Source organism: Streptomyces sp. CA189, from assembly GCF_056428985.1.
Map to the genome: position 1 here is coordinate 1 of NZ_JBWJVM010000008.1, position 208,492 is coordinate 208,492.

183 protein-coding genes, 2 tRNA genes, 2 pseudogenes and 1 riboswitch are annotated in these 208,492 nt (G+C 72.3%); of the genes and pseudogenes, 109 read left to right on the top strand and 78 right to left on the bottom strand.

Going from position 1 to position 208,492, the window contains the following annotated elements; all coding sequences use genetic code 11:
• Positions 1-481 precede the first annotated feature (481 nt).
• Together AC061S_RS08870 and AC061S_RS08875 are read right to left on the bottom strand one after the other, a co-directional pair.
• Positions 482-658 (bottom strand): DUF6192 family protein, encoded by a 177-nt coding sequence (locus AC061S_RS08870; RefSeq protein ID WP_478685291.1) that lies wholly within the window; start codon positions 656-658, stop codon positions 482-484.
• On the bottom strand, positions 655-1,209 hold the full coding sequence (locus tag AC061S_RS08875; protein ID WP_478685292.1) for a TetR/AcrR family transcriptional regulator: 555 nt from the start codon (positions 1,207-1,209) through the stop codon (positions 655-657). The genes AC061S_RS08870 and AC061S_RS08875 overlap by 4 nt, the downstream gene beginning before the upstream one ends.
• A 317-nt stretch (positions 1,210-1,526) precedes the next feature.
• On the opposite strand from AC061S_RS08875, the gene AC061S_RS08880 reads away from it, so the two are divergent.
• The 9 genes from AC061S_RS08880 (at position 1,527) to AC061S_RS08920 (ending at position 11,345) form a co-directional block, all read left to right on the top strand.
• A complete protein-coding gene (locus AC061S_RS08880) occupies positions 1,527-2,057 on the top strand; it encodes an HPP family protein (RefSeq protein ID WP_478685458.1) in 531 nt (176 codons plus the stop codon).
• 79 nt (positions 2,058-2,136) lie between these two features.
• Positions 2,137-2,775, top strand: a complete 639-nt coding sequence (locus AC061S_RS08885) for an HD domain-containing protein (protein WP_478685293.1) — start codon at positions 2,137-2,139, stop codon at positions 2,773-2,775.
• Between the two features lie 111 nt (positions 2,776-2,886).
• Positions 2,887-4,401, top strand: coding sequence for a vanadium-dependent haloperoxidase (locus AC061S_RS08890; protein ID WP_478685294.1), 1,515 nt, complete (start codon positions 2,887-2,889; stop codon positions 4,399-4,401).
• Entirely contained in the window at positions 4,394-4,807 is a 414-nt protein-coding gene (locus AC061S_RS08895) for a cupin domain-containing protein (protein WP_478685295.1), read from the top strand. The genes AC061S_RS08890 and AC061S_RS08895 overlap by 8 nt, the downstream gene beginning before the upstream one ends.
• 154 nt (positions 4,808-4,961) lie before the next feature.
• On the top strand, positions 4,962-5,441 hold the full coding sequence (locus AC061S_RS08900) for a cobalamin B12-binding domain-containing protein (protein ID WP_478685296.1): 480 nt from the start codon (positions 4,962-4,964) through the stop codon (positions 5,439-5,441).
• Positions 5,438-6,772, top strand: coding sequence for a methylaspartate mutase (locus AC061S_RS08905; protein ID WP_478685297.1), 1,335 nt, complete (start codon positions 5,438-5,440; stop codon positions 6,770-6,772). Before AC061S_RS08900 ends, AC061S_RS08905 begins: the two co-directional genes overlap by 4 nt.
• A 5-nt stretch (positions 6,773-6,777) precedes the next feature.
• Entirely contained in the window at positions 6,778-8,682 is a 1,905-nt protein-coding gene (locus tag AC061S_RS08910; protein WP_478685298.1) for an FAD/NAD(P)-binding protein, read from the top strand.
• On the top strand, positions 8,679-10,352 hold the full coding sequence (locus tag AC061S_RS08915; RefSeq protein ID WP_478685299.1) for an AMP-binding protein: 1,674 nt from the start codon (positions 8,679-8,681) through the stop codon (positions 10,350-10,352). The genes AC061S_RS08910 and AC061S_RS08915 overlap by 4 nt, the downstream gene beginning before the upstream one ends.
• Before the next feature lie 96 nt (positions 10,353-10,448).
• Complete coding sequence (locus AC061S_RS08920; RefSeq protein WP_478685300.1) at positions 10,449-11,345, top strand: LysR family transcriptional regulator; 897 nt, start codon at positions 10,449-10,451, stop codon at positions 11,343-11,345.
• A 96-nt stretch (positions 11,346-11,441) separates the two neighbouring features.
• Here AC061S_RS08920 and AC061S_RS08925 read toward each other — a convergent pair whose 3' ends face one another.
• Positions 11,442-12,077, bottom strand: a complete 636-nt coding sequence (locus AC061S_RS08925; protein WP_243339143.1) for a response regulator — start codon at positions 12,075-12,077, stop codon at positions 11,442-11,444.
• The gene (locus AC061S_RS08930; protein ID WP_478685301.1) at positions 12,074-13,327 is read right to left on the bottom strand and encodes a sensor histidine kinase; all 1,254 of its coding nucleotides are present in this window, start codon (positions 13,325-13,327) and stop codon (positions 12,074-12,076) included. The genes AC061S_RS08925 and AC061S_RS08930 overlap by 4 nt, the downstream gene beginning before the upstream one ends.
• Positions 13,328-13,461: 134 nt before the next feature.
• Between AC061S_RS08930 and AC061S_RS08935 the strand changes: the two genes are divergently transcribed.
• Both AC061S_RS08935 and AC061S_RS08940 read left to right on the top strand, forming a co-directional pair.
• Entirely contained in the window at positions 13,462-14,550 is a 1,089-nt protein-coding gene (locus tag AC061S_RS08935; protein WP_478685302.1) for an ABC transporter permease, read from the top strand.
• Positions 14,547-15,227 (top strand): ABC transporter ATP-binding protein, encoded by a 681-nt coding sequence (locus AC061S_RS08940; protein WP_478685303.1) that lies wholly within the window; start codon positions 14,547-14,549, stop codon positions 15,225-15,227. The genes AC061S_RS08935 and AC061S_RS08940 overlap by 4 nt, the downstream gene beginning before the upstream one ends.
• On the opposite strand, the gene AC061S_RS08945 is transcribed toward AC061S_RS08940, so the two are convergent.
• Together AC061S_RS08945 and AC061S_RS08950 are read right to left on the bottom strand one after the other, a co-directional pair.
• Positions 15,205-16,752, bottom strand: coding sequence for a hypothetical protein (locus AC061S_RS08945; protein ID WP_478685304.1), 1,548 nt, complete (start codon positions 16,750-16,752; stop codon positions 15,205-15,207). The two genes, AC061S_RS08940 and AC061S_RS08945, sit on opposite strands and share 23 nt — an antisense overlap.
• A 233-nt stretch (positions 16,753-16,985) precedes the next feature.
• Positions 16,986-17,786 (bottom strand): IclR family transcriptional regulator, encoded by an 801-nt coding sequence (locus tag AC061S_RS08950; protein ID WP_385367555.1) that lies wholly within the window; start codon positions 17,784-17,786, stop codon positions 16,986-16,988.
• Positions 17,787-18,123: 337 nt separating this feature from the next.
• Here AC061S_RS08950 and allB point away from each other — a divergent pair, with 337 nt between their 5' ends.
• The 3 genes from allB to AC061S_RS08965 all read left to right on the top strand — a co-directional run bounded on the left by allB (position 18,124) and on the right by AC061S_RS08965 (position 21,194).
• Entirely contained in the window at positions 18,124-19,458 is a 1,335-nt protein-coding gene (gene allB, locus AC061S_RS08955) for an allantoinase AllB (protein WP_478685459.1), read from the top strand.
• A gap of 2 nt (positions 19,459-19,460) precedes the next feature.
• Positions 19,461-20,579 (top strand): allantoicase, encoded by a 1,119-nt coding sequence (alc, locus tag AC061S_RS08960; protein WP_478685305.1) that lies wholly within the window; start codon positions 19,461-19,463, stop codon positions 20,577-20,579.
• Positions 20,580-20,732: 153 nt separating this feature from the next.
• Positions 20,733-21,194: a pyridoxamine 5'-phosphate oxidase family protein gene (locus AC061S_RS08965; RefSeq protein ID WP_478685306.1), complete on the top strand. Its 462-nt coding sequence runs from the start codon at positions 20,733-20,735 to the stop codon at positions 21,192-21,194.
• A gap of 49 nt (positions 21,195-21,243) precedes the next feature.
• Here AC061S_RS08965 and AC061S_RS08970 read toward each other — a convergent pair whose 3' ends face one another.
• Positions 21,244-21,978: an SDR family oxidoreductase gene (locus AC061S_RS08970; protein ID WP_478685307.1), complete on the bottom strand. Its 735-nt coding sequence runs from the start codon at positions 21,976-21,978 to the stop codon at positions 21,244-21,246.
• A 170-nt stretch (positions 21,979-22,148) separates the two neighbouring features.
• Here AC061S_RS08970 and AC061S_RS08975 point away from each other — a divergent pair, with 170 nt between their 5' ends.
• The 3 genes from AC061S_RS08975 to AC061S_RS08985 all read left to right on the top strand — a co-directional run bounded on the left by AC061S_RS08975 (position 22,149) and on the right by AC061S_RS08985 (position 25,056).
• A complete protein-coding gene (locus tag AC061S_RS08975) occupies positions 22,149-22,763 on the top strand; it encodes a dihydrofolate reductase family protein (protein ID WP_478685308.1) in 615 nt (204 codons plus the stop codon).
• A gap of 138 nt (positions 22,764-22,901) precedes the next feature.
• Positions 22,902-23,816 (top strand): DMT family transporter, encoded by a 915-nt coding sequence (locus AC061S_RS08980; RefSeq protein ID WP_478685309.1) that lies wholly within the window; start codon positions 22,902-22,904, stop codon positions 23,814-23,816.
• A 55-nt stretch (positions 23,817-23,871) separates the two neighbouring features.
• Positions 23,872-25,056 carry a cytochrome P450 family protein gene (locus AC061S_RS08985; protein WP_478685310.1) on the top strand — a complete coding sequence of 395 codons (1,185 nt, stop codon included), beginning with the start codon at positions 23,872-23,874 and terminating at the stop codon, positions 25,054-25,056.
• A 23-nt stretch (positions 25,057-25,079) separates the two neighbouring features.
• Here AC061S_RS08985 and AC061S_RS08990 read toward each other — a convergent pair whose 3' ends face one another.
• Positions 25,080-26,084 (bottom strand): Gfo/Idh/MocA family protein, encoded by a 1,005-nt coding sequence (locus AC061S_RS08990; protein WP_478685311.1) that lies wholly within the window; start codon positions 26,082-26,084, stop codon positions 25,080-25,082.
• A 167-nt stretch (positions 26,085-26,251) separates the two neighbouring features.
• Here AC061S_RS08990 and AC061S_RS08995 point away from each other — a divergent pair, with 167 nt between their 5' ends.
• From AC061S_RS08995 to AC061S_RS09055, 13 genes are all read left to right on the top strand, one after another.
• Entirely contained in the window at positions 26,252-27,271 is a 1,020-nt protein-coding gene (locus AC061S_RS08995) for a sugar ABC transporter substrate-binding protein (RefSeq protein WP_478685312.1), read from the top strand.
• Positions 27,268-28,335, top strand: a complete 1,068-nt coding sequence (locus AC061S_RS09000) for an ABC transporter permease (protein WP_478685313.1) — start codon at positions 27,268-27,270, stop codon at positions 28,333-28,335. Before AC061S_RS08995 ends, AC061S_RS09000 begins: the two co-directional genes overlap by 4 nt.
• Before the next feature lie 2 nt (positions 28,336-28,337).
• Positions 28,338-29,276 carry an ATP-binding cassette domain-containing protein gene (locus AC061S_RS09005; protein WP_478685314.1) on the top strand — a complete coding sequence of 313 codons (939 nt, stop codon included), beginning with the start codon at positions 28,338-28,340 and terminating at the stop codon, positions 29,274-29,276.
• 16 nt (positions 29,277-29,292) lie between these two features.
• Entirely contained in the window at positions 29,293-30,456 is a 1,164-nt protein-coding gene (locus AC061S_RS09010) for an ROK family glucokinase (protein ID WP_478685315.1), read from the top strand.
• Complete coding sequence (locus AC061S_RS09015; protein ID WP_478685316.1) at positions 30,453-31,046, top strand: hypothetical protein; 594 nt, start codon at positions 30,453-30,455, stop codon at positions 31,044-31,046. The genes AC061S_RS09010 and AC061S_RS09015 overlap by 4 nt, the downstream gene beginning before the upstream one ends.
• Positions 31,047-31,094: 48 nt before the next feature.
• A tRNA-Trp gene (locus AC061S_RS09020) sits at positions 31,095-31,169 on the top strand.
• Positions 31,170-31,211: 42 nt separating this feature from the next.
• Positions 31,212-31,844: an MBL fold metallo-hydrolase gene (locus AC061S_RS09025; protein ID WP_478685317.1), complete on the top strand. Its 633-nt coding sequence runs from the start codon at positions 31,212-31,214 to the stop codon at positions 31,842-31,844.
• 30 nt (positions 31,845-31,874) lie between these two features.
• Positions 31,875-32,654, top strand: coding sequence for an exodeoxyribonuclease III (locus tag AC061S_RS09030; RefSeq protein ID WP_478685318.1), 780 nt, complete (start codon positions 31,875-31,877; stop codon positions 32,652-32,654).
• 70 nt (positions 32,655-32,724) lie between these two features.
• Positions 32,725-33,165: a DUF6278 family protein gene (locus AC061S_RS09035; RefSeq protein WP_478685319.1), complete on the top strand. Its 441-nt coding sequence runs from the start codon at positions 32,725-32,727 to the stop codon at positions 33,163-33,165.
• 145 nt (positions 33,166-33,310) lie between these two features.
• The gene (locus tag AC061S_RS09040; RefSeq protein ID WP_478685320.1) at positions 33,311-34,054 is read left to right on the top strand and encodes an amino acid ABC transporter ATP-binding protein; all 744 of its coding nucleotides are present in this window, start codon (positions 33,311-33,313) and stop codon (positions 34,052-34,054) included.
• Between the two features lie 11 nt (positions 34,055-34,065).
• Positions 34,066-35,001 (top strand): glutamate ABC transporter substrate-binding protein, encoded by a 936-nt coding sequence (locus AC061S_RS09045; protein WP_478685321.1) that lies wholly within the window; start codon positions 34,066-34,068, stop codon positions 34,999-35,001.
• Between the two features lie 17 nt (positions 35,002-35,018).
• Positions 35,019-35,663 carry an amino acid ABC transporter permease gene (locus tag AC061S_RS09050; protein ID WP_478685322.1) on the top strand — a complete coding sequence of 215 codons (645 nt, stop codon included), beginning with the start codon at positions 35,019-35,021 and terminating at the stop codon, positions 35,661-35,663.
• The gene (locus AC061S_RS09055; protein WP_478685323.1) at positions 35,660-36,550 is read left to right on the top strand and encodes an amino acid ABC transporter permease; all 891 of its coding nucleotides are present in this window, start codon (positions 35,660-35,662) and stop codon (positions 36,548-36,550) included. Before AC061S_RS09050 ends, AC061S_RS09055 begins: the two co-directional genes overlap by 4 nt.
• 51 nt (positions 36,551-36,601) lie before the next feature.
• Here AC061S_RS09055 and AC061S_RS09060 read toward each other — a convergent pair whose 3' ends face one another.
• Positions 36,602-38,209, bottom strand: a complete 1,608-nt coding sequence (locus tag AC061S_RS09060; RefSeq protein ID WP_478685324.1) for a CocE/NonD family hydrolase — start codon at positions 38,207-38,209, stop codon at positions 36,602-36,604.
• 125 nt (positions 38,210-38,334) lie between these two features.
• Positions 38,335-39,543, bottom strand: a complete 1,209-nt coding sequence (locus AC061S_RS09065) for a L,D-transpeptidase (RefSeq protein WP_478685325.1) — start codon at positions 39,541-39,543, stop codon at positions 38,335-38,337.
• 283 nt (positions 39,544-39,826) lie between these two features.
• On the opposite strand from AC061S_RS09065, the gene AC061S_RS09070 reads away from it, so the two are divergent.
• The 6 genes from AC061S_RS09070 to AC061S_RS09095 all read left to right on the top strand — a co-directional run bounded on the left by AC061S_RS09070 (position 39,827) and on the right by AC061S_RS09095 (position 46,814).
• Positions 39,827-40,936, top strand: coding sequence for a lipid II:glycine glycyltransferase FemX (locus AC061S_RS09070; protein WP_478685460.1), 1,110 nt, complete (start codon positions 39,827-39,829; stop codon positions 40,934-40,936).
• Entirely contained in the window at positions 40,882-42,705 is a 1,824-nt protein-coding gene (murJ, locus tag AC061S_RS09075; protein WP_478685326.1) for a murein biosynthesis integral membrane protein MurJ, read from the top strand. The genes AC061S_RS09070 and murJ overlap by 55 nt, the downstream gene beginning before the upstream one ends.
• 77 nt (positions 42,706-42,782) lie before the next feature.
• Positions 42,783-43,466 carry a response regulator gene (locus tag AC061S_RS09080; protein WP_478685327.1) on the top strand — a complete coding sequence of 228 codons (684 nt, stop codon included), beginning with the start codon at positions 42,783-42,785 and terminating at the stop codon, positions 43,464-43,466.
• Between the two features lie 9 nt (positions 43,467-43,475).
• Positions 43,476-44,924 carry an ATP-binding protein gene (locus tag AC061S_RS09085; protein WP_478685328.1) on the top strand — a complete coding sequence of 483 codons (1,449 nt, stop codon included), beginning with the start codon at positions 43,476-43,478 and terminating at the stop codon, positions 44,922-44,924.
• Positions 44,921-45,466, top strand: coding sequence for a hypothetical protein (locus AC061S_RS09090; RefSeq protein WP_478685329.1), 546 nt, complete (start codon positions 44,921-44,923; stop codon positions 45,464-45,466). Before AC061S_RS09085 ends, AC061S_RS09090 begins: the two co-directional genes overlap by 4 nt.
• A 91-nt stretch (positions 45,467-45,557) precedes the next feature.
• On the top strand, positions 45,558-46,814 hold the full coding sequence (locus AC061S_RS09095) for a cytochrome P450 (RefSeq protein WP_478685330.1): 1,257 nt from the start codon (positions 45,558-45,560) through the stop codon (positions 46,812-46,814).
• Here the strand turns inward: AC061S_RS09095 and AC061S_RS09100 are convergent.
• Positions 46,774-47,499, bottom strand: a complete 726-nt coding sequence (locus AC061S_RS09100) for a hypothetical protein (protein WP_478685331.1) — start codon at positions 47,497-47,499, stop codon at positions 46,774-46,776. The genes AC061S_RS09095 and AC061S_RS09100 overlap by 41 nt on opposite strands.
• A 101-nt stretch (positions 47,500-47,600) precedes the next feature.
• On the opposite strand from AC061S_RS09100, the gene ggt reads away from it, so the two are divergent.
• The gene (gene ggt, locus AC061S_RS09105; RefSeq protein ID WP_478685332.1) at positions 47,601-49,400 is read left to right on the top strand and encodes a gamma-glutamyltransferase; all 1,800 of its coding nucleotides are present in this window, start codon (positions 47,601-47,603) and stop codon (positions 49,398-49,400) included.
• Between the two features lie 3 nt (positions 49,401-49,403).
• Here the strand turns inward: ggt and map are convergent, their stop codons facing one another.
• Positions 49,404-50,171, bottom strand: a complete 768-nt coding sequence (gene map, locus AC061S_RS09110) for a type I methionyl aminopeptidase (protein WP_478685333.1) — start codon at positions 50,169-50,171, stop codon at positions 49,404-49,406.
• Between the two features lie 64 nt (positions 50,172-50,235).
• On the opposite strand from map, the gene AC061S_RS09115 reads away from it, so the two are divergent.
• The 3 genes from AC061S_RS09115 to AC061S_RS09125 all read left to right on the top strand — a co-directional run bounded on the left by AC061S_RS09115 (position 50,236) and on the right by AC061S_RS09125 (position 52,228).
• Positions 50,236-50,487, top strand: coding sequence for a helix-turn-helix domain-containing protein (locus tag AC061S_RS09115; protein WP_478685334.1), 252 nt, complete (start codon positions 50,236-50,238; stop codon positions 50,485-50,487).
• 89 nt (positions 50,488-50,576) lie between these two features.
• Positions 50,577-51,785: an alginate lyase family protein gene (locus AC061S_RS09120; protein ID WP_478685335.1), complete on the top strand. Its 1,209-nt coding sequence runs from the start codon at positions 50,577-50,579 to the stop codon at positions 51,783-51,785.
• Positions 51,782-52,228 carry a hypothetical protein gene (locus tag AC061S_RS09125; RefSeq protein ID WP_478685336.1) on the top strand — a complete coding sequence of 149 codons (447 nt, stop codon included), beginning with the start codon at positions 51,782-51,784 and terminating at the stop codon, positions 52,226-52,228. Before AC061S_RS09120 ends, AC061S_RS09125 begins: the two co-directional genes overlap by 4 nt.
• A 7-nt stretch (positions 52,229-52,235) precedes the next feature.
• On the opposite strand, the gene AC061S_RS09130 is transcribed toward AC061S_RS09125, so the two are convergent.
• On the bottom strand, positions 52,236-53,120 hold the full coding sequence (locus tag AC061S_RS09130; RefSeq protein ID WP_478685337.1) for an MBL fold metallo-hydrolase: 885 nt from the start codon (positions 53,118-53,120) through the stop codon (positions 52,236-52,238).
• Positions 53,121-53,253: 133 nt separating this feature from the next.
• Here AC061S_RS09130 and AC061S_RS09135 point away from each other — a divergent pair, with 133 nt between their 5' ends.
• From AC061S_RS09135 to AC061S_RS09205, 15 genes are all read left to right on the top strand, one after another.
• Complete coding sequence (locus AC061S_RS09135; protein WP_478685338.1) at positions 53,254-53,682, top strand: MarR family winged helix-turn-helix transcriptional regulator; 429 nt, start codon at positions 53,254-53,256, stop codon at positions 53,680-53,682.
• A gap of 52 nt (positions 53,683-53,734) precedes the next feature.
• Positions 53,735-54,133 (top strand): PPOX class F420-dependent oxidoreductase, encoded by a 399-nt coding sequence (locus AC061S_RS09140; protein ID WP_478685339.1) that lies wholly within the window; start codon positions 53,735-53,737, stop codon positions 54,131-54,133.
• A 45-nt stretch (positions 54,134-54,178) separates the two neighbouring features.
• Positions 54,179-56,326 (top strand): hypothetical protein, encoded by a 2,148-nt coding sequence (locus tag AC061S_RS09145; RefSeq protein WP_478685340.1) that lies wholly within the window; start codon positions 54,179-54,181, stop codon positions 56,324-56,326.
• Between the two features lie 174 nt (positions 56,327-56,500).
• Positions 56,501-57,343 (top strand): nitrilase-related carbon-nitrogen hydrolase, encoded by an 843-nt coding sequence (locus tag AC061S_RS09150; RefSeq protein ID WP_478685341.1) that lies wholly within the window; start codon positions 56,501-56,503, stop codon positions 57,341-57,343.
• Positions 57,340-58,635 (top strand): aspartate aminotransferase family protein, encoded by a 1,296-nt coding sequence (locus AC061S_RS09155; protein WP_478685342.1) that lies wholly within the window; start codon positions 57,340-57,342, stop codon positions 58,633-58,635. The genes AC061S_RS09150 and AC061S_RS09155 overlap by 4 nt, the downstream gene beginning before the upstream one ends.
• A gap of 17 nt (positions 58,636-58,652) precedes the next feature.
• Positions 58,653-60,053, top strand: a complete 1,401-nt coding sequence (gene hydA, locus AC061S_RS09160) for a dihydropyrimidinase (protein ID WP_478685343.1) — start codon at positions 58,653-58,655, stop codon at positions 60,051-60,053.
• Between the two features lie 35 nt (positions 60,054-60,088).
• On the top strand, positions 60,089-61,090 hold the full coding sequence (locus AC061S_RS09165) for a TIGR03842 family LLM class F420-dependent oxidoreductase (RefSeq protein ID WP_478685344.1): 1,002 nt from the start codon (positions 60,089-60,091) through the stop codon (positions 61,088-61,090).
• 243 nt (positions 61,091-61,333) lie between these two features.
• Positions 61,334-61,681 (top strand): VOC family protein, encoded by a 348-nt coding sequence (locus tag AC061S_RS09170; protein WP_478685345.1) that lies wholly within the window; start codon positions 61,334-61,336, stop codon positions 61,679-61,681.
• Between the two features lie 177 nt (positions 61,682-61,858).
• Positions 61,859-63,730, top strand: a complete 1,872-nt coding sequence (locus AC061S_RS09175) for an oleate hydratase (protein WP_478685346.1) — start codon at positions 61,859-61,861, stop codon at positions 63,728-63,730.
• 243 nt (positions 63,731-63,973) lie between these two features.
• The gene (locus AC061S_RS09180) at positions 63,974-65,281 is read left to right on the top strand and encodes a tetratricopeptide repeat protein (RefSeq protein ID WP_478685347.1); all 1,308 of its coding nucleotides are present in this window, start codon (positions 63,974-63,976) and stop codon (positions 65,279-65,281) included.
• A 418-nt stretch (positions 65,282-65,699) separates the two neighbouring features.
• Positions 65,700-66,860: a S8 family peptidase gene (locus AC061S_RS09185; RefSeq protein WP_478685348.1), complete on the top strand. Its 1,161-nt coding sequence runs from the start codon at positions 65,700-65,702 to the stop codon at positions 66,858-66,860.
• A 143-nt stretch (positions 66,861-67,003) separates the two neighbouring features.
• Positions 67,004-68,341 (top strand): M14 family metallopeptidase, encoded by a 1,338-nt coding sequence (locus AC061S_RS09190; protein ID WP_478685349.1) that lies wholly within the window; start codon positions 67,004-67,006, stop codon positions 68,339-68,341.
• Between the two features lie 119 nt (positions 68,342-68,460).
• Positions 68,461-69,141, top strand: coding sequence for an esterase/lipase family protein (locus tag AC061S_RS09195; protein WP_478685350.1), 681 nt, complete (start codon positions 68,461-68,463; stop codon positions 69,139-69,141).
• A gap of 109 nt (positions 69,142-69,250) precedes the next feature.
• Positions 69,251-70,228 carry a helix-turn-helix transcriptional regulator gene (locus tag AC061S_RS09200; RefSeq protein ID WP_478685351.1) on the top strand — a complete coding sequence of 326 codons (978 nt, stop codon included), beginning with the start codon at positions 69,251-69,253 and terminating at the stop codon, positions 70,226-70,228.
• Positions 70,229-70,570: 342 nt separating this feature from the next.
• Positions 70,571-72,586 carry a PKD domain-containing protein gene (locus AC061S_RS09205; protein ID WP_478685352.1) on the top strand — a complete coding sequence of 672 codons (2,016 nt, stop codon included), beginning with the start codon at positions 70,571-70,573 and terminating at the stop codon, positions 72,584-72,586.
• A gap of 313 nt (positions 72,587-72,899) precedes the next feature.
• On the opposite strand, the gene AC061S_RS09210 is transcribed toward AC061S_RS09205, so the two are convergent.
• The 3 genes from AC061S_RS09210 to AC061S_RS09220 form a co-directional block, all read right to left on the bottom strand.
• Positions 72,900-73,604, bottom strand: a complete 705-nt coding sequence (locus AC061S_RS09210) for a 4'-phosphopantetheinyl transferase family protein (RefSeq protein WP_478685353.1) — start codon at positions 73,602-73,604, stop codon at positions 72,900-72,902.
• 67 nt (positions 73,605-73,671) lie between these two features.
• A complete protein-coding gene (locus tag AC061S_RS09215) occupies positions 73,672-74,163 on the bottom strand; it encodes an iron chaperone (protein WP_478685354.1) in 492 nt (163 codons plus the stop codon).
• Positions 74,164-74,235: 72 nt separating this feature from the next.
• Positions 74,236-74,691 (bottom strand): carboxymuconolactone decarboxylase family protein, encoded by a 456-nt coding sequence (locus AC061S_RS09220; RefSeq protein WP_478685355.1) that lies wholly within the window; start codon positions 74,689-74,691, stop codon positions 74,236-74,238.
• A gap of 216 nt (positions 74,692-74,907) precedes the next feature.
• On the opposite strand from AC061S_RS09220, the gene AC061S_RS09225 reads away from it, so the two are divergent.
• Positions 74,908-77,361 (top strand): ATP-binding protein, encoded by a 2,454-nt coding sequence (locus AC061S_RS09225; RefSeq protein WP_478685356.1) that lies wholly within the window; start codon positions 74,908-74,910, stop codon positions 77,359-77,361.
• A gap of 99 nt (positions 77,362-77,460) precedes the next feature.
• Complete coding sequence (locus AC061S_RS09230; RefSeq protein WP_478685357.1) at positions 77,461-77,664, top strand: hypothetical protein; 204 nt, start codon at positions 77,461-77,463, stop codon at positions 77,662-77,664.
• Here the strand turns inward: AC061S_RS09230 and AC061S_RS09235 are convergent.
• Positions 77,661-78,821 carry an alpha/beta hydrolase gene (locus tag AC061S_RS09235; protein WP_478685358.1) on the bottom strand — a complete coding sequence of 387 codons (1,161 nt, stop codon included), beginning with the start codon at positions 78,819-78,821 and terminating at the stop codon, positions 77,661-77,663. The genes AC061S_RS09230 and AC061S_RS09235 overlap by 4 nt on opposite strands.
• Positions 78,822-79,057: 236 nt before the next feature.
• Between AC061S_RS09235 and AC061S_RS09240 the strand changes: the two genes are divergently transcribed.
• The 3 genes from AC061S_RS09240 to AC061S_RS09250 all read left to right on the top strand — a co-directional run bounded on the left by AC061S_RS09240 (position 79,058) and on the right by AC061S_RS09250 (position 82,325).
• Positions 79,058-79,882, top strand: a complete 825-nt coding sequence (locus tag AC061S_RS09240; RefSeq protein WP_478685359.1) for an inositol monophosphatase family protein — start codon at positions 79,058-79,060, stop codon at positions 79,880-79,882.
• 121 nt (positions 79,883-80,003) lie between these two features.
• Entirely contained in the window at positions 80,004-81,425 is a 1,422-nt protein-coding gene (locus tag AC061S_RS09245) for a phytoene desaturase family protein (protein WP_478685360.1), read from the top strand.
• Between the two features lie 40 nt (positions 81,426-81,465).
• A protein-coding gene (locus AC061S_RS09250; RefSeq protein ID WP_478685361.1) for an IS5 family transposase occupies positions 81,466-82,325 on the top strand; the annotation gives its coding sequence in 2 pieces (ribosomal slippage) (positions 81,466-81,814 and positions 81,814-82,325; 861 coding nt in all).
• A gap of 9 nt (positions 82,326-82,334) precedes the next feature.
• On the opposite strand, the gene AC061S_RS09255 is transcribed toward AC061S_RS09250, so the two are convergent.
• On the bottom strand, positions 82,335-82,919 hold the full coding sequence (locus AC061S_RS09255) for a DinB family protein (RefSeq protein ID WP_478685362.1): 585 nt from the start codon (positions 82,917-82,919) through the stop codon (positions 82,335-82,337).
• Between the two features lie 281 nt (positions 82,920-83,200).
• On the opposite strand from AC061S_RS09255, the gene AC061S_RS09260 reads away from it, so the two are divergent.
• On the top strand, positions 83,201-84,655 hold the full coding sequence (locus AC061S_RS09260) for an NAD(P)/FAD-dependent oxidoreductase (protein ID WP_478685363.1): 1,455 nt from the start codon (positions 83,201-83,203) through the stop codon (positions 84,653-84,655).
• A 194-nt stretch (positions 84,656-84,849) separates the two neighbouring features.
• Positions 84,850-86,157, top strand: a complete 1,308-nt coding sequence (locus AC061S_RS09265; RefSeq protein WP_478685364.1) for a cation:proton antiporter — start codon at positions 84,850-84,852, stop codon at positions 86,155-86,157.
• Positions 86,158-86,197: 40 nt separating this feature from the next.
• Here the strand turns inward: AC061S_RS09265 and AC061S_RS09270 are convergent, their stop codons facing one another.
• Both AC061S_RS09270 and AC061S_RS09275 read right to left on the bottom strand, forming a co-directional pair.
• Positions 86,198-87,286, bottom strand: a complete 1,089-nt coding sequence (locus AC061S_RS09270; RefSeq protein ID WP_478685365.1) for an FUSC family protein — start codon at positions 87,284-87,286, stop codon at positions 86,198-86,200.
• A gap of 110 nt (positions 87,287-87,396) precedes the next feature.
• Entirely contained in the window at positions 87,397-88,515 is a 1,119-nt protein-coding gene (locus AC061S_RS09275; RefSeq protein WP_478685366.1) for an inorganic phosphate transporter, read from the bottom strand.
• Between the two features lie 346 nt (positions 88,516-88,861).
• Here AC061S_RS09275 and AC061S_RS09280 point away from each other — a divergent pair, with 346 nt between their 5' ends.
• Positions 88,862-90,289, top strand: coding sequence for an MFS transporter (locus AC061S_RS09280; RefSeq protein WP_478685367.1), 1,428 nt, complete (start codon positions 88,862-88,864; stop codon positions 90,287-90,289).
• Between the two features lie 10 nt (positions 90,290-90,299).
• Entirely contained in the window at positions 90,300-90,812 is a 513-nt protein-coding gene (locus tag AC061S_RS09285) for a MarR family winged helix-turn-helix transcriptional regulator (protein WP_478685368.1), read from the top strand.
• A gap of 17 nt (positions 90,813-90,829) precedes the next feature.
• Here the strand turns inward: AC061S_RS09285 and AC061S_RS09290 are convergent, their stop codons facing one another.
• Positions 90,830-91,942 (bottom strand): right-handed parallel beta-helix repeat-containing protein, encoded by a 1,113-nt coding sequence (locus tag AC061S_RS09290; protein WP_478685369.1) that lies wholly within the window; start codon positions 91,940-91,942, stop codon positions 90,830-90,832.
• A 263-nt stretch (positions 91,943-92,205) separates the two neighbouring features.
• Here AC061S_RS09290 and AC061S_RS09295 point away from each other — a divergent pair, with 263 nt between their 5' ends.
• The 3 genes from AC061S_RS09295 to AC061S_RS09305 all read left to right on the top strand — a co-directional run bounded on the left by AC061S_RS09295 (position 92,206) and on the right by AC061S_RS09305 (position 95,072).
• Entirely contained in the window at positions 92,206-92,718 is a 513-nt protein-coding gene (locus AC061S_RS09295) for an O-acetyl-ADP-ribose deacetylase (protein ID WP_478685370.1), read from the top strand.
• Positions 92,719-92,749: 31 nt separating this feature from the next.
• Positions 92,750-93,307 (top strand): TetR/AcrR family transcriptional regulator, encoded by a 558-nt coding sequence (locus AC061S_RS09300; RefSeq protein WP_478685371.1) that lies wholly within the window; start codon positions 92,750-92,752, stop codon positions 93,305-93,307.
• 79 nt (positions 93,308-93,386) lie between these two features.
• Positions 93,387-95,072 carry an alpha/beta fold hydrolase gene (locus AC061S_RS09305; protein ID WP_478685372.1) on the top strand — a complete coding sequence of 562 codons (1,686 nt, stop codon included), beginning with the start codon at positions 93,387-93,389 and terminating at the stop codon, positions 95,070-95,072.
• A gap of 94 nt (positions 95,073-95,166) precedes the next feature.
• Here the strand turns inward: AC061S_RS09305 and AC061S_RS09310 are convergent, their stop codons facing one another.
• A complete protein-coding gene (locus AC061S_RS09310; RefSeq protein WP_478685373.1) occupies positions 95,167-96,045 on the bottom strand; it encodes a GNAT family N-acetyltransferase in 879 nt (292 codons plus the stop codon).
• A 412-nt stretch (positions 96,046-96,457) separates the two neighbouring features.
• On the opposite strand from AC061S_RS09310, the gene AC061S_RS09315 reads away from it, so the two are divergent.
• Positions 96,458-96,706: a hypothetical protein gene (locus tag AC061S_RS09315; RefSeq protein WP_478685374.1), complete on the top strand. Its 249-nt coding sequence runs from the start codon at positions 96,458-96,460 to the stop codon at positions 96,704-96,706.
• Here the strand turns inward: AC061S_RS09315 and AC061S_RS09320 are convergent.
• Together AC061S_RS09320 and AC061S_RS09325 are read right to left on the bottom strand one after the other, a co-directional pair.
• A complete protein-coding gene (locus AC061S_RS09320; protein WP_478685375.1) occupies positions 96,703-97,266 on the bottom strand; it encodes a dihydrofolate reductase family protein in 564 nt (187 codons plus the stop codon). The two genes, AC061S_RS09315 and AC061S_RS09320, sit on opposite strands and share 4 nt — an antisense overlap.
• 73 nt (positions 97,267-97,339) lie before the next feature.
• Positions 97,340-98,110 (bottom strand): maleate cis-trans isomerase family protein, encoded by a 771-nt coding sequence (locus AC061S_RS09325; protein WP_478685376.1) that lies wholly within the window; start codon positions 98,108-98,110, stop codon positions 97,340-97,342.
• A gap of 175 nt (positions 98,111-98,285) precedes the next feature.
• Here AC061S_RS09325 and recQ point away from each other — a divergent pair, with 175 nt between their 5' ends.
• From recQ to AC061S_RS09340, 3 genes are all read left to right on the top strand, one after another.
• Positions 98,286-100,337, top strand: coding sequence for a DNA helicase RecQ (gene recQ / locus AC061S_RS09330; protein WP_478685377.1), 2,052 nt, complete (start codon positions 98,286-98,288; stop codon positions 100,335-100,337).
• Positions 100,338-100,610: 273 nt separating this feature from the next.
• Entirely contained in the window at positions 100,611-102,662 is a 2,052-nt protein-coding gene (locus AC061S_RS09335) for a SpoIIE family protein phosphatase (RefSeq protein WP_478685378.1), read from the top strand.
• Positions 102,663-102,720: 58 nt separating this feature from the next.
• Positions 102,721-103,311: a GNAT family N-acetyltransferase gene (locus tag AC061S_RS09340; RefSeq protein WP_478685379.1), complete on the top strand. Its 591-nt coding sequence runs from the start codon at positions 102,721-102,723 to the stop codon at positions 103,309-103,311.
• Between the two features lie 34 nt (positions 103,312-103,345).
• On the opposite strand, the gene AC061S_RS09345 is transcribed toward AC061S_RS09340, so the two are convergent.
• Entirely contained in the window at positions 103,346-106,171 is a 2,826-nt protein-coding gene (locus AC061S_RS09345) for a SpoIIE family protein phosphatase (RefSeq protein ID WP_478685380.1), read from the bottom strand.
• Positions 106,168-107,172: a GlxA family transcriptional regulator gene (locus AC061S_RS09350; protein ID WP_478685381.1), complete on the bottom strand. Its 1,005-nt coding sequence runs from the start codon at positions 107,170-107,172 to the stop codon at positions 106,168-106,170. The genes AC061S_RS09345 and AC061S_RS09350 overlap by 4 nt, the downstream gene beginning before the upstream one ends.
• Before the next feature lie 196 nt (positions 107,173-107,368).
• Here AC061S_RS09350 and AC061S_RS09355 point away from each other — a divergent pair, with 196 nt between their 5' ends.
• The gene (locus AC061S_RS09355; RefSeq protein ID WP_478685382.1) at positions 107,369-108,037 is read left to right on the top strand and encodes a cysteine hydrolase family protein; all 669 of its coding nucleotides are present in this window, start codon (positions 107,369-107,371) and stop codon (positions 108,035-108,037) included.
• 236 nt (positions 108,038-108,273) lie between these two features.
• Here AC061S_RS09355 and AC061S_RS09360 read toward each other — a convergent pair whose 3' ends face one another.
• Complete coding sequence (locus tag AC061S_RS09360) at positions 108,274-109,422, bottom strand: glycerate kinase (protein WP_267040303.1); 1,149 nt, start codon at positions 109,420-109,422, stop codon at positions 108,274-108,276.
• Between the two features lie 144 nt (positions 109,423-109,566).
• Here AC061S_RS09360 and AC061S_RS09365 point away from each other — a divergent pair, with 144 nt between their 5' ends.
• From AC061S_RS09365 to AC061S_RS09380, 4 genes are read left to right on the top strand one after another with little or no spacing between them, the layout of a single operon-like run.
• Positions 109,567-111,330, top strand: coding sequence for a BCCT family transporter (locus AC061S_RS09365; protein ID WP_478685383.1), 1,764 nt, complete (start codon positions 109,567-109,569; stop codon positions 111,328-111,330).
• Positions 111,331-111,367: 37 nt separating this feature from the next.
• Positions 111,368-111,868 carry an NUDIX domain-containing protein gene (locus tag AC061S_RS09370; protein ID WP_478685384.1) on the top strand — a complete coding sequence of 167 codons (501 nt, stop codon included), beginning with the start codon at positions 111,368-111,370 and terminating at the stop codon, positions 111,866-111,868.
• 52 nt (positions 111,869-111,920) lie between these two features.
• Entirely contained in the window at positions 111,921-112,349 is a 429-nt protein-coding gene (locus AC061S_RS09375) for a hypothetical protein (RefSeq protein WP_478685385.1), read from the top strand.
• Between the two features lie 2 nt (positions 112,350-112,351).
• Entirely contained in the window at positions 112,352-112,999 is a 648-nt protein-coding gene (locus AC061S_RS09380; RefSeq protein WP_478685386.1) for a CatB-related O-acetyltransferase, read from the top strand.
• 25 nt (positions 113,000-113,024) lie between these two features.
• Here the strand turns inward: AC061S_RS09380 and AC061S_RS09385 are convergent.
• Positions 113,025-113,830 (bottom strand): annotated as a pseudogene (locus AC061S_RS09385) (SDR family oxidoreductase); the annotation flags it as partial.
• On the opposite strand from AC061S_RS09385, the gene AC061S_RS09390 reads away from it, so the two are divergent.
• Entirely contained in the window at positions 113,825-114,421 is a 597-nt protein-coding gene (locus AC061S_RS09390; RefSeq protein ID WP_478685461.1) for a TetR/AcrR family transcriptional regulator, read from the top strand. The pseudogene AC061S_RS09385 and the gene AC061S_RS09390 sit on opposite strands and share 6 nt — an antisense overlap.
• Positions 114,422-114,440: 19 nt before the next feature.
• Here AC061S_RS09390 and AC061S_RS09395 read toward each other — a convergent pair whose 3' ends face one another.
• From AC061S_RS09395 to AC061S_RS09445, 11 genes are all read right to left on the bottom strand, one after another.
• Positions 114,441-114,962, bottom strand: coding sequence for a methylated-DNA--[protein]-cysteine S-methyltransferase (locus tag AC061S_RS09395; RefSeq protein WP_478685387.1), 522 nt, complete (start codon positions 114,960-114,962; stop codon positions 114,441-114,443).
• A gap of 36 nt (positions 114,963-114,998) precedes the next feature.
• The gene (locus tag AC061S_RS09400) at positions 114,999-116,504 is read right to left on the bottom strand and encodes an AlkA N-terminal domain-containing protein (protein WP_478685388.1); all 1,506 of its coding nucleotides are present in this window, start codon (positions 116,502-116,504) and stop codon (positions 114,999-115,001) included.
• A 441-nt stretch (positions 116,505-116,945) separates the two neighbouring features.
• The gene (gene pssA / locus AC061S_RS09405) at positions 116,946-117,728 is read right to left on the bottom strand and encodes a CDP-diacylglycerol--serine O-phosphatidyltransferase (protein WP_266912559.1); all 783 of its coding nucleotides are present in this window, start codon (positions 117,726-117,728) and stop codon (positions 116,946-116,948) included.
• A gap of 82 nt (positions 117,729-117,810) precedes the next feature.
• Positions 117,811-118,467 (bottom strand): phosphatidylserine decarboxylase, encoded by a 657-nt coding sequence (locus tag AC061S_RS09410; RefSeq protein ID WP_385367471.1) that lies wholly within the window; start codon positions 118,465-118,467, stop codon positions 117,811-117,813.
• Positions 118,468-118,652: 185 nt separating this feature from the next.
• Positions 118,653-119,858: an acyl-CoA dehydrogenase family protein gene (locus tag AC061S_RS09415; protein ID WP_478685389.1), complete on the bottom strand. Its 1,206-nt coding sequence runs from the start codon at positions 119,856-119,858 to the stop codon at positions 118,653-118,655.
• A gap of 4 nt (positions 119,859-119,862) precedes the next feature.
• Complete coding sequence (locus AC061S_RS09420; protein WP_053681718.1) at positions 119,863-120,375, bottom strand: MaoC family dehydratase; 513 nt, start codon at positions 120,373-120,375, stop codon at positions 119,863-119,865.
• Between the two features lie 4 nt (positions 120,376-120,379).
• Complete coding sequence (locus AC061S_RS09425; RefSeq protein WP_250740413.1) at positions 120,380-121,354, bottom strand: HpcH/HpaI aldolase/citrate lyase family protein; 975 nt, start codon at positions 121,352-121,354, stop codon at positions 120,380-120,382.
• Positions 121,351-123,447: a protein meaA gene (locus tag AC061S_RS09430; RefSeq protein ID WP_478685390.1), complete on the bottom strand. Its 2,097-nt coding sequence runs from the start codon at positions 123,445-123,447 to the stop codon at positions 121,351-121,353. The genes AC061S_RS09425 and AC061S_RS09430 overlap by 4 nt, the downstream gene beginning before the upstream one ends.
• A gap of 31 nt (positions 123,448-123,478) precedes the next feature.
• Complete coding sequence (gene ccrA / locus AC061S_RS09435; RefSeq protein ID WP_478685391.1) at positions 123,479-124,816, bottom strand: crotonyl-CoA carboxylase/reductase; 1,338 nt, start codon at positions 124,814-124,816, stop codon at positions 123,479-123,481.
• A gap of 411 nt (positions 124,817-125,227) precedes the next feature.
• Entirely contained in the window at positions 125,228-126,043 is an 816-nt protein-coding gene (locus tag AC061S_RS09440; RefSeq protein WP_478685392.1) for a TetR family transcriptional regulator, read from the bottom strand.
• A 187-nt stretch (positions 126,044-126,230) separates the two neighbouring features.
• A complete protein-coding gene (locus AC061S_RS09445; protein ID WP_478685393.1) occupies positions 126,231-128,063 on the bottom strand; it encodes a 3-hydroxyacyl-CoA dehydrogenase family protein in 1,833 nt (610 codons plus the stop codon).
• A gap of 472 nt (positions 128,064-128,535) precedes the next feature.
• On the opposite strand from AC061S_RS09445, the gene AC061S_RS09450 reads away from it, so the two are divergent.
• A complete protein-coding gene (locus tag AC061S_RS09450) occupies positions 128,536-129,105 on the top strand; it encodes a HEAT repeat domain-containing protein (RefSeq protein WP_478685394.1) in 570 nt (189 codons plus the stop codon).
• A gap of 91 nt (positions 129,106-129,196) precedes the next feature.
• Here AC061S_RS09450 and AC061S_RS09455 read toward each other — a convergent pair.
• From AC061S_RS09455 to AC061S_RS09475, 5 genes and pseudogenes are all read right to left on the bottom strand, one after another.
• Positions 129,197-129,616 (bottom strand): annotated as a pseudogene (locus AC061S_RS09455) (RidA family protein); the annotation flags it as partial.
• 193 nt (positions 129,617-129,809) lie between these two features.
• Complete coding sequence (locus AC061S_RS09460; protein ID WP_478685395.1) at positions 129,810-131,390, bottom strand: alpha/beta hydrolase; 1,581 nt, start codon at positions 131,388-131,390, stop codon at positions 129,810-129,812.
• 135 nt (positions 131,391-131,525) lie between these two features.
• Entirely contained in the window at positions 131,526-132,560 is a 1,035-nt protein-coding gene (locus AC061S_RS09465) for an Rv2578c family radical SAM protein (RefSeq protein ID WP_478685396.1), read from the bottom strand.
• A gap of 165 nt (positions 132,561-132,725) precedes the next feature.
• On the bottom strand, positions 132,726-137,510 hold the full coding sequence (locus tag AC061S_RS09470) for an aminotransferase class I/II-fold pyridoxal phosphate-dependent enzyme (protein ID WP_478685397.1): 4,785 nt from the start codon (positions 137,508-137,510) through the stop codon (positions 132,726-132,728).
• Between the two features lie 111 nt (positions 137,511-137,621).
• Positions 137,622-139,877 (bottom strand): MMPL family transporter, encoded by a 2,256-nt coding sequence (locus AC061S_RS09475; RefSeq protein WP_478685398.1) that lies wholly within the window; start codon positions 139,875-139,877, stop codon positions 137,622-137,624.
• 291 nt (positions 139,878-140,168) lie between these two features.
• Between AC061S_RS09475 and AC061S_RS09480 the strand changes: the two genes are divergently transcribed.
• The 5 genes from AC061S_RS09480 to AC061S_RS09500 all read left to right on the top strand — a co-directional run bounded on the left by AC061S_RS09480 (position 140,169) and on the right by AC061S_RS09500 (position 145,287).
• A complete protein-coding gene (locus tag AC061S_RS09480) occupies positions 140,169-140,612 on the top strand; it encodes an SRPBCC family protein (RefSeq protein WP_478685399.1) in 444 nt (147 codons plus the stop codon).
• A gap of 172 nt (positions 140,613-140,784) precedes the next feature.
• A complete protein-coding gene (locus tag AC061S_RS09485) occupies positions 140,785-141,618 on the top strand; it encodes a M55 family metallopeptidase (RefSeq protein WP_478685400.1) in 834 nt (277 codons plus the stop codon).
• A 1-nt stretch (position 141,619) separates the two neighbouring features.
• Entirely contained in the window at positions 141,620-142,975 is a 1,356-nt protein-coding gene (locus AC061S_RS09490; RefSeq protein ID WP_478685462.1) for a M20/M25/M40 family metallo-hydrolase, read from the top strand.
• Positions 142,975-145,020, top strand: a complete 2,046-nt coding sequence (locus AC061S_RS09495) for a prolyl oligopeptidase family serine peptidase (RefSeq protein ID WP_478685401.1) — start codon at positions 142,975-142,977, stop codon at positions 145,018-145,020. Before AC061S_RS09490 ends, AC061S_RS09495 begins: the two co-directional genes overlap by 1 nt.
• A gap of 33 nt (positions 145,021-145,053) precedes the next feature.
• Positions 145,054-145,287: a LapA family protein gene (locus AC061S_RS09500; protein ID WP_243341673.1), complete on the top strand. Its 234-nt coding sequence runs from the start codon at positions 145,054-145,056 to the stop codon at positions 145,285-145,287.
• 106 nt (positions 145,288-145,393) lie between these two features.
• Here AC061S_RS09500 and AC061S_RS09505 read toward each other — a convergent pair whose 3' ends face one another.
• On the bottom strand, positions 145,394-146,137 hold the full coding sequence (locus AC061S_RS09505; protein WP_478685402.1) for a hypothetical protein: 744 nt from the start codon (positions 146,135-146,137) through the stop codon (positions 145,394-145,396).
• Between the two features lie 34 nt (positions 146,138-146,171).
• Here AC061S_RS09505 and AC061S_RS09510 point away from each other — a divergent pair, with 34 nt between their 5' ends.
• Positions 146,172-146,771, top strand: a complete 600-nt coding sequence (locus tag AC061S_RS09510) for a GNAT family N-acetyltransferase (protein ID WP_478685403.1) — start codon at positions 146,172-146,174, stop codon at positions 146,769-146,771.
• Between the two features lie 4 nt (positions 146,772-146,775).
• Positions 146,776-147,675: an arginase family protein gene (locus AC061S_RS09515; protein WP_478685404.1), complete on the top strand. Its 900-nt coding sequence runs from the start codon at positions 146,776-146,778 to the stop codon at positions 147,673-147,675.
• A gap of 64 nt (positions 147,676-147,739) precedes the next feature.
• On the opposite strand, the gene AC061S_RS09520 is transcribed toward AC061S_RS09515, so the two are convergent.
• The gene (locus AC061S_RS09520; protein ID WP_478685405.1) at positions 147,740-148,291 is read right to left on the bottom strand and encodes a DinB family protein; all 552 of its coding nucleotides are present in this window, start codon (positions 148,289-148,291) and stop codon (positions 147,740-147,742) included.
• A 113-nt stretch (positions 148,292-148,404) separates the two neighbouring features.
• Between AC061S_RS09520 and AC061S_RS09525 the strand changes: the two genes are divergently transcribed.
• Entirely contained in the window at positions 148,405-150,375 is a 1,971-nt protein-coding gene (locus AC061S_RS09525; RefSeq protein WP_478685406.1) for a DUF5107 domain-containing protein, read from the top strand.
• A 15-nt stretch (positions 150,376-150,390) separates the two neighbouring features.
• Here AC061S_RS09525 and AC061S_RS09530 read toward each other — a convergent pair whose 3' ends face one another.
• The 3 genes from AC061S_RS09530 to AC061S_RS09540 all read right to left on the bottom strand — a co-directional run bounded on the left by AC061S_RS09530 (position 150,391) and on the right by AC061S_RS09540 (position 152,274).
• Complete coding sequence (locus AC061S_RS09530) at positions 150,391-150,927, bottom strand: dihydrofolate reductase (protein ID WP_478685463.1); 537 nt, start codon at positions 150,925-150,927, stop codon at positions 150,391-150,393.
• A 32-nt stretch (positions 150,928-150,959) separates the two neighbouring features.
• The gene (locus AC061S_RS09535) at positions 150,960-151,757 is read right to left on the bottom strand and encodes a thymidylate synthase (RefSeq protein WP_478685407.1); all 798 of its coding nucleotides are present in this window, start codon (positions 151,755-151,757) and stop codon (positions 150,960-150,962) included.
• Between the two features lie 61 nt (positions 151,758-151,818).
• Positions 151,819-152,274: a nuclear transport factor 2 family protein gene (locus tag AC061S_RS09540; RefSeq protein WP_478685408.1), complete on the bottom strand. Its 456-nt coding sequence runs from the start codon at positions 152,272-152,274 to the stop codon at positions 151,819-151,821.
• 152 nt (positions 152,275-152,426) lie between these two features.
• On the opposite strand from AC061S_RS09540, the gene AC061S_RS09545 reads away from it, so the two are divergent.
• Both AC061S_RS09545 and AC061S_RS09550 read left to right on the top strand, forming a co-directional pair.
• Positions 152,427-152,996, top strand: a complete 570-nt coding sequence (locus AC061S_RS09545) for a PadR family transcriptional regulator (RefSeq protein ID WP_478685409.1) — start codon at positions 152,427-152,429, stop codon at positions 152,994-152,996.
• The gene (locus AC061S_RS09550; RefSeq protein WP_478685410.1) at positions 152,983-153,780 is read left to right on the top strand and encodes an SGNH/GDSL hydrolase family protein; all 798 of its coding nucleotides are present in this window, start codon (positions 152,983-152,985) and stop codon (positions 153,778-153,780) included. The genes AC061S_RS09545 and AC061S_RS09550 overlap by 14 nt, the downstream gene beginning before the upstream one ends.
• Before the next feature lie 18 nt (positions 153,781-153,798).
• On the opposite strand, the gene AC061S_RS09555 is transcribed toward AC061S_RS09550, so the two are convergent.
• The gene (locus tag AC061S_RS09555; RefSeq protein ID WP_478685411.1) at positions 153,799-154,635 is read right to left on the bottom strand and encodes a class I SAM-dependent methyltransferase; all 837 of its coding nucleotides are present in this window, start codon (positions 154,633-154,635) and stop codon (positions 153,799-153,801) included.
• Positions 154,636-154,828: 193 nt separating this feature from the next.
• Between AC061S_RS09555 and AC061S_RS09560 the strand changes: the two genes are divergently transcribed.
• From AC061S_RS09560 to AC061S_RS09570, 3 genes are all read left to right on the top strand, one after another.
• Positions 154,829-155,401 (top strand): TIGR03086 family metal-binding protein, encoded by a 573-nt coding sequence (locus AC061S_RS09560; RefSeq protein ID WP_478685412.1) that lies wholly within the window; start codon positions 154,829-154,831, stop codon positions 155,399-155,401.
• Positions 155,402-155,555: 154 nt separating this feature from the next.
• The gene (locus AC061S_RS09565) at positions 155,556-156,863 is read left to right on the top strand and encodes an aminotransferase class I/II-fold pyridoxal phosphate-dependent enzyme (RefSeq protein ID WP_478685464.1); all 1,308 of its coding nucleotides are present in this window, start codon (positions 155,556-155,558) and stop codon (positions 156,861-156,863) included.
• A 139-nt stretch (positions 156,864-157,002) separates the two neighbouring features.
• Complete coding sequence (locus tag AC061S_RS09570) at positions 157,003-158,070, top strand: MBL fold metallo-hydrolase (protein WP_478685413.1); 1,068 nt, start codon at positions 157,003-157,005, stop codon at positions 158,068-158,070.
• A 362-nt stretch (positions 158,071-158,432) separates the two neighbouring features.
• Here AC061S_RS09570 and AC061S_RS09575 read toward each other — a convergent pair whose 3' ends face one another.
• Both AC061S_RS09575 and AC061S_RS09580 read right to left on the bottom strand, forming a co-directional pair.
• Positions 158,433-159,050 carry a DedA family protein gene (locus AC061S_RS09575; RefSeq protein ID WP_478685465.1) on the bottom strand — a complete coding sequence of 206 codons (618 nt, stop codon included), beginning with the start codon at positions 159,048-159,050 and terminating at the stop codon, positions 158,433-158,435.
• A gap of 5 nt (positions 159,051-159,055) precedes the next feature.
• Entirely contained in the window at positions 159,056-159,826 is a 771-nt protein-coding gene (locus AC061S_RS09580; protein WP_478685414.1) for an MBL fold metallo-hydrolase, read from the bottom strand.
• A gap of 152 nt (positions 159,827-159,978) precedes the next feature.
• On the opposite strand from AC061S_RS09580, the gene AC061S_RS09585 reads away from it, so the two are divergent.
• The 5 genes from AC061S_RS09585 to AC061S_RS09605 all read left to right on the top strand — a co-directional run bounded on the left by AC061S_RS09585 (position 159,979) and on the right by AC061S_RS09605 (position 166,140).
• Positions 159,979-160,383 (top strand): hypothetical protein, encoded by a 405-nt coding sequence (locus AC061S_RS09585; RefSeq protein WP_478685415.1) that lies wholly within the window; start codon positions 159,979-159,981, stop codon positions 160,381-160,383.
• Positions 160,384-160,551: 168 nt separating this feature from the next.
• Positions 160,552-162,633 carry a phage holin family protein gene (locus tag AC061S_RS09590; protein WP_478685416.1) on the top strand — a complete coding sequence of 694 codons (2,082 nt, stop codon included), beginning with the start codon at positions 160,552-160,554 and terminating at the stop codon, positions 162,631-162,633.
• A gap of 85 nt (positions 162,634-162,718) precedes the next feature.
• Positions 162,719-163,168 carry an SRPBCC family protein gene (locus AC061S_RS09595; protein WP_478685417.1) on the top strand — a complete coding sequence of 150 codons (450 nt, stop codon included), beginning with the start codon at positions 162,719-162,721 and terminating at the stop codon, positions 163,166-163,168.
• 120 nt (positions 163,169-163,288) lie between these two features.
• A complete protein-coding gene (locus tag AC061S_RS09600; RefSeq protein WP_478685418.1) occupies positions 163,289-164,350 on the top strand; it encodes an ATP-binding protein in 1,062 nt (353 codons plus the stop codon).
• The gene (locus tag AC061S_RS09605; protein ID WP_478685419.1) at positions 164,347-166,140 is read left to right on the top strand and encodes a vWA domain-containing protein; all 1,794 of its coding nucleotides are present in this window, start codon (positions 164,347-164,349) and stop codon (positions 166,138-166,140) included. The genes AC061S_RS09600 and AC061S_RS09605 overlap by 4 nt, the downstream gene beginning before the upstream one ends.
• A gap of 18 nt (positions 166,141-166,158) precedes the next feature.
• Here the strand turns inward: AC061S_RS09605 and AC061S_RS09610 are convergent, their stop codons facing one another.
• A complete protein-coding gene (locus tag AC061S_RS09610; protein ID WP_478685420.1) occupies positions 166,159-167,733 on the bottom strand; it encodes an RNA polymerase sigma factor in 1,575 nt (524 codons plus the stop codon).
• 213 nt (positions 167,734-167,946) lie between these two features.
• The gene (locus AC061S_RS09615; protein ID WP_478685421.1) at positions 167,947-168,708 is read right to left on the bottom strand and encodes a methyltransferase domain-containing protein; all 762 of its coding nucleotides are present in this window, start codon (positions 168,706-168,708) and stop codon (positions 167,947-167,949) included.
• Positions 168,709-168,809: 101 nt separating this feature from the next.
• Positions 168,810-168,910, top strand: a riboswitch (ZMP/ZTP riboswitch).
• A gap of 28 nt (positions 168,911-168,938) precedes the next feature.
• Between AC061S_RS09615 and AC061S_RS09620 the strand changes: the two genes are divergently transcribed.
• A complete protein-coding gene (locus AC061S_RS09620; protein ID WP_478685422.1) occupies positions 168,939-169,829 on the top strand; it encodes a bifunctional 5,10-methylenetetrahydrofolate dehydrogenase/5,10-methenyltetrahydrofolate cyclohydrolase in 891 nt (296 codons plus the stop codon).
• A gap of 6 nt (positions 169,830-169,835) precedes the next feature.
• On the opposite strand, the gene AC061S_RS09625 is transcribed toward AC061S_RS09620, so the two are convergent.
• Positions 169,836-171,326, bottom strand: coding sequence for a nuclease/transposase family protein (locus AC061S_RS09625; RefSeq protein ID WP_478685423.1), 1,491 nt, complete (start codon positions 171,324-171,326; stop codon positions 169,836-169,838).
• A gap of 452 nt (positions 171,327-171,778) precedes the next feature.
• Between AC061S_RS09625 and AC061S_RS09630 the strand changes: the two genes are divergently transcribed.
• A complete protein-coding gene (locus AC061S_RS09630) occupies positions 171,779-173,305 on the top strand; it encodes a peptide MFS transporter (RefSeq protein ID WP_478685424.1) in 1,527 nt (508 codons plus the stop codon).
• Between the two features lie 32 nt (positions 173,306-173,337).
• On the opposite strand, the gene AC061S_RS09635 is transcribed toward AC061S_RS09630, so the two are convergent.
• The 4 genes from AC061S_RS09635 to AC061S_RS09650 all read right to left on the bottom strand — a co-directional run bounded on the left by AC061S_RS09635 (position 173,338) and on the right by AC061S_RS09650 (position 177,648).
• Entirely contained in the window at positions 173,338-174,516 is a 1,179-nt protein-coding gene (locus AC061S_RS09635; protein WP_478685425.1) for an MAB_1171c family putative transporter, read from the bottom strand.
• Between the two features lie 7 nt (positions 174,517-174,523).
• The gene (locus AC061S_RS09640) at positions 174,524-175,945 is read right to left on the bottom strand and encodes an NAD(P)/FAD-dependent oxidoreductase (RefSeq protein WP_478685426.1); all 1,422 of its coding nucleotides are present in this window, start codon (positions 175,943-175,945) and stop codon (positions 174,524-174,526) included.
• A 105-nt stretch (positions 175,946-176,050) separates the two neighbouring features.
• Positions 176,051-176,611 carry a toxin-antitoxin system, toxin component gene (locus AC061S_RS09645; protein ID WP_478685427.1) on the bottom strand — a complete coding sequence of 187 codons (561 nt, stop codon included), beginning with the start codon at positions 176,609-176,611 and terminating at the stop codon, positions 176,051-176,053.
• Positions 176,608-177,648, bottom strand: coding sequence for a hypothetical protein (locus AC061S_RS09650; RefSeq protein ID WP_478685428.1), 1,041 nt, complete (start codon positions 177,646-177,648; stop codon positions 176,608-176,610). The genes AC061S_RS09645 and AC061S_RS09650 overlap by 4 nt, the downstream gene beginning before the upstream one ends.
• A 309-nt stretch (positions 177,649-177,957) precedes the next feature.
• On the opposite strand from AC061S_RS09650, the gene AC061S_RS09655 reads away from it, so the two are divergent.
• Positions 177,958-178,380, top strand: a complete 423-nt coding sequence (locus AC061S_RS09655; protein WP_478685429.1) for a hypothetical protein — start codon at positions 177,958-177,960, stop codon at positions 178,378-178,380.
• Here AC061S_RS09655 and AC061S_RS09660 read toward each other — a convergent pair.
• Both AC061S_RS09660 and AC061S_RS09665 read right to left on the bottom strand, forming a co-directional pair.
• Entirely contained in the window at positions 178,366-179,205 is an 840-nt protein-coding gene (locus AC061S_RS09660) for a helix-turn-helix domain-containing protein (RefSeq protein ID WP_478685430.1), read from the bottom strand. The two genes, AC061S_RS09655 and AC061S_RS09660, sit on opposite strands and share 15 nt — an antisense overlap.
• A gap of 35 nt (positions 179,206-179,240) precedes the next feature.
• Complete coding sequence (locus AC061S_RS09665) at positions 179,241-181,037, bottom strand: hydroxysqualene dehydroxylase (protein ID WP_478685431.1); 1,797 nt, start codon at positions 181,035-181,037, stop codon at positions 179,241-179,243.
• A 264-nt stretch (positions 181,038-181,301) separates the two neighbouring features.
• On the opposite strand from AC061S_RS09665, the gene AC061S_RS09670 reads away from it, so the two are divergent.
• Positions 181,302-181,607, top strand: a complete 306-nt coding sequence (locus AC061S_RS09670) for a 4a-hydroxytetrahydrobiopterin dehydratase (protein WP_478685432.1) — start codon at positions 181,302-181,304, stop codon at positions 181,605-181,607.
• 17 nt (positions 181,608-181,624) lie between these two features.
• Positions 181,625-182,389, top strand: a complete 765-nt coding sequence (locus AC061S_RS09675; RefSeq protein WP_478685433.1) for a class I SAM-dependent methyltransferase — start codon at positions 181,625-181,627, stop codon at positions 182,387-182,389.
• Positions 182,390-182,477: 88 nt separating this feature from the next.
• Here AC061S_RS09675 and AC061S_RS09680 read toward each other — a convergent pair whose 3' ends face one another.
• From AC061S_RS09680 to AC061S_RS09710, 7 genes are all read right to left on the bottom strand, one after another.
• Positions 182,478-182,906 carry an RICIN domain-containing protein gene (locus AC061S_RS09680; protein WP_478685434.1) on the bottom strand — a complete coding sequence of 143 codons (429 nt, stop codon included), beginning with the start codon at positions 182,904-182,906 and terminating at the stop codon, positions 182,478-182,480.
• Between the two features lie 7 nt (positions 182,907-182,913).
• Positions 182,914-183,762 carry an aldo/keto reductase gene (locus AC061S_RS09685; RefSeq protein WP_478685435.1) on the bottom strand — a complete coding sequence of 283 codons (849 nt, stop codon included), beginning with the start codon at positions 183,760-183,762 and terminating at the stop codon, positions 182,914-182,916.
• 154 nt (positions 183,763-183,916) lie between these two features.
• Complete coding sequence (locus tag AC061S_RS09690; RefSeq protein ID WP_478685436.1) at positions 183,917-184,690, bottom strand: ABC transporter ATP-binding protein; 774 nt, start codon at positions 184,688-184,690, stop codon at positions 183,917-183,919.
• Positions 184,687-187,596 carry an ABC transporter permease subunit gene (locus AC061S_RS09695; protein WP_478685437.1) on the bottom strand — a complete coding sequence of 970 codons (2,910 nt, stop codon included), beginning with the start codon at positions 187,594-187,596 and terminating at the stop codon, positions 184,687-184,689. The genes AC061S_RS09690 and AC061S_RS09695 overlap by 4 nt, the downstream gene beginning before the upstream one ends.
• A 16-nt stretch (positions 187,597-187,612) precedes the next feature.
• Positions 187,613-188,878: an ABC transporter substrate-binding protein gene (locus tag AC061S_RS09700; protein WP_478685438.1), complete on the bottom strand. Its 1,266-nt coding sequence runs from the start codon at positions 188,876-188,878 to the stop codon at positions 187,613-187,615.
• Between the two features lie 135 nt (positions 188,879-189,013).
• Positions 189,014-190,837, bottom strand: coding sequence for an AMP-dependent synthetase/ligase (locus AC061S_RS09705; protein ID WP_478685439.1), 1,824 nt, complete (start codon positions 190,835-190,837; stop codon positions 189,014-189,016).
• Positions 190,838-191,149: 312 nt separating this feature from the next.
• A complete protein-coding gene (locus AC061S_RS09710; protein WP_478685440.1) occupies positions 191,150-192,001 on the bottom strand; it encodes a LysR substrate-binding domain-containing protein in 852 nt (283 codons plus the stop codon).
• Between the two features lie 163 nt (positions 192,002-192,164).
• On the opposite strand from AC061S_RS09710, the gene AC061S_RS09715 reads away from it, so the two are divergent.
• From AC061S_RS09715 to AC061S_RS09725, 3 genes are all read left to right on the top strand, one after another.
• Positions 192,165-193,253, top strand: a complete 1,089-nt coding sequence (locus AC061S_RS09715) for a bile acid:sodium symporter family protein (RefSeq protein ID WP_478685441.1) — start codon at positions 192,165-192,167, stop codon at positions 193,251-193,253.
• Between the two features lie 9 nt (positions 193,254-193,262).
• Complete coding sequence (locus tag AC061S_RS09720) at positions 193,263-193,694, top strand: (2Fe-2S) ferredoxin domain-containing protein (protein ID WP_478685442.1); 432 nt, start codon at positions 193,263-193,265, stop codon at positions 193,692-193,694.
• 119 nt (positions 193,695-193,813) lie between these two features.
• Positions 193,814-194,086 carry a hypothetical protein gene (locus AC061S_RS09725; RefSeq protein WP_478685443.1) on the top strand — a complete coding sequence of 91 codons (273 nt, stop codon included), beginning with the start codon at positions 193,814-193,816 and terminating at the stop codon, positions 194,084-194,086.
• 81 nt (positions 194,087-194,167) lie between these two features.
• Here AC061S_RS09725 and fdhD read toward each other — a convergent pair whose 3' ends face one another.
• A complete protein-coding gene (fdhD, locus tag AC061S_RS09730) occupies positions 194,168-195,001 on the bottom strand; it encodes a formate dehydrogenase accessory sulfurtransferase FdhD (RefSeq protein ID WP_478685444.1) in 834 nt (277 codons plus the stop codon).
• 204 nt (positions 195,002-195,205) lie between these two features.
• On the opposite strand from fdhD, the gene AC061S_RS09735 reads away from it, so the two are divergent.
• Positions 195,206-196,147 (top strand): beta-ketoacyl-ACP synthase III, encoded by a 942-nt coding sequence (locus AC061S_RS09735; protein WP_478685445.1) that lies wholly within the window; start codon positions 195,206-195,208, stop codon positions 196,145-196,147.
• On the opposite strand, the gene AC061S_RS09740 is transcribed toward AC061S_RS09735, so the two are convergent.
• On the bottom strand, positions 196,131-197,336 hold the full coding sequence (locus AC061S_RS09740) for a low temperature requirement protein A (RefSeq protein WP_478685446.1): 1,206 nt from the start codon (positions 197,334-197,336) through the stop codon (positions 196,131-196,133). The two genes, AC061S_RS09735 and AC061S_RS09740, sit on opposite strands and share 17 nt — an antisense overlap.
• Before the next feature lie 337 nt (positions 197,337-197,673).
• Here AC061S_RS09740 and AC061S_RS09745 point away from each other — a divergent pair.
• A tRNA-Leu gene (locus AC061S_RS09745) sits at positions 197,674-197,758 on the top strand.
• 79 nt (positions 197,759-197,837) lie between these two features.
• On the opposite strand, the gene AC061S_RS09750 is transcribed toward AC061S_RS09745, so the two are convergent.
• Positions 197,838-198,575: a pyridoxamine 5'-phosphate oxidase family protein gene (locus AC061S_RS09750; RefSeq protein ID WP_478685447.1), complete on the bottom strand. Its 738-nt coding sequence runs from the start codon at positions 198,573-198,575 to the stop codon at positions 197,838-197,840.
• 184 nt (positions 198,576-198,759) lie between these two features.
• Between AC061S_RS09750 and AC061S_RS09755 the strand changes: the two genes are divergently transcribed.
• The gene (locus tag AC061S_RS09755) at positions 198,760-199,170 is read left to right on the top strand and encodes a DUF4440 domain-containing protein (protein ID WP_478685448.1); all 411 of its coding nucleotides are present in this window, start codon (positions 198,760-198,762) and stop codon (positions 199,168-199,170) included.
• A gap of 78 nt (positions 199,171-199,248) precedes the next feature.
• Here the strand turns inward: AC061S_RS09755 and AC061S_RS09760 are convergent, their stop codons facing one another.
• The 7 genes from AC061S_RS09760 to AC061S_RS09790 all read right to left on the bottom strand — a co-directional run bounded on the left by AC061S_RS09760 (position 199,249) and on the right by AC061S_RS09790 (position 207,039).
• Positions 199,249-200,394: an agmatine deiminase family protein gene (locus AC061S_RS09760; RefSeq protein ID WP_478685449.1), complete on the bottom strand. Its 1,146-nt coding sequence runs from the start codon at positions 200,392-200,394 to the stop codon at positions 199,249-199,251.
• Between the two features lie 76 nt (positions 200,395-200,470).
• Positions 200,471-201,310, bottom strand: a complete 840-nt coding sequence (locus tag AC061S_RS09765) for an ABC transporter ATP-binding protein (RefSeq protein WP_478685450.1) — start codon at positions 201,308-201,310, stop codon at positions 200,471-200,473.
• Positions 201,307-202,365 carry an ABC transporter ATP-binding protein gene (locus AC061S_RS09770; protein ID WP_478685451.1) on the bottom strand — a complete coding sequence of 353 codons (1,059 nt, stop codon included), beginning with the start codon at positions 202,363-202,365 and terminating at the stop codon, positions 201,307-201,309. Before AC061S_RS09770 ends, AC061S_RS09765 begins: the two co-directional genes overlap by 4 nt.
• Positions 202,362-203,216, bottom strand: coding sequence for an ABC transporter permease (locus AC061S_RS09775; protein ID WP_478685452.1), 855 nt, complete (start codon positions 203,214-203,216; stop codon positions 202,362-202,364). The genes AC061S_RS09770 and AC061S_RS09775 overlap by 4 nt, the downstream gene beginning before the upstream one ends.
• The gene (locus AC061S_RS09780) at positions 203,213-204,172 is read right to left on the bottom strand and encodes an ABC transporter permease (protein ID WP_478685453.1); all 960 of its coding nucleotides are present in this window, start codon (positions 204,170-204,172) and stop codon (positions 203,213-203,215) included. Before AC061S_RS09780 ends, AC061S_RS09775 begins: the two co-directional genes overlap by 4 nt.
• The gene (locus AC061S_RS09785) at positions 204,169-205,875 is read right to left on the bottom strand and encodes an ABC transporter substrate-binding protein (RefSeq protein ID WP_478685454.1); all 1,707 of its coding nucleotides are present in this window, start codon (positions 205,873-205,875) and stop codon (positions 204,169-204,171) included. The genes AC061S_RS09780 and AC061S_RS09785 overlap by 4 nt, the downstream gene beginning before the upstream one ends.
• A gap of 150 nt (positions 205,876-206,025) precedes the next feature.
• Positions 206,026-207,039, bottom strand: a complete 1,014-nt coding sequence (locus tag AC061S_RS09790) for an agmatine deiminase family protein (protein ID WP_478685455.1) — start codon at positions 207,037-207,039, stop codon at positions 206,026-206,028.
• A gap of 252 nt (positions 207,040-207,291) precedes the next feature.
• On the opposite strand from AC061S_RS09790, the gene AC061S_RS09795 reads away from it, so the two are divergent.
• The gene (locus AC061S_RS09795) at positions 207,292-207,864 is read left to right on the top strand and encodes a TetR/AcrR family transcriptional regulator (protein WP_478685456.1); all 573 of its coding nucleotides are present in this window, start codon (positions 207,292-207,294) and stop codon (positions 207,862-207,864) included.
• The gene (locus tag AC061S_RS09800; protein ID WP_478685457.1) at positions 207,861-208,379 is read left to right on the top strand and encodes an N-acetyltransferase family protein; all 519 of its coding nucleotides are present in this window, start codon (positions 207,861-207,863) and stop codon (positions 208,377-208,379) included. Before AC061S_RS09795 ends, AC061S_RS09800 begins: the two co-directional genes overlap by 4 nt.
• The last annotated feature ends 113 nt before the right edge of the window (positions 208,380-208,492 follow it).

Sequence of the window (208,492 nt, forward strand, 5' to 3'; positions counted from 1 at the left end):
CCGCCCGGACCCGGTCCTCAAACGCCGGACGGGCTGAAATCAGCTCCGCCCGGACCCGGTCCTCAAACGCCGGACGGGCTGAAATCAGCTCCGCCCGGACCCGGTCCTCAAACGCCGGACGGGCTGAGTGCCTGATCCATATCCCCGCTTTTGAGGGGCTTGGGGTTCTAGGCTGGCGAGGTCCGAGGGATCCGGGTGGCCCGGGGAGCGGGTGTGCAGGGGTTGCGGTGACCGGCTGGGGCCGGCCTCGCGGTCGGACGCGGTGTTCTGCTCGACGACGTGCCGTGCCAGGTCATGGCGGCGGCGGATGCAGTCGGAGTTGAGCGGGTCGGGCAAGGTGGTGTGTCCGGTGTGCGGGACGGCCTGGGTGGCCGGGGTGGATCGGTGTTCGGACGCTGTGTTCTGCTCACGGCGGTGACCTGGGAGCCCGCCGACGGCCTGCGCAGTCCGGCCTCGTCCAGATCGGCCGCGACCGGCCCTGTCAACGGGCCCGTACTCGGGCGAGGTTCTCGTGAATGATCACCTTCTCGTCGTCGCTGAGCTGCCGGTCCCGCATCGACGGAACGACCCGCCCGAAGGCCGCGACGAACGCCGACACCGCCCGGAAGGCGACGTCCGGCCGCAGCGCCGGTCCACGTACCCGTGGGCCCCCGCTCACCGCCTGCACAGCGCCTCCGCCATTTCCCGCGCCCGTCGCGCCGGCTGGGGCCCGGGTGACAGGGCAGCCACCGCCGTCGCGCCCTCGAAGAGGATCAGCAGCTGGTCCGCCAGCTCCGCGGAGCGGCCGCCCGGCTCCACGACCTCCGCCAGTACGGAGCGCAGTTCGGCCCTGTGGCGGCGTACCGTCTCCAGCACGCCGGCCGGACCGGAACCGAGTTCGCCCCACGCGTTGAGGAGCCCGCAGCCCCGAAAGCCGGGTTCCGAGCACCACTTGGCCAGCCACTCGAAGACGGCCGGCAGCGGATCCGAGGGCCGGGCCGCCACCGCTTCCCGAAGGCTCGTGGTCCAGCGGGCGGCGCGCCGCTCCAAGTAGGCCGCGACCAGCACGTCCTTCGCCGGAAAGAGCCGGTAGAGCCGTTTGAGGGGGACCCCCGAGGCCGTGCGGATCCGGTCCATCCCCACGGCTCGGATGCCATGGGCGTAGAACAGTTCTTCCGCCGCGTCCAGCAGGCGGGTCCTGGCCTTGTCGTCGCCTTCAGGGTCGTCCATGGGGCGTAACCGTAATGCGAGTCCCCGCCGAGAAGAACAGCATTCCGCCGTGTGACGGACAAGCGGAACGACCCATTGGGGCAGGCGCAGGGCCCCGCGGAAAAATCTCTGGCCGAAATAATCTATGCCCCCCATCAGGCTCCCTATTTGCCCGCCCCCAGCTTTTCGATCTAGCTTCGTGGAGCGGAACAGCCGAGGTCGACGGGACATTGCGGTCCGGTCGCCGAATCACACGCCGAGGCTGCCGGGTCGGTCCGTTCAGCCACCCGAATCCGGTATTCCGCATGCCATTTCTGGCTCGAAACGGGAGAGGTGTCATCAGCGTGCCCAGTACCCAGACCGCGACAGCGGCGGACCGGACGGCTCTGTCCAGCAAGGCTCCGCCCCGGCCGCCGTGGGCCGCGGTGGCAGTCGCCACCGCCGCGGCGGTGGCGGGGCTGGTCGCCCTGGTCGGCCTCGGATTCGCCATGGGACAGGCCCTGCTCATACCGCCCCTCGCGGCGAGCGCGGCCCTCGTCTACGGCGCACCCGCCCTGCCGCTGGCACAGCCGCGCAGTGTGATCGGCGGTCAGCTGGTGTCCGCTTGCGTGGGGTTCGCCGTGCACGCGGTCGCCGGCAGCTCGCTCTGGGCGGCGGCCGTCGCCGGCGGCCTCGCCCTCGGGGCCATGATGGCCGCCCGAACCCCGCACTCGCCGGCGGCGGCGACCGCCGTGATCGTCGTACTCACGGGGCCGGACGCCTTCCGCTACCTGCCGCTGCTCGCCCTCGCGACGGCCCTGCTGGTCCTCGTGGGCGTCCTCGCCGCACGGCTTCGCCCGGGGCCCGCGTACCCCACGTACTGGTGGTAGCAGCACGTACCTCCCGGGCCCATCCCACCCCGTCCCACCCCTTCCCTTCCGCTTACAACCAGTCAAGAGGTAGTCGACGATGGCCCTTCGTATCGCAGACGTCGAAATTCCGGACAGCCGGCTCGCCAAGGAGGCCACCGAGCTGATCCGTGAGGCGACGGACGACCTGATCTACCACCACTCGCGCCGCGTCTTCCTCTGGGGCTCCCTCCAGGGACGCAACCGCAACCTCGCCTTCGACGCCGAGCTGCTCTACGTCGGCGCCATGTTCCACGACCTCGGCCTGACCGAGCCCTACCGCGACAACGACCAGCGCTTCGAGATCGACGGAGCCGACGAGGCGCGCAAGTTCCTCCTGGCCAACGGCATCGAGGAGGACCGGGCCCGGGTGGTGTGGGAGGCGATCGCCCTGCACACCACCCCCGAGATCCCCACCCGGATGGCCCCCGAGATCGCCCTGGTCACCGCCGGAGTCGAACTCGACGTACTGGGCATCGGCTATCACGACGTGTCCGACGAGGTCCGTGCCGCGGTCGTGGCGGAGCACCCCCGCCCCGACTTCAAGCGGAACATCGTCCAGGCGTTCAACGACGGCATCACCCGCCGCCCGGCCACCACCTTCGGCAACATCAAGGCCGATGTGCTGGAGCGCCTCACCGAGGGCTACGTCCGCCCCAACTTCGTGGAAATCATCGAGAAGTCTCCCTGGGCGAACTGAAGCCCGAAGCCCTAGCGACCAGAGCCACCGAAAGGCCTGTAGGCCCCGTAGCCCCGATATGAATTCCGCATGAATTCCTCCCCTACTCTCCCCAAGGGATTTACGAGAACCATGGCAACTCGCCACGCCACCCTTTCCCGCAGAACGGGCTGGGGCGTCTCCTCGGCCATCGCGGCCGCCCTGCTCGCCACCACCCTCACCTCACCGTCCTACGCGGGCACCCCGGACGCCTCCTTCGACGCCCGCGGCGGCGACAACGCGGCCCTGATCTGGAACCGGCAGATCGCCACCGCCCTGAACGTGAACAACCAGGGCTCGCCGCACCCCACCCCGCCCCCCGTCGGCGCCCGCACCTTCGCCGTCGTCCACACCGCGATCTTCGACACGTGGGCCGCCTACGACCACCGGGCCGTGGGCACCCAGCGCGGCGGGGAACTGCGCCGCCCCTGGGCGGAGCGCACCGAGGCCAACAAGCGCAAGGCGGTCAGCTTCGCCGCCCACCGCGCGCTGAGCGACCTCTTCCCCCTCCAGCAGGCCTCCTTCGACGAGCAGCTGCGCGCCCAGGGCTACGACCCGGCGGAGGCCAAGTCCCAGGCCCCGAAGCCGGGGTCGCCCGCCTCCGTGGCGGCCGCGGCGACCGACGCGCTCCTCGCGGTGCGCCACGAGGACGGATCCCAGCAGAAGGCGGAACCGGCGTACGCCACCCCCGATGGCTACTACCAGCCGGTCAACCCGCCCCAGGACGTCAACGTCTTCGACAAGGCGGCCCTGGTCGCTCCGGACCGCTGGGCCCCCCTGACGGTCGGCGGCTCGACCCACAAATTCATCACCCCGCAGTTCGCGACGGTCAAGCCGTTCGCGATCGAGGACCCGGCCGCGTACATCCCGCCCGCGCCTCCGAAGTACGGCACCCCCGAGGCGAACGCGGCCATCGACGCGCAGATCCAGCGCAACGCGAACCTGACCGAACGCCAGAAGGCCATCGCCGAGCACTGGCAGTACCGGGGCAGCGGCTCCTCCTCAATACCGCAGGAGTGGGCGGCCTTCGTCTCCAAGCGCGACCGCCACTCCCTCGACGAGGACGTGAAGATGTACTTCGCGTTGAACCTCGCGCAGGGCGACGAGGGGGTCGTCGACTGGAAGACCAAGGTCGACTACGACTACGCCCGCCCGATCACGATGATCCGCTACGCCAAGTCCGGCGAGCAGATCCAGGGCTACGCCGGCCCCGGCAAGGGAACCCAGACCATCGACGGCTCCCAGTGGCGGCCCTACCTCAACACGCCCGCCTTCGCCGCGTACGGATCGGGCCACAGCGGTTTCACCGCCGCCGGAGCCGAGACCCTGAAGCAGTTCACCGGCTCCGACCGCTACGGCGCCACCGGGACGGTCAAGGCCGGCAGCTCCAAGATCGAGACGGCGGCCCCCGCCCAGGACATCGGCCTGAAGTGGAACACCTTCAGCGCGGCCGCGCAGGAGGTCGGCGAGTCCCGCCTGTGGGGCGGCGTGCACTGGGAGTTCGACCACACCGTGGCCGACGAACAGGGCCGCAAGCTGGCTCGCGACGTCTGGGCCAAGACCCAGGACTACATCAACGGAACGCACAAGGAGACAGTCGGTGGCTGAGATCGAGTACATCAAGAACGTGTTCCGCAGCGGGTTCGAGCTGAAGGACATCGAATGGTCCACCTGGGCCGAGCCCGGCCGGGTCGGAGTCGAGCACCATGTCCTGTGGGCCCCCGACGCGGAAACCGGTGAGGACTCCGTGGGCCTGATCCTGCGCTTCCCGCCGACCGCCCACGGCGACTTCCACGAGCACACCGGCTACGAGCTGATGCTCGTCCTGGACGGTCGGCTCGACCACAGCGACGGCACGTCCTACGTCAAGGGCGACCTCGTCGTGGAAGGCCCCGGCACCGAGCACCAGATGTCGAGCGCTTCGGGCTGCACGGTCCTGGCGATCCGCACCCGCCCGGCCGAGGCCCGCGAGCCGAAGAAGCCCATCCGCGAGGTCGTCTCCGCCGCGTCCTGACCTCGTACGCAACCTCGTACGCAGCTTCGTACGCAACCTCGTACGCAGCCTCGTACGCACCACCTGAGGAACGGCGTGCTCCGGGCGTCCTACCGCCCGGGGCACGCCCCATCTACCGGACACAGCATCACGGCATCCCTGGGAAGTGACACACATGACTCTGGACAGGCCCGCACAGGATATCCCCACCACCGCGGGGCGGAAGAGACGAGTTCTGGTCTCCAGCACCTCATCGGACTCGCACACGTGGAACCTCGTCTTCCTGCAGATCCTGCTGGAGGAGATGGGCCACGACGTGGTCAACGTCGGCGCCTGCGTGCCCGACGAGCTGCTCATCGCGGAATGCGAACGCGTCCAGCCGGACATGGTCGTCATCAGCAGCGTCAACGGCCACGGATTCCTCGACGGCAGGCGCCTGATCTCCCGCCTGCGCGGCACCGATTCGGTGTCCCGGCTGCCCGTCGTGATCGGCGGCAAACTCGGTACGCGCGGAAGCGAGGGGGGCGAAGGCTTCGGCGCCGCGCTGATGGACGCCGGATTCGACGCGGTCTTCGAGGACGGCGAGGGCATCGGCGGCTTCCGCGACTACCTCGCCATGACCGGGGCGCCCGCGGTCCTGGAGCCCGTGGCGTGAGCACCGTCCTTCCCACGGACCCGCCCGCCTTCCCGCGGGTACGGTTCGGCTCCGCGATCCGGACCGCCGCGCGGCAGGGCCGCCTCGTCGTCCAGCCCCGCATGGGCATGCCGGCCGTGGCCGAGATGCGCCGGGGCCTCACCGCCGTCCAGGCGGCCCGCGCCACCACCGTCGGCACCATCACCCTCGACAGCTACACCCGGGTGGGCGACCACGACTCGGCACGCCAGGCCCTGGCGGCCGGCAGCGACCTCAACGGCTTCCCGATCGTGGCCCACGGAGCCACCACCACCCGGAACATGATCGACAGCCTCGGCGACCCCGGGTTCGCCATCCAGGTGCGCCACGGCTCCCCGCTCCCGCTCGGCATCGTCCGCGCCCTGCTCGACGCGGGGCTCGACGCCACCGAGGGCGGCCCGGTCTCGTACTGCCTGCCCTACAGCCGGACCCCGCTCCAGGAGTCCGTCGACGCCTGGTCCCGCAGCTGCGAGCTCCTCGCGGAACGCGTGGAAGGGGCCCACCTGGAGAGCTTCGGCGGCTGCATGCTCGGCCAGCTGTGCCCGCCCTCCCTCCTGGTCGCCCTGTCCGTGCTGGAAGGCATCTTCTTCCGGCACCACGGGCTGACCAGCATTTCCCTGAGCTACGCGCAGCAGACCAGCTTCGGCCAGGACGTGGAGGCCCTCGCCGCCCTGCGTCGGCTGGCCGGGGAGTTCCTCACCGGCACCGAGTGGCACGTCGTGCTCTACACCTACATGGGCGTCTTCCCGCAGACCCCCGAGGGCGCCCTGGACCTGCTGCGCAGCAGCGCCGTCCTGGCCCGCGTCACGGGGACCGAGCGGCTCATCGTGAAGACCCCGGCGGAGGCCCACCGGATCCCCACCATCGCCGACAACGTACAGGCGCTGGAGGAAGCCGCCCGGGCCGCCGGGACGGTCCTCGACGGCGCCGCCCCGATCCCGGACCCCGGCGGAGCCGAAGCGATGTACGCGGAGGCGCGCGCCCTGGTCGACGCCGTCCTCGAACTCGACCCGGACCCCGGCCCCGCCCTGCTCGAGGCCTTCCGCCGCGGCTACCTCGACGTCCCCTACTGCCTGCACGCCGACAACGCGCAGCGCTCCCGCGCCTACATCGACGGCGACGGCCGGCTCCAGTGGCTCTCCGCCGGCGCCATGCCCGTCCGCGCAGTGCCCCCGACCCGCGCCTCCCGGCTCACCGCCGACGGGTTCCTGCGGATGCTCGGCCACGTGCAGCGCAGCTTCGACGGGCCCGCCCTCGACCGCGCGGACGCCGGCCGGTACGCGCTGGGCCCGTCCCATTCCCAGAAGGGCTGACCCCGATGACCACCCACACGACCGCCCCCCTGACACTCGCGGTGATCGGCACCGGACCGCGCGGGATCTCGGTCCTGGAGAGCCTCGCCGTCCAGCTGGCCGCGTCCGATCCGGCGCGCCGGGTACGGATCCACGCCATCGACGGAGTCGAGGTGGGCGCCGGCCGCGTCTGGCGCACCGACCAGGACGACTGGTACACGATGAACACCGTGGCCGGCCAGATCACCATGTACTCCGGCACCCCGGACGGCGGCCCGTGGCGGCCCGGAGCCGGCCCCTCCCTGGAGGAGTGGTCGCGCGCCGAGCCCGGCGAGGTGCCGCTCCACACGGACGGCTACGCCACCCGCCGCACCTACGGGCGCTACCTGCGTTCGGTCTACCGGACCATCGAGGAGCACCTGCCCGCGCACGTCGAGCTCATCGGCACGAAGGCCCGTATCACCTCGCTCACCGCCCGCCCGGTGGGCGGCTGGTTCCTCGAAGTCGACGCCCCGCCCCACCTGATCGCCGCCGACCAGGTACTGCTGGCCACCGGCCACCCGAGGAACACCCCCGACGCCTTCGAGCAGCGGATGCTCGACTTCGCCGCCGGCCTCGGCGGCCGGGTCCGGTACCTGTGCGCGGACTCGGCCGCCGACATGGACCTGGACGAGAGCACCGTCGCACCGGGCAGCACGGTGGCGGTACGGGGCCTCGGCCTCTCCTTCTACGACGTGATGCTCGCGCTCACGGTCGGCCGCGGCGGGGAGTTCAAGAGGACCGCCCAGGGAGACCTCGCCTACCTCGCGAGCGGCCGCGAGCCGCACATCGTGGCCGGCTCCCGCAGCGGACTGCCGATCCCGGCGCGCGGTGTGAACCAGAAGGCGCCCGACCACACGCACCGCCCCCGGTTCCTGACGAAGGAGGCCGTCGCCCGGGCGCGCACCCGCCGCGGCGACCGCACGGGCAGTGACCAGCTGTCCTTCGCAGAGGACGTTCTCCCCCTGCTCGTCCTGGAGTTGGAGGCGGTCCACCGCGAGGTGTGGCGGCTCAGCGGCGCCGACGGCCCGCCCCCCGAGCTGGACCTGCGCAAGCTCGCCCGCCCCTTCGAGGGAGAGACCTTCGCCGGCACCGGAGAGTTCACCGACCGGCTCCTCGAGCTGATGCGCGCCGACCTGGCGGAAGCCGCTCTGGGCAACAGCCGCGGACCGCTGAAGGCGGCTCTGGACGTCCTGCGCGACATCCGCAACGTGGTCCGCGAGGCGGTGGACTTCGGCGGGCTGCTCCCGCTGTCCCACGAAGAGGAGTTCGTACGGGACTTCCTGCCCGTCAACGCGCTGCTGTCCGCCGGCCCGCCCGCCGAACGGGTCGAGCAGCTGGTGGCGCTGATCGAGGCCGGAGCGGTGGAGGTGGCCGGTCCCGGGACACGGTTCACCGCCGACGAGGAGAGCGGCCGGTTCCGGGTGGACTCCGCGCAGGTCGAGGGCTCGGTCCGGTTCGCGACCACCCTGATCGACGCCCGCATACCGACCCCGGACCTGCACCTGGACGGTTCCCCGCTGATGACGTCCCTGGTGCGCCGCGGCATCGTCTCGGAGTACTTCCGTACCGGCCCCGACACGGGTCCCGACACCGGGCCGCCCGTCCCGACCGGCGGCCTGAACGTGACCACGGCGCCCTTCCGGGCCGTCGCGGCGGACGGCGGGGTCCACGACGGGCTCTACGCGCTCGGGATACCCACCGAACACACCCGCTGGTTCACCCAGGTCGGCAGCGGCAAGCCCGGCCTGAACACGCTGTTCCGCCAGGACGCGGAGGCCGTCGCCGAGGCGATGCTGCACCCCCTCACCCGAGCGGCCGAACTGCCGGCCCCCGCCGGCCGCGCCGCCGAAGACCACCGCGTCCTGCTGGGAAAGGGGCAGACCTCATGACCACCTCGACGGCGACCGAGCGCTTCCGCGCCGCGCGCGACACCCTGCTGACGCACCGCACCGACCTGCGGGCCGCCCGAGCCGCCTTCGCCTGGCCCGAGCTGGTGCGGTTCAACTGGGCCCTGGACTGGTTCGACGTCATCGCCCGTGACAACCACCGCACGGCACTGCACCTCATCGGTGAAGACGGCGACACCCTGGTCTCGTACGCCGGGCTGTCCCGGCGCTCCGACCAGGTCGCCCTGTGGCTCCGGGAGATCGGAGTCAGGCGCGGGGACCGGATGCTGCTCGCCCTCCCCAACGTCCTGCCCCTGTGGGAGACGATCCTCGCGGCGATCAAACTCGGCGCCATCATCGTCCCCACCTACCCGAACGCCCCGCCGGCCGACCTGGCCGACCGGATCCACCGCGCGGGCATCAGCCACGTCCTCACCGAGAGCGCGCTGACGGGGAACTTCGCCCAGGTACCCGGAGGATGGACCCGCATCTGTACGGGGCCGCCGGTCGCGGACTGGGCCTCGTACGAGGACTCCTACGGCGCCCCGGAGGGGCCCTTCGTGCCGGGGGCGCCGACCGGGGCCGACGACCCGCTCTTCTGCTACTTCACCTCGGGCACCACGTCCAAGCCCAAGATGGTCGTCCACACCCATACGAGCTACCCGGTCGGCCACCTCTCCAGCATGTACTGGAACGGGGTCCAGCCCGGAGACGTCCACCTGAACATCTCCGCACCCGGCTGGGCCAAGCACTCGTGGGGCTCCCTCTTCGTGCCCTGGAACGCCGAGGCCACCCTGCTCGTCCTCTCCTCGCCGCAGGCCGGCCCGTCCGACATCCTCGACGCCCTGCGCACCCGCGGCGTCACCACCTTCTGCGCACCGCCCACCGCCTGGCGCGGGATGGTGGCCGCGGGCCTGGGGCAGCGGCCGCAGGCCCTGCGCGAGGCCACCTCGGCGGGGGAACCGCTGGAGGCCGCGCTGATGGACCAGGTCGAGTCCTCCTGGGACGTCGTGCTGCGCGACGGCTACGGGCAGACGGAGACGACCTGCCAGATCGGCAATCCCCCCGGGCGCAGGCCCCGCCCGGGAAGCATGGGGCGGCCGATGCCCGGCTACGAGGTCATCGTCGCCCAGTCGGGCAGCGGGACCCCGGCCCCGCCCGGCGTAACGGGCGAACTCTGCCTGGACCTCGCCAACCGGCCGGCCGGCATGCTCAGCGGCTACCTCGGCGACGGGGCCAAGACCGCGGCGGTCTTCGCCGGAGGCCGCTACCACACGGGCGACCTGGTGACCCAGGACGAGACCGGCGCCCTGCGCTACGCGGGCCGCAGCGACGACATGTTCAAGTCCTTCGACCACCGCATCGCCCCGCTGGAGCTGGAGGCGGTCCTGTTGCGCCATCCGGCGGTCAGGCAGGCCGCCGTCGTGCCGGTCCCCGACCCCATCGGCATGTGGATCCCCAAGGCCTTCGTCACCACGGCCCCCGGCCGGGAAGCGACGCGGGCGACCGCCCTGGAACTGCTGAGCCACGCCGAGGGCGACCTCCCCGAGGAGAAGGCGGTCCGCGTCATCGAATTCGCCGAGGAACTGCCCATGACCGCCTCCGGGAAGATCCAGCGCAGCGCGCTGCGCGCGGCGCGGACCCTGGGAGGTGAGGAATTCCGTCGCGCGTGACGGAACAACCGCCGGTTACCGGCGGTTCTATGCAGAGAGCATGGAACACGCCGCAGGGCGCGCCATGCGAAAGGGCCGACCGGGGGGTGGCCTTCTATGCAACTGCTGTGGCTTCAGACCTTCATGGCCGTCTACCACACGGGTTCGTTCACCAAGGCGGCCCGCCAGCTGGGGATCACCCAGCCCACCGTGACCCAGCAGGTCCGCGGACTCGAATTGGAATTCGGCCTTCCGCTCTTCGAGCGCACCCCGCGAGGGGTCGTGCCCACACCCAGCGCCACCGTCCTCGCCAAGGACGTACAGGACTCACTGAAGAATCTGAGCATCGCCATCGGCCGCCACTTCGGCGACGGGGAGGAGAACCGCCCGCTACGGATCGGAGCGACACCGGAACTGGCCGCCGCCCGGCTCATGCCGGCGTTATCCCGGCTGGCCGCGGGCGGAATGGACATCAAGACGTCGGTCGGAGTCAGCTACGAACTCCTCGACCGCCTCTCCGAGGGCTTCCTCGACCTGGTCGTCTCCACGATCCGGCCGCGCAGACGCGGTCTGGAGGCGACCCCCCTGGCCGACGAGGAACTCATCCTCGCCGCCTCGCCCTCGATGGCACAGGAGATGTTCCCGCACGGGGTGACCGAGGAGGACGCGGACCTCGTCGCCAAGGCCCCGCTCATCGCGTACGCCGAAACGCTTCCGCTGATCCGGCAGTACTGGAAGGACGTCTTCGACGCCACGCCGACGACCGCTCCCAGCGTCGTCGTACCGGACCTGCGCGCCGTCATGTCCGCGGTCATCTCCTCGGCGGGCATCTCGGTCCTGCCCCGCTGCCTGTGCTCCGCCGCCCTCTCCTCGGGAGCCCTGGTCACCCTCCTGGAACCGGAACTCCCACCCATCAACACCCTCTACCTGGTGGTCCAGTCCGGAACCCTGGCCGACTACCGCCTCTCCCAGGTCCACAGCCAGCTCCTCCGCAGCGCCCAGCTGTGGGCCTGACCGACCGCACCCCCCGCCCGTCCCGCTGGGTGCGGCCGGGGGGACTGCAGGCGTCGATCGTCTCGCTGATCCGTCACGGAGACGGGGCCGCTGCTGTCAGGGTGTGCGGATCAGGCGGCGTGTCGCGGCCGTGGCCACGGCCGACGTGCGGGAATCGACGCCCAGTTTCGCGTAGATGTGGACCAGGTGGGATTTGACCGTGGCCTGGCTCAGGAAGAGCTGTTTGGAGATCTGCTGGTTCGACAGGCCGTCCGCGACGAGCTGGAGGACCTCCAGTTCGCGCTTGGTCAGGGCCTCCGCCGGTGTCCGCATGCGGTCCATCAGGCGCAGCGCCACCGCCGGGGCCAGCGCCGACTGGCCGGCCGCCGCGGTGCGGACCGCCGCCGCCAGTTCCTCCGGCGGGGCGTCCTTGAGGAGGTAGCCCGAGGCGCCCGCCTCCACCGCCGCCAGGATGTCCGCGTCCGTGTCGTACGTGGTCAGGACCAGCACCCGCGGGGACGGGGACCCGGCCGTGATCAGGGCCGTGGCCGCCGAGCCGTGCATGCCGCCGCCGGGGCCGAACTGGAGGTCCATCAGGACCACGTCGACCCCGGCGGAGCCGGCCAGTTCCACCGCGCGTTCCGCCGTCGCCGCCTCCGCCACCACCTCGAAGTCCGGCTCGGTGTCCAGGACCGCGCGCAGCCCGGCCCGGACCACCGGGTGGTCGTCGGCGAGGAGCAGCCGGATCGTCATGACAGGGCCTCCGCGGGCAGGGGAAGGGTGACGGCCACGGCGGTGCCCTGGCCCGGGGCGGATTCGACCGTGAACAGGCCGCTGAGGGTTTCGGCCCGCGAGCGCATCGCCGGCAGGCCGAAGCCGCCGCCGTCGCCGGAGGGCGCGGACGTGGGGTCGAAGCCCTTGCCGTCGTCGACGATGTCCAGGGTCACGGAGGAGTCCATGAAGGTCAGGGTGATCTCGGCGCGCCCGGCCCCCGCGTGCCGCACCACGTTGGCCAGCGCCGACTGCGCGATCCGCAGCAGCGCCACCTCGTAGGGGGTCGGGAGGGGGCGCGCGGTGCCGCTCAGGGAGAACCGGACCCGGGGGCCCGGCGCTCCCGAGCACAGCCGCTCCAGCGCGGCCGGCAGCGACCCGTGCTCCAGGTCCGGAGGCGTGAGGGCCCGTACGAAGCGACGTGCCTCGGCGAGGTTGTCCTGGGCGGCCTCCCGGGCCCGGCCGATGTGCGGAAGGGCCGCGGAACCCTCGGGCAGGCTGCGCTCCGCGGCCCGCAGGAGGAGCTGGATGGAGGACAGGCCCTGCGCCAGGGTGTCGTGGATCTCCCGGGCCAGCCGCTCCCGCTCCGCCAGGATCCCGGCGCTCCGCTCGGCCGCGGCCAGCTCCGCCCGGGTGGTGATGAGTTCCTCGATCAGCTCGCGGCGCCGCTCGCTCTCCCGGTACAGCGCCTGGTAGCCCAGTACCGTCGCCACCGCCACGGCCCCGCCGAGCAGCGGCCCGAGGAAGGCCCCCGGGGTCACCGCGCCGCTGTGCGCGAGGCTGTGCTGCCCCAAGAACCCGGCGATCGCCGCGCAGGCGGTCACCGCGACGGCCGTCACGCCCCAGCGCAGCCGCAGCAGGTGCAGCTCCAGGAAGTACAGCGGGAAGGCGATCCACAGTCCGTCGGGGGAGACCACGAGCAGCGCCGCCCAGGCCGCGCCCAGGGCGGCCAGCCACACCGCCCCGGCGCGCGCCGAGCTGTGCACCGCGGGGGTCCGTACGCCCGCGAGGTACACGGCGGCCAGCACCGCGCAGGCCGCGACCACCCAGCCCGCACGCGGCGCGGAGCCGGCGACGGCCCGCCCGGCGGCGAGGGCGAGCAGGCCGAAGAGCAGCGCGTGCAGGCACAGCCGCAGGACGCGGGAGACGGGCGTGAGGGCGCGGGCGCCGGGGGCGCCGGGCGTGGGGGGCGGGGGGAGAGCGGCCGCGGGGGGCGGGAGGGGAGCAGTCATGGCCTGACCAGCGTAAGTCCGGGTCCGGGAGCCCCGGTCAACCAAAGGATTGATGTCTTGGTGCGCCCTTCGATACGAGGATCACTACTGTGGCGCGATGCCTTGTGTCCACGCGGAAGACCAAGGTGGGGAACATGTTCGTCGCATGGAGAGATCTACGGTTCGCGAAGGGCCGCTTCGCCCTGATGGGGTCGGTCGTACTGCTGATCACGCTGCTGGTCGGCCTGTTGTCCGGGCTCACCGCGGGCCTGGCCCGGGAGAACATCTCGGCCATCACCGGCCTGTCCGCCACCACCCGCCTCGCGTTCGCCGCGCCCGCCGGGGACCAGAAGGTCTCCTTCACCAACTCCCAGGTGCCCGAGAAGGCCTGGCTGGCCTGGCGGGAGCAGCCGGGGGTGACCTCGGCGCAGCCGCTGGGCATCCGCACCACCAACGTCGTCTCGGGTGAGCGCACGGCGGGCGTGTCCGTCTTCGGCGTGGATCCGACCGGGTCCCTCGCGCCCCGGGGGAGCGGCCTCACCCAGGGACAGGTGGTCCTCACGGAGAAGGCCGCCAAGGAGCTCGGCGGGCTGACCGCCGGAGGCGAGCTCAGGGTCGGCCAGGTCGAGCTGACCGTGGCCGCGGTCTCCGGCACCGCCGCCTACAGCCACACCCCGGTCGTCTGGATGGACCTCAACGACTGGCAGCGCGTCGGGAACCCCGGCACCTCCATCGACACCCTCGCCACCGTCGTCGCCCTGGACGGCTCCGGCGTCGACTGGGCGGCCGGGGACGAGGCCACCGGCACCGAGGCGCAGACCATCGACGCGGCGCTGAGCGCGATCGGCTCCTACACCTCCGAGAACGGCTCGCTCCAGCTGATGCGCGGGTTCCTCTTCGCCATCTCGGCCCTGGTCATAGGAGCCTTCTTCACGGTGTGGACCATCCAGCGCAGCGGGGACATCGCCGTGCTGAAGGCACTGGGTGCCTCCACCCCGTACCTCCTCAAGGACGCCCTCGGGCAGGCCGTGGTGATGCTGGCGCTCGGCACCGGTGCGGGCACCGCGCTCGCGGCCGGCTTCGGCGCGCTGATCAGTGGCGGCGACGTGCCCTTCGTGCTCGACGCCGCCACCGTGCTGGTGCCGGCCGCCGTCATGATCGCGCTCGGCGCGCTGGGCGCCGCCCTGTCCATCCGGCGGATCACCGCCGTAGACCCCCTGACCGCTCTCGGGAGCGCCCGATGACCCTGCTCGTGCACGACGTCACGCTCACCTACCCGGACGGCGACGGCCGCCTCACCGCGCTGGACGCGGTCGGCCTGGAGGTGCCCGCGGGCACCCTGACGGCGGTGGTCGGCCCCTCCGGTTCCGGGAAGTCCAGCCTGCTGGCGGTCGCCGCCACCCTCGTCACGCCCGACGCGGGACGGGTGGTCGTGGCCGGGCAGGACACCTCGAAGCTCGGCGCGGGCGAGAAGTCGGCGCTGCGCCGGGAGAAGATCGGCATCGTCTTCCAGCAGCCGAACCTGCTGGCCTCGCTCACCGCCGCCGAACAGCTCCAGGTCATGGCCCATCTCTCCGGCCGGCCCGCGCGCGCCCTGCGCCGGCGGGCCCTGGAGCTGCTCGACGCGGTGGGACTGGCCGACAAGGCCGACAAGCGGCCGCACCAGCTCTCCGGGGGGCAGCGCCAGCGGATCAACATCGCCCGCGCCCTGATGAACGAGCCCGCCGTGCTGCTGGTCGACGAGCCCACCAGCGCCCTCGACCACGAGCGCGGGGCCGCGGTCCTGGACCTGCTGGTCACCCTCACCCGGGAGCGCTCCACGGCCACCGTGCTGGTCACCCACGACCACGCCCACCTGGGGCGGATGGACAGCACCGCGACGATGGCGGACGGCCGCCTCACCGCCTCGGTTCCCACCTGACCACCGCCCGCCGAGCCGGATCGGGCCGTGCCGAAGGGGCCAGGTAGGCAACGTGGCCGCGCAGGCCAGGGAGATCCGGCAGCGGGAGCGGCCGCCAGCCCCGCGCCCACGGCGGCGGCTTCGACCCGCCCGCCACCAGCACCGCCGTGGGCCGGGTGACGGCAAGGGCGGCGAGCCCGTCGGGGGTGATGCTGCCGTCGTGGCCGCCGTAGACCTGGCGCGAGGCGCACCCGGCGCGGAACGCCACCCGGACGGCCTCCTCGCCGCTGACCACACAGGGCGGCCGTACCCCCTGGCGGTGGAGTTCGGCGGCCACCGCGGCGAACGCCGTCCGGTTGGCCCTGCTGCGCGCTGCCAGAGTGGCGGTGACCGCGAGCTGGAGCGCGAGGTGCGCGGCGAGGGCCAGGCAGAGCGCCCCGAGGGCGATCGGGCGGGTACGGGCCCAGGCGAACAGCCGGGCCAGGCAGAGGGCGACGGGGAGGGCCAGCAGGGCGTACGCGGGGAGCAGGAAGCGCGGCGCCGCGTACCCGACGAACAGCAGGTACGGCGCCGCCAGGCAGACCGCGGCGGCCGTGGGTACGAGGAGCAGGCGCAGCCGCCCCGTCCGGTACGCGGTGACGAGCCCGCCCGCGGTGAGCAGTGGCAGCGCGCACCACCACAGCGCGGTGACGGGCCGGGACCAGGGCACGTCGCACGGGCGGCAGAGCGTACGGCCGCCCAAGGCGCGCAGGTGGTCGCCGAAGGCCGGGTGCCAGCCGAGTCCGCCCTGGATCTCGCCGGCGCGGTGCAGCCGGGTGAGGAGGCCCCCGTAGCGGAGCTCGGCCTCGACGACCCACTCGGCGCCGCCGAGCAGCGCCCCCACCGCCAGCGCCGCGAGCAGCACGGGCCGCCGCCCGGCGCGGACCGCCGGCACCGCGCACGCCAGGGGCAGGACGAGCCAGAAGGCGTCGGAGGGGCGCATGAGCGCGGCGAGGCCGATCCCGGCGACGAGACCGGCGAGGGCGACGCGGTCGGCGGGATCGCGGGCGGCCCGCAGGAAGCAGCCGACGGACAGCAGCCCACCGAAGGCCACCCAGAGGTTGGGCATGGCCTGCGGACCGTAGGACAGGGTCGTCCACAGACCGGCGAAGAGCGCCCCGGCCAGGGCGAGCACCGGCGCGGGGAGCAGGCGTCGCCATACCCAGAGGGAGAGCAGGAGCGCCGCCGCGGACAGCAGGGCCAAGTAGATCCGCAGGGCCGTGACGGACGGGGTGAGGGCTGCGACGGGGGCGACGAGGAGGGTGATTCCCCGGGCCCTCGGGGCGCTGAAGAACGCGGCGGGGGCGTCGCGCGCGACCTGGCTGACGTAGACGGTCTCGTCCCAGCCGAGTCCGGTGCCCGGTACGGCCAGCAGCAGTTGGGCGACCGCGTACGCGGCGGCGACGGGGGCCAGCCAGACGAGATCGCGTCGCCGCCCGGCACCGGCGGCGGGCTCCGGCGGGACATCGGGCGGGCTTGGCGCCGTGGCGGGGTTCGGGGCGGCCATGGGCGGACCTCGGGGCGGGGAGGCGGGGCGGTCGGCCACCACGCTGCCCCGCTGGGACGCACCCCGCCATCGGGGGCCCGCAGTCGGCCCAGCGCCGCCCCGCACGGCCGCGGGAAAGCCCCGGCCCCGGGCGGCCCCCGCCCAGGCCGCCGCGGGCCGGGGGAGTACGCGAGAGCCCGGCGCCCCCGCTGGGGGGCGCCGGGCTCTTTCCGCGTCTACCGACCGGCCAGGGCCTACGCCGGGTTCTGGCTCTGCAGGGCCACCGACAGCTCGGCCGCGACGCCCTGGAGGATCGGCACGAAGGACTCGGCCACCGCCTCGGTCACCCGGCCGGCCGGGCCGGAGATGGAGATCGCGGCGGCGGTCGGAGAGTTCGGCACGGAGACCGCCAGGCAGCGGACTCCTATCTCCTGCTCGTTGTCGTCGACGGCGTAGCCCACCCGGCGGACGACCTCCAGGGCCTCCAGGAAGCCCTCGGGCGTGGTGATGGTCTTCTCGGTCGCGGCCGGCATCCCGGTCCGCGAGAGCAGGGCCCGTACCTCGTCCGCGGGGGTGTAGGCGAGCAGCGCCTTGCCCACGCCGGTGGAGTGCGGCAGCACCCGGCGGCCGACCTCGGTGAACATGCGCATGGAGTGCTTGGACGGCACCTGGGCGACGTAGACGATCTCGTCTCCGTCGAGCAGGGCCATGTTCGCGGTCTCGCCGGTCTCCTCCACCAGGCGTGCCAGGTAAGGACGGGCCCAGGTGCCCAGCAGCCGCGACGCGGACTCGCCGAGGCGGATCAACCGGGGTCCGAGGGAGTACCGTCGGTTGGGCTGCTGCCGGACGTAGCCGCACGCCACGAGGGTGCGCATGAGGCGATGGATGGTGGGCAGCGGCAGACCGCTGGCGGCGGAGAGCTCGCTGAGGCCGACTTCGCCCCCGGCATCGGCCATGCGTTCGAGCAGATCGAAGGCGCGCTCAAGGGACTGGACGCCACCGCTGGCGGTGGGCTTGGTGGAGGCGTCGGTGGTGCTGGCGCTGGACGTCGGCACGGGCGCGGTCCTTTCGGTGCTGGCAGGCAAGCAAGCAGCCTACCGGTCGGTCTGCGTCGGCCCTAGAGCCGGGGCAATGCCGTCCCCGCCGGTCAGAGGCGGTTTGTCCTGGTGGCGGACGTCCTCGGGAAGTTGCCCGTCCTCTTCCCGGTGGCGGTAGCTACATTCTGCATAGCGAAATCTTAATTCCATCCTGTGGAAACCTCCAATTGCGATACGCCGCCGTCAGTGGTCCGTCCGGGCGCTCTTGACTGGTTCCGGATCGACGTGAAGACTCCGTCAACAGAACGTTGAATTTCGCTCTGTGGAAGTAGATGGGGAGGTTCCGGTGTCCGACCTGGCTGTGGAACTGGTACTGCGCTCGACGCGCGTCATCACCCCCGAGGGGACGCGTGCCGCTTCGGTGGCCGTCGCCGGCGGGAAGATCGCGGCCGTGCTGCCGTACGAGGCCGACGTACCGGCCGGTGCCCGGCTGGAGGACTTCGGCGACGACGTGCTCCTCCCCGGCCTGGTCGACACCCACGTCCACGTGAACGACCCCGGTCGCACGGAGTGGGAAGGCTTCTGGACGGCCACCCGCGCCGCCGCGGCCGGTGGCATCACCACCATCCTCGACATGCCGCTGAACTCGCTGCCGCCGACCACCACGACCGCCAACCTGGTGGTCAAGCAGGACGTCGCCCGGACCAAGGCGCACGTGGACGTCGGCTTCTGGGGCGGTGCGCTGCCGGACAACGTCAAGGACCTGCGCCCGCTGCACGACGCCGGCGTCTTCGGCTTCAAGTGCTTCCTGTCGCCCTCCGGCGTCGACGAGTTCCCCCTCCTCGACCAGGAGCAGCTGGCCGCCTCGCTCGCCGAGATCACCGGCTTCGGCGGTCTGCTGATCGTGCACGCCGAGGACCCGCACCACCTGGAGTCCGCGCCGCAGAACCCGGGCCCCAAGTACGCCGACTTCCTGGCCTCCCGCCCCCAGGACGCCGAGAACACCGCGATCCAGAACCTGATCGACCAGGCGAAGCGGCTGAACGCGCGGGTCCACGTCCTGCACCTGTCCTCCGCCTCTGCGCTGCCGCTGATCGCCGCGGCCAAGGCCGAGGGCGTGCAGATCACCGTCGAGTCCTGCCCGCACTTCCTCACGCTCACGGCCGAGGAAGTCCCGGACGGCGCCACCGAGTTCAAGTGCTGCCCGCCCATCCGCGAGTCCGCCAACCAGGACGTCCTGTGGGACGCGCTCGCCGACGGCACGATCGACTGCATCGTCTCCGACCACTCCCCCTCCACCGCGGACCTCAAGACCGGCGACTTCGCCACCGCGTGGGGCGGCATCTCCTCCCTCCAGCTCGGCCTGCCGGCCATCTGGACCGAGGCGCAGAAGCGCGGCCGCACCCTCGAGGACGTCGTCCGCTGGATGTCCGCCGCCCCGGCCGCCCTCGCCGGACTGGCGGGCAAGGGCGCGATCGAGGCCGGCCGCGACGCCGACTTCGCCGTCCTGGCCCCCGAAGAGACCTTCACCGTGGACCCCGCGGAACTGCACCACCGCAACCAGGTCACGGCGTACGCGGGCAAGACCCTGCACGGCGTCGTGAAGTCCACCTGGCTGCGCGGCACGCAGATCGCCGACCACGGCACCCCGTCCGAGCCCACCGGCCGACTCCTTGAAAGGCAGAACTGACAGTGGCGATTGAATCCTTCACCGGCAACGCGAACCCGTACGGAGGCGGCGACCCGTACGCGGACTACCGCAGCGCGGACTTCCCGTTCACCCAGTACGCGAACCTCGCCGCCCGTGAGCTCGGCGCCGGTGTCATCGAGGCCAACGACGAGTTCTTCGCCCAGCGCGAGAACCTGCTGATCTCCGAGGCCGCGCACTTCGACCCCGAGGACTTCGGCCACAAGGGCAAGGTCATGGACGGCTGGGAGACCCGCCGCCGCCGCGGCATCTCCGCCACCCAGCCCTGGCCGACCGCCGAGGACCACGACTGGGCGCTCGTCCGCCTGGGCGCCCCCGGCGTCATCCGCGGCATCGTCGTCGACACCGCCCACTTCCGCGGCAACATGCCGCAGGCCGTCTCCGTCGAGGCCACCAACTGGGAAGGCGCCCTCGCGCCGACCCCGGCGGAGCTCCAGGGCGACGACATCAAGTGGACGACCATCGTCGCCCGCACCCCGGTCGGCGGCCACGCGGCCAACGGCTTCGAGGTCGACGTCGAGCAGCGCTTCACGCACCTGCGCGTGAACCAGCACCCCGACGGCGGCATCGCCCGCCTGCGCGTCTACGGCGAGGTCGTCCCCGACCCCAAGTGGCTCGCGGCGCTCGGCTCCTTCGACGTGGTGGCGCTGGAGAACGGCGGCTCCGTCCAGGACGCCTCCAACCGCTTCTACTCCCCGCCGACCAACACCATCAACCCGGGCCGCTCCCGCAAGATGGACGACGGCTGGGAGACCGCCCGCCGCCGTGACAACGGCAACGACTGGATCCGCTACCAGCTCGTCGCCGAGTCCGAGATCCGCGCCGTCGAGATCGACACCGCGTACCTCAAGGGCAACTCGGCCGGCTGGGCCTCGCTGTCCGTCAAGACGGGCGAGGAGGGCGAGTGGACGGAGTTCCTGCCGCGCACCCGCCTGCAGCCCGACACCAACCACCGCTTCGTGCTCGACGCCCCCGCGGTGGGCACGCACGTGCGCATCGACATCTTCCCGGACGGCGGCTTCTCCCGCCTGCGCCTCTTCGGCGCGCTGACGGAGGCCGGCACCGCCGCGCACACCGCCCGTCACCAGGAGCTGGGCGGCTGACGCCACCCTCGTGACCGCCCCGGGGGCCGACACCCCCGGGGCATGCTCGAACACCCCGCAGGGGCGCACCGTTTCGACGGCGCGCCCCTGCGGGCTTTCCCGCGGGCGCGGGCCGCTACCCTGCGGCTACGGCAGACACCCGGGGGGCGGACGATGACGGACGGCGCACCGCGCACGATGCGGCAGCGGTACGAGGACACACTGGCCAGGTTCGAGAAGGACATCGACGTCTGGGTCGCCACCGCGGACGCCGGGGGCGTCCCCTGCCTGGTGCCCCTCTCGTTCCGGTGGGACGGCGCGACGTTCCTGCTGTCGACCGGGCGCACCCTGCCCACCGGCCGCAACCTCGCCGACGGCGGCCGCGCCCGGCTGGCCTTCGGCACCACCCGCGACGTGGTCCTCGTCGAGGGCACCGCGACCCGGCTGGAGGCGGCGGAGCTCGCGCCCGGCGAGATCGAGGCCTTCGCGGCGCACTCCGGCTTCGACCCGAGCGCCCTCAAGACGCCCTACCCCTACTTCCGGGTCGCGCCGGTGTGGATCCAGGCCTGGCGCGAGGTGAACGAGATCGCGGGTCGCGACCTCATGAAGCAGGGCCGCTGGCTGCCGCCGTCTTGACGGACGCTGCCCTGACGGCCGGTGCCCTGGCCGGCGCTTCCCCGACGGCCTACGCCGCGTGGCCGCCGTCCACCGAGAACTCGGCGCCGGTGACGTACGCGGAGTCCGGGCCCGCGAGGAAGGACACCATGGCGGCCACCTCCTGCGGGGTGGCGAAGCGCCCCAGGGCCGTCATGGCCGACTGCGGGGCTGCGTAGGGGCCGTCCGCCGGGTTCATGTCGGTGTCCACCGGGCCCGGGTGGACCAGGTTCGCGGTGATCCCGCGCTCGCCGAGCTCCCGCGAGAGGGCCTTGGTCAGGCCGCTCAGCGCGGCCTTGCTCATCGCGTACAGGGTGACGCCCGGGCCCAGGACCCGCTGGGTCACGCAGCTGCCGATGGTGATGATCCGCCCGCCCCGGCCCATCCGGCCGGCCGCCGCCTGGGAGGCCAGGAAGACGCCCCGTACGTTGACCGCGAGGACCCGGTCCACGTCCGCGAGGGCGAGCCCGTCGAGCGGGCCGAGGACCCCCACCCCGGCATTGTTCACCAGGACGTCGAGCCGGCCCAGGCCCCGTACGGTCTCCTCCACCGCGACGTCGGCCCCCTCCGCGTCGCCCGAGTCGGCCCGCAGCGCCAGCCCGCGCCGTCCGAGGGCCTCGATCTTGCCGACCACCTCGGCGGCCGCGGCCGCGTCGCTGACGTAGGTGATCGCGACGTCGGCCCCGTCCTGCGCCAGCCGCAGCGCGGTCGCCGCCCCGATCCCCCTGCTGCCACCCGTCACCAGGGCCACTGTGTTGCCGTTCATGGTGTTCCTCCCGCGTTGGTTGGTTGCGAGTTCAATGAAATCGCCTGGAGATCAACGGCGCTGGCGGGAATCGGACATCGCGTTCGCGCGCGCCAGACCGATGAGTTCAGCTCGGCCCGGGAGTCTGAACCCGTGACAGTGCACGCACCGGAGCCAAGGAGCGCAGAGCCATGGGAAAGCTGACCCTCACCACCTTCCTGACCCTCGACGGGGTGATGCAGGGCCCCGGCGGGCCGGACGAGGACACCAGCGGCGGGTTCTCGTACGGCGGCTGGCTCGTGCCCTTCGCCGACGAGGGCATGGGGGAGTTCGTCACCGAGGTCTTCGACCGGGCCGGGGCCTTCCTGTTCGGGCGCCGGACCTACGAGATCTTCGCCTCGTACTGGCCGCAGCACGACGACCCCGCCGACCCGGTCGCGAGCAAGCTCAACCGGCTGCCCAAGTACGTGGCCTCGACCACGCTCAAGGAGCCGGCCTGGGGCCCCGCCACCGTGATCGACGGGGAGCAGCTGCAGAGCGAGGTCGTACGGGTCAAGGACGCGACCGAGGGGGAGCTGCAAGTGCACGGCAGCGGCGCGCTGGCGCAGTGGCTGCTGGCGCGGGACCTGGTGGACGAGCTGAACCTGCTGGTCTTCCCCGTCTTCCTGGGCGGTGGGCGGCGGCTCTTCCCGACGGGCGGGCTGCCGACGGCCTTCGAGCTGACGGGCTCCCGGACCACCTCGGCCGGCACGGCCGTCCACACCTACCGGCCGACGGGGCGCGCCGTCTTCGGCACCATCGGCTGACACCGCGCCCGGCGTGCGTGCGGGCGGTGCGGCCCGGGCATCAAAAGGCTCGACCGGCCGATCATGCTCGGGTAGCTTGGGCTCACCCCCCGTGCGAGCCGCCGAAGTCTCCACCTGCCTTCTGCCGTTGGAGAACCGGTGTCCACCATCGCCGCCCCCGCTCCCGTCGCCGCCCCCCGCCGGGCCTGGCTCGCCGATCTGCCGGTCCTGCTCGTCGCCGTCGTCTGGGGCGGCAGCTACCTCGCGGCCAAGGGCGTCACCACCACGCACACCGTGATCGCCGTGCTCGTCCTGCGCTTCGCGCTGGTCCTGCCCGTCCTCGTCGTCGCCGGCCGGCGACGGCTGCGCGCGCTCACCCCCGCCCAACTGCGCGGCGCCGGAGTGCTGGGACTCGTACTCGGCGGAATCTTCCTGCTGGAGACCTACGGGGTCGTCCACACCTCCGCCACCAACGCCGGGCTCATCATCAGCCTGACCATGATCTTCACCCCGCTCGCCGAGTCCGCCGTCCGCCGCCGGGCCCCCTCGCCCGCCTTCCTCGGCGCCGCGGCCGTCTCCGTCAGCGGAGTCGTGCTGCTCACCCAGGGGGCGGGATTCACCACCCCGAGCCTCGGCGACCTCCTCATCCTCGGCGCCGCCCTCGCGCGGACGGTGCACGTCCTGCTCATGGCCCGGATCAAGGCGGTGCAGGACGCGGACTCGCTCTCCCTGACCACCGTCCAGCTCGGGACCGCGGTCGCCGTGTTCGCCCTGCTGGCCCTGCTGCCCGGCACCGGCGCGAGCCCCTGGGCGGCCGCTGCGGACTTCGGCGCGGCCGAGTGGGCCGGGCTCGCCTTCCTCTCCGTCTTCTGCACCCTGTTCGCCTTCTTCGTGCAGATGTGGGCCGTCCGCCGCACCTCGCCCTCCCGCGTCAGCCTGCTGCTCGGCACCGAACCCCTGTGGGCCGCGGCGGCGGGCATCGCCATCGGCGGCGAGCGGCTCGGCGCGGCCGGTTTCGCGGGGGTCGCGCTCGTACTCGCGGGTACGGCCTGGGGGCGGCGCGCGGCTGGCTGAACGAATGGCCCAAAGCCGCTCCGGATGTGCTCAACTCCCGGTCTAGGGTGGCCACATGCCCGTTTTGGACCTCAGTACGATCGCCGAAGACTTCAACGAGAATCCGTACCCCCACTACGCGCGCCTGCGCGCGGAGGGGCCCGTCCACCGCGTGAAGGCCACGGACGGCCAGGAGGTCTGGCTGATCGTCGGTCACCAGGAGGCCCGCCAGGCCCTGACCCACCCCGCGGTGTCCAAGAACTGGCTGGCCTCCGGGCTCTACGCCGACCGGGAGCAGACCGAGGCCAGCGCCAACATGATGCGCGCCGACCCGCCCGACCACACCCGCCTGCGCCGGCTGGTCTCCCGATCCTTCGCCCCGGGCCGGATCGAGGGACTGCGCACGCGCGTCCAGGCGATAGTCGACGGACTGCTCGACGGGATGGCGGCCCTCCCCGAGCGCCGCGCCGACCTGATCGAGGCCTTCGCCCAGCCGCTGCCCATGACCGTGATCTGCGAGCTCCTCGGGATTCCGGAGGCCGACCGCGGCGCCTTCCACGGCTGGATCACCGAGATGGTCTCGCCGACCGGGGTCGAGTCCGAGAACGCGGCCGTGCGGGCCATGACCGGCTACACGGCCGGGCTCGTCGACGCCAAGACCGCCGACCCGGGCGAGGACCTGCTCAGCGACTGGGTGACCAGCCGGGGGGACGACGGAGACCGGCTCTCCCGGCAGGAACTGGTCGCCATGGCCGTCCTGATGATGGTCGGCGGGCACGAGACCGCCGTGCACCTGGTCTCCAACGGGATGCGGGCGCTCCTCACCCATCCCGAACAGCTCGCCGCCCTGCGCGCCGACCCCGACGGGCTGATCGACGGAGCCGTCGAGGAGATCCTGCGCTACGACGGCCCGGTGGAGACGGCCACCTTCCGCTTCGCCGGTGCGGACCTGGAGATCGGCGACACGTTAATCGAGGCCGGCTCTCCCATATTCGTCTGCCTCGCGGCGGCGAACCGGGACCCGGCCCGCTTCGACCTCCCCGACACCTTCGACATCCGCCGCCCCGGCCGCGGCGGGCACATCGCCTTCGGGCACGGCATCCATCACTGCGTCGCCGCCCCGCTCGGCCGGCTGGAGGGCCGGATCGCGATCCGGTCCCTGGTGGAGCGCTTCCCGGACCTCCGGGAGGAGCCGGCCGTCCTGGAGTGGGTGCCCGGGACCCTGGTCCGGGGGACGACCCGGCACCCGGTGCGCTGGTAGCCGGCATGGACCGGTCACCCGCCTCAGAGATCCGCCAGCTCCTCCAGGGCCACCGGCCGCCGCTCCCGCCGCGAGAGCTCGCAGGCCTCCGCCACGCGGAACGCGGCCAGCGCCTCGACGCCGTCGCACGGATTGGGGCCCTCGCCCCGCACCAGCCGGACGAAGGCCGCCAGCTCCGCCTCGTAGGCGGGGGCGAACCGTTCCAGGAACCCCGGCCAGGGCTTCGTCGCCGGGGGCGGCCCCTGCGGTTCGGTCGAGGCGATCGGCGTGCGGTCGTCCAGCCCGGTGGAGACCTGATCCAGCTCCCCGGCCAGCTCCATCCGTACGTCGTACCCGGCGCCGTTGCACCGCGTACCGGTACTGGAGACCAGCGTCCCGTCGTCCAGGGTGAGGACGGCGGTGCCCGTGTCGACGTCATCCGCCTCCCGGAACCGCGGCGGCCCCGCGTCCGACCCGGTCGCGTACACCTCGCGCACCTCGTGCCCGGTCACCCAGCGGACCATGTCGAAGTCGTGCACCAGGCAGTCCCGGTACAGCCCGCCCGAGGTCCGCAGGTACTCGGCGCTCGGCGGCGAGGGATCCGCGGTCGTGGTCCGTACGGTGTGCAGCCGGCCCAGGGCTCCGGAGCGGACCAGTTCGCGCGCCGTGGTGTAGCCCGCGTCGAAGCGGCGCATGAACCCCAGCTGGAGCACCCCGCCGGCCGCCGCCACCTCGCGCAGCACCGCCAGGGTGCGGTCCAGGTCCGGGGCGACCGGCTTCTCGCAGAACACCGGCAGCCCGCCGCGGACCGCCCGTACGACGAGGTCCGCGTGGCCCTCGGTGGCGCAGGACACCACCAGCGCGTCCACGCCCCAGGTGAAGATCTGCTCGACGGTGGGCGCGGCGGTGGCGCCGAGCCGGTCGGCGAGGCGCGCCGCCCGCGCGGGGTCGGCGTCGGCGAGCAGGAGGGAGCTCGCGTCCGCCTGGCGGGCCAGGGCCGACGCGTGGAAAGACCCGATGCGGCCCGTTCCGATGAGCCCGATGCGCATGCACTCAACGTGACCCCGTCCGGGGGAGCTGTCAATCTGTCCCGCTGTGTCCGGCACGGTCCGCAATGGCCCCGATGACCTTGCATGGTGCACTGTGACGGATACTGGGCGGCTGCGGCTTGAAGCAAATGACCGTTTCGGCGAGTAAACGAAAGGCACGGGCAGACGTGGCTAGGGTTCGGACAGGGGTACGCCTCGTGGGCGCGGTGCTCGCGGCGGTACTGGGTGCCTCCCTCGTGGGCTGCAGCAGTACGGGCGGCAAGCGCGCCGAGGACCGCGCGAAGGCCGAGGCGGCGGGCCGGCCCGCCGTTTCCACCCCGCGCTGGACCTTCGCGATGGTCACCCACGCGGGAGACGGCGACACCTTCTGGGACATCGTGCAGAAGGGCGCCAAGGAGGCCGCCGCGAAGGACAACATCAACTTCGTCTACGCCCACGACGACCAGGCGCAGCAGCAGGCCCAGTTCGTCCAGAACGCCATCGACCAGAAGGTCGACGGGCTGATCGTCTCCCTCGCCAAGCCCGAGGCCCTCAAGGACGTCCTCGCCAAGGCAGTCAAGGCCGGCATCCCGGTGATCACGGTCAACTCCGGGTCCGCCCAGTCCGCCGAGTACGGGGCGCTCACCCACATCGGCCAGGACGAGGAGATCGCCGGCGAGGCGGTCGGCACCGAGCTGGGCAAGCGCGGCCGCAAGAAGGCCGTCTGCGTCCTGCACGAGCAGGGCAACGTGGGCCACGAGCAGCGCTGCGCCGGAGCGAAGAAGACCTTCGGCGAGGCCGGCGGGACCATGGAGAACCTGTACGTCGAGGGCACCAACATGCCGTCCGTCCAGTCCGCCCTCCAGGCCAAGCTGCAGGCCGACCCCTCCGTCGACGCGATCGTCACCCTCGGCGCGCCCTTCGCGCCCACGGCCGTCAAGGCCAAGGACGCGGCGGGCAGCAAGGCCGAGGTCGACACCTTCGACCTGAACGCCTCCGTGGCCCGCGACCTGAAGTCCGGCGCCCTCGGATTCGCCGTCGACCAGCAGCCCTACCTCCAGGGCTACGAGGCCGTGGACCTGCTCTGGCTCTACCGCTACAACGCCGACGTGCTCGGCGGCGGCCGGCCGGTGCTCACCGGACCGCAGATCGTCACCGGCGCCGAGGCGGCCACGCTGGAGAAGTTCATCAACCGGGGCAGCCGATGAGCACCGGCACCGGGACCAGCACCCAGGCACCCGCCCCGGCCCCCGCCCCGCGCGACGAGCGGCTCGCGCCCACCTCGCTGCTGCGCCGCCTGCTCGGCCGCCCCGAGCTCGGCGCGGTGGTCGGCGCGGCCGCCGTCTTCGTCTTCTTCTCCTTCGCCGCCGACAGCTTCCTGCGGGCCTCCAGCCTGAGCACGATCCTGTACTCGGCCTCCACCATCGGCATCATGGCCGTCCCGGTGGCGCTGCTCATGATCGGCGGCGAGTTCGACCTGTCCGCCGGGGTCATGGTCACCTCGTCGGCGCTGCTCAGCTCGATGTTCAGCTACCAGATGACCGCCAACGTCTGGGTGGGCGTCCTCGTATCGCTGCTGGTCACCCTGGGGATCGGGTTCTTCAACGGGTTCATGCTGACCCGCACGAAACTGCCCAGCTTCATCATCACGCTCGGCACCTTCCTGATGCTGACCGGCCTGAACCTCGGCTTCACCAAGCTGATCAGCGGGTCCGTCTCCACCAAGACCATCGCCGACATGGAGGGCTTCTCCTCCGCCCGCGCGCTCTTCGCCTCGCAGTGGACCTTCGGGTCGGTCACCCTCAAGGTCACCATCCTGTGGTGGCTGGTCCTGGTCGCCGTGGCCACCTGGATCCTGCTGCGCACCCGCGCCGGGAACTGGATCTTCGCCGTCGGCGGCGGCGCGGACGCCGCCCGTGCGACCGGCGTACCGGTCGTGAAGACCCGTATCGGCCTGTACATGGGCGTCGCGCTGTGCGCCTGGATCTCCGGGCAGCACATCCTCTTCTCGTTCGACGTGGTCCAGTCGGGCGAGGGCGTCGGCAACGAGTTCCTCTACATCATCGCGGCCGTCATCGGCGGCTGTCTGATGACCGGCGGCTACGGCTCGGCCATCGGCTCCGCCGTGGGCGCCTTCATCTTCGGCATGACCAGCAACGGCATCGTGTACGCCCAGTGGAACCCGGACTGGTTCAAGTTCTTCCTCGGCGCGATGCTCCTGCTGGCCACGCTGCTCAACGCATGGGTCCGCAAGCGGGCGGAGGCGAAGTGACGATGACCGAAGCAACCCCGGCCGGAGCACCCGCCGCCGACGCACCCGCCCTGGTGAAGCTGACCGACGTCAGCAAGTACTACGGCAACATCCGCGCCCTCCAGGACGTCTCCCTGGAGGTCTCGGCGGGCGAGATCACCTGCGTGCTCGGCGACAACGGCGCCGGCAAGTCCACCCTCATCAAGATCATCGCGGGGCTGCACCGGCACGACGCCGGCACCTTCGAGATCGAGGGGGAGGAGACGGTGCTCGCCAACCCGCGCGCCGCCCTCGACCTCGGGATCGCCACCGTCTACCAGGACCTGGCCGTGGTCCCGCTCATGCCCGTCTGGCGCAACTTCTTCCTCGGCTCCGAGCCCACCAAGGGCCGCGGCCCCTTCCGCCGCCTCGACGTGGACCTCATGCGCCGCACCACCCGTGCCGAGCTGCTGCGCATGGGCATCGACCTGCGGGACGTGGACCAGCCGATCGGCACCCTGTCCGGCGGCGAGCGGCAGTGCGTGGCCATCGCCCGGGCCGTCCACTTCGGCGCGAAGGTCCTCGTACTCGACGAGCCCACCGCCGCCCTCGGCGTCAAACAGTCCGGGGTGGTCCTGAAGTACGTGGCCGCGGCCCGTGACGCAGGCCTCGGCGTGGTCCTCATCACGCACAACCCGCACCACGCCCACCTGGTCGGGGACCGGTTCGTGCTGCTCAAGCGCGGCACCATGGCGGGCAGCCACACCCGCGACTCGATCACCCTGGACGAGCTCACCCGGCAGATGGCGGGCGGCTCCGAGCTCGACGAACTGAGCCACGAGCTGGAGCGAGTGGCAGAATCAGGACCTGACAGCGCATCCGCAGCCCCGTCCGCCACTCCGTCCGCCACTCCGTCCGCCACTCCGTCCGCCGCTCCATCCGACCAGGCGCCCGGCCCCGCTCGGGGCCCCGCCGCACCCTGAGGGACGACACGACTCGATGAGCACGTACCGGGACTTCACGCTCGCCCACCGGGGGGCGGCGCGAGGCACCGTCCTGCGGACCATCGGGACCCGTGAGCGCCGGTCGCACCTGACCGCCCCGCGCGTTCCGACCGTCGGCATCGACATCGGCGGCACCAAGGTGATGGCCGGGGTCGTCGACGCCGACGGGGTCATCCTGGAGAAGATCCGGACGGAGACCCCGGACAAGTCCAAGAGCCCCAAGGTGGTCGAGGACACCATCGTCGAGCTGGTCCTCGACCTCTCCGACCGGCACGACGTGCACGCCGTGGGCATCGGCGCCGCCGGCTGGGTCGACGCGGACCGCTCCCGCGTCCTGTTCGCCCCGCACCTGGCCTGGCGCGACGAACCGCTGCGCGACGCGCTCCAGTCCCGGCTCGCGGTCCCGGTCATGGTGGACAACGATGCCAACACCGCCGCCTGGGCCGAGTGGCGCTTCGGCGCCGGCCGCGGCGAGGACCACCTCGTCATGATCACCCTGGGCACCGGGATCGGCGGGGCCATCCTCGAGGGCGGCCAGGTCAAGCGCGGCCGCTACGGGGTCGCCGGCGAGTTCGGCCACATGCAGGTCGTCCCCGGAGGCCACCGCTGCCCCTGCGGCAACCGCGGCTGCTGGGAGCAGTACAGCTCCGGCAACGCCCTGGTCCGCGAGGCCCGCGAGCTGGCCGCGGCCGACTCCCCGGTCGCGTACAACCTCATCGCCCGGGTCGGCGGCAACGTCCACGAGATCACCGGGCCGCTCATCACCGAGCTGGCTCGCGAGGGCGACGCCATGTGCGTCGAGCTCCTCCAGGACATCGGCCAGTGGCTCGGCGTCGGCATCGCCAACCTCGCGGCCGCCCTCGACCCCTCCTGCTTCGTCATCGGGGGCGGCGTCAGCGCCGCCGACGACCTGCTGATCGGCCCCGCCCGCGACGCCTTCCGCCGCCACCTCACCGGCCGCGGCTACCGCCCCGAGGCCCGCATCGCCAAGGCCCAGCTCGGCCCCGAGGCCGGCATGGTCGGCGCCGCCGACCTCTCCCGGCTCGTCGCCCGCCGCTTCCGCCGCGCCACGCGCCGGCGCGTCGAGCGGTACGAGCGCTACGCGCAGTTCGGCCGGCGCGACACCACCACCGGCCCCGAAGACCAGGAACCGCAGTGACACCGCCCTCTCTGCCCCGCCAGGCCCCGTCCCCCGACGAGCGGCCCGGCGCGCCGGCCCCCGCCGAGGACCGCAGGCACGTGGTGCGGCGCCGCTGGATCACGGCGATCATCATCCTGCTGCTGGTCGGCGTTCCGGCGGGCTACCTCGCGGTCTCCGCCCAGCAGAGCCGCCAGAGCGGCCGCGACAAGGCCGCCAAGGTCGGCGCCGCCAAGGTGCGCCCCGGCTGGCCGTCCAAGGTGCAGCGCAGCATCTACGAGGTTCCGCTCCCGCCGAAGGCCTGGCGCGTCGGGTTCCTGGAGACCAACAACTGGCGCACCAGCCGGCTGTACACGCAGTTCGCGGTCGTCCCGCTCGACCTGGACGCCTTCCTGGCCTCCGTCGGCACCAGCCGCGACGAGCTGACCCCCGGGGTGTCGATCTCCGAGCACGACACCTCGGTCGCCGGCTGGCGCTGGAAGGCCGGGACCAAATGGCTCGGGACCACCCTCGAAGCGGACGCCCCTCGGCGGCCCACCCGGGACATCACCGTCGACCTCACGGACCCCCGCGTCTACAAGGTGTACGTGGTCTCCACGGCCGTGCCGTAGACCGCGCCGCACGCTGCTCCCCCGCGCGGGTACAGTGCGCCCGGGGGCGGAGCCGTAGCGCAGAGGTCGTCGCGCGCGGTCTCCAAAATCGCGAGGACGCCGGTTCGAATCCGGCCGGTTCCGCCTTCCCACCGCTTCCGCCGCCCACCCCGCTAGCCTTCGATCATGAAGCTCACCAAGCGGCTGCACTCCTGCGTCCAACTGGAGAAGGACGGGCTCGTACTCGTCATCGACCCGGGCGCCTTCAGCGAACCGGACGCCGGCCTCGGCGCCGACGCCCTGCTCGTCACCCACGAGCACCCCGACCACTTCGAGGAGGGCCGGCTGCGCGCCGCCCTCGACGCGAACCCGGCGGCGCGGCTGTGGACCCTGCGCAGCGTCGCGGAGAAGCTCGCCCCCGCCTATCCCGGCCGCGTCCACACCGTGGGCCACGGGGACGCCTTCACCGCGGCCGGCTTCGAGGTCCAGGTGCACGGCGAACTGCACGCCGTGATCCACCCGGACATGCCGCGGGTCACCAACGTCGGCTACCTGGTCGACGGCTCGCTCTTCCACCCCGGGGACGCGCTGACCGTGCCGGACGCCCCCGTGGACACGCTGATGCTCCCGGTGCACGCCCCGTGGAACAAGATCGCCGAGGTCGTCGACTACGTCCGCGCGGTCAAGCCGCGCGTGGCCATCGACATCCACGACGCCTACCTCGCGGACATCGCCCGCCCGATCTACGACTTCGCCCTGGACGCCCTCGGCGGCTCCCCGCACACCCGACTCACCGCCGGGGACACGGCCGACCTCTGACTGTCGGTGCCGGGCGGTAGGTTGGACGGCATGCGTATCGCCACGTTCAACGTCAACTCGATCACCGCCCGGCTGCCGCGCCTGCTGGCCTGGCTGGAGAGCTCCGGCACCGATGTCGTGTGCATCCAGGAGACCAAGTGCTCCGCGGAGCAGTTCCCGTACGAGGAGCTGCGCGCGCTCGGCTACGAGTCGGCCGTCAACGCCACCGGACGGTGGAACGGCGTGGCCCTGCTCTCCAAGGTGGGCCTGGAGGACGTGGTCACCGGCCTGCCCGGCGGGCCGGACTACGAGGGGGTCCAGGAGCCCCGCGCCATCTCCGCCACCTGCGGCGGAGTGCGCGTCTGGTCGGTGTACGTGCCCAACGGGCGCGAGGTCGAGCACGACCACTACGGCTACAAGCTGGACTGGTTCCGTTCCCTGTCCACCGCCATCGCGGAAGACGCGGCGGGGGAGCGCCCGTTCGCGGTGCTCGGCGACTTCAACGTGGCCCCCACCGACGACGACGTCTACGACCCGGCGGTCTTCGAGGGGCTCACCCACGTCACCCCGGCCGAGCGGGCCGCCCTGGAGCAGCTCCGGGCGGCCGGGCTCTCCGACGTCTTCCCGCGCGCGCTCAAGTACGACCGGCCGTACACCTTCTGGGACTACCGGATGCTGGCCTTCCCGAAGAACAGGGGCATGCGCATCGACCTGGTCTACGGGAACGCGGCCTTCGCCAAGGCCGTCACCGACTCCTACGTGGACCGCGAGGAGCGCAAGGGCAAGGGTGCCTCCGACCACGCGCCGGTCGTCGTCGACCTGGAGCTTTAGCGGTCCCCGATCTGTCACAGTCCGCGCGCGTCCTGTCGCCCGGCCGGGATCCGGGTGTCAGGCTGGCCCCATGAACATCCCATTCCTGGCCAACTGGATCAACCGACATGAAACGGAACGGGGCGCGGGACTCGCCGCGGCGCTCGCGGACGATCCCGAGGGAATCAACGAGTTGTTCGCGGAATGCGAGATGCTGCGCGCCCACGCGCGCTCGGCCGGGCTCGAACTCGACGAGAGCCCGCATTCGTTGGAGGAGATCGACCAGTTGATGCCGCGCTGGCGCCGGGATCCGGAGGTCACCCCGTGGCTCGGCAACGACGCGGGCTTCTATCTCGGGACCGTGATCATCCGCTCCGTTCCGGGCGCCGCCTGGCAGGTGTGGCCCAACGGCCAGCCGATGATCCGGCTGGCATCGGGCCGCGAGCTGAACGTGGTCGAGTCGGGGGTGTCCTGGGCGATGACGGGATCCCCCGAGCTCAGCCAGGCGTACGCGGAAGCCTCGGAAGGCTGAGATGGCCACGTAAGGCTGAGATGGCCACGTAAGGCTGACCTCGCGGGCCTTTATGTGGCTTTTAGGCGTGTCGCGGTGAAGTGCCCTTCCGTGGCTGGATAGTTTGCGCTGACCTCGACACACCGACAAGTGGGCAGGGCAGCGTATGGCCGTCGATCCGTTGATCGAGCTGCGGGACGTCAACAAGCACTTCGGACAACTGCACGTCCTCCAGGACATCAACCTCACCGTCGGCCGCGGGGAGGTGGTGGTGGTCATCGGCCCGTCCGGCTCCGGGAAATCGACCCTGTGCAGGGCGATCAACCGACTGGAGACCATCGAATCGGGCACGATCACGCTCGACGGGAAGCCGCTGCCGGCCGAGGGCAAGGAGCTCGCCGCGCTCCGCGCGGACGTGGGGATGGTGTTCCAGTCCTTCAACCTCTTCGCGCACAAGACGGTCCTCGCCAACGTCTCCCTCTCCCAGATCAAGGTCCGGAAGCGCAAGAAGGAGGAGGCGGACAAGCGCTCCCGCGAGCTGCTGGAGCGGGTCGGCCTCGCGGACCAGGCCGAGAAGTTCCCGGCCCAGCTCTCCGGAGGCCAGCAGCAGCGCGTGGCCATCGCCCGCGCGCTCGCCATGAACCCCAAGGCCCTCCTCTTCGACGAGCCCACCTCCGCGCTCGACCCGGAGATGATCAACGAGGTGCTGGAGGTCATGCAGCAGCTCGCCGCGGAGGGCATGACCATGGTCGTGGTCACCCACGAGATGGGCTTCGCCCGGTCCGCCGCCAACCGCGTCGTGTTCATGGCCGACGGGAAGATCGTCGAGGACCGGACCCCGGAGGCCTTCTTCACGGCCCCCGAGAGCGACCGGGCCAAGGACTTCCTCTCCAAGATCCTCAAGCACTGAGGGGCGGCCCGATGAGACAGCTCCCGACGAACGCCCCGCGCGCCCGGGCCCTGCCCGCCCTCGCCGCCGCCCTCGTCCTGCTGGGCGCCCTCGCCGGCTGCGGGAAGTCCGGCAGCCCGCCGGTCAAGGGCCCGCAGCCCGAGGACCTGCCCGTCTACCAGGTCCGGGCCGGCTTCCAACTGCCGGACTCCCCGACCTGGACGAAGGCCAAGAAGCGCGGCCACCTCGTGGTCGGCGCCAAGGAGGACCAGCCGTACATGGGGGAGAAGGACCCCGCGAGCGGCCGCTACTCCGGCTTCGACATCGAGATCGCCAAGATGATGTCGGCCTCGCTCGGCTTCGACCCCAAGACGATCGAGTTCAAGACCATCGCCTCCGCCAACCGCGAGACGGCGCTGCAGAACGGCCAGATCGACTACTACGTCGGCACGTACACGATCAACGACAACCGCAAGAAGCAGGTCGGCTTCGCGGGCCCCTACTTCCTCGCCGGGCAGTCCCTGCTCGTGCGGAAGGGGGAGACGGAGATCAAGGGACCCGAGGACCTCGACGGCAAGAAGGTCTGCTCGGCCGCCGGCTCCACCCCCTACCAGCGGCTCCAGAAGGAGTTCCCGCGGGCCGTCCTCGTCGCCTACGACACGTACTCGGTCTGCGTGGACAACCTGCTGACCTACCAGGTCGACGCCGTCTCCACCGACGACTCCATCCTCCTCGGCTACGCGGCCAAGGCCCCCGAGGAGCTCAAGGTGGTCGGCAAGCCCTTCTCCGAGGAGCCCTACGGCATCGGCGTCCCGCGCTCCGACAACGCGCTGCGCTTCGCCCTCGACGACGCGCTCGCCGAGAACGAGAAGAACGGCAACTGGAAGAAGGCCTACGAGGCCACGCTCGGCCTCTCCGGCCAGCCCGCGCCGACACCGCCCGCCATCGACCGCTACCCGGCGAGCTGAGGGGAGAGCGCACCGCCATGGACGTACTCACCGAAAACTTCTCGCTCTACGGGAAGGGCTTCCTCGGCACCGTGGAACTCACGGTCTACGCCTCCCTCCTGGCCCTGGTCCTCGGCTTCCTGATGGCCTCCTTCCGCGTCGCCCCCGTCGGCTCCTTCCGGGTCTTCGGCACCGTCTGGGTGACCATCCTGCGCAACACCCCGCTCACCCTGCTCTTCTTCGCCGTCCTGCTCGGTCTGCCGCGCTTCGGCCTGGTCCTGCCCTTCCAGCTCTTCGCCGTGCTGGCCCTGGGCTGCTACACCTCCGCCTTCATCTGCGAGGCCCTGCGCTCCGGCATCAACACCGTGCCCAAGGGCCAGGGCGAAGCGGCCCGCAGCCTCGGCATGTCCTTCGGCCAGACCCTGGGCGCCGTCGTGCTGCCGCAGGCCTTCCGGTCCGTCATCCCGCCCATCGGCTCCACGCTGATCGCGCTCGCCAAGAACTCTGCGATCGCCGGGGCCTTCAGCGTCACCGAGCTGCTGGGCACGTACAAGACCCTCAACGAGCTGGGCTACAGCATCATCTGGACCTTCGTCTGGATCGCCGTGGGCTACCTGATCATCACCCTGTCCATCAGCGCGCTGTTCAACGTGCTCGAAAAGCGCTTCGGAGTCGCCCGATGACCGCGCACGCGCTCCACGGTGACCTGGAGTCCACCGCCCTCTACGACCTGCCGGGCCCGCGCGCCCAGCGCCGCCACTTCGTCTACGGGATCGCCTCGACGGCCGTCATCATCGGACTGCTCGGCTGGCTGCTCTACCTGCTCTTCGACACCAACCAGTTCACCGCCGCCAAGTGGAGCCCCTTCACCTACAAGGGCATCCAGGAGCTGCTCCTCAAGGGTCTCTGGAACACCCTCAAGGCCTTCGCCTACGCCTCGGTGCTCTCGCTCGCGCTCGGCGCGCTGCTCGCGACGGGCCGGCTCTCGGTCCACCGGCCGGTGCGCTGGCTGTGCACGCTGTGCGTGGAGTTCTTCCGGGCCATGCCCGTGCTGGTGATGATCTTCTTCATCTTCGTCGCGCTCAAGGTCCAGCCGCTGCCCGCGCTGGTCGCCGGACTGACCCTGTACAACGGCTCGGTGCTGGCCGAGATCTTCCGGACGGGCATCAACTCGGTCGAGAAGGGCCAGCGCGAGGCCGCGTACGCCCTCGGCATGCGCAAGACCCAGGTGATGACCTACGTCCTGGCCCCGCAGGGGGTCCGGGCGATGCTGCCCACGATCATCAGCCAGCTCGTGGTCGCGCTGAAGGACACCTCGCTCGGCTACCTGATCACCTACGAGGAGTTCCTGCACGCGGGCAAGCTGATCGCCTCCAACCTCGACTACGACCTGCCCTTCATCCCCGTCGTGATGATCATCTCGCCCATTTACATCGGGATGTGCATGCTCCTTTCCTGGTTCGCCATCTGGGTGGCCCGGCGCGAGCGGCGCAGCCTCAAGACGAAGGCGGTCGACATCGAGATCGGTCCGGACGATCCCGCGACGACGGTGCTGCCGGGCCGGATCTGACCCGCGGGCGAGGCCCGCCAGAGCCACACCCGGCCCGGCAGCAGCCGCGGATCACTGCTCGCGCAGCGGCACCGAGACGTACGAGGGATCGGTGCGCGGCGAGGAGAAGGTCAGCTGCCCGCCGGTCGGGTTGTGCTCGATGTACAGCGCGTCGACGGTGTCGACGACGACCGCGAGGCGGTGGCCGGCCGGGACGTCGTAGGCGGTGGAGAAGAGCTCCAGGTCCACCCCGAAGGACTGGCCGGCCGGCTTGCCGTGGAAGGTGTACGGGGCGTTGCTGATCAGCTTCCCGATGCCGAGCGGGCCCACGTCGTAGAGGTACGCGACGAACGTGCCGTCGGACTTCGAGGGCGTGACGGTGGTGTGCAGGGTGACCGTGCCCCGGACGCGGCGCTCCTCTTCGTAGCGCGGCGACTGCCAGACGGCGGCGAAGGCGCGGGGGAGCAGCGGGATGGAGGCGGTCGGGGGAGCCTGGAAGAGCTGGTCGAACAGGGCGGACAGCATGACGATGCCGCCGTTGGCGCCGGAGTCGACGCCGGTGAAGAGGTGCTCGCTGTCGGAGAGCATCAGCTTCTCGGCGCCGCCGGCGCCGACCGACTTCCAGTCGGCGTAGCCCTCGTACCCGCCGTCGCTGCGCGGCTTGATCTGCACCGGTGCCTCGGTGTCGACGCCGTTGCGCTCGCCCTTGAGGTAGCGGTCGAACCAGCGGTGGGCGTTGGTCCAGGTGTCGTTCGGCAGGCCGAAGAGCCCGGTGGCCTCGGCGGTGGCGTGGTCGCCGGGCCGGAACTCCAGGCGCTTGGGGCCGGTCAGCTTCTCGAAGAACTTCGCGTACTGGTTGGGCGGGAAGATGGTGTCGCCCCAGGCGTTGCCGAGCATGATCGCGGCGCCGTTGGCGTTGATCTGGTCCACCTTCTCGGCGGCGGAGCGCTTCTTGCCCCACTCGATCATCTGTGGCTCGCGGTCCAGCTTCGAGCCGAGGAAGTCGCCGAGGATCTGCTGGAGTTCGGGGCCGGGGCGGCCGGTGATGGCGCCGGCGCCGCCGAGCAGGGCGGCCGCCTGGAGGTGCTGGGTGCGGCCGGAGTAGATGGACTCGATGAGATCGGCCCAGCCGCTGAGCGCGACCACGGCCTTGATGCGCGGATCGCTCGCGGAGGCCAGCAGGCTGATGCCCGCGCCGTACGAGACCCCGCCCATGCCGATGTGCGCGGCGTCGGCCGCCGTGTTCGCGAGCGCCCAGTCGATGACGGCGGAGACGTCGGCGGTGTCCGCCGGGCCGGCGGTCTCGATCTCGCCACCGGAGAGCCAGAAGCCGCGGGAGGTGTAACTGACCACCACATAGCCGGAGTCGGCGAGCTTCTTGGCCTGGGCGATGTATTCGATCTGCGGCATGCCCCAGCTCGTCGGCAGCACGATCAGCGGGTACTTCGCGCCGGCCGCGGCGCCCGCCGGGGTGAAGACGTTGCCCTTGAGGGTGATGCCGCCGGAGCCGGGGATGTCGTGGAAGCGGAGTTCCGAAGAGGCCGCCGAGGCTTCCGAGACGGCGGCGGTCGTGTGGGCGGGAGCCGCCTGGGCCTGATGGGGGGCCAGGCCCAGGGCGGCTGCTGCCAGTACGGCTGCCATGGCAGTCGCGGTGCTGGTGGTGCGGACGGTACGGACCATCGATCGCTCCTCGCGTGTGCCGGGGGTGTCAAAGTGACCCGACGGTAACGGGAGGGGCTTACCGGAAGTAACCCGTGAGTAAGTTACGTGCCGGTAACGATTGAACTATGGTCAGTAGGTGTGGATCAGCCCTGCGGGGTTCCGGTCACGGCGCTCTTGGCCTGCCACTGCTCCCAGCCGAGGTTCCACTCGCCGTAGCCGTTGCCCACGTCCGGGTTGCCCTTGGAACCCTGGCCCACGACCTCGAACGGGTCGCCGACCTGGGCCGCCGCGAAGAACGCCTTGGCGTTCTCGTCCGTCATGCCCACGCAGCCGGAACTGGTGTTGGCGCGCCCGAAGTTGGCGGTGTTCCACGGGGCGGCGTGCACGTACATGCCCGACCAGGTCAGCCGGATCGAGTAGTCGACCATCTTGTCGTAGGAGTCGCCCAGGCCCACCGTCTGGGAGTCCATCCGGATGGTGCCCTCCTTGGCCATCATCACCATCTTCCCGTCCCAGGAGGCCTTCTTGCCGCCGGGCGTGCCCGCCGAGATCGGGATGGTGCCGACGGCCTGGCCGTTCTCGGAGACCGTCATCTTCTTCGAGTCGAGGTCCACCTTCACCCGGCGGTCCTTGCCGATCTTGAACTCGGTGGCGTAGTCCTTGACGAACATCCCGCCGCCGGGGCCGGAGTCGACCCCGTTCAGGTTCATCTGGACCTTCACGTCGGTGCCGGACTTCCAGTACTCCTTGGGCCGCCAGTCCACCCGGTCCTTGCCCGAGTAGTCCGTGATCCAGCCCCAGGAACCCTCGGTGTCGTTCGAGGTGGTGACCTTCAGCTGCTTCTCGACCGCGGCCTTGTCCTTCACCGGGTTGTCGAAGACGATCGACACCGGCATGGCCACGCCCACGGTGCTGCCCTTGGGGATGTTGATCGAGACCTTGTTCACCTTGTCGGGGGCCGAGGTCTTGAACGTCGTCGTGGCGCTCTGGCTGTCCGTGTTCTGGGCCTCGACCTTGTAGTCGGCCGAGGGCAGGGCGTTGCCCTGCGAGGTCCAGGTCTTGCCGTCGGCGGATATCTGCCCGGCCAGCTCGCCGCCCTTGGCGTCCGTGACCTTCACCGCCGCGAGCTTGCCCTCGGCGATCGTCACCGTCACAGGCTGGCCCGCCTTGACCTGGTCGCCGGTGAGGTTCACCGAGACCGCCATCTCCGGCTTCTGCTTCATCTCCGCCTTGGCCGCGCCGCCCGAAGCGGCGCCGCCCCCGCAGGCGGCCAGCGAGGCGGCCAGCAATGCGGTGCCGGCCGCCACGGCGGTGCGGCTGCGTACAGAGAAGACCCGGCGTGTGCGGCTCAACGAAAACCCCTCCGAAGTAATGATCGTCCACAAGAGAAGATGCGAACGGAACAACTCTAGGTTGCAGGAGATGCGGAAAAGATCAGGATTTCCTCTGTGACATGGACCGCAGCAATACGGTCATCGTCCGGTCACAATCGCCGCGCACTGCTGTCATGGACAGCTGTGAGAGTCCTGTGCATCCACCGTTTTGGTCGTACAGGAAGGCCGGTCAGCCGTGTGCGCACTGCTCGTGACCCCGACTCAGCAGCACCCGACCCGAAGCCTGGACAGGGGGCTCACCGTGCGCTCGCTGTCGGTTCCGGAATATCAGGGATTCCTTTCACGGCACGGACGGGCCAGCTTTCTCCAGTACCCGTCCTGGGGCGGCGTAAAGGACCTTTGGCGATCGGAAAGGGTCGGATGGCACTACCCCGGCGGTGAAATAGAAGGTGCCGGACTCGTCCTCTACCGTCAATTCCCGGGCACCCGCAAATACTTCGCCTACCTCCCCGAGGGGCCCGTCGCCGACTGGGCCGACCCCGACATCGACCGCTGGCTGACCCCCCTCAAGAACCACCTCAAGGCCTCCGGCGCCTTCGCCGTCCGCATCGGGCCCACCCCCGCCTACCGGCGCTGGGACGCGGCCACCGCCAAGGCGGGCACCGGCCCGGGCCGGCAGATCTCCGACGTGCTCGCCACCGAGGTGGACCCGGTCGGCGCCGCGCTCGCCGACCGGCTGCGCACCCGCGGCTGGAAGCGCTGCGGAGGCGAGGACGACGGCGACGCCCAGCCCCGCCACGTCTTCCGCGTCCCGCTCGCCGGGCGCACCACCGACGAACTGTGGTCGGGCCTGAACCAGGAGTGGCGGCGCAATGTGCGCAAGGCCACGAAGGCGGGGGTCGAAACGGTCATCGGCACCGCCGCCGACCTGCCCGAGTTCTACCGGCTGCTGCGCATCACCGAGGAGCGCGACGGCTTCAGGCTCGGCCGCTCGCTCGCGTACTACCAGCGGCAGTACGAGGTCCTCAACGCCGAGGAGCCCGGCCGCATGCGCCTCTACCTGGGCGTTCACCAGGGCGAGATCCTCGCCGCGCACACCATGATCGTGGCCGGCAGCCGGGTCTGGTACCAGACCGGCGCCTCCGCCGACCACCGCCGCGAGGTCCGCCCGAGCAACGCCCTGCAGTGGCGCATGATGTGTGACGCACATGCACTCGGAGCGGACGAATACGACATGCGCGGGGTACCCTCCACCCTCGACCCCGACGAACGCTCCTTCGGGCTGCTGCGCTGGAAGCTCGGCACCGGCGGACAGGTCGTCGAAACCCTCGGCGAGTGGGAGACCTCCATGGACGGATGCGCCAACACGGCCCTCTACAAGGCGTTCCAGGCGTACATGGCCCGCCGGTGACCCTCGCAGACCCCAGAGCGGCCGACACCGCGGCCGCGACAGAGCCCGGCAGTCAGGCCGCGACCGAGCCCGGCAACCAGGCCGCGACCGAGCCCGGCACCGACCGCGCAGCACCGAAGAAGACCTCGGTGCTGCGCAGCGGCGCGCTCATGGCCGCCGGCTCGATCGTCTCCCGCGCCACCGGCTTCGTCCGCTCCGCCGTGATCGTCGCGGCGCTGGGCACCACCCTGCTCGGCGACGGCTACGCGGTCGCCAACACCGTCCCGAACATCCTGTACATCCTGCTCATCGGCGGCGCCCTCAACGCGGTCTTCGTCCCCGAGCTGGTCCGCGCCGCCAAGGAGCACGAGGACGGCGGCGCCGCCTACACCGACCGGCTGCTCACCGTCTGCACGGCCGCGCTGCTGGTCATCACCGCCGCCGCCGTACTGGCCGCCCCGCTCATCGTCTCGGCGTACACCGGCTACAGCGGCGGCCAGGAGTCCACCACCGTGGCACTGGCCCGGTACTGCCTCCCGCAGATCCTCTTCTACGGGCTGTTCACCCTGCTCGGGCAGGTGCTCAACGCCCGCGGCCGGTTCGGCGCCATGATGTGGACCCCGGTCCTCAACAACCTCGTCGTCATCGCCGTGTTCGGGCTCTTCCTGTTCGTCGCCCAGGGTAGTCAAGGGGGCGGTGACGGCCTGAGCGCCTCCGAGACCCGGCTGCTGGGCATCGGCACCACCGCCGGCATCGTCGTCCAGGCCCTCGGCCTGATCCCCTCGCTGCGCGCCGCCCGCTTCCGCTGGCGCCCCCGCTTCGACTGGCGCGGCAGCGGACTGGCCCGCCCGCTGCGCAACGCGGGCTGGCTCGTCCTGCTCGTCCTGACCAACCAGATCGCGTACTGGGTCGTCACCCGGCTCTCCACCGCCACCGGGGAGCACGCCGTCGCCGCGGGCCTCGCGGGCGGCGCCGGCTACACCGCCTACAGCAACGCCTACCTGCTGTGGATGGTCCCGCAGGGCATCGTCACCGTCTCCCTGGTCACCGCCCTCATGCCCCGGATGAGCTCCGCCGCCACCGACGGCGACCTCGGTCGCGTGCGCGCGGACGTCTCCTACGCGCTGCGCTCCAGCGCCGCCCTCATCGTCCCGGCCGCCGCGCTCTTCGCGGCACTCGCCCCCTGGGTGACCGGCAGCGTCTTCGAGTACGGCCGTACGGGCCCCGCCGACATCGCCGTCATGGCCGGCATGCTCGCCGCCTTCGCGCCCGGTCTGATCGCCTACTCCGCGCAGTACGTGCTCTCCCGCGGCTTCTACGCCCTCTCCGACACCCGGACCCCCTTCTTCCTCAACCTCTCCATCGCCGCCCTCAACGCCGGGCTCTCGGCCGCCGCGTACCTCGTGCTGCCGCCGCGCTGGGCGGTCACGGGCATGGCCGCGGCCTGCTCGATCGCCTTCACCGCGGGCGCGGCCGTCACCGCGTACGTCCTCTCCCGGCGGCTCGGCCCGCGCACGGGGACCCGTACCCAGCGCAGGAGCACCGCCGTACGGACCCACGTGCGGCTCCTCGCCGCCTGCGCCCCGGCGGCCGCCGCGGGGTATGCGGCCGCACGCTCCGTGGAGCGGTTCGGGAACCTCGCCGGGCCCCTCGGGAACTTCGCGGGGGTCGCGGCGGGAACCGCGGTGATCGTCCTCGTCGTCGTACTCCTCGCCCGCCCCCTGCGGCTGACGGAGATCACCGACCTGCTGGACTCCGTACGACGCAAGACCGGCCGCGGGACGACCTAGGCCGGGACCCGCTGCCGGCCGCCCGTATCGGCCGAAAGCGGGAGGGGACCGATCGACGACCCTGGAATACTGACCCGATGCCACGCGTACTGCTGATCGAGGACGACCCTTCCATCCGGGAGGGCGTGGGTCTCGGCCTGCGCCGCCGAGGCCACGACGTGAGCGCCGCCGAGACAGGCGAGGCCGGACTCGAACTCATGGCGAGCTTCCACCCCGAGCTCGTCCTGCTCGACCTCATGCTGCCCGGCATCAACGGCGTCCAGGTCTGCCGCCGGATCCGCGAGAACAGCCAGGTCCCGATCATCATGCTCACCGCGCGCGGGGACGACTTCGACATAGTCGTCGGCCTGGAGGCCGGCGCCGACGACTACATCGTCAAACCCGCCCGCACCGAGGTCATCGAAGCCCGCATCAAGGCCGTGCTGCGCCGCCTCAGCGAGCCCGCGGGCGGCCGCCCCGACGTGCAGTTCCACGGCGAGCTGGCCGTCGACCGCTCCGGGCTCACCGTCGCGAAGAACGGCGAGCGCCTCCCCCTGGCCCCCAGCGAGATCAAGCTCCTGCTGCACCTGTCGGCCTCGCCCGAGCAGGTCTTCTCCCGCCAGCAGCTCCTCGAATACGTCTGGGAGCACAGCTACCACGCCGACGCCCGGCTGGTGGACGCCTGCGTACGCCGCCTGCGCCACAAGATCGAGGACCCCGACGGCGCCCCCCGCTACATACAGACCGTGCGCGGCTTCGGCTACCGCTTCGGCCCGCTGTAAGCGGCGCGCATGAGACGTTTCGCACCACTGGGTCTGCGCACCCGGCTGATCGCCGCCTTCCTGATGGTCGCCGCCATCTGCGCGGTGAGCACGGCCGCGCTCACCTACCAGCAGGCCCGCAACGCGATCCTCAAGCAGAGCCAGGACACCGCCGTCAGCACCCTGCGCGACCTGGTCGACTCCCAGTACACCCAACTGCCCATGGGGCAGGCGGAACTCCAGCGGCTCGTCGGGGAACTGGGCAAGCGCGGCCAGCCGCACCCCTGGATCGTCTACGGGGAGTACGGAAAGCTCCGCGCCACCTCGAACCAGGGCGGCACCCCCGTCTCCCCCTCCGTCAGCGGACAGCTCCGCAGCCAGGTGACCGCCCATCCGCACGGGGCCTTCCAGCGCACCAAGGACCGCAACGGCAACCTCACCCTCGTCGTCGGCATGCCCGCCGTCTTCAAGTACAACGAGGCGTACGAGACCACCGGCGCCGTCTTCTACGCGGTCGTGCCCCTGGACACGGAGCAGACCACCGTGGAGGCCCTGGTCGCCGCCGCCAGAATGGGCGCCGTACCGGGCCTGGCGATCTCCCTGATCCCCGCCCTGCTCGCGGCGCGCAGCGTCCTGAGGCCCGTACGGGACATGCGCAAGGCCGCCCAGCGGCTGGGACGCGGCCGGCTCGACACCCGCATCGAGGTCCGCGGAGCCGACGAACTCGCCGGACTCGCCCGCACCTTCAACGAGACGGCCCGCGCCCTCGAACAGTCGGTCAGCGAACTCCGGGAGGCCGAGGCCCGCGCCCGCCGCTTCGCCGCCGACGTCTCCCACGAACTGCGCACCCCGCTCGCCGGGATGCTCGCCGTCACCGAGGTCCTCGACGAGGGTGCCGAGGAGCTCGACCCCGACACCGCCAAGGCGCTGCGCCTGATCAGCGCCGAGACCGGGAAGCTCGCCGTGCTCGTCGAGGACCTCATGGAGATCTCCCGCTTCGACGCCCGCGCCGCCGAGCTCAACCTCGACGAGGTCGACGTCGCCGAGACCGTCACCAAGACCCTGGAACGCCGCCACTGGACCGACGGGCGGGTCAGCACGGACCTGTCCCCGGGCGTCCGCGCCCGGCTCGACCCGCGCCGTTTCGACGTGGTCCTCGCCAACCTCGTGGGCAACGCCCTCAAACACGGCGGGGCGCCGGTCCGCGTCGGTGTCCGCACCGAGACCCGGCCCGAAGGCGAGCGGCTGATCGTCGAGATCGCCGACAGCGGGCCCGGCATCGCCCCCGAGGTGCTGCCGCACATCTTCGACCGCTTCTTCAAGGCCGACGCCGCGCGCACCCGCTCCACGGGCAGCGGTCTCGGCCTGGCCATCACCCTGGAGAACGTCCGCCTGCACGGCGGCACCCTGCACGCGGCCAACGGACCCGGCGGCGGCGCGCTCTTCACCCTCGACATGCCGCTGGAGGCCCGCGTATGACCCGGGTGCGCAGGGCCGCGGCCGCGGCCGCGCTGACCGTTCCGCTGCTGCTCGCCACCGGCTGCGGCATCGCCACCACCGGGGTCGTCGAGAGCGGCCGCGCCGGGACCGTGAAGCTGGCCACCGCGCCGGACCCGGGCCTGCTGTACTTCATCGCGCCCGACGGCGCGCTCGTCCCGGTGCCGGTCTCCGACCGGGTGCAGCGGCCGGACGTCGGCTTCACGATCGGGATGCTGCTGCAGGGCCCGAACGAGGCCGCGCGGCAGGCCGGTCTGACCACCGAGATCCCGGTGCCGGACGCCAAGTCCCCGGATGCCGTCGCCAAGGGCTTCGCCCGCGGCCCGATCGAGGCCGGCAGCGACGGAAAGGCCATCCGTGTGGTCCTGCCCCTCCCCGTCGAGCCGCTGTCCGGACCGGCCCGCCGCCAACTGGCGTGCACGGCCCTCGCGGCGGTGAGCGTCCGGCCGGCCCCCGAGATCCTCCTCGTCGGCTCCGACGGCAAGGAGCGGAGCGCCGTGTGCGAGGTCACGCCGGAGGGCTGAGCCCCGGCCGGGGCGGCGGGGGCCCCGGCCCGGGCCGGGGCCCCCGCCGGTCCCCTTGCGGGCCGGGCCGCTCCCCGCCACCGTGTGGCGCATGGACCACGGACCGGCCCCCGACGTCTTCGACCCGCGCCTCTACGCCGAAGGCGTCCCGTACGAGCGCTACCGGCTGCTGCGCGACCACCGCCCGGTGGCCTGGCAGAGCGAGCCGGAGGTGCTGGGCTGGCCCGCCGGCCCCGGCTTCTGGGCCGTCACCCGGCACGCCGACGTGGTCCGGGTCCTGCGCGACCACCGCACGTACTCCTCGCACCTGGGCGCCACCCAGATCCGCGACCCCGACCCGGCCGACCTGCCCTTCCTGCGGCGCACCATGCTCAACCAGGATCCCCCCGAGCACGGGACCCTGCGCCGGACCGTGGCCCGCGCCTTCACCCCGGCCCGCGTCGACGCCTTCGCGGCCCGGGTCCGCGGCCGCGCCCGTACGCTGCTGCGCGCCGCCCGCGACGGCGCCGAGGACGGTGCCGCCGACCTGGTGCGCACCGTCACCGACGGGTACGCGCTGCTGAACCTCACCGACCTGCTGGGCGTCCCGGCCGCCGACCGGGGGCTGCTGCTGGAGTGGACGGTACGGATCATCGGATATCAGGATCCGGAGGACGCCCCGGCCCCGCTGCGCGGACCGGACGGGAAGCCGCTGAACCCGCGCTCTCCGGCACTGCTGGGGGAGATGTTCGCGTACGCCCGCGAACTGGCCGCCCACAAGCGGGCCCACCCCGGCGACGACGTGATGACCACGCTCGCGCTCGCCGGACTGGAGGACGCGGAGCTGGAGATGTTCTTCTTCCTGCTCACCGTCGCGGGCAACGACACCGTACGCAGCGCCGCGCCCGGCGGCCTGCTCGCCCTGGCCCGCGACCCGGCCGCCTACGCCGGACTCGCCGACGGCCGGGTTCCGTTGGACCGGGCCGTCGAGGAACTCCTGCGCGTCCACCCGCCGGTGCTGAGCTTTCGCCGCACCGCCGCCGCCGACACCGAGCTCGCGGGACAGCGGATCCGGGCCGGCGACAAGGTGGTGGTCTTCCACGCCTCCGCCAACCACGACGAGCGCGTCTTCACCGACCCCGGCCGCCTCGACCTCGGCCGCGCCCCCAACCCGCACGTCTCCTTCGGAGACGGCCCGCACGTGTGCCTCGGCGCGCACTTCGCCCGGCTCCAGCTCCGGGTCCTCTACGAGGAGTGGGTCGCCGCCATGCCGGCGCCGGAACTGGCGGGCCCGCCGCGCCGGCTGGTGTCGAACTTCATCAACGGGATCACACGGCTGCCGCTGCGGGTGTCCGGGCCGGCCGGGTGACGTCGGCGACCAGCTCGGTCACGTCGGGGCCGTACGCATCGGAGTTGATCACCTTCAGCAGGATGCAGAAGGAGTCGTCGCCGTAGGTGCCGGCCAGCTTGCCGTGGTGCCTGGCCAGGTACCGTGCCGCGGCCTGATTGCTGATGGCGGTCTGCCCGCACAGCAGGAACACCGGCCGGGAGCCCGGCCCCGCGGTCAGCCGGGCGAGCAGCACGTGCTCGACGAGGCCCTTGTCCCAGCGGTACGTCTCCCCGCCCACGGTGATCGCCCCGCGGTCCGGTCCGGGCTCGCTGGAGACGGTGATCCGCACCCCGGGGAGCATGGAGTTCAGGTGCGCCGTCGTCCGGGCGTTGGAGGAGGGCCCGCCCACGCAGAACTCAGCCCGCTCGCCGAAGCCCTGGCGGGCTCCGTCGTGGGTGACGATCTGGACGTTCGCCCCGCAGTCCTTGATCAGGGCGGATATCTCCAGCAGGGCGAAGGCGTCGTTGCGGTGCAGAGAGGAATCGGTGCCGCCCATCTGCCGGTTGACCACGAACAGGCAGTCGGAGCCGGTCGGCAGTCCGAAGAAGGCCTGTTTGCGGCGGAGCGTACGGCGCCACAGGTAGGTCCGGGTGAACCAGCCGAACCCGCCGCTGAGCGCGGTGGCCATCACCCCGAGCACGATGTTGCGGACGTCGTCATTCATGCGGCGGATGGTAGCCGTCACACCGGCTCCATGACGCGGTGGGTGCAAGGAAGTTACGCTGCCGCTCCAAGGTCTGACAGGCAGTCGACTGGAGGAACCGAATGCGTGGTCCCGCCGCACGTCAGTTAGCGCTCGTCGCGCTTGCCGGGGCGCTCGTCTCGACCGGGGCAGCCGCCCCGCCGTCGCAGACCGCCACCCCGCCGAAGGTCCCGGTCGCCACCGGTTACGGCGGGGCCGTCGCCAGCGTCGACGCCGACGCCAGCGCGGTCGGCATCGCCGTCCTGCGCTCCGGAGGCAATGCCGTGGACGCCGCCGTCGCGACGGCCGCCGCGCTCGGGGTCACCGAGCCGTACTCCGCCGGCATCGGCGGGGGCGGCTACTTCGTGTACTACGACGCCCGGTCCGGCCGGGTGCGCACCATCGACGGCCGCGAGACCGCCCCGGCGACGGCCACCGCCGCGCTGTTCCAGGAGAACGGCCTGCCCATCCCGTTCGCCGAGGGCCAGACCAGCGGCCGCGGCGTCGGAGTGCCCGGCACCCCGGCGACCTGGAAGAGCGCGCTCGACGCCTGGGGCACCCGCTCGCTGGGCCACCTCCTCAAGCCCGCCGAGAAGCTGGCCCGCGAGGGCTTCGCCGTGGACTCCACCTTCCGGGCCCAGACCGCGCTCAACGAGGCACGCTTCCGGGACTTCCCCGACACGAGGAAGCTCTTCCTGCCCGGCGGGGACCTCCCGGTGGTCGGCTCCACCTTCAAGAACCCCGACCTGGCGGCCACGTACGCGGAACTCGGCCGCAAGGGCGCGGGCGCGCTCTACCGGGGCCGGCTGGCCGAGGACATCGTCCGGGCCGTGCGCACGCCCCCCGTGGACCCGGCCGCCACCCGCGTGGTCCGTTCCGGCGATCTGACCGCCGGGGACCTGCGCGCGTACGCGACCAAGTGGCAGGAGCCGACCCGGGTCGGCTACCGCGGCCTGGACGTGTACAGCATGGCCCCGTCCTCCTCCGGCGGCACCACCGTCGGCGAGGCCCTGAACATCCTGGAGCGCACCGACCTCGGAGCGCTCACCGAAGCCCAGTACCTGCACCGCTTCATCGAGTCCTCCCGGATCTCCTTCGCCGACCGGGGCCGCTGGGTCGGCGACCCGGCCGCCGAGGACGTGCCCACGAAGGAGCTGCTCTCGCAGCGCTACGCGGACTCGCGCGGCTGCCTCATCGACCCGGCCAAGGCGCTGACCAGCCCGCTGGCTCCGGGTGATCCCCGCAATCCGGTCGCCTGCGGCGCCGGCGGGCAGGCCGCCCCGACCACGTTCGAGGGGGAGAACACCACGCACCTGACCGTCGCCGACCGCTGGGGCAACGTGGTCTCCTACACCCTGACCATCGAGTCGACCGGCGGCAGCGCCATCACCGTCCCGGGGCGCGGCTTCCTGCTCAACAACGAGCTGACCGACTTCTCCTTCGCCCCGGCCGCCCCCGGCGTCCCCGACCCCAACCTGCCGGGCCCCGGCAAGCGGCCGCGCTCGTCGATGTCCCCGACCATCGTGCTGGAGGACGGACGCCCGCTGCTGGCGCTGGGCTCCCCGGGCGGAGCGACCATCATCACCACGGTGCTCCAGACCCTGACCGGGCACCTGGACCGCGGGCTGCCGCTGGTCGATGCCATCGCCGCGCCGCGGGCCAGCCAGCGCAACCAGACCACCACCGAGCTGGAGCCGGGCCTGTGGAACAGCCCGGTCCGGGCCGAGCTGGAAGCCCTCGGCCAGGGCTTCCGGCAGAACCCGGAGATCGGCGCGGCCACCGGAGTCCAGCGGCTGCCCGACGGGCGGTGGCTGGCCGCGGCCGAGACGAGCCGGCGGGGCGGCGGCTCGGCGATGGTGGTGCGCCCGGGCGGGGAGCGGTAGGCCTTACAGGGCGGTGAGGATCCTCGGACCGGCGGCGGTGATCGCGACCGTGTGCTCGGCGTGCGCGGCGCGGCTGCCGTCGACGGTCCGCAGGGTCCAGCCGTCCGCGTCGCAGGCGTAGTCGTCCGTACCGCCCGCGATCAGCATCGGCTCGATCGCGATCACCATGCCGGCGCGCAGCTTCGTACCCTGCCCCGCCGGGCCCTCGTTGGGCACGCCGGGCTCCTCGTGCATGGAGCGTCCGACGCCGTGGCCGCCGAAGCCGTCGGGGATGCCGTACCCGGCGGCGCGGCAGACGGTGCCGATGGCGTGGGCGATGTCGCCGACGCGGCCACCGGGCCGGGCGGCGGCGATGCCTGCCGCGAGGGCGGCCTCGGCGGTCGCGATGAGCCGCAGGTCGGCGGGGCGGGTCCGGCCCACGGTGAAGCTGACGGCCGCGTCGCCCACCCAGCCGCCCAGTTTCGCGCCGCAGTCGATGCTGACCAGGTCGCCGTCGCGGAGCCGGTAGCCGTCGGGGATGCCGTGCACGATCGCGTCGTTGACGGAGGCGCAGATGACGGCGGGGAAGGGGACCGGCGCGAACCGCGGCCGGTAGCCGAGGAAGGGCGAGCTGGCGCCCGCCTCGCGGAGCACCTCGCGCGCGGCCAGGTCCAGCTCCAGCAGGGACACCCCCACGGCGGCCCGGTCCCGGACGGCGGCGAGGGCGTGCGCGACGACGCGGCCGGCGGCGCGCATCTGGTCGATCGATCGTTCTGTCTTCAGTTCCACCATGCCAATAACTATACCGGTATAACTGTAACGGGATACTTATTGGGCTCCGGGGTAGGATGAGGCCATGGTCCGTACCCCCCTCACCCCCGAAGAGCACGAGCGCGGCGAGCGGCTGGGCGCCCTGTTGCGCACGGCCCGCGGTGGCCGCAGCATGGTCGAGGTCGCGGCCAGTGCCGGGCTCTCCGCCGAAACCCTCCGCAAGATCGAGACCGGCCGGGCCCCGACCCCGGCCTTCTTCACCGTCGCCGCCCTCGCCGGGGCGCTGGGGCTCTCCCTGGACGAAGTGATGCGGCGCTGCGCCCTCGTGCCCGTGTGAGGTCCGGGGGAGCGGGCGGGTCGCGGCCGAACGGACCAATCGGCGGTGAGACGGCCGGGGCGCGGGGCAAGCGTGAAGGCGTGTCAGACATGAACGCATCCACATCCAAGCGACTCGGCCTCGGACTCGTGGGCGCCCTCCTCGCGGGCGGCCTGCTGCTCGCGGCGTGCGCCGCTCCCAAGGGCCGGGCCCACGCCAAGGACCCGGGCGACGTGGTCTTCCGCCACCCGGGCGTCGTCGTCAGCCACACCCGGCTCCAGCACGCGAAGCAGATGGTCGCGGCCGGCAAGGAGCCGTGGAAATCGGCGTACCAGGCGCTCCTCAAGAGCCGCTACGCCTCCCTCGACTACCAGCCGCACCCGGCCGACGTCGTGCCCTGCCCTTTCAACTCCGGGCCGCAGTCCTGCCTCGACGAACGGCAGGACGCGATCGCCGCGTACACCCACGCCCTGCTGTGGTCGGTGAACGGCAAGGCCTCCCACGCGCGCAAGGCCGTGGAGATCATGGACGGCTGGTCGGCCGTGATGAAGCGCCACGCCGAGGACAACGCCGGCCTCCAGGCCGCCTGGTCCGGCTCCACCTGGGCGCGCGCCGCCGAGATCGTCCACGCCGACCACCCGGGCTGGGGAGCCGCCCGGGTCGACCGCTTCAAGGAGATGCTGCGCACCGCCTACCTCCCGGCCGTCCGCGCGCAGGTGCCGGCGTACAACGGCAACTGGGAGCTGGCCATGACCGATGCCGCCCTGAGCATCTCCGTCTTCCTGGAGGACCGGGCCGTCTTCCAGGAGTCCCTGGAGCGGTTCAGGGAGCGCGTCCCGGCGTACTTCTACCTCAAGCGGGACGGCGCGCACCCGCTGGCCCCGCCGCACACCGGCATCGACTCGCCGGACGAGGTCGCGGCGTACTGGTTCGGCCAGGGGACGTACGTCGACGGCGTCTCCCAGGAGACCTGCCGCAACCTCATGCACGTCGGCTACGCGCTCGCGGCGTCCGCGCACATCGCGGAGACGGCCTGGCACCAGGGCGTGGACCTGTACGGGGAGCAGGGCGAGCGGCTCCGGGCGGCACTGGAGTTCCACTCGAAGTACCAGCTGGGGGAAGAGGCCCCCGGCTGGCTGTGCGGCGGCAACCTGGAGCGCACGATGGGGCCCGACCTGGAAGTGGCGCTCCAGCACTACGCGGTGCGGGCGGGCGCGAAGCTCCCGTACACCCGCGAGCTGGTCGAGAAGACGAGGCCGGCCGGGACGGACGACCTGTTCGTGGCGTGGGAGACCCTCACCCACGGGGAGGTGGCGTGAACGACGTCCGAGCCGAGATCGACGACTATCTCGCGCGCTACGCCGCGACCCTCACGTCCTACGACGCCCGGGCGGCGGCCGGTCTGTGGGGGATGCCGGGCATGATCCTCGACGACCGGGGCGCCGGCGTGGTCGAATCCCGGGAAGCGATGGCCGACGGGCTGGAGCGGTCCTATCCCTTCTACCGCCGGCTCGGCCTCGCCTCGGTCGGATACGAGCGGCTGGGCTGTGAACAGCTCAGCGACGCGATCTTCCTGGTCCGCGTCCGCTGGCTCTTCTTCGACAAGGACGGCGACCAGCTGACCGACAGCTTCAGCAGCTACGTCCTGCGCCGCGGCGAGGAGGGCCTGCGGGCGTTCGTGTGCGTTCCCGCCGACGACGCCGAGAAGCTGCGGGCCCTCGCCGAGGACCGAGGGGTCGACCTGCCGTACGGGACTCCGTAGACACCCACTAGGCGTCGACCGGGCGCCAGGCCGGGCCGTCCCCGTCCTGCCGGACCTGCCCGAACACCACGTCGGCGAAGTGGACGCCGAAGCCGATGGTTCCCGGCTCCGCCAGCTCCGCGACGAGCCGGCGGCGGTGGACGGCGGTCCGGGCCAGGTCGTGGTCGAAGGCCGAGGACCAGCCGGGGTGGTCGATCTGGATCGGCGAATGCAGGGCGTCGCCGAAGGCGATCAGGCGCCGGCCGCCTCCGGTGATGACGTACTCGGCGTGCCCGACGGTGTGCCCGGGGGTGATCCGCACGCGTACCCCGGGGAAGACCTCCTGCCCGTCGGTGAGCGTGCGCACGCGCGGTGCGAGGGCCGCGACCCGCTCGGTCGTGCCCTCGGCCGCCAGCAGGTCGAGCCGGTCCCACTCGGGCTGGGCGATCAGGTACTCGGCGCCGGTGAAGACGGTGTGGTCCTCGCCGGGCGCGGGGTGGACGGCCCAGCCGATGTGGTCGGAGTGGAGGTGGGTGAAGGCCACCGCTTCGATGTCCCCGGGGGCGCGGCCGAGTTCGGCCAGGCTGTCGGGGAGCGCGCCTCCGTGGATCACGCCGACGGGGCCGTCCGGAGCCCGGAGCGTCTGCGGGCCGAAGCCCGCGTCGATCAGCAGCGCGCGGCCGCCGTGCTCCACCAGCAGGCCGCCGACGCTCGCCACGAGGTGGCCCGCGGTGTCCAGGTACTCCGGGTGGGCGTTCCACACCTCGTCGGTGGTGTCCGGGAGCAGCGGCAGCGGTCGGAGCCGCACGTCGCCGTCCGGCACGTACGAGACCTTCGTGTCGCCGAGCCAGAGCGAGCGGATTCCCGCGGGCCGGCGCAGTCGTTCGTCGCGCGCCGTCGTCAAATCGGGCATGGGTGCTCCCCTGTGAGTGGTCGTCAGGCCGCCGCCGGCCGGTCTGCCGGACGGCGAGGCCAACCATAAGCATCAAGTTCGAATCATTCAAGCTGTAAATATTCTGGCTTGAGTCATTTGCTAAACTGACGTCATGACCACACCTCCCGAGATCCAGGCCATCGCCGAGCGGCAGCTGTGCGGACTGGTGAACGGACTGGCCCAGCGGATCGCCGAGCACGTGCGGGAGCGTGCCGCCACGCTGGGCCTCACCGCGGCCCAGGCGACCGCGCTGCGGGAGATGAGCGGGCCGATGACCATGCGGGACCTCTCCGAACGCATGAGCTGCGAGCCCTCCAACACCACGTTCGTCGTCGACAAGCTGGAGAAGCAGAGCCTGATCGAGCGGCACCCGCACCCCACCGACCGCCGCGCCAAGCACCTCGTCCTGACACCCGAGGGCACCGCCCTGCGCGCCCGGCTCCTCGCGCTCCTCTCCGAGGGCTCCCCGCTGTCCGGGCTCGCCCCGCAAGAGCAGAGCGTGCTGCGCGGCCTCCTGGAGCGGGCCGTCACCTCCCGTTGACGGGCCGCTCCCGTTGGCGGGCACGCGATCGGGCACGCGTAGGGTCGGGCGCATGACGATCGAGGAGCTGGGCCGAGCGAGGTACGTCAGTCTCACCACCTTCCGCAAGGACGGCACGGCGGTGGCCACGCCGGTGTGGGCGGTGGCGGACGGCGGCGAGCTGTACGTGTGGACGCGCAACGACGCGTGGAAGGTCAAGCGGATCCGCAACGACGGGCGGGTCACGGTCGTGGCCTGTGACGTACGCGGGCGGGTGGCCGACGGGGCCGCGGTGGTCGAGGGCGAGGCGCGGCTGCTGGACGCGGCCGGGCTGAAGCGGGTGCGGAAGCTGATGACGCGCAAGTACACGTGGCAGTTCTGGATGCTGGACGTGCCGGCGGCCGTGGTCCGGCGCGAGCGGCCGCACACCGCGATCGCGGTCAGGCTTGCCCCGCCCGCCGTCAAGCTTTGAGACTCCTGTAGCCCGCCCGTAACACGGGTGGGATCCAATGCGGGGATGGAGACCGCGACTTCGCAGTTGATCGGCCAACTCTCCGGATACATGCGGGGATTGACACAGCGACTGGATCCAGGGGCCGGCTGGTACGGGGAGTTCCTGCGGCGGGACCCGGAGGGGATGCGGGCCTGTCTGGACGGGGCCGCGATGCCTCCGTGGGACGTACTGGAGTCCCTGCTGGGTGACTTGGCGGCATCGGCGGGCTCGGGCGACCTCTCGCGGGAGACGCGGTACGCGGCCGGACTGCGGGCCGCGGCGGTCGCGGTCTGGGACCGGCTGCCGGGCGGGGTGGAGGAACTGCGCACCCTGCTCGCGTCGGCCGCGGAGCAACGGGCGCGGGCCCGGGCGGCGCTGCGCGTGCTGTCGGCGCGGCTCGCGGAGACGGCGGACCCGGCGGAGGCGGAGGCCCTGTCCCGGGAACTCTCCTGGACCCGCGACGACGACGCCCGCGCGACGGCCCGCCACGAGGACCTGACGGCCCGCCTCACGGCGGTGTCCCCGGGGGCCGACTGGCCCGGGTACCCGTCGCCGGCGCGGCCGGAGGCCCTGAACGCGGTGCCCGCACAGCGCACCCCGACGTCGCCGGGCTCGGTGTGGCCGGGGCCGCGGGAAGGGACGCAGGGCGGCGCGCCGACACGGACGGGGTCCCCGGGCGAGGATGCGGACGCGGATCCGGACGCGGCATCGGGCCCCGCGCCGGACGGAGCGGGGGAGCCGGTCGGGCGGGCCGAGGGGCGCTGGCTGCGCGGTGCGCGGCGCAGCGGCGGGGCCCGGTACGCGGGCACGGCAGCGCCCGAAGCCCAGGCCGTCACCATGCCCCCGGGGCAGCCGGCGTCCGCCACGCCCCTGCGCGGGGCCCGCTTCGGGCGGCCCGCCCGCCCGGCGGCCGAGCCCGCCCCGCCGGGGGACCCGGTGCCGGAACAGGACGCTTCGGCGGGCGGGGCCGGGCATGCGGGCCAGACCCGGGAAGCCCGGTACGAGCCCGCCCGCCCGGGCTCCGAAGAATCGGACACCGGGCAGGCGCCCGCCGCTTCGGGCCAGGGCGGCTACGCCGGGGCCGGGGGTACGGACGGCTACGCGGGATCGGGTGGTACGGGCGGCTACGCCGGGGCCGGGGGTACGGACGACTCTGCAGGATCCGGGCGTACGGACGGCTACGCCGGGTCCGGGCGTACGGTCGGCTACGGCGGGTCCGGGCGTACGGTCGGCTACGGCGGGCCCGGGCGTACGGACGGCTACGGCGGGCCCGCGCGTACGGTCGGCTACGCCGGGCCCGGGCGTACGGGCGACTACGCCGGGTCCGGGCCCGCGGCCGGGCATCCCGGGTCCGGACCCGCGGCCGGGCACGGCGGGACCGGGGCTTCGGCGGAGGCGCCCTGGGGACCGGCTTCCGGCCGGCCGGGTGGCGACGCCGGCTCCACGGGCCAGGCCGGACGCCCGCCCGGCCCCCCGGCCTGGAGCACGGGATACACCTCCGCCCCCGACCCGGGGCCCCGGCCCCACCCGCAGGGGGAGCCCACCCCGTGGCCGGACCAGGCCCGCGCCGGTGGCCGGCCCGCAGGCTCCGCCCAGTGGCCCGGCTCCGCCCCCGGCTCCACCCCCGGAGGCGCCCCGAACGCCGCGCCCGCCCAGTGGGCCGGGGCCCCCGGCGGGTTCGTGGAGGGGCTCGTGGCCTTGCGGGGGCAGGGGCGGAGCGGGGAGGCGCACGTGCTGCTCTGCGAGGCCGCCGCCGGGCCCGCCGAGCGGCTGGTCCTGCTGGGGGAGGAGCTGCGGCGGGCCGGCCTGGCCGCGGACTGGGCCACCCTGCTCTGGGAGGCGGCCTCGCTGCCGCCCGCCCGGTTCGCCGCGGCCGCCGCCGTCCTCGGGCCGGCCGACCGCGACGCCCTGCTGCGCCAGGGCGCGGCCCGCCCGGCCGCCGAGATCGCCGAGATCGCCCTCGTGCTCGGGACGGCCGGCCACACCGAGGAGGCCGACGCGCTGCTCGCCGCCTTCGTCAGGGTCCGCACCGCCGAGGAGTCGGCCCGGCTCGCCCGCCGGGACCCCCGGTGGTTCGCCCCCAGGCTGCTGCGCGCCGCCGAAGCCCTCTCGGGGGCTCACCACCGCGACCTGTTGCACGCCCTTCGAGTCGCGAATCTGCCCGTCTCCTGACCGGAATCGACCATGTGTCGACGTAACTCCTGCGTTTGCTGATCGACTACTCCAACCGCGCAAGGCGGTCTTGCCCCGGGCCTGGCCGAGGCCTACCTTCAACTCCCTACGCGCAGCCGTCGTACACCCTCTACGTGCGTAGAAGCCGGCGTACCCCGTCGCGAGGAGCAGCTCATGGCCCAAGTCGTCCGCGCCGCACTTGTCCAGGCCACCTGGACCGGAGACACCGAGTCGATGATCGCCAAACACGAGGAGCACGCCCGCCGGGCCGCCGCCCAGGGTGCGCAGGTCATCGGCTTCCAGGAAGTCTTCAACGCCCCCTACTTCTGCCAGGTCCAGGAGCCCGAGCACTACCGCTGGGCCGAGGCCGTCCCCGACGGCCCCACCGTCCAGCGGATGCAGGCCCTCGCCCGCGAGACCGGCATGGTGATCGTCGTACCGGTCTTCGAGCTGGAGTCCGAGGGCCTCTACTACAACACCGCCGCGGTCATCGACGCCGACGGCAGCTACCTCGGCAAGTACCGCAAGCACCACATCCCCCAGGTCAGGGGATTCTGGGAGAAGTACTACTTCCGCCCGGGCAACCTCGGCTTCCCCGTGTTCGACACCGCCGTCGGCCGGATCGGCGTCTACATCTGCTACGACCGGCACTTCCCGGAGGGCTGGCGCGAACTGGGCCTGAACGGCGCCCAGCTGGTCTACAACCCGTCCGCCACCTCCCGCGGCCTGTCCGGGTACCTGTGGCAGCTGGAGCAGCCCGCCTCCGCCGTCGCCAACGAGTACTTCGTCGCCGCCATCAACCGCGTCGGCCAGGAGGAGTACGGCGACAACGACTTCTACGGCACCAGCTACTTCGTCGACCCGCGCGGCCAGTTCGTCGGGGACGTGGCCAGCGACAAGGAGGAGGAACTCCTCGTCCGCGACCTCGACTTCGACCTCATCAAGGAGGTCCGCGACCAGTGGGCCTTCTACCGTGACCGCCGCCCCGACGCCTATGGAGGACTCGTACAGCCGTGACCAACCCGATCCCCCTGCACAGCCGGCACCGCTCCGTCCTGCCCGACTGGCTCGCGCTCTACTACGACCGCCCCCTCGAACTCACCCACGGCGAGGGCCGCCACGTCTGGGACGCCGACGGCAACCGCTACCTCGACTTCTTCGGCGGCATCCTCACCACGATGACCGCCCACGCCCTGCCCGAGGTCACCAAGGCCGTCGCCGAACAGGCCGGGCGGATCATCCACTCCTCCACCCTGTACCTCAACCGCCCGATGATCGAACTGGCCGAGCGCGTCTCGGCGTTGTCCGGCATCCCCGACGCCCGGGTCTTCTTCACCACCTCCGGCACCGAGGCCAACGACACCGCCCTGCTGCTCGCGACGACGTACCGCCGCTCCAACCAGATCCTGGCGATGCGCAACAGCTACCACGGCCGGTCCTTCTCCACCGTCTCGATCACCGGCAACCGCGGCTGGTCCCCGACCAGCCTCTCGCCGCTCCAGACGTACTACGTCCACGGCGCGGTCCGCACCCGCGGACCCTTCGCCCACCTGGACGACGCCGCCTTCACCGCCGCCGCCGTCGCCGACCTGGAAGACGTACTCGGCCAGGCGCGCGGCGGGGTCGCCGCGCTCATCGCCGAACCGGTCCAGGGCGTGGGCGGCTTCACCTCCCCTCCCGACGGGCTCTACGGATCCTTCCGAAAGGTCCTCGACCGGCACGGCATCCTCTGGATCAGCGACGAGGTGCAGACCGGCTGGGGCCGTACCGGCGAGCACTTCTGGGGCTGGCAGGCCCACGCCCAGAACGGCCCGCCGGACATCATCACCTTCGCCAAGGGCATCGGCAACGGCATGTCCATCGGCGGAGTCGTGGCCCGGCCCGAGGTGATGAACTGCCTCGACTCCAACTCCATCTCCACCTTCGGCGGTTCCCCGGTCACCATGGCCGCCGGCGTCGCCAACCTCGCCTACCTCCTCGAACACGACCTCCAGGGCAACTCCCGCCGCGTCGGCGGCCTGCTGCTGGAGCGGCTGCGGGCCATCGCCGCGACCGTGCCCGCCGTACGGGAGGTACGCGGCCGGGGCCTGATGGCCGGCCTGGAGCTGACCAAACCCGGCACCGACCAGGCCGACCCGGACGCGGCCGCCGCCGTACTGGAGGCCGCCCGGGCCGGCGGCCTGCTGCTCGGCAAGGGCGGCGGCCACAACACCAGCGTGCTGCGCATCGCGCCGCCGCTCTCCCTCACCGTCGCCGAGGCGGAAGAGGGCGCCGAGATCCTCGCCGAGGCCCTCCGCAGCCTCAACTAACACCGGGGGAGACGTACATGAACATCCGCACCCTGATCCACGGCGGGCTCGTCATCACCGCATCCGACGAGCTCCACGCCGACGTGCTGATCGAGAACGGCCGGGTCGCCGCCCTCGCGGCACACGGCACGGCGGCCGCCGAAACCTGGACGGCCGACCGGACGATCGACGCGAGCGGGAAGTACGTCATCCCCGGCGGGGTCGACGCGCACACGCACATGGAGCTGCCGTTCGGCGGCACCTTCGCGTCGGACACGTTCGAGACCGGAACACGGGCCGCAGCCTGGGGCGGGACGACGACGATCGTCGACTTCGCGGTGCAGACACCCGGGCACTCCCTCCGAGAGGGCTTGGACACCTGGTACGCGAAGGCCGACGGGCAATGCGCGATCGACTACGCATTCCACATGATCGTGTCGGACGTCAATGAACACTCCCTCAAGGAAATGGACGGACTCGTCGAAGAAGGCGTAAGTTCGTTCAAATTGTTTATGGCATACCCGGGCGTGTTCTATTCGGATGACGGGCAGATCCTGCGGGCGATGCAGCGGGCTTCGGGCAACGGCGGGCTGATCATGATGCACGCCGAGAACGGCATCGCGATCGACGTGCTCGTCGAGCAGGCCCTGGCGCGCGGGGAGACGGATCCCCGTCACCACGGCGAGGTCCGCAAGGTCCTCCTCGAAGCCGAGGCCACCCACCGGGCGATCCAACTGGCCCGGGTGGCCGGCGCCCCGCTCTACGTGGTCCACGTTTCGGCGGAGGAGGCGGTGGCCGAGCTGGCCGCCGCCCGCGACAAGGGTCTGCCGGTCTTCGGTGAGACCTGTCCGCAGTACCTGTTCCTGTCCACGGACAACCTGGAGGAGCCGGACTTCCAGGGCGCCAAGTACGTATGCTCCACCCCCCTCCGTCCGCGCGATCATCAGGCGGCGCTGTGGCGGGGTCTGCGGACGAACGACCTTCAGGTGGTCTCCACCGACCACTGCCCCTTCTGCTTCCGCGGCCAGAAGGAGCTGGGCCGGGGCGACTTCTCGAAGATCCCGAACGGGCTGCCGGGGGTGGAGAACCGCATGGACCTCCTCCACCAGGCCGTCCTGGACGGGCACATCAGCCGCCGCCGCTGGATCGAGATCGCCTGCGCGACCCCGGCCCGGATGTTCGGCCTCTACCCCCAGAAGGGCACCATCGCGCCGGGCTCCGACGCCGACATCGTCCTCTACGATCCGCACGCCGAGCAGGTCATCTCCGCCGAGACGCACCACATGAACGTGGACTACTCGGCGTACGAGGGCAAGCGGATCACCGGACGCGTCGACACGGTCCTCTCGCGCGGCGAGGTGGTCATCGACCGCCGCGAGTTCACGGGCCGAGCCGGCCACGGTGCCTTCGTCCACCGCTCCACCTGTCAGTACCTGTAAGCCGTAAGCCCGTACGCAGCAGCAAGGAGCCATGCATGGACTTCGGCCTCGTCCTGCAAACCGACCCGCCGGCCTCCCAGGTCGTCAGCCTCATGAAGCGCGGCGAGCGCAACGGGTTCCGCTACGGCTGGACCTTCGACTCCGCAGTGCTCTGGCAGGAGCCGTTCGTCATCTACAGCCAGATCCTCGCCAATACGCAGCGGATGCACGTCGGTCCGATGGTGACCAACCCCGGAACGCGTACCTGGGAGGTCACCGCCTCCACCTTCGCGACCCTCAACGACATGTACGGCAACCGCACCGTCTGCGGGATTGGGCGCGGGGACTCGGCGATGCGGGTCGCCGGGCGCGCGCCCAACACCCTGGCCCGGCTCGGGGACGCCATCGAGGTCATCCGGGACCTGGCGGAGGGCCGCGAGGCACTGGTCGACGGAAACCCGATCCGGATCCCCTGGATCACGGACGGGAAGCTGCCCGTCTGGATGGCCGCGTACGGGCCCAAGGCCCTCGCGCTCGCCGGACAGAAGGCCGACGGGTTCATCCTCCAGCTCGCCGACCTCTACCTCACCGAGTGGATGGTCAAGGCGGTCCGCCAGGCCGCCAGGGAGGCCGGCCGCGACCCCGACTCGATCACCATCTGCGTGGCCGCCCCGGCGTACGTGGGGGACGATCTCGCGCACGCCCGCGACCAGTGCCGCTGGTTCGGCGGCATGGTCGGCAACCACGTCGCCGACCTGGTCTCCCGCTACGGCGAGCACTCCTCGATGGTTCCCGAGGAGCTCACCGAGTACATCAAATCCCGCCACGGCTACGACTACAGCCACCACGGCCGCGCCGGCAACCCGTCCACCGATTTCGTCCCCGACGAGATCGTCGACCGCTTCTGCCTGCTGGGCCCGCCCGAGGCCCACATCGAGAAGCTGCGGGCCCTGCGCGACCTCGGCGTCGACCAGTTCGCCCTCTACGACATGCACGACGCCCGGGAGGCCACGATCGACGCTTACGGCCAGCACGTCATCCCGGCACTCACCAGGTAACCGTCCGCCGAGAGGGCGCGGCATGCCCTCGACCGTCCGAAATGCTTCCTGACGGGTCGTCGGAATGACGAAGCCTCTCCTTGACCGGCTTGAGCAACCGGTCAAGGAGAGGCTTCCGGCAGCGCCTCGGCAGCCTCGGCAGTCTCGGGGTCTACGGACCAGGCCCCCCATTCCCCTACCTGTTCCGAAGGACGGGACTGGCGCCTCACGCGATGACGGCGAGACGTTCACTAGGGTCTGCTCATGATCAATGGTGCTCACGTGGTGGTCTACAGCACGGACGCTGAGGCAGACCGGGCCTTCTTCCGGGACACTCTGGGATATCCCCACATCGATGCCGGTGACGGCTGGCTCATCTTCAGGCTGCCGCCGGCCGAGATCGCCGTTCATCCGTCGGAGAGCTCCTCCCATGAGTTCTTCCTGATGTGCGACGACGTCAACGCCACCCGGGAGGAGCTGTCGGCGAAGGGCGTCGATTTCACCCGGCCCGTCAGCGACGAGGGCTGGGGCCTGATGACTGTGCTCCGGCTTCCCGGTGGGGGCGAGGTGGGGCTGTATCAGCCGCGCCACCAGAAGGCGTACGAACTCTGAGTTCACCCCTCGCGTGCCACGCCCACAACCCCCGGCGCCGGGCTGCTGCGGGACCCTGCCCCGACGTGTTGTCCGGCCCTCGCCAGGTGGGGCCGGTACGTTCGACTTTGTCGGCCGAAATGCTGGATATCGCCACGATTGGCGATATTGGCGCCGTCCCCGAATTCCATCCAGGGGGTGACGCCCGGCAATGCGAAGGCCGCGGCGTCCGCGTCGCAGGGAGAGGTCACCATGTACTACGGCAGCGGGAACTACGAGGCATTCGCACGTCCGCGCAAGCCTGAGGGGGCGGAGCGGAAAACGGCATGGTTCGTGGGCTCCGGAATCGCTTCGCTCGCCGGCGCCGCCTTCCTCATCCGCGACGGACACATGAGCGGCGACCGGATCACGGTCCTGGAACAGCAGAAACTTCCGGGGGGCGCGCTGGACGGCATCAAGGAGCCGAAGAAGGGCTTCGTCATCCGCGGGGGCCGCGAGATGGAAGACCACATGGAGTGTCTGTGGGATCTGTTCCGGTCGATCCCCTCGATCGAGAGCGAGGGCGCCTCGGTCCTCGACGAGTTCTACTGGCTGAACAAGGACGACCCCAACTTCTCCCTGCAGCGGGTCACCGAGAACCAGGGGCAGGACGCTCACACCGACGGGCTGTTCGCTCTCAGTGACCGTGCGCAGAAGGACATCTTGAGGATCTTCCTCGCTACTCGCGAGGAGATGGAGGGCAAACGCATCAGCGAGGTCTTCAGCCGAGACTTCCTGGACAGCCACTTCTGGCTGTACTGGCGCACGATGTTCGCCTTCGAGGAGTGGCACAGCGCCCTGGAGATGAAGCTGTACCTGCACCGCTTCGTGCACCATGTGGGCGGTCTTCCCGACCTGTCCACTCTGAAGTTCACCAAGTACAACCAGTACGAGTCGCTCGTTCTCCCGCTGACCCGGTGGCTGGTCGGCCAGGGAGTGACTTTCCAACTCGACACCGAGGTCACCGACATCGGCTTCGACATCACCTCGGACCGCAAGCAGGCGACCCGCATCCACTGGATCTCCGCCGGAGGGGTGGGGGGATGCGACCTCGGCGCGGACGACCTCGTCTTCACCACGATCGGTTCCCTCACCGAGAACTCGGACAACGGTGACCACTACACCGCGGCCCGCCTGGACGAGGGCCCGGCCCCGGCATGGGATCTCTGGCGGAAGATCGCGAGCCACGATGATTCGTTCGGCCGCCCCGAAGTGTTCTGCGGCAACATTTCCGAGAGCAAATGGGAGTCGGCCACCCTCACCACACTCGACTCGCGGATCCCGAAGCTGATTCAGAGGATCGCCAAACGCGACCCGTTCAGCGGCAAGGTCGTGACGGGTGGCATCGTCACCATCAGGGATTCCAGCTGGCTCATGAGTTGGACGGTCAACCGGCAGCCCCACTTCAAACAGCAGCCGTCCGACCAGATCGTCGTGTGGCTCTACGGGCTGTTCACCGACCGCCCCGGCGACTACGTGAAGAAGCCGATGCAGGACTGCACCGGGGAAGAGATCACCCAGGAGTGGCTCTACCACCTCGGCGCCCCCACCGACGAGATCGCTGAACTCGCGGCGAACGGCGCTACGTGCGTGCCGGTGATGATGCCCTACGTCACCGCCTTCTTCCTGCCCCGCCGGGCCGGGGACCGCCCGGACGTGGTACCCAGGGGAGCGGTGAACTTCGCGTTCATCGGCCAGTTCGCCGAGACCACCCGTGACACGATCTTCACCACCGAATACTCCGTACGCACGGGCATGGAAGCCGCCTACCAACTGCTCGGCATCGACCGCGCCGTACCGGAGGTGTTCAACTCCACCTACGACATCCGCAGGCTGCTGGAAGCCGTCGGCCGGCTGCGGGACGGCGCGACACTCCACCTGCCGGGCCCCGAGATCCTCCGCAAGCACCTGCTGCGCAAGCTGGACTCGACCGAGATCGGGGAACTGCTGACGGAATTCGGCCTCATCGCGACACCAGATGGCCGAGCCCCGCTCATGCGCGGCGTCGGCGGTCAGCCCGGCGGCGAATGAGGCCAGGCCGCACTGCTCGTCGGCGCAAACGTCGGCGATCGCCCCAGCCGGTCGCCCTCGCGGTTGGTCATGACGGTCGCGCAGGTCCGGACGCGGCCCGGGTCTTCGGAGGCGGTCGGGCGAGTCTCGGGTCGGCTCCGGAGCAGTGTCAAGGACCGAACATCCCCTGAGGTCAGTTGAGTTGTATCCGACCGGAGATGAGTCCCCGCAAACCGGACGGATCGAGGGCCTAGAGTGACCGCTATGTCTGACGAGGTGTTTCCCCTGGGGGCCGATGTCGAGGGGATCGGGGCGCGGATGCTGCGTCTGCGTACCGAGCGGCAGGTCACCCAGTCCTATCTGGCGGGGGAGCTGTTCACCCGCGCCTACGTCTCGTCGATCGAGGGGGGCAAGCGCACCCCGTCACCCCGAGCGACTTCCCACTTCGCCGAGCGCCTCGGCGTCACCATGGAAGACCTGTGTTACCGGTACGAGCCGGGCCGGCGCCGGGATCTGTGGACCGTGCTCACCGAAGCCCGGCTCGCACTGTCCCTGGGCGAGGTGGAGCGCTCCATACAGAGCTACCAGGACGTCGTCACCGCGGCCGAATTCCATGGCGACCCGGAGCTCGGCGCCGCCGGACGGTGCGGCCTGGGCCTGGTGGCGCGGCACCAAGGAGACCCGGCCCGCGCGCTTGGCCTGTTCACCGAAGCCGAAGCCCTGCTGGCGGGCCGACCGCTGGACATCCGGCTGCAGGCCGTGATCGGGCAGATGGGATCATTGTTCGCCCGCGGAGACATCAGCGGCGCCCTCGCACTCGCCGAGGAGAACCTGCGCACCGCCCGCCTGACCCGCCAGACCACCGCGGACTTCGCACTGCGCGCGGCGACCGTTCTGCCCCTTGTCGAGCGCGGGGATCTCGATCAGGCGTCGGCCGCAGCGAACGCCGCTCTGGAAATAGCCCCACGAGTGAAGGATCCCGAAGTCCTGGCGCAGGGCTATTACCACATCAACCGCGTCCTGACGGCGACGGCACGGTATGAGGAAGCACGGCAGGTACTGGCCCGCGCACTGGCCCTCTACGAGCACCTGCGCATGCGCACCGAGACCGGCATGTGCCACTTCGCCCACGGGTATCTCTGCGCCCGGCAGGGTGACCTCGAGCATGCCCGGGACAGCCTCCGTCACGCGGGGGCCGTCTTCGCCGAGACGCGGGCGGTGCCGCGCCAGGTCAACGCCCTGGCCGAACTCGCCGAAGTCCTGCGCCGCCTGAAGCAAGCGGACGAGGCCGCCGCCCTCCTCGATCAATGCCGCGCACTGTCCGAGCAGTACCACGATCCCGAACAGGCCGCCGAACTGGACCGCGTCGGGGCGCAGATCGCCGTGGATCGCGGGGACACGGCGGGCGGCGAGGCGCTGTTCCGCTCGGCCATCGACCGCTACCAGGGCCTCGGCGCCGCGCTGGAAGTAGCCACGACCTGCCGAATCCTGGGCGACATGCTGATCCACCGGGGGCGCACCGACGAGGGAGCGGCCATCTATCGCCGCGGCCTGATGTCCCTGGAAAAGTAGCGATCGGGAGGAACGCCACCCAGCGCCTCTTCGGTTCGCCTCCGCCCGCGTCAACAAGGCGCTGTCGATACAGGTCTCTTGACGGTGCATCACGTGGAGGGCACACTTCCATCTGCGAGGTAACAGCACTCGATATCCCTGTTGACACACCTGGCGCGGCCACCGGATTCCCGCTTCCGCCGTCTCGGACGCGAGAGCCTCGGCCCGGGGCGTCACGGCCCATGGGGGGTAACAGGGGTCCCGACGAGTGCTGTTGCCTCGCCGCCTCACCCGGCACCAACGCACCTCGCGCCACGCCGTGCCCTCACTCAGGCGCGGCGCCCATAGCCCGTACGTGTCCGTAACCCGGTCAACGAAAGGTCTGGTGCACCACATGCGTCCCCTCACGCGCCGACTGAGCGCTCTCGTCCCGATTGTCATGCTCACGGCAGGAATGCAGGTCGCGGGTTTCCCCGCACACAGCGCGGCCTCCCCCGCCGCGGGTGATGTCCGGCTGGCCGCGGCCGCCACCGCGATCTCCGACAGCTGGATCGTCGTCCTCAAGCAGAACACCCGCTCCACCGACGTCGCGGGAGAACTGGCCCGCCTCGGGGGCGGCCGCCTCACCCACGTCTACCGCAGCGCGCTCAACGGCTTCTCCGTGAAGATGACCCAAGCGCAGGCCCGCGCACTCGCCGCCGACCCGCGCGTCGCCTACGTCGAGCAGGACGCGGCGGTGACCGCCACGGCGACGCAGCCCAACGCGACCTGGGGCATCGACCGGATCGACCAGCGCAACCTCCCGCTCAGCGGCACGTACACGTACAACACCACCGCCTCCAACGTGCGCGTCTACGTCATCGACACGGGGCTGCGCACCTCGCACGCCGAGTTCGGCGGCCGGGCCTCGATCGGTACCGACACCGTCGGCGACGGCCAGAACGGCAACGACTGCAACGGCCACGGCACGCATGTCGGCGCCACCGCCGCCGGCTCCACCTACGGCGTGGCCAAGGCCGCGTCCGTGATCGGCGTCAGGGTCCTGAACTGTGAGGGATCCGGAAGCAATTCCGGTGTGATCGCGGGCGTGGACTGGGTCACCGCCAACGCGATCAAGCCCGCCGTCGCCAACATGAGTCTCGGCGGCGGCGCCAACACCTCGGTCGACAACGCGGTCAAGAACTCAGTCGCCTCCGGGATCACCTACTCGCTCGCGGCCGGCAACGGCAACTTCCTGGGCCAGCCGCAGAACGCCTGCAACTCCTCCCCGGCACGGGTCGCGGAAGGCATCACGGTCGGCGCAACCGACAGCGCCGACAAGCGCGCCTCCTGGTCCAACTACGGCACCTGCCTCGACCTGTTCGCGCCCGGTGTGAGCATCACCTCCGCCTGGAAGGACAGCAACTCCGCCACCAAGACCATCAGCGGCACCTCGATGGCCGCCCCGCACGTGGCCGGCGCCGCCGCCCTGTACCTGGCGAACAACACCTCGGCCACGCCCGCCCAGGTCCGTGACGCCCTCGTCAACGGAGCCACCAACGGCAAGGTCCAGGACCCCAAGACCGGTTCGCCGAACAAGCTCCTCTACACCCTCTTCTGAGCCTTGTGAGCCCCGGCCGGGTCCGTCACCCGCCCCGGGGCTCCGCCCAGAAGAACCCTGGTCTCCTGGCGGGCGGGCGTCACATGTCCCCGCACCCCGCCCGCCGGGCGCCACCAGTCCTGCCCCCACCTCCAGGAGAGACCATGCGAATCCGCATGCGCAGCAAGAGATCCGCCGCGCTCGCCGCCTTACTCGTCCTCGCCATCGCGACCCCGCTCACCGTCTCCGCGACAGCGGCCCCACCGCCCCGGCCCTCCACCGCGACCGTCGACGAGGACATCCGGCAGTATCTGGTCGACGGCCCCTCCACCAGCGCCGCACGCACCGTGCTCGCCGCCACCGGCGTCTCCATCGACGAGGTGGACGCCCGGTCGGTGGTCATCAGCGCCGACACACTGCAAGCCAAACAGCTGCGCGCACAGGGGTACTCGCTCAAGGCCGTGCCCGGCCCGACGGCGCACTCCCACGACGGCGGAGTGGGGGCCATGGACTTCCCGTCCGCCGACTCGAAGTACCACAACTACGCCGAGGCGATGGCCGAGATCGACCAGCGGATCGCCCAGTACCCGAGCACCATGAGCAAGCGGGTGATCGGCAAGTCCTACGAGGGCCGGGACATGATCGCCATCAAGATCAGCGACAACGTCGGGACGGACGAGAACGAGCCCGAGATCCTCTTCACCGCCCACCAGCACGCCCGTGAGCACCTGACCGTCGAGATGGCCCTCTACCTGCTGCGCGAGTTCGGTGAGGACTACACCACCGACTCCCGCATCGCGGGCGCCGTCAACGGGCGCGAGATCTGGATCATCCCCGACCTCAACCCGGACGGCGGCGAGTACGACATCTCCACCGGCTCCTACAAGAACTGGCGCAAGAACCGCCAGCCCAACGCCGGATCCACGGCCATCGGCACGGACGAGAATCGCAACTGGGACTACAAGTGGGGCTGCTGCGGCGGCTCCTCCTCCAGTAAATCCTCGGACACCTACCGAGGCGCCGCCCCCGAATCCGCCCCCGAGGTGAAGGTCGTCTCCGACTTCGTCCGCTCCCGTGTGGTGGGCGGGAAGCAGCAGATCACCGCCGGCATCGACTTCCACACCTACAGCGAACTGGTGCTGTGGCCCTTCGGCTACACCAACGCCGACACCGGCCCGGGCATGACCCAGGACGACCGCGACGCCTTCGCGACCGTCGGCCAGAAGATGGCCGCCAGCAACGGCTACACCGCCGAACAGTCCAGCGACCTGTACATCACCGACGGATCCATCGACGACTACCTCTGGGGCACCCAAAGGATCTTCGGCTACACCTTCGAGCTCTACCCCAAGAGCGCCTGGACCGGCGGCTTCTACCCGCCCGACGAGGTCATCGAACGTGAAACGAGCCGCAACCGTGACGCCGTCCTGCAGTTGATCGAGAACGCGGACTGCATGTACCGCTCCATCGGCAAGCAAGCCCAGTACTGCCCCGCCTCCTAGCCCGCCGCCCGGTACCTCACCGACACCGTCGTGCGGCATGGCGCCGGGCCGGCACCCTCCCCGCGCCGGCACCATCCGCTGTCAGCCGCACGACGGCCCCCCCACCCCAGGAGACAGTGATGCGACGCCGCCCCCTCTTCCTCACGGCCGCCGTCCTCGCCGCGATGGTCGGTCTCTCGACGCAGAGCCCTGCCCTCGGAGCGCAGTCCGCGGCCGCGGGCCCCGACCCGATCGTGTTCGTCCACGGCTGGAACTCCAGCGGCTCCACTTGGGACACCATGGCCGGCCGGTTCAAGACCGACGGATGGCCCGCCAGTCACGTCAGCCAGTGGACGTACAACACCAGCCAGTCCAACGCCACGACCGCATCCCAGCTCGCCCAGGAAATCGACCGCGTCCTGGCCGCCACCGGAGCGGCCAAGGTGGACGTGATCACCCACTCCATGGGCGGCCTCTCCTCCCGCCACTACCTCAAGAACCTCGGCGGCGACACCAAGGTCGACGCCTGGATCTCCCTCGGCGGGCCCAACCACGGCACCGACACCGCCTACTTCTGCGGCGGAGCCTCCTGCACCGAAATGCGCCCCGGCTCCACCTTCCTGAACGCCCTCAACTCCGGCGACGAAACCCCCGGCACCTCCCGGTACGCCACATGGTGGTCGGCGTGCGACAGCGTCATCAACCCCGACAGCAGCGTCCCCCTCAGCGGCGCGACCAACACCAAGACGGCCTGCCTCAGCCACGGCGAACTGCGCACCGACCAGACCGTCTACAGCCAAGTCAAGACCTTCGTCGGCTGACACACGCCCACGCTCCGCGCCACCCGGATCAGGTTCTACGGGCCTGTCGCCGTGCTCACCGCGCCCGGGGGCCCGCATCAGGACGACGCCGAGAAGGGGAGCACAACCGATGCCGGACAGTGCCGGTGGGGCACGGATGCTGGAACCGCTGGGTGTGGGTGGTGTGGAGGGCTCCGTCTACATGCACGTACTCTCCGAACGCAACAGCACTGTGGCCGATCTTGCGGGTCGTACCGGCATGGCTCCCGGCCGGGTGCGCAGAGCGCTGGCCGCTCTGGTGGAGGCCGGACTCGTCACCCGGGTCGCCGGCAAGCCCGTCCGCTACCTGCCCGCCCCGCCGGACGTGGCGGTCGACGCTCTGGTCCGGCGCCGCCAGCAGGAGCTGGAGCAGGTTCGTGGCCACGCGAGAGCCCTGGCCGATCAGCTGCGGGAGGCTCCGCGGAGCCGTGTCGACATGGTCGAAATGGTCGAAGGCGAGCAGGCCGTGGTGGAGCACGTACTGAGGCTCCAGCTCGGGGCGAGGCGGGAAGTGCTCATCGTCGACTGTCCTCCCTACCTCTACCGGCCGACCGCGGGGAACCCGCAGGAATCGCAGTCCATGCGTCGCGGTGTCACGTACCGGGCCATCTACCACGCACCCATGCTGGAAGAACCGGGCCGTATGGACGACCTGTTGGCCAATATCGCCGCGGGCGAGCGGGCGCGCGTACTCCCTGCGGTGCGAATGAAAATGGTCATCGCCGATGGACGGCAGGCGTTGATCCCGGTCAGTTTCGACGCCACCGAACTGAGCAGTCTGATCCTGGTCCACGCGTCGCCGCTGCTGACCGCCCTCGTGACATCGTTCGAGCATCTCTGGGCGCAGGCCGTACCCGTGTCCGGTGGCCAGAACGGCGTCGAGCCGGGCAAGTCGGACCGCGACATGCTCACCATGCTCGCCGCCGGCATGAAGGACCGGGCCATCGCAAGGGCGCTGGGCATCACGGAGCGCAGCGTCACCCGGCGGGTCGCCCACCTACTGAAGACGCTCGGCGCGGAAACACGTTTTCAGGCGGCGCTGCGGGCGGCCAAGCTGGGCTGGCTCTAGTGCTGTGACCGGAAAGGTTCACCGTGTCACGGCGCCCGGCACGGCACCTCGCCGCGTTGTCGGACCACGACGGTACGTCCAGTACGAGTCGGGGTCCTCCGCCTTGCGATGCACCGCACCGGACACCGCGACCCGGCAAACCTTCCCGGCCACAGCACTAGACCTGTCGCGCCCCTCTTCGCGTCGGCGGTGCCCGCCCGGCAGCCGGCCCCGGCAAGGGCGTGTCCGCTACCCGTCGAACGTCTGCTTTCAGACCCAGTAGATGACCTGCACATGACACCACCCCCTCATAGAGTGCGCCTCACCCCACCCCCGCAGTGTTTCGAGAAGGGGCACAACAGCGTGATACGAAGAGTGTTCGCATGCTGCGTCACAGCCGCCAGTACCTTCCTCTTCACCTTCGCATGGGCCGCCCCGGCGCAGTCGCAGCCGGAGCTGTCGTCTCAGCAGTCCCACTACATCGTGACGTTCAAGAGCTCGGTGGCCGACCCCGCCGGTCTCGCCGACGAGCAGGTCCGCCGGCATGACGGCTCGGTGAAGTCCGTCTACCGGCACGCCCTGAAGGGCTACTCCGCGAAGCTCCCCGCTTCGTCGGTCACACGCCTGCGGTCCGACCCGCGGGTCGCCTCCGTCGAGCTTGACCAAGTGGTCACCATCACCGCGCAGACCGTGCCGACCGGGGTGCAGCGGATCTTCGCCGACGAGAACGCCGACCTCGACATCGACGGCGTGGACGACGTCCGGACCGACGCCGACATCGCGATCCTGGACACCGGTATCGACCACGACCACCCCGATCTGGACGTGGTCGGACGCACCAACTGCGCCTACGGATTCGTGGGCTGCAACGACAACGACACAGAATCCGCCATGGACGACAACCACGGTCACGGCAGCCACGTGGCCGGCTCCGCGGCGGCGATCGACAACGGGATCGGCGTCGTCGGCGTAGCACCCGGCGCCCGGCTGTGGTCGGTCAAGGTCCTCAACGACTCGGGCAGCGGCTCCTTCAGCGACATCGCGGAAGGCCTCGACTGGGTGGCCGCCCGATCGACGACGATCGAGGTCGCCAACCTGAGCCTGGGCTGCGAGTGCACCAGCGAGGCCATCTCCACCGCCATCACCAACCTGGTGGACAAGGGCGTCGTCGTCGTGGTGGCCGCGGGCAACAACGGCAAGAACGCATCCACCTTCTTCCCGGCCAACCACCCCGATGTGATCACCGTCTCAGCACTCGCCGACTTCAACGGCGCCCCTGGCGGCGGCGCCGCCTCGACCTGCCGGGCAGAGACCGACGACACCCTGGCCGACTTCTCCAACTTCGGGTCCACCGTGGAGATCGCGGCCCCTGGCACGTGCATCTACTCGACCTCCCTGGACGGTGGCTACAGCACGCTGTCGGGCACATCCATGGCCAGTCCGCACGTCGCCGGCGCTGCCGGCTACTACGCCGGCCTGGACAACCCGAACAACCGGGCCGACGTGCTGAAGATCCGCGATGACCTCATCTTCTCAGCGAACTCCGGCTGGACCGACGACTCCGGCGACGGTGTGAAGGAACCGCTCCTCGACGTAGCCGCGCCGTCCGACCCGACCCAGCCCAGAGCAGGGTTCACCGCCACCTGCGGGCCGACCAACTGCACCTTCGACGCATCCGGCTCCACCGATGACGGCGCCATCACCACGTACACGTGGACGTTCGGCGACGGATCCACCGGCAGCGGCAAGACCGCCTCGCACACCTACGCCCCGGACAAGGTGTACACCGTCACCCTGAAGGTCACCGACAACACCGGCAAGACCGACGAGACCAGCCAGGGCATCGTCGTCGGCAACCCGCCGCCCACCGCTTCCTTCGCCGGCAGCTGCGGCAGCCCGCGCGTCTGCACCTTCGACGCCTCCGCCTCCAGTGATCCCGGCGGATCGGTCAGCAGCTACGCGTGGACGTTCGGAGACGGCACCACCGGCACCGGAAAGGCGCTCTCGCACACGTTCCCCGCCCCCGGCGGCGGCACCTACACCGTGAAGCTGACGGTCACCGACAACCAGGGCAAGACCGCCACCACAACCAAGACGATCACCGCCCCGCCCAACAAGCTGCCGGTCCCCGCGATCAGCGCGGGATCCTGCCTGGCGTCCACGCATAGCTGCTACCTCAACGGGTACCAGACGTCAGACCCTGACGGCGGCTTGGCCTCCACGTTCACCTACAAGTGGGAGTTCGGCGACGGCACGACCGCCGCCGGCGTCAGCGTCCATCACAGGTTCCCCGCCGCCGGCACGTACACCGTCAAGCTCACCGCCACTGACGACGAAGGCACCAGCGCCTCCACGACGAAGTCGGTCGTCGTCCCGTAATCCCGAGATCAACAGTGCCGAGGTGGCGGGGCGCTCGCGCCCCGCCCCTTGCTTGATCAGCACCTTGAGCGCGCTGACACCGTGGTGTTCGACGTGCCCACGTCCACGCCTTGCTGCGCTGCGGAACGCCACAGGAGCTCGCCGGGCAACCGTCGGGTTGAACTGAGGGCCGTCAAGCGGAGGGTGCAAGGGGATGAGGGCGGCCAGCAGCACGCTGGGTCCCGATCGATGCTGCCCGGCAGCAGGGTGTTGATCGCCTCTGGTCCACCGGCAGGCGGAGTCGATGGCCACGGCGAACATGCCATCCCGGTGTTCAGCGGCCGAGCGTCTCCGCCACGGCGGCGGTGAAGCCCGGGGGGACGGCCACGTCCGTCAGGGACCAGCCCGGCACGCCGTTCGCCGGGGTGTCGCCCGTGCCCAGGTAGTCGAGGGCGAGACCCCGGGCGAGACCGATGCCCAGGCCCTTGAGGTACGCCTCCTTGCGGACCCAGACGCGGCCGAAGGCCTCGGGGCGCTCCTCCGGGGGCAGGGCCGCCAGCTCCGCGGCCTCCCGAGGGTGCAGCTGCCCGGCGAGCTCGCGTACGGCCACTGCCGGGACCAGCCTCTCCACATCGGCTCCCACCGGTACCGGGCCCACCGCGATCAGCGCGAGCCGGTCGCTGTGCGACAGGGAGAAGTGGACGGGCCCGTCTTCGGACACCGGCCGTCCGTGGGGGCCGCCGCACGAGGGGCACGGTGCGCGGGTGATCCGTACCCGGCCCGGGGCGAGGTCCAGCCAGGACCCGAGCACGACCCGCAGCGCCACGTGGGCGGCGACGTAGCGGCGGCCGTCCTCCTCGCGCACGAAGGCGGCCGCCCGCCGGTGCTCGGCCGGGTCCAGGGCCTCCGGGGCCAGCCGGGCCGCCGCGCCGTCCCGGTCGTCGGTGTCCACCAGCCAGACGGCCGTCGACGAGGCCGACGGCGCCCGCGCGGCGGTCGGGGACTGCGAACCGATCGTGAGGACATGGGGTTTGAGCACGATCGGTTCGTTCTCCTCGGTCCGGCGCCGGCGCCGGCGCCGGTGCGGGCTGTGGCAGGGCTGGGTATCAGTGTGCCGCGCTTTTCACGAGCGTGGCGATCTTCGCCTCGTCCTCGGCCGTCAGCCGCGTCAGGGCGTAGGAGGTTGGCCACATGGAGCCCTCGTCGAGGAACGCCTGGTCGCTGAAGCCGAGCGTCGCATAGCGCGCCTTGAACTTCTCCGCGCTCTGGAAGAAGCAGACCACCTTGCCGTCCCGGGCGTACGAGGGCATCCCGTACCAGAGCTTCGGCGCGAGGCCGGGCGCGCTCGCCTTGACGACGGCGTGGATGCGCTCCGCCATGACCCGGTCGGAGCCCTGCATTTCGGCGATCTTCGCGACCACGTCGGCTTCCTCCGCTGCCGCCTTGTCGGCGCGCGATCCGCGGCGGGCCGCCGCCTTCAGCTCCTTGGCGTGGTCCTTCATCGCGGCTCGCTCCTCGTCCGTGAACCGCGCGGACGTGTCGGCGGCGGGGGTCTTGGCGGAAGTCGTGGTCTCGGCCGGCTTGCGGGTGTTCGTCATGGCGGTGTTCCTCCCGGGAGTTGGGGTGATGGCCTGGATTGTCATACTAGGAAGCGAGGCGGTCGGCGCCCGTCATCCCCACGCGCCGGCGATCTGGCGGGTCGTGGCGTTGAGCCGGTTGAACAGGTTGGTGACACCGATCATCAGGACGAGCGCGGCCAGCTGCTTCTCGTCGAAGTAGGTGGCGGCCGTGTCCCAGACCTCGTCGCTCACCGCGTCGGGACGGTCGGCCAGCCGGGTCGCGGCCTCGGCGAGCAGCAGGGCGGCCCGCTCCTCTTCGGTGAAGTACGGGGTCTCGCGCCAGACGGCGACCGTGGCCAGCCGCTCGTCGCTCACCCCGGCCTTGCGGGCCGACTTGGCGCCGCCGTCCACACAGGCGCTGCACCCGTTGATCTGGCTCACCCGCAGGTGCACCAGCTCCAGGATCTGCCCGTCCACTCCACCGGAGTGCACGGCCTTGAAGATCTCCTGGATGGGCTGCATCGCGCCGGACAGGACGACCGCGGGGTTCTGCATACGGGACTGCATCTCGGTGTGCTCCTCTACTGGCGTTCGGTCCTCCGGGTTCCCGGTCCTCCGGGTTCCCGGCTCCCCCTCGGGGTGTGACTCCATGACAGCCGCAGCGGCCCGCCGCGGCGATGGCGGTGGGACACCCCGGGACAGCCGGAACATCCTTGACCAGCGGATATGCGGCCCGGGATAATTCGGGCGCGGCGGGACAGAGATACGGGGGGAACCGTGGACATGGAACGGCGGTCGGCCGGGGCCGACCCGCAAGAGGAGCTGGCCGCGCGGCTGCGGCTGCTCCAGGAGCTGTCCGGGCTCGGGGTACGGGCCCTCGCGAGGGACGCGGGACTCAGCTCCTCCTCGCTCTCGCGCTACCTCAGCGGCCAGACCGTGCCGCCCTGGCCCGCGGTGGTCGCCCTCTGCCGACTGGTCAAACGCGATCCGCGCCCGCTGCGCCCCCTCTGGGAACTCGGGTCCGCCAATCCGCTGCCGGCGCCCCCGAAGGCCAGCCGCCAGGTCCAGCCGAGGCCCCGCAACGATCTGCCGCGCGACGTACCCGACTTCACCGGGCGAGAGGCCCAACTCGTCGCCGTGCTCGGCGCGGTGGACAGCCACCGGGGTGCCGTCGTCGACGGCATGGCGGGCGTGGGCAAGACCTGCCTGGCCGTGCACGCCGCCCACCGGCTCGCCGCCGACTACCCGGACGCCCAGCTCTACGTGGACCTGCACGGCTTCACCGAGGGCCGGGACCCCCTCGATCCCGACTCCGCGCTGCGGATGCTGCTCGGGGCGCTCGACGTGCCGTCCGAGAGGGTCCCGCAGGAGGGCCTGGAACAGCTGGCGGCGTGCTGGCGCGCGGAACTGGCGGGCCGGCGGGCCCTGGTGGTCGTCGACAACGCCGCCGACGCGGACCAGGTCCGCCCGCTGCTCCCCGGCGCCGGTGACTCCGTCGTCCTGATCACGAGCCGCAACCGGCTGCTGGGCCTGGACGAGGTGCCCCCGGTGTCACTGGACGTGCTCAGCCCGCGGGAGAGCGCGGAGCTGCTGGCCCGGGCCAGCGGGGACACCGGCGGCCCCGAAGGCCGGCTGGCCCGCGAACCGGAGTCCGCCGCCGAGGTGCTGCGGCTGTGCGGCCACCTGCCGCTGGCCCTGCGGCTGGCCGCGGCCCGGCTGCGGCACCGGCCGGGCTGGACGGTGGGCATCCTCGTGGAGCGGCTGGCGGAGGGGGCGAGCGAGTTCGACACCGCGTTCGCCATGTCCGTACGGCAACTGGACCGGTCCCAGGCCCGGTTGTTCCGGATGCTGGGCCTGCTGCCCGGCGGCTCCTTCGACGTGTACGCGGCCGCGGCCCTGGCGGACGTACCGCTGTCCGGCGCCCGGGCGATGCTGGAGGACCTGGTCGACGCGCACCTGGTCCAGCAGCCCACGGCCGGCCGCTACCGGCTGCACGACCTGGTGCACCAGCACGCGCGCGGCGCCTGCGCGGAGCAGGACTCCCCGGCCGAGCGGGAGCGCGCGCTCGGCCGCTTCCTCGACTACTTCGTGCACGCGGCGGCCGCGGCCGACGCCGCGATGCCGGTCCTCTCGCCGGGCCGGCCCCCCACCGCGGGCCGGCCCCCGGCCGCACTGCCGCGGTTCGCCGACAAGAACGCGGCCTGCGCCTGGCTCGTCTCGGAGTACGAGACGATGATCGCCGCCTTCGAGACGGCGGTCGCCGTCGGGGCGGACGCGCACGTGTGCGAGCTGCCGCGCTTCCTGCGGGCGTACTTCGCACGGCGCTGCGGAACGACCCACCTCAACCACCTCTTCGAGCGCTCGCTGGCCGCCGCCGAACGCCTGGGCGACCCGCTGCGCCTGGCCGAGGCCTACAGCGACCTGGGCTTCGCGCGCTACAACGCGGGCCGGATGGCCGAGGCCGCGGCCGCGTACGAGGCGGCCGGACTCCGGGTCGCGCAGACGGGCGACACCCGCTCGGAAGCCGAACTGGCCCTGCGCCGCGGCTATCTGAGCTGGGACCGGGGGAGCGCCGAGGAGCCGCTCGAACTCTTCCGGCTGGCCGGAAAGCTCTACGGGGAAGCCGGCCTCCCGGCGGGCACGGCCCACGCGGCCGCCTCGGAGGCCTGGGCGCTGCTGCAACTCGGAGACCGCGAGGAGGCGGCGCGACGGGCCCGGGAGGTGCTGGACGTCTCCCACCCGGACCCCGCGTGGCCGCCCACCCTGACGGCCCGCATCACCCTCGGCATGGCCATCGCCGGGGAGGCGCCCGAGGAGGCGTCGGAGCACCTGCACCGGGCGCTGGCGCTGGCCCGCGAGGACGGGCACGTGAACAACGAGGCGTGGTCCCTCAACTGCCTGGGCGTCGGGCTGCGCCGGATGGGCCGGTACGAGGAGGCCCTGGCCAGCCACCGGGAGGCGTTCGCGCTGCTCGACGAGCTCTTCGAGGAACACTGGAAGGTCCGGTTCCTGGGCGGCTACGCCGAGACCTGCCGGCTCGCCGGCCTGCCCGAGGAGGCCCTGCGCCTGCACCGGCAGACGCTGGAGCTGGCCCCCGGGCTCGGCTACCGGCACGAGGAGGCGCTGGCCCACGAGGGGATCGCGGTCCTGCGCGACGACACGGACCCGGCGGCGGCCGCCGAGCACCGCACGGCGGGGCTGGCCGTCCTGGAGGAGCTCGGCGCCGGGGCGAGCTGAGCGGATCGTCCCGATGCTGTTGCAGGACTCCGGCCGGTCCTGACAGCCTGGTTCCCGAGCCGGCCCGACCAGGGGCCGGCCGGACCCGGGGGGACCAGCATGAACGTCAGAACCGCCGCCATAGCCGCCACCGCAGCCTTGGCCCTGGCCGGGCTGGGTGCGGGCCCGGCCTTCGCGGACAACCACAGCAGCGTCGCGCCGCAGGGCCAGGGCGGGACGTCCGGGGAGCAGGGCGCGCAGTACGTGCAGGGGGATCAGGGCCCGCAGTTCCTCCACATGGCGGACGGCGCCTACGAGCACTAGGCCGTCTCCGGCCCCCAGCCGTTGGGGCAGGGGGCCGGAGACCCCGTGGCAGGGCCGTATGCATAGGCCACGAAGTCCTTGAGCTCCGGTCCCCAGTAGGGCCACGCGTGGTCGCCCGCGCCCCGGCAGTAGCGGTGGGTGACCGCGCGGTCCTTCAGGTCCTGGTGGAGCGCCGCGGTCATGGCGCCGATCTCCTTCTCGCCGGTACCGCCGGTGCCGCCGGCGTACAGGGCCATCTTCCCGCCGTACGGGGCGTACGCGCCGTCGAGCGCCAGGTTGACCGGGTTCTGCCCGGGCCAGGTGCTCGGCGGGCCGAAGACCGTGGCCATCCGGTACGGGGTGTCGCCCGTCACGCGGAACTTCCCGTCGAACAGGCCGGTCCACAGGATCGAAGCCCCCACCTGCCAGGTGGAGTTGGTGATGATGCTCTGCGCGCCCGGGTCGTAGATGTCCGTGCCGGGCGAGAAGGCACCGACGGCGGAGAACAGCTCCGGGTGGCGGCCGGCGTAGCGCAGGGCCCCGTAGCCGCCCATCGAGACACCCGCGACCGCCCGCCCGGACGCCGCCCGCACGGTGTTGAAGTTGGCGTCGATCCACGGGACCAGTTGCTGGATGTGGAAGGTCTCCCACTGCGGGGCGAAGAAGCCGTCCGTGTGCCCGGGCCAGTCGCTGTACCAGCCGGCCTTGCCGCCCTCCGGCATCACGACGATGCCCTCGAAGGCCGAGTCCTCCAGGTTCGCCGTGACGTTGCCCTCGTCGGTCTTGGACCACTGCTCCACGTCGCCCGAGCCGCCGTGCAGCAGGTAAAGCACGGGGTAGGGGCGGGCCGGGTCCCGCCGGTAGTCCTCCGGCAGCAGGATCCGTACCCGTACCGGCACCTGGACCGGATCGATCGACGGGGTGCCGCCGTGCGCGGCGAAGACCGCCGAGGTGGTCACGGAGGCGTCGCCCATGCGTTCGCTCTGCCCGGCGGCCGCCGACCAGGTCCGCAGGGTGAGCCCGGCGGCGTTGGGCGCGGGCAGGGAGGGCAGGACGGACGCGGCGCCCACGGGGGCGGCGGGCGCGGTGACCACGAGCGCGGCCGCGGCGGTGGCGGCGGTCGCGAGGAGGGCCGCGGCGCGGCGGAGGGGGAGGAAGGGGCGGCGGTGGCGGCGCATGAGGGGCTCCCAGACGGTGGTGTGGGGGAGGGGGAGGGGGAGAGGGAGGGGGAGGGCCGGGCCCGGCCGGTGTAGCACGGGCGGTCGGAGCCCACCAGGCGGTGGGCCGGTTCCGGTCCTCACCGCCCGCTGCCGCCGTGTGCCCGGCGGCGCGTTCACCCGCGGTCCACCCGGGGTCCGGCCGCCCGCCGGGTCCGGCGGTGGGGATTGTCAGCCGGGCGTGCTTTGCTGGAGGCATGATCGATGAATTCCTCGCCCGGAACCTGCCCGACGTCGACGAAGCCGTTCGCAAAGCGGCCGCGATCGAGATCATGCCGAGATTCCGCCAGCTCGCCGATCACGAGGTGGACCAGAAGAGCGGCCCGCACGACCTGGTGACCGACGCCGACCGCAAGGCGGAGGAGTACCTCACGGCCGCCCTGACGCGGCTGCTGCCGGGCTCCGCGGTGGTGGGCGAGGAAGCGGTGCACGCCGACCCGGGGGTGTACGCGGCGCTGCGCGCCGACGCCCCGGTGTGGATCGTGGACCCCGTCGACGGGACCCGGCAGTTCGTGCACGGGGACCCGGCGTTCTGCACCCTGGTCGCGCTCGCGCACCGCGGGGAGCTCCTCGCCTCCTGGACCTTCGCCCCGGCGCTGGAGGAGATGGCCACCGCCGTGCGCGGACAGGGCGCGTACGTCAACGGCGAGCGGATCCTGAGCGGTTCGCCGCAGCCCGGCGCCGAGCTGCGGGTCGCGACCGCCCACCCGCTGTACACCACCGAGGACGAGCGGCGCGTCCTGGCGCGCCTCGACGTTCCCGGGGTGGTCTCCCGAGCCTGTGGTTCGGCGGGCCTGGAGTACCTGAAGGTGGCCCGGGGAGAGATGGACGGCCTGGCCTTCAACTGGCCCTCGGCCTGGGACCACGCGGCCGGGCTGCTCCTGGTCGCCGAGGCGGGCGGCTCCCAGAGCACCGTCGACGGGGTCCCCTTCCGGGTGGACCGGGACAACGCGCTGCCGTTCGCGGTCGGCCGGGACGAGGCCACGGCCGTACGGATCCGGGAGCTGCTGCGGGGCGCATGACCCCGCGGCCGACCCGGCGGCTGAGCCCAGGGCGAACGGAATCGGCGCAGCTCGCGGAGCCCGCCTATGGACAGGCGCAATACCCTGGGGGCGGTGGCGCCGCCGGACGAAGGAGTCGCAAGTGCCGTCGATCCTCGATGCGGTCGTGGTGGGGGCCGGGCCCAACGGGCTGACGGCCGCCGTTGAACTGGCCCGGCGCGGCTACTCGGTGGCCGTCTTCGAAGCCGCGGACACGGTCGGCGGCGGGGCCCGGACCGAGGAGCTCACCCTCCCCGGCTTCCGGCACGACCCCTGCTCGGCGGTACACCCGCTCGGCGCCGGTTCCCCCGTCTTCTCCACCATGCCCCTGAAGCGGTACGGGCTGGAGTGGCTGCACGCCCCGCTGCCCATGGCGCACCCCTTCGACGACGGCACGGCGGCCGTGCTCTCCCGCTCCGTCGCGGAGACGGCCGCGTCCTTCGGGGCCCGCGACGCGGGCACGTACCGGCGGCTGGTCGAGCCGTTCCTCGGCAAGTGGGACACCCTCGCCCGGGACTTCATGTCGCTGCCGAACACCGCGCTGCCGCGTGACCCGCTCACCCTCGCCCGCTTCGGGCTGGCCGGGCTGCCGCCGTCCACCTGGCTGCTGAGCCGCTTCCGCGACGACCGCGCCCGCGCCCTGTTCGCCGGCCTCGTCGCGCACGTCATCGCCCCCCTCGGCGGGATCGGCACCAGCGCCGTCGGCCTGGTCTTCGCCCTCGCCGCGCACGCGAACGGCTGGCCGGTGCCGCGCGGCGGCTCCCAGTCGATCTCCGACGCCCTCGCCGGGTACCTGCGCGACCTCGGCGGGACCGTCCACACCGGGTTCGAGGTCAAGCGGCTCGACGACCTGCCGCCGGCCCGCGCGTACGTCTTCGACACCTCCCCGACCGCGCTGGCCCGCATCGCGCGCCTGGGCCGGGTCTACGACGGCTACCGCTACGGCGCCTCCGTGTTCAAGCTGGACTACGCCCTGGACGGCCCCGTCCCCTGGACCGCCGAGGAGCCGCGCCGGGCCGGCACCGTGCAGATCGGTCCGCGCACCCGCGACATCGACGCGGCGCTGCAACTGGCCTCCGGCGGGCGGGTCCCGCGCACCCCCTTCCTCATCGCCGCCCAGCCCAGCCTGGTCGACCCCGGCCGGGCGCCCGAGGGCAAGCACACCTTCTGGGTGTACGGGCACGTCCCGGCGGGCTGGGACGGCGACCTCACCGAAGCCGTCGAGCGCCAACTCGAGCGCTTCGCCCCCGGGTTCCGCGACCTGGTGCTCGCCCGCGCCACGGCGGGCCCGCCGCAGCTCGCCGCCCGCAACCCGAACTACGTCGGCGGCGACATCGCTTGCGGGGCCGCCTCCGGGCTCCAGCTCCTGCTGCGCCCCAAGCTCACCCTGTCCCCGTACAACACGGCCCACCCGGCCGTGTTCCTGTGCTCCTCGGCCACCCCGCCCGGCCCCGGCGTGCACGGCATGTCGGGCCACAACGCGGCCAAGGCCGTCTGGCGCCACCTGCGCGCGAAGGGCGCCTAGGCCGTGTCTTCAAAGGGTTCTGATGGGGGATCATGGGGGCATGGTGCGTCGTCATGAGCTTGCGGATGTGGAGTGGGAGGCGTTGTCCGCGCTGTTGCCGCGGGCGTCGTCGGGGCGGCCGCGGTTGGACGACCGGCAGGTGCTGAACGGGATCGTGTGGAAGCTGCGGACGGGTACTGCCTGGCGTGATGTGCCGGCCCGGTACGGGCCTTGGCAGACTCTGTATACGCGTTTTCGCAGGTGGGCGCTGGACGGGACGTTCACGCGGATGCGGGCCTCGGTCCAGGCAGAGAAGGACGCGGCCGGTGACATCGACTGGCTGGTGTCCGTGGACTCCACCGTCGCGCGGGCCCATCAGCATGCCGCCGGCGCCCGCAAAAAAGGGGAGGGCAGGGGGACGAAATATACGATCACGCCCTCGGTCGATCCAGAGGCGGACTGACGACGAAGATCCACCTCGCCTGCGACGGCCGCGGCCGGCCGCTCGACTTCGTCCTCACCGGCGGCAACGCCGCCGACTGCACCCGCTTCGAAGAGGTCATGGACACCATCCACGTCCGGCGAATCGGGCCAGGTCGACCACGAACGCGCCCGGACCACGTCCTGGGCGACAAGGGCTACAGCTCTCGCAAAATACGCGCCTACCTGCGCAAACGCGGGATCGCCCACACCATCCCCGAACGCCGCGACCAGCGCGCCAACCGATCCCGCCGAGGCCGCGTCGGCGGCAGACCATCCGGCTTCGACAAGCGAATCTACAAGAACCGCAACGTCGTCGAACGTTGCTTCAACCGTCTGAAGCAGTTCCGCGCGATCGCCACCCGCTACGACAAGACCCGCGAGTCCTACCAGGCAGCCGTCACCATCGCGTCCCTGTTCCTCTGGCTAAGACCTCTTTGAAGACACGGCCTAAGGCTCGATCGGTACGGCCGACCTGGCGGCCTGCTCGATCTTCGCGCAGTAGGCCGCACGTGCTTCCTCGTCGATCTGCTTCTCGAGTTCGGCGCGCAGCCCGGTCCGGCCGTCGAGGCCCTCGCGCAGGACATCGGCGTGACCGGCATGCCGGATGGACTCGCCGAGGACATGGACCATGACGGCGAACAGGTTCGTGTCGGCATAAGGCTCCGGCCACCACGGCACGTGGCCGGGGGCGTCGAGGGGAAGCTCGTTGATCGTCGCGTCCGAGTGTTCCCACGTACGCCGGTAGAACCCGATGATCTGATCGCGGGTCTCGTCCTCGGTCGCCCACAGATCGCTGCCGTCGGAGTCCTGCCACCGGGGCAGCGGTTCCGGGGAAGGGCGGTCGAAGACCTCGCCGAAGTACCTGGCCTCGACGGTGGCCACGTGTTTGACCAGGCCGAGGAGGTTGGTCCCGGTCGCTGTCAAAGGCCGGCGGGCGTCGTATTCGGACAAGCCGTCGAGTTTCCAGAGCAGCGCCTCGCGGTCCCGCCGCAGTCTCCCGTGCAGGTTGTCCTTCGCGAATTCATCGATCATGCGGCACGAGCCTGCCACGGGCTGCTCGTGGTCTCAAGATCCCGCACGTGGCCCGCAACGACTGCAGGGCCCGAGGACCGGCCACGGCTGCCGCCCCGACCTGCTACGAGAAGCTCGCGAAACGTGCCACGTGAGACAACCTCTCCATCTGTATATCCCGGGAATAAAAGCTGCATCAATTCACGATGTAACTTCCGCCCCGGCGGAACGTAAGTGGTACTTCGGGTAAGCGTCGCTACCACCTTCGATGAAGAAGCTTGCGCTGTCGGCTTCTCCATGGATTGACTGTCGAGCGACGCCGCGTTTCGAGCCAAAACGAGGAGGGGCATGAGGTTGATTCGCTTTTCCTGCTCGCGATCGTGCGCTATTCAGTCAAGCCGGTTGAAGAGGGGTTGGGAATGACCGTAGACTTTGATGTGATCGTAGTGGGGGGCGGCCCGGGCGGATCCACCACGGCTTCGTATCTCGCCAAGGCAGGGCTTTCGGTCGCGGTATTCGAGAGCGAGATCTTTCCCCGGCCGCACGTCGGTGAGTCGCTGGTCCCGGCCACCACGCGCGTTCTGCTGGAGACCGGCGCGATGGCGGAGATCGAGGCGGCCGGTTTCCCCAAGAAGTACGGCGCCTCGTGGACGACCCCCGACACCTACAGGAAGGTCCATGAGGCCCCCCTCGCGCTGGATTTCGACGGCCATGCCGAGGTCGCCTTCGGCGAGCGTGCGCAGGAGGGGGTCGACCGGATCTTCACCTACCATGTCGACCGCGGTAAGTTCGACCTCATCCTGCTCAAGAACGCCGAGTCCCTGGGCGCGAAGGTGTTCCAGGACGTCCGCGTGCAGAAGGTCGATTTCGACGACGCGGACAAGGTGACCGTGACCGTCGGCATGGGCCCGCGCACCGTGGACTTCACTTCGCGCATCGTGGTCGACGCGTCGGGTCGCAGCACGTTCCTCGGCCGGCAGCAGAAGCTGAAGGTGCCGGACCCGCACTTCAACCAGTACGCCATCCACACCTGGTTCGAAGGCCTCGACCGGAAGGCGCTGGCCAAGTCGCCCAAGGAAATCGACAACATTCACGTCCACTTCCTTCCGGTCAGCGACACCTGGGTCTGGCAAATCCCGATCACGGACACCATAACGAGCATCGGTGTGGTGACCCAGAAGAAGAATTTCGGTAAACTCAACGCGGATCGCGAGGAGTTTTTCTGGGAGTTCGTCAGCACGCGGCCGGATCTCGCGGAAGAGCTGAAGAAGTGTGAGCGGGTACGACCGTTCAAGGCGGAGGGCGACTACAGCTATTCGATGGACCAGGTCAGCGGAGACCGGTACGTCATGGTCGGAGACGCGGCCCGGTTCGTCGATCCCATCTTCTCCAGCGGCGTCGGCATCGCCATGAACACGGCCCGTTTGGCGTGCGAGGACATCGTCGCGGCGTTCAAGGCCGACCGCTACGACGCCGCACAATTCGCCGAGTACGCTCGCCTCCAGAAGATCGGAACGCGGAACTGGTACGAGTTCATTTCGATCTACTACCGGCTGAACCTCCTCTTCGGAATCTTCGTGCAGCATCCGAGGTACCGCTTGGACGTCCTGCAGCTCCTCCAGGGAGACATGTACGAGGAGCGTCCCAGGGCCTTGACCGCCATGCGCGCGGTCATCGATGACGTGGAGAGGGACCCGAAGCACGCCTGGCATCCCTATCTGGGAACCATCCGGGCGTCGGAGCCCGCGGGCCGCTGAGGCTGCCGGCCCGACACGTAGGCGGCGAAGCTCCGGTGGAACGGGGTGGGCTTCCCAAGTCACCCTGAACCACCGGAGCTTCGACGTGCCGTCGGTCTGTCACCGTATGAGTTTTGAGGAGTTTTCGTGAGGATGAGTTGCTCCGTCTCCCCGTTTGCGCGACGTGGTGAGCCGAATGCGCCCGGAGACGAGCGGTGACCGAGTCCCAGGCCGTCCACCTCTTCTTGGGTCTGGCCGTGATCCTGGGGCTGGCGCGGGCGATGGGGGCGCTGGCGCGCAGATTCGGTCAGCCCGCGGTGATCGGTGAGATCCTCACCGGGGTACTGCTGGGGCCCACCCTGTTCGGCAGCCAGCTCTCCGGCATCATCTTCCCCACCGAGATACGGCCCCTGCTCAACGCACTCGCCGGAGTGGGCGTCGCGCTCTTCATGTTCGTCGTCGGCAGTGAGCTCGACCTCGGCATCCTGCGAGGCGGGGGACGGGCCACCCTGTGGACATCCCTCTTCTCGACCCTGCTGCCGCTGGTGTTGGGCGCCGCACTGGCATGGACGCTGGTGCCTTCGCAGCACGAAGGCTCGTCCATCGGCTTCGTGATGTTCTTCTCGGTCGCGATGTCCGTGACAGCGTTTCCCGTACTGGCGCGGATCATCGCCGACCGCAAATTGGCCAACACCCGGATCGGTGCGACCGCCTTGGCCTGCGCCGCCATCACCGACCTGCTCGCCTGGACGCTGCTCGCCGTGGTGGTCGCGATCGCCACGGGCGAGCGCTTCGACTGGTGGCTGGCGCTGCTGGTGCCGTACGTGGCGCTGATGGTCACCGTTGTCCGCCCGCTGCTCCGCCGGGCGGCCCGCATGGTCTCGGAGGGCGCGCCGGGCGGCCCGGCGGGCAACAGGAACTTCCTCGCCCTCGTGTTAGGCGGGCTCCTGGTGTCGGCCGCCCTCACCGAATGGTTGGGGCTGCACTACATCTTCGGCGCGTTCCTGTTCGGCGCCGTACTGCCAAGGGGAACCGGCGGCAAACTCCGGGACGGAGTGCTGCAGCGGGTCGAACCGCTGTGCGGCCTGCTCCTGCTGCCCGTGTACTTCGTACTGTCCGGCCTGAAGGTCGATCTCTCCCGCCTGAACGCGTCGGACCTCGGTCAACTGGCCGCCATCCTGGCCGTGGCCGTGACCGGGAAGTTCGTCGGCGCGTACGTCGGTGCACGCGTCGGAGGGCTGGACGGCCGCCACGCGGCCGCGCTCGGCGCCCTGCTGAACACGCGCGGACTCACCGAACTGGTCGTTCTCGGCGTGGGTCTGGAGCTGGGGCTCCTGGACGCGAAGCTGTACTCGTTGATGGTGGTGATGGCGGTGACGACCACCGCGCTCACCGGTCCGCTGCTGAGCCGGATCCTTCCTGCCGCGACGCCCGGAGTCGCCTCCGCCGGTACCCCGGCCCGGTCGGAGCCGCGTACCGTCCCACCGCAGAAGTTCGATGCGACCGAGACGAAATCTCGCTGAAGAGCCCCCGGGGCCGGCGCGCTCCGCACACGCCCCGGGGCTACCCGAAGGCGCCCTTGTGGGGTCCGATCGCGGGATCCAGCTCGTGGAGCATCTTCCGGGCGTCCTCCAGGATCCCGGCGGTGCACAGGACCCCCCAGTCCGCGTAGGCGGGGGACTGCGCCAGCGCCGTCCGCAGGAAGCCGGTCTCGGCCTCGCCGAGCAGCTCCGCCAGGCGGGCCCGCACCTCGGGCGAAGGAGCGTCCTCCCGTACGTGTACGTCGGCCAGGTCGCCCAGCATGGCGGCGAGCGCGGTCAGTACCCCGTCCAGCCCGGCCGGGGCGTCGGCCCGCCGGGGCAGCAGGTGCTCGTCGTGCTGCGCCCAGTGCAGGGCGGGCGGGCGGCCTTCGCGGAAGGTCAGGTCGTACAGCCCGCGGGTGATCCCCCGGACCTGGTGGCCGACGTGGTCGAGGCACTGGGTGGCTTCGGCGAGCCGGTCCAGGCGGGGCCGGGCCAGCCGGCCGCGCGGCCGCCAGCGGATCGCGTCCTCGGCTTCGCGGACGGCCTGGCGCACCGTTTCGAGCTCCTTGGACAGGGAGCGGGCGCGCCGGACCCAGTCCCCGGTGCGGGCGGCCCAGTCGCCCTCGGCCAGGCTCCGGGCTATCTCGGCCAGCAGCGCGGCCATCTGCCGGTTCAGGCGGGCCAGTTCCTCGCCGGCGCGGCGGGTGAAACCGGGGGCGGGCAGCGCGAGGCCGACGCACGTGCCGACGAGCACGCCGACGACGTTGTCCTCCAGCCGGGCGGCCCCGTACCCGAAGGTGGTGGCGGCGCCCATCACGAGCACGGCGGTGAGCGCGATCTGGTGCATCTGCGAACCGAGGTTCATCACGCGTCCCGCGTACATGCCGACCAGGACCACGAGGACGACGCTCACCGTGTTCGTGCCGATCGACGCGGTGGCCGCCACGCCGAGCAGGAAGCCGAACAGGATGCCGGCCGCCCGCTGCAGGCTCTTGCGCGCGGTGGCGAAGGGCGTGGTCTGCGTGGCGAGGATGGCGCCGACGGGGGCGAGCGAGGCGGAATCGGAGTGCAGCAGCACGGAGGCGATCCACCAGGCGAGTCCCGACGAGATCGCGGCGCGCAGGACCATGCTTCCGTCGCCGAAGCGGCCGTCATCCGGGACCGCAGGCCCTCTGCTCCCGCTGCGCTGCCCGATACCTTCATTTTTGGGACCTTACGTGACGAGGTGTGGAGCGGCGCTCAGGTGGCGGCCGTCTCCGGCGTGACGCTCCGCGCGGTGACGGCCGTACGGCGGGACCGGGCCCAGAAGGCGAGGGTCGCGCACAACAGCAGGGCGGCCGTGGCGTCCTGGCCCCATGCGCCCTGCTCCGTGAGCAGGACGGCCAGGGCGGCGACGAGCCCCGCCGCGGGCAGCGTGAGCCCCCAGGACACGAGCATGGCCCGCACGGTCGTCCGGCTCAGGACCCCGCCGGGGGTGGCGAACCCGGCCCCGGCGACACCGCCGGTGACGGCGTGCGTGGTGGACACCGCGAAGCCCAGGTGCGACGAGGCCAGGAGTACGGCCGCCGCGCTGGTCTGGGCCGTGCAGCCCTGCCGCGGTCCGAGCCGGGTCAGGCCCGTGCCGAGCGTGCGGATGATGCGCCAGCCGCCCGTGTAGGTGCCCAGGGCCATCGTCAGCCCCGCGGCCACGACGACCCACAGCGGGGGAGCGGACCCGGCGGGCAGGGAGCCCGCCGTGACCAGCGTCAGCGTGATCACGCCCATGGTCTTCTGCCCGTCGCCGGTGCCGTGCGCCAAGGACACGAGCGCGGCCGCGAGAACCTGCCCGGCGTGCGCCCCGCGCCCCGCTCCGGCCCCGCCGCCTTCCGGACCGCGCAGCCGGCCCGCCGCGCGCGTGGCCGCGTACGCCACCAGTCCGCCGATCAGCGGAGACAGCGCGGCCGGGACGAGGATCTTGCCGACCACGGCCATCCCGTTGACCCCCTGGAGGCCCACCGAGGCGACGGTGGCACCGATCAGCCCGCCCACGAGGGCGTGCGAGGAACTGCTGGGAATTCCGAGCAGCCAGGTCGCCAGATTCCACAGGACGGCCCCTGCCAGTGCCGCGAGGATGACCGGCGGACGCATTCCGGCGTGCTCGTCGATGATGCCCCCGGAGATCGTCTTGGCGACCGCCACCGAAACGAACGCGCCGGCGAGATTGCACACCGCCGACAGGGCCACGGCGACCTTGGGGCGCAGTGCGCCGGTGGCGATGGCGGTGGCCACGGCGTTCGCCGTGTCGTGGAACCCGTTGGTGAAGTCGAAGAGCAGGGCCACGGCGATGGTGACCGCGATGAGCGTCGTGGAGGAGTCCATGAGTGCGTATCTCTACGAGTGGAGTGGGACGTCAAAACCATAGGCTCGGCGAACTGGTCGCATCGGCCTCCCCGGTGAACGGAAAACGAATAATGCGGCGCTAAGTATAGGGAGATGAAAAAGCCGGGAAAATCCGTAAAGAATCCCGCCGGGAATTCCTTCTCCGGCCGTGGTGGAAGCGGCATCCCGGCCTTATGGCCCACGCGGGCCGGGCCTTTCCTCCTTTTCTTCGCGGCCGGATGGATCGGTGTCCGATGTAATCTGGACACAGGGGGAACCGGCAAGACCGGCAAGACCGGTACGACCGGTACGACCGGTACGACCGGTACGAAGGGAGGAGCCCCTCATGGCCTTCTCGTCCACCCCCGCCCTGCACGCCCTTCTCGTACGGGAACGGGCCCGGCCCGCCTGGGTGCGCTCGCGCCCCGGCGCGTGGCGGCTCGCGGTGGCCACCGTGTGCTTCGGCGCCTTCATGGGCCAACTCGACGCCAGTATCGTGACGATGACCTACCCCGGAGTCCGGGCCGAGTTCGGGGTTCCCCTCGCGGGCGTCGAGTGGGTCTCGCTGGCCTATCTGCTCACCCTCGTGGCCCTGTTGGTGCCCGTGGGCCGCCTCTCCGACGCCCACGGCCGCAAACTCTCCTACCTCTACGGCTTCGCGCTCTTCACCGCGGCCTCGGCGGCCTGCGGCCTCGCCCCGACCCTCCTCGCCCTCATCGGATTCCGGGTGGTGCAGGCGGTGGGCGCCGCCATGCTCCAGGCCAACAGCGTCGCCCTGGTGAAGACCAGCACGCCCGCCGCACGGCTGCGGACCGCGCTCGGCGTACAGGCCGCCGCCCAGGCCGTCGGGCTGGCACTCGGACCCACCGTCGGGGCCGCTCTGGTGGCCGGGCTCGGCTGGCGCTGGACGTACTGGATCAACGTGCCCGTCGGGCTGATCGCCCTGGCCGCCGGGCACTACCTGCTCCCGCGCACCCGCGACCGGGCCCCCGTACGGCGCTTCGACCGGGCCGGAGTCCTGTGGCTCGCCACCGCCACCGCCGCCCTGCTGGTCGCGCTCAGCTCCCTGGCGGGGCTGCCCGGGCCGGCCTGGGCCGGACCGGCCGCCGGCGCGGTCGCCCTGGGGGCCACCGCCGCCCTGGTCCGGCAGGAGCGGCGGGCCCCCGCCCCGCTGCTCGACCCCGCGCTGCTGAAGGCCCCCGGGATCCGGGGCGGGCTCGCGGCGGCGCTGTGCGGATACCTCGTCCTCTTCGGCCCGCTGGTGCTGGTGCCCGTACTCCTCCTCGGGTCCGGGCACGGCGTGCTCGTCGCCGGAACGGCCCTCACCGCCCTGCCCGCCGGATTCGCGCTCGGCGCGGTGGGCGGCGACCGGGCCCTGCCCGCCGCGGTCACCGACCGGGCGCGCTGCCTGTACGGATCGGCGCTGCCCGGCTGCGCCCTGGCCGCGATGCTCTTCCTGCCGCCCGCTCCGGTACCGCTCGCCTGCGCGCTCGGCGTGCTCGGCCTCGGGCTCGGCCTGTTCGCCCCCGCCAACAACGCCCTCGTGATGCGGGCGATGCCGAAGGACGCCCCCGGCACCGGCGGCGGCTTGATCAACATGGCCCGCGGGCTCGGCACCGCCGTCGGCGTCGCCCTCGTCACCCTGGCCCTGCACGCGGGCGGCGACGGCGGACGCCTCGCGGTGCTGATCCTGCCGGCCGCGGCCGCCGTCATGGCCGTCACCGGCTCCGCGGGCGGCGCGGGAGCCGCCCCGGCCGCGGCGGAGGGCGAGTAGCGTGGTCGGCATGTCACGCATGCCGCGTACGCCGGGCGCGCCCGACGCCCCGGACACGCCGCCGGGCGAGGGCTCGCCCGAGGCCCGGGCGCTGACCGCCGCCGTCACCCGCCTGCGCCGGGCGCTGCGCGCCTCGATCCGTACCGAGTACCCCTGGGAGCAGCTCCCCATGGCCCAGGTGGAACTCCTCCAGGTCTGCGTCGACCACTCGCCGGTCCGCGTCAGCGAACTCGCCGCCCGCACGCGCCTCGCACAGTCCACGGTGAGCGGCCTCATCACGAAGCTCACCGAGAACGGGCTGGTCAGCCGCGAGGTGGACAGCGAGGACCGGCGCGCCGCCGCCGTCAGCGCCACCGACACCGGCCGGCTGCGGCTGGCCGCCTGGACGTACGCCCACGAACGCCGCCTGGAGCACGCGCTGACGGCCCTGCCCGACACCGACCGCACGGCGCTCGACGCGGCCCTGCCGGCCCTCACCCGCCTCGCCGCCCGCCTGGAGGTCGGGGACGGTGAGGGCGGGTAGGAGCGGCTGGGAAGCGGCTACGGATTCACGGTGGCCGTGGCGGTGAAGCCGCAGCACTCGAAGGTCTGCACGGGCGCGCCCGAGGTCTGCGTGATCTTCACGCCGTCGAGCACCGCGTCCGTGTCGGCGGCCGCCGCGATGACCGCGACCCCGTGCGTCCCTCCCGTGATCCGGTCCTTCCGGACCGTGAACGAACCGTCCTGGAGCGCGATTCCGACGTACGAGTTCCGCCGGAGGTCGTTGTTGCCGATGGTGATGCCGGTGCCGCCGACGTAGATGCCCACCTGGTTGCCGACGATCCGGTTGTGCTCCACGACGGTGCCGGGCGAATCGGCTACGACGCCCGCGTGCTGGAACTCGTTGAAGAAGTCGGGTCCGCAGCCCGGGTCGGGTTCCCGGCACTGGTTGTCGCTGATGGTGTTCCGGACGACCCGGCCGGACGAGCCCTCCACGAACTCGATGCCGTCGGTCGACAGGGTCGGGTGCCCGGTGACGGTGCTGCGCTCGATGGTGGCGGAGGAACCCTGGTTGAGGACGACCACGCCCACGCCCTGGTAGCCCGTGATCCTGGTGTCGTGGATGGTCGCCGAGCCCGTACCGGTCGGCAGGTCCCCGATGAGGACGGCGTTCGCGCTGCGGAAGCAGGGCGCGGCCGGAGTGTCGGTGATGTGGGTGACGGCGGCGTGGCCGAGGTCGAGACTGGCACCCCCGAGCACGCGGATGCCGGCGCCGAGCGCACCCTCGTCGCACGTGCCGGAGCCCGGCCCGCTGACGGCGAGCTTGGACAGCGAGACGGACGCGCCGTCGTGGATCTCGACGATCGAGTTGGCCCCGTCGTCGCCGGGGGTCAAGGTCTGGGGAGCCTGGATCGTCGTCTTCCGGTCGCCCGAACCGGTGATCGACACGTTCTTGCCGATCACCACCTGCTCCCGGTAGACGCCCGGCCGGACGGTGATCCGATCACCGGGGGCGGCGGCGTCGACCGCTGCCTGGATCGTCGGATAGTCCCTGGGAACGACGAGGTCCGGTGCGTCGGCCGCCGCCGATGCCGGCACCAGCGGACAGACGGCGATGGCCGTGAGGACGCAGAGCCCTAGCCGGGCGGCCGTCCTGATCAGAGGGATTGCCATGGAGATTCAGCTCCCGTGGGGTGTGTACACCTGGGATCCGGGGGTCCCCGGGACCCGTCGGCCGGATGCCCCGGCCGCGCTGCAAACCTAGGGACGGCGGTGATCGCCACCCGCTCCCCGCCGTCCGACACGATCCGGTTTCCCCCTGCCGGCCCATCGCCGGGAACGGTCCGGCGTGCCTCTGGGGCGAGTAACTCGCAGGCGGCCCCGGTGTTCCCCCGATAGCCTCACCACCTGCACCGGAAGGGACGGAAGGGACGCTCATGCCTCGAATCACCCTCGTCCAGGGCGACATCACCGCCGAGAAGGCCGACGCCGTGGTCAACGCCGCGAACTCCTCGCTGCTCGGCGGCGGCGGGGTCGACGGAGCGATCCACCGGCGCGGCGGCCCGGAGATCCTCGCCGCCTGCGAGGACCTGCGCCGCTCCCACTACGGCAAGGGCCTCCCGACGGGCCGTGCGGTGGCCACCACGGCCGGCCGGCTCCCGGCCGGCCACGTGATCCACACGGTCGGCCCGGTGTACCAAGGTTCCGGCAGCGACCCATCGCCGTTGGCCTCGTGCTACCTGGAGTCGCTGCGGGTCGCGGACGAGCTCGGAGCGCGGACGGTCGCCTTCCCGGCCATCTCGACCGGGGCGTACGGGTGGCCGATGGACGATGCCGCCCGCATCGCGGTGGAGGCGGTGCGCGGTGCCGAGACGGCCGTGGAAGAGGTGCGGTTCGTCCTCTTCGACGAGCGGGCGTACCGGGCGTTCGCCGAGCAGGTGCACGGTTGAAAGAATATGTAGATCGGTCTAGTCTCGTGTCATGGGACAGAAGGGCGCCGAGACGCGGGACCGACTGCTGGATGCGACACAGGAGTTGGTCGAGACCGGGGGATACTTCAGCGCCGGGCTGAACCAGGTGATCGCGGCCAGTGGTGCGCCCCGCGGCTCGCTCTACTTCCACTTCCCCGGCGGCAAGGACCAGTTGGTCGGCGAGTCCGTCCGGCGGGCCGGGGGGATGATCGGCGACGCCCTGGAGGGCCTGGCCGACTCCAGTGCGTCGGTGGCGGAGTTCGTCGACGGGATGCTGCGGCACCTGGGCGACAGGCTGGAGGAGTCGGGCTGGCGCAAGGGGTGTCCGGTGGCCACCGTGGCGCTGGAGATGGCCGCCGTCAGCGACCCGCTGCAGGAGGCGTGCTCGGAGGTCTACGCCTCCTGGCAGGCGGCCCTGCGCGCACGACTGGCGGGCCGTCCGGACGCCGACGATCTGGCGGTCACCGTACTGGCCCTGGTGGAGGGGGCGCTCCTGCTGGCCCGGGCGCACCGGAGCAGGGGACCGCTGGACAGCGTCTCCCGTCGGATCGGAGCCCTGCTGGGCTGACCGACGTGGCCCGCCGTGACCGGCGGGCTTCTTTTTCGCCCCAAAAATATGTAGACCGATCTATTCTAGAGGAGCTTTCATGGACGCGATCGTCTTCGGTGCGACCGGCTTCATCGGCCGCTCGCTCGTCGCCGAGCTGCTCACCCGGGGGCAGCGGGTGGCGGCAGCCGTGCGCGACGACACCCTCACCCCCTGGCTGGCCTCCCAGGGCGTCGACACCGGCGGGCTGCACCTCGTCGCCGCCGACATCACGCGGCCGCTCTCAGGGCTGCCCGAGGTGCGCGACGTCTACAACGCGGCCGGTCGCTTCGCCTTCGGCCTCGGTGTGCAGGAGGCGCGGGCGGTCAACGTCACCGGGGCGCTCAACGTGCTCGAATGGGCGGCCTCGCTGCCCGGACTGCGTCGGCTGGTGCACATCAGCGGGTACCGGGTGAGCGGATCCGAGGGCCTCCCCGACTACGCCGGGCTGGGAGCGTACGAGGCGTCGAAGTCCGAGGGTGATCTCGCGGTGCGCGCCCGAGCGCGTGAACTGGAGGTCCCGCTGACCATCGCGAACCCCAGCACGGTGATCGGGCCGGGCCAGTACATCGGTCTGGCCGCCCTCGTCGAGGACCTGTGGAACGGCCGGCTTCCCGCGCTGCCCGGCGGCCGCGACACCTTCCTGCCGATCACCACGATCGACTACTTCGTACGGTTCCTCGCGGAAGCCCCCGCGTCACCCGCGGGGGAGCACTACTGGGTGCTCGACGACCGCACTCCGCTCCTGCCCGAGCTGATCGCTGAGATCGCCGGCCACACGGGCGTGCGGGCACCCCGCCGGACCGTTCCCGCAGGTCTGCTGCGGCGCCTGCCGCGCAAGCTGACCGGCGCCGATCCCGAGACGCTGGCGTTCCTGTCGTCCGACCGCTACCCGACCGCCTCCGCCCGCGCCTTCGCCGCGAGCGCAGGCTTGGAGATGCCTCCGGTCGCCGACGTCCTGCGCACGTGGGCAGACGACCTGGTGGCCGCCCGCTTCGGCGCCGCATCGCCCTGGCTGAGCCCGTACGGCTTCCACGCCGTGGCGGGCAGCCGTACCTGGGTGACCGGCGAGCGGCACCGCCCCGACCACGTCCTGCTGCACGGACTCCCGATGAACGCCGATCTCTGGGCACCCCTGGCCGGCCATCTCCCCGGCCCGCTCCTGGCCCCCGACCTGCCGGGCCTGGGCCGCTCGGCCCCGACGGCCCGGCCGGTGGACGCATGGCTGGCCGACCTGCTGGGCCCGGTGCGGACCCGCCCCGTGCTGGTCGCGCACTCCCTGGCCTGCGGCCCGGCGCTACGCTTCGCCGTCGATCATCCGGACCGCGTCAGCGGTCTCGTGCTCATCTCCCCGGCGTTCCTGCAGGCACCCGCCCCCCGGCTCGCCCGCTCGGTGTTGGCCGTACCGATGCTGCGCCGCATGTCCGCCGCTCGGCTGGCCCGGGCGCTCGGTGTCCCGGAGGGGGCGGAGGTGGAGAGCGCCGCGGCGGACCTGCGCCGTCGCGGCGTGGCGCGCCGGGTGGCCGCGGCTGTCCGTACGGACGTCGCCGAGCGCGGGCGGTCGCGGGCGCTGTTGGACCGGGTGGGCGTCCCGGTCCAGATCGTCGTGGGCTCGGCCGACCCGCTGGTCGAGGCCGTCGACCACCCGGTGGCCGAGATCGAAGGGGCCGGGCACTACCCCCAGCTGACCCACCCCTCCCAGGTCGCCCGCCACCTCGGCCGTGCCTCCGCTCCGATCGGCGGCTGACCGGGGCCCCGTTGCCGAGGGACCGGGCCTGTTGCGAACGTGCCGACGGGCCGGACCAGGTGATGTCCAGGTCCGGCCCGTCGTCCGCTCGTCGCTACAGGTCGAGCTGGTACTGGACTGTCGTGTGTGTGGGCACGTAGTCGAGGCTGTCGCTGATGCGTCTCATGTGCGTGTTGCTGTCGGCGGTGTCGGTCAGGAGGCCGCCGAGGTCTGGATGGCTCTTGTGGGCTTGTCGGATCGACTCGGCCTTCATCCATCGGCCGAGGCCGTGTCCGCGGTGCTCGGGCAGTACGCCGGTGCCGTAGTGCCGGCCGTCACCCGTGCCGTTGCCGGGGACGACGAGTTCCGTGAAGCCGGCGATCGAGTCGTCGGTCGTGTCGATGGCGACGACCGTGTGCAGCTGGTCTCCGCGGTCGTGAACGGCCTTCGCCGCGGCCCGGACCCGGTCCACGTCCCAGGCCACGGTGCCGTGGTCGGTGTCTTCCATGGGCATGTCGTCCATGGCGCGGCGTGAGGCGGCGAACGTCCGGGCGAGGTCGTCGGGGACGGTTCCCCGCCATGACGCCAGCCGGTAGCCGGGGTGCGGACGCTCGATGATCTCGGCGAGGGCGGTGGGGTCCACGTCGGCCAGTGGCAAGCGGGCGAACCTCAAGGTGAGCACCTTGCGGAAGCCGTGGGCCGACAGGAAGTGATGGCCGGGCGATCCGGCCTCGGCCTGCGCGCTGACGCAGCGTCGGGCGTTGTCCCGGGCGGCGGCCACGGCGGTGTCGAGGAGTCTGGAGCCGACGCCCTCGCGGCGCTCCGTGGGATGGACGTGGAGGGTCAGTTCGGCCAGGTGCTCTTGTCCGCCGTCGAACAGGCGCAGAAAGGCCGTCCCAACGGGGATGGAATCGGCGTCGGATGCCAGCCATGCAAGGCGTCGGCTGTGCGCCCCGTGAGCGGGGTCGGTCAGCGGGGTGATGCGAAGCGACAAGGTGTCTCCGTCGTGAGGAGGTGGCAAAGGTCAGTACGCGGGCTCACCTGCTGGGCACTCGTGCGCATGTGCTCCACACCTCCTCGTCGACGGTGCCGGTCCGGAACGACACGGACGGCTCGGGCGAACTTAGCTTGCCCATCGGTTCCTCGGCAAAGGGTTGACCGAAGGCAGGTGCGACCGTGGGGTCGCGGCATCACGACGAGTTGGCCGAAGCCGGACGTGTATGCCGCCGGCGTCGTGGACAACCGGCAGGTCTCGGAACCGGACGCTGCAGGGTGGGCGGGGGTTACCGAGGAGTAGGTTCGTGGTTGGCTCGACGGGCTCCCTCTGGTCATGGGCATCGCGGAGACCGTGGCCTGGTGTCGCCGGCACGCGCTGGTACCCGTGCTGACGACCCTGGCATGCGCTCATGCAGGCGGGAGCCTTCGGAGTGGAACCCGGCGCGTGCGGGGCGATCGGTGACAGTCGATCCGACCTGCCCCCGTTCGCGTCCGTCGGGCTGAGCGTGGCGTTCAACGCCTCCGCGGGGGCGCGGAAGGCGGCAACCTTCGCGGTGGAAGGCGACGACCTGCGCGGTGTGCTGCCCTTCTTGGAACGATTGGTTCACAGCCGCGGCGAGGTGCACCGTGGTGGGCAGCCCGCCGCGGACACGCCCTAGCCGATGGAGGGACGCGCCTGCTTCCGCACCCGGAAGCGGAGCATCGTGACGGCGCCCGACTGGGTGTTGCTGAACGGTTCCAGGTCGATCCTGTCGAGGCTCGGGGGCGAGAAGCGGACGCCGTCGCCCAGGAGCACCGGCAGGACGTACACCAGGATCTCGTCGACGAGCCCGCGCTGCAGGCACTGGGCGGCCACGTCGGCACCGAGGATCTCCAGGTTCTTGCCGCCCGCTGCGCTGCGTGCCGTGGCAACGGCCTCCTCGAGTCCACAGGTCAGGAAGGTGACGGTGGGGTCAGGCTCGTCGGGAGGCCTGTGGGTGAGGACGAACTGTGGTCCCCCGTCGTAGGCGGTGTCCTGGGCGGCCATACGCTTGGCGACCTCGTACGTGCCCCGGCCGACGAGCATGGCGCCCGTGGCCGCCATGACCTCCGGGAACGCGTCCGCAGACACGTACTCGGCGATCCAGTCCATCGCATGGCCAGGACCGGCGATGAAGCCGTCCAGCGACATCGCCCGGTTCACGACCACTTTGCCGGTGCCGATACCTACATCACTCATGCGTTGTCTCCACGGATCTCGGAGGCCAGAGGCCGAATCGGAGTCCGGCCGGTGGGGCCGTCCTCGGTCCGGCCTAGGCGACCGAGAACAGCCGGCCGTAGGCCGTGATCGGGGTGGTCGGGGTGGCCGCGGCGCGCAGGGCCGCCCAGAGGAGGGTCTGGTTCGCGGTCAGGACCGGGCGGCCCAGGGTGGCCTCCAGGGCCGCGATCGCGCCGACGGCGCGGAAGCCGTTGCCGCCGATGACGACGGCGTCCGCCGTGTCGGGGACGTGCGCCGCCACCCAGTCGTGCAGGGCCCGCGGCCCGATGAGGGTCTGCCCGCTGGGGAGGCCGCAGGGGGCGGCGTACGGGACCTCGAAGCCGGCGTCCTCGTAGTAGCCCCGGCCCAGGTCGCTCAGCGTCTCGTCGAACCACGGCGGGTCCACCAGGGCGAGCCGGCCGGCCTCCAGCGCCCGCAGCGCCTCGACGGTGGCGGCGCAGGTGGCGACCACGGGCAGCCCGTGGGTGCGCTCGCGCAGCCGGTCCAGCATGTACCCCTCCCCGCGCGGGCCGATGACGTAGGCGGAGCTGGTGAAGGCGTAGGCGATCACCGACACCGGGGCGGCGGCCAGCAGCTCGGCGGCCTCGTCCACGTGCGGGGCCTCGGCGAAGGCCCGTACGGGGGCGAGCGGGATGGTGGCGTCCATCGCACCGCCGCGCCCCATCGCGCGGAACGGCACCCGGGCGGCGTGCAGGCCCACGTCGGCCGGAGCCATGGCGCGCAGCTCCGACTCGGGGCCGACATCGGCGTGCGGGGTGAGGACGCCGAGGCGGACGCGCACGTCCCACCCGTCGGGCTGCCACATCGCGTGTTCCTCTCGGAGGCCGGGAGATACGGGAGACGTCCTACTGTGGCACCGGTCGGGCCGTCGAGGTGCCCGGCCGCGCCGCCGCGTGCGGGGCCGTGGGGTCCTTCCCGGATATCCACAGGGCCGGGGGGATCCGGGCGGAAGTGTCCGAGGAGGTCGCTAGGCTTCTGGGATGACCCCTTCGGAAGCAGCCGTCGAGATCCCCGACGCCCAGCAGGTGCTCCACCGCGTCTTCGGGTACGACTCGTTCCGCGGCGAGCAGCAACAGATCATCGAGCACGTCGCCGGCGGCGGCGACGCGCTGGTGCTGATGCCCACCGGCGGCGGCAAATCGCTCTGCTACCAGATTCCGGCGCTGGTCAGAGCGGGTACCGGAGTGGTGATCTCCCCGCTGATCGCGCTCATGCAGGACCAGGTGGACGCTCTCAACGCGCTCGGGGTGCGGGCCGGGTTCCTCAATTCGACGCAGCTGTCCGACGACCGTCGCGCGGTCGAGCAGGCCTTCATCGCCGGCGAGCTCGACCTGCTCTACCTGGCGCCCGAGCGGCTGCGCACCGAGGGGACGCAGCGGCTGCTCGACCGGGGCACGGTCTCGCTCTTCGCCATCGACGAGGCGCACTGCGTCGCCCAGTGGGGCCACGATTTCCGGCCCGACTACCTCGCGCTGTCCATGCTGCACGAGCGCTGGCCGAAGGTGCCCCGGATCGCGCTCACCGCGACGGCCACCGAGGCCACGCACGCCGAGATCGCGGCGCGCCTCGGCCTGGAGGAGGCCCGCCACTTCGTGGCCGGCTTCGACCGGCCGAACATCCAGTACCGGATCGTGGCGAAGAACAACCCGGTCAAGCAGCTGCTGGAGCTGATCCGCACCGAGCACCCCGGGGACGCCGGAGTCGTCTACTGCCTCTCGCGGGCCTCGGTGGAGAAGACGGCGGCCGCCCTGGCCGAGCAGGGCATCGACGCCGTTCCCTACCACGCGGGCATGGACTCCCGGACGCGCGCGGCGAACCAGTCGAAGTTCCTGCGGGAGGACGGGGTCGTGGTGGTGGCCACGATCGCGTTCGGCATGGGCATCGACAAGCCGGACGTGCGCTTCGTGGCCCACCTCGACCTGCCCAAATCGGTCGAGGGCTACTACCAGGAGACCGGCCGCGCCGGCCGCGACGGGGAGCCCGCCACGGCCTGGCTGGCGTACGGGCTCCAGGACGTGGTGCAGCAGCGCAAGATGATCGAGGGCTCCGAGGGCGACGAAGCGCACCGCCGCGCGCTGGCCGGACACCTGGAGGCGATGCTCGCGCTGTGCGAGACGGTCGGCTGCCGCCGGGTGCGGCTGCTGGCGTACTTCGGGCAGACGGGTGCCCCGGACTGCGGGAACTGCGACACCTGCCTGACGCCGGCCGAGTCCTGGGACGGGACGGTCGCGGCGCAGAAGCTGCTGTCGACGGTGTGGCGGCTGGCCAAGGAGCGCCGGCAGAAGTTCGGCGCCGGCCAGATCATCGACATCCTGCAGGGCAAGAAGACGGCCAAGGTCATCCAGTTCGACCACGACGGGCTCTCGGTGTTCGGCATCGGAGCCGACCTGGGCACGACCGAATGGCGCGGGGTCGTACGGCAGCTGCTGGCGCTCGGACTGCTGGAGGTGGAGGGCGACTACGGCACGCTGGTGCTGACCGAGGCCAGCGGCGAGGTGCTGGGCGGCCGCCGGAACGTTCCGATGCGCAAGGAGACGGCGCCGGCGGCCGGGGCGTCCCGCAGGGAGTCCGGCGGATCGCGCTCCGGGAAGGGCGGCCGGGTACCGGTCGACCTGCCGGCGGCCGCCGTGCCGGTGTTCGAGTCCCTCCGCGCGTGGCGCGCCGAGACCGCGCGGGAGCAGGGCGTACCGGCGTACGTCGTCTTCCACGACGCGACGCTGCGGGAGATCGCGACGCGGCTGCCCGCGACGGTCGCGGAGCTGGGCACGGTCAACGGTGTCGGCGAGGCGAAGCTCGCCAAGTACGCCGAGGGCATCCTGCGGACCCTGGGCGGGTCCGACGCCGCCCCGACGGCGGCCGCCGAGTCCGTGGGCGCGGAGCCTGTGGCCCCGGCGGCCATCCCGGCTCCGGCTCCGGCCCCGGCCCCGGAGGTTGCCGTGCCGGCGCGCAGGAGTCCGGCCCCGCCGGAGGGGGAGTCGCTCTTCGGTCCGGAGGACGAGGAGATGGACCCGCCCTGGGACGACTGGGAGTAACGGACGGCCCCTGCGGGGCGGAGTCCCCTACCCGCCCTTCCACCGTTCCCTGGGGCTCCGCCCCAGACCCCGCGCCTCAAACGCCGGCGAGGCTGGATCTTCCAGCCCGTCCGGCGTTGAGGACCGGGTCCGGGCAGAGCCCGGGGAACGGGCGAAGGGCGGATAGGGGACACGCCCCGCAGGGCCTGGCCGGGCCCGACACAGCGCCGGTCAGCGAAGGCTCGGATAGGGTGAATCGGTAGGAATCGGGCCCCCTGGGGTGAGGTCGGCACATTGGACACGTACCAGGAGACGAGCGAGGTACCGGACCAGCCGGTGGCTGCTGTCGGGTACGCGGGCGTACTGACCGAGCTGCTGCCGATCGCCCTGTGGCGGGAGGACGCCGACGGGCTGGTCGTCGAGTGGTCGCTGGCCGCCCAGGACCTGCTCGGCCACCGCCCCGAGGACATTCTCGGCCGGCCGGGCTCCGACGTGCTCGTCCCCGACGCCAACCACGAGCTCGCCGAGCAGCTGACCCGGCGGGTCCAGGCCGGGGAGACCGTCGTCGGCACCCTGCCCGTGCGCCACCGCGACGGACACCAGGTCGCGATGGAGATGTGGATCCTGCCCGCCCCCGACCAGCAGGGGCGCACCGGTTCCATGCTCATCGCCGTGGAGACCTCCGAGGTCCTGCGGATGCGCGATTCGCTCGCCGCGCTGCAGAGCCTGTTCACCCAGTCGCCGATCGGCCTGGGCACCCTCGGCCCGGACCTGCGCTTCCTGCGCGTGAACGACGCCCTCGCCCGGATGAACGGGGTGTCCGCCGCCGAGCACGTCGGCAAACGGCTCACCGAGGTCGTGCCCGGGGTGAACGCCGCCGCGCTCGAACGGCTCATGCGCAAGGTGCTGGAGTGCGGCTCCGCCGTCGTGGACGTCCGCCGTACCGGCCGCACCCCCGCCGACCCCGACCACGACCGGACCTGGTCCTGCTCCTACGCCCCGCTGCTGGACGGCTCCGGGCGGCGGCTCGGCCTGATCGCCTCCCTCATCGACATCACCGACGGGCAGCGCGCCCAGGCGGAGGCGGAGCGGGCGCGCAGCCGCTTCGCCCTGCTCGCGGAGGCCGGTACCCGCATCGGCACCACGCTGGACCTGGGGCAGACGGCCCAGGAGATCGTGGAGGTGCTGGTACCGCGGCTCGCGGACTCGGCCGACGTACAGCTCCTGGAAGCCGTACTGGACCCGGACGAGGCCGGCGCGTCCACCCGGGGCGTGCTGCGCCGTCTGGCCTCCCTCTTCCCGGACCCGGGAGCGCCCACCGCCAAACTGACCGCCGGGCAGACCTTCCAGATCCCGGCGGGCACCGCGTACGAGCAGGTCATCACCGAGGGCGTGGCGATGAACCTCTTCACCGCCGACATCCCGGCCCTGATCAGGGATCCGCGCGCGGCCGCGCTGCGCGCCTACCTGGCCACCCTCGGCTGCGCCCGGATGGTCCCGCTGGTGGCCCGCGGCCGGGTGCTCGGGGTGGTCGTGGTGACCCGGGTGCGCGGGCGCGAGGTCTTCGACCACGAGGACTGCGTACTGATCGACGAGGTGGTGGCCCGGGCGGCCCTGAACATCGACAACGCCCGGATGTACACCACCCAGCGCGCGGCGGCCCTGACCCTGCAGCGCAGCCTCACCAACAACGCGCTGCCCGAGGTGGCCGGCCTGGAGCTGACCGGCCGCTACCTGCCGGCCAGCGACCACGACGTCGGCGGGGACTGGTTCGACGTCATCGAGCTGCCGGACGGCCGGACCGGCCTGGTGATCGGCGACGTGATGGGCCACGGCATCCACGCGGCCGCGGTCATGGGGCAACTGCGCACCGCGGTACGGACCCTGGCGCGGCATCAGGTGACCCCGGAGCAGATGCTCCGCTCGCTGGACGCGGTGGTGGCCGACCTCGGCGAGGACGAGATGGCCACGTGCGTCTACGCCGTCCACGACCCGGTGACGGGCGCCTGCGTCATCGCCCGGGCCGGCCACCCGCCGCCGGCCGTGGTCACGGCCGCCGGAACCGTGACCTTCCTGGACGGCCCGCCCGGAACCCCGCTCGGCACGGGCGGACGGGAGTTCCGCACGGAGGAGGTCCGGCTCGCGCCGGGCAGCCTGCTGGTGCTCTACACGGACGGCCTCATCGAATCCCGGGAGCGGGACCTGGACGAGGGCATGGCGGGGCTGGCGGGCGCCCTGAGGGGCGCGGGGGAGCCACTGGAGGCCCTGTGCGACACGATCCTGGCACGACTCCTCCCGGAGGCCCCGCAGGACGACGTGGCGGTGCTGCTGGCCCGGACCCTTTGAATGCACTAGTGCAATGAGATCTTGTATCTAGCACAAAGGGCGATTATCTTTCTCTTCCATGTCTGCCAAGTCGCCGTCCCCCCTCACGCTCACCGGCCGCCACGTCCGCCTGGAGCCGCTGACCAGGAGCCACCTCCCCGACCTGTACGCGGCCGGTGGCGGCGACGAGGAGGTCTGGCGGTGGGTGGGCGGCGCGCCGCGGTCGCAGGAGGAGCTGGGCGCCACGCTCGACTCCCTGCTGGAGGACGCGGAGCGCGGCGTGTACGTGCCCTTCGCCGTCGTCCACCTCGAAAGCGGCCGGGCCGTCGGCTGGACCACGTACATGGACATCGACGCGGCCGACGAACGCCTGGAGATCGGCTGGACCTGGTACGGGCGCGCGTACTGGCGCAGCGCCGTCAACACCGAGTCCAAGCTGCTCCTGCTCACCCACGCCTTCGAAGACCTCGGCATGGGCCGGGTCCAGCTCAAGACGGACCACCTCAACACACGCTCCCAGGCCGCGATCGCCCGCCTCGGGGCGCGGCGCGAGGGCGTCCTGCGCCGCCACCGCCGACGCCCGGACGGCACCTGGCGCGACAGCGTGTACTTCTCCCTGCTGGCCGACGAATGGCCGGAGGCGAAGGCCCGGCTGGCCGCCCGGCTCTGAGCCGGGCGGGGGGCCGCCGCGCAGCGCCCTCCCGCTACCAGGCCAGGTCCTCCAGGGCCTCCAGGTCCACCACGGCCGGGGGTGCCGGCTCCGCCGCGCCCGTCAGGGGGAGTTCCGCCCAGATCACCTTGCCGCGGTCCGTGTAGCGGGTGCCCCAGCGCTCCGCGTACTGGGCCACGAGGAACAGGCCGCGCCCGCCCTCGTCGGTCGTGGCCGCGTACCGCAGGTGCGGCGAGGTGCTGCTGCCGTCGGAGATCTCGCAGATCAGGGTGCGGTCGCGGAGCAGCCGGACCCGGATCGGCGGGGTCCCGTAGCGGATGGCGTTGGTGATCAGCTCGCTGAGGATGAGCTCGGCCGTGAAGGTGACGTCCCCCAGACCCCACGCAGTGAGCTGCGCGGAGCCCGCGCGGCGGACCCGGGACACGTCCGAGGGGTCCGGGAGCACCTCCCACTCCGCGATCTGCTCGGCCGGCAGCCGCCGGGTGTCGGCGATGAGCAGGGCGATGTCATCGCTCGGCGCCGGGAACAGCAGCGCGGCCAGTACGTCGGCGCAGGCCTGGTCGGGGCTGCGGCCCGCCCGGGACAGGGCCTCGGTCAGCAGGGCGAGGCCGGTGTCGAAGTCCCGGTCGCGGTCCTCCAGCAGCCCGTCGGTGAACAGCACGAGCCGGCTCGCCTCGGGCAGCTGCAGCTCCACGGCCTCGAAGGGCATCCCGCCGACGCCCAGCGGCAGCCCGATCGGCAGCTCGGGGTACTCCACCCGGCCCTCGGGCCCGACCAGCGCCGGGCCGGGGTGGCCCGCGCTGGCCATGGCGCAGTGGCCGGACACCGGGTCGTACACCGCATAGAGGCAGGTGGCGCCGGTGACGCCCGAGGACTCGCCCTCCCCGGAACCCTCGTCGGCCGAGGACTCGTCCTGGTCGATCCGGTCGATCAGCTCGTCGAGGTGGCCCAGCAGCTCGTCGGGCGGCATGTCGAGCGTGGAGAAGTTGTGCACGGCGGTCCGCAGCCGGCCCATGGTGGCGGCCGCGTGCACCCCGTGCCCCACCACGTCGCCGACGACCAGCGCGACCCGGGTCCCGGCGAGCGGGATCACGTCGAACCAGTCCCCGCCCACCCCCGCCTTCGCGGGCAGGTACCGGAAGGCGACGTCCACGGCGCTCAGATCGGGCAGCACCCGCGGCAGCAGGCTGCGCTGGAGGGTCACCGCCACCGCGTGCTCGCGGGTGAAGCGGCGGGCGTTGTCGATGGAGACCGCGGCCCGCGCCGCCAGCTCCTCGGCGAAGGACAGGTCTTCCTCGTCGAAGGGCTCGGGGGTGTCGGCCCGCCAGAAGTTGGCCATGCCGAGGACCACCCCGCGGGCCTGGAGCGGTACGGAGATCAGCGAGTGCAGCCCGTAGTCCAGGGCCACCCGGGTGCCGTCGTGGTCCTGGGCCCGCCAGCCGAAGGCGCGGTTCAGATCGGCCGCGAGCACCGCCCGCCCGGCGTCCAGGGCCGCCGCCATCGGCGCGGTCGGCACCACGAAGCGGATGACGTCGCCCACCGGCTGGAGCGGGGAGTCGACGCGGATCCCGCTGATGGCGGCCCGGTGCATCTCGGTGTGCGCGCTGCCGCCGGGCTCCTCGCCGCGCAGCACCGGCTCCAGCAGCTCGACGGTGACGAAGTCCGCGAACCGCGGGACCGCGACCTCGGAGAGCTCCTCGGCGGTGCGCACCACGTCCAGGGTGGTCCCGATGCGCACGCCGGCGTCGTAGAGCAGCTGGAGGCGGTCACGGGCGACCGCGGCCCGGCCGGAGAGCGCGGCGAGCTCCGTGGAGTCGCGCAGGGTGGTCACGGTGCCGGACGGGCGGCCCCCGTAGGGCTTGGTCGGGCGTACGTTCACGGCGAGGAGCCGGTCGCCCGCCCGGTGGACCTCGTCGGTGGCGGCCCGCCCGGAGGCCAGCAGCGCGGCCGTGGGCGGATCGAGGCCGAGCTCGCCCACGTGCCGCTGCTCGGCGTCGGCGGGCAGGTCGAGGAGGCGGCGGGCCTCGTCGTTGGCGAGCATCAGCCGGCCGCCGGCGTCGATGATCAGGACGCCCTCGCGGACGGCGTGCAGAACCGCTTCGTGGTGTTCGTTCATCCGGGTCATCTCGGCCTCGCCGAGGCCCCGGGTCTGGCGCCGCAGCCGGCGGCTGACGAGGGCCGCGCCGCCGGTGCCGAGGAGCAGGGCGCCGGTGGCCGCGCCGAGGAGCAGGGGAAGCTGGGCCTCGACCACGTCGCCGACGTTCTCGACCTCGATGCCGGTGGCGACCAGGCCGACCACCGCGCCCGCGGAGTCCCGTACGGGGACCACGGCGCGGACCACGTCGCTGGGCTTCCCCTCGAACGTCTCGGTGAAGGCCTGCCCGGCCACGGCGCGGGAGAGGTCGCCGGTGGCGCGCTGGCCGATGAGCTCCGGGCGGGAGTCGGTGTACCGGATCCCGTCGGTGGTCATGACGGCGATGAAATCGAGGCCGGAGGCCCGGCGAGCGCCCTCGGCCAGCGGCTGGAGCGCGGCGGTGGGATCGGCGGACTCCAGGGCCGCCGGCAGGCCGGGGGCGTGCGCGAAGGCCTCGGCGGCGGCGAGGGAGCGGTTGCGGGCGTCGCGCTGGCTGTCGTACCGGGCCTGGAAGAACAGTGCCGTGGCGGCGGCCGTGATCAGCACCAGTACGAGGACGGCCTGGAGGGCGAAGACCTGGCCGGCGACGCTCCGGGCGCCGAGCGAGAGGTGTGCGAACAGCCGGGAGTGTCCGGGCCCGATTCCGGGTGGGGACCCGTCCTCGGGCGGGGGCCTGTCCTCGGGCGCTCCCTCGGAGCCCCTGGCTAGGCCAAAACGTCCGGTCATGAGCCATTTCTAACACTGTCGGCGGGGTTTGGGGGAGGTCCCGGGGCTCCTGGTGCGGTAGCGGCCGCACGGTACGCCCGGGGGCTGGTGCCGACGTACGAGGTGAAGTGCTGGCGGAAGGTGACCTCGCTGGCGAATCCGGCCCGGCGGGCCACCTCGGTGACCGGATGATCGGTGCGCTCCAGCAGTTTGCGGGCTTCGTCCAGCCGGTGGCCCAGGAGCCATTTGTGGGGGGTGGTGCCGGTCGACGCGGCGAAGTGCCGGGCGAAGGAACGCGGGGACATCCCGGCCCACCGGGCCAGGGTGGCCACGTCCAGCGCCTCGTGCAGCCGCCCGAGCGCCCGCTCCCGTACGACGGCCAGCGCCTCGGCGGTCCGGTCGGCGACCGGGGTCGGGCGGTCCAGGTACTGGGCGTGCTCGCCGGTGCGGAACGGGCCGGTCACCATCGAGCGGGCGATGGCGGCCGCCGCCTCGGAGCCGTGCGCCTCGCGGACCAGGTGCAGGCAGAGGTCGATGCCGGAGGCGACCCCGGCGGAGGTCCACAGCCCCTCGTCCCCGACGTAGAGCGGGGCCTCCTCGACGCGCACGGCGGGGTATCGGCCGGCCAGCGCGGGGGCCAGCGACCAGTGGGTCACGGCCCGGCGGCCCGCCAGCAGACCGGCCTCGGCGAGGATGAAGGCGCCGGCGCACAGGGCGGCCACCGGGATGCCCCGGGCGTGGGCGTCCCGCAGGGCGGCGAGGACCCGCTCGGGCGTCCGGTCGGAGGGCCGGTCCAGCGCGGGGACCACGACGAGGTCGGCGCCGGCGAGCCAGTCGAGCCCGCGGTCGGGAGCCAGGGACAGCCCGCCGGGGAGCGGGATCGGGCCGGGGTCGAGGGCGCACCGGCGCAGCTCGAAGGCCGGTACCCCGAGATGGCCGCGGTCGTGCCCCCAGACCTCGGTGATGACGGCCAGGTCGAAAGCGCGGATGCCGGGCTGGGCGACGATCGCGACGCGGTGCATGGCCGTGAGTCTGCCACGGAGCCCCGGCCGAAGGGGAGGGCCGAGCCCCCGGCAGATGCCGCCGCGAGGCCTCCGACCTGGGGCTGGGCCGGACTCCGAAGCGAGCCGGGCCCGGACTGCCACGTTGGCGGGATCCCATCGGTTCGGGGACCGGGCGGTACTGGTTCGAGGGGGACGGGCCGCCCAGGATGAGGGCATGACGAACGAGACCGCGACCCCGGCCGAGACCACGCCCACGACCACCACCACGACGGACATCGAGATCGCCGCGAACAGCGCCCTGCTGGTCATCGATGTCCAACAGGGCTTCGACGACCCCGACTTCTGGGGGCCGCGCAACAACCCGGCCGCCGAGGGGAACATCGCCGCACTGATGGACGCTTGGCAGGAGACCGGCCGCCCGGTCGTGCTCGTGCAGCACGCCTCCCGCACCGCCGGCTCCGTCCTCGCGCCGGACCAGCCCGGTTACGCCTTCAAGGACTTCGTCGCCGAGCGGGCCGGCGGGGCCGCCCTGCACGTCACCAAGTCGGTGAACTCCTCCTTCTACGGCACCCCGGACCTCGCCGACTGGCTCACCGCCCAGGGCGTCGGACAGCTCGTCGTCGCCGGCATCCAGACCAACATGTGCGTCGAGACCACCGCCCGGATGGCAGGGAACCTGGGCTACGAGGTCCTCGTGCCGCTCGACGCCACGCACACCTTCGACCTGGCGGCCGAACCCGGCCCGGACGCACCCCGGCTGACGGCCGACCAGCTCGCCACCGCCACCGCGGTCAACCTCCAGGGCGGCGGCTTCGCCCGGATCGTCACCACCGCCGGACTGCTCGCGGCGACCCGCGGCATTTCCAGCCCGTCCGGCGTTTGAGCCCTTTCAGCCGTCCGGCGTTTGAGGACCGGGGTCTGGGGCGGAGCCCCAGGGGGGTCCGGGCGCAGCCCGGGGAACGGTGGAAGGGCGGGTAGGGGACATCCCTCCGGGCCTCGGCCGAGCCGGCCAGGCAGCCAGGCGGTGAGCCGGCCAGGCCCCGAGGCCGGCCCCGCACGCGCCGACGGCCCGGACCCCCCGTCAGGGGATCCGGGCCGCCGGACAGGGCGGACGCCTCGTCAGAGGACGTCGGCCGCGATGCTCTCCGCCACCCGCTCCAGCAGCGGCCCCGCGTTCGGGATGCTCACCGCCGGGTCCGGCTCGAGGTCCGTGAGCGGGTAGGCCCGCTGGATGCCGGCGGCCTGGAGGGCCTCCTGCGTGAGCAGCAGGCGGCCGCAGACCGCGACGACGGGCTTGCCCGCCGCCCGGGCCGCCGCCGCGACACCGGCCGGAGCCTTGCCGTGCAGGGTCTGCTCGTCCAGCGAACCCTCGCCCGTGATGACCAGCGTGGCCCGCTCCAGCGCCGGCGCGAAGCCGAGCACCTCGAGCATCAGCTCGATGCCGGGACGGAACGACGCGCCGAGCAGCAGCGCCCCGTAGCCGATGCCGCCCGCTCCGCCCGCGCCGGGCGAAACCGCCGCCTCGGCGGCCAGGGAGCCGATCGACTTCTCCAGGACCACCGCGAAGTGCGCCAGCGCCGCGTCCAGCGTCGCCACGTCCTCGGGCGACGCCCCCTTCTGCGGGCCGTAGACCGCCGGAGCGCCCTTCGGACCCGTCAGCGGGTTGTCCACGTCGCTCGCCAGGACGAAGTCGACCTCCTTGATGCGGGGGTCGATGCCCGACAGGTCGGCCGAGGCCAGACCGGCCAGCGCGCCGCCGCCCGGACCGACGGGTTCACCGTTCGCATCCAGGAACACCGCGCCCAGCGCGGCCAGCATGCCCGCGCCGCCGTCGGTGGTGGCGCTGCCGCCCACACCGAAGACGATCGAGCGCGCTCCCGCGTCGAGTGCGGCCTTCAGCAGTTCGCCGGAGCCGTAGGTGGTCGCCGTCAGCGGGGCGAAGACACCCGCCGGCAGCAGCTGGAGCCCGGAGGCCTCCGCCATCTCGACCACCGCGGTGCCCTCGCGCAGCGCGAAAGCGGCCGTGACCTGGTCACCGAGCGGTCCGGTGACCCGTACCTCCCGGCGTTCGAAACCGGCCGCCACGGCGGCCGCGACCGTACCGTCGCCGCCGTCCGCGACGGGGAGGGTCTCGATCTCCACGCCCGGTACGGCCTTGCGAAGGCCGGCCGTCACCCGCTCCGCGACCTGAACGGCCGTGAGCGAGCCCTTGAATTTGTCCGCGGCGATGAGCACGCGCGCGGTCTCAGTTACTGCTCCGTCCGTCACCTTGCTAATCCCTTGCTATCGAACAGTGCAGTCGCGCCACCCATGAGCCTATCCGGAGGATCCTCCTATGCCCATGCGTGGCCTGGGCCACACCCGGCGCGGCATGCCCCTAAATAGGGATATACGCCTGCATAGTGTGGCCGCATGAGCACGGATTCACTGGAACAGCCACGTCCGGATTCCCCAGGTGGCGGGTCCGAGGGCCCTGAGGGCGGCACCGACGGGACTCCCGACCGCACCGTCGTCGTCATCGGGGTGGTCTCCGTCCTGGCCGTGGTCGCCTGGGCGGCCCTCGGGAAGAGTTCCTTCGACTCGGCGTCGAGCACCGCGCTGGCCTGGGTGCTGAGCAACTTCGCGTGGCTCTTCGTGATCGCCGCGGATGTGTTCCTCGTCATGTGCGTCGTGCTCGCGATCAGCCGCTTCGGCCGGATCCGCCTCGGCAAGGACGACTCGGAGCCGGAGTTCACGAACCTCGCGTGGATCGCGATGATGTTCAGCGCGGGCATGGGAATCGGTCTGATGTTCTACGGGGTGGGCGAGCCGCTCACCCACTACCTGAACCCGCCCCCGGCCTCCGGCGCGGCCCCCGGCACCGGCGACGCCGCCCGCGCCTCGCTCGACTACTCCTTCTTCCACTGGACCCTCACCCCCTGGGCGATCTACGGCATCGCCGGCCTCGCCCTCGCCTACGCGACCTTCCGCAAGGGCCGCGGCAACCGCCTCAGCTCCGCCTTCGTCCCCCTCATGGGCCAGGAGCGGGCCGACGGCTGGCCCGGCAAGGCCATCGACCTGCTCGCCGTCTTCGCGACCGTCTTCGGCACCGCCACCAGCCTCGGCCTCGGCGCCCTCCAGGTCGCCAAGGGCCTCAACATCACGACGGGGATCGAGGACTCGACCACGGTCGAGCTGATCATCATCGGATCCCTGTCCGCGGCCTTCGTGCTCTCCGCCTTCTCCGGCCTGCACAAGGGCGTCAAATGGCTCAGCACGATCAACATCGTGCTCGCCGCGGCCCTGATGACCTTCGTCTTCGTCCTCGGCCCGACCGTCTACATCCTCGACGTGATCCCGGCGAGCGTCGGCAGCTACCTGCACGACCTGCTCCCGATGGCCACCCGCACCGGCGCCTTCACCGACAGCGAGTGGCTCGGCGCGTGGACGATCTTCTACTGGGCGTGGTGGCTCTCCTGGGCGCCCTTCGTCGGCACCTTCATCGCCCGCATCTCGCGCGGCCGCACCATCCGCGAGTTCCTCATCGGCGTGCTCCTGGTGCCCAGCGGTGCCACCGTCGTCTGGTTCTGCGTCATGGGCGGCACCGCGATCCGCCTCGACTCCACCGGCGTCGCCGACATGGCCGCCAAGGCCAAGGAGGGCACCGAGGCCTCGCTCTTCGCGATGCTCGACGCGCTCCCGCTCGGCACGGTCACCTCGTGGATCGCGATGCTCCTGGTGATGACGTACTTCGTCACCAGCGCCGACTCCGCCTCCCTCGTCATGGGCTCCCTCACCAGCCGCGGCTCCCTGCACCCGCCGACCTGGCTCGTGGTCACCTGGGGCGTGCTGATGGCCTCCGTGGCCGCCGTCCTCCTCGTCGCGGGCGGCCTGAAGTCCCTCCAGACGGCCACCATCCTGGTCGCGCTGCCGTTCGTGGTCGTGATGATGGTCCTGTGCTGGGCCCTGGTGAAGGAGCTGCGGGAGGACCCGGGCGCGGGACCCGTCCGCCACCACGCCCTGCACGGACTCCGGGACGCGGTCAAGGCCATGGTCGGCGACGCCATCACCGAACAGGGCCCGGCCCGCCACCCCCGCCTGCGCCGCGTGGCGGAGTCGAGGAACCGCGACCGCGAGGACGGTGCGGGCGGCGGCACCGGCGCCGGCACCGGCGGAGGCCCCACCCCGGAAGCGTGATCACCGCGGGCCCGGGGCGGCTGGGTAGGGTGGCGGAGTGACCACCACGGATGACTACGCCACCTACATCGCGAGCCTGCCCCGGGTGCTGGCCGGCGCCGCCGCGCTCTTCCGGGACGACGAAGGGCGGGTGCTCCTCGTCGAGCCCAACTACCGGGAGGGCTGGGCCCTTCCGGGCGGCACCATCGAGTCGGACACCGGGGAGTCCCCGCGGACGGCCGCCCGCCGCGAGAGCGCCGAGGAGATCGGCATCGACGTACCGCTCGGCCGGCTGCTCGCCGTCGACTGGTCGATCGGCCCGGACCGGCCCCCGCTCGTCGCCTACCTCTACGACGGCGGCGTGCTCGACGCCGCGCAGCTCGCCTCCATCAAGCTCCAGGAGGAGGAGCTGCTCTCGTGGCGGCTGGTGGAGCCGGCCGAGCTGACGGAGTATCTGCTCGGATCCCTGGGCCTGCGCACCGAAGAGGCGTACCGGGTGCTGCGGTCCGGCGAGGGCGCCGCCGAGCTGGAGAACGGCCGCCGGACGCAGGCCTCGTAGACCGCTCCGCTCGTTATTCCGCGCCTACACCGAGCAGGACAGAATTCAGCAGATGATCACGATGTACGCCTGGCCCAGTACTGCCGACGGGCCCGACGCCCTGCCCATGGTCCACTTCACCACCGACCAGCAGGAGAGCGGCGAGGTCACTCCCGACGGGGTGCCGGTCTGGATGTTCGACACCGCGATCCGTGACGGCGGCTGGGCCCAGTTCACCGACTTCGAGGCCTGGTCCGTGCCGGCCGAGGGCTGGCAGGCCTTCTACCGCCGCGAGGACGACGTCCTCGCCGTCACCGGCCCCGGCTCCTGCGAGGGCTGGTACCAGGGCGGCCTCGGCGCCGACGCCGACTGGGTGGGAGCGGCCGCCGCCCAGGCGAGCGTGGTCCTGCTCGCGGCCCCCGTCCAGCACCCGTCCCTCTACGGCTACGCGGTCGAGGCGGGCGCCGCTTTCGCGCTGCTGGTCCCCCTGGTGGTCATCTAGCCGTGAACGCCCTCCCCGCGGACCCGACGGTGCTCCACCCGTTTCCCGACCAGCCGCGCGTGGTCCTGCTGAAGCCGCTGGTGACCTCGCCGCTGATCGAGGTGGGGGAGTACTCCTACTACGACGACCCGGACGACCCCACCGCCTTCGAGACCCGCAACGTGCTCTACCACTACGGGCCGGAGAAGCTGGTCATCGGGAAGTTCTGCGCGCTGGGCACCGGGGTGCGCTTCGTCATGAACGGCGCCAACCACCGCATGGACGGCCCCTCGACGTTCCCCTTCCCCATCATGGGCGGCTCCTGGGCCGAGCACTTCGACCTGCTCGCCGGCCTGCCGGGCCGGGGCGACACCGTCGTGGGCAACGACGTCTGGTTCGGCTACAACGCCATGGTCATGCCCGGGGTGCGCATCGGGCACGGCGCGATCATCGCCGCCGGCGCCGTGGTCGTGGACGACGTCCCCGACTACGGGATCGTCGGCGGCAACCCCGCCACCCTCATCCGTACCCGCCACACCGGCGAGGACGTCGCCCGCCTGCTCGCCCTCGCCTGGTGGGACTGGCCGGTGGAGCACCTCACCGAGCACATCCGTGCCGTCATGTCCGGCACGGTCACCGACCTCGAAGCGATCGCACCGCGGGCCGGTTAGGGTCCGCGCGAGCGCGTACGGCCCCTCAGCCGGTGGGGAAGGAGACCTTCGTCAGGTCTTCGGAGGCTTCCCAGATGCGCCGGGCGTCCTCGGCGCCGCGAAGGCGGGAGTAGAGCTTCTGCTCGGCAGGGGGCCGCCGAGATGTCCAGGGCCGCTCGGCCCGTAGAAGCGGGCGCCCTGCGCGTCGGCTGCCGTGGCGGCGTGGAGGGCCGGGAGCTTCGCGGTCTCGACGGTCCCGAGCAGGATGCCGCGGGCGGACAGGGCGCGGATGAGCCGCACGCCGATGGTGTCCTTGTCCCGGCCGAGTTCGGGGCGTGCGGCGAGCAGGCTGGTCGGGGCGACGCCGGGGTGGGAGAGGTTGCTCGTGATGCCCCAGCCGCCGGCCCGGCTGCGCCGGTCGAGTTCGAGGCCGAAGAGCCCGAACGCGATCTTCGACTGGCTGTAGGCGTGACCGCCCTTGTACGAGCGCTCCCAGTTCAGGTCCGGCCAGTTGATGGCGTTGCTGTTCGCGGCGACGCTGATCTGCGAGGTCACGCGTGCGCGTCCGGCGCGCAGCAGTGGCAGCATGTGCGCCACCAGGGCGAAGTGGCCGAGGTGGTTGGTGCCGAACTGCAGCTCGAACCCGTCGGCGGTCGTCTGCCGGTCGGGCGGGGTCATCACGCCGGCGTTGTTGACGAGGATGTGGATCGGGCGTCCGTCTCCCCGCAGGGTCTCGCCGAGGGCGGCGACGGAGTCGAGCGAGGACAGGCCGAGGGCGTGGAGCGATACGTCCGCCCCGGGGACCGTCCGCCGGATCCCGGTGATCGCGGCCTCGCCCTTGCGCGGATTGCGGAGAAGCGCCCGTACCACCACGGAGATCTCGCCGCCGCCCTCCTCGACCGGGCCGAGCAGGCGGTGCGCGAGCGGGGATCGGGCGCCCTGTCCCTACGGGAACTGGCCCGCGACCTCGGCGTGAGCCCGGGCGCCCCCAGCCGCCACTTCAAGACCAAACAGGCCCTGCTGGACGCCCTGGCGCTGGGTGGCTTCGAGCGGCTCGTCGAGGCCATCGACACCGCCCGGGACGAAGCGGGCGAGACGTTCGCCGAGCAACTGGACGCCGTGGCCCGCACCTACGTCGGCTTCGCCACGGACAATGCCGCGCTGCTCGACCTGATGTTCTCGGCCAAGCACAGCCCCGAGGCGTCCACGGCGCTGGGGACGGCCGCCCACCGCTGGGGCGCCCAGTTCCTCGAACTGGTCCGCCACGGGCAGCTCCGGGGCGAGGTGCGCCAGGGGCCGCTGGAGCGCGTCACGCTGACGGTCTTCGCGCCGCTGCACGGTTACATCGGTCTCGCCGCGAGCGGTGTGCTGCCCCCCGAGGCCGCCGGGCCGGGACTGGACGACGTGATCGAATCCATCGTGCGCCACTGCAGGCCCGAGTAGGCCCGAGTAGAGCGCGTGACTAGAGCTGCTCGGCCCCGGACTCGAAGGCCAGCAGGCGCACCTTGCGGTTGATGCCGCCGCCGTAGCCGGTCATGGAGCCGGACGCCCCGATGACGCGGTGGCACGGGACGATGATGCCGACCGGGTTCTTGCCGTTGGCCAGCCCCACCGCGCGCGAGGCGTTGGGCTTGCCGAGCTCGGCGGCCAGTTCCCCGTAGGACCAGGTCTGCCCGTAGGGGATCCGTACGAGCTGCTCCCACACGCTGCGCTGGAACTCGGTGCCCTCCAGCCGGACCGGCAGGTCGAACGCGGTGAGCTCGCCGGCGAAGTACGCGGTCAGTTGCCGCACCACCTCCGGGAAGGGGGCCTCACCGGCCGCTACGCGCTCCCCGAAGGCCTCCTCGGCCGGGCGGTGGCGCTGCCCGGTCATGTAGAGCCCGCAGAGGACCCCGTCGGCGGCGACGAGGGTGAGCGGCCCGTAGGGGCTGTCCACGACGGTGTGCTGCTTGGTGGTGCTCGTGCTGCTCGCGCTGCTGCTCATGGTGGTTCGTGCTCCTCGGACGTCGGACGGGGGAGGTCAGGCGGGCAGGACGTTGATCGCGTGGTCCTCGGTGGCCCACAGGTACTGCACGGCGTACGCGCGCCAGGGCCGCCAGTGCGCCGCGCGGGCCGTCAGCGCCACGGGTGTCGAGGGCAGCCCGAGCCCCTTCGCGGCCCGCCGGATCCCCAGATCGGCCGGGATGAAGGCGTCCGGGTCGCCCAGGGCCCGCATCGCGATGATCTCGGTGGTCCACGGACCGAAGCCGGGCAGCGCGCCCAGCCGTGCGCGGGCGGCCTCCCAGTCGCTGTCGATGCCGAGCGGGAGCGAGCCGTCGGCGAGGGCCGAGACGAGCGTGGTGAAGGTGGTCCGCCGGCTGCGCGGCAGCGCCAGGGACTCCGGGTCCAGCCCGGCCAGGGCCTGTGAGGTGGGGAACAGGTGGGTCAGCCCGCCCTCGGGATCGGGGTCGGCCACCGGCTCGCCGAGGGCCTGCACCAGGCGGGCCGCGTGCGTGCGGGCCGCCGCGGTGGACACCTGCTGGCCGAGGACCGCCCGTACGGCGAACTCCTCCGCGTCGACGGTACGCGGCACCCGGCGGCCGGGAGCCTTGGCCACGAGCGGGGCCAGCAGCGGGTCGGCGCGCAGCTGCTCGTCGACGGCCTCGGGATCCGCGTCGAGGTCCAGGAGCCGCCGGCAGCGGCTGATCGCGATGGTCAGGTCGCGCAGATCGGTGAGGGCCAGCCGGCAGCCGATGTGGTCGGGCTGAGGGGTGAGGGCGACGACGCCGGTGCCGTACGGGAGCCGGAGCGTGCGCCGGTAGCCGCCCGCCCGCCACTCCTCGACCCCGGGGACGGCGGTCGCGGCGAGGTGGCCGAAGAGGTTGTCCGGGGTGAGCGGGGCACGGAAGGGGAGCCGCAGGCTGATGGTGCCGGGCACCTGGGCGGGCCCGGCCCCCGGGCCCGCACCCCCGCCCGCACCCCGGCCGGCCGCCCGTGTCCGGAGCTCGCTCGGCGCCAGGGCGAAGACCTCGCGGACGGTGTCGTTGAAGGTCCGGATCGAGGAGAACCCGGCGGCGAAGGCGACGTCGCCCATCGGGAGCGCCGAGGTTTCGATCAGCAGCCGGGCGGTCTGCGCGCGCTGCGCCCTGGCGAGGGCGAGGGGCCCCGCGCCGAGCTCGGCGCCCAGCTGGCGCTCCACCTGCCGGGAGGAGTACCCGAGCCGGGAGGCCAGCCCCGGGACGCCCTCGCGGTCGACCACCCCGTCCTGGATGAGGCGCATCGCGCGGGCGACGGCGTCGGCGCGGGCGTTCCACTCGGGCGAGCCGGGGGAGGTGTCGGGCCGGCACCGCTTGCAGGCCCGGTACCCGCCCTGCTGGCAGGCGGCGGCGCTGGGCAGGAAGGTCATGTTCTCGACCTTGGGGGGTACGGCGGGGCAGCTCGGGCGGCAGTAGATGCCGGTGGTCCTCACCGCGGTGAAGAACCAGCCGTCGAAGCGGGCGTCCTTCGACTGGACGGCCCGGACGCAACGCTCCGTGTCGGTGTACATGGGTCCATCCTCCCGGCCGGCCGGGCCCCGGGCTGGCGGTTTTCCGACACCAAGCTTATGCGCGGGCCGCGCTTTCTCCTGGTGCCCGGCGCTGGATCCCCGCTGCGCGGAGGTGACCCGCCGGGCGCGGCCCCGGCTGCGGCTGCCGCTGCGCGGGGCGAAGTCCCCTACCCGCCCTTCCACCGTTCCCTGGGTCTCCGCCCCAGACCCCGCGCCTCAAACGCCGGCGGGGCTGGATTGTGGCCGGCGTCGGAGCGCACGTGGGCGCAGCCGGCCATATCCAGCCCCGCCGGCGTTTGATTCCAGGCTCCGCGCAGCGGTACGGACGGCTCTTGCGGGGGCTTCCAGGCTCGCACAGCGGTACAGGGTCCCCTGGATGCGGGAAGGGCCCCCGGCTGCCTGGTGGCGGCCGGGGGCCCTCTCGTGCGCGTGCAGCCGGGGCTACGGGGCCTGGGTGGCCCGCGCTTCGCGGCGGTTGTGGCGGAACGTGTTCGCGCGACGGGTCGTCGCGAACAGCGGGATGGTCGCCGCCAGAGCGATCTGCAGTGCGCAGCCGGTCTGGAGCAGCAGCCCGCCGCCCGGCGCGTCGAACGCCCACGCGGCCAGCAGACCCATCGCCGCGACGATCCAGCTCAGCATCGCCACCGCGAGGACACCCCGCGGCTTGGGGTACTCGACCCGGCTCACCATCAGCCAGGCCACGCCGACGATCGCCAGCAGGGTCGGGATGAACGGCAGCTCCAGCAGCACGATCGAGACGACCGTCAGCGCGCCGAAGGGGCTCGGCATGCCCTGGAACATGCCGTCCTTCATCGCCACGCAGCTGAATCTCGCGAGGCGCAGCACCACCGCCAGCAGGACCACGATCGCCGCCAGCGCCGACATCTTCTGCACGGCGTCATCGGCGACCATGCCGTAGACGAGCACGAAGTACGCCGGAGCCAGGCCGAAGCTGATCAGGTCGGACAGGTTGTCCAGCTCCGCGCCCATCGGCGAGCTGCGCAGCTTGCGGGCCACGATGCCGTCGAAGAGGTCGAAGACCGCGGCGAGCAGCATCAGTATCACGGCCGTGGCCGCGCTGCTGCGGGCCATGCCCGACTCGCCGCTGCCGGTGAGGTGCGGGATGAGGATCCCGGTGGTGGTGAAGTACACCGCCATGAACCCGCACGTCGCGTTGCCGAGGGTGAGGGTGTCCGCTATCGACAGCCGCAGTGACAGCGGCATGTCGTCCTCGGTGGACTCCTCCTCGGACGCCTCCGGCACCCAGCCGGAGGCGGGCGTCGACAGGTTCGCCGGAGTTTCAGGTTCAGTCACGGTCAATTCGGGTCACCCCCGCGGTGGTGGCCTGTCCGACCTCGACCGCGACCTCGACGCCCTCGGGGAGGTAGATGTCGACGCGGGAGCCGAAGCGGATCAGACCGATGCGTTCGCCCTGCTCCACCTTGGTGCCGGCCGGCAGGTACGGGACGATGCGACGGGCGACGGCGCCGGCGATCTGCACCATCTCGATGTCGCCGAGTTCGGTGTCGAAGTGCCAGACGACGCGCTCGTTGTTCTCGCTCTCCTTGTTGAACGCCGGAACGAATCCACCGGGGACGTGTTCCACGGACGTCACCGTGCCCGCGAGGGGCGCGCGGTTGACGTGGACGTTCAGCGGGCTCATGAAGATCGCGACGCGGGTCCGCCCGTCCTTCCACGGCATGATGCTCTGCACCACACCGTCGGCGGGGGAGATGACCCGGCCCTGCGTGATCTCACGCTCGGGGTCGCGGAAGAACCACAGCATGCCCGCCGCGAGCGCGGTGGTGGGCACGGCCACGGCCGCCCAGCGTCCGGACTTGCGAGCCCGGACGAGGCTGATGGCGGCGGTGGCGACGGTCGGCAGAAGCCACGGCGATGCTCCGCGCGCGAGGCGTCCACCGAGGAGGCCGACGCGAGGTGCAGAGGTTTGGCTGTGGGGCATGGATGACCTTCGTAGCGGGTGATGCCGCGCCGCAAACGGGGGGACGGGACGGCGGCTTTACTGGAATGCTATCGGTTGCACGCAACAACTGGGCAAGCCAGAAGCCGAGTCGATGACCGTGAGCCAGTGACTGCTAGTGACTCTTTCACGGAAAACCACTGGATGATTTACCGCAAAAGGGACTTTCAGCCCTGGAGCCGGTACTCCTCGAGCAGGCGTCGCCCGATGATCATTTTCTGGATCTCGGCGGTACCTTCACCGATGAGCAGCATGGGTGCCTCTCGGTAGAGGCGCTCGATCTCGTACTCCTTCGAGAAGCCGTAGCCACCGTGGATACGGAACGCGTCCTCCACCACCTCCTTGCAGTACTCGGAGGCGAGGTACTTCGCCATCCCTGCTTCGAGGTCGTTTCGTTCCCCGGAGTCCTTTTTGCGTGCTGCATTGACCATCATCGCATGGGCGGCTTCGACCTTGGTAGCCATCTCGGCCAGCTTGAACTGGATCGCCTGGTGCTCGGCGATGGCCTTGCCGAAAGTGTGACGTTGTTGGGCATACGAGACACCCAGCTCGAACGCACGCTGTGCGACGCCGCAGCCACGGGCCGCCACGTTGACGCGGCCGACCTCGACCCCGTCCATCATTTGGTAAAACCCTCGGCCGGTCTTCCCGCCCAGGACCCGATTGGCCGGAATGCGTAGTCCGTCCATGATGAGCTCGGTGGTGTCGACCCCCTTGTAGCCCATCTTGTCGATCTTGCCGGGGATGGTCAGGCCGGGCCGGACCTCACCGAAGCCGGCCTCCTTCTCCACGAGGAAGGTCGTCATCGACTTGTGGGGGGCGGTGCCCTCCGGGTGTCCTTCGTCACTGCGCACCAGAACGGCCACCAGCGTGGACGTGCCGCCGTTCGTCAGCCACATCTTCTGGCCGTTCAGGACGTACTCGTCGCCGTCCTTCACCGCCTTCGAGGTGATGGCCGACACATCGGAGCCGAGCCCCGGCTCGGACATCGAGAACGCCCCGCGCACCTCGCCCAGCGCCATCCGCGGAAGGAAGTACTCCTTCTGCTCCTGGGTGCCGTGCTGCTTGAGCATGTACGCCACGATGAAGTGGGTGTTGATGATGCCCGAGACGGACATCCAGCCGCGCGCGATCTCCTCGACGCACAGCGCGTAGGTGAGGAGCGACTCACCCAGGCCGCCGTACTCCTCCGGGATCATCAGGCCGAAGAGGCCGAGCTCCTTGAGGCCGTCGACGATCGCTTGCGGGTACTCGTCCCGGTGCTCCAGCTCGGTCGCGACCGGGATGATCTCCTTGTCGACGAACTCCCGGACGGTCTTGAGGATGTCCCTCTGGTCGTCCGTCAGGCCGGCGGTCTGGGCAAGTCGGCTCATGGTTCTACTTCCCCTGTTCCTTCAGCGTGGGGCGGCCGGGCTGCTCGCCGCCGCGCTCCTTGATGTACGTCTCGGTCGGGACCATCACCTTGCGCCGGAAGACGCAGACGAGGGTGCCGTCCTGCTTGTAGCCCTTGGTCTCCACGTAGACGATGCCGCGGTCGTTCTTCGACTTCGACGGGGTCTTGTCCAGGACCGTGGTCTCGCCGTAGATCGTGTCCCCGTGGAAGGTGGGCGCCACGTGCCGCAGCGACTCGATCTCCAGATTGGCGATGGCCTTGCCGGAGACGTCCGGCACCGACATGCCCAGGAGCAGGGAGTAGATGTAGTTGCCCACGACCACGTTCTTGCCGAAGTCGGTCGTGTTCTCGGCGTAGTTGCTGTCCATGTGGAGCGGGTGGTGGTTCATGGTCAGCAGGCAGAAGAGGTGGTCGTCGTACTCGGTGACCGTCTTCCCGGGCCAGTGTTTGTAGACCGCGCCGATCTCGAACTCTTCGTAGGTGCGTCCGAACTGCATGGTGCTACGCCTCCGGGATCTCGAACTTGGTGGTGCGCTGCATGCCGGCGGCGCGGCCCTTGCCCGAGATGACCAGCGCCATCTTGCGGCTGGCCTCGTCGATCATCTCGTCGCCGAGCATCGCCGAGCCCTTCTTGCCGCCCGCCTCGGAGGTGCACCAGTCGTAGGCGTCGAGGATCAGCTCGGCGTGGTCGTAGTCCTCCTGGGAGGGGGAGAAGACCTCGTTGGCCGCGTCGACCTGGCCGGGGTGCAGCACCCACTTGCCGTCGAAGCCCAGGGCCGCCGCGCGACCGGCGACCTCGCGGTAGCCGTCGACGTTCTTGATCTGGAGGAAGGGGCCGTCGATCGCCTGGAGGTCGTGCATGCGGGCCGCCATCAGGATCCGCATCAGGATGTAGTGGTAGGCGTCCGCGCCGTAGCCGGGCGGCTGCATGCCCACGACCAGGGACTTCATGTTGATGGAGGCCATGAAGTCGGCCGGCCCGAAGATGATGGTCTCCAGCCGCGGCGAGGCGCCGGCGATCTCGTCGACGTTCACCAGGCCCTTGGCGTTCTCGATCTGGGCCTCGATGCCGATCTTGCCGACCTCGAAGCCCATCGTCTTCTCGATCTGCGTCAGGAGGAGGTCGAGCGCCACGACCTGCTGGGCGTCCTGGACCTTCGGCAGCATGATGCAGTCGAGGTTCTGGCCGGCGCCCTCGACGACCGTGATCACGTCGCGGTACGTCCAGTGGGTGGTCCAGTCGTTGACGCGCACCACCCGGGTCTTGCCGGTCCAGTCGCCGTTGTTCAGCGCGTCCACGATCGTGTGGCGGGCGCCCTCCTTGGCGAGGGGGGCGCAGGCGTCCTCCAGGTCCAGGAAGACCTGGTCGGCCGGCAGGCCCTGGGCCTTCTCCAGGAACCGGGGGTTGGAACCCGGCACCGCGAGGCAGGAGCGGCGCGGCCGCAGCCGGTTGACCGGGGAAGAGGGCGTGGTCATGCGGGGACCTCCGTGCTTGCAAGGGTGTCAGGGTTAAGGATCTCGTCGGCGTCGCCGAGCGGGTGGAGCTTGTTGGCCCTGCGGATCTCGTCGACGATTTTGCCGATGATCTCCGTGATGCCGAAGTCCTTGGGGGTGAAGACAGCCGCCACCCCGGCCTCCTTGAGCGCCACGGCGTCGGCATTCGGAATGATGCCGCCGAGCACGACGGGGATGTCACCCGCCCCCGCCGCGCGCAGGCGTTCCAGCACGTCCGGGACGAGCGCGCTGTGCGAGCCGGACAGGATGGACAGTCCCACGCAGTGCACGTCCTCGGCCAGGGCCGCCGAGGAAATCTCCTCGGGGGTCAGCCGGATGCCCTGGTAGACCACCTCGAAGCCGGCGTCGCGGGCCCGTACGGCGATCTGCTCAGCGCCGTTGGAGTGCCCGTCCAGGCCGGGCTTGCCGACCAGCAGGCGCAGCCTGCCGGAGCCCAGCTCGTCGGCCGTACGGGAGACCTTCGCGCGGACGAGGGCCATGGGGGTCCCCTCCTCGGCGGTCACGGCCACCGGGGCCGAGGAGACCCCGGTCGGGGCCCGGAACTCGCCGAAGACCTCGCGCAGCGCGCTCGACCACTCGCCGGTGGTGACACCGGCGCGGGCGCACTCCAGGGTGGCCTCCATCAGGTTCTCGTCCCCGGCGGCGGCCTCCTTCAGCCGGTCCAGGGCCTGCATGACCGTGGGGAAGACGAACGGGTCGCCGCCGCCCTGCCGGTCCGAGGACTCCTGGCGCTCGGCCTTCCAGCGCCCGATGCGCTCGACGGTCTGCGCCTCCAGGGCCCCGTCCACCGTCATGATGGCGCCGTCCAGGTCGGCGGTGAGCGGGTTCTCCTCGGTCTGCTGGAAGCAGTTGACGCCGACGATCTTGTCCTGGCCGTCCTCGATCCGGGCCCGCCGCGCGGCGTGTGAGGAGACCAGCTCGCCCTTGAGGTACCCGGACTCGACGGCCGCCATCGCGCCGCCCATCTCCTGGATCCGGTCGATCTCGGCCAGGCACTCGGCCACCAGGGACTCGACCTTGGCCTCGATCACGTGCGACCCGGCGAAGATGTCCTCGTACTCCAGCAGGTCGCTCTCGTGGGCCAGGACCTGCTGGATGCGCAGCGACCACTGCTGGTCCCAGGGCCGGGGCAGGCCCAGCGCCTCGTTCCAGGCCGGCAGCTGCACGGCGCGGGCGCGTGCGTCCTTGGAGAGGGTGACCGCGAGCATCTCCAGCACGATCCGCTGGACGTTGTTCTCCGGCTGCGCCTCCGTCAGGCCCAGGGAGTTGACCTGGACCCCGTAGCGGAAGCGGCGCTGCTTGTCGTTCTCGATGCCGTAGCGCTCGCGGGTGACCTTGTCCCAGATGCGGCCGAAGGCGCGCATCTTGCACATCTCCTCGATGAAGCGGACGCCCGCGTTCACGAAGAAGGAGATCCGGGCGACGACCTCGCCGAACCGCTCCGGCGGGACCTGGCCCGAGTCGCGCACCGAGTCCAGGACCGCGATGGCCGTGGACATCGCGTACGAGATCTCCTGGACGGGGGTGGCCCCGGCCTCCTGCAGGTGGTAGCTGCAGATGTTGATCGGGTTCCACTTCGGGATGTGGTTGACCGTGTACGCGATCATGTCCGTCGTCAGGCGGAGCGAGGGCACGGGCGGGAAGACGTGCGTCCCGCGCGAGAGGTACTCCTTGACGATGTCGTTCTGAGTGGTGCCCTGGAGCTGGGCGATGTCCGCGCCCTGCTCCTCGGCGGCCACCTGGTAGAGCGCCAGCAGCCACATGGCGGTGGCGTTGATCGTCATCGAGGTGTTCATCTGTTCCAGGGGGATGTCCTGGAACAGCCGCCGCATGTCGCCCAGGTGGGAGACCGGGACCCCGACCCGGCCGACCTCGCCGCGGGCGAGGATGTGGTCGGGGTCGTATCCGGTCTGCGTCGGCAGGTCGAACGCGACCGACAGGCCGGTCTGGCCCTTGGCGAGGTTGCGGCGGTACAGCTCGTTGGACGCCTCGGCCGTGGAGTGGCCGGCGTACGTCCGCATGAGCCACGGACGGTCCTTCTGGCGCTCTGTCATCTCAGGCTGTCCCTTTGGCCTTTGAGGGGTCTCAGATGTTGCGGAAGCGGTTGATCGCGTCGAGGTGCGTCGCGCGCATCTCGTGGTCCCGGACGCCGAGGCCCTCCTCGGGGGACAGGCAGAGCACGCCGACCTTGCCCTGGTGGAGGTTGCGGTGGACGTCGTAGGCGGCCTGGCCGGTCTCCTCCAGGGAGTAGACCCGGGAGAGGGTGGGGTGGATCTTGCCCTTCGAGATCAGGCGGTTGGCCTCCCAGGCCTCGCGGTAGTTCGCGAAGTGCGAGCCGATGATCTTCTTCAGGGACATCCACAGGTAGCGGTTGTCGTACTCGTGCATGTAGCCCGAGGTCGAGGCGCAGGTGGTGATGGTGCCGCCCTTGCGGGTGACGTAGACGCTCGCGCCGAAGGTCTCGCGGCCCGGGTGCTCGAAGACGATGTCGATGTCCTCGCCGCCGGTGAGCTCGCGGATGCGCTTGCCGAAGCGCTTCCACTCCTTCGGGTCCTGGGTGTGCTCGTCCTTCCAGAACGTGTAGCCCTCGGCGTTGCGGTCGATGACCGCCGTCGCGCCCATCGCCCGGCAGATGTCCGCCTTCTCCGGGGAGGAGACCACGCAGATCGGGTTGGCGCCGCCGGCCAGCGCGAACTGCGTGGCGTACGAGCCGAGCCCGCCGCTGGCGCCCCAGATCAGGACGTTGTCGCCCTGCTTCATGCCGGCGCCGTTGCGGGAGACCAGCTGGCGGTAGGCGGTGGAGTTGACCAGGCCGGGGGAGGCGGCCTCCTCCCAGCTGAGGTGGTCGGGCTTGGGCATCAGCTGGTTCGACTTGACCAGCGCGATCTCCGCCAGGCCGCCGAAGTTGGTCTCGAAGCCCCAGATGCGCTGCTCGGGGTCGAGCATCGTGTCGTTGTGGCCGTCGGAGGACTCCAGCTCGACCGACAGGCAGTGCGCGACGACCTCGTCGCCCGGCTTCCAGGCGTTGACGCCGGGGCCGGTGCGCAGGACGACGCCCGCGAGGTCGGAGCCGATGATGTGGTACGGCAGGTCGTGGCGCTTGGTGAGCTCCGAGAGGCGCCCGTAGCGCTCCAGGAAGCTGAAGGTGGACACCGGCTCGAAGATCGAGGTCCACACGGAGTTGTAGTTGACCGAGGAGGCCATGACGGCGACCAGGGCCTCGCCCGGGCCCAGCTCGGGGAGCGGGACCTCGTCGAGGTGCAGGGACTTGCGGGGGTCCTTCTCGCGGGTGGTGAGCCCGGCGAACATCTCCGTCTCGTCCTTGTGCACGGTGATCGCGCGGTACGAGTCGGGGAGCGGCAGGGCAGCGAAGTCGGCGGCCGTCGCGGCCTGCGACTGGATCGCGTCCAGGATGTCCTTCACGGTGTTGCCTCCGGCCGTGCGCTGATGAGGGTGCGCTGAGGGAAACGGGGTGCGTTGAGCTGCTGAATGGCGAAGCGGTGTGGTGAGCGGTGCTGCTCGGGGGCGCCGTCGATTCGGCTGGGGTGGAGCTGCGCGTTGCCTGTGGTGGGGCGGTGCGGGGGCCTGGTGACGCAGGCATCCGGGGCGCGTTCCGTGCCGAGTGGGCTGGACCGCGGGGACATCCGGACGAGATTCAACGTATGGCACCCCGTGTCACTCAGCAAGGCACCGCGTGCCAAAACTTTCTCTCATTTGCCGATTGACCTGCACGGATGAGCGATGATCGATCAGAGTTACCCGCGAGTAGGGGCAACTCGGACAAACGAAAGCGGCCGCCCCCGGAACGGGAGCGGCCGCTGTGACGTGTGTCGCCTACTTGTTTCTGAGCGCCTCTTCGATGGTCCGCATGACCTCGTCGAGCGGGGCGTCCGTACGGGCCACCGCCACCAGTACCTCGCCCTGCGTGCGCACCAGGGCCGGCTCGGGGGCCGGCGCCGTGCTCAGCGTGCGCCCCGCGCCGATCCCGGAACCGAAGGTCTTGCGCACGATCGAGAAGGCGTGGTCGAGCTGCGCCTCCACGTCGCCCTGGCCGCCCGCCCGCAGCCAGCGCCGCAGCACGTGGTTGTGGGCCGTGACCACGGCCGAGGCGGCGACCTCCGCCAGCAGCGGGTCGTCGTTGCCGTCGTGGTGGTCGGTCTCGTCGAAGTGGGCCAGCAGGTAGCGGGTGAAGAGCCGCTCGTACCGGGCGACCGAGGCGATCTCCCGCTCCCGCAGCGCCGGCACCTCGCGGGTGAGCCGGTAGCGCTCCACCGACACCGCCGGCGAGGCGGCGTACATCTTCATGACTTCCTTGATCCCCCGGCACACCGTGTCGAGCGGGTGCTCGTGCGCCGGGGCCACGTCGAGGACGGCCTCGGCGCGGGTCAGGGTGTCGTCGTGGTCCGGGAAGATCGCCTCTTCCTTGGACCGGAAGTGCCGGAAGAAGGTCCGGCGGGCCACCCCGGCCACCGAGGCGATCTCGTCGACCGTCGTGGCCTCGTACCCCTTGTTCGCGAAGAGCTCCATGGCGGCCGCCGCGAGCTCACGGCGCATCTTGAGCCGCTGGGCGGCCGCCTTGGTACCGGCCGGGGTCTCCGGGGCGTCGGAGGCCGCGGAGGCGCGGGGCGAGGTCTTGGCGGGCTGGGACATAGAGCGAAAGTACTTCATTCGTGCGGGAGAGCGCTCCCGAGGGGGGTGGGGCGGGAAGGGATGCGGGGGAGGGCCGGCACTGGGCACACAGTGCTCCTCGGGAGGGTTCGTCCGCCGTGAGGGTCCGGCGGACCCGAGCAGCCCTCCCCACGCATCCTGCTCGTGGGGCTCCTGCGCCTGCCGCGGGTTACCGGCGGGGGGCGTACTCACGGAATCCGCGGCCGGTCTTCCGGCCCAGGCAGCCCGCCGCGACCAGGTGCTCCAGCAGCGGGGACGGGGCCAGGCCCGGGTCGCGGAACTCCTTGTGCAGGACCTGCTCGATGGCCAGCGACACGTCCAGGCCGACCACGTCGAGGAGCTCGAACGGCCCCATCGGGTAGCCGCCGCCCAGCTTCATCGCCGCGTCGATGTCGTCGATGCCGGCGTAGTGCTGCTCGACCATCTTGATCGCGTTGTTGAGGTACGGGAACAGCAGCGCGTTCACGATGAAGCCGGCCCGGTCCCCGCAGTCCACCGCGTGCTTGCGCACCTGCCCGCAGATCCCGCGGACCGTGGCGTGCACGTCGTCGGCGGTCAGGACGGTCCGGACCACCTCGACCAGCTTCATCGCCGGGGCCGGGTTGAAGAAGTGCATGCCGATCACGTCCTCGGGCCGCGAGGTCGCGCGGGCGATCGCGATCACCGGGAGCGAGGAGGTCGTGGTGGCGAGCACCGCACCGGGCTTGCAGGCCTTGTCCAGCGCGCGGAACAGCTCCTGCTTCACGTCCAGGTTCTCGGCGACGGCCTCCACGGCCAGGTCCACGTCGGCGAAGGCGTCCAGCGAGCCCGCCGCCGTGATCCGGCCCACGGTGGCGGCGGCCGCCTCCGCCGTCAGCCGGCCCCGGTCGACCGCGCGGGCCAGCGACTTGCCGATCGCGGCCTTGGCCGCGTCCGCCTTCTCCTGGCTGCGGGCCGCCAGCACCACGGGGAAGCCGGCCTGCGCGAAGACCTGCGCGATCCCGCTCGCCATGGTGCCCGAACCGGCCACGCCGACCGAGTTCACCGGACGGCTCGCCCGGACCAGATCCCCGTCCGGCGGAGTCTGCAGGTCACGGACGACGACCTGGCTGCCCGGGGCCTCGTACGTGTAGAAGCCGCGCCCGGACTTCTGCCCGGTCAGGCCCGCCTCGGCGAGGTGGCCGAGGATCGGGGTCGGGGCGTGCAGCCGGTCGCCCGAGGCGGTGTACATGGCCTCCAGGACGGTGCGGGCGGTGTCCACGCCGATCAGGTCGAGCAGCGCGAGCGGGCCCATCGGCAGGCCGCAGCCCAGTTTCATCGCCGCGTCGATGTCCTCGCGGGAGGCGTACTTCGCCTCGTACATGGCGGCGGCCTGGTTGAGGTAGCCGAACAGCAGGCCGTCGGCGACGAAGCCCGGACGGTCGCCGACCGCGACGGGCTCCTTGCCGAGCTCGCGGGCCAGGGCGGTGACCGCCTCGACGGCCGGCGGGGCCGTCAGCACGCTGGAGACGACCTCGACCAGCTTCATCGCCCCGACCGGGTTGAAGAAGTGCAGGCCGACCACGCGCTCCGGGCGCTGGGACTCGGCGGCCATCCGCGTCACCGACAGGGCGTTGGTGCCGGTGGCCAGGATCGCGGTGGGCCGGACGATCGCGTCGAGCTCGCGGAAGATCCGCTGCTTGAGCTCGTAGGACTCGGGGACCACCTCGATGACGAGGTCGGCGTCGGCGGCGGCGCCCAGCTCGGAGAAGGTGCGGAAGCGGGCGAGCACCCCTTCGCGCTCCTGCTCGGTGAGCTGCTCGCGGGCCACGGAACGGGCGGTGGCCGCCGCGAGGGCCGCGGTGGCCCGGCGGGCGGCGGCCTCGCTGACGTCGATGCCGATGACCTCGCGGCCGGCCCGGGCGAGGACTTCGGCGATGCCGGAGCCCATCGTGCCGAGACCGACGACGGCGATGGTCTGCAGGGCGGGGCGGACGGGCTGGGAGGAGGGGGAGGGCTGACCGGACGTGGACGGAAGGTCCATCGCGGGACTCCAGTGGAAGAGGGTGACGACTGAGGGGGGCGCGCGGAGCACGGCGCGCGCGGAGGCCGTACGGAAGACCGCGCGGCGGCCGTACGCCGAGAGCGGGCGGAAAACCGTCCGTCAGACGCGTGCGGCAGATATGCGGCAGACGTGCGGAGAAGCCCGGGGCTCCCGGAGCGAACCAGGGGTCGCGGCAGGACCGGGGAACCCGGAGGAACCGGGGATCCCGGCAGGAAGAAGCCCGTGGGGCCGAAGCGGCGGAGCCCTGTCCCGGGGTCACGCCGTGAGGTCGTGCAGAAGTCGTGCAGAACCGACTGGCACGAGGTGGCTGCGTCACCAGGCCGCCCTCGTACGTGTTGGTAGGACAGTAACCCGTGCCCAACTGGTCCGCCAGAGCGCGCAGATGTGACCTGTACCGCCCAAATGTACCGATCATCGATCATCGATCAACCGGCTGCTCTAGGGTGGCCGCGTGAACGAGGTGCTGGAACGTCTGCGGGTCGAAGCCGGGCAGGCCCCGGAGGACGGGGCGCGGTACGCGGCGCTGCTCGCGGCGGACGCGGACGGCCTGGCGGACTCCCTGACCTCCGCCGGGCTGCCCCTGTGGGCCCGCGAACTGGCCGCGTACCGACTGGGGCTGGCCGGCGACCGCCGGGCCTTCGAATCCCTGGTCCTGCTGCTCAACCACCGGGATCCGCCGCGCTGCGAGGCGGCCGCGCAAGCGCTGGCCGTCCTCGGCGACCCGCGGACCGCCCGCGCGGCGGCGGCGCTGGCCACGAACGAACTGCGGACGGCCTACGCCCTGCACCCGGTCCGGCTGCTGGCGGCGCTGCGCGCCCCGGAGTCCGCCCCGGCGCTGATCCGGACCCTGTCGCGGCTGCTCGCGCCGCACGACCCGTACTGGCGGGTGGCCCTGGCCTGTGTGGAGGGGCTGGGCGCGCTGGCGGACCAGCGCGCCCGGGAGGTCCTGACCCGGGCCCAGTCGCACCCCCGGCTGGCGGTGGCGGCGACCGCGGCCCTGCGGGCGCTGGGGGTCAGCTAGCGAAGCCGGTCTTGAACCCGGTGCCGAAGCCGGCTCCGGAACCGGTCCGGAACCCGGTCTCGCTCTCGGAGCGGGACTCGGTGCCGGTCCGCTCCGGGAGGACCGCGAAGGCCTCGATCTCCATGAGCAGTTCGGGCCGGAACAGCGCCGCCACCTGGACCGCCGAGGAGGCCGGGAGGCGGTCCGGGGCGATCACCTCGTCGCGGGCCGCGCGTACCGCCGGGAGGTGGGCGACGTCCGTGACGAAGTACGTCAGCTTCACCACGTCGTCGAAGGTCGCCCCGGCCGCAGCCAGGCACCGCCGCAGGTTCTCGAACACCTGCCGGGCCTGGGCGTCGGCGTCGCCCTCGCCGACCAGCTCGCCCTTCTCGTCGAAGGCGCACTGCCCGGACACGGCGACGAACCGCCCGGTGCCCCAGACGACGTGGTTGTAACCGGTGCCTGGGGCTACGCCCTCCGGCGCGGCGATGCGGGTGAGGTGGTTGTTGTCCTGTGAGGTGGTCATGGGCATGATCTTGCCTGCTGTGGCTCGGCCGGGCCTAGCCCGTCTCTTTCTGATCTTGCCTGGCCCGCGTCGCCCGGCACCGCACCTCGCCGCACTGCCGGGGCACCCGAGTACGTCCAGTACGCGGGAGCCCCGGCAGCGCGCCGAGGCACGGCACCGGACGACGCGGGCCTGACCGGCAAGATCCGAAAGAGACGGCCTAGCCCCGGAAGCCCAGCAGGCCGTGCAGGGCCGCGCCGCCCGCCGACGGCGGGACCGCGCGGGTCGCCGGGATCGGGGTGGGGGCGGGCTGGGCGGGGCAGACGGCGTCCGCGGCCTTGCCCGTCAGCAGGTACGCGGACAGCTTCTCGTCCAGGCACTTGTTGCCGCTGAGGGCGATGCCGTGGTTGCCGCCGCCCTCCTCCACCACCAGCGCCGAGCCCGCGAGCTTGCTCCGCATGCTCACCGCGCCCTCGTACGGGGTCGCGGCGTCCTCGGTCGCCTGGAAGAGGAGCGCCTGCGGCAGCGCCGTGTTGGTGACGTCCGGGGCCTGGAGCGGCTCGGTCGGCCAGAACGCGCACGGGGCGTTGTACCAGGCGTTGTTCCAGGTCATGAAGGGCGCCTTGGCGTGGGTGCGCCACATGTCGGTCCGCCACTGGTTCCAGTTCCTGGGCCAGGCCGAGTCCCGGCACTGCACGGCCGTGTACACGCTGTAGCTGTTGCCCGCCGAGGGCTCCACCGCGCCGAACCGCTCGTACGCCGAGACCAGCGGCTTCGGGTCGCCCTCCACCGCGTACGCGGAGAAGGCCGCGGCGAGGTGGGGCCAGTAGCCGTTGAAGTAGCCGCCCGGCATGAAGGTGTCCTCCAGCTCCGCCGGGCCCACCTTGGCGCCCGCCGGGGCCGTGCGCAGCGTGGTCCGCATCGCGTACCAGCGGGCCTCGACCACGGCCGGGTCGGTGCCGAGGCGGTACGTGGAGTCGTACCGGGCCACCCAGGCCAGGAAGGCCTTGTGGCGTGAGTCGAAGGCCCGGTCCTGGGCGAGGTTGTCCTCGTACCAGACCCCGGCCGGGTCGACGACGGAGTCGAGGACCAGGCGGTGCACCCGGTTCGGGTGGAGCTTGGCGTACACCGCGCCCAGGTAGGTGCCGTAGGAGTAGCCGAAGTAGCTCAGCTTGTCGGCGCGCAGGGCGGTGCGCAGCACTTCCAGGTCGCGGGCCGCCGACACGGTGCCGATGTGCGGGAGGACGTCCGCGTGCTTGGTCTGGCAGGACTCGGCGAAGGACTTCACCCGCTCCAGGTTGGCCCGCTCGGTCGCCTCGTCCAGCGGCACGGAGTCGGGGCGTACGGGGGTGAAGTGGCCCGCGCCGCAGTCCAGGGCGGGCTCGCTCTTGCCGACGCCCCGGGGGTCGAAGCCGATCACGTCGTACTGGGCCGCGACCTCCTTGGGCAGCGCGGAGGCGATGAACCCGGCCAGGGTGCGGCCGCTGCCGCCGGGCCCGCCCGGGTTGACCAGCAGCGGGCCCTGGGAGCGGGCGGCCGTGTGCGGGACCCGGGTCAGGGCGAGGGAGATCTGCCGGCCGGCCGGGTTCTCGTGGTCGAGGGGGACCTTGAGGGAGGCGCACTGGAGCGTCGGGTAGCGGGAGGTCGCACAGGCGGACCACTTCGGGGCTTCGGCGGCCGGGGCGGCTGCGGCCGGGGCCGGGGCCGCGGCCGTGACCGGGCTCGCCAGGGCGGCGGCGAGGGTGGACACCGCCAGCAGGACGGTGGCGCGCCTCAGAGCGGGACCGGGCTTGTTCTTCATCGGGTGCAGCATGGGGCCTCCCAGCCGAGGGTTCTGGGCGGAATCGTCCCGGAACCTGTGCTCGGAAGGGGGGATTGGGGCCCCGATTGGCCCGATGTGATGACCCTTCAGTCGGTCGTACGGTGGTACGGGTGCTCAGAGCAGGCTGAGCTGGGTCGCGCCGGGCGCGGGCGCGGGCCCGGCCGGCCGCTCCGGCGGGACGATCCGCCGGGCCGGTCCGCGGCCACCGGGGCCGATGCCGAATTCGGCGGCGAGCTCGTGGACTTGGCGGGTGATCATCCGCTGGTACCAGGTGGGCGCGTACGAGCCGCCCGCGTACATCCGCTCGTACCGCCCGACCAGGTGGGGGTGGTGCTCGCCCAGCCAGGCCGTGAACCACTCGCGGGCCCCGGGGCGCAGATGGAGTACCAGAGGTGTCACGGAGGTCGCGCCCGACTCGGCGACGGCCCGGACGGTGGCCCGCAACTGCTCCGGGGAGTCCCCGAGGAAGGGGATCACCGGGGCCATCAGCACCCCGCACTCGATGCCGGCGTCGGTGAGGGTGCGGACGGCCTGCAGCCGGGCGGCGGGGGAGGGGGTGCCGGGCTCGACCGTGCGCCACAGGGCGGTGTCGGTGAAGCCGACGGAGACGGAGATCCCGACGTCGGCGACGGCCGCGGCCTCCTGGATGAGGGGGAGGTCGCGCAGGATCAGTGTGCCCTTGGTGAGGATGGAGAAGGGGTTGGCCCGCTCCCGCAGCGCCTCGATGATCCCGGGCATCAGGCGGTACCGGCCCTCGGCGCGCTGGTAGCAGTCCACGTTGGTGCCCATCGCGATGTGCGCGCCGGTCCAGCGGGGCGAGGCGAGTTCGCGGCGCAGGAGCTCGGGGGCGTTGGTCTTGACGACGATCTGGGAGTCGAAGCCGATGCCGGTGTCGAGGTCGAGGTAGCCGTGCGTCTTGCGGGCGAAGCAGTACACGCAGGCGTGGCTGCATCCCCGGTACGGGTTCACGGTCCACTCGAACGGCATCCGGGAGGCGCCGGGGACCCGGTTGACGATCGACCGGGCCCGGACCTCGTGGAAGGTGATCCCGCGGAATTCGGGGGTGTCGACGGTGCGGGTGACGACGGAGTCGGCGCCGAAGAGCGCGGCCGGACCCGTGGGGCCCGCGGTCAGGTTGTCCCAGCGCATGGTGCGCCTCCCTCGGTAGCTCAGCTCCGAGAATAGAACAAACGTTCCCATGATCGTGCGGGGCGGCCTCCGTGGCCTCCGTGCACTGCCACCTCCGCGCTGGGCGAGCAGCCGTTCCGCCGCCCACTCGGCCTGGCGGCAGGCCGAATGGGCGGCGGCGGGGGTTCACGCGGCGGCGGGGGCGGCGGTGGCCGCGGACGCGGCCGGCTGACGCAGTTCGCGCTCCAGGAGTGTCACGGCCCGGCGGATCTGGTCGGGCGTGTGGTCACAGGTGATGAAGAAGCGCAGCCGGGCCATTTCCTCGGGTACGGCCGGGTAGAGGATGGGGTTGACGCTGATGCCCTGCTGGAAGAGGGCCTCCGCGAGCTTCAGGGTCTTCAGCGAGTCCCCGACGATGCACGGGACGACCGGCGTGTCGTGGCTGTCCCCGACGTCGATGCCCGCCTCGCGCGCCAGGCGGACGAACAGCGAGGCGTTGTCCGCGAGACGCGTGACGCGCTGCGGCTCGGCGCTCAGGAGGCGCAGGGCGGCCAGGGAGGCGGCGGTGTCGGCGGGGGTCATGCCGGCGCTGTAGACGAAGCCCGGCACGGTGTAGCGCAGGTACTCGACGACCGCGCGGCTCCCGGCGACGTAGCCGCCGCAGCTGGCCAGTGCCTTGGATAGCGTGCCCGACCACAGGTCGACGGCCGAGCGCTCGATGCCGTGGTACTCGCCGATGCCCATGCCCGTCGAGCCGATCGTGCCGATGCTGTGGGCCTCGTCGATCATCAGCAGCGCGCCGTGGCGGTGCTTGACCTCGATGAGTGCGGGCAGGTCGGCGATGTCGCCGTCCATGCTGTAGACGCCCTCGATGACGATGAGCACCCGCCGGTACTGGTCGCGGACCTGGCCGAGCAGCGCGTCGAGTGCGGCCGCGTCGTTGTGCGGGAACGGCCGCCGGGTCGCGCCGGAGAGCTTGCAGCCCTGCAGGATGCTGTCGTGGGCGAGGGAGTCGTGGAGGACGAGGTCCCCGGGGCCGATGAGGTGCCCGATCACGGTGACGTTGGTGGCGTGTCCGTTGGCCAGGGTGATCGCGGATTCGCATCCGAGCCGCTCGGCGAGTTCCGTTTCGAGTTCCAGGTGGAGCGGGCGGCTGCCGGACAGCAGCCGGCTGGCGGACACCGAGGTGCCGTAGCGCTCGACCGCCTCCTTGGCGGCCGCCTTCACCTTCGGGTCGGTCGCCATGCCCAGGTAGTTGTAGCTGGAGAAGGAGACGAGTTCCCGGCCGTCGATGACCGTCGTGTCCGTCATGCCGCCTTCGTGGACGAGGAAGTACGGATTGGCGAGTCCCAGCCCGGCGAGCGTGCCGATCCGCTCACCGTGGGCGGCGACCTCCGGGAAGCGGTCGATCCGCGTGTGCTCCTCCGGCGCGGCCGGGTGGTTGGTCGGCCGGTCCGGGGGCGTCGGGACCACGCGCAGGCGGGGGGAGTCCGCCGCGGGCGGCTCGTGAGCCACCACGGCCGGCGTCAGGTCGGCGGACGCCGTCGGCGGGGTCCCGTCACCGTGTCCGGCGCGCTGCCCGGGGACGGCCGTCGCCGCCGTGGCCTCCGGGCAGTCGCCCGTGATCAGCGCGGCGAGCCGGGCGACGGTCGGCCGGTCGGCGGCCCGCTCGTCGAAGGTCCACTGCGGCCACTGCCGCGCGAGGGAGGTGAGGAGGTCGGTCAGCATCAGCGAGTCGAAGCCGAGGTCGTCGATCAGCAGCTGGTCGTCGCTCAGCTGCTCCACCGGGAAGGCGCTGATCCGGGCCACCTGCGCGAGCACGGCGTCGGTGACCTCGTCGGTGACCTCGTCGGCCACCGCGCGCGGGGCGGGCGGGTCGGCGGGGGCCGCGGCGGGGGCCACGGACTCCTCGAAAGCCGCGGCCGCGGGTACGGCGGGTACGGCGGGTGCGGTGGGCACCGGCGCGGGGAGCGTCCCCGTGAGGCGGGCGAGCAGTTCCGCCTGCTGCTGGACCAGCTGGAGCAGTTCGTCCATCGGGGCGTGCGTCGGGGCGTCCATCGAGGTCTCCTCGGGCTGTGCGGGTTCTACGGGCTGCACGGGCTCGCCGGACCGGACGGGCCGCGGCGGGAGGGAGGCGGCGGCGGGGTCCTGCTTCGCGGCGCGCCTGGCCGGCACCCAGTAGGACTGGGTGGCGAGCCCGGCCACCGGCAGGTCCAGCAGCCGGCGGTCCTCTTCGGGGATCAGGGCGCGGGGGTCGACGGGGGCGCCCAGGACCGCGAGTCGGGCAAGGGCCAGGGTGAAGGTGTGTCCGTTGTCGGGTTCCTCTCCGGCGGCGGGGACGATGTGGATGTCGCCGTGGCCGGTGAGGTTGCGGCGGGCCGAGGTGAGGAGCGAGGTGCCCCCCGTCACCTGGAGGAAGATGCGGGCCCCCTGGTCGTAGGCGGTGCGGACGGCGTCGCCGAAGAGGACCGGGGCGGACGCGTGTCGGGTCCACAGGGCGCGCAGCTGGTCGGGGTCGGTGCAGACCTCGGCGTTCACGGACGAGACGAACGGCAGGACGGGGCCGGCGATCGGGCGGGCGGTGAGGCCCGAGCGGATGGTGTCCTCGACGGCGGCCAGGTGCGGGGAGTGGAAGGCGTTGGACACGTCGAGCGTCGCGGTGACGACCCCGGCTTCGGCGCAGGCCTTGCGCAGGGCGGCGAGGCCTTCTGCCGTGCCGCTGACGACGATCTGTCGCGGCTGGTTGAAGCAGGCGAGCCAGACGCCGTCGATCCCGTCGACGAGCCGGAGGCAGGTCTCCTCGTCGGTCTGCACGGCGAGCATCCCGCCCCCCGGGAAGCGGGCCTCGGCCTGGCGGAGGGTCGCACCCCGGTGGACCAGCAGCCGGACCGTGTCCACGTTGGTGAGCGCTCCGGCGGCCGCGGCCGCGGCGAACTCTCCGGCGCTGTGGCCCAGGGCGAGGTCGGGGGTGATGCCGCAGTCGGCGAGGATGCGGGTGGCGGCGATCTGGACGGTGCCGAGCAGGGGCTGGCATACCTCGGTGGAGGCGAGCCGCTTCCTGAGTTCCTCGGTGTCGCCGTGGGACTGGGCCTCATCGCCGTACAGGAGGTCGGCCAGGTCGTAGCCGAGGTCGGCGCGGGCCACGGCGCTGAGGACGCAGATGGCGGAGCGGTAGGCGGGGAACCTGTCGTGGAGGTCGCGCATCATGCCCGGTCGCTGGCTGCCCTGGCCGGGGAAGAGGAAGGCGATGCGGCGTTGTGCGGCGGGCAGGGGGGCGTCGGCGGCGAAGGCGCCGTCGCCGAGGTCGCCGCGGGTGCCGGCGAGGAGCTGCTCACGGGCGTGGCGCAGGCGTTCGGTGAACGTGTTCGTGTTGGTGGCGACGACCGCGAGTCGGGCGGTCAGTGGTTCGCGGGAGCCGAGGGTGTGGGCCACGGCGGCCAGCGGGGCACGGTCCGCCGTGTCGAGTGCGTCGAGTACGTCGCCGATGTGCTGGTCCAGCAGCTCGGCGTTGCCGGCCGAGAGGAAGACGAGCTGGGGTCCGGTGTCTCCGGCGTCTTCGGTGCGGTCCGGGAGATGACCGCGTACCGGTTCGGGGCGCTCTTCCAGCACCACGTGGACGTTGGTGCCGCCGAAGCCGAACGAGCTGACGGCGGCGCGTCGCGGGGTGCCGGTGTCCGGAAAGGGCCGCGTGGTGTCGGCGAAGCGCAGGCCGGCGGCGGAGATGCCCAGGTCGGGGTGGGGGGTGGTGGCCGGCTGCGGGACGATCGTGCGGTGGTGGACGACCAGGGCCGTCTTGATGAGTCCTGCGATGCCGGCCGCGGCCAGGGAGTGTCCGATGAGGGCCTTGCCCGCGCCGAGGTAGCACAGGGCGGGGTCGTCGTCGGGGTACTCGGTGCGCAGTCGGCGCAGGGCCTCGGCCTCGGCACGGTCCCCGGCGGCGGTGCCGGTGCCGTGGGCTTCCAGGAAGCCCACGGAGGACGGGGCGACGCCGGCGTCGTCGTAGGCCCGGCGCATGGCGCGGAGCTGGCCTTCGGAGGTGGGGACCAGGGGGCCGGGGGAGGCGCCGTCGTTGGCCGAGCCGATGCCCTTGATCACCGCGTAGACGCGGTCGCCGGCGGCGAGGGCGTCGGCGAGGGGCCGTATGACGACGACACCGGCGCCTTCGCCGAGGACGAAGCCGTCGGCCTCGGCGTCGAACGGGCGGCACACGCCGGCGGCGGACAGGGCGCGGAGTCGGGAGAAGCCGACCAGGCTGTCGGGGGTGAGGTTGAGGTACACGCCGCCGACGAGGGCGGTCCGGCAGCTGCCGGACCGCACCTGGGCGATGGCCTGGTCGAGGGCGACCAGTGAACCGGAACAGGCGGCGTCGACGGCGAAGCTGGGTCCGCCGAGGTCGAAGTGGCGGCTGACGGTCCCGGCCGCCATGTTGAGCAGGCTCCCCGGCAGGGTGAAGGCGTCGATGGTGCCGAGCTGCCGCGCCCGCTCCCTGGCTGCGTCGGCGGTGTCCCCGGTCTCGGCGCCGTCGTCGGCCGTGTGCGCGTGCTCGGCCAGGGTGATGGCCCGGAGGGGGGCCGTCATGAGGTCCTTGTAGTCGGACACCGATATTCCGAAGAACACCCCGGTGGTCTCGCGGTCGAAGTCGCCGCGGCCCATCCCCGCGTCGGCGAGCGCCTCGCGGCTGACGTCGAGCATCAGCCGGTGCTGCGGGTCCATGGCCCGGGCGCGAGCGGGCGGCACCCCGTAGTGCGCGGCGTCGAAGCGGTCCAGGTCCTCCAGGAAGGCGACCTGGTCGGTGTACGAGGCGTTGGGTGCCGACCGGTTGCCCGGCTCGTGGAAGGTCCCGTGGTTCCAGCGTTCCCCCGGGACGGCGGAGAACTGACGCTCCGCGCTCATCAGGAGCTTCCAGTAGGCGCGGATGTCGGGGGCGGCGGGAAAGCGGCAGCCGAGTCCGACGATGGCGATGTCAGTCATGGGTCTTCCTTGTCGTAGCGCCCTGGACGGACGGCGGCCGGGGCTGGGCGGGGCTGGAGGGGCTGGGCGGGGCTGGAGGGAGCGGGACTGGACGGGGGGAGCGCCAGGTGCTCAGCGGCGCGCGTGGGCGTGGGCGTGGGTACGGACGACGGTGCGGCTCGGGGAGCAACGGCCCGGGGCGCACCGCCTCGCGGTGACCGGTGGCGGCCGGGGCGCCGGCTGGGGCGCTTTGGCCCTCAGCGCCTTCGGTGCCCACCAGTTCAGGCCGCCCGCCAGGCGCATGAGCGCCGGTACGAGGACGCCCCGCACGAGCGTGGCGTCGAGGAGGACGCCCAGACCCGCGCCGATGCCGAAGAACTGCAGGAGGGAGACCTGGGAGGTACCGAAGCTCAAGAGGGTGAACGCGAGCAGGGCGCCGGCCGTGGTGACGATGCCTCCCGTCCGGGCGATGCCCGTGACGATCGAGTCGGTGTTGTTCGCCCCGGCGTCGTGCGCCTCCTTGATCCGGGCCAGGACGAACACCTCGTAGTCCACCGAGAGCCCGAAGAGGATGCAGAACAGCAGCACCGGCATGGTCGTGCTGAGCGGTCCGGGCGTGAACCCGAGGAGGCCGCTCAGATGGCCCGTCTGGAAGATCCACACCATCACTCCCAGGACGGCTGTCAGGCTCAGGGCGTTCAGCGCGATGGCCTTGAGCGGCAGGAGCAGGCTGCGCGTGAAGCCGAAGAGCAGCACGAACGTGGTGCCGGTGATCAGGGCGAGCGCCAGCGGAATCCGGTCCCCCACCGTGTCCTTCGCGTCGACCAGTACCGCGCTCGGTCCGCCGACCAGGACCTCGGTGCCCGCCGGGGCGGGGGTCGCGCGGACGTCGTGCACGAGCTGCTGGGCCGCCCGCGAGCGGGGGTCGACCCGCGGCACCACGGAGAGCTGCACCGGACCGTCGCCCCCGGGCCCGGCGACCGGGGAGACCCCGGAGACTTCGGAGACCTGGGCGACCTGGGGGAGCGCGGACAGCCTGCGGACGTAGTCCTCCCGCGCCGACCGGGGCGCCGTGCCCGTCACGGAGACGGTGAGCGCGTCGGCGCCCTTCATGTCGAACGCGTCGCGCACCAGGTCACCGGTCTGCCGGCTGGCCGCGCTCGTCGGCAGCGCCCGGTCGTCGGGGGTGGCGAAACCGGCGTGCGCGAACGGCGCGGCGAGGACCACCAGCAGGCCGATCACCGGCAGCGCCGCGAGCAGCGGGCGGCGGACGACGATCCGCGCCAGCCCCTCCCAGAAGCGCGATCCGGAGCCCGTACGGGCCCGGCGGCGCCACGGCACGGGCCAGGCGTTCACGCGCTTGCCGAGCAGCGTGAGCAGAGCGGGCAGGACGGTCACGGCGCTCACGGCGGCGATGGCCACCACGGCGATGCCCGCGTAGGCGAAGGAGCGCAGGAAGTACGGCGGGAACACCAGCAGCGTCGCGAGCGCGGCGCAGACCGTCGCGGCACTGAAGGCGATCGTGTGGCCGGCCGTGCGCACGGTCCGGATGGCGGCCGTCCGCGGGAGGTACCCGGCGGCGAGCTCCTCGCGGAACCTCGAGACGATCAGCAGCCCGTAGTCGATGCCCAGCCCCAGGCCGAGCGCCGTGGTGAGGTTCAGCGCGAAGACGGACACGTCGGTGACGGAGCCGAGGACGCTCAGGACCAGCAGGGTCCCGGCGATGGCGAGGACTCCGATCAGCAGCGGCAGCGCGGCGGCCACGACGCTGCCGAACGCCAGGACCAGCAGGATCAGGGTGCCCGGCAGCACGACGGCCTCGGCCCGCTTCAGGTCGGACTCCGCGATGTCCTGGAGCTCGGCGTCGGTGAGCGCCGACCCTCCCACGTGCACGGTCAGGGCCGGCTCGCCGCCCAGCCGCAGGTGAGCGCCGTGGGCGCCGGCGGCGGTCAGCTCCTCGCTCAACCGTTCGACCCGCGCGCCGAGCTGTTCGCCCTCCCCGTCCACGTGCGCGACCAGCATGGCCGCGTGGCCGTCCCGGCTGCGCAGTTCCGCCGCGCCGCCGGTCCAGTACGAGGTCACGGCGCTCACGTGCGGCTGGGCGGCGAGCCGGCGGGTCAGCTCCTCGCCCTCGCTCCGGGCCGCCGGGCCGTCGACGGAGCCGTCGCGGGCCTGCGCGACGACGACCAGGTTGGGGGAGGCCCCCAGGCGCTCGGCGGCCGCGCGGGCGGCGCGGCTGGACTGCGACCGGGGGTCGTCGTACCCCTGCGTCTTCAGCCGGCCGGTGGCCTCAGCGCCGAACACGACGGACAGTGCGAGGAACACGAGGGCGGCGAAGAGGACGAGTCCGGGACGGCGGGTCACGAAGACGCCTGCGCGACGGGACATCGGGGTCTCCGATCCGGGTGGCGGTTCGTCCCGCTCTGGTGCGGGACGGCGGATTTCCACCGTGCCCCGGTCGGGGACGGGGCCGTAGCCCCGGCTATTCGTTACTTGACAGGAGTCCTCCGTACGTCTCCGTCGCCGTTCCCCTCCACGTCCCGGCCCCTCGGCGTTGTCGGCCTTCCCTGCGACAGGTCACCCGGATTTGGGCGCCCGCGCCGGAGGTGGTTGGCTTGGCGCGACGGGCGATCACCACGCTTGGAATCGCTTGGAATCACAACTGTTGGAGGAGTAGCCATGGCGCAGGTCGAGGCCACCACGGAACGCATCATCGGGGCGGACGCGGAGACCGTGTTCGACGCGCTGGCCGACTACACCGGGACCCGGGGCAAGCTGCTGCCCGAGCACTTCAGCGAGTACGAGGTGCGCGAGGGCGGCGACGGCGAGGGCACCCTCGTCCACTGGAAGCTCCAGGCCACGAGCAAGCGGGTCCGCGACTGCCTGCTGGAGGTCACCGAGCCCACCGACGGCCAGCTCGTGGAGAAGGACCGCAACTCCTCCATGGTCACCACCTGGACGGTCACCCCGGCGGGCGAGGGCAAGTCCAAGGCCGTCGTCACCACCGTGTGGGACGGCGCGGGCGGCATCGGCGGCTTCTTCGAGCGCACCTTCGCGCCCAAGGGCCTGGCCCGCATCTACGACACCTTCCTCGCCAACCTGGCCGCCGAAGTCAAGGGCTGAGCAAGGCCGTTGCCGGTGGGGCCGGGGACCGGGCCTCACCGGATCGGGTGAAACGACCCCTCCCCGCTCCGGGGAGGGTGAAGGCGTGCCGCGGCGCGGGCGTGGCCCCGGGGCCCGCGAGGGCCGGAGGGCTAGGGTGGGGCCCCAGCGCTACCGACCGCCCGGGGGCCCGATGAAGATCCTCATCTCCGCCGACATGGAAGGCGCCACCGGCGTCACCTGGCCCGCCGACGTGCTGCCCGGGACCCCGCAGTGGGAACGCTGCCGGACCATGTTCACCTCCGACGTGAACGCCGCCGTCCTCGGGTTCTACGACGCGGGCGCCGACCAGGTCCTCGTCAACGAGGCCCACTGGACGATGCGCAACCTGCTGCTGGAGCGGCTCGACGCCCGCGTCGAGATGCTCACCGGCCGCCACAAATCCCTCTCCATGGTCGAGGGCGTCCAGCACGGCGACGTCGACGGCATCGCCTTCGTCGGCTACCACACCGGCGCCGGAGCCGAGGGCGTGCTCGCCCACACCTACCTCGCCAACTCCATCACCGGGGTCTGGATCAACGGGACCCGCGCCAGCGAGGGCCTGCTCAACGCGCACGTGGTCGCCGAGTACGGGGTCCCGGTGGTCCTCGTCACCGGAGACGACCTGACCTGCGCCGACGCCGCCGGCTACGCCCCGGACGCGGTGACCGTCGCCGTCAAGGACCACGTGTCGCGCTACGCCGCCGTCTGCCGCACCCCGGCCCGTACGGCCGCCGACATCCGGGCCGCCGCCAAGGAGGCCGCGGCCCTCGCCGTCCGCCACGAGCCGGTGCGCGGGGGGCCGTTCACGGTGGAGGTGGAGTTCGACGCCGAGCACCTGGCGATGGCCGCCACGGTGGTGCCCGGGGTCGAGCGGGCGGGTGAGCGTAGGGTCGGGTACACCAGCGGGACGATGTACGAGGGGATCCGGACCTTCAAGGCGGTCACCACGATCGTCTCGGCAGCGGTGGAGGAGCAGTATGGCTGACATGTCCGAGCCGGGCGCCCACGCCCCCGTCGACAGCACCCCCGTCGACCGGGTGGCGCTCGACGAGGCCGTCGAGTTCACCTCCGGCCTGATCCGCATCGACACCACCAACCGCGGCGGCGGCGACTGCCGGGAGCGCCCGGCCGCCGAGTACGTCGCCGAGCGGCTCGCGGACATCGGCCTGGAGCCCGCGCTGCTGGAGCGCACCCCGGGCCGCACCAACGTGGTGGCCCGGATCGCGGGCACCGACCCCACCGCCCCCGCCCTCCTTGTCCACGGCCACCTCGACGTGGTCCCGGCCGAGGCCGCCGACTGGAGCGTGGACCCCTTCTCCGGCGAGGTCCGGGACGGGGTGGTCTGGGGCCGCGGCGCCGTCGACATGAAGAACATGGACGCGATGGTGCTGGCCGTCGTACGGGCCTGGGCGCGGGCCGGCGTGAAGCCCCGGCGGGACATCGTGATCGCCTACACCGCCGACGAGGAGGACAGCGCGGTCGACGGCTCGGGCTTCCTCGCCGACCACCACCCGGAACTCTTCGAAGGCTGCACCGAGGGCATCAGCGAATCCGGCGCCTTCACCGTGCACACCGCCCCCGGGCAGACCCTCTATCCGATCGCCGCCGGGGAGCGCGGCACCGCCTGGCTGAAGCTCACCGCGACCGGCACCGCCGGACACGGCTCCAAGCCCAACCGGGCCAACGCGGTCAGCCGGCTCGCCGCCGCCGTCGCCCGCATCGGCGAGCACGACTGGCCGGTCCACCTTACCGACACCGTCACCGCCTGCATTACCGAACTCGCCGCCCTGCAGGGGATGTCGGTCGACCCGCGGGCCCCCGGATTCCAGCTCGACCAGATCCTCAACAAGCTCGGCCCGGCCGGCGCCCTCGTCGACGCGACCGTCCGCAACAGCGCCAACCCGACCATGCTCAGCGCCGGTTACAAGCTCAACGTCATCCCCGGCACCGCCACCGCGTACGTGGACGGCCGGATGCTGCCGGGCGGCGAGGCCGAGTTCACCGCCACCCTCGATGAGCTCACCGGCCCCGACGTGCACTGGGAGTTCCACCACCGGGAGGTGGCCCTCGAAGCCCCCGTGGACGGGCGGACGTACGGGATCCTGCGCGAGTCCGTCGAGGCCTTCGACCCCGAAGGCCACGTGGTGCCCTTCTGCATGGCGGGCGGCACCGACGCCAAGCAGTTCTCCCGGCTCGGCATCACCGGCTACGGCTTCTCCCCGCTCAAGCTGCCGCCCGGCTTCGACTACTGGGCCCTCTTCCACGGAGTGGACGAGCGGGTGCCCGTCGACGCCCTGCACTTCGGGGTCCGCGTCCTCGATCGCGCCCTGCGCGCCCTGTGATGACCGCGCGGGGCGACGGCACCGCCCCCTATGGCAGTTGGCCCTCGCCCATCGGAGCCGCGCTCGCCGCCTCCCTCGACGGGAGGCCCGAGTACCTCGGCGCGATCGGCGCCGAGGTGTGGTGGACGGAGCCCCGGCCGACCGAAGGAGGCCGCCGCGCCCTGGTCCGCCGGCCCGCGGACGGCGGACCCGCCGTCTGCGCGCTGCCGGCGCCGTGGAACGTGCGCAGCAGGGTCACCGAGTACGGCGGCCTGCCCTGGGCGGGCGCCGAACGGCCCCTGGGCGGACCGCTGGTGGTCTTCGTCCACTTCGCCGACCAGCGGCTGTACGCGTACGAGCCGGACGCGCCCGGCAGCCCCGCCCCGCGGGCCCTGACCCCCGTCTCGGCGGTCGGCGGCGGGCTGCGCTGGGCCGATCCGGTGCTGCGCGATGGTGAAGTCTGGTGCGTGCTGGAGGAGTTCACCGGAGCCGCGCCGACCGAGGTGCGCCGGGTGCCGGCCGCCGTACCGCTGGACGGGTCGGCCGCCGAAGACCGCTCCCGAGTAAGGGAGTTGACCGACGACCGGTACCGGTTCAGCACCGGCCCCCGGCTTTCCCCGGACGGGCGGCAGGCGGCCTGGCTGGTGTGGGACCACCCCCGGATGCCGTGGGACGGCACCGAGCTCCGGCTCGCCGAGGTCACCCCCGACGGCCGGCTCGCGGACCCCCGTACCGTGCTCGGCGGACCCGAGGAGGCCGTCGCGCAGGTCGAGTGGACCACCGGCGGAAGCCTCCTCGCGGTGAGCGACCGGGGCGGCTGGTGGAACCCGTACCGGGTGGACCGGGACACGGGCGAGGCCGTCAACCTGTGCCCCCGGGAAGAGGAGTTCGGCGGGCCGCTGTGGAAGCCCGGCCTGCGCTGGATCGCGGCGCTCCCCGACGGACTGGTGGCCGTCCTGCACGGCCGGGGCTCGTCGGTGCTCGGCGTGCTCGACCCGGAGAGCGGGGACCTGGTCGACGCGGCCGGTCCGTGGACGGCCTGGCAGCCCACGCTCGCCGTCAGCGGCGGCCGGGTCTACGGGGTCGCGGCCAGCCCGCGCAGCGCGTACGAGGTGGTGGAGCTGGACACGGTCACCGGGCACGCCCGGGTGGTGGGCGGCCGCGGCATGCCGGGGGCGGACAGGGGCGCGGGGGCCGGCGGACCGGGACCGGGACCGGCCGACCGGGCCGACCCCGCGTACTACCCGGAGCCGCAGAGCAGGACCTTCTTCGGCCGGGGCGGCCGGGAGATCCACGCCCACGTCTACCCGCCGCACCACCCCGTGCTGCGCGCCCGGGCCGACGAGCTGCCCCCGTACGTGGTGTGGGCGCACGGCGGCCCCACCGACCACGTGCCGCCCGTACTCGACCTGCACATCGCCTACTTCACCTCGCGCGGCATCGGCGTCGTCGAGGTCAACTACGGCGGCTCCACGGGCTACGGGCGCGCCTACCGGGAACGGCTGCGCGAACAGTGGGGCGTCGTCGACGTGGAGGACTGCGCCGCCGTGGCACGGGCCCTGGCCGCCGAGGGCACCGCCGACCCGGACCGGCTCGCCATCCGGGGCGGCAGCGCGGGCGGCTGGACGGCGGCCGCCTCGCTGGCGTCCACCGGCCTGTACGCGTGCGCGGCGATCATCTACCCCGTACTGGACCTGGCCGGCTTCGCCGCGGAGACCCACGACCTGGAGTCCCGCTACGTCGACGGCCTCGCCGGACCCCCGCAGACCCTGGCCCTGCGCAGCCGCGAGCGCTCCCCGGTGGCCCTCGCCGATCGGATCACCGCGCCGTTCGTCCTGCTCCAGGGCCTGGACGACCCGGTCTGCCCGCCCGCGCAGGCGGAGCGGCTGCTGGCCGCGATGCGCGGGCGCGCGGTACCGCACGCCTACGTGGCCTTCGAGGGCGAGGGGCACGGCTTCCGGCGCGCCGACACGATGGTCCGGGCACTGGAGGCGGAGCTGTCCCTGTACGCGCAGGTGTTCGGGTTCGAGCGGGCGGACATCCCCCGTTTGGCCCTGTCCGACTGAGCCCCCGGGCCGCCGCGAGCAGACGATGGGGCCATGAGCTCCCACACGTCCAAGAACCGCGGCAAGGGTCGCGGGTCGATCACCCCGGGCCGCGCCGGCATCGCCGCGCTCGCGGTGCTCACCCTGGTGTTCATCTTCGAGAACACCCGCTCCACCAAGATCCGGCTGCTGATCCCGCAGGTGACGATGCCGCTCTACGTCGCCCTCCTGATCGCGGCGGTGCTGGGCGGGCTGTGCGGGGCGTACTTCGCCCGGCGGCGCAAGTAGCGGGCCCGCTACTCGGCCCGTGGCGGGCCCGTGCCCGGGAGACCGGGGCCGGGCGGTCGGCCCGAGTGGACCCCGACGCGGTCGGGCCGAGTGGACCCCGACGCGGTCAGCCGGAGTGGACCCAGACGCGGAGCGGGCCGATGGCGGTGAAGCCGTGGCGCAGCGCCGTGTCGAGGTCGTCCCCCGACTCGTAGCCGACGATCCCCAGGCCGGGCCAGAGCGAGGCGGCCAGGGTCAGCGCGCCCCTCCAGGCCTCGTCCTCCGGGGTTCCGTCCGCGCTGAACACGTTGGAGATGCCGACCACCTCGCCGGTGCGGTTGGCGGCGGCCCCGGCGAGGATCCGCCCCTCGGGGTCCCGCCCCGCGAGGAAGGCGATGTCCCCGGTGTGCCCGGCGCCGTTCGCGGCCTCCTCCGAATCCCCCGTGAGCAGCCCCGGGTGGAACAGGCCGGTGCTCTCCTCGCCGTCCCAGGCCGTCTCCCACGCCGCCAGCTCCTCGGGGCCGGAGATCCGGCTCCAGGCCAGGGCCGGGGCGGCGTCGGGAGCGGACGCCGGGCGGTGGATCCACTCGGCGCCGAAGAGGACCTCGAAGCCGGCCGGAGCCAGGTCGAGCACGGCGAAGCTGTCCTTGACCGAGGCGTGCGGCGCACCGGTGTCGATCCCGGCGAGCAGCGCGGCCGTGTCGGTGTCCCGGGTGAGGGTCACGGCGTCCGGGTAGTAGAGCGGGGTCGGGCGCGGGCTGCTCCAGGCCTCGGCGGTGAAGCCGCCGTCGCGGCAGACCGCCGCGCACCACGCGGCGTTGTTGTACGCGGCCGCGCGGAGGAGTTCTTCGGTGTTCGGGGTGATGATCACATCGGGATCCTGCCACAGCCCCTAGCCTGGGGCGATGCCGTTCTTTTCGTACCTCGCCGAGGGCGGCCGGATCGGGCTGCGGCCCTACCGGCCCACTGACGCGGCCGAGTTCACCGCCCGGGTGCGCGAGAGCCGGGAGCTCCACCACCCGTGGCTGTCGCCGCCCGCGACCGAGGAGGCCTACGAGGCGTACGCCGCCCCGCTGATCGCCGGCGCGGCCGGGGGCGCGGCCGGGGCCGCTGCGGCGGGCAGGGCCGGATTCCTCGTGTGCGAGCGGGAGTCGGGCGCGCTCGCCGGCTTCGTGAACGTCAACAACATCGTCCTCGGCGCCTTTCGGTGCGGCGCGCTCGGGTACGGGGCCTTCGCGCACGCGGCGGGCCGGGGGCTCATGCGGGAGGCGCTCGCCCTCGCCGTCGGCCACGCCTTCGCCGCCGAAGGGCTCGCACTGCACCGGCTGGAGGCCAATATTCAGCCGGGAAACACCGCCTCGATCGCCCTCGTCCGCGGGCTCGGCTTCCGGCGGGAGGGGCTGTCGCCGGACTTCCTCCACGTCGCCGGGGCCTGGCGGGACCACGAACGCTGGGCGATCACGGCCGAAATGCCATGTCCCGGGTCCCCGCATCGCACAGGATGAGTCCATGCGAACCCTCGTGCTCCTCGACGCACCGTCCAACCTCGGGCTCCGCCCCCCGGCCCCGGGCGCCGTGCCCGGTGTGTACAAACTGGCCGGGGCCCTGCGCGAACAGGGCCTGCTGGCTCGCCTCGGCGCGCGCGAGGGCGGGGTGGTCGTCCCGCCGCGCTACGACCGGGGCGACTGGAAGGAGGGTGACGGGGTGTTCCACGCCGGGGCCCTTGCCGCGTACACCGTCGCCCTCGCCGACCGGATCGAGGACCACCTGCGCGCCGGGGAGTTCCCCGTCGTGCTCGGCGGCGACTGTTCCATCCAGCTCGGCGCCTCCCTGGCCATGCGGCGCCTCGGGAGGTACGGAATCGCCGCGATCGACGGCTCCGCCGATTTCCGCCACCCCGGCAACGAGGCCGTCAACGGTCCCGTCGGCGCGGCCGGCGGCGAGGAGCTGGCCCTCGCCACCGGCCGAGGCCAGCCGGACCTCGCGGACCTGGAGGGCCGCGGGCCCTACGTGCGCGACGAGGACGTACGGCTCTTCGGACTGCGCGACGGGGACCCGGACCTCCCCGAGCTGCGCGCCGCCGGGATCTTCGCCGCCACCGTGGGGGCGATCCGCGACCGGGGCGCCGGGCCGGTGGCCCGTACCGCCCTGACGGGGCTCCAGCCCCCGGCCACCGCCGGGTTCTGGGTCCACCTGGACGCCGACGTCCTGGACCCGTCCGTGATGCCGGCCGTCGACAGCCCGGACCCGGGCGGCCTGATCCCCGACGAACTCGCCGAACTGCTCGGCGTGTTGATCAGCTCCCCGCGCTGCGTCGGGCTCAACGTCACCATCTACGACCCGGACCTGGACCCGGACGGGCGCGCCGGAGCCCTGCTCGCGGACCTGGTGGCGGGCGCGTTCGCGTAGGGCCCGGGTCTTTCGGATCGGGGCGGCCGGGCACCCGGCCGGCGCCGGAGCGGGCCGCCCCCGCTCAGAACCCGATCGCGCTGTCGATGCGCTCGCGCAGCAGGTCGGCGTGGCCGTTGTGCCGGGCGTACTCCTCGATCATGTGGATCAGCACCCAGCGCAGCGAGACCTCGCCCCGCCAGCCGTCCTTCCCGGAGACCTCCAGGTCGGGAGCCCGCTCCGTGAACCGCTCCGCGAACTCCACCTCCGCGCGCCACGCCTCCCACGCACGCTCGGCCTCCCCCGGCGCGGACACCGCGCCGTCGAAGTCCCCGTCGGGGTGGGCCGCGGAGGAGAACAGGGCCGGGGCATCCAGCCCGGCCAGCACCTGCCGGAACCAGCGGCGCTCCACGTCCGCGAGGTGGCGTACCAGGCCCAGCAGTGACAGGGTGGACGGCTCCACCGACCGGGCGGCCAACTCCGCACCCAGTCCGGCGCACTTGAGCAGCAGCGTCGCGCGCTGGGCCCCCAGCATGCCGGCAAGCATCCGCCGCTCGTCGCCGGTCGCCGGTCCGGTGAACCGGCTTCCGGACTCGTCCCCGGGGAAGAACTCGCCTCTTCTGCTCACACCGCTCATGCCCTCCATGATCGGCCACCGGTCCGTACGGCAAAAGGCTTTGCGTAATCCTGACCGGTGGCGATCCGCCGAATCCCTGTGCACGGACGGCCGTGGCGTGTTCCATTTCCCTCATGGCCACCACCGTCCGCCGCTCCGTACTGACCCTTCCCGCAGCCCCGTTGGGTCCCGAGAACCCGCTGCCCGCCCTCCGCGAGTCCGGCGGGGTGCACGCGCTGGACGACCGCTCGCGCGAGGGTCTGCCGCGCGACATGGCACGCCAGATCGGGTACGAGCCGCTGCGCTCGCTGCTCCCCGTCCGGATCCGGGACGGCTACCAACGGCAGCGCACCGAGCGGGACTTCGAGACGATCGTCATCGAGAACGCGCATCTGCGCGCCACCGTCCTGCCCGGTCTCGGCGGCCGGATCCATTCGCTCGTCCACCTCCCCTCCGGACGCGAACTGCTCTACCGCAACCCGGTGTTCCAGCCCGCCAACTTCGCGCTGAACGGCGCCTGGTTCTCCGGCGGCATCGAGTGGAACCTCGGCGCCACCGGCCACACCACGCTCTCCTGCGCACCCTTGCACGCCGCGCTCGTCCCGGCGCCCGACGGGGGAGTCATGGTGCGGCTCTGGGAGTGGGAGAGGCTGCGCGACCTGCCCTTCCAGGTGGACCTGTGGCTGCCCGAGGACTCGGAGTTCCTCTACGTCGGCGTCCGCGTCCGCAATCCGCACGAGCGGCCCGCGCCCGTCTACTGGTGGTCCAACATCGCCGTGCCCGAGGAGCCCGGCACCCGCGTCCTGGCCCCGGCCGACGAGGCCTGGCACTTCGGGTACGAGCGCTCCCTCCGGCGCATCCCCGTACCCGGATGGGAGGGCACGGACCGCACGTACCCGCTGCGCAGCACGTACCCCGCCGACTTCTTCTACGAGGTCGAAGCCGGGACCCGGCCCTGGATCGCCTCCCTCGACGCCGACGGCCGCGGACTCGTCCAGACCTCGACGGCCCGGCTGCGCGGCCGCAAGCTCTTCGTCTGGGGCGCGGGCGAGGGCGGCCGGCGCTGGCAGGAGTGGCTGACCGAGCCCGGCACGGGCGGGTACGCGGAGATCCAGGCCGGGCTCGCCCGGACCCAGCTGGAGCACGTACGGCTGGACGCGGGCGCGGAGTTCAGCTGGCTGGAGGCCTACGGAGCCCTGTCCGCGGACCCGCTCGCGGTGCACGGGGACGACTGGACGGCGGCCCGCGCCGCGGCCGGGGCGGCACTGGAGTCCGCGCTGCCCGGGCCGGCCGTGGACGCGGCGTACGAGGCGTGGCGCGGGTGCGCCGACACCGAACCGGGGGAGCGGCTGGCGGCCGGCTCCGGCTGGGGCGCGCTGGAGGTGCTGTGCGGGGGCCACAAGCTGCCCGGCACGCCCTTCGCGGAGGACACCCTCGACGAGGACCAGGCCCCCTGGCTGGAGCTGTGGCGCACCGGGGTCTTCCCCGCCCCGCGGCGGGTGGCGCCGCCCGGCCCGAGCCTGGTCGCCCCGCACTGGCGGGACATGCTGGAGACAGCCGCGGCCGACCCGCTGACCGAGTACCACCTCGGGGTCGCCCAGTGGCACGCCGGGGACATCGCCCAGGCGGTACGGAGCTGGGAGCGCGGGCTGGCGCTGGCCCCCTCGCGGTGGCCGCTGCTGAGGTGCCTGGCGGTCGCCGACGACCTGGCCGGCGACCCGGCCCGGGCGGCCCGCTGGTACGCCGAGGCCTTCGAGGACCTGACCCAGGAGAGCCGGGGCGGCACGGCCTGGCTGGCCGCCGAATCGGCCCTGGGCCGGGAGGCGCTGGGGTCCCTGCTGGCGGCGGGGCTGCTGGCGGAGGCCCGCTCGGTGTGGGACCGGCTGCGCCCCGCCCTGCGCGAGGAGGGCCGCTTCCGGCTGTCGGCGGCCCGGCTGCTCGCGGCGGAGGGCCATGTGGGCGCGGCCCGGCGGGTCTTCGAAGAGGGCTTCGAACTGCCCGACCTCCGCGAGGGCGAGGAGACCCTCTCGGAGGTCTGGGCCACCCTCACCGACCGCCCGCTGCCGGCCGCGTACAACTTCCGGATGCGCCCGCCGGGGGAGTAGGGGTCGCGCCTGCGGCTACCGGGTGTAGGTGCGGATGCGGTAGCGCAGTCCGGTCACCGAGGACTGCCAGCCCCCGTCCTCGGCGACGGTCCACGCCGGGTCCAGCTCCGGGGCGTGGGTGTCGCCGACCACCAACGCGTCGACCTCGGTCACCGAGAGCATCACGGCGTGGGCCACTGCGGCACGGTAGACCTCTCCGCCGCCGATCACCCAGCACGCGGCGGCGGCGGAGGGGACGGGGACGGCGGGCCGGGGCTGCCCAGCCCGTTCGCCCTGCCCGGCCGCGATCTCCAGGGCCTCCGGGATGGACCCGGCGCGCTCCGCGCCCTCGGCGGTCCATTCGGGATCGCGCGTCACCACGATGTTGCGCCGCCCGGCCAGCGGGCGGAACCGCGCGGGAAGGGAATCCCACGTCTTGCGGCCCATCACCACCGGATGGCCGAGGGTGGTGGCCTTGAAGTGGGCCATGTCCTCGGGCAGCCGCCAGGGAATCCCGTTGTCCGCGCCGATCACACCGTCGGCGCTCTGCGCCCAGATCAGCCCGACGTTCATGCCGACGTTCATGCCGGTGTCCGTGCTGCCGCTCATACCGCGACCGGGGCCTTGATGGCCGGGTGGTGCTGGTAGCCGACCACCTTCACGTCGCCGTAGGCGTAGTCGAAGAGCGAGTCGGCCCGGTGCAGCTCCAGCTCGGGGAACTCGAACGGGGTGCGCGAGATCTGCTCGGTCACCTGCTCGACGTGGTTGTCGTAGATGTGGCAGTCGCCGCCGGTCCAGATGAAGTCGCCCGGCTCCAGGCCGGCCTGCTGCGCCACCATGTGGGTGAGCAGGGCGTAGCTGGCGATGTTGAACGGCACGCCGAGGAACAGGTCCGCGCTGCGCTGGTACAGCTGGCAGGAGAGCTTGCCGTCGGCCACGTAGAACTGGAAGAAGGCGTGGCACGGCGCGAGCGCCATCTTGGACAGCTCGGAGACGTTCCAGGCCGAGACGATCATCCGGCGCGAGTCCGGGTCGCGGCGCAGCGTGTCGAGGACCTCGGTGATCTGGTCGATGTGCAGGCCGTCCGGGGTGGGCCAGGAGCGCCACTGGGCGCCGTAGACCGGGCCGAGGTCGCCGTTCTCGTCGGCCCACTCGTCCCAGATCGTGACGCCGTGGTCGCGCAGCCAGCCGACGTTCGACTCGCCGCGCAGGAACCACAGCAGCTCGTACACGATCGACTTGAGGTGCACCTTCTTGGTGGTCACCAGGGGGAACCCCTGCGAGAGGTCGTAACGCAGCTGGTGCCCGAAGACACTCCGGGTGCCCGTGCCCGTCCGGTCGGCCTTCGCCGTCCCGGAGGTGAGCACCAGCTTCAACAGGTCTTCGTACTGGGTATCCGCCACGGGCACCGAGTCTACTGGGCCGCCGCCGGAGGTCGGGTCAGCCGGCGCCTCGGCCTGCCGCTCAGCCGGCCGCCGGCGCCGCCTCGACCAGGCCGTCGGCGATCAGCCCGGCGAGGACCGCCTCGCCGACGGCCAGGACCGCCGTCTGGGGGCGGATCATCACGGTGATCTCGCTGATCAGGCCACCGGGCGCGAGGTGCAGCATGTCGATGCCGTGCACCTGCCGGCCGTTCACGGTGGTCCGGAACGGCAGCACGGTCGCCGGTCCCTCCGGCCCGTCGGACGCGTCCGCCCCGGACTGGACGCCGCCCTCGAAGCGGCCGACGTAGCGGAAGTCCTCGAAGGTGCGCAGGAGGACGCGGAAGAGGGCCAGTACGGCGGGCTTGCCCTCGAAGGGCTTCGACTTCACCGGGCTGTTGAGCCGGACGTCCTCGGTGAACAGAGCGTCCAGTGCGGCCAGGTCCTGACGGTCGACGGCGGCGCGGAACCGGTCGGCCGTGCTCGTGTCCGTGGTCATGAGGACTCCTTGATAGTCACCGATGTGATTAGTCAGTTTCTTGACTATCATGGCCCGGGCGGCCTTGAGAAGACACGTCCTGGAAAGACACGTCCTGAGAAGTCACGTTCCTGAGAAGACGCTGCCGCGCACGATCCCGAGGAGACCGACCGATGGCTTTGCGCCACGCCGTACTGGCGGCGCTGCTCGACGAGGAGCTGAGCGGCTACCAGCTGGCCAAGGCCTTCGGCACGGGCGTGGCCAACTTCTGGCACGCCCTGCCCCAGCAGCTCTACGCCGAGTTGGCCAGGCTGGAGCGGGAAGGGTTCATCGCGGGCCGCGAGGTGGTCCAGGACACCCGGCCGAACAAGCGGCTGTTCCAGGTCACCGACGCCGGACTGGCCGAGCTGGAGCGCTTCACCGCCGCCGAGACCAAGCCCTGCGTCATCCGCGACGACCTGCTCGTGAAGGTCCAGGCGGCCGAGTACGTGGACGCGGGGGCGCTGATCGCACAGCTCGCGGAGCGGACCGCGTTCGCGACGGCCAAGGAGGCGCTGTTCGAGAAGCTGCTGCGCTCGATGCGCGGCGAGCGCACGGAGGAGGAGTTCCTGCGCCACGGCGCACGCATCGGCCCCTACCTCACCTGCCTGCGCGGCTTGGAGTTCGAGCGGGCCAACCGGGCCTGGTACGAGCGCACCACGATCATTCTGAACGAGAGGCGGGCATCCCGTGGAGAGCAGTGAGCAGCGGCGGCCGACCCGGTACGTGGCGCTCGGCGACAGCCAGAGCGAGGGCGTGGGAGACGGGGACGACCGCACCGGACTGCGCGGGTGCGCCGACCGGCTCGCCGAGATGATCGCGGTGCACGAGCCCGATGTGCTCTACGCCAACCTGGCCGTGCGGGGCCGCCTCGCCGCGGGGGTCCGCGAGGGGCAGCTCGGGCCGGCCCTCGCGCTCCGTCCCGACCTGGCCACCGTGGTCGCCGGGGTCAACGACGTGCTGCGGCCCCGGTTCGACGCCGACGAGGTCGCCGGGCACCTGGAGGCGATGTTCGCCGCGCTCACCGCGCAGGGCGCCCGCGTCGCCACCGTCACCTTCCCCGACATCGCGAAGCTCGTCCCGATCGCCAAGGGGGCGGCCCCGCGCGTCACCGCGCTCAACGAGCGGATACGCCGGGCGGCGGAGCGGCACGGGGTGGCCGTCGCCGACTTCGCCCGCCACGAGGCCTCCACGGACCCCCGGATGTGGAGCGCGGACCGGCTGCACGCGGCGCCGTCCGGCCACGCGATGATCGCCGCCGGGGTCGCGCACGCCCTGGGGCTGCCCGGCAGCGACGAGGCGTGGACCCGCCCGCTGCCCGGCCCGCCGCCCGCCGCCCCGGCGGGCCTGCGGGGCGTCGCCGGGGAGCTGCGGTGGGCCGTGGGCTTCGCCGGGCCCTGGATCGGGCGGCGGCTGCGCGGGCGCTCCTCCGGAGACGGCCGCACGGCCAAGCGGCCCGAGCTGCTCCCCGTACGCCTGGCTGCCTGAGTCGGGCGGCCCCCTGCGTCAGGCGCGGCAGATGATCTCGCCGTTCAGGACCGAGAACCAGGCGTCCGGGGCCGCGCCCCAGGCGTGCCAGGCGTCCGCGACGGCGGCCAGCTCCGCCTCCGTCGCGTGTCCCCCGGCGGTCGCGATCCCGGCGTAGGACGAGGCCGTCGTGCGGTCCGCCCACATGGCCGACCACCACGCGGCCTCCTGCTCGGTCGCGTAGCACCAGGAGGTCGCCGTGCAGGTCACGTCCGTGAAGCCGGCCGCCCGCGCCCACGCGCGCAGGCGGCGTCCGGCGTCCGGCTCGCCGCCGTTGGCGCGTGCGACCCGCCGGTACAGGTCCAGCCATTCCTCCAGCCCCGGAGTCGCGGGGTACCAGGTCATCGCCGCGTAGTCCGCGTCCCGAGCCGCGACGATCCCGCCCGGCCGGCACACCCTGCGCATCTCGCGCAGCGCCTGCACCGGATCCCCCACGTGCTGCAGTACCTGGTGGGCGTGGACCACGTCGAAGGAGTCGTCGGGGAAGTCCAGCGCGTGGACGTCCGCCGTGGCGAACTCGATGCCGGTCAGCCCGCGTTCCTTCGCGTACGCGGCGGCCTGCTCGACCACGTCCCGCGCCGCGTCCACCGCCGTGACCCGGCCCTGCGGTCCCACCAGCTCCGCCAGGTCCGCCGTGATCGTGCCCGGACCGCAGCCCACGTCCAGGACGGTCATCCCCGGGCGCAGCTCGCCGATCAGGTACGCGGCGGAGTTCTCGGCGGTGCGCCAGCGGTGCGAGCGCAGCACCGACTCGTGGTGACCGTGGGTGTAGACCGCGGTCTCGTGCGCGGGCTCCGTGGCTTCCGTCGTGTTCATGGGACCTGGCTCCTTCGTCGTTGAAGTGCTGTCGAGGCGTTGGTCTCACCGTAAGGGATCAGTTCGCCAGGTGAGATATGCGTTTTGACATGTGGACAGCAGTCGTGTGCGGCAAGGGGGTTGGGTGAGTGGGTGGCACGTCGGGGCAGGGGCGAGGACAGTGAATCCGGGGGAACGAAGGACGGTGAGATCCATGCCGGACCCGCTGCTCGACCGGCACGCCGAGGCGCTGCGGCTCTTCGGCCGGTACGTCCACGCGGTCTCGGACGCGCAGTGGGACGCGCCGACGCCCTGTAGCGAATGGAGCGTGCGCGACCTGGTCAACCACGTCACCGCCGAACAGCTGTGGATACCGCCCCTGGTCACCGACGGCCGCACCGTCGAAGACATCGGGAGCACCTTCAACGGAGATGTCCTCGGCACGGACCCCGGCGCGGCCTGGGACGAGGCCTCGGCCGCCGCGCACACCGCCTTCGAGATCCCCGGAGCGCTGGAGCGCACGGTCCGGCTCTCGTACGGGCCCGCGCTCGGGTCGGCGTACTGCTCGGAGCTGACCGCGGACTGCGTCGTCCACGCCTGGGACCTCGCGCGGGGCATCGGCGCCGACGACCGGCTGCCGGACGGCCTCGTCGAGTTCTCCCTCAAGGAGGTCATGCCCTACGCCGACGGGCTGGCCGCGAGCGGGATGTACGCGGCTCCGCTGGAGATCCCGGCCGGGGCGGACGCCCAGACCCGGCTGCTCGCGCTGCTGGGGAGGAGCGGCTGAGGGAATCGGCGGCCGCACCTGGCGCGACGGCTTCGGTGTTCGGCTCTGACGGTGCCCCGGGTGTCCACAACGGGCGATCGTGGACGAATAACCGTATAAAGGCATGGTCGGGAGGCGCGGGGACGGCAGGGAGAGGTGGCGCGCGGTGTCGGGGATCCAGCGCACGACGGCCGAGGGCCGGGGGCAGGTCCGCTACGGTCCGCCCGCCCCCCAGCCCGGCCTGCCCGTCCTGCCCGAGCTCACGGCCGTCCTCGCGGCGGCCGCCTGGCGTTCGGCCCCCGAGCCGGCCGGCGGGGGCGTACCCGTACGGGCCGCCGCGGCCCGGCACTGGGGGCGGCGCGGGCTGCCCACGGACCCCGACCACGTGGCCGCCGGACCCGGCGCTCCCGCCCTGCTGCTGGCGCTGCTCGGCGCGTACGGCGGCGACGTCATGCTGCCCCGGCCGTGTCCCGCCTGGTGGACGCCGCAGGTCCGGCTGCTGGGACGGCGCGCCTACCACGTACCCACCCCGGCCGAGTGCGGCGGCGTACCCGACCCCTACGCCCTGCTGGAGACCGTGCGCCGGGTGCGCGCCGAGGGCGGCGATCCGCGTGTGCTCCTGCTGTCCGTCGCCGACGACCCGACCGCGACCGTCCCGCCGCCCGAACTGCTCCGGGAGGCCTGCGAGGCCGCCGAGTCCGCCGGGCTGTTCGTCGTCAGCGACGAGACCTGGCGCGACACCGTCCACCGGCCGCTCCCCGGAGGCCCGGCCGGGTTGGGCGGGCCGGCCGGGTTGGGCGGGCCGGGCGCAGCCGCCCCCGGCGGACTCCGAGGCTCCCACGACAGGCTCGTCGTGCTCAGCCCCGCCGAGATGCTGCCGGACGACACCGCGGTGCTCCTCGACCTCTCCGGCGCACTGCTGCCCGCCGGCTGGCCCGCCGCCGTCGTCCGGTTCCCCGGCACCCCGCACGGAACCTGGCTGCGGGCCCGGACCCTGGACGTGCTGACCGCCACCGGCGGCCTCGTCGCGGGCCCCGTCGCCGGGGCGGCCGCGCACGCCCTCGACGAGCCCGCCGCCGTCGCGGGACGCACCGCCGCGGCCGCCTCCCTGCACGGCGCGGTGGCCCGGGCCGCGCACCGGGAACTGCTGGCCGCCGGGGCGCTGGCCCGGCCCCCCGAGGCCGGCCGGCACCTCTACGCCGATCTGACGCCGCTGCGCGCGGGGCTCGCCCGGCAGGGCATCGGCGACGCGATGGAACTGGAGGACTGGCTGGGCGGACGGCTCGGCGCGCCGACGCCCGGCGGGCAGCGGTTCGCGGACGAGCCCGTCGCCCCGCGGGTCCGGCTGTCGACCGGACCGCTGCTGGGCGCCACCCCGGAGGAGCGGCTCGCGGCGCTCACCGCGACCGACCCCCTCGCCCTGCCCCACGTACGGGACTCCCTGGCCCGGCTCCGGTCGGTCCTGGCCGGGCTGTCCGACTGAGCCCGACGCGGGGTCCACCGGAACCCCGCCCCGCACCCGGCTTCGATTCCTCGCCTTCGACTCCCCGCCCTGGAACCCCCCGCCCTGGAACCCCCCGCCCTGGAACCCCCGACTCCCGCCGGTGAACGGAGACTTCTCGATGAGGGATCAGACGGACGCCCCCTCGGCCTCCCGGGCCGAGGCCGCCCCGGACGTCCCCCCGGCGGCCGCGCGGGGCGATGCCGGCGTCCGGCACGCGCGGCCGCGCCCGCTGGGCGAACACCGGCTGTGGCCGCGCTCGTTCGCGGACCGGCTGACCACCCCGCTGCCGGGGCTGCGCGCGTTCGCCCGGCTCGCCCGCGAGGGGGCCTTCCGGCCCGGCCCCGAGGGGCTGCGCGGCATCCCGGACCTGCCGTACGCGCCCGCCCCGCTGCCCGCCGTGGCCGCCGGGAAGGTGTCCGTGACCTGGGCCGGGCACGCCAGTTGGATCCTGCGGATCGGCGGGCTGACCGTACTGACCGATCCCGTCTGGTCCCGGCGGATCCTAGGCACCCCGGCCCGGATGACCCCCGTCGGGGTGCGGTGGGAGGAACTGCCGCCGGTCGACGCCGTGGTGATCAGCCACAACCACTACGACCACCTCGACGCCCCCACCCTCAAACGCCTCCCGCGCGCGACGCCGCTCTTCGTCCCGGCCGGACTCGCGCGCTGGTGCCGCCGCCGGGGGTTCACCCGGGTCACCGAACTCGACTGGTGGGAGTCGGCCGAACTGGGCGGCGTGCGGTTCGAGTTCGTGCCGGCGCACCACTGGTCGAAGCGGTCGCTGATGGACGCGTGCCGGACGTTGTGGGGCGGCTGGATGCTCAGCGCCGCCGAGGGGCGGGCCGGGGCGGCGAAGAAGGTCTACTTCGCGGGTGACACGGGCTACGGGCACTGGTTCGGCGAGATCGGACGGCGCCACCCCGGCGTCGATCTCGCGCTGCTCCCGATCGGGGCGTACGCCCCGCGGTGGTGGCTGCGGGACGTCCACGCGGACCCGGAGGAGGCCGTGCGGGCCTGTCTGGACCTGGGGGCGCGGCGGATGGCTCCGATGCACTGGGGGACCTTCGTGCTCTCCTCGGAGCCGGTGATGGAGCCTTTGCACCGGGTGCGGGCCGCGTGGGCCCGTACGGGGCTGCCCCGGGAGCACCTGTGGGACCTCCCGGTCGGGGCGTCCCGGGCCCTGTAGCCGCCGACGGCTGCGCGGGGCGGCCCCCCGCGGCGACCCTTGCCGCTGTGCGGGCCAAAGTCTCCGCAGCGACCCTTGCCGCTGCGCGGGGCAAAGTCCCCTCCCCGCCCTTCGCCCGTTCCCCGGGGCGGAGCCCCGGACCCCCTGGGGCTCCGCCCCAGACCCCGCGCCTCAAACGCCCGCGAGGCGGGCTGTTGCCCGGCGCAGCCGGCACCGTCCGCCTGCACGTACGGGCGAGCGCGAGCCCAATCCAGCCGGACGCCGGCCGAAAACCAGCCCCGCCGGCGTTTGAGGCGCGGGGGTCCGGGGGCTGGTCCCCGGCAACGGTGTCGCACGGGAGGCGGGTGCCGGGACCGGCCGGGTCAGCCGCGGATGCGGCGCCAGAGGGGCGGGGCCGCGGAGATGAGCACGGTGAGGGCCACCGCCAGGGCCACGCCCTTCCAGGGCTCCGCGAAGAGGGAGCCGCCCACGATGCCGATCAGGCCGTAGGTCGCCGCCCAGGCCAGGCAGGCGGGGCCGTCGCCGCGGGCGAACCGGCGCAGGGGGAGCTCCGCGAGGAGGCAGGCCAGCATCACCGGGATGCGGCCGCCCGGCAGCAGGCGGGAGACCACCAGGACCAGTACGCCGTGCTCGTCGAGCTTGCGCTGCGCCTGGGCGAGGCGTTCCGGGGTCGCCCGCCGGCGCAGCGCTTCCAACCAGCGCGATCCGTTCCGCGAGTGCACCCCCCGCCGGCCCAGCCAGTACAGCGCCATGTCCCCGGTGAAGGCGGCCAGCGAGGACACCCCGAACACCAGCAACAGCCCGAAGGGCAGGGAGTCCTGGTGGAACGCCACCACCGCCGCCGTACTGACCAGCGCGCCCGTCGGAATCACCGGCACCAGCGCGCCCAGCGCCACCAGCACGAAGAGGGTCGGATAGCCGATCGCCTGCTGGGTGGATTCCGGCGGGACCTGCGCGGCCGCCTCCGCCAGCTGGTACAGGGCCCTCACGGCAGCCGCACCCGCTCACCGTGCGCGGGCACCCGGACCGTCACCTTCGGCGCCTCCCGCCGCGCACACCGTACGAACTCCTCGCCCGGCGCGTGGAACTCGTGCGGCCGCACCGCGTCCATCCCGATCGGCCAGTACGTACCCCAGTGCACCGGGACCGCCGCTGCCGGAGCCAGCAGGGCCAGCGCCCGCGCCGCCCCCGCCGCGTCCATGTGCCCGGGACCCAGGTAGGGCCCCCAGCCGCCCACCGGCAGCAGGGCCACGTCCACCGGTCCGACCTCGTCGGCCATCGAGTCGAACAGGCCGGTGTCCCCGGCGAAGTAGGTCCGCGACGAGCCCTCGATCACGTACCCGAGCGCGGGAGCGAGCCGCGGTCCGAACGGCAGCCGCCGCCCGTCGTGCCGCGCGCCGACCGCCCGGACCCGTACGCCGTCCCGCACGGCCACCGTGTCGCCCGGCACCACCTCCGTGACCGCCAGCTCCCGCACCCCCGCTATCCGCGCCAGCCCCGGCACCGCGCCCGGGGCCCCGCGCGGCACCAGCAGCCGGGTCCCGCGCGCGAGGCGCGCCAGCGAGGGCAGGTGCAGGTGGTCGGCGTGCAGATGCGAGACGAGCACCGCGTCGGCGACCGCCGCCTCCGGCGGGGGCACCGCCCCGCGCCGGCGCCGCAGGTGCGCCAGACGGCGCGTGAAGAGCGGGTCCGTGAGCAGCCGGACACCGGAGTCCTCGACCGTGCACGTGGCGTGGCCCCACCAAGTGATCTCCACCGGCCCCTGATCCCCTCCCTCGTCCCGCTGTCACCGGGTCCCGTCCGAGCCTAAAGGCTGCCCGCCCAAACCGCCCGGAACCGGGGAACCGGGCCGAGGCCGTCTCCACGCCCCCTCCTCCCCGGCGGCGGATCGGAGTAGGGTCGGGCGGCATGGATGAGCTGCGCGTGGCCGCGATCGCCAGCCTGGCCCCGCTGGAGGATCTGGACACGGACCCCTTCGCCGTCGACACCCGGAGCCAGCACGCCATGTGCGTCCGCTGGGCGGCCGACCGGGGCTACGTCGTGACCCGCCAGCTGTTCGTCTACGGGCTGCGCGCCGACCACTGCGGGCTGTGGAGCGACATCGACGCCGGGCGCGTCGACCTGTTCGTCACCGCCAACCACCGGGTGCTGACCCGTGCGCTGCGCTCCGTGGGGGAGTTCACCGCCGAGTGCGCACGGCGCGGCGTACGGCTGGAAACCGCCGGTCTCGAGGAGCCGCGCTACACCTCCGCGATGAAGGCCGAGGTGCACCGCCGGCTCTCCATGCCGACCGCCGGATACGACGGCACCTAGTGCTGTGGCCGCACGCGCCGACCCCCGCCGCCGCCCCGCCGCGCCCCCCGTACGCACATCCGCCGCCCGTGTCACCCGGCCGGGCGGGCGCCGCTGTGCGAGCCTGGACAGCGTGGGGACGGGGGCCCGTCGGCGCGGTGCGGGCCACGGTGGTGAGGCGGGTTCGGCGTGTTGCGAGGCCGGTGGCGGAGTACGGGCGGCGCCCTGGTGCGGGTGGCCGTCGTCTGGGCGGTGTCCACCCTCACCATGCTCGCGCTGGCCGGCATCCTCCCCGACTTCCGGCTCCAGGCGGGCGCGGGCGGCGACCGCGACAGCATCACGCAGATAGGTCTGACGGCGGCCCTCGGCGCCGGGGCGTTCGGTCTGCTGAGCGCGCTGGTGTGGCCGGTTCTCGTACGCGCCCTGCTGCTCGTGCCGGCCCTGGTACTGGGCCTGCTCGTCTTCTTCCTCAACGGCTCGCTGCTGCTGATCGCGCTCAGCCTGATCCCGGCCGGCCGCGGCGAGGCGGACCCCGAGACGGCGGTGGTGGTCGCCGCCGTGATGTCCGCCGTCGCCTCCGCGACCTCCACCGCCCTCGCCGTCCGGGACGACGAGGCCTACCGGCGCCGGCTCTACCGGCTCGCCGACCGCCGCCGGCGCCGCCAGCGCCGCGAGGGCATGCCCGGGGCCGACGAGCGCGCCCCCGCCGTGGTGTTCCTGCAGCTGGACGGGGTCGGGTACGAGGTGCTGCGCCGCGCGGCCGGCAGCGGCCTGATGCCAACGGTGGCCGACTGGCTCGACCGCAGCCACCGCATCACCTCCTGGCGCACCGACTGGTCCAGCCAGACCGGCGCCAGCCAGCTCGGCATCCTGCACGGCTCCAACTTCGACGTCCCGGCCTTCCGCTGGTACGAGAAGGACACCGGCGAGGTGGTCGTCTGCAACCGGCCCACCAGCGCCGCCGAGCTCCAGCGGCGGGCCGTCGAACGCACCGGTGACGGGGGCCTGCTCACCCTCGACGGAGCCAGCCGCGGCAACCTCTTCAGCGGCGGCGCCGGCCAACTGGCGCTCGTCCTGTCCGTCTCCGCCCGGCGGAGCCCGCACAACCGCTCCCGCGCGGGCTACTTCGCGTACTTCTCCGACCCGGCCAACGCGGTCCGCACGGCACTCTCCTTCGTCGCCGAAGTGGCCCGCGAGATCACCCAGTCGGTACGCGGCCGCCTGCGCGGGGACCGGCCACGGGTCGCCCGCGGCGGGCTGTACCCGCTGATCCGGGCCTTCGCGACGGTGGTGGAGCGCGACGTCGTGGTCGCCGCGGTGATCGGCGACATGCTGGCCGGACGCGCCGCGGTCTACGCCGACCTTGTCGCCTACGACGAGGTCGCCCACCACTCGGGCCCGCGCTCCCGGGACACCGAGCAGGTGCTCGCCCGACTCGACCGCAGCCTCGCGCTCATCGCCCGGGTCGCCGAGCACGCGCCCCGGGAGTACCGGATCGTACTGCTCTCGGACCACGGCCAGAGCCCGGGGGAGACCTTCCTGGCCCGGTACGGGCTCACCCTGAAGGACCTGGTCCGCGCGGGCTGCGGGCTCCCGGTGTCCCGCAAGGCCGGCCGTACCCACAGCGGCGCCGAGGCGCGGGCCGCCGTACGGGCCGCCCTCCACCGGCCGGTGGAGGAGACGGACGAGGAGGTGCGTCCCGGAGCGGGTCCGGACCCGGTGGTCCTGGCTTCGGGCAACCTCGGGCTGATCTCCTTCCCGGACCTGCCCGGCCGGGCGTCCAGGGAGCGGATCGAGCGCGCGCACCCGGCGCTGCTGTCCACCCTGGCGAACCACCCCGGGGTCGGGTTCCTGCTCGTCGACGGGACCGTCCTGGCGGCGAACGGGGCCGAAGCCCGGCTGGACGAGCCGGGCGCGGCGGAGGAACTGCTGGCCGCCTTCGGCCCGGGCGCGGCGCGGGCGGTCCGGCGGACCGACACCTTCCCGCACGTGGCCGACGTGATGGTGAACTCGGCCTACGACCCGCAGACGGGATCGGTGCACGCCTTCGAGGAGCAGATCGGCTCGCACGGCGGCCTGGGCGGGGAGCAGGGCCACCCCTTCCTGATGTGGCCGGTGGAGCTCTCCGAGCCGGTGTACCGGCCTGACGGGGAGCTGGTGGGCGCGGAGGCGGTCCACGAGGTCCTGCGCCGCTGGCTCACCGAGGCGGACGGGCCGCAGGTCCCGGTCCCCCCGGAGATCGCCGTCGCCCCGGGAGCGGACCCCTCCTAGGCCGTCGCTCGGGGGCATCGCGCGGCTGCCCGCCCGGGGCGTACGTTGGAAGCAGAGTCCATCAGGGGGGCTCCAAGGGGTCGCCATGTCCGCGATCAGCAAGAGCATCGACATAGACCGCAGTCCCGAGGACGTCTACTCGTACATCACGGACCCCACGCACCTGCCGGAGTGGCAGGACAGCGCCGTGTCCGCCGTGCCGATGGGGGACCTCCCCGTCCACGTCGGCTCGAAGGTCCTCATCACCCGGCAGATCGGCAAGCGGCGGGTCCCCACGACCATGCAGGTCATGGAGCTCGACCCGCCGAGGAGCTGGCACTTCCACGGCCTGGACGGGCCGGTCCGGCCGGACGTGCGGGGCCGCATCGAACCCCTCGACGGCGGCGCCCGCTCGCGGGTGACCATCGCCGTGGACTTCGAGGGCCACGGCCTGGGCAGGGCGCTCGTCCCGCTCGCGGTCAAGCCCATGGTCCGCAAGGAGATGCCCCGGAGTGAGGAGAAGCTCAAGCACCTGCTGGAGCACTCCGCGGCCTGAGCTCCGCAGGGACGCCCCGGGAAAACCGGATGCTCCGGGACACGCGGTGCGCCCACACTGGGCGCACCGCCCACCGCGTACCCGTACCCGGACCCGTACTCCCTAAGGACATCCCCGCCCGTGCAGGCTGCCGTCACCGTCACTCCCGCCCAGCTTCCCGAACTGCTCCTCGGGCTCGCCACCGTGCGGCCCGTGTTCCTCTGGGGGGCGCCCGGCATCGGCAAGTCCTCGCTCGTGCGCAAGTTCGCCGACTCGCTGGGACTGGAGTGCGTGAGCCTGCTCGGTACGCAGCTCGCGCCCGAGGACCTGATCGGCGTACCGCAGATCCGTGACGGGCGTTCCGTGTTCTGCCCGCCCGAGGCCATCGCCCGCGAGGAGCCGTACTGCCTGTTCCTCGACGAGCTCAACGCCGCGAGCCCGGACGTGCAGAAGGCCTTCTACTCCCTGATCCTCGACCGGCGGATCGGCTCCTACGAGCTGCCCGCGGGCTCCATCGTCATCGGCGCGGGCAACCGGGCCACCGACAACGCCCTGGCCCGCCCCATCGCCTCAGCGCTCGTCAACCGGCTCACCCACGTCCACCTGAACGCCTCCGCCGGGGACTGGCTGGTCTGGGCCGGCGAGCACGGCATCCACCCGTGGGTCACCGACTACCTCACCGACCGGCCCGACCACCTGTGGTCGCAGCCGCCCAAGACGGAGGAGCCCTTCTCCACGCCCCGGTCCTGGCACATGCTCTCCGACGCCCTGCACTCCTTCGGCCCGGACCTGGACGAGCAGATGCTGGGCGTGCTCGCGCACGGCACCCTCACCCCCGCGCACGCCGTGTCCTTCCGCGGCTACGCCAAGATCGTCCGCCACACCTTCGGCATCGAGGCGGTCATCAAGGGCGACGCGTCCTGGCCCTCCCGGGTGGAGGACCGCGATCTGCTCTACTACCTCGCCGAGGCCTTCCGGGGCCGCCTGGTCAAGGAGCTCCCGGCCCGCAAGGAACACGTCTCGCCCGGCGTCCGGCAGACCGCCTACCGTGCCAAGTCCCTGCTCGTCCAGCTCGCCGAGATCTCCGTCGAGGTGGCCCAGACCGTCATCGCCGACGACGCGGACGGCCATCCCGTGCTGCCCGCCTGGTTCCTGATCGAAGCCGCCCGCGACCTGCCCCGGCTGGTCGAGGCCCGCCGGTGAGCAGCAAGGCCAAGCAGGCCAAGCAGGCCAAGCCCGATCCGGCCGCCCTCGCCTACGAGGCCGGGCGCGCCGCGGTCCGGCAGAACCCCGCCCTGAACGCCGTCTCCGCCACCCACTGCCGCAGCCGCCAGTGCGCGGACTGCAACACCGCCGGGCTCGCCGTGGTCACCTCCAACGGGGTGATCCACGCCCACCCGACCCGCCGCGCGGAGCCCGCCGAGTGGGCCTGGGCCCTGGCGCACTGCCTGCTCCATCTCGGCTTCGGACACGTGCCCGCCGCCAAGGAGGACGACCGGCCGCAGCCTGACCGCGCCGAGCTCGCCGCCCGCTGCGTGGTCGTCAACCGCTTCCTGCTGACCTTCCCCGTGGGCCGGGCCCCCGACCGGCTGCCCGAGCAGTACCCCGGCGGCGACGAGGAGCAGCTCGCCGCCGCCTGGCGCCAGGACGGCGTCCCGGCCCGCTACGCGGACTGCGGTACGAGCGCCCCCGGCGCCCCCGACCAGATCCTGCAGGCCTGGCGGCACTGGGGCTCCGTACCGGACTGGCAGACCGGCTTCGCCCACGCCCTGACCCGGTCCGTGTCCGCCACCATGGACCTGGCCGCCGGCCGGGAGGGCCACCGGCCGCAGCCGTGGGAGCGGGCCCTGAACTGGTTCGTCTCCTCCTACCCGCTGCTCGGCGGCCTCGCCGCGGGCCTGCGCATCGTCGCCGACGCCGAACTGGCCCGTGCCCAGGGCATCGACATCGCCGCCGTCAGCGCGAGCGCCGGGGAGATCTACGTCAACCCGCTGCGCAGCTTCGAGGACGGGGAGTGGCGGTTCATCCTGGCCCACGAGATGCTGCACGCCGCCCTGCGCCACGGGGAGCGCTGCGGCGCCCGCGACCCGTACCTGCACAACGTGGCCGCCGACTACGTGGTCAACGGCTGGCTCGTGAAGATGGACGTCGGGGAGATGCCCGAGGGGCTGTTGTACGACCCGGAGCTGCGGGACCTGTCCGTGGAGGAGGTCTACGACCGGATCACCGGCGACCTGCGCCGGATGCGCCGGCTCGCCACCCTGCGCGGCAAGGGCCGCGGGGACATCCTGGGCGAGCCGCTGCCCCACCCGGGGAGTTGCCCGTACACCGACCTGGACGAGTTCTACCGGCGCGGCCTGGTCCAGGGCTTCGACCTGCACGGGTACGGGGAGCGAGGACTGCTCCCCGCCGGGCTGGTGCAGGAGATCAGGGCGCTGGCCCACCCTCCGGTGCCCTGGGACGCGCGCCTGGCCCGCTGGTTCGACGAGTACGTGCCCCGCCCGGAGCCGGTACGCAGCTTCGCGCGCCCGGCCCGCCGCCAGGCCTCCACCCCGGACATCCCGCGCGCGGGCCGGTACTTCCCGCCCGAGGAGACCGCCCGCTGCACCTTCGGCGTGGTCCTCGACACCTCGGGGTCGATGGACACCGCCCTGCTCGGCAAGGCGCTCGGCGCCATCGCCTCGTACGCCGAAGCCCGCGACGTGCCGGCCGCCCGCGTCGTGTTCTGCGACGCGGCGCCGTACGACGCGGGCTATCTGCCCCCGACCGAAATCGCCGGCCGGGTGAAGGTGCGCGGCCGGGGCGGGACCGTGCTGCAGCCGGGCATCGACCTGCTGCTGCGGGCGGAGGACTTCCCGCCCGGGGCCCCGGTCCTGGTGATCACGGACGGCTGGACCGACACCCTGCGGATCCGGCGCGAGCACGCCTTCCTGGTTCCGCAGGGCGCCTCCCTGCCGTTCACGCCCCGCGGGCCGGTCTTCCGACTGGACTGAGGGGCGCGGACCCGACTCTTAGTCGAGGTAGTCGCGCAGCACCTGCGAGCGCGACGGGTGACGGAGCTTCGACATGGTCTTCGACTCGATCTGGCGGATGCGCTCACGGGTGACCCCGTACACACGGCCGATCTCGTCGAGGGTCTTCGGCTGGCCGTCGTTGAGGCCGTAGCGCATGGAGACCACGCCCGCCTCGCGCTCCGAGAGCGTGCCCAGGATGGACTGGAGCTGCTCCTGGAGGAAGGTGAAGGAGACCGCGTCGGCCGGCACGACCGCCTCGGAGTCCTCGATGAGGTCACCGAACTCGCTGTCGCCCTCCTCACCCAGCGGGGTGTGCAGGGAGATCGGCTCGCGCCCGTACTTCTGGACCTCGATGACCTTCTCGGGGGTCATGTCGAGTTCCTTGCCCAGCTCCTCCGGAGTGGGCTCCCGGCCGAGGTCCTGGAGCATCTGGCGCTGGACACGGGCCAGCTTGTTGATGATCTCGACCATGTGGACGGGGATGCGGATGGTGCGCGACTGGTCGGCCATGGCACGCGTGATCGCCTGCCGGATCCACCAGGTCGCGTACGTGGAGAACTTGAAGCCCTTGGTGTAGTCGAACTTCTCCACGGCGCGGATCAGACCGACGTTGCCCTCCTGGATCAGGTCCAGGAAGAGCATGCCGCGGCCGGTGTAGCGCTTGGCGAGGGAGACCACGAGGCGGAGGTTGGCCTCCAGCAGGTGGTTCTTGGCCCGGCGGCCGTCCTCGACGAGGATCTCCAGCTCGCGCTTGAACGCGGGCTTGTGGTCCTCCTCCTCTTCGAGCTTGTACTCGGAGAAGAGACCGGCCTCGATGCGCTTGGCGAGCTCCACCTCCTGCTCGGCGTTGAGCAGCGGCACCTTGCCGATGAGCTTGAGGTAGTCCTTGACGGGGTCGGCGGTGGCGCCGGCGACCATGACGGTCTGGGCCGGGGCGTCGTCCTCGTCGTCGTCGGACAGGACGAAGCCGGCGCTGCCGCCCGTCTTGGGCGTCTCCTTCTCGTCGCCCTCGTCGAGGTCCTCGGCAGCCCAGTCCTCGCCCTCGGCCACGGGGGCGTCGCCCTCGTCGCCGTCCTTGGCGGTCTTCTTCGTGGCGGCCGTCTTCTTCACGGCGGTCTTCTTGGCGGCGGTCTTCTTGACCGTCCGCTTCTTCGGCGCGGCGGCGGCCTCGGCCGCCACCTCCTCCTCGGTCCCGGAGGCCGACGGGTCGGATATCGCCGCAGCGGTGGCGGGGGCAGCCGTCTTGCGCGCACCGATGAGGCGCGGCGGGGCGGCGGCCTTCTTGGCGACGGCGCGCGCCGGGGCGGCGGCCGCCTTGCGCGGCTTCTTGGCGGGAGCCTTCGTGGCGGGGGCGGCGCTGACGTGCAGCGCGACGCCCTCCTCGTCCAGGACCTGGTTCAGGCTGCGCAGGACCCGCTTCCACTGGTCCACCGGGATGCGGCCGGCCTCGAAGGCCTGGCGCACGTCATCACCGTTGATGTGACCCTGCTCGCGGCCACGCTCGACAAGCGCGACCAGGGCCTCGGATTCGGCGATCTCCGTGGGGAACGTACGGGACGGGCTGAGCGACACAAGGAGCCTCTCGTTGCGAACAGATAAGGGGTGGCGGGACATCATCGCGCGAACTCGGGAAACAGACCCGAGGGGGGTCTGTATTCCGGGCCGCACGAGGACACCTGTCGGTTCATCGCATGCCCGAGTAGATTCGTTACGCGCTGAATTGAGTGACCTGCGCCACGCTGTGACCGGGGAGCCGGTCGCGGGTGGTCGCGTCCGCCCGTTTTGTCAGCCCGTTTTGCGGGCCTCGATGAGAAAACGGGCGGTGTGTGCGACGAACGGGCCTTCGCGCTCGATCTGTTCGTGCAGCTCGCGCAACCGGTCCCGATGCTGCCCGACCGTGAAGCCCGGCACCATCCAGATCACCTTCCGTAGAAAGTAGATCACGGCTCCGATGTCGTGGAACTCCGTCCGCAGCCGCTCGGAGCGCAGATCGACCACCTCCAGCCCAGCCTTCGTGGCCTCGGCGACCGCGTCGTCGGGGCGCCGGGCCCGCCGGACCTCCTCCGGCTGCGGGCCCAGGAAGTACTCCACGAGCTCGAAAACGCTCGCCGGACCGACCTGCTGGGAGAGGTACGTGCCACCGGGCCGCAGCACCCGCGCGATCTCCTCCCACCAGATCGTGACCGGATGCCGGCTGGCGACGAACTCGAAGGCCTCGTCGCCGAACGGCAGCGGCGGCTCGTCGGAGTCCACGACCACCACCGCGCCGAGCGGGTGCAGGAGCCTTGTCGCCTTGTCGATGTTCGGCGGCCACGATTCGGTGGCCACCGTCAGCCGGGGCAGGGGCCCGGCTCCGGCGAGCACCTCCCCGCCGCCGGTCTGGATGTCCAGGGCGGAGCCGACCCGCGCCAGGTGGAGCGCCAGGAGGCTCTGGTAGCCCCAGGAGGGGCGCTGCTCGGTGGCGCGGCCGTCGAGCCAGGAGAAGTCCCAGCCGTCCACGGAGACGGATTCCGCTTCCGCGACGAGATGGTCGAAAGTGCGCGTCATGTCTCGATCGTCCCAGGTCCGGCGCCGGTCATCCACCGGATTGCCGGGCCGGGGCCCACCCCGGCGCTGTCGGACCTGTCGGGAGAGGTCGCCTACACTGGGCGGCGGGCCGTGACTGGCGTTCGGGTGGATCACCACCGGGGAGCGGCCCGGCGTACTCCCGCATCCCGTACGCCGACTGCCGCGCGCCTGGGCGAACCGCGATCCCGCAGCGACGCTCAGGAGCCCCGATGACCACTCAGACGACTGCCCAGCAGGACCAGACCGCCACGCTGATGGACGGCACCGCCCTCGCCCGCCGCATCTCGGAGCAGACCGCCGAGTACGCCGCGAAGATCACCGAGCGCACGGGCGCCGCGCCCTGTCTGGCGACCGTGCTCGTCGGCGAGGACCCCGCGTCCGTCACCTACGTCCGCATGAAGCAGAACCGCTGCGCCAAGGCCGGCATCACCTCCCGCCACGTGGAGCTGCCGGCCGCGACGACCACCGAGGAGCTCGTCGCCACCCTGACCGCGCTCTCCGAGGACCCGGAGATCAGCGGCATCCTGCTCCAGCACCCCGTCCCGCACCACATCGACGAGCGCGCCGCCTTCGAGGCCATCGCCCCGGGCAAGGACGTCGACGGGGTCACCATGCACTCCTTCGCCGCCATGGGCTTCGGACTGCCGGGCTTCGTCTCCTGCACCCCTGGCGGCATCATGCGGCTGCTGGAGGCCTACGACGTGGACCTGACCGGCAAGCACGCCGTGGTCGTCGGCCGCAGCGCGATCCTGGGCAAGCCCGCCGGGATGCTGCTGCTGGAGCAGAACGCCACCGTCACCTACTGCCACTCCCGCACCGTGGACCTGCCGTCCCTCGTCCGCCAGGCGGACGTGCTGGTCGCCGCCGTCGGCAAGGCCGAGTTCATCCGCGGCGAGGACATCAAGCCGGGCGCCGTGGTGCTGGACGCCGGCTACAACGAGGGCAACGTCGGCGACGTCCACTTCGAGTCGGCCGCGGCCCGCGCCTCGCTGATCACCCCGGTACCGGGCGGCGTCGGCCCGATGACCATCGCGGTGCTGCTGGAGCAGACCGTCCAGGCCGCCGCCGCGCAGGCCGGTCTGGCCCTCGCGGACCTCTGACCGTTCCTAGCGATGTTGGCCACTGTTGGCCGTATCGCTGTACACCGGGCTGGCCGGTTGTCTCCCCGAACGGTTTTGGGGGACGGGGAACAGTGCGAGTTGGGCGCTGCGGTCCCGGCAGGTCTTGCCACCCAGGATGGGTGTGCCTGTGGTCCTTGGCGGGCTCGTGTTCCCGGGTGCCCTCGGTGCGGTGACGGTCTGGCCGGTAGCTCTCCGCGCGACGATCCTCTGGTCGTGTGCGGTCACACCTGGCCGACGCCGTGTCCCGTGTCCGAGGGCGCGTCTGCCGATCGCCACCGAGGCCGCATGGTGCCCGGTGGCGAGCGTGGTCTTGGATTGCTGTTGGAGCGGAGCCTTCCAGTGCTGGGTGCCCCAGCGGCTGGTGTAGGCGGGGTCGACGGCGATGACGACGAGTCCGGCGTGGTGGGCCATGCCGGAAAGTCGGTCGCGGAAGCGTGCGGTGGGCAGGCCTGCGACGGTGCGGCGGAACGTCTTGCCGCGCCTGCCCCGGCCCATCGTCCCGCGGCCGGTGGCGCGGGCGTCGGCGAAACCCAGGTTCTCGATCGCCAGCCCAGCGCAGCCGTGTTGGTGGGCGAGGTGGATGAGGTGGCTGAGCGCCTGCCGGAGGCGTCCGTCGCGCTGGGATGTGGGTCCGGTCAGGTCGGCGGGTACGGTGATGGGCTGGCCGACGGGGTTGCCGTGGGCGTCTATGACGCAGGCGGCGAGGTGGCCGGCGTTGAGGTCCACGGCGAGGAGCCGGACGCCGGTTGCGGCCAGCTCGGCAGGGGTCGGGAGAGGTGCTGTCGCGGTGGACCAGGAGGCATCGAGGTACCAGCGCCCGCGTTCGGAGTCGTACACGATGTCGTAGCGCACCGTCTGGTTGGCGGTGGCCCGGTCCAGCCACTCGTCTCGGCGGTGGTTGAAGGTGACGGTGCAGGCCAGCCGGTACCGACCCCGGGGTGCGTTGGCGAGGTGCCTGAGCGGTTGGGGCAGGACGATCGTGACCGTCCCATCGGCCGGATCGACGGTGATCGTGTAGTTCCCGTACGGCGCCCCGGACTCACCGTCGGCGGTCAGGAACATGCGCTGCGCGTCCCACCGCTCCCGCCACTCGGCCTCGGTGAGCCCGGCGTCAGCCAGGTTGTGCCGCACCTTTGCGAGCCTTCGACCGCCGATGACGATCGCCGGATGCCCGGCCTCGATCCGCCGCTCCACTTCCGCCAGGCGCGCGGTGAGGACCTGCAACCGGAGCTGCTTCTGCGCCCGCTCGGCCCGGCTCGGATATCCGCGAACACCACCTATGCGCAGGCCGCAGGGGACGGCCAGACGCTTGCGGACTTTTGTGATGGCCCGGCGCAGCGAGGTCCGCTCATCGAACAGGCACCGCAGGGAAAGCTGGTACTGATCCTCACTGGCCCGGGTGATCGCCCCCGCCCACCGGGACGACGACACCCTCGTCAGCGCACGCTTGCGGCCCGCCCGCCCGTTCTCCTTCACCGGCACCCTGCCGATACGCAGCCGCTCAGCCAGATCAGCACGGGCACAGCGGCCCAGATGCACGCCGACCATCCGCAAAACCCCGGCATCCCCGGCCGACAGGCGCAGACGATCCCGGATACGCGCGCCCACAGGAGCCGACACAGTGAACGGGGCAGCCAGCGTCCGCAGTGCACGCTTCCGCCGCCCCCCACCACGCGCCACCGGCCACCCCCTCTCCATTCCGCACAACGGCACTAACGTTCTCCATCGATACTGGTGTCTCCATCGAGACCGTGTGTTGAAGTCACCCCGAGTTCACCCATACGGGCATCCCGTGACCAACCCACGATCGCCCCGCTCGCATTCGCAGGGCGAACGCCCTGGGCCTTGGGGCCCCGGGGCGTTCGGTTTCCCCCGGTACCGGCCGAAGGGACGATCCGCGCACCCAGGTACGAGGCTCCAATGAATATGTGAACGCATCGATGGATACGCAGAAGACCTCGGGACCGGACGCGGCGGCGGTGGGCGGGAAGCGCCACCCGCGCGGGCTCGCCACCCTCGTCCTCGCCGAGCTGTGGGAGCGCTTCAGCCTCTACGGCATGGTCGCCATCCTCGTGCACTTCCTCGCCGCCTCCCGCGGCCACGGGGGCATGGGGCTCCACGAGGGCACCGCGGAGGCCGTGGAAGGCGTCTACATGGCCATGATCTCGCTGCTGGCGCTGCCCGGCGGCTGGATCGCCGACCGGTTCCTCGGCGCCCGCCGGGCCGTCCTGTGGGGCGGGGTGGTCATCATGGCCGGCCACGTCCTGATGGCCGTCCCGAACCCGGTCTTCGTCTGGCCGGGCCTGGTCCTCATCGTCATCGGCACGGGCCTGCTCAAGCCGAACATCTCCGCGCTGGTCGGGCGGCTGTACGCCGCAGACGACGACCAGCGGCGCGACGCCGGCTACTCGATCTTCTACATGGGCATCAACCTCGGCGCCGTCATCGCCCCGCTCGTCGTCGGCTACCTCGGCGAGGAGGTCAACTGGCACCTCGGCTTCGGCGCCGCCGCCGTCGGCATGGCCCTCGGCCTGGTCCAGTACGTCCTCGGCGGCCGCCGCCTGTCGGAGCAGCTCCGCGCCGAGCCCGTGGTCCGGCTCACCCCCGCCGAGCGGGCCAAGCTGCGCAGGTCCTCCTCGTACGGCCTGGTCTTCACCGCCGTACTGGTCACCCTGCTGGCCGCCTCGCACGCGCTGAGCATCGACAACGTCACCTTCGTGCTCACGGTCGTCGCCGTGGTCGTTCCGGCGGGCGTGCTGCTCTCCATGTACCGCAGCCCCAAGATCGACCGGGTCGAGAAGACCCGGCTGCGGGCCTACGTCTGGCTCTTCCTGGCCGCCACGCTGTTCTGGCTGGTCTACGACCAGATGGGCAACGAGCTGAACCTGTTCGCCGCCCAGAAGACCGACCTGTCCCTGCTAGGCCGGCACATCCCGGCCAGCTGGACCCAGTCGCTGCCCTCGCTGTTCGTGATCATCCTGGCTCCCGTCTTCGCCGCCTTCTGGGTGCGCCGGGGCAAGCACATGAGCACCCCGTTCAAGTTCGGCGTGGCCCTGCTGCTGACCGGCGCCTCCTTCGTGGTCATGTCCGGCGCCGCGGCCATCGCCTCCAGCGGGGTCAAGGTCTCGCTGATGTGGCTGGTGGGCGTGTACGTGATCCAGGTGATGGGCGAGATGTGCCTGAGCCCGGTCGGCCTCTCGGTCACCACGAAGCTCGCCCCGCGGGCCTTCACCAACCAGATGATGGGCGTCTGGTTCCTCGCCGCCGCCACCGGAGACGCGATCGGCGCGCAGCTGCCCCGGCTCGACGCGGTCATCGGCCAGAGCTGGAACTTCCTGTGGCAGGGCGCCATGGTGATCGCGGCCGGCGCGGTGATGGTCTTCTTCACCAAGCGGCTCAAGGTCCTGACGGGCGAGGCGGCCGCCGCTCGCGAAGCGGTGCCGGCCACGGCCTGACCGGGGTCCGGTGACCGGGGCCCCGCCAGGTCTCAGCGCGGGGCCGCGGCCCGGCGGCGGGCCTCCGCCACGATGGGCGAGGCGTGGAACTCCCGGGCCAGCTCCGTCAGCGGCTGGGCGCCCAGGCGCCAGGGCTCGGCGGGATCGGACCCGGGGCCGGGCTCCACCCGGTCGGCGGCGGCCCGGCGCTGGCACGCGGCCGCGAGTACGGCCGCGTCCGCCACCAGCGCGGCGCCCCGCTCGCACCGGCCCTGGGCGCGCGCGGCCTCGTAGGCCTCGCTCCGCACAGCGGGGTCGAACCAGGGGGCGAGCGCCAGCAGCCCGTCATCGATCACCGATTCGCGGTGGATCAACCGGATGCCGACCGGGGACCACCAGGTCAGCGGCACCGTCATCACGCTGGACGCGGCGAATCCGTGCAGGGCCTTCCACAGCGGACGCAGCCGGCGGTACTGGCTGAACTCCTGCCAGGCCGCCGATTCGCCGACCAGGGGCACGATGAACCCGATCCCGACCAGCAGGGCCGCCGCGGAGGCGAGGGGCGGCGCGAGGTAGGTGGACAGCCCGTCCCAGTCGCGGCCGGACCAGCGGGCTCCGACCGCGGCCCACTTCGCGACGAGATAGCCCACGTCCATCACCATGCCGAGCATCAGCAGCGCCAACCCGGTGCGCAGCGCCCGCAGGGCCGGGTCCACGCGCCGCACCCACTTCCAGCACAACAGGCTCAGCGCCGTGCTGCCCACGGCGTGGGCGGTCAGGTAGAGCGCGATCATCTCGCGGATCCACGGGGTGGTGGCGTAGTACGTGTCCAGGTCCCGCAGCCGCTCCACCGGCGCGTCCCCCTTCACGAACAGGAAGACGATCGTGACCACGACGGCGCCGTACGCGACCACCGTGATCCGGGTGGCCCGCAGGACGCCCGGGGTCGGGCCGGCGCCCCAGTGCAGGATCAGCACGATGCACGACGCCGAGAACGCGGTGAGCACGCTGTAGACCAGGGGCGCGGAGAAGTTGACGACGCCGGTCAGGCGGTTGACCGCGGCGATCGTCGGCGGACCGGACAGGAACATGGCGAGGGAACCGACGACCAGCAGCGTGCACACGGCACGCATCAGCGGCTGGTCCCAGCCGCGGCGCAGCGTCGGAGCCTTGATGACCAGGGCCAGGACGATCACGAACCCCGGGACGTAGAGGATGAGCCCGTGCGTCATCGGGCGCCTAGCGGGCTTCGACGGGGTCGGCCCCTTGGTCGAGTCCCGCGACGGTCCGCTCGGCGGCGGTCAGCGGCGGGGCCTTGAGCGCACCCCGGTCCGAGGCGCGCAGCACCTGCCAGACCACCGACGGCTTGACCCAGTGGGTGGGCGGGCTGCTCATGGTGATGACCTCCAGGAAGGCGGAGGTCAGCTCCTCCCGGGTGGTGGCCCCGGTCATCAGCCGGGAGACGTAGGAGTTGAGCAGGCCGGAGCCGGCGCGCGACTTCATGCCGGTGGCGCCCGGGTACAGGATGTCCTGCGAGGTGGCGAGCTCCCAGGCGGTGGCCACCTGCGGGGCGAGGGCGCGCTGCGCCTCCATGCCGATGCCGGGGTGGGCCGGTCCCTTGGAGCGCAGCAGGGCGCGGACGGCGAGCAGGCCCTGGGCCGCGACCGTCATGCCCTGGCCGTAGAGCGGGTTGAAGGTGGCGACCGAGTCGCCGACCGCGAAGAAGCCGTCCGGGAGTTCGGCCTTCTCGAAGAAGACCCGGCGGTTGGTGGTGCCCTGGGTGACGGCGACGTCGGTCAGCGGTTTCTTGCCCTCCAGGAGCTCGCCGACGATCGGGTCGCGGATGCCCTTGGCGAACGGGATGAACTCGTCGGGGTCGCCGGTGGGCTGGCCGCCCCGGGTCCCGGAGAGGGTGGCCTGCCACTGCCCGTTCTCGATGGGGACGATCGTCGCGGTCTGGCCGGGGACCGCGACCCGGGGGTCGGACTGGACGTTCACGATGGGGAAGCCCATCTCGTGGGCTCCGGCGGGGGCCTCGAAGATCCGGGTCGCGTAGACCAGGCCGGAGTCGACCTCCGCCTGCCGGATGCCGTCCACGCCGAGCGCCTGCAGCCAGACGCGGGCCCGGGAGCCGCGGCCGCTCGCGTCGACCACGAGGTCGGCGGTGACCAGCCGGTCCTCCTCCTCCGGGGTGTCGACACGGACGCCGGTGATCCGCGCGGCGGTTCCCTCCAGGGAGCGGACCCGGCTGCGCTGGAGGGTGGTGACCCCTTCCAGGGCGATCACCCGGGCGCGGACCACCGAGTCGAGGAGGTCGCGGCTGCAGGAGATGTTGAACTGCTTCTCCCCGCACCGGGGGATCCATCCCTGGGCGGTCTTGGTGACCAGGTCGGTGGGCAGGCTGCGGCGGATTGCGCCCGCTTCCGTCCAGTCCTCCATGATGCCCGGCAGGATGTCCTCGATGGCGCGGGCGCCGCCCGACCACATGACGTGGACGTGGCGGGCCTGCGGCAGTCCGCGCCGGGGCTCCGGGAGCTCGGGCAGGGTGTCGGCGTCGATGATGGTGACCGCCGCGTGCTCGGCGAGGACGGCGGCCGCCAGGAGGCCGGCCATGCTGCCCCCGATGACGACGGCGTGGCGGGGCGGAGAAGACTGGGTCATCGTGTGGTGCTCTCTGTCAGGGCCGTGCGGCGTGCGCATCGGCGGAGTAGGTGCGTCGGCGGGAAGGCGGTGGTCAGCCGCCGGGGGGTGTGGGCCGGGGCCCGCTCAACGTCCACAGCCGAACGAGGTCTTGATGCGCTCGATCGCCTCGGGCACCTGCTCTTCCCGCGGTGGCGGCAGGAAGGTCTTGAGGACCTTTCCGAGGTGCAGGCCGAAGGTCTCCGCCCGGATCTCCGCCGGATCGCTGCGGTCGGCCCGGGCGGCCGCCTGCCGCAGGACACTGCTCAGCCCGTCTTCGGAGTGCAGCAGCTCCGCCAGGCCGCCGCCCCGGCCGGTCAGCCGGGCGGCCACCGCCATGCCCTGGCCGTGCTGGTCGCAGGTGCCCTCGTCCAGGTGCCACAGCTCGTGGCAGGCGATGACGAGCTGGTGCTCGGGCCGGGTGCGCTCCTCGATGACGAGGAGGTCGCGGTCCTCCATCTCCAGCCACAGCCCGCTGGCCGTGTCGGGCGGGAAGACGGCGAACCGGAAGAGCACCGGCCGGTCGCGACCGCGCCCGTAGGCGCTGCACAGGCGCCCGATGATGCCGGGGGCGTCCGTGTTCGGAGTCAGACGCGCCGCCGCCAGCAGGTCGTCGCCGAGTTTCCGCATGGCACGTGTGGTCCTCATCGCGCTCCCCCTTCGGCACTGCGGTCGGTGTCATCGGCGCCGCGCGGCGGGCGCGGGACGGCCGGGCGGCCCAGCTGTCCTTCCCGCGCGAGCAGATCGTCCAGGTAGTCCGCCAGCGACTTCCAGCCGCCCGGGGAGAGCCGGCCGGCCCGGGTGACGATGCTGCGCACGTCGTGCGCCCGCATCACGGCGAGCATCGGGTTCTCGGCGGGCCGTTCCGGGGCCTGGAGTTCGCGCGCGATCCCGGTGAGCGCCTCGGCCAGCGCCTCGGTGTCGTCGGCCAGCAGGAAGCCGCTCTCGACCCCGTAGAAGCGCTGGATCCCGGCGGCCGCCGCGAGGTTGGGGAGCCCCTCGCCCTGGGTGAGCCGGGTCAGCGACTGGCCCGAGGCGGCGAAGGAGCCGGCGATGGCGGAGAGGGAGTGGGCCTGCCCGTCCTCCCGGGGGCGGGTGCGGCGCAGGTGCTCGAAGCGGCGGCGCACCTGCTCTTTCAGCGGGAGCCGGGGCGGTGTGCCGTCGAGCGTGAGCCGGATGTCCTCCGGGGTGATGCCGGTGAGGTACGAGAGGCGTTCGAGGTCGTCCGCGGCGCCTTCCACCCGGCCCCCGGGCCCGGTGCCGGCCAGGGCCCGCTCCACCGCGCTCTTGCTGTCGGCGAGCAGGAAGCCGGCGTACACCCCGAAGAACCGCTGCACGCCCGCCGCGTGGCCGAGCCGGGGCAGTCCGGTGCCCGCGTTGAGCGGGCCGAGGGAGGCGCCGGGGGCGTCGAAGTCCTCGGCTATGGCCGCGAGCGACCACTCCCGGCCGTGCTTGTCGAGGCGGGTGGCGCGCAGCCGCAGGAAGCGCCGGTGCACCCGCTCGCACAGCGGCAGCTCGGCGGCGGTGCCGTCCAGTATCCGGGGCACCCGGGCCGGTTCGACCCCGGACAGCCGGCTGAGCCGCTCCACGGCGAGCACCTGCGCCGGGTCCTGGCCGCACCGCTCCGCCAGCGCCACGACACGGGCCCGGACCGCGCTCAGGTCGGGTCGGTCGGCGGCTCGCACCGGGTATTTCTCCGTCAGTAGAGAGAAGGTTCGAACTGGTTGCTCTGCGTGAAGCCTAACCCCCGGTTCCGTGGCAGAACAGGGCGGCCCCCAACCTTTCCTTCCGTTCGGCTCAAAAAATGTGGGGACGCCGCACCGCCCGGAACCCCCGGACGGGCCGTACGGCCGTTACCTGGGAGGTAATCGACCGGGCGGGGGCTCCGGCGGCACAGTGGAGCCATCGGGTTCCGGGGTCGCGCACTCGGCTCCGGGGCCCGGGTCATCCGTACTCCACCAGCGCATTCGACCCTCGACGGAGGCTGATCCACCATGTCCGCAACCCTGCTCACCGCCGTAGCCCGTACCGCCGTCCCGCAGGACGCGCTGCGCCGGTTCCTCGCCCTCGACTCCGTCGTCACCACCGGGAACGGGCTCGCCTACGCCGCCTTCTCCGCACCCCTCGGCCGGCTGCTCGGCGTCGGACAGGGGCTGCTGCTGGGGCTCGGGGTGCTCCTGGTGCTCTACGGGGCCGGCGTCGGCCTGCTGGCCTCGCGCCGGCAGCCCCCGGTCTTCCCCGTCCGGCTCGTCATCGAAACCAACTACGCCTGGGCGGCGCTCAGCCTCGTCGCCCTCGTCGTCTGGTTCACGCCCACCACCGCCGGGGCGGTGTGGATCCCGGCGCAGGCGCTCACCGTCGCCTCCTTCGCCCTCCTCCAGCAGCTCGCGCTGCGCGCGGGCTCAGGGCGACAGTGACCGCAGGTACTTCACCGTCGCCGGGTCGGCCGGCAGGAGGGTCTCGATGGCCAGCTCGGCGACCGTCACGTCCATGGGGGTGTTGAAGGTGGAGATGGAGGACACGAAGGAGAGCAGGTGCCCGTCGTGTTCGATCCGCAGGGGGAGCGCGAGGTACGCGACGATCCCGTCCGGCCCGTCCGGCCCGTCCGGCCCGTCCTCGTGTGGCCCGCCCCCGCCCGGCCCCTCCGCCCCCGCGGGTATCGGATAGGCCGCCACCTCCTCGTACAGCGCGCGCAGCGGCGCCGAACGGGCCAGCGCGATCTGCCGCTCCATCTGGGCCAGCAGGTGTCCGCGCCACTCGCGGAAGTTGTGGATCCGCGGGGCGAGGCCCTCCGGGTGCAGGGTCAGCCGCATCGCGTTGAGGGGGCCGGCCAGCAGGTGCTCCGGCAGTCCCGCCATCAGCATCATGATGCCCCGGTTGGCGGCCACCACGTCGTACGCGGCGTCCACCACCAGTGCCGGGTACGGTTCGTAGCCGGTCAGCAGCCGCTCCAGCCCCTCGCGCAGCACCGCCATGGAGGGGTCGTCCAGCGGGGTGTGGGCGTACCGGGGCGCGTAACCCGCCGCCAGCAGAAGGGCGTTGCGGTCCCGTACTGGGACGTCCAGCCGGTCGGCGAGCCGCAGCACCATCTCCTCGCTCGGCCGGGACCGGCCCGTCTCCACGAAGCTGATGTGCCGGGAGGAGGAGTCGGCGCGGCCCGCCAGCTCCAACTGGCTCAGTCCGCGCCGCTCCCGCCAGGTGCGCAGCAGGGTGCCTACCGTCAAGGGCACAGCAGTCGTCATCCCCCGACGTTAGCCCAGCCGGGACCGCGGCCGGGTCACCCCAGGTCGAAGACGTTCCGCAGGCCCAGACGGTAGCGCCACTGGTCGTGCCGCTTCAGGGACTCCACCTCCGGGGCCCGGTAAAGCTTCCGCACCGTGCACCTGGGTGACTGTGAACCGTCCTTGTCCAGTAGGGAGTTGACCGCCGCCCGGGCCGACGCGTTGGCCCCCTCCATCGTCGCCAGGTCGATGTCGACGGACACGTAGTCCCCGCTGAGGAAGAAGTTCGGGATCCGGGTGTCCGCGCTCGGCCGGTTGTGGAAGGTTCCGGTCGGGTGGATCAGCAGCTGGTCCTCGTTGGTCGGATGCGGCGTGCCGATCCCGTCCACCCCCGGGTCCAGGAACCACGAGTGCAGCTTTCCGTCCGACAGCAGGGTCTTCCCGGTGTCGTTGAGCGAGGCCTTCAGCTGCGCCCACACCTCGCGGGCGACCTCCTCGCGGGTGCACTGCTTGGCCGTCTTCCCGTAGAGGATCCCCGGCTTGTCCCACTCGGAGATGTCCACCGACAGGCAGTCCACGGCCGCGCCGTCCCCGTAGTCGGCGGGGAAGTTGCGCGACGGCCAGTGCTCGGCCTGCTGGATCGCCGTCAACGACCAGGGCGAGTCGATGCAGTTGAGGTGGCCGTGTACGAGGGGTGCGCGCTCGGTGAGGTAGAACTGGATGCCGGTCATCCAGTCGGTCCGCAGCAGGTCGCACCGCCCGAGCATCGGATCGGCCGCGCGCAGCGCCGGACTCCAGGTGGGGCGGGCGTGCTCGACGGGCAGCGCGCTGACGTAGTGGTCGGCGGTGACGGTCCGCACCGCTCCGGCGGGGTCCTCGACGAGGACCCCGCTCACGCGGCCGCCCCCGTACCGGACCTCGCGCACCGTCCAGCCGATCCTGAACTCCACGCCCAGAGCGCGCAGATGGGTCTCCCAGGGGTCGATCCACGCCTCGTTGGTGGGCAGGTTCAGGATCCGGTCCGGCGGGCCGTCGGCGCCGCGTCCCAGCAGGTTGAAGACGAAGGCCTCGCCGAGCGTGCCGACGGTGCGGGTCGAGGCCTCCTCGGCCTTGGTGGCCACGATGTTGCGGGTGACGCCGATCGCGAGGATCCGCTGGTACTCGCTCGACATCCGCGCGGCCCGGGTGAACTCCCACCACGGGGTGCGCTCCCACTGCCCGTCGCGCCGCTCGTCGCAGCTCGTGAGGAAGACCAGGGCGCGGTCGGCGAAGTAGGCGGTCTCGTGGAGCGGGAGGCGGACCAGCGACTGGAGGATGCCGGTGAGGGCCCGGCGCAGCTCGTCGGGGGTCAGCTCGGCGGGGGAGTGCTCCGGCCAGGGGATGGGCGCGCGCAGGTCCTCGCGGCCGGCCGCCCGGGCGAACATCATCTCGCGCGGGGCGACCAGGTTGTCCCAGACGCCGTTGGCGTTGCCGGGGAAGGGGATGCGCCGCATCGTGTCCGGCAGGTTGTGGTAGATCCCCGGGATGAAGCGGAATCCGTGCTCGGCGGGGAGCGGGCGGCGGCCGCCCCGGGCGCTGCCGGGGACGTCCATGCTGCGGGCCTTGCCGCCGAGCGCCCGGCGCTCGTACACGGTGACGGCGTAGCCGCGTTCAGCCAGTTCGTGCGCGGCGGTGAGGCCGGCGACCCCGCCGCCGAGGACGGCCACGCGGCGCGCGTCCGGTGCCGTGGCGGGATCGGTGGCGGCGGGTCCGGTCGCGGCCTCGGCCGGGAGGCTCCCGGCGGCCGATAACGCGCCCGCGGTGGCGGCGGCCCCCGCGATGAAGGTGCGCCTGGAATTCCCTGTGCGCGTCACAATGATGCTCCCTCGATGCCGTCGACGTCCGGCGGTGTCACCGGGTGGTATTACCGGTGGTAACAGTCACGTCCGGCGCAGGAGCATAGGCGTGGCGCGGTGGTCACGGAAGGCGCGGAAGCACCCGCACGCACTATGGCGCGAAACCTTCCCTCCGGCCCGGGCTGTGGGAACCTTGACTCCACGTCAGGTCAATCGGGCAGTCGTGTGCGGCGTGTACGTCGTCTACATCGTCTACATCGTCTACGGGGAAGGAGTCTGCGGGTGTCGAGAGAGCCGCTTTCGCAGAAGGAGATCGAGGACCGGCTGCGGGAACTCCCCGGCTGGGCCTTCGAGGACGACCGGATCATCCGTACCTACCGGCTGGGCAGCCACTTCGCGGCGAGCGCGCTGGTCAGTCATATCGCCAGCGTCCAGGAGGAGTTGAACCACCACTCCGACCTCACCCTCGGCTACAACACCGTCCGCCTCTCCGTGAACACGCACGACGCCGGGGACGCCGTCACCGACGCCGACTTCACCCTCGCCGAGCGCGTCGAATCCCTGGCCCCCGCCCACGGCGCCGCCTGATGCCGGGAGCACCGCCGATGCCCTTGCCCCTGCCGAGACCGCTCCTTGACTACGACGCCGAAGCCGAGGCCTACGACGCCACCCGCGGCGGGGCGCCGCGCGCCGAGGCCGCGGCGGCGGCGGTCCTCGGCCTGCTCCCGCCGATCACCGCCACCCTGCTCGACCTCGGCTGCGGCACGGGCATCGTCACCACCCGTATCGCCGCCGCCCGCCCGGGGCCGCGCGTGCTCGGCGCGGACACCTCGTACGGGATGGCCGTCATGGCGCGCTCCCGGGGGATCCCGGTGGTCCTCGCCTCCGGGACCCGGCTCCCCTTCCGCTCGGGTTCGCTCGACGCGGTCAGTGCGGTCTGGCTGCTGCACCTGCTGCGCTCACCGGGCCTGGTGGCCGCCGTGATCGCCGAGGCCGGGCGGGTGCTGCGGCCCGGCGGGGTGTTCGTCACCACCGTCGACAAGGACGCCGCCCACGACGTCGGCAGCGACATCGACGCGGTGCTCGCCGAGCACCTCACCGCCACCCCCGCCGACTCCGCCCAGGCCGTGACCGGCCACGCGGCCGCGGCGGGCCTGCACCCCGCCGGCGAAGCCCTCTTCACCGGCCACGGCCAGGGCCGCACCCCGAGCGGGGCCGCCACCGCGCTGCTCGCCGGGCGGTACGCCTCCCGGGTCCACCCGCGCGGGATCACCCCGCGCGAGCTCGCGGACCGGCTGGAACTCCTGCCCGGACCGGACACCCCGCGCGCGGAGCCGACGTACCGGCTGCGCGGCTTCGTACGCGGCTGACGGGGGACTGACGGGACTGACGGGACCATCGGGACTGATGGGCGGTGCGGGGGGCGGCCGGGCGACCGCCGGCTGCCCCCGCCCGTCCTCAGGCGGGCTCCAGCCGCCACCACTGCGCCGGGGAGTCGGTGTCCTCGCACTGCCGGGCCCCGCCCTCCGCGTCCGCCTCCAGCGGCAGACCACTGATGGCGGCGATCAGCGAGACCACGCCGGGGTCGTCGAGGTGCTCCTCCACGACCCACTCCTGCGCCCCGAAGGCGTTCGCCTTCCACACCTGGACCCGGGTGCCGCTCTCGGTCGACGCGTTCGCGACATCGAGCCGCTTGCCGTTGTGGACGCTGACCACGTGGAAGATCCCGCCGCCGCTGTGCACCGGGGTGATCTCCCACCGCCGGGCCGCGGCCGGCTCGCCGTCCGGCCCGACGCGGACCCGGTTGCCGCTCTCGACCTGGAGCAGCAGCCCGCTCGCGGCATTGCGGATCAGGTACACGCCGTCGGGCGCCTCGGTGCCTGTCATCCGCGGCTCAGAAGTCGAACTCGGCCGGGTCGGGACCGATCCGGCGGCCCGCCCCACCCGCGCCGAGCGCGTCCAGCGCGGCCACGTCGTCGGCCTCCAGCTCGAAGCCGAAGACGTCCAGGTTTTCCCGGATCCGCGCCGGGGTCACGGACTTCGGGATCACGACGTTGCCCAGCTGGAGGTGCCAGCGCAGGACCACCTGCGCGGCCGAGCGGCCGTGCTTGGCGGCGATCGCGGTGACGGCGGGCAGGGTGAGCAGGCCCTTGCCCTGGCCGAGCGGGGACCAGGCCTCGGTGGCGATGCCCAGGCGCGCGTGGAGGGCGCGCAGCTCGGTCTGGGGGAGCAGCGGGTGCAGCTCGATCTGGTTCACGGCCGGCACCAGGGAGCTCTCGGCGCCGAGCCGCTCCAGGTCGGCGGGGCGGAAGTTGGACACGCCGACGGCCTTGGCGCGGCCGCTCCGCGCGATCTCCTCGAAGGTCTTCCAGATGGCGAGGAAGTCGTCGCGCATCGGGCGCGGCCAGTGGATCAGGTACAGGTCGATCTCGTCGAGGCCCAGCTTGGCGAGCGAGGCGTCGAACTCGCGCAGCACGTTGTCCCGGCCCCAGGTCTCGGACTTCCCGTTCCACAGCTTGGTGGTGACGAAGAGCTCCTCGCGCGGCACCCCGGCGGAGGCGATGGCCTTGCCGGTGCCCTCCTCGTTGCCGTAGACGGCGGCCGTGTCGATGCTCCGGTAGCCCGCCTCCAGTGCGGTCCGGACGGCCTGCTCCGCCTCGGCGTCCGGAACCTGCCAGACGCCGAAGCCGAGCTGGGGCATGAGCGTGCCGTTGTTGAGCTTGATGCCGGGGACCTGATTCACGTCGGTCGTTCCCTCTGGTCGTCGCTGGTGCGGGTGCTGACGGGCGGTACGGATGCGGGGACGCAGGCCCGTACGACCGGCGACAACCGGGCCCCGGCGTGGCCTATTCCCGCCGTACGGGTGAATCCGCACGGCGGGAACAGGCCACGCGGCGCTACGCCCCCAGGTAGGCCTCCCGGACCAGCGCGTTGGCCCGTACCTCGGCGGCCGTGCCCTCGGCGAGCACGGTGCCCAGGTCCAGGACGACCACCCGGGTGCAGAGGTCCATCACGAAGGCGACGTTGTGCTCGACCAGCAGCACCGCGCAGCCCTCCTCCTCGGCGAGCCGGCGCACGACCGCCGCGAGCTGCTCGCGCTCGGGCGCGGACATGCCCGACGCCGGCTCGTCCAGGAGCAGCACCCGGGGCGGATCGGCCACGGCGCGGGCCAGCTCCACCATCCGGGCCCGGCCCACCGGCAGACCGCCGGCGTACGAGTCCCCGAGCGCGCCGATGCCGCAGTCGGCCAGCACCCGGGCGGCTCGCTCCCGCCGCTCGCGCTCCCGGCGGCGCCGGGTGGGCGAGGCGACCAGATCGGCGGCGAAACCGCCGCCCCCGCCCCGCCACTCCTGCGCGACGAGGACGTTGTCGGCCACGCTGAGCTGCCCGAACAACTGCTGGCGCTGAAAGGTCCGGCGCATCCCGTGCCGGGCCCGCCAGACGGGGGAGCGCCGGGTCACGTCCACCCCGTCGAGCAGCATCCGGCCCTGGTCGGGCCGCCGGATCCCGGACAGGACGTCGAACAGGGTGGTCTTCCCGGCCCCGTTCGGACCGATCAGCCCGCACACCTCGCCGGCCCGGATCCCGAGGTCCACGCCCGTCAGCGCCTTGACCCCGCCGAACCGGACACTGACGCCGCGAGCCTCCAAGACGTACTCGCCCGTGCTCATGTCGCCATCCCCAGGTAGGCCTCGGTCAGCAGGTCCGCCTCCACCTCGGAGCGCGGGCCGCACCAGGAGACCCGGCCCTGCGAGAGGTAGGCGACGGTGTCGGCGATCCCGAGGATCTCGGCCGCCTTCTCCTCCACCAGCAGCAGCGCGGTCCCGGCGGCGCGGAGCTCCATGAGCAGCCCGTACACCTCGTCCACCACGCGCGGGGCGAGCCCGAGCGAGGGTTCGTCCGCGATCAGGACTCCGGGCGGGCGCTGCAACAGCGGTGCGAGGGCCAGCATTTGCTGTTCCCCGCCGGACAACGACCCGGCGGAGAGGGTGCGCCGCTCGCGCAGCCGGGGGAACCGGTCGTAGACGGCGTCCCGTTCGTCCGCGTCCCCCAGGTAGAGGGCGAGGTTCTCCTCGATGCTGAGCGAGGGGAAGATCCCCCGCCCCTCGGGCGCGAGCAGCACTCCCGCCCGGGAGCGGCCCACGGCGCCGTCGCGGGTGGCGTCCCGCCCGCCCACGAGGACGGTTCCGCCGACGAGGGACAGCGCTCCGGCCGCCACCCGGCAGGCGGTGCTCTTCCCGGCCCCGTTGGGCCCGAGCACGGCGAGGATCTCGCCGCGCCGGACGACGAGGTCCACGCCGTGCAGCACGAGCCCCCCGTCGTACCCGGCGGTAACGCCGCGCAGCTCCAGCGCGGGTGGCTCCGCGGACGGCTCCGCCGGTGGCGCCGGGGTGAGCCCGGCTGCGGGTGCTTGCCCTGCGGGCGGCAGGTCCCCCACCCCGCCCCTTCCCGAAACTGGGGCGCTGCCCCAGCCCCCGGCGAGATCAGCCCCTCCGGCGCTTGAGGAGCGGGGGTCCGGGGGCGGAGCCCCAGAAGGGTCCGGGCGGAGCCCGGTTTCGGGAAGGGGCGGGGTGGGGGAGAGCCCCGCAGGGCCCACCCCGGCTCCGCCACCGACCCGTGCCGCGGGAACGGCTCCGGCTCCGGCCAAGGCGACGGCCCCGCCCAGGGAAGCCGCCCGCCGCCGCGCGAGCCGCACCGGCACCGCCGCGCAGTACCCATCGGGATCGTTGGCCAAGGCCAACCCCGCCAGGCCGAAAAGGATCACCGGCAGGTGCGCCGACTCCGTCACGTAGTCCGCCATCACCCGCGGAGCGACCGCGAAGACCAGCCCCGCCACCACCGCGTACTGCGGCCGCCGTACACCCGCCGCCACGACCACCGCCAGCCACACCAGCCCGGTCATCGCCGTGAAGTCCGTAGCGGTGATGCGGGTGTTGTACGAGGCGTACATCACGCCCCCGAACCCGGCCAGCCCCGCCGACAGCGTGAAGAGCATCAGCTTCGTCCGCAGCACGGACACCCCGGAGGCCATCGCGGCCGCGGGAGCCGACCGTACGGCGAGCATCGCCCGGCCCGAGGGGGAGCCCCGCAGTGCGCTCAGCCCGGCGGCGACCGCCGCGACCAGGAGGACCAGCGCCAACCCCAGTGCCCGGTCGTCGGAGAGGTCCACCGGCCCGATGACGGGACGCGGGATCGACCACCCCGAGTCCCCGTTGCGCAGCCACCGCATCTGGAAGAGCACCTGGTCCGCCAGGAAGGCCAGGGCCAGCGTCGCCAGTGCCAGGGAGCGCCCGCCGAGCCGTAGCGCGGGCAGGGCGACCAGGGCTCCCAGGAGGGCGGCCGCGCACGTGCCGACCGCCAGCGCCGCGATGAACGGCCACCCGCGGCTCATCAGCAGTCCGGCCACCAGTGCGGCCCCGGTCACGAAGGTGCCCTGGGCCAGGGACACCATCGCGCCGAGCCCGGTGACCACGGTGAAGGACATGAACACCAGGGCCAGCGCGAGCCCTTGGGCGAGGAGCCCGCTCCAGAAGGGGGTGGTCACGGTGTAGAAGGCCGTGCCCAGCAGTACCGCGCCCGCGGCCCACACCCCCCACCGCCGTCCCCACGCGGCTCCGGCCAGATGGTCCGGCGAGGCCACGTCGACCGCGGCGGTGCCGGCGGCCCGGGCCCGCCGGGTGAGCACCAGCAGCCCGCCGAAGAGGATCAGGAAGGGCACGGCCGTCCTGAACCCGGTGATGGAGTCGGCGAAGGACGCGTAGCCGACGACGAGGTTCTGCAGCACCCCGAGCCCCAGCCCGCCCGCGAAGGCGAGCGGTACGGAGGCGAACCGCCCGATCACGGCCGCGGTGGCCGACACGAACAGGAACAGGGTGAAATCGTGCGCGGACAGCCCCAGCAGCGGGGTGGCCAGCACCCCCGCCAGCCCGGCCAGCCCGGAGGCGATCATCCACGCCACCGAGGACAGCCGGTCGGCGTCGATCCCGCGCAGCTCGGTGAGCGAGCGGTTGTCGACGGCGGCCCGCAGCCGCAGCCCCAGCCGCGTGTGCCGCATCAGCACCCACAGGCCGACCGCCACCAGGGCCGTGGCCACCCAGGTGATCAGCTGGTCGGAGTCGATGCCCACGTCGGCGGTGAGCTGCCAGGACTTCGCGGGGCTCGGCCCCACCCCCGGCAGCCCGAACTGGTTCTCCGCCGGCTTGAGCGGCGCTCCCGCGTCGGTCAGGAGCTCCACCGTCCACAGCCCGGCCGCCGGCAGGGCCACCAGCAGCCCGATGGTGGCCACGATCTGCGCCGTCTCGCCGACCTGCGCGAGCCGCCGGAACATCAGCCGGTCCAGCGCCCACCCGATCCCGGGCGCGATGACGAGGACCACCAGCAGCGCCGCCGGGACGGCCGGCCAGCCGAGCCCGGAGTGCAGTTCGTAGAAGGTGAGCGCGCACAGGTAGGCGGTGGCCCCGTGCGCGAAGTTGAACAGCCCCGACGCCGAGTACGACAACACCAGCCCGGTGGCCAGGAGTGCGTACAGGGCGCCGGACACCAGACCGCTCAGTACGAAGGCGAGCAGATCTCCCATGCTGTTTCCCGTACCCCTACTTGAAGGGGATGGGCTCGTAGCACTTGAACGGTACGGAGACCTCGTACGCGCCGTTCTTCAGCTGCACGAGCGCCCCGCAGCCGAAGCTGTCCTTCTGGCCCTTGGGCTCCGCGCGGTTGCCGACGAGGGTGTCGGTGTCGGAGAAGCCCTGCGCGGCGGCCTGGAAGGACTCGACGGTCAGGCCCTTGCCCGCCTTCTGCGCGATGGACACGAACAGGTCGGCCGACATGTACCCGGTCATCATGTGCATGTTGAGCGGCACCTCAAGCCCGCCCGACGCGGCCTTGATGTCGGCCTTGAACTGGGCCATCTTCGGGTTCGTCGACTCGAACGGCTCGAACTGCAGCAGGACGTGCACGCCGTCGAGGGCCTGCTTGGTGGCGTCCTGGGCGAGCAGACCCGGGTCGTAGTCGGTCGGGTCGGAGAGCAGCCCCTTGTACCCGCTGCGCTTGAGCGAGGTGAACAGCCCGATGTTGTTGGGGGTCTGCATGACGGAGACGACCGCGTCCGGGGCCTTGCCGTCGTTGCTCTCCAGGATCTCCTTGACGTACGCCGACCAGTCGCTCGGCACGGCGGTGCCGGGCACCGAGGCCTTGGCGTAGGAGACCTTGAAACCGGCACTGGTGAAGCCCTGCTGGAAGGTGCGCACGCCGAACTTTCCGGCGTCGCTGTCGTTGGCGATGATCGCGACCGACTTGCCCGCGGCGCCGCCGAGGATCTGGCCGATGCCCTCGGGCCAGGTCTGGTTGATGGTGCCGCCGGGGGTGGGGACGAGGCAGCCGTTGAACCCGTAGATGTACTTGGGTCCGCAGAAGGAGGGCAGCGTGCCCCAGCCGAAGGTGGGTACCTTCTCCTGCTCCAGGAAGTCGGCGCCGGTGAAGGTGACCGAGCTCATGGGGGAGACCGCGAAGACCTTGTCCTGCTGGACGAGTTTGCGGGCCGCGGCCAGGTTCTTGGCGGGGTCCTGCCCGTCGTCCTCGGCGCCGATGTAGTCGATCTTGAGGCCGTTGATCCCGCCCTCGGCGTTGGCCCTCATGTAGCGGGCCTTCGCCCCGAGGTCGGTGGCCTTCTTGCTGTAGCCGCTGGCGCTGGTCATCGACACGATGCCGCCGACTTTGATCGAGTCGGCGCTCACCCCGCGGGAGTTGCCGCCGGCTACTCCCGGCTTGTCGGTGGAGGCGCCGTTGGAGGCGGAGTTGCAGGCGGAGACGAGCGCGAGCGCCGCCGCCGCGGCGGCCAGGGTGCGGATCGGTCGCAACATGTGTGGATCCCCTCCGGTCGGAATCCCCGCATTCTGTGCGCGACCTGACGCATCGTCAATATCAACGACAAGTAAAGTGACGGCCCGTCAGGTAACGGTTCGGACCGTTGATGTGATCGTGGCGCCGCGCGCCCGTCAGGACGGGTAGAGGGCCGCCACCTCCTTGGCGTAGACCTTCTCTATGGCCCGCCGCTTCAGCTTCAGCGAGGGCGTCAGCAGCCCCCGTTCCTCGGTGAACTGCTCGGCCAGGACGCGGAACGTGCGGATCGACTCGGCCTGGGACACCAGGGTGTTGGCCGCCACCACCGCCCGGCGGACCTCCGCCGTCAGATCGGGATCGAGCACCAGGTCCGACGCCGGGATCTGCGGGCGGCCGCGCATCGCCATCCAGTGCGCGACCCCCTCCGGGTCCAGGGTGAGCAGGGCCGCGATGTACGGCCGGTCGTTGCCCACCAGGACGCACTGGGAGACGAGCGGGTGCGAGCGGACCCGCTCCTCCAGGGCGGCCGGGGCGACGCTCTTGCCGTTGGAGGTCACCAGGATCTCCTTCTTGCGCCCCGTGATCGTGAGGTACCCGTCCGGGTCGAGACGCCCCAGGTCCCCCGTCGCCAGCCAGCCGTCCCGCAGGACGGCCTCCGTGGCCCGCGGATCGTTCAGGTACCCGGAGAAGACGTGGGCGCCGTGCAGCCAGATCTCCCCGTCCTCGGCGATGTGCACCGTACCGCCGGGGATCGGCCGTCCGACGGTGCCGTACTTGGTGGCCCCGGGCGGGTTCGCGGTGGCCGCCGCGCAGGACTCGGTGAGCCCGTAGCCCTCGAAGACCGTGACCCCGGCGCCGTCGAAGAACAGCCCCAGCCGGCGCGACATCGCGGAGCCGCCCGACATGGCGTGCCGCACCCGGCCGCCCAACGCCTCGCGGACCTTTCCGTACACCAGCTTCTCGAAGAGCTGGTGCTCCATGCGCAGCTTCGCCGAGGGCCCGGGCCCGGCGCCGAACGCCTTCTGCTCGCGCGCCTCCGCGTACCGCACGGCCGTTTCCACCGCCCGGTCGAAGGGGCCCGTCCGGCCCTCGGTCTCGGCTTTGCGGCGGGCGGCGGCGAAGACCTTCTCGAAGACGTACGGCACCCCGAGCACGAACGTCGGCCGGAACGCGGCGAGGTCCGGCAGCAGTTCGGCCGCCGCCAGCACCGGCTGGTGCCCGAGCTTGACCCGGGCGCGGACGGCCGCCACCTCCACCATCCGCCCGAAGACGTGGGCGAGCGGCAGGAACAGCAGGGTCGACGGCTGCTCACCGGGCCCGGCCTGGAAGACGGACTCCCAGCGGGTCACCATCGTGTCGGCCTCGAACATGAAATTGCCGTGGGTCAGCACACAGCCCTTGGGGCGGCCGGTGGTCCCCGAGGTGTAGATGACGGTCGCCGTCGCGTCGGGCGTCACGGCGCTGCGGTGGCGGTGCACGACGTCCTCGGCGACCTGGAGCCCGTCCCGCACGAGCCCGTCCACGGCGCCCGCGTCCAGCTGCCACAGCCGGCGCAGCATCGGCAGCCGCTCGATCACCGACCCGACCGTCATGGCCTGGTCCTCGTCCTCCACCACGCAGGCCGTGCACGCGGAGTCGTAGAGGATCCAGTGCACCTGCTCGGCGGAGGACGAGGGATAGACGGGGACCGGCTGGGCGCCGATCGCCCACAGGGCGAAGTCGAAGAGCGTCCACTCGTACCGGGTACGGGACATGATCGCGACCCGGTCCCCGAAGCGGACGCCCTGCGCCAGCAGCCCCTTGGCGAGCCCGAGCACCTCGGAGGCCAGCTCGCCGGAGGTCACGTCCCCCCAGACCCCGCCCGACTTGCGGCCGAGCACGACCCGGCCGGGGTCCTCGCGTGCGTGCAGGAAGACGGCGTCGGCCAGACCTCCGACGGGTGAGCGCGTGACGACCGGTGGGACGGTGATCTCGTGCAAGGCCCGCTCCTCTCCGTACGGCGCGGCGACGCTATCCCACCCCTCCCCGCACGTGATCACGGAAGGGAGACCTCCACAAGACCTCCCCAGCGGCGTGCCCGGGCGGTGACTGTTTTCAGCCGTCCGGCGTTTGCGGACCGGGTCCGGGCAGCGCCCGGGGAACGGCGGAAGGGCGGGAGGGGACTCCGCCCCGTGCGGCGGCACCCCGCAGCCGCTCCCGGGGCGGATCACGAGCTGGAGGCAAGCCGGGGGAACCCGGCCAGGCGGCCGAGCCGCCGAGCCGCCGAGCCGCCGAGCGGCCCCGGCCTCCGGCTACGCGGCCCGCGTCAGCCGGTCGGCGCCCGAGAGGATCGCCGCGGCCAGTGCCTCCGCGGCAGCGGACCCGCGGGGTCCCCGCAAGAGCGCGAACTCCACCGTCCCGAGGTCCGGCAGGCCGCCCACCCGGACCAGTCCCGGCGGGATCAGCCCCCGGGTATGGGCCATCACGCCCAGCCCCGCCCGCGCCGCCGCGATCAGACCGCTCAGGCTGCCGCTCGTACAGGCGATCCGCCACGGCCGCCCGTCCGCCTGCAACACGTCCAGGGCCCGCGCCCGCGTGATCCCCGGCGGCGGGAAGACGATCAGCGGAACGGGCCGGTCCGGGTCCACCCGCAGCCCCTCCGCCCCGATCCACACCATCCGGTCCCGCCACACCAGCCGGCCCCGCTCGTCCCCGTCCCCGCGCCGCTTGGCGAGTACGAGGTCCAGCCGTCCCGCGTCCAGCCGCTCGTGCAGGGTTCCCGAGAGCTCCACGGACAGCTCCAGTTCCACCTCGGGGTGCTCGTGCCGGAACGCCTCCAGGATCTCCGGCAGCCGGGTCAGCACGAAGTCCTCCGAGGCGCCGAAGCGCAGCCGGCCCCGGATCCGGGTTCCTGCGAAGAAGGCCGCCGCGCGCTCGTGCGCCTCCAGGATCGAGCGGGCGAAGCCGAGCAGCGCCTCACCGTCCTCCGTGAGTTCCACGCTGTGCGTGTCGCGGAGGAAGAGGGGCCGGCCGGTGGCCTCCTCCAGCCGGCGCACGTGCTGGCTGACCGTGGACTGGCGGACGCCGAGCCGGGCGGCGGCCTGCGTGAAGCTCAGGGTCTGGGCGACGGTGAGGAAGGTGCGCAGCTGAACGGGGTCGTACACACCGCCCAGCCTACTCCCGGTCATCACGTTCCATGATGGCAGTGAGAGCGGTGTACGGGTTTCCCGATCACCGTCCCGCCCCCGAGAATGAAAGGGAATCCGTCCCGTCCCGCCTTGCCCCGTCCCGTCCTGCCCTCCCGCCGACCCAGCAAGTGAGCACCCCATGCGCCGCCCGCACCTCCCCGCCTGGCTCCCCGTGGACCCGTTCATCATGGGTCTGCTCGCCACCGTCGGGCTCGCCGCCCTGCTGCCCGCCCGCGGCGCGGCCGCCTCCGTGGCCGAGGCCGCCTCCACCGCGGCGGTGGCCCTGCTCTTCTTCCTCTACGGCGCCCGGCTCTCCACCCGCGAGGCCCTCGACGGGATGCGCCACTGGCGGCTCCACCTCACCGTGCTCGCCTCCACCTTCGTGCTCTTCCCCCTCCTGGGCCTCGCCGCGCACACCCTGGTCCCGACCGTCCTCACGCCGCCCCTCTACAGCGGCCTGCTCTTCCTCTGCCTGGTCCCCTCCACCATCCAGTCCTCCATCGCCTTCACCTCGATCGCCCGCGGCAACGTCCCCGCCGCGATCTGCGCGGGCTCCTTCTCCAGCCTCATCGGCATCTTCCTGACCCCCCTCCTCGCGGCCGGCCTGCTCGGCAACAGCGCGGGCGGCTTCTCCCCCGACTCGCTGGTGAAGATCGTCCTGCAGCTCCTCCTGCCCTTCCTCCTCGGCCAGGCCCTGCGCCCCTGGGTCGGCGGCTTCCTCGTCCGCAACAAGAAGGTCCTCGGCTACGTCGACCGCGGCTCGATCCTGCTCGTCGTCTACACCGCCTTCAGCGCGGGCATGGTCGCCGGGATCTGGCACCAGGTCAGCCTCCCGCGCCTCGGCGGGCTGATGGCCGTGGAGGCGGTCATCCTCGCCGTGATGCTGGCGGCCACCTGGTACGGGGCCAAGCGCCTCGGCTTCACCCGCGAGGACCGGATCGCCATCCAGTTCGCGGGATCGAAGAAGAGCCTGGCCGCCGGACTCCCCATGGCCAGCGTGCTGTTCGGTGCCCAGGCGAGCCTCGCCGTGCTGCCGCTGATGCTCTTCCACCAGATGCAGCTGATGGTCTGCGCGGTACTGGCCCGCCGCCGCGCGCGGAACCCGCAGGCTCCCCAGGACCAGCACGCCCCGCACGCCCCGCAGGCCACGGAGCAGCCCGAACTCGCCGCCGGGCATGTGGCGGAGGTCTCGCACGCCCCCCAACACCCGGTCCCGCAGGCCCGGTAACGTGCGGCGGTGACCTGGATACGCCCGCTCTCCGCCCACGCCCCGCGCCCCTGCACCCTGGTGGTCTGCCGGGGCTGCTGCTGCGGCGACCCCCGCAAGAACCCCGGCACCGACCACGCGGGACAACTGGCCCGTCTGCGCGAGGCCGCGGCGGCCTCCGGCGGGCGCCTGGCCGTCCGTACGAGCGACTGCCTCGGCCCGTGCGCGCAGGCCAACGTCATCGTGGTCCAGCCCACCACGGAGGCCCGCCGCCGGGGCGCCCGGGCGGTCTGGTTCGGCTGGGCCCTGGACGACACCGCCACCGACGAGGTCATCGCCTGGGCCGAAGCGGGCGGCCCCGGGTCCACCCCGCTCCCGGTGACGCTCGACCTGCACCGCATCGCCCCCCCGGAGCCGAAGCCGGCCGAGCCCGCCTCCCGCCGCGGCCGCCGCAAGCGCTGATCGGGGCGGCGTAAGGGCGGAGGGGGTGCGGGGGCGGAAAGCGTTAGAGCGAGGAAATGTCCGGTTCTTTTAGTTTCTGGGTGTCAGCCAAGCAACCCCGAACCACCAGGGAGCCCCTCATGAAGCTCAACAAGCGCATCGCCGCCGTCTCCGCCGCCGCCCTGCTCGGCACGCTCGCCCTCGGCGGGGCCGCCCACGCCGCGGACAACGGCGGTGGCGCCGCCGACGGCGGCTCCTCCTCCTACAGCCACACGGTCGAGGCCCCGGAGGGCACCCCGCACGTGGCCGCCGAGAAGGTCCGGCCCGCGTCGAAGGACAACGCGTACAGCCAGACCATCGAGGCCCCGGCGGGCACCGAGCACACCGGCGCGGGGGTCATGGCCGACAAGTGACCCGTGCGGGGGAGGGGCGGGGGCCGGACCACGGCCCCCGTCGCCCCCGCGGCCGCCGGACGGCGGCTGACGCCCCGCGGCTCACGCCGTCAGGTCGATCCGCTCCTCGCCCGCGTAGATGTTCATGTCCCCGCCCCGCAGGAACCCGACCAGGGTCAGCCCCGACTCCAGCGCCAGGTCCACCGCGAGCGAGGACGGAGCGGATACGGCCGCCAGCACGGGGATGCCCGCCATCACGGCCTTCTGCGCCAGCTCGAAGGAAGCCCGCCCCGACACCAGCAGGACGGCGCCCGCCAGCGGCAGCCGCCCGGCTTGCAGCGCCCGCCCGACGATCTTGTCCACCGCGTTGTGCCGGCCCACGTCCTCCCGTACGTCGATCAGCTCGCCCCCCGCCGAGAACAGCCCGGCGCCGTGCAGGGCGCCCGTGCGCTCGAAGACCTTCTGCTCCGCGCGCAGCCGGTCCGGCAGCTCCCCGAGGACCCGCGCGCCCACCCGTACGGGATCGTCCGCGAGCCCGGGGAACCGGGTCGCGGTGCGCACCGCGTCCAGGCTGGCCTTCCCGCACAGGCCGCACGAGGAGGTGGTGTAGACGTTCCGCTCCAGCGTGATGTCCGGCACCGGAACTCCAGCGGCGAGCTGCACGTTCACCACGTTGTAGGTGTTCGTTCCATCCTCGGCGGCGCCCTCGCAATAGGTCACGGCCCGGACGTCCGACGCCGAGGCGAGCACTCCCTCGCTGGCCAGGAATCCCACGGCCAGCGCGAAATCGTCACCCGGGGTGCGCATCGTGATGGCCAGCGGCTTGCCGTTCAGCCGTATCTCCAGCGGCTCTTCGGCCACCAGCGTGTCCGCCCGGGCCCCCGCGACGCCGTTCCGGATCCGGACGACGCGGCGGCGTTCGGTGACCCGTCCCATGTGATCAGTCCACCCGTTCTGTCTTCGTCCTACGCCTGGAGCACCCATTCTCCCGGATCCGCTTCGGCACCTTCCCCGGCTGGAGGCCCCTCGGGAAGCTCCAAATTCCGGGCACTGAATCCTGTCGGGTCACGCGCCCTTGTACCCATGAGTAGCAGGCGAAGCTGGTACATCCTGACTGCCTTACAAGGGGGGACCCCGCCCATGACCGGTTCACGCGTGGTGGCGCTAGGGCACTACCAGCCCTCGAAGGTGCTCACCAACGAGGACCTCGCCGCCATGGTGGACACCAACGACGAGTGGATCCGGTCCCGCGTCGGGATCAAGACCCGGCACATGGCCGGACCCGACGAGCCGGTCGACGAGCTGGCCTACCAGGCCGCAGGCAAGGCACTCGCGAGCGCCGGTCTGACCCCGGACGACATCGACCTCGTCCTCGTCGCCACGTCCACCGCGATCGACCGTTCTCCCAACATGGCCGCCCGCGTCGCGGCCAAGCTCGGGATGGGCTCCAGCCCCGCCGTGATGGACATCAACGTCGTCTGCTCGGGCTTCACCCACGCCCTGGCCACCGCCGACCACGCGATCCGGGCCGGCGCCGCCACCCGGGCCCTGGTCATCGGCGCCGACAAGATGACCGAGATCACCGACTGGAGCGACCGCACCACCTGCGTCCTGACCGGCGACGGCGCCGGCGCGGCCGTGGTCGAGGCCTGCGAGGACCCCGGCATCGGCCCGGTCCTGTGGGGCTCGGTCCCCTCGATGGGCAACGCGGTCCGCATCGAGGGCTCGCCGCCGGTCTTCGCCCAGGAGGGCCAGTCCGTCTACCGCTGGACCACCAGCCAGCTCCCCCCGCTCGCCCGCAAGGTCTGCGAGAAGGCCGGGATCACCCCCGAGGACCTGGCCGCGGTCGTCCTCCACCAGGCGAACCTGCGGATCATCGAGCCGCTCGCCGCGAAGATCGGCGCCGTCAACGCCGTCGTCGCCCGCGATGTCGTCGACTCCGGCAACACCTCGGCCGCCTCCATCCCGATGGCCCTGTCCAAGCTGGTCGAGCGCGGCGAGATCCCCTCCGGGGCGCCCGTCCTCCTCTTCGGCTTCGGCGGCAACCTCTCCTACGCCGGCCAGGTCATCCGCTGCCCGTAACGCCTTGGCCGGAGCCCGCGGCGGTCTCCGTCGCGGGCTCGGCCCCGGTCGAGCCCGCGACGGCGACGGCGGCGCGGGACTCCGCCGCCAGCGCGGCCACGAGCACCAGGACCAGCGCGGTCAGCTGCCAAACCGCCCCGAGCCGCATGCCCGCCGCGGCGGTCGCCAGTACGGGCACCACCGCGAGCGCGCGGAACCGTACCGGCCGGATCCCCAGCACCAGCCGGAAGGCGACGTCCCCGGCCAGATAGCAGGCGACCCCGCCCGCGAGGGCGAGGGCGGGCCCGGTCGGAAGCTGCTCGTCCAGGTGCCCGATGCTCTTCTTCACGCCCGCCGAGAAGGCGGCGATGCCCAGCAGCATCGGGATGAAGCAGTAGTAGTACGCACGCAGTGCCAGCTTGAAACGCCGGTCCGGGGGAGACCCCGCGAAGACCTGCTCGGCGCGCCCCTCGTCGCGCACGAAGTACATCCACCACAGCGCTGCCCCGACGGCCAGCGTCAGGAACGCGCCGACGACGATCCCGAAGGTCAGCGGCAGCGAGCCCACGCCGATGCCGACCGCGATGATCGACTCGCCGAATACGATGATCAGCAGCAGCCCGTGCCGCTCCACGAAGTGCGCGGCGCCGAACCCGCCGAGCTGGTCCTCCACGGTCGTTCCCGCGGCCGTGTCGGGCCCGGAGGCCGCGGCCCGCCGCGAGATGGCGGGCGTGACGAACTGGAACAGCAGCGCCAGCGCCCACAGGCCCAGGGCCGCCGCCCCGTCGAACAGCCCGGCGGCCGTCACCGACAGCGCGGACAGCGCGTTCGGCAGCGCGAACCACAGCACCCCGCGCCCGTGGGCCTGGCTGTACAGCGCGCTGTGCGTGATCGCGACGACCAGGTAGGCGAGTCCGAAGGCGACCCCGCCGTCCCCGAAGGCCGTCGGCACGGCCAGGGCGCACACCAGGAACGCCCCCATGGCGAGCAGGAGCAGCAAGCGGCGCACGGGCCGGTCGGGCGGCACCTGGTTGGTCAGGTACGCGTAGCCCCCGTACATCCAGAACAGGACCGTGAAGATCAGCAGCACCCGCCCGGCGCCGCGGAGGGTGAGGTCGTCCGCGAGCAGCACCGTCAGCTGGGTGATGGTGAAGACGAAGACGAGGTCGAAGAAGAGCTCCAGCGTGGTGACGCGATGCTCGGATTCCATATGTGATTCCCCCTGGACTCAAACATGCGGCGACCATCCGATCGCCTCGGGGCACCGCTGTCCAGCGGGTATCAGCATCCGGGAGCCCTCGGGGCGTCGCCGGGCGGCCCGAGAGGCGCGGCAGCACGAGGGCGGCCGGTGGGCGGGCGGGCGCGTCCCTGCCGCCCCCGTCCGCGAGACGTGACGTCTCGACCCGGCCCGTGCGCCCGGCCCCGGACATGCCCGCAGGTCAGCGCGGCGCGTCGGACCCGGCCCGGGCGAAATACCTGGTCGGAACCCCGCTGAACCTTTGCTATTGTTGTCCATGTCGCCGCGGGAAACCGGGGCCGACCACCTAGTCCGGGTGGCGGAATGGCAGACGCGCTAGCTTGAGGTGCTAGTGCCCTTTATCGGGCGTGGGGGTTCAAGTCCCCCCTCGGACACAGAGGTCGATCGACCAGACAGAGCCGGTCAAAGTGACATCACGTCGCTTTGGCTGGCTCTTTCGTCGTACCCGAACCCTCAGCCGGTGGCGGGCTCGGCGGGGTGGACCAGGCGCCTCAGGTAGTCGGGCAGATCCACCCCCGGGGTGATGTCCTCGGCGGGGACCGGCGTGCCGTAGCTCCGGAGCAGGGGGACCTGTCCCGACCAGTGGGGGAGGCCGGCGTCCCGGGGTTCGTCGTTGGGGCCGCCGACGCGGGACTTCGCGGAGACCTCGTTCAGGTCCAGCCGCAGTACGGCGACGTCGCCGAGTTCTTCCGCGCTCGGCGGGCGGGTGTCCGAGGAGCGGCCGGGGACGACGTGCTCCACGATCGCCCGCAGCGCCCGGCCCTTCTCCTCGGGATCTCCAACCCGGTGCGCGACGCCGTGGGCCACGACCGAGCGGTAGTTCACGGAGTGCCGGAAGGCGGACCGGCCCAGGATCAGCCCGTCCAGGTGGGTGACGGTCACGCAGACGTTCAGCCCGGCGCCGTCCCCCTCCGGCCGTTCCGAGTCGGCCTCGGCCAGGCGCATGGGCCGGGAGTCCACCGAGCCGTGCAGGTAGAGGTGCTCGCCGACCCGGGCGTAGAGGGTGGGCAGGACCACGGGCCTGCCGTCGCGGACGAAGCCCAGGTGGCACACATAGGCCTCGTCGAGGATCGAGTGGACCAGGTTCCGGCCGTAGGACGCCCACTGCCGCATCCTGCCGGGGATCGTCCGCTCGGTCGGTGCGTACGAGCCCGTGGGGGCGGCGGGCGGACCGTCGGGGGTGGTGCTCATGGGGCCTCCTGACGAGGGGCGGGGTGTCCGCGCCTGCCAGTAGAACGCGCCCTCGCGCCCGGGCCCGTACGGCACGCGGACGGGGGGCCGCACCGGCAAGGTGGCGGGAACGTCCCGGCCATTGCCCTCGTGCCGGGGGGTAGGCGAAGATCGGCCGGGAATCTTCGCCCTCGGGAGGGTACGCGTGTCCGAAGTCAAGGCCGAGCTGGACCGGTTGATGAGCGTCTTCCTCGGCGCGTTCACCAACGCCGGAGGCGGGCGGCCGGATCTGGGCGCCGTCCGCACGGTGTTCATCCCCCAAGGGATGATCATCAAGAACATCGGGGCCGAGCCCGTGATCTACGACCTCGACGGTTTCATCGAGCCGCGGGAGAAGATCCTCACCGACGGGACGCTGACGGAGTTCCGCGAATGGGAGGTCGCCGAGCGGACCGAGGTCTTCGGTTCGATCGCGCACCGGTTCAGCGAGTACCGCAAGTCCGGATACCTCGACGGCGCGTGGTTCGAGGGATCCGGCCACAAGACCACCCAGTACGTCCGGACGCCCGAGGGGTGGCGGATGAGCGCGATGGCCTGGGACGACGTAGCCCCGTAGGACGGTCCGGCCCCCGCGGGCAGCGGGCGACCGGACGTGTGGGCGACCGGACGTGTGGGGGAGCGGCTAGGCGACCGGCTAGGCGACCGGCTGCTGCTGGGTCACGCAGTGGATGCCGCCGCCGCCCGCGCCGAGGCTGTCGGTGTTGAGCTGCACGACCACCCGGCCCGGGAAGGCCCGCTGGAGGGTGAGCTTGGCCGCGGCGTCCGCGGTGGCGTGGCCGAACTGCGACGAGATGACGGCGCCGTTGCACACGTAGTAGTTGACGTACGAGGCCACGAAGTCGGGGCTGGTGGAGCGGATCCTGTTGTAGTCGGGGCCCTGCAGCCTGGTGACCGCGATCGGGTTGCCCTGGGCGTTCGTGCTGGTGGACAGGATCTGGAACTGCCGGCGCGCGTCGTTCGACCAGGCGTCGTTGTCGCTCGCGAGCGGCATCTGCACCATCCCGTGCCCCGCCGCGAGGAACCGGGACGTGGCGTCGACGTGGTCGTCGGTGATGTCCCGGCCGAGGACGCCCTTGAACCAGATGACCTTGGAGGCGCCGAAGGCGGCGCACATGGCCGCCTCCAACTGGGCCTGGGTCCTGTCGGGGTTGCGGTCCGGGTTGATGAGGGAGCTGCGGGTGGCCATGAGCGTCCCGGCGCCGTCCGCCTCCACCGCGCCGCCCTCGCCGGTGAACCCCGCGGTGCTGAAGGGCACTCCGGTGTAGGCGGCGACCCGGCCGGCGACCAGGGAGTCCTTGGCGTGGGTCTGCTGGTTGCCCCAGCCGTTGAAGTTCAGGCCGACCGCGTCCAGACCGCCCGCCCCGTTGGTACGGAACACCGGGCCGCTGTCGCGCATCCAGCAGTCGTCCACCGGGATCGAGCCGATCACCGTCACCGCCGTACCGCAGGCGCTCTTCGCCTGCGACACGCTCCCGGAGTTGGCGCACATGACCACCGGCTCGTACTTCGCGATGGTCTTCGCGATGAGCGCGATGTTCGCCTGCACGCCCGAGAGCTTGCGGCCCCAGATGGCGGAGCTGTCGGGCCACGCCATCCACGTCCGGGTGTGCCGGACGGTGTCGACCGGTACGGCGAAGCCCGCGGCGGCGGTCGCCGCCGAGGGGCGGGCGGCCGCGAAGGCCTGCCCGCCGGCCGCCGCCAGCGCGGCGCCCACCGCGGTGGCGCCTGCTGCCGTCAGGAACCCTCGTCTGTCCAGCCTCCGTGCGACGTGCTCGTTCATCTCTGATCTCCGATCAGTTCGCGTGGACGTGTGATGAACCGCCGGGCTGTGGGAGCAGCCGCGCCCCACGGCCCCCTTACAGCGCGCGACGAGCGGCGGCGATGCTCCGGGGATCCCATCCCGGGCGGGGTACCGACTCCAGGAGCAGGCGCGTATAGGGGTGTTGGGGGTCGGCGAGCACATGCTGCGTCGGACCCGACTCGACGATCCGACCGCTCCGCATGACGATCACGTCATCGGTCACGCAGCGCACGACGCCGAGGTCATGGGTGATGAACAGGTAGCCGATGCCGGTCTGTTCGCGGATGTCGAAGAGCAGGTTCAGGATCTGCGCCTGCACCGAGACGTCCAGGGCGGCCACCGCTTCGTCGAGGACGAGGACGGCCGGCTCGACCGCCAGCGCGCGGGCGATCGCGACACGCTGGCGCTGTCCTCCCGACAGCTGCCGGGGCAGCGCGTCCGCCTCGCGGGAGCCGAGGCCGACCTGGCCGAGCAGTTCGGTGATCCGCCGCGTGTGGTCGGCGCCGGGGAAGTGCAGGGAGAGGGTCTCCCGCAGGGCCGCGCCCACGGTGGTGCGCGGGTCCAGGGACAGGAAGGGGTCCTGGAAGACCATCTGGACCTCGCGGGCCCGCGCGAGGCGGCGGGCCTTGCCGCGCGCGTGCTCGCCCCGGTCGCGGCCGTGGATCAGCACCCGGCCCTCGTCCGCGTGCTCCAGACCCACCACGATGCGAGCCGTGGTCGTCTTGCCCGAGCCGGACTCGCCGACGATGCCCAGGGAGCCGCCCTCGGCCAGCCGGAACGACACGTCCTCCACGGCCCGGACGCTGCCGTAGGTCCGGTGCAGGCCCAGGACCTCCAGGACGGTCTTCGTCGCGGCGGTCGTGGTGCCGGCGCTCGTGCCAGTTGCGGTTCTCATGGGTGGATTTCCTTCCGTTCCGTCCGCGCCCGTTCCCGCTCGTGCTCCTGCTCGGCGATCAGCTCGCCGTGGTGGCAGGAGGCGAGCCGGGCCGGTTCCCCGGCGACCGGGAGCAGGGCCGGCGCCTCCCGCGTGCACACGTCGGTCGCGAGCACGCAGCGCGCGGCGAAGGGGCATCCGGTCAGCTCCTCCCGCAGGCTCGGCGGCCGGCCCTCGATCGCGGCGAGCCGCCCGCGGGGCGCGTCCAGGCGCGGGGTGGAGTTCAGCAGCGCGGCCGTGTACGGGTGCCGGGGCCGGGCGAACAGCTCGGTGGCCGGGCCCGTTTCCACGATCCGGCCCGCGTACATCACGTACACCCGGTCGCTGATCGCGGCGGCGAGGCCGAGGTCGTGCGTGACGAACAGCAGCCCCGTTCCGAAGCGGTCGCGCAGGTCGCCGAGGAGGCCGATCACCTCGGCCTGGGTGGTGACGTCCAGTGCCGTGGTGGGTTCGTCGGCGAGGATCAGGGCCGGGTCGCCCATCAACGCGGCCGCGATCACGACCCGTTGCAGCATGCCGCCGGACAGTTGTCCGGGGTACTTGCGCAGCGCCTCCGCCGTGAGGCCGACGGCCTCCAGCATCGCCACCGCCCGGTCCTCGGCCACCGCCTTGGTCGCCTTGGCGTTCAGCCGCAGGCTCTCGGTGAGGAAGTCGCCGACACGGCGCATCGGATTGACCGCCGCCCGGGGGTCCTGGAAGATCATGGCCGCCGTGCTGGTGCGCAGCACCCGCAACTGCCCCGGAGACATGGTGAGTACGTCGTCCCCTGCCACCCGGACCTCGCCCTCCGTCCGGGCCCCGTCGGGAAGCAGCCGCAGCACGCTGCGCGAGGTGAGGCTCTTGCCCGAGCCGGACTCGCCGACCAGGGCCACGGTCTCCCGGGGGCCGACGGTGAGCCCGACGCCGTCGAGGACGGGCCGGACGGCGCCCGGCAGGTGCAGCCGCAGACCCTCGATCTCAAGGGTGTTCAGCGGGGTCAGTGGGGTCAGCGGTGTCGGCGTTGTCGCTGTTGTCATCGGGCTCTCCTGGCTACCTTGTCGGCCCAGGCCTCGCCGACGACGTTGAAGGCGACCACGGTCAGCACGATGGCCACACAGGGCACGATCGACGCGAGCGGGTAGCCGGCCTGGATGGCGGCGTTGCCATCGAAGACCATGCGGCCCCAGTCGGGGGTCAGGGCCGGTACGCCCAGCCCGAGGAAGGCGAGGCCGGCCAGGTCGATCAGGGCGTAACCGAAGTTGATCGCGGACTGCGCGAGGACGACCGGAGCGATGGAGGGGACCACGTGGCGCAGGCAGATCTGCGCCCCCGAGTGCCCTTGCACCCGGTACGCCTCCACGTACGGGCGGGCGCGCTCGGCCAGGACGAGGGAGCGGGTCAGCCGGCTGACGTAGGGCAGGTAGGCGATGGCCAGGGCGATGACGGGGGCGAGCAGCCCCTCGCCGTAGACCGAGACGATCAGGATGGCCAGCAGCATGCCGGGGAAGGCGAAGACCAGCTCGGTGCTGCGGGAGAGCACCGAGTCCAGCCAGCCGCCCCGCCAGGCGGCGGCGGTGCCGATCGCGACGCCGGCCACGGTGGAGAAGGCCACCACGCCGAGCGGGCCGAGGAGCGAGGTGCGGGCGCCGAGGACCAGCCGGGAGAAGGTGTCGCGCCCGGAGGCGTCGACGCCGAGGAGGTGATCGGCGGAAGGGCCCGCGAGGGCGTTGGCCAGGTCGACGGAGTTGGGGTCGTAGGGCGCGATCCAGGGGGCGAACAACGCGACGAGCACGACGACGGCGACGAAGCCCGTACAGAACAGGGAGAGGGGGGCGCGGGAGGTCCGGAGCCGGGCGAGGCCCGGTCGGCGCACCAGGACGGAGCTCACGGGGCCTTCTTCGCGGGGCCGAGGGTGACCCGGGGATCGACCAGCGGATGGAGCAGGTCGACGACGAGGTTCACCGTCATGAACAGCGCGACCATGATGAGGGAGATGGCCTGCACGGTGGGGAAGTCCTTGGTGGTGGTGGAGAGTTCGAGGAGCTGGCCGATGCCGCCCACGCTGAACGCGGACTCCACCAGGACGGTGCAGACCAGCAGGGTGGAGACGATGAGCCCGCCGGTGGTGAGCACGGTGCCCAGTGCGTTGCGGAAGACGTGCCGGCGGATCACCTGGCGGGCGGACACGCCCCGGCTCCGGGCGACCGTGACGTGCTCCTGGCCGAGGACTTCGAGCATCGCGGCCCGGGTGACCCGGGCGAGCATGCCGATCAGGTAGAGCGCCAGGGCGACGGCGGGCAGGGTCAGGTGCCACAGCATCTGCCCGAACCCGTCACCGGCCCCGCCGGTGGGGAACCAGCCCAGCTTCACCGCGAACAGGCCCTGCAGCAGCACCGCCGCGACGAACGACGGGGTGCCGATGGCGACGGTGGTCGTCACCAGGATCGCGGAGTCGGCGGCGCCGCCGCGGACGGCGCCGATCCAGCCCAGGAACAGCCCGAACACGAGGACCAGTACGAGCGCCATCGAGATCAGCATCAGGGTGTTGGGCAGCCGGTCCGCGAGCAGCCGCGACACGTCGGTGCGGTACGTGATCGAGCGGCCGAAGTCCCCTTGCAGCACCTGGCCGAGCCAGCTCAGGTACCGCACCGCGAAGGGGTCGTCCAGGTGGTAGTGCTCTTTGATCGCCTGCAGGGCCTCCGGGGAGGCCGAGCGGCCCCCCAGGAGGAAGCTCGCCGGGTTGCCCGGAGCCAGGTACAGCGCGCCGAAGATCACGAAGGAGGCGCCGAGCAAGGTGGCGGCCATCTCGGCCAGCCGCCGTACGGCGAAGCGCAGGAAACTCATCGGGCGGCCGCCCCGACGTCGGCGGCCCACGGGTAGTACAGGTAGGAGATGGTGGTGGGCGCGCCGGTGATCCGCTTGTTCAGGAAGACGGCGGTCGGCCACTCGGCGACCGGGATCCACAGGAGCTGGTCGGCTGCCTTCTTCTGGAGTTCGGCGGCCGCCGAGAAGCGCTTGGCCGGGTCGGACTCGGACTTGGCCTTGTCGGTCAGCGCGTCGTAGGACGGGTCGCTGTAGCCGGCGTAGTTCTGGTAGGCCCCGGTCTGGAAGTTGCTCAGCAGGTCCATCGGGTCGGTGATGGAGTCGTAGTACGTCAGCGGGAACATGTCGAGGCCCTCGCGCGCCGCCGGGTCGGTGAACAGCGAGGTGAACGCGTTGGGGGCGATGGTCTTCAACTCGACCTTCAGGCCGATCCTGGTGCCGGCGTCCTGGACCGCGGTCGCCAGCAGCGAGACGTCCTGGCCGATCGAACTGGTCGCTATGGTCAGCGTCTTGCCGGTGGCGCCGGCCTCCTCGACCATCCGCTTGGCCGCCTGGATGTTCTGCTCCGGGGAGGGCAGGCCGTCGAAGGCGGACGCGCGGATGGTCTCGGGGGCCCCGGCCCAGACCGCCTTCGTGGTGAGCGAGCTGGTGACGGTGCCCGCGCCGCCCAGGCCCGCCTTGACGAAGCCGCGGCGGTCCAGGGCCAGCGACAGGGCCCGGCGGACGCGGACGTCGCCGAGCGCGCCCTTCATGCTCGTCACGTTGACGTTGACGGTGCTGAGGCCCTCGCCGAAGTAGAGCGTGCCGGCGCCGCTCGCGCGCAGCCGGTCGTAGCTCTCGGTGGGGATCAGGTAGCCGCCGTCGGCCTCGCCGCTCAGCATGGCGTTCGTACGGGCGTTGGGGTCGGTGAGGAAGGTGAAGACGGCCTTCGCGGACTTGGCCTTGGTGCCCCAGTAGCCGTCGAAGCGCTGGAGCTCGATCGACTGGCCCTTGTTCCAGGTGCCCAGCTTGAAGGGGCCGGTGCAGTCCAGGCTGCCGGTGGTGCCGTAGTCCTCGCCGGCCTTCTCCACCCCGGCCTTCGAGGACACGACGCCGGCGGCGGTCGCCATGTACTGGGGGAACTGCGAATCGGGCTGCTTCAGCTTGACCGTCACCTGGAGCGGGCCGGTCTTGGTAACGGCCTCGACGTTGGCGAAGTTGCTGTTCCAGGCGGCCCCGTTCGCCGGGTCCATCTGGCGGCCCAGGCTGTAGACCACGTCGTCGGCGGTCATCGTGCCGCCGTCGTGGAAGTGCACGCCCGCGCGCAGGTCGTAGACCCACGTCAGGTCATTGGGGTTGGTGGCCTTCTCGGCCAGCCCCGGAGCCGTCGTGAGCTGCGGGGTCCACCGCATCAGGCTTTCGCAGACGTTCGACAGGATCGTGTTCGCCGGGTAGTCGAAGGCGGAGATGTAGTCCAGCGTCGGCGGTTCCGCGTAGACGGCCCAGGTGAAGGAGTCGAGCTCACCCGCGGCGGCCGGGGTGCCGGCGGACAGCTTGAAGGCCGCGTCCTTCTGGCTCCCGTCGCCCTTGGGCGGGCCGGAGCAGGCGGCGACCAGGCCGAGGGCGGCCAGCGCGGCGACGGGCAGCGTGTACCGGCGGCGGGCGGACCGGCGGGCGGGGGAGACGCCGGTGTCGGCGCGAGCGGAGGACCTGGCGGCTCTGGACCAGGGAAGGGATCTGGGCATCGGTGCTCTCTCTTCCATGCGGGGAGGGGAGGTACGGGCATGCGGCGAGCGGGGCGAGGAGGGAGGCTCGGGGGCCCGGGCGAGCCTGATCCGAAAGACACGCCCTACGGGCGGGCCGCCGGTCCGGGCACGGCGGAAGGGGCGAGCCGGTCAGACGGTGCGGCCGGCCGCGGGGATCTGCTGGGTGATGCAGTGCACGCCGCCACCGCCGTACGCGATCACGCGCGAGCGGACGCCGACGACCTTGCGGCCGGGCAGCGCGGAGGCGATGACGGCGAGGGCGCCCTCGTCCTCGGAGGTGCCGGCGACCGGGACGACGACCCCGCCGTTGGCGATGTAGAAGTTCAGGTAGCCGACCTCGGTCTCCTTGCCGTCGACCTCGACGAGGTTGCTCTGCGGCAGGTCGATGATCGTGAAGGGGCGGCCGGCGGCGTCGGTGGACCCCTCCAGGACGGCGCGGTTGACGCGCATGCGCTCGTAGTCGGGGTGGGCCGGGTCGCTCGGGAGCTGGACGACGACGGTGGCGGGGGCGACGAAGGCGCAGACCCCGTCCACGTGCCCGTCGGTCTCGGTGTCCAGCAGACCGCCGTACGGCAGCCAGATCACCTTGGTGACACCGAGGCGGGCGATGAGCTCGGCCTCGATCTCCGCCTTGGTCATGTCCGGGTTGCGGTTCGGGTGCAGCAGGCACTGCTCGGTGGTGATCAGCGTGCCCTCGCCGTCGACCGTGATCGCGCCGCCTTCGAGGATCATCCGGGAGTCGACGCGGTCCACGCCCAGGTGCGCCAGCAGGGCCGCGGCGATCTTGTCGTCGGTGTCGTAAGGGAAGTGCTTGCCGCCCCAGGCGTTGAAACGGAAGTCCACGCCCGCGCGCCGGCCGTCCTGTCCGAGCACGAAGATCGGCCCGGAATCCCGGAACCAGGAGTCGTCCAGCGGGAGCTCGATCACCTCGACCCCCTCACCGCACAGAGAGCGGGCCTCGTCGCCGCTGCCGGGCAGGGCGACCATGGTGACCGGCTCGAAGGCGGCGATCGCGTTGGCGACGTGGGCGTACTCGACCTTCACCTCGTCGAAGACGTCGCCCCACAGCTCCTGCCGGGTCGGCCACGCCATCAGGCAGCCCTCGTGGTCCGTCCACTCGGCCGGCATGCGGAAACTGGTCATGATCCACTCCTGTTTGAAAATTCAGTCAGTGTTTGTAAGGGGTGTCCGCATCGTCCACCAAACTGAAAATTCAGTCAATGGTTCTCGCCAAGCTGATGCGGAATCGGTCACACCGCGTATCAGGCGGGGTGTGGAGAGCCCCGAAGGGCCTCGAAATCGGCATGATCACGGCGTAAATGCCGGAAACGGGTGCCTGATGTTACGGTCAGGAAAAGCCCCAGGTGACGGACTTGGCGGGTAGAGTGACCCTTCGTGTCAGACCGTCGAACGGAAATACTCAGAGCCGCCACGCGAGTGATCGCGCGACGCGGCGTGCGCGGGCTCCGGGTGGGGGAGCTTGCCGCCGAAGCGGGCGTGTCCACCTCGCTGATCTACTACCACTTCACCGACCGCGCCGGGATCCTGCGCCGCACGCTGGAGTTCATCAGCGACCGCGCCGACCGCTACACCGCCGAACGCGAGGACGGCTCGGACGAGCCGGAGAGCCCCCGCGACGAACTCAAGCGGACCCTGCTCCTCGAACTCCAGGACACCTCGGAGGTGCGGGAGAACAGCACCGCCTGGGGTGAGCTGAGGGCCAGCGCCGTATTCGATCCCGACCTGCGCGAAGACGTGGCCAAGGCCACGCACAGCTGGGTCCACGAGATCTCCTACCTCCTCGCCCAGGCCCGCCCCACCGGCACCGCCCCCGAGCACGCGGCGGCCGCCGAACGCCTGACGGCCCTCCTCGAAGGCCTCAGCGTCCGCTGGCTGAGCGGCTCCCTGCCCCTGGACCACGCGCGCCGGCTCCTCGCCGACGCGATCGAAGGGGAACTGGCCGTATGACCGCGGGAGCGGTGATCGTGGACGCACGGGAGCTGGTGTCCGACCCGGAACGGGCGGCCCGGTTCGCCGCGTCGGCGCACCGGATCCTGACCGAGCTGGTGGCCGGGGGAGCCGCGCTGGGCTGGGTCGAACCCCCCGGGCCGGACGAGGTGGCGCAGCTGCTGGACCGCGTCGCGGCCGCCGTACGGACCGGGGACGCGGCCCTGCGCGGCGCCTGCGTCGGAGACCGGCTCGTCGGGCTCGGGTACTGGCAGCGCTACGCCCGCCCGACGCACCGGCCGCACGCGGACCTGGAGAAGCTCGCGGTCGCCGCCGAGGCCCACGGACTCGGGCTCGGCCGGGCGCTGACCGCCGCCCTCGTCGAGGACGCCCGCAGGGCCGGGATCGAGGTCCTCACGCTGGATGCGCGGGGCGACAACACCCGGGCCCTGCGGCTCTACGCCTCGCTGGGATTCACCGAGTACGGGCGGCTGCCCCGCTTCGTCGCCGTCGGCGAACGCCGCTACCGGGACTAATCGCAGTGCATCGGGCTTCAGCCCGGTGGTGAAGCGATTCTCAGAACTGCTCTGACCCGCAGGTCACAGTGGACGATTCTGCTGCTCAATGTACTGACGGACGATCGACAGCG

Excerpts from the sequence above, each read along its gene's own strand:
- AC061S_RS08875 (WP_478685292.1), bottom strand. The coding sequence starts at position 1,209 with ATGGACGACCCTGAAGGCGACGACAAGGCCAGGACCCGCCTGCTGGAC.
- AC061S_RS08885 (WP_478685293.1), top strand. The coding sequence starts at position 2,137 with ATGGCCCTTCGTATCGCAGACGTCGAAATTCCGGACAGCCGGCTCGCC.
- AC061S_RS08890 (WP_478685294.1), top strand. The coding sequence starts at position 2,887 with ATGGCAACTCGCCACGCCACCCTTTCCCGCAGAACGGGCTGGGGCGTC.
- AC061S_RS08900 (WP_478685296.1), top strand. The coding sequence starts at position 4,962 with ATGACTCTGGACAGGCCCGCACAGGATATCCCCACCACCGCGGGGCGG.
- AC061S_RS08910 (WP_478685298.1), top strand. The coding sequence starts at position 6,778 with ATGACCACCCACACGACCGCCCCCCTGACACTCGCGGTGATCGGCACC.
- AC061S_RS08915 (WP_478685299.1), top strand. The coding sequence starts at position 8,679 with ATGACCACCTCGACGGCGACCGAGCGCTTCCGCGCCGCGCGCGACACC.
- AC061S_RS08920 (WP_478685300.1), top strand. The coding sequence starts at position 10,449 with ATGCAACTGCTGTGGCTTCAGACCTTCATGGCCGTCTACCACACGGGT.
- AC061S_RS08925 (WP_243339143.1), bottom strand. The coding sequence starts at position 12,077 with ATGACGATCCGGCTGCTCCTCGCCGACGACCACCCGGTGGTCCGGGCC.
- AC061S_RS08930 (WP_478685301.1), bottom strand. The coding sequence starts at position 13,327 with ATGACTGCTCCCCTCCCGCCCCCCGCGGCCGCTCTCCCCCCGCCCCCC.
- AC061S_RS08935 (WP_478685302.1), top strand. The coding sequence starts at position 13,462 with ATGTTCGTCGCATGGAGAGATCTACGGTTCGCGAAGGGCCGCTTCGCC.
- AC061S_RS08940 (WP_478685303.1), top strand. The coding sequence starts at position 14,547 with ATGACCCTGCTCGTGCACGACGTCACGCTCACCTACCCGGACGGCGAC.
- AC061S_RS08945 (WP_478685304.1), bottom strand. The coding sequence starts at position 16,752 with ATGGCCGCCCCGAACCCCGCCACGGCGCCAAGCCCGCCCGATGTCCCG.
- AC061S_RS08965 (WP_478685306.1), top strand. The coding sequence starts at position 20,733 with ATGACGGACGGCGCACCGCGCACGATGCGGCAGCGGTACGAGGACACA.
- AC061S_RS08970 (WP_478685307.1), bottom strand. The coding sequence starts at position 21,978 with ATGAACGGCAACACAGTGGCCCTGGTGACGGGTGGCAGCAGGGGGATC.
- AC061S_RS08975 (WP_478685308.1), top strand. The coding sequence starts at position 22,149 with ATGGGAAAGCTGACCCTCACCACCTTCCTGACCCTCGACGGGGTGATG.
- AC061S_RS08985 (WP_478685310.1), top strand. The coding sequence starts at position 23,872 with ATGCCCGTTTTGGACCTCAGTACGATCGCCGAAGACTTCAACGAGAAT.
- AC061S_RS08990 (WP_478685311.1), bottom strand. The coding sequence starts at position 26,084 with ATGCGCATCGGGCTCATCGGAACGGGCCGCATCGGGTCTTTCCACGCG.
- AC061S_RS09000 (WP_478685313.1), top strand. The coding sequence starts at position 27,268 with ATGAGCACCGGCACCGGGACCAGCACCCAGGCACCCGCCCCGGCCCCC.
- AC061S_RS09005 (WP_478685314.1), top strand. The coding sequence starts at position 28,338 with ATGACCGAAGCAACCCCGGCCGGAGCACCCGCCGCCGACGCACCCGCC.
- AC061S_RS09010 (WP_478685315.1), top strand. The coding sequence starts at position 29,293 with ATGAGCACGTACCGGGACTTCACGCTCGCCCACCGGGGGGCGGCGCGA.
- AC061S_RS09025 (WP_478685317.1), top strand. The coding sequence starts at position 31,212 with ATGAAGCTCACCAAGCGGCTGCACTCCTGCGTCCAACTGGAGAAGGAC.
- AC061S_RS09030 (WP_478685318.1), top strand. The coding sequence starts at position 31,875 with ATGCGTATCGCCACGTTCAACGTCAACTCGATCACCGCCCGGCTGCCG.
- AC061S_RS09035 (WP_478685319.1), top strand. The coding sequence starts at position 32,725 with ATGAACATCCCATTCCTGGCCAACTGGATCAACCGACATGAAACGGAA.
- AC061S_RS09040 (WP_478685320.1), top strand. The coding sequence starts at position 33,311 with ATGGCCGTCGATCCGTTGATCGAGCTGCGGGACGTCAACAAGCACTTC.
- AC061S_RS09045 (WP_478685321.1), top strand. The coding sequence starts at position 34,066 with ATGAGACAGCTCCCGACGAACGCCCCGCGCGCCCGGGCCCTGCCCGCC.
- AC061S_RS09050 (WP_478685322.1), top strand. The coding sequence starts at position 35,019 with ATGGACGTACTCACCGAAAACTTCTCGCTCTACGGGAAGGGCTTCCTC.
- AC061S_RS09055 (WP_478685323.1), top strand. The coding sequence starts at position 35,660 with ATGACCGCGCACGCGCTCCACGGTGACCTGGAGTCCACCGCCCTCTAC.
- AC061S_RS09060 (WP_478685324.1), bottom strand. The coding sequence starts at position 38,209 with ATGGTCCGTACCGTCCGCACCACCAGCACCGCGACTGCCATGGCAGCC.
- murJ (WP_478685326.1), top strand. The coding sequence starts at position 40,882 with ATGCGCCAACACGGCCCTCTACAAGGCGTTCCAGGCGTACATGGCCCG.
- AC061S_RS09080 (WP_478685327.1), top strand. The coding sequence starts at position 42,783 with ATGCCACGCGTACTGCTGATCGAGGACGACCCTTCCATCCGGGAGGGC.
- AC061S_RS09085 (WP_478685328.1), top strand. The coding sequence starts at position 43,476 with ATGAGACGTTTCGCACCACTGGGTCTGCGCACCCGGCTGATCGCCGCC.
- AC061S_RS09090 (WP_478685329.1), top strand. The coding sequence starts at position 44,921 with ATGACCCGGGTGCGCAGGGCCGCGGCCGCGGCCGCGCTGACCGTTCCG.
- AC061S_RS09095 (WP_478685330.1), top strand. The coding sequence starts at position 45,558 with ATGGACCACGGACCGGCCCCCGACGTCTTCGACCCGCGCCTCTACGCC.
- AC061S_RS09100 (WP_478685331.1), bottom strand. The coding sequence starts at position 47,499 with ATGAATGACGACGTCCGCAACATCGTGCTCGGGGTGATGGCCACCGCG.
- ggt (WP_478685332.1), top strand. The coding sequence starts at position 47,601 with ATGCGTGGTCCCGCCGCACGTCAGTTAGCGCTCGTCGCGCTTGCCGGG.
- map (WP_478685333.1), bottom strand. The coding sequence starts at position 50,171 with ATGGTGGAACTGAAGACAGAACGATCGATCGACCAGATGCGCGCCGCC.
- AC061S_RS09115 (WP_478685334.1), top strand. The coding sequence starts at position 50,236 with ATGGTCCGTACCCCCCTCACCCCCGAAGAGCACGAGCGCGGCGAGCGG.
- AC061S_RS09120 (WP_478685335.1), top strand. The coding sequence starts at position 50,577 with ATGAACGCATCCACATCCAAGCGACTCGGCCTCGGACTCGTGGGCGCC.
- AC061S_RS09130 (WP_478685337.1), bottom strand. The coding sequence starts at position 53,120 with ATGCCCGATTTGACGACGGCGCGCGACGAACGACTGCGCCGGCCCGCG.
- AC061S_RS09135 (WP_478685338.1), top strand. The coding sequence starts at position 53,254 with ATGACCACACCTCCCGAGATCCAGGCCATCGCCGAGCGGCAGCTGTGC.
- AC061S_RS09140 (WP_478685339.1), top strand. The coding sequence starts at position 53,735 with ATGACGATCGAGGAGCTGGGCCGAGCGAGGTACGTCAGTCTCACCACC.
- AC061S_RS09145 (WP_478685340.1), top strand. The coding sequence starts at position 54,179 with ATGGAGACCGCGACTTCGCAGTTGATCGGCCAACTCTCCGGATACATG.
- AC061S_RS09150 (WP_478685341.1), top strand. The coding sequence starts at position 56,501 with ATGGCCCAAGTCGTCCGCGCCGCACTTGTCCAGGCCACCTGGACCGGA.
- hydA (WP_478685343.1), top strand. The coding sequence starts at position 58,653 with ATGAACATCCGCACCCTGATCCACGGCGGGCTCGTCATCACCGCATCC.
- AC061S_RS09165 (WP_478685344.1), top strand. The coding sequence starts at position 60,089 with ATGGACTTCGGCCTCGTCCTGCAAACCGACCCGCCGGCCTCCCAGGTC.
- AC061S_RS09170 (WP_478685345.1), top strand. The coding sequence starts at position 61,334 with ATGATCAATGGTGCTCACGTGGTGGTCTACAGCACGGACGCTGAGGCA.
- AC061S_RS09180 (WP_478685347.1), top strand. The coding sequence starts at position 63,974 with ATGTCTGACGAGGTGTTTCCCCTGGGGGCCGATGTCGAGGGGATCGGG.
- AC061S_RS09185 (WP_478685348.1), top strand. The coding sequence starts at position 65,700 with ATGCTCACGGCAGGAATGCAGGTCGCGGGTTTCCCCGCACACAGCGCG.
- AC061S_RS09190 (WP_478685349.1), top strand. The coding sequence starts at position 67,004 with ATGCGAATCCGCATGCGCAGCAAGAGATCCGCCGCGCTCGCCGCCTTA.
- AC061S_RS09195 (WP_478685350.1), top strand. The coding sequence starts at position 68,461 with ATGCGACGCCGCCCCCTCTTCCTCACGGCCGCCGTCCTCGCCGCGATG.
- AC061S_RS09200 (WP_478685351.1), top strand. The coding sequence starts at position 69,251 with ATGCCGGACAGTGCCGGTGGGGCACGGATGCTGGAACCGCTGGGTGTG.
- AC061S_RS09215 (WP_478685354.1), bottom strand. The coding sequence starts at position 74,163 with ATGACGAACACCCGCAAGCCGGCCGAGACCACGACTTCCGCCAAGACC.
- AC061S_RS09220 (WP_478685355.1), bottom strand. The coding sequence starts at position 74,691 with ATGCAGTCCCGTATGCAGAACCCCGCGGTCGTCCTGTCCGGCGCGATG.
- AC061S_RS09225 (WP_478685356.1), top strand. The coding sequence starts at position 74,908 with ATGGAACGGCGGTCGGCCGGGGCCGACCCGCAAGAGGAGCTGGCCGCG.
- AC061S_RS09230 (WP_478685357.1), top strand. The coding sequence starts at position 77,461 with ATGAACGTCAGAACCGCCGCCATAGCCGCCACCGCAGCCTTGGCCCTG.
- AC061S_RS09235 (WP_478685358.1), bottom strand. The coding sequence starts at position 78,821 with ATGCGCCGCCACCGCCGCCCCTTCCTCCCCCTCCGCCGCGCCGCGGCC.
- AC061S_RS09240 (WP_478685359.1), top strand. The coding sequence starts at position 79,058 with ATGATCGATGAATTCCTCGCCCGGAACCTGCCCGACGTCGACGAAGCC.
- AC061S_RS09255 (WP_478685362.1), bottom strand. The coding sequence starts at position 82,919 with ATGATCGATGAATTCGCGAAGGACAACCTGCACGGGAGACTGCGGCGG.
- AC061S_RS09270 (WP_478685365.1), bottom strand. The coding sequence starts at position 87,286 with ATGGTCCTGCGCGCCGCGATCTCGTCGGGACTCGCCTGGTGGATCGCC.
- AC061S_RS09275 (WP_478685366.1), bottom strand. The coding sequence starts at position 88,515 with ATGGACTCCTCCACGACGCTCATCGCGGTCACCATCGCCGTGGCCCTG.
- AC061S_RS09280 (WP_478685367.1), top strand. The coding sequence starts at position 88,862 with ATGGCCTTCTCGTCCACCCCCGCCCTGCACGCCCTTCTCGTACGGGAA.
- AC061S_RS09285 (WP_478685368.1), top strand. The coding sequence starts at position 90,300 with ATGTCACGCATGCCGCGTACGCCGGGCGCGCCCGACGCCCCGGACACG.
- AC061S_RS09290 (WP_478685369.1), bottom strand. The coding sequence starts at position 91,942 with ATGGCAATCCCTCTGATCAGGACGGCCGCCCGGCTAGGGCTCTGCGTC.
- AC061S_RS09295 (WP_478685370.1), top strand. The coding sequence starts at position 92,206 with ATGCCTCGAATCACCCTCGTCCAGGGCGACATCACCGCCGAGAAGGCC.
- AC061S_RS09300 (WP_478685371.1), top strand. The coding sequence starts at position 92,750 with ATGGGACAGAAGGGCGCCGAGACGCGGGACCGACTGCTGGATGCGACA.
- AC061S_RS09305 (WP_478685372.1), top strand. The coding sequence starts at position 93,387 with ATGGACGCGATCGTCTTCGGTGCGACCGGCTTCATCGGCCGCTCGCTC.
- AC061S_RS09315 (WP_478685374.1), top strand. The coding sequence starts at position 96,458 with ATGCAGGCGGGAGCCTTCGGAGTGGAACCCGGCGCGTGCGGGGCGATC.
- AC061S_RS09320 (WP_478685375.1), bottom strand. The coding sequence starts at position 97,266 with ATGAGTGATGTAGGTATCGGCACCGGCAAAGTGGTCGTGAACCGGGCG.
- AC061S_RS09325 (WP_478685376.1), bottom strand. The coding sequence starts at position 98,110 with ATGTGGCAGCCCGACGGGTGGGACGTGCGCGTCCGCCTCGGCGTCCTC.
- recQ (WP_478685377.1), top strand. The coding sequence starts at position 98,286 with ATGACCCCTTCGGAAGCAGCCGTCGAGATCCCCGACGCCCAGCAGGTG.
- AC061S_RS09340 (WP_478685379.1), top strand. The coding sequence starts at position 102,721 with ATGTCTGCCAAGTCGCCGTCCCCCCTCACGCTCACCGGCCGCCACGTC.
- AC061S_RS09345 (WP_478685380.1), bottom strand. The coding sequence starts at position 106,171 with ATGACCGGACGTTTTGGCCTAGCCAGGGGCTCCGAGGGAGCGCCCGAG.
- AC061S_RS09350 (WP_478685381.1), bottom strand. The coding sequence starts at position 107,172 with ATGCACCGCGTCGCGATCGTCGCCCAGCCCGGCATCCGCGCTTTCGAC.
- AC061S_RS09355 (WP_478685382.1), top strand. The coding sequence starts at position 107,369 with ATGACGAACGAGACCGCGACCCCGGCCGAGACCACGCCCACGACCACC.
- AC061S_RS09365 (WP_478685383.1), top strand. The coding sequence starts at position 109,567 with ATGAGCACGGATTCACTGGAACAGCCACGTCCGGATTCCCCAGGTGGC.
- AC061S_RS09375 (WP_478685385.1), top strand. The coding sequence starts at position 111,921 with ATGATCACGATGTACGCCTGGCCCAGTACTGCCGACGGGCCCGACGCC.
- AC061S_RS09395 (WP_478685387.1), bottom strand. The coding sequence starts at position 114,962 with ATGAGCAGCAGCGCGAGCAGCACGAGCACCACCAAGCAGCACACCGTC.
- AC061S_RS09400 (WP_478685388.1), bottom strand. The coding sequence starts at position 116,504 with ATGTACACCGACACGGAGCGTTGCGTCCGGGCCGTCCAGTCGAAGGAC.
- pssA (WP_266912559.1), bottom strand. The coding sequence starts at position 117,728 with ATGCCGCTGTCACTGCGGCTGTCGATAGCGGACACCCTCACCCTCGGC.
- AC061S_RS09410 (WP_385367471.1), bottom strand. The coding sequence starts at position 118,467 with ATGCCCCACAGCCAAACCTCTGCACCTCGCGTCGGCCTCCTCGGTGGA.
- AC061S_RS09415 (WP_478685389.1), bottom strand. The coding sequence starts at position 119,858 with ATGAGCCGACTTGCCCAGACCGCCGGCCTGACGGACGACCAGAGGGAC.
- AC061S_RS09420 (WP_053681718.1), bottom strand. The coding sequence starts at position 120,375 with ATGCAGTTCGGACGCACCTACGAAGAGTTCGAGATCGGCGCGGTCTAC.
- AC061S_RS09425 (WP_250740413.1), bottom strand. The coding sequence starts at position 121,354 with ATGACCACGCCCTCTTCCCCGGTCAACCGGCTGCGGCCGCGCCGCTCC.
- AC061S_RS09430 (WP_478685390.1), bottom strand. The coding sequence starts at position 123,447 with ATGACAGAGCGCCAGAAGGACCGTCCGTGGCTCATGCGGACGTACGCC.
- AC061S_RS09440 (WP_478685392.1), bottom strand. The coding sequence starts at position 126,043 with ATGTCCCAGCCCGCCAAGACCTCGCCCCGCGCCTCCGCGGCCTCCGAC.
- AC061S_RS09445 (WP_478685393.1), bottom strand. The coding sequence starts at position 128,063 with ATGGACCTTCCGTCCACGTCCGGTCAGCCCTCCCCCTCCTCCCAGCCC.
- AC061S_RS09460 (WP_478685395.1), bottom strand. The coding sequence starts at position 131,390 with ATGAAGAACAAGCCCGGTCCCGCTCTGAGGCGCGCCACCGTCCTGCTG.
- AC061S_RS09465 (WP_478685396.1), bottom strand. The coding sequence starts at position 132,560 with ATGCGCTGGGACAACCTGACCGCGGGCCCCACGGGTCCGGCCGCGCTC.
- AC061S_RS09470 (WP_478685397.1), bottom strand. The coding sequence starts at position 137,510 with ATGACTGACATCGCCATCGTCGGACTCGGCTGCCGCTTTCCCGCCGCC.
- AC061S_RS09475 (WP_478685398.1), bottom strand. The coding sequence starts at position 139,877 with ATGTCCCGTCGCGCAGGCGTCTTCGTGACCCGCCGTCCCGGACTCGTC.
- AC061S_RS09480 (WP_478685399.1), top strand. The coding sequence starts at position 140,169 with ATGGCGCAGGTCGAGGCCACCACGGAACGCATCATCGGGGCGGACGCG.
- AC061S_RS09485 (WP_478685400.1), top strand. The coding sequence starts at position 140,785 with ATGAAGATCCTCATCTCCGCCGACATGGAAGGCGCCACCGGCGTCACC.
- AC061S_RS09490 (WP_478685462.1), top strand. The coding sequence starts at position 141,620 with ATGTCCGAGCCGGGCGCCCACGCCCCCGTCGACAGCACCCCCGTCGAC.
- AC061S_RS09495 (WP_478685401.1), top strand. The coding sequence starts at position 142,975 with ATGACCGCGCGGGGCGACGGCACCGCCCCCTATGGCAGTTGGCCCTCG.
- AC061S_RS09500 (WP_243341673.1), top strand. The coding sequence starts at position 145,054 with ATGAGCTCCCACACGTCCAAGAACCGCGGCAAGGGTCGCGGGTCGATC.
- AC061S_RS09510 (WP_478685403.1), top strand. The coding sequence starts at position 146,172 with ATGCCGTTCTTTTCGTACCTCGCCGAGGGCGGCCGGATCGGGCTGCGG.
- AC061S_RS09515 (WP_478685404.1), top strand. The coding sequence starts at position 146,776 with ATGCGAACCCTCGTGCTCCTCGACGCACCGTCCAACCTCGGGCTCCGC.
- AC061S_RS09520 (WP_478685405.1), bottom strand. The coding sequence starts at position 148,291 with ATGAGCGGTGTGAGCAGAAGAGGCGAGTTCTTCCCCGGGGACGAGTCC.
- AC061S_RS09525 (WP_478685406.1), top strand. The coding sequence starts at position 148,405 with ATGGCCACCACCGTCCGCCGCTCCGTACTGACCCTTCCCGCAGCCCCG.
- AC061S_RS09530 (WP_478685463.1), bottom strand. The coding sequence starts at position 150,927 with ATGAACGTCGGGCTGATCTGGGCGCAGAGCGCCGACGGTGTGATCGGC.
- AC061S_RS09540 (WP_478685408.1), bottom strand. The coding sequence starts at position 152,274 with ATGACCACGGACACGAGCACGGCCGACCGGTTCCGCGCCGCCGTCGAC.
- AC061S_RS09545 (WP_478685409.1), top strand. The coding sequence starts at position 152,427 with ATGGCTTTGCGCCACGCCGTACTGGCGGCGCTGCTCGACGAGGAGCTG.
- AC061S_RS09555 (WP_478685411.1), bottom strand. The coding sequence starts at position 154,635 with ATGAACACGACGGAAGCCACGGAGCCCGCGCACGAGACCGCGGTCTAC.
- AC061S_RS09560 (WP_478685412.1), top strand. The coding sequence starts at position 154,829 with ATGCCGGACCCGCTGCTCGACCGGCACGCCGAGGCGCTGCGGCTCTTC.
- AC061S_RS09570 (WP_478685413.1), top strand. The coding sequence starts at position 157,003 with ATGAGGGATCAGACGGACGCCCCCTCGGCCTCCCGGGCCGAGGCCGCC.
- AC061S_RS09585 (WP_478685415.1), top strand. The coding sequence starts at position 159,979 with ATGGATGAGCTGCGCGTGGCCGCGATCGCCAGCCTGGCCCCGCTGGAG.
- AC061S_RS09595 (WP_478685417.1), top strand. The coding sequence starts at position 162,719 with ATGTCCGCGATCAGCAAGAGCATCGACATAGACCGCAGTCCCGAGGAC.
- AC061S_RS09615 (WP_478685421.1), bottom strand. The coding sequence starts at position 168,708 with ATGACGCGCACTTTCGACCATCTCGTCGCGGAAGCGGAATCCGTCTCC.
- AC061S_RS09620 (WP_478685422.1), top strand. The coding sequence starts at position 168,939 with ATGACCACTCAGACGACTGCCCAGCAGGACCAGACCGCCACGCTGATG.
- AC061S_RS09635 (WP_478685425.1), bottom strand. The coding sequence starts at position 174,516 with ATGACGCACGGGCTCATCCTCTACGTCCCGGGGTTCGTGATCGTCCTG.
- AC061S_RS09640 (WP_478685426.1), bottom strand. The coding sequence starts at position 175,945 with ATGACCCAGTCTTCTCCGCCCCGCCACGCCGTCGTCATCGGGGGCAGC.
- AC061S_RS09645 (WP_478685427.1), bottom strand. The coding sequence starts at position 176,611 with ATGAGGACCACACGTGCCATGCGGAAACTCGGCGACGACCTGCTGGCG.
- AC061S_RS09655 (WP_478685429.1), top strand. The coding sequence starts at position 177,958 with ATGTCCGCAACCCTGCTCACCGCCGTAGCCCGTACCGCCGTCCCGCAG.
- AC061S_RS09660 (WP_478685430.1), bottom strand. The coding sequence starts at position 179,205 with ATGACGACTGCTGTGCCCTTGACGGTAGGCACCCTGCTGCGCACCTGG.
- AC061S_RS09675 (WP_478685433.1), top strand. The coding sequence starts at position 181,625 with ATGCCCTTGCCCCTGCCGAGACCGCTCCTTGACTACGACGCCGAAGCC.
- AC061S_RS09680 (WP_478685434.1), bottom strand. The coding sequence starts at position 182,906 with ATGACAGGCACCGAGGCGCCCGACGGCGTGTACCTGATCCGCAATGCC.
- AC061S_RS09690 (WP_478685436.1), bottom strand. The coding sequence starts at position 184,690 with ATGAGCACGGGCGAGTACGTCTTGGAGGCTCGCGGCGTCAGTGTCCGG.
- AC061S_RS09695 (WP_478685437.1), bottom strand. The coding sequence starts at position 187,596 with ATGGGAGATCTGCTCGCCTTCGTACTGAGCGGTCTGGTGTCCGGCGCC.
- AC061S_RS09700 (WP_478685438.1), bottom strand. The coding sequence starts at position 188,878 with ATGTTGCGACCGATCCGCACCCTGGCCGCCGCGGCGGCGGCGCTCGCG.
- AC061S_RS09715 (WP_478685441.1), top strand. The coding sequence starts at position 192,165 with ATGCGCCGCCCGCACCTCCCCGCCTGGCTCCCCGTGGACCCGTTCATC.
- AC061S_RS09725 (WP_478685443.1), top strand. The coding sequence starts at position 193,814 with ATGAAGCTCAACAAGCGCATCGCCGCCGTCTCCGCCGCCGCCCTGCTC.
- fdhD (WP_478685444.1), bottom strand. The coding sequence starts at position 195,001 with ATGGGACGGGTCACCGAACGCCGCCGCGTCGTCCGGATCCGGAACGGC.
- AC061S_RS09735 (WP_478685445.1), top strand. The coding sequence starts at position 195,206 with ATGACCGGTTCACGCGTGGTGGCGCTAGGGCACTACCAGCCCTCGAAG.
- AC061S_RS09740 (WP_478685446.1), bottom strand. The coding sequence starts at position 197,336 with ATGGAATCCGAGCATCGCGTCACCACGCTGGAGCTCTTCTTCGACCTC.
- AC061S_RS09750 (WP_478685447.1), bottom strand. The coding sequence starts at position 198,575 with ATGAGCACCACCCCCGACGGTCCGCCCGCCGCCCCCACGGGCTCGTAC.
- AC061S_RS09760 (WP_478685449.1), bottom strand. The coding sequence starts at position 200,394 with ATGAACGAGCACGTCGCACGGAGGCTGGACAGACGAGGGTTCCTGACG.
- AC061S_RS09765 (WP_478685450.1), bottom strand. The coding sequence starts at position 201,310 with ATGAGAACCGCAACTGGCACGAGCGCCGGCACCACGACCGCCGCGACG.
- AC061S_RS09770 (WP_478685451.1), bottom strand. The coding sequence starts at position 202,365 with ATGACAACAGCGACAACGCCGACACCGCTGACCCCACTGACCCCGCTG.
- AC061S_RS09780 (WP_478685453.1), bottom strand. The coding sequence starts at position 204,172 with ATGAGTTTCCTGCGCTTCGCCGTACGGCGGCTGGCCGAGATGGCCGCC.
- AC061S_RS09785 (WP_478685454.1), bottom strand. The coding sequence starts at position 205,875 with ATGCCCAGATCCCTTCCCTGGTCCAGAGCCGCCAGGTCCTCCGCTCGC.
- AC061S_RS09790 (WP_478685455.1), bottom strand. The coding sequence starts at position 207,039 with ATGACCAGTTTCCGCATGCCGGCCGAGTGGACGGACCACGAGGGCTGC.
- AC061S_RS09800 (WP_478685457.1), top strand. The coding sequence starts at position 207,861 with ATGACCGCGGGAGCGGTGATCGTGGACGCACGGGAGCTGGTGTCCGAC.